The 229,391-nt window shown below is 49.5% G+C and carries 227 protein-coding genes, 5 tRNA genes and 11 pseudogenes (2 of these 243 only partly in view); 138 read left to right on the top strand and 105 right to left on the bottom strand.

Translation table 11 applies throughout. The annotated features are described in order from the left end of the window. The 9 genes from folC to hisP form a co-directional block, all read left to right on the top strand. Positions 1–635, top strand: the 3' portion of a protein-coding gene (gene folC / locus LCF41_RS14905; protein WP_225085271.1) for a bifunctional tetrahydrofolate synthase/dihydrofolate synthase. 634 nt of this gene lie to the left of the window's left edge; the window shows 635 of its 1,269 coding nt (coding positions 635–1,269); its start codon lies off the left edge, out of view; its stop codon occupies positions 633–635. Continuing rightward, positions 625–1,365 carry a cell division protein DedD gene (dedD, locus tag LCF41_RS14900; protein ID WP_225085270.1) on the top strand — a complete coding sequence of 247 codons (741 nt, stop codon included), beginning with the start codon at positions 625–627 and terminating at the stop codon, positions 1,363–1,365. Before folC ends, dedD begins: the two co-directional genes overlap by 11 nt. Positions 1,366–1,682: 317 nt before the next feature. Continuing rightward, complete coding sequence (gene cvpA / locus LCF41_RS14895) at positions 1,683–2,183, top strand: colicin V production protein (protein WP_015840986.1); 501 nt, start codon at positions 1,683–1,685, stop codon at positions 2,181–2,183. Positions 2,184–2,204: 21 nt separating this feature from the next. After that, the gene (purF, locus tag LCF41_RS14890; RefSeq protein WP_225085269.1) at positions 2,205–3,722 is read left to right on the top strand and encodes an amidophosphoribosyltransferase; all 1,518 of its coding nucleotides are present in this window, start codon (positions 2,205–2,207) and stop codon (positions 3,720–3,722) included. Positions 3,723–3,958: 236 nt separating this feature from the next. Then, entirely contained in the window at positions 3,959–4,531 is a 573-nt protein-coding gene (locus tag LCF41_RS14885; protein ID WP_225085268.1) for a UbiX family flavin prenyltransferase, read from the top strand. A 409-nt stretch (positions 4,532–4,940) separates the two neighbouring features. Then, on the top strand, positions 4,941–5,720 hold the full coding sequence (locus LCF41_RS14880) for a lysine/arginine/ornithine ABC transporter substrate-binding protein (RefSeq protein ID WP_225085267.1): 780 nt from the start codon (positions 4,941–4,943) through the stop codon (positions 5,718–5,720). A 183-nt stretch (positions 5,721–5,903) separates the two neighbouring features. Beyond that, a complete protein-coding gene (locus LCF41_RS14875) occupies positions 5,904–6,593 on the top strand; it encodes a histidine ABC transporter permease HisQ (protein ID WP_225085266.1) in 690 nt (229 codons plus the stop codon). Next, positions 6,586–7,302 carry an ABC transporter permease gene (locus LCF41_RS14870; protein ID WP_225085265.1) on the top strand — a complete coding sequence of 239 codons (717 nt, stop codon included), beginning with the start codon at positions 6,586–6,588 and terminating at the stop codon, positions 7,300–7,302. Before LCF41_RS14875 ends, LCF41_RS14870 begins: the two co-directional genes overlap by 8 nt. A 14-nt stretch (positions 7,303–7,316) precedes the next feature. After that, a complete protein-coding gene (hisP, locus tag LCF41_RS14865; RefSeq protein ID WP_225085264.1) occupies positions 7,317–8,090 on the top strand; it encodes a histidine ABC transporter ATP-binding protein HisP in 774 nt (257 codons plus the stop codon). Positions 8,091–8,503: 413 nt separating this feature from the next. On the opposite strand, the gene LCF41_RS14860 is transcribed toward hisP, so the two are convergent. From LCF41_RS14860 to yfcG, 3 genes are all read right to left on the bottom strand, one after another. Further along, the gene (locus LCF41_RS14860; protein ID WP_225085263.1) at positions 8,504–9,409 is read right to left on the bottom strand and encodes a TIGR01777 family oxidoreductase; all 906 of its coding nucleotides are present in this window, start codon (positions 9,407–9,409) and stop codon (positions 8,504–8,506) included. A 17-nt stretch (positions 9,410–9,426) separates the two neighbouring features. Beyond that, on the bottom strand, positions 9,427–9,798 hold the full coding sequence (folX, locus tag LCF41_RS14855; RefSeq protein ID WP_225085262.1) for a dihydroneopterin triphosphate 2'-epimerase: 372 nt from the start codon (positions 9,796–9,798) through the stop codon (positions 9,427–9,429). A 124-nt stretch (positions 9,799–9,922) separates the two neighbouring features. Continuing rightward, positions 9,923–10,549 carry a GSH-dependent disulfide bond oxidoreductase gene (gene yfcG / locus LCF41_RS14850; RefSeq protein WP_225085261.1) on the bottom strand — a complete coding sequence of 209 codons (627 nt, stop codon included), beginning with the start codon at positions 10,547–10,549 and terminating at the stop codon, positions 9,923–9,925. A 263-nt stretch (positions 10,550–10,812) separates the two neighbouring features. Between yfcG and yfcE the strand changes: the two genes are divergently transcribed. Together yfcE and yfcD are read left to right on the top strand one after the other, a co-directional pair. Further along, positions 10,813–11,364: a phosphodiesterase gene (gene yfcE / locus LCF41_RS14845; protein ID WP_225085260.1), complete on the top strand. Its 552-nt coding sequence runs from the start codon at positions 10,813–10,815 to the stop codon at positions 11,362–11,364. A 123-nt stretch (positions 11,365–11,487) separates the two neighbouring features. After that, positions 11,488–12,138, top strand: a complete 651-nt coding sequence (gene yfcD / locus LCF41_RS14840) for an NUDIX hydrolase YfcD (RefSeq protein WP_225085259.1) — start codon at positions 11,488–11,490, stop codon at positions 12,136–12,138. A 113-nt stretch (positions 12,139–12,251) separates the two neighbouring features. Here yfcD and pta read toward each other — a convergent pair whose 3' ends face one another. Together pta and ackA are read right to left on the bottom strand one after the other, a co-directional pair. After that, on the bottom strand, positions 12,252–14,390 hold the full coding sequence (pta, locus tag LCF41_RS14835; RefSeq protein ID WP_225085258.1) for a phosphate acetyltransferase: 2,139 nt from the start codon (positions 14,388–14,390) through the stop codon (positions 12,252–12,254). Positions 14,391–14,469: 79 nt separating this feature from the next. Next, entirely contained in the window at positions 14,470–15,672 is a 1,203-nt protein-coding gene (ackA, locus tag LCF41_RS14830; protein WP_225085257.1) for an acetate kinase, read from the bottom strand. Positions 15,673–16,159: 487 nt separating this feature from the next. Here ackA and yfbV point away from each other — a divergent pair, with 487 nt between their 5' ends. The 4 genes from yfbV to LCF41_RS14810 all read left to right on the top strand — a co-directional run bounded on the left by yfbV (position 16,160) and on the right by LCF41_RS14810 (position 19,962). After that, positions 16,160–16,615, top strand: a complete 456-nt coding sequence (gene yfbV / locus LCF41_RS14825) for a terminus macrodomain insulation protein YfbV (RefSeq protein WP_225085256.1) — start codon at positions 16,160–16,162, stop codon at positions 16,613–16,615. Between the two features lie 164 nt (positions 16,616–16,779). Further along, positions 16,780–17,274 carry a YfbU family protein gene (locus tag LCF41_RS14820; protein ID WP_225085255.1) on the top strand — a complete coding sequence of 165 codons (495 nt, stop codon included), beginning with the start codon at positions 16,780–16,782 and terminating at the stop codon, positions 17,272–17,274. A 21-nt stretch (positions 17,275–17,295) separates the two neighbouring features. Then, positions 17,296–17,952, top strand: coding sequence for a sugar phosphatase (locus tag LCF41_RS14815; protein ID WP_225085254.1), 657 nt, complete (start codon positions 17,296–17,298; stop codon positions 17,950–17,952). A gap of 177 nt (positions 17,953–18,129) precedes the next feature. After that, positions 18,130–19,962, top strand: a complete 1,833-nt coding sequence (locus LCF41_RS14810; protein WP_225085253.1) for an SLC13 family permease — start codon at positions 18,130–18,132, stop codon at positions 19,960–19,962. A 21-nt stretch (positions 19,963–19,983) separates the two neighbouring features. Here the strand turns inward: LCF41_RS14810 and yfbR are convergent, their stop codons facing one another. Beyond that, entirely contained in the window at positions 19,984–20,583 is a 600-nt protein-coding gene (gene yfbR / locus LCF41_RS14805) for a 5'-deoxynucleotidase (protein WP_225085252.1), read from the bottom strand. Positions 20,584–20,714: 131 nt separating this feature from the next. After that, entirely contained in the window at positions 20,715–21,929 is a 1,215-nt protein-coding gene (locus LCF41_RS14800; RefSeq protein ID WP_014916029.1) for a pyridoxal phosphate-dependent aminotransferase, read from the bottom strand. Positions 21,930–22,429: 500 nt separating this feature from the next. On the opposite strand from LCF41_RS14800, the gene lrhA reads away from it, so the two are divergent. From lrhA to LCF41_RS14685, 23 genes and pseudogenes are all read left to right on the top strand, one after another. Continuing rightward, positions 22,430–23,380 (top strand): transcriptional regulator LrhA, encoded by a 951-nt coding sequence (gene lrhA / locus LCF41_RS14795; RefSeq protein ID WP_225085251.1) that lies wholly within the window; start codon positions 22,430–22,432, stop codon positions 23,378–23,380. 676 nt (positions 23,381–24,056) lie between these two features. Continuing rightward, positions 24,057–24,497: an NADH-quinone oxidoreductase subunit A gene (locus LCF41_RS14790; protein ID WP_015840967.1), complete on the top strand. Its 441-nt coding sequence runs from the start codon at positions 24,057–24,059 to the stop codon at positions 24,495–24,497. Between the two features lie 17 nt (positions 24,498–24,514). Continuing rightward, entirely contained in the window at positions 24,515–25,189 is a 675-nt protein-coding gene (locus LCF41_RS14785; protein WP_005969846.1) for a NuoB/complex I 20 kDa subunit family protein, read from the top strand. A 98-nt stretch (positions 25,190–25,287) separates the two neighbouring features. Further along, positions 25,288–27,087, top strand: a complete 1,800-nt coding sequence (nuoC, locus tag LCF41_RS14780) for an NADH-quinone oxidoreductase subunit C/D (protein WP_225085250.1) — start codon at positions 25,288–25,290, stop codon at positions 27,085–27,087. A 2-nt stretch (positions 27,088–27,089) separates the two neighbouring features. Further along, the gene (nuoE, locus tag LCF41_RS14775) at positions 27,090–27,620 is read left to right on the top strand and encodes an NADH-quinone oxidoreductase subunit NuoE (RefSeq protein ID WP_225085249.1); all 531 of its coding nucleotides are present in this window, start codon (positions 27,090–27,092) and stop codon (positions 27,618–27,620) included. Beyond that, on the top strand, positions 27,617–28,966 hold the full coding sequence (nuoF, locus tag LCF41_RS14770) for an NADH-quinone oxidoreductase subunit NuoF (protein ID WP_225085248.1): 1,350 nt from the start codon (positions 27,617–27,619) through the stop codon (positions 28,964–28,966). Before nuoE ends, nuoF begins: the two co-directional genes overlap by 4 nt. 191 nt (positions 28,967–29,157) lie before the next feature. Then, on the top strand, positions 29,158–31,884 hold the full coding sequence (gene nuoG, locus LCF41_RS14765) for an NADH-quinone oxidoreductase subunit NuoG (protein WP_225085247.1): 2,727 nt from the start codon (positions 29,158–29,160) through the stop codon (positions 31,882–31,884). Continuing rightward, the gene (nuoH, locus tag LCF41_RS14760; protein WP_225085246.1) at positions 31,881–32,855 is read left to right on the top strand and encodes an NADH-quinone oxidoreductase subunit NuoH; all 975 of its coding nucleotides are present in this window, start codon (positions 31,881–31,883) and stop codon (positions 32,853–32,855) included. The genes nuoG and nuoH overlap by 4 nt, the downstream gene beginning before the upstream one ends. A 17-nt stretch (positions 32,856–32,872) precedes the next feature. Beyond that, positions 32,873–33,415 carry an NADH-quinone oxidoreductase subunit NuoI gene (gene nuoI, locus LCF41_RS14755; RefSeq protein ID WP_010278884.1) on the top strand — a complete coding sequence of 181 codons (543 nt, stop codon included), beginning with the start codon at positions 32,873–32,875 and terminating at the stop codon, positions 33,413–33,415. A gap of 9 nt (positions 33,416–33,424) precedes the next feature. Continuing rightward, entirely contained in the window at positions 33,425–33,985 is a 561-nt protein-coding gene (nuoJ, locus tag LCF41_RS14750; RefSeq protein WP_225085245.1) for an NADH-quinone oxidoreductase subunit J, read from the top strand. Further along, positions 33,982–34,284 carry an NADH-quinone oxidoreductase subunit NuoK gene (gene nuoK / locus LCF41_RS14745; RefSeq protein ID WP_005969835.1) on the top strand — a complete coding sequence of 101 codons (303 nt, stop codon included), beginning with the start codon at positions 33,982–33,984 and terminating at the stop codon, positions 34,282–34,284. The genes nuoJ and nuoK overlap by 4 nt, the downstream gene beginning before the upstream one ends. Continuing rightward, positions 34,281–36,128 (top strand): NADH-quinone oxidoreductase subunit L, encoded by a 1,848-nt coding sequence (gene nuoL / locus LCF41_RS14740; RefSeq protein WP_225085244.1) that lies wholly within the window; start codon positions 34,281–34,283, stop codon positions 36,126–36,128. Before nuoK ends, nuoL begins: the two co-directional genes overlap by 4 nt. 100 nt (positions 36,129–36,228) lie before the next feature. Further along, complete coding sequence (gene nuoM, locus LCF41_RS14735) at positions 36,229–37,764, top strand: NADH-quinone oxidoreductase subunit M (RefSeq protein ID WP_225085243.1); 1,536 nt, start codon at positions 36,229–36,231, stop codon at positions 37,762–37,764. A 6-nt stretch (positions 37,765–37,770) separates the two neighbouring features. Beyond that, positions 37,771–39,228 carry an NADH-quinone oxidoreductase subunit NuoN gene (gene nuoN, locus LCF41_RS14730; RefSeq protein ID WP_225085242.1) on the top strand — a complete coding sequence of 486 codons (1,458 nt, stop codon included), beginning with the start codon at positions 37,771–37,773 and terminating at the stop codon, positions 39,226–39,228. Between the two features lie 313 nt (positions 39,229–39,541). Continuing rightward, positions 39,542–39,853 carry a stress response protein ElaB gene (elaB, locus tag LCF41_RS14725; RefSeq protein ID WP_225085241.1) on the top strand — a complete coding sequence of 104 codons (312 nt, stop codon included), beginning with the start codon at positions 39,542–39,544 and terminating at the stop codon, positions 39,851–39,853. 827 nt (positions 39,854–40,680) lie between these two features. Then, a pseudogene (locus tag LCF41_RS14720) lies at positions 40,681–41,375 on the top strand (IS1 family transposase). 44 nt (positions 41,376–41,419) lie between these two features. Further along, the gene (locus tag LCF41_RS14715; protein WP_225085240.1) at positions 41,420–41,797 is read left to right on the top strand and encodes a dCTP deaminase; all 378 of its coding nucleotides are present in this window, start codon (positions 41,420–41,422) and stop codon (positions 41,795–41,797) included. 27 nt (positions 41,798–41,824) lie between these two features. Further along, positions 41,825–42,346 (top strand): dCTP deaminase, encoded by a 522-nt coding sequence (locus LCF41_RS14710; protein ID WP_225085239.1) that lies wholly within the window; start codon positions 41,825–41,827, stop codon positions 42,344–42,346. Further along, entirely contained in the window at positions 42,339–43,418 is a 1,080-nt protein-coding gene (locus tag LCF41_RS14705) for a hypothetical protein (protein ID WP_225085238.1), read from the top strand. The genes LCF41_RS14710 and LCF41_RS14705 overlap by 8 nt, the downstream gene beginning before the upstream one ends. Before the next feature lies 1 nt (position 43,419). Next, positions 43,420–44,199, top strand: a complete 780-nt coding sequence (locus LCF41_RS14700; protein ID WP_225085237.1) for a metallophosphoesterase family protein — start codon at positions 43,420–43,422, stop codon at positions 44,197–44,199. An 80-nt stretch (positions 44,200–44,279) separates the two neighbouring features. After that, positions 44,280–45,467, top strand: a complete 1,188-nt coding sequence (locus LCF41_RS14695; RefSeq protein WP_225085236.1) for an ATP-grasp domain-containing protein — start codon at positions 44,280–44,282, stop codon at positions 45,465–45,467. Further along, a complete protein-coding gene (locus LCF41_RS14690; RefSeq protein WP_225085235.1) occupies positions 45,464–46,678 on the top strand; it encodes an ATP-grasp domain-containing protein in 1,215 nt (404 codons plus the stop codon). The genes LCF41_RS14695 and LCF41_RS14690 overlap by 4 nt, the downstream gene beginning before the upstream one ends. Then, entirely contained in the window at positions 46,656–47,822 is a 1,167-nt protein-coding gene (locus LCF41_RS14685; RefSeq protein WP_225085234.1) for an MFS transporter, read from the top strand. Before LCF41_RS14690 ends, LCF41_RS14685 begins: the two co-directional genes overlap by 23 nt. A 69-nt stretch (positions 47,823–47,891) precedes the next feature. Here LCF41_RS14685 and treC read toward each other — a convergent pair whose 3' ends face one another. From treC to LCF41_RS14665, 4 genes are all read right to left on the bottom strand, one after another. Next, positions 47,892–49,577: an alpha,alpha-phosphotrehalase gene (treC, locus tag LCF41_RS14680; RefSeq protein ID WP_225085233.1), complete on the bottom strand. Its 1,686-nt coding sequence runs from the start codon at positions 49,575–49,577 to the stop codon at positions 47,892–47,894. Between the two features lie 29 nt (positions 49,578–49,606). Next, positions 49,607–51,025: a PTS trehalose transporter subunit IIBC gene (gene treB / locus LCF41_RS14675; protein WP_225085232.1), complete on the bottom strand. Its 1,419-nt coding sequence runs from the start codon at positions 51,023–51,025 to the stop codon at positions 49,607–49,609. A 577-nt stretch (positions 51,026–51,602) separates the two neighbouring features. Continuing rightward, positions 51,603–52,163: a GNAT family N-acetyltransferase gene (locus LCF41_RS14670; protein ID WP_225085231.1), complete on the bottom strand. Its 561-nt coding sequence runs from the start codon at positions 52,161–52,163 to the stop codon at positions 51,603–51,605. Between the two features lie 13 nt (positions 52,164–52,176). Beyond that, on the bottom strand, positions 52,177–53,073 hold the full coding sequence (locus LCF41_RS14665; protein ID WP_225085230.1) for a PhzF family phenazine biosynthesis protein: 897 nt from the start codon (positions 53,071–53,073) through the stop codon (positions 52,177–52,179). Positions 53,074–53,190: 117 nt separating this feature from the next. On the opposite strand from LCF41_RS14665, the gene LCF41_RS14660 reads away from it, so the two are divergent. From LCF41_RS14660 to fdhE, 10 genes are all read left to right on the top strand, one after another. After that, positions 53,191–54,783 carry an ABC-F family ATPase gene (locus tag LCF41_RS14660; protein ID WP_225085229.1) on the top strand — a complete coding sequence of 531 codons (1,593 nt, stop codon included), beginning with the start codon at positions 53,191–53,193 and terminating at the stop codon, positions 54,781–54,783. A gap of 404 nt (positions 54,784–55,187) precedes the next feature. Beyond that, positions 55,188–56,501, top strand: coding sequence for a heme anaerobic degradation radical SAM methyltransferase ChuW/HutW (gene hutW, locus LCF41_RS14655; RefSeq protein WP_225085228.1), 1,314 nt, complete (start codon positions 55,188–55,190; stop codon positions 56,499–56,501). A gap of 14 nt (positions 56,502–56,515) precedes the next feature. Beyond that, positions 56,516–57,016 carry a heme utilization cystosolic carrier protein HutX gene (gene hutX, locus LCF41_RS14650; RefSeq protein ID WP_225085227.1) on the top strand — a complete coding sequence of 167 codons (501 nt, stop codon included), beginning with the start codon at positions 56,516–56,518 and terminating at the stop codon, positions 57,014–57,016. Further along, positions 57,013–57,642, top strand: coding sequence for an NAD(P)H-binding protein (locus LCF41_RS14645; protein ID WP_225085226.1), 630 nt, complete (start codon positions 57,013–57,015; stop codon positions 57,640–57,642). The genes hutX and LCF41_RS14645 overlap by 4 nt, the downstream gene beginning before the upstream one ends. A 157-nt stretch (positions 57,643–57,799) precedes the next feature. Then, on the top strand, positions 57,800–58,276 hold the full coding sequence (locus LCF41_RS14640) for a YlaC family protein (RefSeq protein WP_225085225.1): 477 nt from the start codon (positions 57,800–57,802) through the stop codon (positions 58,274–58,276). Positions 58,277–58,431: 155 nt separating this feature from the next. Then, entirely contained in the window at positions 58,432–59,337 is a 906-nt protein-coding gene (locus LCF41_RS14635; RefSeq protein WP_225085224.1) for an endonuclease/exonuclease/phosphatase family protein, read from the top strand. Continuing rightward, positions 59,330–59,776 (top strand): hypothetical protein, encoded by a 447-nt coding sequence (locus tag LCF41_RS14630; RefSeq protein ID WP_225085223.1) that lies wholly within the window; start codon positions 59,330–59,332, stop codon positions 59,774–59,776. The genes LCF41_RS14635 and LCF41_RS14630 overlap by 8 nt, the downstream gene beginning before the upstream one ends. Positions 59,777–59,892: 116 nt before the next feature. Next, positions 59,893–60,615 carry a glutamine amidotransferase gene (locus tag LCF41_RS14625; protein ID WP_225085222.1) on the top strand — a complete coding sequence of 241 codons (723 nt, stop codon included), beginning with the start codon at positions 59,893–59,895 and terminating at the stop codon, positions 60,613–60,615. Positions 60,616–60,723: 108 nt separating this feature from the next. Further along, on the top strand, positions 60,724–62,175 hold the full coding sequence (locus LCF41_RS14620) for an aminotransferase-like domain-containing protein (protein ID WP_225085221.1): 1,452 nt from the start codon (positions 60,724–60,726) through the stop codon (positions 62,173–62,175). Between the two features lie 364 nt (positions 62,176–62,539). Continuing rightward, complete coding sequence (fdhE, locus tag LCF41_RS14615; RefSeq protein ID WP_225085220.1) at positions 62,540–63,469, top strand: formate dehydrogenase accessory protein FdhE; 930 nt, start codon at positions 62,540–62,542, stop codon at positions 63,467–63,469. 88 nt (positions 63,470–63,557) lie between these two features. On the opposite strand, the gene LCF41_RS14610 is transcribed toward fdhE, so the two are convergent. From LCF41_RS14610 to LCF41_RS22370, 7 genes are all read right to left on the bottom strand, one after another. Then, positions 63,558–63,878, bottom strand: a complete 321-nt coding sequence (locus LCF41_RS14610; protein WP_225085219.1) for a DUF202 domain-containing protein — start codon at positions 63,876–63,878, stop codon at positions 63,558–63,560. 3 nt (positions 63,879–63,881) lie between these two features. Beyond that, positions 63,882–64,247 carry a YidH family protein gene (locus tag LCF41_RS14605; RefSeq protein WP_225085218.1) on the bottom strand — a complete coding sequence of 122 codons (366 nt, stop codon included), beginning with the start codon at positions 64,245–64,247 and terminating at the stop codon, positions 63,882–63,884. A 211-nt stretch (positions 64,248–64,458) separates the two neighbouring features. Next, positions 64,459–64,563: a cytochrome bd-I oxidase subunit CydX gene (gene cydX / locus LCF41_RS14600; RefSeq protein ID WP_010278781.1), complete on the bottom strand. Its 105-nt coding sequence runs from the start codon at positions 64,561–64,563 to the stop codon at positions 64,459–64,461. 19 nt (positions 64,564–64,582) lie between these two features. Then, positions 64,583–65,722 carry a cytochrome d ubiquinol oxidase subunit II gene (cydB, locus tag LCF41_RS14595; RefSeq protein WP_225085217.1) on the bottom strand — a complete coding sequence of 380 codons (1,140 nt, stop codon included), beginning with the start codon at positions 65,720–65,722 and terminating at the stop codon, positions 64,583–64,585. A 14-nt stretch (positions 65,723–65,736) separates the two neighbouring features. After that, positions 65,737–67,314 carry a cytochrome ubiquinol oxidase subunit I gene (gene cydA, locus LCF41_RS14590; RefSeq protein WP_225085216.1) on the bottom strand — a complete coding sequence of 526 codons (1,578 nt, stop codon included), beginning with the start codon at positions 67,312–67,314 and terminating at the stop codon, positions 65,737–65,739. A gap of 537 nt (positions 67,315–67,851) precedes the next feature. Continuing rightward, complete coding sequence (locus LCF41_RS14585) at positions 67,852–68,469, bottom strand: tail fiber assembly protein (protein WP_225085215.1); 618 nt, start codon at positions 68,467–68,469, stop codon at positions 67,852–67,854. Continuing rightward, the gene (locus LCF41_RS22370; RefSeq protein ID WP_347880945.1) at positions 68,469–70,589 is read right to left on the bottom strand and encodes a tail fiber protein; all 2,121 of its coding nucleotides are present in this window, start codon (positions 70,587–70,589) and stop codon (positions 68,469–68,471) included. Before LCF41_RS22370 ends, LCF41_RS14585 begins: the two co-directional genes overlap by 1 nt. 300 nt (positions 70,590–70,889) lie before the next feature. Here LCF41_RS22370 and LCF41_RS14570 point away from each other — a divergent pair, with 300 nt between their 5' ends. From LCF41_RS14570 to LCF41_RS14535, 8 genes are all read left to right on the top strand, one after another. Beyond that, a complete protein-coding gene (locus LCF41_RS14570) occupies positions 70,890–72,179 on the top strand; it encodes a nitrate regulatory protein (protein ID WP_225085214.1) in 1,290 nt (429 codons plus the stop codon). 934 nt (positions 72,180–73,113) lie between these two features. Next, positions 73,114–74,373 carry a CmpA/NrtA family ABC transporter substrate-binding protein gene (locus tag LCF41_RS14565; RefSeq protein WP_225085213.1) on the top strand — a complete coding sequence of 420 codons (1,260 nt, stop codon included), beginning with the start codon at positions 73,114–73,116 and terminating at the stop codon, positions 74,371–74,373. A 12-nt stretch (positions 74,374–74,385) separates the two neighbouring features. Then, entirely contained in the window at positions 74,386–75,300 is a 915-nt protein-coding gene (ntrB, locus tag LCF41_RS14560; protein ID WP_225088189.1) for a nitrate ABC transporter permease, read from the top strand. Between the two features lie 10 nt (positions 75,301–75,310). Then, complete coding sequence (locus LCF41_RS14555; protein ID WP_225085212.1) at positions 75,311–76,105, top strand: ABC transporter ATP-binding protein; 795 nt, start codon at positions 75,311–75,313, stop codon at positions 76,103–76,105. 19 nt (positions 76,106–76,124) lie between these two features. Continuing rightward, positions 76,125–80,312, top strand: a complete 4,188-nt coding sequence (nirB, locus tag LCF41_RS14550) for a nitrite reductase large subunit NirB (protein WP_225088188.1) — start codon at positions 76,125–76,127, stop codon at positions 80,310–80,312. Next, positions 80,309–83,017: a nitrate reductase gene (locus LCF41_RS14545; RefSeq protein WP_225085211.1), complete on the top strand. Its 2,709-nt coding sequence runs from the start codon at positions 80,309–80,311 to the stop codon at positions 83,015–83,017. The genes nirB and LCF41_RS14545 overlap by 4 nt, the downstream gene beginning before the upstream one ends. Positions 83,018–83,042: 25 nt before the next feature. Further along, a complete protein-coding gene (gene cobA / locus LCF41_RS14540; RefSeq protein ID WP_225085210.1) occupies positions 83,043–83,876 on the top strand; it encodes a uroporphyrinogen-III C-methyltransferase in 834 nt (277 codons plus the stop codon). A gap of 155 nt (positions 83,877–84,031) precedes the next feature. Next, positions 84,032–84,988, top strand: coding sequence for an Rpn family recombination-promoting nuclease/putative transposase (locus LCF41_RS14535; protein WP_225085209.1), 957 nt, complete (start codon positions 84,032–84,034; stop codon positions 84,986–84,988). Between the two features lie 104 nt (positions 84,989–85,092). Here LCF41_RS14535 and LCF41_RS14530 read toward each other — a convergent pair whose 3' ends face one another. Continuing rightward, on the bottom strand, positions 85,093–85,557 hold the full coding sequence (locus LCF41_RS14530; protein ID WP_225085208.1) for a YehS family protein: 465 nt from the start codon (positions 85,555–85,557) through the stop codon (positions 85,093–85,095). An 84-nt stretch (positions 85,558–85,641) separates the two neighbouring features. Further along, a complete protein-coding gene (locus LCF41_RS14525) occupies positions 85,642–86,163 on the bottom strand; it encodes a 1,2-dihydroxy-3-keto-5-methylthiopentene dioxygenase (protein WP_225085207.1) in 522 nt (173 codons plus the stop codon). A gap of 239 nt (positions 86,164–86,402) precedes the next feature. On the opposite strand from LCF41_RS14525, the gene LCF41_RS14520 reads away from it, so the two are divergent. The 5 genes from LCF41_RS14520 to LCF41_RS14500 all read left to right on the top strand — a co-directional run bounded on the left by LCF41_RS14520 (position 86,403) and on the right by LCF41_RS14500 (position 91,922). Next, positions 86,403–87,383 (top strand): sugar ABC transporter substrate-binding protein, encoded by a 981-nt coding sequence (locus LCF41_RS14520; RefSeq protein ID WP_411561436.1) that lies wholly within the window; start codon positions 86,403–86,405, stop codon positions 87,381–87,383. A 3-nt stretch (positions 87,384–87,386) separates the two neighbouring features. Beyond that, positions 87,387–88,934: a sugar ABC transporter ATP-binding protein gene (locus LCF41_RS14515; protein ID WP_225085205.1), complete on the top strand. Its 1,548-nt coding sequence runs from the start codon at positions 87,387–87,389 to the stop codon at positions 88,932–88,934. Beyond that, on the top strand, positions 88,931–89,923 hold the full coding sequence (locus LCF41_RS14510; protein WP_225085204.1) for an ABC transporter permease: 993 nt from the start codon (positions 88,931–88,933) through the stop codon (positions 89,921–89,923). Before LCF41_RS14515 ends, LCF41_RS14510 begins: the two co-directional genes overlap by 4 nt. Further along, positions 89,920–90,918, top strand: a complete 999-nt coding sequence (locus tag LCF41_RS14505; RefSeq protein WP_225085203.1) for an ABC transporter permease — start codon at positions 89,920–89,922, stop codon at positions 90,916–90,918. Before LCF41_RS14510 ends, LCF41_RS14505 begins: the two co-directional genes overlap by 4 nt. A 62-nt stretch (positions 90,919–90,980) precedes the next feature. Then, a complete protein-coding gene (locus LCF41_RS14500; protein ID WP_225085202.1) occupies positions 90,981–91,922 on the top strand; it encodes a carbohydrate kinase family protein in 942 nt (313 codons plus the stop codon). A 52-nt stretch (positions 91,923–91,974) separates the two neighbouring features. Here LCF41_RS14500 and LCF41_RS14495 read toward each other — a convergent pair whose 3' ends face one another. The 3 genes from LCF41_RS14495 to LCF41_RS14485 all read right to left on the bottom strand — a co-directional run bounded on the left by LCF41_RS14495 (position 91,975) and on the right by LCF41_RS14485 (position 94,930). Beyond that, positions 91,975–93,003 (bottom strand): 2-hydroxyacid dehydrogenase, encoded by a 1,029-nt coding sequence (locus tag LCF41_RS14495; protein WP_225085201.1) that lies wholly within the window; start codon positions 93,001–93,003, stop codon positions 91,975–91,977. Beyond that, a complete protein-coding gene (locus tag LCF41_RS14490; protein ID WP_225085200.1) occupies positions 93,000–94,547 on the bottom strand; it encodes an FGGY-family carbohydrate kinase in 1,548 nt (515 codons plus the stop codon). The genes LCF41_RS14495 and LCF41_RS14490 overlap by 4 nt, the downstream gene beginning before the upstream one ends. Before the next feature lie 173 nt (positions 94,548–94,720). Continuing rightward, positions 94,721–94,930 carry an ArsR/SmtB family transcription factor gene (locus LCF41_RS14485; RefSeq protein ID WP_250160537.1) on the bottom strand — a complete coding sequence of 70 codons (210 nt, stop codon included), beginning with the start codon at positions 94,928–94,930 and terminating at the stop codon, positions 94,721–94,723. 183 nt (positions 94,931–95,113) lie between these two features. On the opposite strand from LCF41_RS14485, the gene LCF41_RS14480 reads away from it, so the two are divergent. Then, positions 95,114–96,202 (top strand): NADH:flavin oxidoreductase/NADH oxidase, encoded by a 1,089-nt coding sequence (locus LCF41_RS14480; protein WP_225085198.1) that lies wholly within the window; start codon positions 95,114–95,116, stop codon positions 96,200–96,202. A 447-nt stretch (positions 96,203–96,649) separates the two neighbouring features. On the opposite strand, the gene LCF41_RS14475 is transcribed toward LCF41_RS14480, so the two are convergent. Together LCF41_RS14475 and LCF41_RS14470 are read right to left on the bottom strand one after the other, a co-directional pair. Next, positions 96,650–97,810, bottom strand: a complete 1,161-nt coding sequence (locus tag LCF41_RS14475; protein WP_039360130.1) for a trans-sulfuration enzyme family protein — start codon at positions 97,808–97,810, stop codon at positions 96,650–96,652. A 45-nt stretch (positions 97,811–97,855) separates the two neighbouring features. Continuing rightward, positions 97,856–99,223 carry a pyridoxal-phosphate dependent enzyme gene (locus LCF41_RS14470; protein WP_225085197.1) on the bottom strand — a complete coding sequence of 456 codons (1,368 nt, stop codon included), beginning with the start codon at positions 99,221–99,223 and terminating at the stop codon, positions 97,856–97,858. Between the two features lie 254 nt (positions 99,224–99,477). Between LCF41_RS14470 and LCF41_RS14465 the strand changes: the two are divergent. Next, a pseudogene (locus tag LCF41_RS14465) lies at positions 99,478–100,667 on the top strand (IS3 family transposase); the annotation flags it as partial. A gap of 37 nt (positions 100,668–100,704) precedes the next feature. On the opposite strand, the gene LCF41_RS14460 reads toward LCF41_RS14465, so the two are convergent. Then, a protein-coding gene (locus tag LCF41_RS14460; RefSeq protein ID WP_225088082.1) for an IS3 family transposase occupies positions 100,705–101,912 on the bottom strand; the annotation gives its coding sequence in 2 pieces (ribosomal slippage) (positions 100,705–101,591 and positions 101,591–101,912; 1,209 coding nt in all). Positions 101,913–101,997: 85 nt separating this feature from the next. Here LCF41_RS14460 and LCF41_RS14455 point away from each other — a divergent pair. Next, positions 101,998–102,342: pseudogene (locus tag LCF41_RS14455) on the top strand (integrase core domain-containing protein); the annotation flags it as partial. A 34-nt stretch (positions 102,343–102,376) separates the two neighbouring features. Here LCF41_RS14455 and LCF41_RS14450 read toward each other — a convergent pair. The 9 genes and pseudogenes from LCF41_RS14450 to LCF41_RS14415 form a co-directional block, all read right to left on the bottom strand. Further along, positions 102,377–102,541 (bottom strand): annotated as a pseudogene (locus LCF41_RS14450) (RAQPRD family integrative conjugative element protein); the annotation flags it as partial. A 187-nt stretch (positions 102,542–102,728) separates the two neighbouring features. Beyond that, the gene (locus LCF41_RS14445) at positions 102,729–103,982 is read right to left on the bottom strand and encodes an ATP-grasp domain-containing protein (RefSeq protein ID WP_225085196.1); all 1,254 of its coding nucleotides are present in this window, start codon (positions 103,980–103,982) and stop codon (positions 102,729–102,731) included. Positions 103,983–104,009: 27 nt separating this feature from the next. Then, the gene (locus LCF41_RS14440) at positions 104,010–104,771 is read right to left on the bottom strand and encodes a flavin reductase family protein (protein ID WP_225085195.1); all 762 of its coding nucleotides are present in this window, start codon (positions 104,769–104,771) and stop codon (positions 104,010–104,012) included. 27 nt (positions 104,772–104,798) lie between these two features. Beyond that, positions 104,799–105,044, bottom strand: a pseudogene (locus LCF41_RS22450) (FAD-binding oxidoreductase); the annotation flags it as partial. 22 nt (positions 105,045–105,066) lie between these two features. After that, entirely contained in the window at positions 105,067–105,972 is a 906-nt protein-coding gene (locus LCF41_RS14435; RefSeq protein ID WP_225085194.1) for a diiron oxygenase, read from the bottom strand. A 26-nt stretch (positions 105,973–105,998) separates the two neighbouring features. Further along, a complete protein-coding gene (locus LCF41_RS14430; RefSeq protein WP_225085193.1) occupies positions 105,999–107,183 on the bottom strand; it encodes an MFS transporter in 1,185 nt (394 codons plus the stop codon). A gap of 2 nt (positions 107,184–107,185) precedes the next feature. Next, positions 107,186–107,749 (bottom strand): RBBP9/YdeN family alpha/beta hydrolase, encoded by a 564-nt coding sequence (locus tag LCF41_RS14425; RefSeq protein WP_225085192.1) that lies wholly within the window; start codon positions 107,747–107,749, stop codon positions 107,186–107,188. 7 nt (positions 107,750–107,756) lie between these two features. Next, positions 107,757–108,542: an arylamine N-acetyltransferase family protein gene (locus LCF41_RS14420; protein ID WP_225085191.1), complete on the bottom strand. Its 786-nt coding sequence runs from the start codon at positions 108,540–108,542 to the stop codon at positions 107,757–107,759. Positions 108,543–108,820: 278 nt separating this feature from the next. Beyond that, a pseudogene (locus LCF41_RS14415) lies at positions 108,821–109,162 on the bottom strand (TIGR03747 family integrating conjugative element membrane protein); the annotation flags it as partial. Positions 109,163–109,230: 68 nt separating this feature from the next. Here LCF41_RS14415 and LCF41_RS14410 point away from each other — a divergent pair. Beyond that, positions 109,231–110,382: pseudogene (locus LCF41_RS14410) on the top strand (IS3 family transposase). A gap of 496 nt (positions 110,383–110,878) precedes the next feature. Here LCF41_RS14410 and LCF41_RS14405 read toward each other — a convergent pair. From LCF41_RS14405 to LCF41_RS14390, 4 genes are read right to left on the bottom strand one after another with little or no spacing between them, the layout of a single operon-like run. Then, entirely contained in the window at positions 110,879–111,796 is a 918-nt protein-coding gene (locus LCF41_RS14405; protein ID WP_225085190.1) for an aminotransferase class IV, read from the bottom strand. Positions 111,797–111,824: 28 nt separating this feature from the next. Beyond that, positions 111,825–112,637 carry an amino acid ABC transporter ATP-binding protein gene (locus LCF41_RS14400; protein WP_225085189.1) on the bottom strand — a complete coding sequence of 271 codons (813 nt, stop codon included), beginning with the start codon at positions 112,635–112,637 and terminating at the stop codon, positions 111,825–111,827. Positions 112,638–112,660: 23 nt separating this feature from the next. Then, the gene (locus LCF41_RS14395) at positions 112,661–113,326 is read right to left on the bottom strand and encodes an amino acid ABC transporter permease (protein WP_225085188.1); all 666 of its coding nucleotides are present in this window, start codon (positions 113,324–113,326) and stop codon (positions 112,661–112,663) included. 8 nt (positions 113,327–113,334) lie between these two features. Continuing rightward, positions 113,335–114,012, bottom strand: a complete 678-nt coding sequence (locus LCF41_RS14390; RefSeq protein ID WP_225085187.1) for an amino acid ABC transporter permease — start codon at positions 114,010–114,012, stop codon at positions 113,335–113,337. Between the two features lie 289 nt (positions 114,013–114,301). Between LCF41_RS14390 and LCF41_RS14385 the strand changes: the two genes are divergently transcribed. Then, positions 114,302–115,711: an MmgE/PrpD family protein gene (locus tag LCF41_RS14385; protein WP_225085186.1), complete on the top strand. Its 1,410-nt coding sequence runs from the start codon at positions 114,302–114,304 to the stop codon at positions 115,709–115,711. Positions 115,712–115,738: 27 nt separating this feature from the next. On the opposite strand, the gene LCF41_RS14380 is transcribed toward LCF41_RS14385, so the two are convergent. From LCF41_RS14380 to LCF41_RS14370, 3 genes are all read right to left on the bottom strand, one after another. After that, positions 115,739–116,572: a transporter substrate-binding domain-containing protein gene (locus LCF41_RS14380; RefSeq protein WP_225085185.1), complete on the bottom strand. Its 834-nt coding sequence runs from the start codon at positions 116,570–116,572 to the stop codon at positions 115,739–115,741. 331 nt (positions 116,573–116,903) lie between these two features. Next, positions 116,904–118,103 (bottom strand): sensor histidine kinase, encoded by a 1,200-nt coding sequence (locus LCF41_RS14375; RefSeq protein WP_225085184.1) that lies wholly within the window; start codon positions 118,101–118,103, stop codon positions 116,904–116,906. Positions 118,104–118,108: 5 nt separating this feature from the next. Continuing rightward, positions 118,109–118,798 (bottom strand): response regulator transcription factor, encoded by a 690-nt coding sequence (locus tag LCF41_RS14370; RefSeq protein WP_225085183.1) that lies wholly within the window; start codon positions 118,796–118,798, stop codon positions 118,109–118,111. A gap of 152 nt (positions 118,799–118,950) precedes the next feature. On the opposite strand from LCF41_RS14370, the gene LCF41_RS14365 reads away from it, so the two are divergent. The 3 genes from LCF41_RS14365 to LCF41_RS14355 are packed head-to-tail and all read left to right on the top strand — an operon-like array spanning position 118,951 to position 123,958. After that, positions 118,951–119,766, top strand: a complete 816-nt coding sequence (locus LCF41_RS14365) for a MipA/OmpV family protein (RefSeq protein ID WP_225085182.1) — start codon at positions 118,951–118,953, stop codon at positions 119,764–119,766. A gap of 26 nt (positions 119,767–119,792) precedes the next feature. Further along, complete coding sequence (locus LCF41_RS14360; protein ID WP_225085181.1) at positions 119,793–120,875, top strand: efflux RND transporter periplasmic adaptor subunit; 1,083 nt, start codon at positions 119,793–119,795, stop codon at positions 120,873–120,875. Next, on the top strand, positions 120,875–123,958 hold the full coding sequence (locus tag LCF41_RS14355; RefSeq protein WP_225085180.1) for an efflux RND transporter permease subunit: 3,084 nt from the start codon (positions 120,875–120,877) through the stop codon (positions 123,956–123,958). Before LCF41_RS14360 ends, LCF41_RS14355 begins: the two co-directional genes overlap by 1 nt. 57 nt (positions 123,959–124,015) lie before the next feature. Here the strand turns inward: LCF41_RS14355 and LCF41_RS14350 are convergent, their stop codons facing one another. From LCF41_RS14350 to LCF41_RS14330, 5 genes are all read right to left on the bottom strand, one after another. Continuing rightward, positions 124,016–124,699, bottom strand: a complete 684-nt coding sequence (locus LCF41_RS14350; protein WP_225085179.1) for a mandelate racemase/muconate lactonizing enzyme family protein — start codon at positions 124,697–124,699, stop codon at positions 124,016–124,018. Continuing rightward, on the bottom strand, positions 124,621–124,788 hold the full coding sequence (locus tag LCF41_RS14345) for a hypothetical protein (RefSeq protein WP_250160557.1): 168 nt from the start codon (positions 124,786–124,788) through the stop codon (positions 124,621–124,623). The genes LCF41_RS14350 and LCF41_RS14345 overlap by 79 nt, the downstream gene beginning before the upstream one ends. A 282-nt stretch (positions 124,789–125,070) precedes the next feature. Continuing rightward, complete coding sequence (locus LCF41_RS14340; RefSeq protein WP_225085178.1) at positions 125,071–126,570, bottom strand: SulP family inorganic anion transporter; 1,500 nt, start codon at positions 126,568–126,570, stop codon at positions 125,071–125,073. A 172-nt stretch (positions 126,571–126,742) separates the two neighbouring features. After that, positions 126,743–127,225: a YjjA family protein gene (locus LCF41_RS14335; protein WP_225085177.1), complete on the bottom strand. Its 483-nt coding sequence runs from the start codon at positions 127,223–127,225 to the stop codon at positions 126,743–126,745. 328 nt (positions 127,226–127,553) lie between these two features. Continuing rightward, positions 127,554–128,390, bottom strand: a complete 837-nt coding sequence (locus LCF41_RS14330) for a MipA/OmpV family protein (protein WP_225085176.1) — start codon at positions 128,388–128,390, stop codon at positions 127,554–127,556. Positions 128,391–128,594: 204 nt separating this feature from the next. Between LCF41_RS14330 and LCF41_RS14325 the strand changes: the two genes are divergently transcribed. The 3 genes from LCF41_RS14325 to LCF41_RS22365 are packed head-to-tail and all read left to right on the top strand — an operon-like array spanning position 128,595 to position 131,148. Beyond that, positions 128,595–129,272 (top strand): response regulator, encoded by a 678-nt coding sequence (locus LCF41_RS14325; RefSeq protein ID WP_225085175.1) that lies wholly within the window; start codon positions 128,595–128,597, stop codon positions 129,270–129,272. After that, complete coding sequence (locus tag LCF41_RS14320) at positions 129,272–130,660, top strand: sensor histidine kinase (RefSeq protein WP_225085174.1); 1,389 nt, start codon at positions 129,272–129,274, stop codon at positions 130,658–130,660. Before LCF41_RS14325 ends, LCF41_RS14320 begins: the two co-directional genes overlap by 1 nt. Positions 130,661–130,710: 50 nt before the next feature. Then, on the top strand, positions 130,711–131,148 hold the full coding sequence (locus tag LCF41_RS22365) for a hypothetical protein (protein ID WP_317630288.1): 438 nt from the start codon (positions 130,711–130,713) through the stop codon (positions 131,146–131,148). 10 nt (positions 131,149–131,158) lie between these two features. Here LCF41_RS22365 and LCF41_RS14315 read toward each other — a convergent pair. The 3 genes from LCF41_RS14315 to LCF41_RS14305 all read right to left on the bottom strand — a co-directional run bounded on the left by LCF41_RS14315 (position 131,159) and on the right by LCF41_RS14305 (position 135,982). After that, positions 131,159–132,003, bottom strand: a protein-coding gene (locus tag LCF41_RS14315) for an IS5 family transposase (protein ID WP_225085161.1) whose coding sequence is annotated in 2 segments (ribosomal slippage) — positions 131,159–131,658 and positions 131,658–132,003 — 846 coding nt in all. Because the reading frame shifts where the segments join, the coding sequence is not laid out codon by codon here. Between the two features lie 1,040 nt (positions 132,004–133,043). Next, positions 133,044–135,701, bottom strand: coding sequence for an NACHT domain-containing protein (locus LCF41_RS14310; protein WP_225085173.1), 2,658 nt, complete (start codon positions 135,699–135,701; stop codon positions 133,044–133,046). 53 nt (positions 135,702–135,754) lie between these two features. Continuing rightward, positions 135,755–135,982, bottom strand: coding sequence for a hypothetical protein (locus LCF41_RS14305; protein WP_225085172.1), 228 nt, complete (start codon positions 135,980–135,982; stop codon positions 135,755–135,757). A 673-nt stretch (positions 135,983–136,655) separates the two neighbouring features. On the opposite strand from LCF41_RS14305, the gene LCF41_RS14300 reads away from it, so the two are divergent. The 10 genes from LCF41_RS14300 (at position 136,656) to LCF41_RS14255 (ending at position 142,139) form a co-directional block, all read left to right on the top strand. Continuing rightward, complete coding sequence (locus LCF41_RS14300) at positions 136,656–137,501, top strand: DUF6387 family protein (RefSeq protein ID WP_225085171.1); 846 nt, start codon at positions 136,656–136,658, stop codon at positions 137,499–137,501. Between the two features lie 159 nt (positions 137,502–137,660). Continuing rightward, the gene (locus tag LCF41_RS14295; protein ID WP_225085170.1) at positions 137,661–137,879 is read left to right on the top strand and encodes a helix-turn-helix transcriptional regulator; all 219 of its coding nucleotides are present in this window, start codon (positions 137,661–137,663) and stop codon (positions 137,877–137,879) included. Between the two features lie 32 nt (positions 137,880–137,911). Then, positions 137,912–138,226, top strand: coding sequence for a hypothetical protein (locus tag LCF41_RS14290; protein ID WP_225085169.1), 315 nt, complete (start codon positions 137,912–137,914; stop codon positions 138,224–138,226). Positions 138,227–138,303: 77 nt separating this feature from the next. Beyond that, on the top strand, positions 138,304–138,600 hold the full coding sequence (locus LCF41_RS14285; RefSeq protein WP_225085168.1) for a hypothetical protein: 297 nt from the start codon (positions 138,304–138,306) through the stop codon (positions 138,598–138,600). Positions 138,601–138,704: 104 nt separating this feature from the next. Beyond that, complete coding sequence (locus LCF41_RS14280; RefSeq protein ID WP_225085167.1) at positions 138,705–139,898, top strand: IS4 family transposase; 1,194 nt, start codon at positions 138,705–138,707, stop codon at positions 139,896–139,898. 90 nt (positions 139,899–139,988) lie between these two features. Next, positions 139,989–140,225: a hypothetical protein gene (locus LCF41_RS14275; protein WP_225088186.1), complete on the top strand. Its 237-nt coding sequence runs from the start codon at positions 139,989–139,991 to the stop codon at positions 140,223–140,225. Positions 140,226–140,251: 26 nt separating this feature from the next. After that, positions 140,252–140,602 carry a hypothetical protein gene (locus LCF41_RS14270; protein ID WP_225085166.1) on the top strand — a complete coding sequence of 117 codons (351 nt, stop codon included), beginning with the start codon at positions 140,252–140,254 and terminating at the stop codon, positions 140,600–140,602. A gap of 65 nt (positions 140,603–140,667) precedes the next feature. Further along, positions 140,668–140,910 carry an H-NS family histone-like protein gene (locus LCF41_RS14265; RefSeq protein WP_225088185.1) on the top strand — a complete coding sequence of 81 codons (243 nt, stop codon included), beginning with the start codon at positions 140,668–140,670 and terminating at the stop codon, positions 140,908–140,910. Positions 140,911–141,011: 101 nt separating this feature from the next. Then, positions 141,012–141,761 carry an EcsC family protein gene (locus LCF41_RS14260; protein WP_225085165.1) on the top strand — a complete coding sequence of 250 codons (750 nt, stop codon included), beginning with the start codon at positions 141,012–141,014 and terminating at the stop codon, positions 141,759–141,761. A 57-nt stretch (positions 141,762–141,818) separates the two neighbouring features. Next, on the top strand, positions 141,819–142,139 hold the full coding sequence (locus LCF41_RS14255) for a hypothetical protein (protein WP_225085164.1): 321 nt from the start codon (positions 141,819–141,821) through the stop codon (positions 142,137–142,139). A gap of 78 nt (positions 142,140–142,217) precedes the next feature. Here the strand turns inward: LCF41_RS14255 and LCF41_RS14250 are convergent, their stop codons facing one another. Both LCF41_RS14250 and LCF41_RS14245 read right to left on the bottom strand, forming a co-directional pair. Continuing rightward, entirely contained in the window at positions 142,218–142,700 is a 483-nt protein-coding gene (locus LCF41_RS14250; protein ID WP_225085163.1) for a DUF4756 family protein, read from the bottom strand. Between the two features lie 102 nt (positions 142,701–142,802). Next, positions 142,803–143,507, bottom strand: coding sequence for a replication protein (locus LCF41_RS14245; protein WP_225085162.1), 705 nt, complete (start codon positions 143,505–143,507; stop codon positions 142,803–142,805). Between the two features lie 187 nt (positions 143,508–143,694). On the opposite strand from LCF41_RS14245, the gene LCF41_RS14240 reads away from it, so the two are divergent. Next, positions 143,695–144,539, top strand: a protein-coding gene (locus LCF41_RS14240; RefSeq protein WP_225085161.1) for an IS5 family transposase whose coding sequence is annotated in 2 segments (ribosomal slippage) — positions 143,695–144,040 and positions 144,040–144,539 — 846 coding nt in all. Because the reading frame shifts where the segments join, the coding sequence is not laid out codon by codon here. 2 nt (positions 144,540–144,541) lie between these two features. Here the strand turns inward: LCF41_RS14240 and LCF41_RS22360 are convergent. Continuing rightward, positions 144,542–144,712, bottom strand: a pseudogene (locus LCF41_RS22360) (MobQ family relaxase); the annotation flags it as partial. Between the two features lie 979 nt (positions 144,713–145,691). Between LCF41_RS22360 and LCF41_RS14230 the strand changes: the two are divergent. Further along, positions 145,692–145,934 carry a hypothetical protein gene (locus LCF41_RS14230; protein WP_225085160.1) on the top strand — a complete coding sequence of 81 codons (243 nt, stop codon included), beginning with the start codon at positions 145,692–145,694 and terminating at the stop codon, positions 145,932–145,934. 11 nt (positions 145,935–145,945) lie between these two features. Beyond that, entirely contained in the window at positions 145,946–146,230 is a 285-nt protein-coding gene (locus LCF41_RS14225) for a conjugal transfer protein TraD (RefSeq protein ID WP_225085159.1), read from the top strand. An 88-nt stretch (positions 146,231–146,318) separates the two neighbouring features. On the opposite strand, the gene LCF41_RS14220 is transcribed toward LCF41_RS14225, so the two are convergent. Then, on the bottom strand, positions 146,319–146,759 hold the full coding sequence (locus LCF41_RS14220; protein ID WP_225085158.1) for an acetyltransferase: 441 nt from the start codon (positions 146,757–146,759) through the stop codon (positions 146,319–146,321). Positions 146,760–146,829: 70 nt separating this feature from the next. Then, the gene (locus LCF41_RS14215; protein WP_225085157.1) at positions 146,830–147,231 is read right to left on the bottom strand and encodes an H-NS family histone-like protein; all 402 of its coding nucleotides are present in this window, start codon (positions 147,229–147,231) and stop codon (positions 146,830–146,832) included. A gap of 255 nt (positions 147,232–147,486) precedes the next feature. Between LCF41_RS14215 and LCF41_RS14210 the strand changes: the two genes are divergently transcribed. From LCF41_RS14210 to LCF41_RS14185, 6 genes are all read left to right on the top strand, one after another. After that, positions 147,487–147,852, top strand: a complete 366-nt coding sequence (locus tag LCF41_RS14210; protein ID WP_225085156.1) for a hypothetical protein — start codon at positions 147,487–147,489, stop codon at positions 147,850–147,852. Positions 147,853–148,422: 570 nt separating this feature from the next. Then, positions 148,423–148,659, top strand: a complete 237-nt coding sequence (locus LCF41_RS14205; protein ID WP_225085155.1) for a hypothetical protein — start codon at positions 148,423–148,425, stop codon at positions 148,657–148,659. 81 nt (positions 148,660–148,740) lie between these two features. Continuing rightward, on the top strand, positions 148,741–149,295 hold the full coding sequence (locus LCF41_RS14200) for a type 4 pilus major pilin (protein ID WP_225085154.1): 555 nt from the start codon (positions 148,741–148,743) through the stop codon (positions 149,293–149,295). Between the two features lie 138 nt (positions 149,296–149,433). After that, the gene (locus LCF41_RS14195) at positions 149,434–150,858 is read left to right on the top strand and encodes a shufflon system plasmid conjugative transfer pilus tip adhesin PilV (protein WP_225085153.1); all 1,425 of its coding nucleotides are present in this window, start codon (positions 149,434–149,436) and stop codon (positions 150,856–150,858) included. Between the two features lie 240 nt (positions 150,859–151,098). After that, complete coding sequence (locus tag LCF41_RS14190) at positions 151,099–151,629, top strand: type 4 pilus major pilin (RefSeq protein ID WP_225085152.1); 531 nt, start codon at positions 151,099–151,101, stop codon at positions 151,627–151,629. Beyond that, positions 151,630–152,721 carry a hypothetical protein gene (locus LCF41_RS14185; protein ID WP_225085151.1) on the top strand — a complete coding sequence of 364 codons (1,092 nt, stop codon included), beginning with the start codon at positions 151,630–151,632 and terminating at the stop codon, positions 152,719–152,721. Between the two features lie 310 nt (positions 152,722–153,031). On the opposite strand, the gene LCF41_RS22280 is transcribed toward LCF41_RS14185, so the two are convergent. From LCF41_RS22280 to LCF41_RS14165, 5 genes are all read right to left on the bottom strand, one after another. After that, a complete protein-coding gene (locus tag LCF41_RS22280; protein WP_284144919.1) occupies positions 153,032–153,154 on the bottom strand; it encodes a hypothetical protein in 123 nt (40 codons plus the stop codon). Positions 153,155–153,500: 346 nt separating this feature from the next. After that, positions 153,501–154,535, bottom strand: coding sequence for a hypothetical protein (locus tag LCF41_RS14180; RefSeq protein WP_225085150.1), 1,035 nt, complete (start codon positions 154,533–154,535; stop codon positions 153,501–153,503). A 294-nt stretch (positions 154,536–154,829) separates the two neighbouring features. Continuing rightward, complete coding sequence (locus LCF41_RS14175; protein WP_225085149.1) at positions 154,830–155,555, bottom strand: pentapeptide repeat-containing protein; 726 nt, start codon at positions 155,553–155,555, stop codon at positions 154,830–154,832. Positions 155,556–155,601: 46 nt separating this feature from the next. Beyond that, entirely contained in the window at positions 155,602–156,879 is a 1,278-nt protein-coding gene (locus LCF41_RS14170; protein WP_225085148.1) for a tyrosine-type recombinase/integrase, read from the bottom strand. Positions 156,880–157,058: 179 nt separating this feature from the next. Next, positions 157,059–157,134: transfer RNA gene (locus LCF41_RS14165), tRNA-Asn, on the bottom strand. 379 nt (positions 157,135–157,513) lie between these two features. On the opposite strand from LCF41_RS14165, the pseudogene LCF41_RS14160 reads away from it, so the two are divergent. Together LCF41_RS14160 and iraP are read left to right on the top strand one after the other, a co-directional pair. Then, a pseudogene (locus LCF41_RS14160) lies at positions 157,514–157,783 on the top strand (LysR family transcriptional regulator); the annotation flags it as partial. Positions 157,784–158,175: 392 nt separating this feature from the next. Then, positions 158,176–158,442: an anti-adapter protein IraP gene (gene iraP, locus LCF41_RS14155; RefSeq protein WP_225085147.1), complete on the top strand. Its 267-nt coding sequence runs from the start codon at positions 158,176–158,178 to the stop codon at positions 158,440–158,442. A 170-nt stretch (positions 158,443–158,612) separates the two neighbouring features. Here the strand turns inward: iraP and cycA are convergent, their stop codons facing one another. Beyond that, positions 158,613–160,025, bottom strand: coding sequence for a D-serine/D-alanine/glycine transporter (gene cycA / locus LCF41_RS14150; protein ID WP_225085146.1), 1,413 nt, complete (start codon positions 160,023–160,025; stop codon positions 158,613–158,615). 335 nt (positions 160,026–160,360) lie between these two features. Between cycA and LCF41_RS14145 the strand changes: the two genes are divergently transcribed. Together LCF41_RS14145 and LCF41_RS14140 are read left to right on the top strand one after the other, a co-directional pair. Continuing rightward, a tRNA-Lys gene (locus tag LCF41_RS14145) sits at positions 160,361–160,436 on the top strand. 615 nt (positions 160,437–161,051) lie between these two features. Continuing rightward, positions 161,052–161,339, top strand: a complete 288-nt coding sequence (locus LCF41_RS14140; protein ID WP_225085145.1) for a hypothetical protein — start codon at positions 161,052–161,054, stop codon at positions 161,337–161,339. Between the two features lie 92 nt (positions 161,340–161,431). Here the strand turns inward: LCF41_RS14140 and LCF41_RS14135 are convergent, their stop codons facing one another. Next, a complete protein-coding gene (locus tag LCF41_RS14135) occupies positions 161,432–161,656 on the bottom strand; it encodes a DUF2594 family protein (RefSeq protein ID WP_225085144.1) in 225 nt (74 codons plus the stop codon). Positions 161,657–162,299: 643 nt separating this feature from the next. Here LCF41_RS14135 and uvrY point away from each other — a divergent pair. The 6 genes from uvrY to LCF41_RS14105 all read left to right on the top strand — a co-directional run bounded on the left by uvrY (position 162,300) and on the right by LCF41_RS14105 (position 165,823). Beyond that, positions 162,300–162,956 carry a UvrY/SirA/GacA family response regulator transcription factor gene (uvrY, locus tag LCF41_RS14130; protein ID WP_010279369.1) on the top strand — a complete coding sequence of 219 codons (657 nt, stop codon included), beginning with the start codon at positions 162,300–162,302 and terminating at the stop codon, positions 162,954–162,956. Then, positions 162,949–164,781 (top strand): excinuclease ABC subunit UvrC, encoded by a 1,833-nt coding sequence (gene uvrC / locus LCF41_RS14125; protein ID WP_225085143.1) that lies wholly within the window; start codon positions 162,949–162,951, stop codon positions 164,779–164,781. The genes uvrY and uvrC overlap by 8 nt, the downstream gene beginning before the upstream one ends. 58 nt (positions 164,782–164,839) lie before the next feature. Then, on the top strand, positions 164,840–165,388 hold the full coding sequence (gene pgsA, locus LCF41_RS14120; RefSeq protein WP_039533720.1) for a CDP-diacylglycerol--glycerol-3-phosphate 3-phosphatidyltransferase: 549 nt from the start codon (positions 164,840–164,842) through the stop codon (positions 165,386–165,388). Between the two features lie 139 nt (positions 165,389–165,527). After that, positions 165,528–165,603: transfer RNA gene (locus tag LCF41_RS14115), tRNA-Gly, on the top strand. 51 nt (positions 165,604–165,654) lie between these two features. Next, positions 165,655–165,728: transfer RNA gene (locus LCF41_RS14110), tRNA-Cys, on the top strand. Positions 165,729–165,736: 8 nt separating this feature from the next. Beyond that, positions 165,737–165,823 (top strand) — tRNA-Leu (locus tag LCF41_RS14105). A 181-nt stretch (positions 165,824–166,004) separates the two neighbouring features. On the opposite strand, the gene LCF41_RS14100 is transcribed toward LCF41_RS14105, so the two are convergent. Continuing rightward, positions 166,005–166,247, bottom strand: coding sequence for an Ogr/Delta-like zinc finger protein (locus tag LCF41_RS14100; protein ID WP_039490579.1), 243 nt, complete (start codon positions 166,245–166,247; stop codon positions 166,005–166,007). Between the two features lie 50 nt (positions 166,248–166,297). Then, on the bottom strand, positions 166,298–167,431 hold the full coding sequence (locus LCF41_RS14095) for a phage late control D family protein (RefSeq protein ID WP_225085142.1): 1,134 nt from the start codon (positions 167,429–167,431) through the stop codon (positions 166,298–166,300). Between the two features lie 155 nt (positions 167,432–167,586). Between LCF41_RS14095 and LCF41_RS14090 the strand changes: the two genes are divergently transcribed. The 6 genes from LCF41_RS14090 to LCF41_RS14065 are packed head-to-tail and all read left to right on the top strand — an operon-like array spanning position 167,587 to position 173,312. Next, on the top strand, positions 167,587–168,780 hold the full coding sequence (locus tag LCF41_RS14090; RefSeq protein WP_225085141.1) for a phage tail sheath protein: 1,194 nt from the start codon (positions 167,587–167,589) through the stop codon (positions 168,778–168,780). A 10-nt stretch (positions 168,781–168,790) separates the two neighbouring features. Continuing rightward, positions 168,791–169,306, top strand: a complete 516-nt coding sequence (locus tag LCF41_RS14085) for a phage major tail tube protein (RefSeq protein WP_015840864.1) — start codon at positions 168,791–168,793, stop codon at positions 169,304–169,306. Between the two features lie 14 nt (positions 169,307–169,320). Beyond that, positions 169,321–169,632, top strand: coding sequence for a phage tail assembly protein (locus tag LCF41_RS14080; protein ID WP_015840863.1), 312 nt, complete (start codon positions 169,321–169,323; stop codon positions 169,630–169,632). Positions 169,633–169,664: 32 nt separating this feature from the next. After that, positions 169,665–169,781, top strand: a complete 117-nt coding sequence (locus LCF41_RS14075; protein WP_015840862.1) for a GpE family phage tail protein — start codon at positions 169,665–169,667, stop codon at positions 169,779–169,781. Further along, positions 169,778–172,879: a phage tail tape measure protein gene (locus LCF41_RS14070; protein WP_225085140.1), complete on the top strand. Its 3,102-nt coding sequence runs from the start codon at positions 169,778–169,780 to the stop codon at positions 172,877–172,879. The genes LCF41_RS14075 and LCF41_RS14070 overlap by 4 nt, the downstream gene beginning before the upstream one ends. 10 nt (positions 172,880–172,889) lie before the next feature. Then, on the top strand, positions 172,890–173,312 hold the full coding sequence (locus LCF41_RS14065) for a phage tail protein (RefSeq protein WP_225085139.1): 423 nt from the start codon (positions 172,890–172,892) through the stop codon (positions 173,310–173,312). Between the two features lie 155 nt (positions 173,313–173,467). On the opposite strand, the gene LCF41_RS14060 is transcribed toward LCF41_RS14065, so the two are convergent. The 17 genes from LCF41_RS14060 to LCF41_RS13985 all read right to left on the bottom strand — a co-directional run bounded on the left by LCF41_RS14060 (position 173,468) and on the right by LCF41_RS13985 (position 185,106). After that, positions 173,468–174,109 (bottom strand): tail fiber assembly protein, encoded by a 642-nt coding sequence (locus LCF41_RS14060; protein ID WP_225085138.1) that lies wholly within the window; start codon positions 174,107–174,109, stop codon positions 173,468–173,470. After that, the gene (locus tag LCF41_RS14055; protein WP_225085137.1) at positions 174,109–176,550 is read right to left on the bottom strand and encodes a phage tail-collar fiber domain-containing protein; all 2,442 of its coding nucleotides are present in this window, start codon (positions 176,548–176,550) and stop codon (positions 174,109–174,111) included. Before LCF41_RS14055 ends, LCF41_RS14060 begins: the two co-directional genes overlap by 1 nt. Continuing rightward, the gene (locus tag LCF41_RS14050; RefSeq protein WP_225085136.1) at positions 176,547–177,155 is read right to left on the bottom strand and encodes a phage tail protein I; all 609 of its coding nucleotides are present in this window, start codon (positions 177,153–177,155) and stop codon (positions 176,547–176,549) included. Before LCF41_RS14050 ends, LCF41_RS14055 begins: the two co-directional genes overlap by 4 nt. After that, complete coding sequence (locus LCF41_RS14045) at positions 177,148–178,059, bottom strand: baseplate assembly protein (protein ID WP_225085135.1); 912 nt, start codon at positions 178,057–178,059, stop codon at positions 177,148–177,150. Before LCF41_RS14045 ends, LCF41_RS14050 begins: the two co-directional genes overlap by 8 nt. Further along, positions 178,056–178,415, bottom strand: coding sequence for a GPW/gp25 family protein (locus LCF41_RS14040; protein WP_225085134.1), 360 nt, complete (start codon positions 178,413–178,415; stop codon positions 178,056–178,058). Before LCF41_RS14040 ends, LCF41_RS14045 begins: the two co-directional genes overlap by 4 nt. Continuing rightward, positions 178,412–178,996: a phage baseplate assembly protein V gene (locus LCF41_RS14035; protein WP_225085133.1), complete on the bottom strand. Its 585-nt coding sequence runs from the start codon at positions 178,994–178,996 to the stop codon at positions 178,412–178,414. Before LCF41_RS14035 ends, LCF41_RS14040 begins: the two co-directional genes overlap by 4 nt. Before the next feature lie 98 nt (positions 178,997–179,094). After that, entirely contained in the window at positions 179,095–179,736 is a 642-nt protein-coding gene (locus LCF41_RS14030) for a phage virion morphogenesis family protein (protein ID WP_225085132.1), read from the bottom strand. A gap of 2 nt (positions 179,737–179,738) precedes the next feature. Next, positions 179,739–180,227, bottom strand: a complete 489-nt coding sequence (locus tag LCF41_RS14025) for a phage tail protein (RefSeq protein WP_225085131.1) — start codon at positions 180,225–180,227, stop codon at positions 179,739–179,741. After that, positions 180,193–180,426 (bottom strand): Rz1-like lysis system protein LysC, encoded by a 234-nt coding sequence (lysC, locus tag LCF41_RS22445; RefSeq protein WP_431191539.1) that lies wholly within the window; start codon positions 180,424–180,426, stop codon positions 180,193–180,195. Before lysC ends, LCF41_RS14025 begins: the two co-directional genes overlap by 35 nt. Further along, complete coding sequence (locus LCF41_RS14020; RefSeq protein ID WP_225085130.1) at positions 180,344–180,769, bottom strand: hypothetical protein; 426 nt, start codon at positions 180,767–180,769, stop codon at positions 180,344–180,346. The genes lysC and LCF41_RS14020 overlap by 83 nt, the downstream gene beginning before the upstream one ends. Beyond that, entirely contained in the window at positions 180,754–181,227 is a 474-nt protein-coding gene (locus LCF41_RS14015; protein WP_225088184.1) for a lysozyme, read from the bottom strand. The genes LCF41_RS14020 and LCF41_RS14015 overlap by 16 nt, the downstream gene beginning before the upstream one ends. Continuing rightward, a complete protein-coding gene (locus LCF41_RS14010) occupies positions 181,217–181,519 on the bottom strand; it encodes an HP1 family phage holin (RefSeq protein WP_039490566.1) in 303 nt (100 codons plus the stop codon). Before LCF41_RS14010 ends, LCF41_RS14015 begins: the two co-directional genes overlap by 11 nt. Next, positions 181,510–181,713, bottom strand: coding sequence for a tail protein X (locus LCF41_RS14005; RefSeq protein WP_015840847.1), 204 nt, complete (start codon positions 181,711–181,713; stop codon positions 181,510–181,512). Before LCF41_RS14005 ends, LCF41_RS14010 begins: the two co-directional genes overlap by 10 nt. Further along, on the bottom strand, positions 181,713–182,219 hold the full coding sequence (locus LCF41_RS14000; protein ID WP_225085129.1) for a head completion/stabilization protein: 507 nt from the start codon (positions 182,217–182,219) through the stop codon (positions 181,713–181,715). Before LCF41_RS14000 ends, LCF41_RS14005 begins: the two co-directional genes overlap by 1 nt. 96 nt (positions 182,220–182,315) lie before the next feature. Continuing rightward, positions 182,316–183,125 carry a phage terminase small subunit gene (gene gpM / locus LCF41_RS13995; protein WP_225085128.1) on the bottom strand — a complete coding sequence of 270 codons (810 nt, stop codon included), beginning with the start codon at positions 183,123–183,125 and terminating at the stop codon, positions 182,316–182,318. Positions 183,126–183,176: 51 nt separating this feature from the next. Next, complete coding sequence (locus tag LCF41_RS13990) at positions 183,177–184,226, bottom strand: phage major capsid protein, P2 family (RefSeq protein WP_225085127.1); 1,050 nt, start codon at positions 184,224–184,226, stop codon at positions 183,177–183,179. Between the two features lie 34 nt (positions 184,227–184,260). Continuing rightward, positions 184,261–185,106 carry a GPO family capsid scaffolding protein gene (locus tag LCF41_RS13985; RefSeq protein WP_225085126.1) on the bottom strand — a complete coding sequence of 282 codons (846 nt, stop codon included), beginning with the start codon at positions 185,104–185,106 and terminating at the stop codon, positions 184,261–184,263. 146 nt (positions 185,107–185,252) lie between these two features. Between LCF41_RS13985 and LCF41_RS13980 the strand changes: the two genes are divergently transcribed. Then, positions 185,253–186,965 (top strand): terminase large subunit domain-containing protein, encoded by a 1,713-nt coding sequence (locus LCF41_RS13980; protein WP_225085125.1) that lies wholly within the window; start codon positions 185,253–185,255, stop codon positions 186,963–186,965. A gap of 2 nt (positions 186,966–186,967) precedes the next feature. Further along, the gene (locus LCF41_RS13975) at positions 186,968–188,035 is read left to right on the top strand and encodes a phage portal protein (RefSeq protein WP_225085124.1); all 1,068 of its coding nucleotides are present in this window, start codon (positions 186,968–186,970) and stop codon (positions 188,033–188,035) included. Between the two features lie 418 nt (positions 188,036–188,453). Here the strand turns inward: LCF41_RS13975 and LCF41_RS13970 are convergent, their stop codons facing one another. The 15 genes and pseudogenes from LCF41_RS13970 to LCF41_RS13900 form a co-directional block, all read right to left on the bottom strand. Further along, a complete protein-coding gene (locus LCF41_RS13970) occupies positions 188,454–188,822 on the bottom strand; it encodes a helix-turn-helix domain-containing protein (protein ID WP_225085123.1) in 369 nt (122 codons plus the stop codon). 70 nt (positions 188,823–188,892) lie between these two features. Further along, positions 188,893–189,153 carry a type II toxin-antitoxin system RelE family toxin gene (locus tag LCF41_RS13965; RefSeq protein ID WP_103183602.1) on the bottom strand — a complete coding sequence of 87 codons (261 nt, stop codon included), beginning with the start codon at positions 189,151–189,153 and terminating at the stop codon, positions 188,893–188,895. A 93-nt stretch (positions 189,154–189,246) separates the two neighbouring features. Then, a complete protein-coding gene (locus LCF41_RS13960; protein WP_225085122.1) occupies positions 189,247–189,951 on the bottom strand; it encodes a DNA adenine methylase in 705 nt (234 codons plus the stop codon). Positions 189,952–190,049: 98 nt separating this feature from the next. Next, on the bottom strand, positions 190,050–192,554 hold the full coding sequence (locus LCF41_RS13955) for a replication endonuclease (RefSeq protein ID WP_225085121.1): 2,505 nt from the start codon (positions 192,552–192,554) through the stop codon (positions 190,050–190,052). Further along, the gene (locus LCF41_RS13950; RefSeq protein ID WP_225085120.1) at positions 192,554–193,570 is read right to left on the bottom strand and encodes a phosphoadenosine phosphosulfate reductase domain-containing protein; all 1,017 of its coding nucleotides are present in this window, start codon (positions 193,568–193,570) and stop codon (positions 192,554–192,556) included. The genes LCF41_RS13955 and LCF41_RS13950 overlap by 1 nt, the downstream gene beginning before the upstream one ends. Further along, positions 193,567–194,430 carry a DNA adenine methylase gene (locus LCF41_RS13945; protein WP_225085119.1) on the bottom strand — a complete coding sequence of 288 codons (864 nt, stop codon included), beginning with the start codon at positions 194,428–194,430 and terminating at the stop codon, positions 193,567–193,569. The genes LCF41_RS13950 and LCF41_RS13945 overlap by 4 nt, the downstream gene beginning before the upstream one ends. Further along, positions 194,427–195,011 (bottom strand): 3'-5' exonuclease, encoded by a 585-nt coding sequence (locus LCF41_RS13940; RefSeq protein ID WP_225085118.1) that lies wholly within the window; start codon positions 195,009–195,011, stop codon positions 194,427–194,429. The genes LCF41_RS13945 and LCF41_RS13940 overlap by 4 nt, the downstream gene beginning before the upstream one ends. Continuing rightward, a pseudogene (locus LCF41_RS13935) lies at positions 195,008–195,242 on the bottom strand (DUF2732 family protein). The gene LCF41_RS13940 and the pseudogene LCF41_RS13935 overlap by 4 nt, the downstream one beginning before the upstream one ends. Before the next feature lie 70 nt (positions 195,243–195,312). After that, entirely contained in the window at positions 195,313–195,648 is a 336-nt protein-coding gene (locus tag LCF41_RS13930) for a DUF5347 domain-containing protein (RefSeq protein ID WP_225085117.1), read from the bottom strand. A gap of 5 nt (positions 195,649–195,653) precedes the next feature. Further along, positions 195,654–195,926, bottom strand: coding sequence for a hypothetical protein (locus tag LCF41_RS13925; RefSeq protein ID WP_225085116.1), 273 nt, complete (start codon positions 195,924–195,926; stop codon positions 195,654–195,656). An 11-nt stretch (positions 195,927–195,937) separates the two neighbouring features. Next, on the bottom strand, positions 195,938–196,138 hold the full coding sequence (locus LCF41_RS13920; protein WP_225085115.1) for a phage filamentation protein Fil family protein: 201 nt from the start codon (positions 196,136–196,138) through the stop codon (positions 195,938–195,940). After that, the gene (locus LCF41_RS13915) at positions 196,135–196,344 is read right to left on the bottom strand and encodes a hypothetical protein (RefSeq protein WP_225085114.1); all 210 of its coding nucleotides are present in this window, start codon (positions 196,342–196,344) and stop codon (positions 196,135–196,137) included. Before LCF41_RS13915 ends, LCF41_RS13920 begins: the two co-directional genes overlap by 4 nt. Next, positions 196,337–196,573, bottom strand: a complete 237-nt coding sequence (locus tag LCF41_RS13910) for a hypothetical protein (RefSeq protein WP_225085113.1) — start codon at positions 196,571–196,573, stop codon at positions 196,337–196,339. Before LCF41_RS13910 ends, LCF41_RS13915 begins: the two co-directional genes overlap by 8 nt. Before the next feature lie 2 nt (positions 196,574–196,575). Further along, the gene (locus LCF41_RS13905) at positions 196,576–196,788 is read right to left on the bottom strand and encodes a hypothetical protein (protein ID WP_015840831.1); all 213 of its coding nucleotides are present in this window, start codon (positions 196,786–196,788) and stop codon (positions 196,576–196,578) included. An 11-nt stretch (positions 196,789–196,799) separates the two neighbouring features. Then, the gene (locus LCF41_RS13900) at positions 196,800–196,991 is read right to left on the bottom strand and encodes a hypothetical protein (protein ID WP_103183595.1); all 192 of its coding nucleotides are present in this window, start codon (positions 196,989–196,991) and stop codon (positions 196,800–196,802) included. A gap of 113 nt (positions 196,992–197,104) precedes the next feature. Between LCF41_RS13900 and LCF41_RS13895 the strand changes: the two genes are divergently transcribed. Beyond that, positions 197,105–197,572: an ECs1072 family phage-associated protein gene (locus LCF41_RS13895; protein ID WP_225085112.1), complete on the top strand. Its 468-nt coding sequence runs from the start codon at positions 197,105–197,107 to the stop codon at positions 197,570–197,572. Here LCF41_RS13895 and LCF41_RS13890 read toward each other — a convergent pair. Then, positions 197,541–197,816: a hypothetical protein gene (locus LCF41_RS13890; protein ID WP_225085111.1), complete on the bottom strand. Its 276-nt coding sequence runs from the start codon at positions 197,814–197,816 to the stop codon at positions 197,541–197,543. The two genes, LCF41_RS13895 and LCF41_RS13890, sit on opposite strands and share 32 nt — an antisense overlap. A gap of 94 nt (positions 197,817–197,910) precedes the next feature. Between LCF41_RS13890 and LCF41_RS13885 the strand changes: the two genes are divergently transcribed. Next, on the top strand, positions 197,911–198,117 hold the full coding sequence (locus LCF41_RS13885; RefSeq protein ID WP_225085110.1) for a hypothetical protein: 207 nt from the start codon (positions 197,911–197,913) through the stop codon (positions 198,115–198,117). Here the strand turns inward: LCF41_RS13885 and LCF41_RS13880 are convergent. Further along, positions 198,107–198,364, bottom strand: coding sequence for a hypothetical protein (locus LCF41_RS13880; protein ID WP_225085109.1), 258 nt, complete (start codon positions 198,362–198,364; stop codon positions 198,107–198,109). The genes LCF41_RS13885 and LCF41_RS13880 overlap by 11 nt on opposite strands. Before the next feature lie 76 nt (positions 198,365–198,440). On the opposite strand from LCF41_RS13880, the gene LCF41_RS13875 reads away from it, so the two are divergent. The 6 genes from LCF41_RS13875 to LCF41_RS13850 are packed head-to-tail and all read left to right on the top strand — an operon-like array spanning position 198,441 to position 201,962. Then, complete coding sequence (locus LCF41_RS13875; RefSeq protein ID WP_225085108.1) at positions 198,441–198,824, top strand: XRE family transcriptional regulator; 384 nt, start codon at positions 198,441–198,443, stop codon at positions 198,822–198,824. 22 nt (positions 198,825–198,846) lie between these two features. Beyond that, complete coding sequence (locus LCF41_RS13870) at positions 198,847–199,449, top strand: hypothetical protein (protein ID WP_225085107.1); 603 nt, start codon at positions 198,847–198,849, stop codon at positions 199,447–199,449. Between the two features lie 48 nt (positions 199,450–199,497). Continuing rightward, positions 199,498–200,145, top strand: a complete 648-nt coding sequence (locus LCF41_RS13865) for a type VI secretion system-associated protein TagO (protein WP_225085106.1) — start codon at positions 199,498–199,500, stop codon at positions 200,143–200,145. A gap of 28 nt (positions 200,146–200,173) precedes the next feature. Then, complete coding sequence (locus tag LCF41_RS13860; RefSeq protein ID WP_225085105.1) at positions 200,174–200,623, top strand: hypothetical protein; 450 nt, start codon at positions 200,174–200,176, stop codon at positions 200,621–200,623. Beyond that, positions 200,616–200,951, top strand: a complete 336-nt coding sequence (locus tag LCF41_RS13855; RefSeq protein WP_225085104.1) for a hemolysin XhlA — start codon at positions 200,616–200,618, stop codon at positions 200,949–200,951. The genes LCF41_RS13860 and LCF41_RS13855 overlap by 8 nt, the downstream gene beginning before the upstream one ends. 3 nt (positions 200,952–200,954) lie before the next feature. After that, positions 200,955–201,962: a phage integrase gene (locus tag LCF41_RS13850; RefSeq protein ID WP_225085103.1), complete on the top strand. Its 1,008-nt coding sequence runs from the start codon at positions 200,955–200,957 to the stop codon at positions 201,960–201,962. A gap of 486 nt (positions 201,963–202,448) precedes the next feature. On the opposite strand, the gene LCF41_RS13845 is transcribed toward LCF41_RS13850, so the two are convergent. The 3 genes from LCF41_RS13845 to LCF41_RS13835 all read right to left on the bottom strand — a co-directional run bounded on the left by LCF41_RS13845 (position 202,449) and on the right by LCF41_RS13835 (position 204,917). Beyond that, the gene (locus LCF41_RS13845) at positions 202,449–202,607 is read right to left on the bottom strand and encodes a hypothetical protein (protein ID WP_225085102.1); all 159 of its coding nucleotides are present in this window, start codon (positions 202,605–202,607) and stop codon (positions 202,449–202,451) included. Positions 202,608–203,005: 398 nt separating this feature from the next. Continuing rightward, a complete protein-coding gene (locus LCF41_RS13840) occupies positions 203,006–203,224 on the bottom strand; it encodes a KTSC domain-containing protein (protein ID WP_180742553.1) in 219 nt (72 codons plus the stop codon). Positions 203,225–203,501: 277 nt separating this feature from the next. Further along, complete coding sequence (locus tag LCF41_RS13835) at positions 203,502–204,917, bottom strand: diguanylate cyclase (RefSeq protein WP_225085101.1); 1,416 nt, start codon at positions 204,915–204,917, stop codon at positions 203,502–203,504. A 137-nt stretch (positions 204,918–205,054) separates the two neighbouring features. Between LCF41_RS13835 and LCF41_RS13830 the strand changes: the two are divergent. Both LCF41_RS13830 and dsrB read left to right on the top strand, forming a co-directional pair. Next, a pseudogene (locus LCF41_RS13830) lies at positions 205,055–206,095 on the top strand (IS630 family transposase). Positions 206,096–206,280: 185 nt separating this feature from the next. Beyond that, the gene (dsrB, locus tag LCF41_RS13825; protein WP_225085100.1) at positions 206,281–206,484 is read left to right on the top strand and encodes a protein DsrB; all 204 of its coding nucleotides are present in this window, start codon (positions 206,281–206,283) and stop codon (positions 206,482–206,484) included. 68 nt (positions 206,485–206,552) lie between these two features. On the opposite strand, the gene LCF41_RS13820 is transcribed toward dsrB, so the two are convergent. Further along, positions 206,553–208,274, bottom strand: a complete 1,722-nt coding sequence (locus LCF41_RS13820) for a methyl-accepting chemotaxis protein (protein WP_225085099.1) — start codon at positions 208,272–208,274, stop codon at positions 206,553–206,555. A 310-nt stretch (positions 208,275–208,584) separates the two neighbouring features. Between LCF41_RS13820 and LCF41_RS13815 the strand changes: the two genes are divergently transcribed. From LCF41_RS13815 to LCF41_RS13745, 15 genes are all read left to right on the top strand, one after another. Further along, a complete protein-coding gene (locus LCF41_RS13815) occupies positions 208,585–209,517 on the top strand; it encodes a DMT family transporter (RefSeq protein ID WP_225085098.1) in 933 nt (310 codons plus the stop codon). Positions 209,518–210,327: 810 nt separating this feature from the next. Next, positions 210,328–210,678, top strand: a complete 351-nt coding sequence (gene flhD, locus LCF41_RS13810) for a flagellar transcriptional regulator FlhD (RefSeq protein ID WP_015840816.1) — start codon at positions 210,328–210,330, stop codon at positions 210,676–210,678. A gap of 3 nt (positions 210,679–210,681) precedes the next feature. After that, a complete protein-coding gene (gene flhC, locus LCF41_RS13805; protein ID WP_015840815.1) occupies positions 210,682–211,260 on the top strand; it encodes a flagellar transcriptional regulator FlhC in 579 nt (192 codons plus the stop codon). Between the two features lie 134 nt (positions 211,261–211,394). After that, positions 211,395–212,282: a flagellar motor stator protein MotA gene (gene motA, locus LCF41_RS13800; RefSeq protein WP_225085097.1), complete on the top strand. Its 888-nt coding sequence runs from the start codon at positions 211,395–211,397 to the stop codon at positions 212,280–212,282. Next, positions 212,279–213,331 (top strand): flagellar motor protein MotB, encoded by a 1,053-nt coding sequence (motB, locus tag LCF41_RS13795; protein WP_225085096.1) that lies wholly within the window; start codon positions 212,279–212,281, stop codon positions 213,329–213,331. Before motA ends, motB begins: the two co-directional genes overlap by 4 nt. Before the next feature lie 39 nt (positions 213,332–213,370). Continuing rightward, on the top strand, positions 213,371–215,362 hold the full coding sequence (cheA, locus tag LCF41_RS13790) for a chemotaxis protein CheA (protein ID WP_225088183.1): 1,992 nt from the start codon (positions 213,371–213,373) through the stop codon (positions 215,360–215,362). Positions 215,363–215,393: 31 nt separating this feature from the next. Then, entirely contained in the window at positions 215,394–215,891 is a 498-nt protein-coding gene (gene cheW, locus LCF41_RS13785; RefSeq protein WP_005970723.1) for a chemotaxis protein CheW, read from the top strand. Positions 215,892–216,026: 135 nt separating this feature from the next. Then, positions 216,027–217,712: a methyl-accepting chemotaxis protein gene (locus tag LCF41_RS13780; RefSeq protein ID WP_225085095.1), complete on the top strand. Its 1,686-nt coding sequence runs from the start codon at positions 216,027–216,029 to the stop codon at positions 217,710–217,712. Between the two features lie 514 nt (positions 217,713–218,226). Then, positions 218,227–219,099, top strand: a complete 873-nt coding sequence (gene cheR / locus LCF41_RS13775; RefSeq protein WP_198998679.1) for a protein-glutamate O-methyltransferase CheR — start codon at positions 218,227–218,229, stop codon at positions 219,097–219,099. Further along, the gene (locus LCF41_RS13770; RefSeq protein ID WP_180742564.1) at positions 219,099–220,151 is read left to right on the top strand and encodes a protein-glutamate methylesterase/protein-glutamine glutaminase; all 1,053 of its coding nucleotides are present in this window, start codon (positions 219,099–219,101) and stop codon (positions 220,149–220,151) included. Before cheR ends, LCF41_RS13770 begins: the two co-directional genes overlap by 1 nt. 38 nt (positions 220,152–220,189) lie before the next feature. After that, positions 220,190–220,579: a chemotaxis response regulator CheY gene (gene cheY / locus LCF41_RS13765; protein ID WP_005970714.1), complete on the top strand. Its 390-nt coding sequence runs from the start codon at positions 220,190–220,192 to the stop codon at positions 220,577–220,579. Positions 220,580–220,588: 9 nt separating this feature from the next. After that, entirely contained in the window at positions 220,589–221,233 is a 645-nt protein-coding gene (gene cheZ, locus LCF41_RS13760) for a protein phosphatase CheZ (RefSeq protein ID WP_225085094.1), read from the top strand. 244 nt (positions 221,234–221,477) lie between these two features. Next, positions 221,478–222,629, top strand: a complete 1,152-nt coding sequence (gene flhB, locus LCF41_RS13755) for a flagellar biosynthesis protein FlhB (protein ID WP_225085093.1) — start codon at positions 221,478–221,480, stop codon at positions 222,627–222,629. After that, positions 222,622–224,706: a flagellar biosynthesis protein FlhA gene (gene flhA, locus LCF41_RS13750; RefSeq protein ID WP_225085092.1), complete on the top strand. Its 2,085-nt coding sequence runs from the start codon at positions 222,622–222,624 to the stop codon at positions 224,704–224,706. The genes flhB and flhA overlap by 8 nt, the downstream gene beginning before the upstream one ends. A 53-nt stretch (positions 224,707–224,759) precedes the next feature. Further along, complete coding sequence (locus tag LCF41_RS13745) at positions 224,760–225,122, top strand: flagellar protein FlhE (protein WP_225088182.1); 363 nt, start codon at positions 224,760–224,762, stop codon at positions 225,120–225,122. 60 nt (positions 225,123–225,182) lie between these two features. Here LCF41_RS13745 and LCF41_RS13740 read toward each other — a convergent pair whose 3' ends face one another. The 3 genes from LCF41_RS13740 to flgA form a co-directional block, all read right to left on the bottom strand. Next, the gene (locus LCF41_RS13740; protein WP_225085091.1) at positions 225,183–225,617 is read right to left on the bottom strand and encodes a flagella synthesis protein FlgN; all 435 of its coding nucleotides are present in this window, start codon (positions 225,615–225,617) and stop codon (positions 225,183–225,185) included. A gap of 5 nt (positions 225,618–225,622) precedes the next feature. Beyond that, positions 225,623–225,919 (bottom strand): flagellar biosynthesis anti-sigma factor FlgM, encoded by a 297-nt coding sequence (gene flgM, locus LCF41_RS13735; protein ID WP_225085090.1) that lies wholly within the window; start codon positions 225,917–225,919, stop codon positions 225,623–225,625. Between the two features lie 142 nt (positions 225,920–226,061). Then, a complete protein-coding gene (gene flgA, locus LCF41_RS13730; protein WP_225085089.1) occupies positions 226,062–226,730 on the bottom strand; it encodes a flagellar basal body P-ring formation chaperone FlgA in 669 nt (222 codons plus the stop codon). A gap of 165 nt (positions 226,731–226,895) precedes the next feature. On the opposite strand from flgA, the gene flgB reads away from it, so the two are divergent. The 4 genes from flgB to flgE all read left to right on the top strand — a co-directional run. Next, a complete protein-coding gene (gene flgB / locus LCF41_RS13725) occupies positions 226,896–227,312 on the top strand; it encodes a flagellar basal body rod protein FlgB (RefSeq protein ID WP_039298683.1) in 417 nt (138 codons plus the stop codon). Between the two features lie 28 nt (positions 227,313–227,340). Next, entirely contained in the window at positions 227,341–227,745 is a 405-nt protein-coding gene (gene flgC / locus LCF41_RS13720) for a flagellar basal body rod protein FlgC (RefSeq protein ID WP_039347429.1), read from the top strand. Positions 227,746–227,760: 15 nt separating this feature from the next. After that, positions 227,761–228,441: a flagellar hook assembly protein FlgD gene (gene flgD / locus LCF41_RS13715; protein ID WP_225085088.1), complete on the top strand. Its 681-nt coding sequence runs from the start codon at positions 227,761–227,763 to the stop codon at positions 228,439–228,441. A gap of 75 nt (positions 228,442–228,516) precedes the next feature. Continuing rightward, positions 228,517–229,391: the 5' portion of a flagellar hook protein FlgE gene (flgE, locus tag LCF41_RS13710; RefSeq protein ID WP_225085087.1), read on the top strand. 328 nt of this gene lie beyond the right edge of the window; only the first 875 of its 1,203 coding nucleotides appear in the window; it begins with the start codon at positions 228,517–228,519; its stop codon lies beyond the right edge, outside the window.

Here is a 229,391-nt window from a genome sequence, read left to right as displayed (position 1 = left end):
TTGCCGCGGAGAAAGGGGCACTGCTGCGCCATCGTGGTCGGGACTGGGACTATTCCGTTCAGCGTGAGACGTGGAGCTGGCAGGATAAGCAGCGTGAATTATCTCGTCTGCCATTACCCAATGTTCCATTGGCTAATGCTGCCACCGCGCTGGCCGCACTGCACTATTCGTCACTCAATGTGAGCGAAGACGCGATTCGACAGGGGGTGCAGAACGCGGCGTTACCGGGGCGTTTTCAGACGGTGCAGGCATCACCGCGAGTGATTCTTGATGTTGCACACAATCCCCATGCGGCGGCGTATCTGGCAAACCGTTTAGCCGCACTGCCGACAACCGGAAAAGTGCGGGCCGTCGTCGGCATGCTGTCGGATAAAGATATTGCTGGTACGCTGGCTCACTTAACGCCGTTGGTGGATGAGTGGTATTGCGCACCGCTGGAAGGGCCGCGTGGTGCCACCGCGCAGCAGATTGCTGAGCACCTGACGCGCAGCCAATCGTTCCCCGATGTCGTGACTGCCTGGCAGCAGGCGATGTCCGAGGCCGCAGAGCAGGATATCGTCATTGTTTGTGGATCTTTTCATACGGTAGCGCATGTGATGGAAGCGCTGGATGAGGAGAAGGCGAATGGCGAGTAAATTTCAGAATCGCCTGGTGGGGACGGTCATTCTGGTCGCGTTGGGCGTGATCGTCTTACCTGGCCTGCTGGACGGTAAGAAGAAGCACTACGAGGACGAGTTTGCGTCGATTCCGCTGATCCCTAAACCGGGTGACAGTAATGAGATGGAATCGCTGCCTGCGCTGAACCCGTCGTTGCCACCGGAAGGGGCGGAAGCGGCGATGCAGAACAGCGCGGAAGCCGAAGCGAGATCATCCACATCATCTACAACTACAGCACCTGAAACCACGACGCAGGCGCCGCCATCGTCCCATTCTGGCACGAATACGCCATCCATGACGGCACCGCCAGTGGTGGTTGAGCGTCCGCCGGTTCAGACCCCGGTGACGCCGAAGCCTCAGCCAAAACCTGAGGTGAAGCCAGAAGTGAAACCAAAGCCTGAGCCTAAACCGGAACCCAAGCCGGAAGTGAAGCCTGAAACCCAACCAGCGCAGCAAGCCCCTGTCGGACAGGCCTACATTGTGCAGCTTGGTGCACTGAAAAACGCGGATAAGGTGAATGAAATTGTCGCCAAATTGCGTCTTTCCGGCTATCGCGCGTATACCGTGCCGTCAACGCCGGTTTCAGGAGAAATCACCCGTATTTACGTGGGGCCGGATGCGTCTAAGCAGAAGCTGGAGTCCTCGCTGGGTGAGCTGAAACAACTCAGCGGGCTAAGCGGACAGGTGCGTGCGCATTCCGTTCGTTAACGGTCGTTGAGCGTGAGAATAACGGGGCAGAGTAGTCTGTCGTCTGCCACGTAAATAGATAGAAACAGGCCGCGGGGATGAGGCTCACATGCGTGATGCTTCACCCCGTACCTGTTTTAAGACGGTTGTTGTTGATTTTATTACGCCGACGGTTAATAGGCTCAGGCATGGTCTATTGCTGATTTTTTCGCCTGATTATCTATTGATGAAATCGGCGGAAATACGCTACGCAAACGTTTTCTTTTTCTGTTAGAATGCGCCGCGAACAGGATGACGTAGCGGCTTATCGGTAGCATCGTTCATTATTAGGATAGTTCATGGTTTGGGTTGATTACGTCATTATTGGCATCATCGGATTTTCGGCTTTGGTTAGCCTGATCCGGGGGTTTGTTCGTGAAGCGCTGTCGTTAGTGACCTGGGGATGTGCTTTTTTTGTCGCCAGCCATTACTACGCTTACCTCGCGGTCTACTTCACCCGTTTTGATGATGAGCTGGTGCGTAATGGTATTGCGATTGCCATTCTGTTTATTGCAACGTTGATTGTGGGGGCTATCGTCAACTATGCGATTAGTTCGCTGGTTGAACGTACCGGATTATCCGGCACCGATCGCGTTCTGGGCATCTGTTTTGGTGCGCTGCGCGGGGTGCTGATCGTTTCCGCACTGCTATTCTTTCTGGATACTTTCACCGGTTTTTCACAAAGTGATGACTGGAAGCAGTCCCAGTTAATCCCGCAGTTCAGTTATATTATCAGGTGGTTTTTTGACTATCTGCAAAGCACGTCAAGTTTCTTGCCGCAGCATTTACCGCTGCGGTAGCGCTGATGAGGAAAAGACACCATGTGCGGTATTGTCGGTATCGCCGGTTTTACACCGGTCAACCAGTCGATTTATGACGCGTTAACGGTGTTGCAACACCGTGGGCAGGATGCAGCGGGTATTGTAACCATCGATGCCTTTAATTGTTTTCGCCTGCGTAAGGCCAATGGCCTGGTGAAAGATGTGTTTGAAGCGCGGCACATGCAACGCTTACAGGGAAACATGGGGCTTGGTCACGTGCGTTATCCAACCGCGGGCAGTTCCAGCGCCTCGGAAGCACAGCCTTTCTATGTTAACTCTCCTTTCGGTATCACGTTGGCTCACAACGGTAACCTGACTAACGCCCACGAGCTGCGTAAAAAGCTGTTCGAGCAGGAGCGCCGTCACGTTAACACCACGTCTGATTCTGAAATTCTACTGAATATTTTTGCCAGAGAGTTGGACCGTTTCCAACATTACCCACTGGAAGCCGATAATATTTTTGCGGCCGTTGCCGCGACGCACCAGCAAATTCGCGGTGCCTATGCCTGTGTCGGCATGATTATCGGTCACGGTATGGTGGCTTTCCGCGATCCTAACGGGATTCGTCCGCTGGTGATTGGTAAGCGCGATCTGGAAGATGGCCGCAGCGAATATATGGTGGCGTCGGAAAGCGTCGCGCTGGATACGCTGGGCTTTGAATTTTTACGCGATGTGGCGCCGGGAGAAGCGATCTACATTACGGAAAAAGGGCAGCTGTTTACCCGCCAGTGTGCAGAAAATCCAAAGAGCAACCCGTGTCTGTTCGAATATGTTTACTTCGCTCGCCCGGACTCTTTCATCGATAAAATCTCGGTCTACAGCGCACGCGTTCGCATGGGCCAGAAACTGGGTGAAAAGATTGCACGTCAGTGGGAAGATCTCGATATTGATGTCGTGATCCCGATTCCTGAGACCTCTTGTGATATCGCGCTGGAAATCGCGCGTATTATCAACAAGCCGTACCGTCAGGGATTTGTGAAAAACCGCTACGTTGGCCGTACCTTTATCATGCCGGGGCAGCAGGCGCGTAAGAAATCAGTGCGCCGTAAACTGAACGCTAACCGTGCCGAATTCCGTGATAAAAACGTGCTGCTGGTGGATGATTCCATCGTGCGCGGTACCACGTCGGAGCAAATTGTGGAGATGGCGCGTGAAGCGGGAGCCAAACGTGTTTATCTGGCCTCGGCGGCACCGGAAATTCGCTTCCCTAACGTATATGGCATCGACATGCCGAGCGTGAATGAGCTGATTGCTCACGGTCGTGAAGTGGATGAAATCTGTAAGATTATTGGCGCTGATGCACTTATTTTCCAGGATCTCGACGATCTGATCGAGGCGGCGCGCGAAGATAACCCGGATATTGCTCAGTTTGAATGCTCGGTGTTCAACGGAATTTACGTGACGAAGGATGTCGATCAAGGCTATCTGGATTATCTGGAAGTCTTGCGCAACGACGACGCCAAAGCGTTACGTAGCCAGAATGAAGTCGAAGATCTGGAATTGCACAACGAAGGCTAACGGCTAACTGCACGTCAAGGCTTCATCAAAGGGGGAAGGCGCGAAAGTGTCTTCCCCTTTTTATTGTATATAGAAAAAACTGTTGCATAGAGAAAACCGTTGTCTGTAAAAAACAGCATTGTATATAAAAACATCGCTTCGGCGCTTCCCCTTGCTTATCGCCAGTCAATGCGGCAAAGTTTGCGCAGATGATTTTTCCGCGTTTTTGCTTACGCGGTCAGCCAGAGGCAGTACGAATGAAGCGACTCATTGTAGGGATTTCCGGCGCCAGCGGCGTTATTTACGGCGTCCGGTTGCTACAGGTTTTACAGACGCTGGAAGATATCGAAACACATTTGATCATGAGTCAGGCCGCCCGGCAAACGCTAGCGTTAGAAACCGATTTTAGCCTGCGTGATGTGCAGGCGCTGGCTGATGTGGTGCATGATACGCGTGATATCGCTGCTAGCGTCTCTTCGGGGTCGTTTAAAACGGCGGGAATGGTGATTTTGCCTTGTTCGATAAAAACCCTGTCCGGCATTGTGCACAGCTACAGCGATAACTTATTAACCCGTGCGGCCGACGTGGTGCTGAAGGAGCGTCGTCCTTTAGTGCTAGGGGTTCGTGAAACGCCGCTGCATTTAGGGCATTTAAGGCTGATGACGACGGCCGTTGAGCTGGGCGCGATAATCATGCCGCCTGTGCCTGCGTTCTATCATCGCCCAGAAAGTGTGCAGGACATTGTCGATCAGACGGTGAATCGTATTCTTGACCAGTTTGATATCGAACTGCCGAAAGATCTCTTTATCCGCTGGCAGGGGGCGTCGTAGCAGGGTAGACGCGGACATCTGATATTTTTTTCTCACCGGGCAGTAACACGTTACTGCCCTTTTTTCGTGCCTTTTTATCACATTGCACTAATTTTGCGCATGAAAGCACTTAAATGGTGCAATTGGGTTTTTGTATTCATGGCAATCTTATCTATTCTTATTATTGTGCACCAAAAGGTTGTGATGAAAATATTTAATAATCAATTGGTTATTCATTTTTTCTCGCATGTGTTTTCCACCGGACATTTACAATGTCCTTGCGTTCATTGTGGCATGAAAACTGCTACGAAAAAGGTAATAGTCGGCGTTAGAAAACAAATAGCCTTCATCTCGTTCATTTTTAAAGCAATAAATCGATATCTGTTCCGACATTGACGACACATTAATCACTCATGATAAGGGTAGCAATATGAAGAAACTGATCAAAGTTTTGCCGTTGGCGCTCATTCTGGCTGCGGGCAGCGCGATGGCGGAGATTCCTAAGAATATTAAAATTGGCACCGATCCGACCTATGCTCCCTTTGAATCCAAAAACGCCAGCGGCGAACTGGTTGGGTTTGATATCGATCTGGCGAAAGAGCTGTGCAAACGCATTCAGGCTAACTGTACGTTTGTGGAAAGTGACTTTGACGCATTAATTCCTTCTCTTAAAGCTAAAAAAATTGATGCCATCATCTCTTCCCTGTCCATCACTGAAAAACGCCAGCAGGAAATTGCTTTCACCGAGAAGCTGTATGCAGCTAACGCGCGTCTGATTGCGAAGAAGGGCGCGAGCATCGAGCCGACGCTGGCCTCTCTGGGCGGCAAGCGTGTTGGTGTGTTGCAGGCATCGACGCAGGAGGCATTTGCCAACGCAAACTGGCAGCCAAAAGGCGTTGACGTGGTAGCTTACCAAAACCAGGATCTGATTTACGCAGACCTGACCGCAGGCCGCATCGATGCTGCTTTTCAGGATGAAGTGGCGGGAAGCGAAGGTTTCCTGAAGCTCGATATGGGTAAAGACTACGCATTTGCTGGCCCGGCGGTAAAAGATGACAAATTCTTCGGTGTAGGGACGGGGATGGGCTTACGTAAAGCGGATACCGAGCTGAAAGCCGCGCTGGATAAGGCTTTTGAAGAGATGCGTAAAGACGGTACCTACGATACCTTCGCGAAAAAATACTTCGATTTTGACGTTTACGGCGGCTAATGTCGTCACAACGATGCATATCGTTATCACGGTACATATTTCTTTATCACAGTAGATTCTTTATTACAGTAGATAGTGTGTAGCGGGATCGCAGGGTAATACGGCACGGGATCGTTCCTCCCGTACCGTGTTCCTGATGATGACGCACCGTGCCATTAAACGCTATTTCAACGGATATCATTGATGCTCTATGGCTATTCCCAGCTAATTCTGGATGGCGCCATCATGACGCTGGAGCTGGCAGCCAGTTCGCTATTGTTGGCGCTGGTTATCGGCCTGATTGGCGCATCGGCGAAGCTGTCTTCCAACCGTTTGCTGGCGGGGTGTTTTTCCTGCTATACCACGCTGATTCGTGGCATTCCCGACCTGGTGCTGATGTTGCTGATTTTCTATGGCCTGCAAATCGTCTTAAACGGCATGACGGAGTCGATGGGGATGGCGCAGATTGACATCGATCCTTTGACCGCCGGGATTATTACGCTGGGCTTTATTTACGGCGCGTATTTCACTGAAACCTTTCGCGGTGCCTATCTTGCCGTGCCGCGTGGACAAATCGAAGCGGCGGTGGCGTTCGGTTTTTCTCCCATAAAGGTGTTTCGTCGCATTCTGTTTCCTTCCATGATGCGCTTCGCGCTACCGGGTATTGGCAATAACTGGCAGGTGATCCTGAAAGCAACGGCGCTGGTGTCACTGCTTGGCCTGAATGACGTGATTAAGGCGACGCAACTGGCGGGCAAGGGTGCACATGAACCGTTTTATTTTGCGCTGGTTGCCGGGGCGATGTACCTGATTTTTACCACCGTTTCTAACGGCGTGTTGTGGTGGCTGGAAAGGCACTATTCGCAGGGAGTCAAGAAAGTAAACTATGAGTGAGATCCTGCAACAATATTGGCAGCCGCTACTGTGGAGCGATGGTTACCGTCTGACCGGGCTGGCGATGACGCTCTGGCTGCTCATTTCTTCGGTGATCATCGGTGGGCTGATGGCGTTGCCGCTGGCGATCGCTCGTGTGTCACCGCGACGCCGGTTCAGCTTTCCGGTTTGGTTATTCACCTATGTGTTCCGCGGCACGCCGCTCTACGTGCAGCTTTTGGTGTTCTATTCCGGCGTGTATAGCCTGGAGATTGTGCGCGGTACTGACCTGCTGAATGCCTTTTTTCGCAGCGGGCTAAACTGTGCCATTTTGGCGCTGGCGCTGAATACCTGTGCGTACACGACAGAGATTTTTGCGGGCGCAATCCGCGCGGTGCCGCATGGGGAAATTGAAGCGGCCAGAGCATACGGCTTTTCCCGCTTTAAGCAATATCGCTGCATTATTTTGCCGGGGGCGCTACGTATCGCGCTGCCTGCATACAGCAACGAAGTGATTCTGATGCTGCATTCGACGGCGCTGGCCTTTACCGTGACCGTACCGGATATTCTGAAGATTGCCCGCGATATCAACGCCGCAACCTACCAGCCGTTTTATGCATTTGGTATTGCTGCGGTTATCTATCTGGCGATTTCATTTGTATTAATCGGGCTGTTCAGAAGGGCGGAACGGCGCTGGTTACGTCATCTTTATACCCGTTCATCTCATTAAACGCAGGGAAAAATATGTCGAATAACAAACTGATGGTGACGGAACTGCGTAAACGCTATGGCCAACATGAGGTGCTTAAAGGGATCTCATTACAGGCGAAAGCGGGTGACGTTATTTCAATTATTGGCTCATCCGGTTCAGGAAAAAGTACCTTACTGCGCTGCATTAATTTTCTGGAAAAACCCTGCGAAGGGGCGATTTACGTCAGCGATCAGGAAATTCGCATGGTGCGAGATACGGACGGGCAGCTGAAAGTGTTTGATAAAAAACAGCTTCAGATGCTGCGGACGCGTCTGACGATGGTGTTTCAGCACTTCAACCTGTGGAGCTTCATGACGGCGTTGGAGAATGTGATGGAGGCGCCGATTCAGGTATTAGGACTTAGCAAAGCGGAAGCGCGCGAGCGGGCGGTGTTCTATTTGAACAAAGTTGGGATCACCGATTCTGCCCAACAGAAATACCCGTCGGATCTCTCTGGTGGTCAGCAGCAGCGCGTGTCGATTGCGCGGGCGCTGGCGATGGAACCGGAGGTGTTATTATTTGATGAGCCGACATCGGCACTCGATCCCGAACTGGTCGGTGAGGTGTTGCGCATCATGCAGCAGCTCGCGGAGGAAGGGAAAACGATGGTCGTGGTGACGCATGAAATGGAGTTTGCCCGCCATGTTTCCAGCCACGTTATCTTCCTACATCAGGGCGTGATCGAAGAAGAAGGGTCACCGGATCAACTGTTTGGCAGCCCGAAAAGCGCGCGTTTGCAGCAGTTTTTGTCTGGTGCGTTGAAGTAGGTTTTGGGGCTGATGGTTATCAGCCTCTAGCCTTTTCACCATTCTATGTCGGATAGTGTAAAAGTTTCGTGCGTTTTAACCACCGAGCATTTTTATACTTTATCTACACGCCCGACAAGGAGCGCTCAGTTGCCGCTGCTCCTTGACCACTGGCTTTTGGGCGAGAATTGTGCCGCTGCGCGGTGCCTTCGGCGTTCCTGACCGCTATTCGGACCGCCAGTGACGCGTTTACTCGCCCCATTAACGGGGCTCGCCCTTCGGGCCAGCACAAGTGCTGTTCAAAAACGTCTCTGACGTTTTTGTCCGACGCGGCACTGCCTTTTGCCGCATCCATGCGGCTCCCCCGGCGGTCATGCCCACCTCTGCACAATTTTACGCCAGAAGTGCAGAATATTTGGGCATTTTATCAAACTTCAGCTCGGTTTCTTGATGACGTCCTGTAGGGCTTCTTCCAGCTCAAAGAAGCGGAAACCAAAGCCCGCAGCTTCTAGCCGCTGTGGAAGGGCTCGTTGTCCGCCCAGCACCAGCGTTGAGGCTTCTCCCATCAGTAATTTGATCGCAAAAGCGGGCGCTCGTAGAAAACCGGGGCGATCCAGGACGTGTGCCAGCGTGGCGGAAAATTGTTCATTATGAACCGGATAGGGTGCAACCATGTTGAAGGGGCCGCTCAATATCGGCTGATCCAGCAGATAAATAATACCGTTAATCATGTCATCAATATGAATCCACGGCATATATTGCTTGCCAGAACCCATCGGTCCGCCAAGCCCGAGACGAAAAAGCGGCAGCATTTTTGCCAGTGCACCGCCCTGTGCCGCAAGAACAATACCCGTACGCAGCAGGCAGACGCGGGTTTTATCGCTTTCGGCGGACTGCGCCAGCGCTTCCCAGCGGGCGCACAGGTGATGGGTGAATTCATCAACGGGAGATTCATTCTCCGTAACCAGCGCTTCCCCCTGATCGCCATAATACCCGACAGCAGAACCTGAGATAAAAACGGCTGGCGGCTCGCTGCTGGCTTTTATTAACGCAGCAAGCTGCTCGGTGATGTTCCAGCGACTCTTTGCCAACAGTTGTTTTTGCTGTGGCGTCCACCGTTTATCGGCGATAGGTTCGCCGGCCAGATTGATGACGCCATCAAAGTCATTCAGTGAAGTGATATTACTCAGCGTTGACCAGTATTCTACCTGATTACCGAGAATACCTCGGGCGCGCTCAGGATCGCGTGTCAGTACCGTAATGTGATGGGAAAGCAGCTGTAATCGTTGGATAAGATGGCGGCCAATAAGGCCGGTTCCGCCTGTTATGAGTAGTTGCATTGCGCGCTCCCATATATTTATGCCTTGTGATAACGCAGGGTCATAGAAACCGAATCGGCGTATCGCAAGGCAAACGGTTTATCGACTTCTACTTCAGCATAGGTTATCCATTCATGCTCGCTGGCGATGTTGAGCACATCCTGCGTTAATTTTTCCAGCAACGCGAAGCGGTTATCTTCGACGTGGCGGATAATGCTTTTGGTGATGGTGCGGTAGTTCAGCGCATCTGCGATATTCTCGCTGTTGCGCGCCTGCTCTGCTGGGTAGTGAATCACAACGTTGATGATCACATCCTGCTTATTCGTGATTTCTTCATCGTTGATGCCGATGAAGGTGCGCAGCCGCAGATTTTTTATACGAATAATGGCGTCAGAATAGTGATGTGGCATTGCTCGGCCCTCGGTTGCTTCTGTGACTGCGGCTAAACCGCAGCCTCAGGGGTATCGTTAACGACAATATGTTGATTACCATAGCAGAAGATACCTAAAGGCCGAACGAGATGATGCCAGAATTTTATTGCTCGGCGAGCTGATAGGCTCGCTGCGTTGCCGGGCGCTCGCTAATGCGTGTATACCACGCTTTTACCGCCGGATAATCATCAAGGTCGACGCGCTGGCGAGCATAAGAAACCACCCACGGGTAGGTCGCGATATCGGCGATGCTGTAATGTTCTCCCGCTAGCCAAGGGCTGTCTTGCAGATGTTTATCCAGCACGCGGTACAGGCGCAGCGTCTCCTGTTGATAGCGTTCAATGGCGTAAGGCACTGGTTGAGGCGCGTAGTGGTTAAAATGATGATTCTGCCCCAGCATCGGTCCGAAACCAGCAACCTGCCAGAACAGCCATTGCAGCGTGGCTGTACGCTCACGTAATGAGGTGTTCAGCAACACGCCGTGTTTTTCCGCCAGATACAGCAGGATAGCGCCTGACTCAAACAGGCTAATCGGCGTGCCACCTTCCGCGGGCTGTGTATCGACAATCGCGGGAATTTTGTTGTTAGGCGAGATAGCCAGAAACTCCGGTCTGAACTGTTCACCCTTACTGATATTTACGCGGTGGAGTTGGTAGGGGAGATTCGCTTCTTCCAGAAACAGGGTGATCTTGTGCCCATTAGGGGTTGGTGCGTAATACAGGTCAATCATGAATCACATCTCCGTTTTAATTCAGAAAAACATCATGGACTGTATGGCAGTTGATCGCTTCACAGTGCGATGCGCTGTCAGAATAGCGTATTGGGGAACGGGCTCTTACCCTACCACTTCTACGGGTGAAAAATAAGCGATGACGCACGTCGTTGAGCGATCTTTACCGGAAGCACCTGGTCAACTTTGGTAGACTATTTCCGATAAAGGATGGGGAGGTTGTGAATATAAACACAGCTGAGATAAACATTGTGGAGATAACGATGAAGTTGATGTTTGCGTCCGATATACACGGTTCTCTCAGCGCGACGGAACGTGTGCTGGAGATCTTTGAGCAGAGTCATGCCGACTGGCTTATTTTATTGGGCGATTTTCTCAATCATGGTCCGCGTAATCCGCTGCCGGAGACGTATCAACCCGCAGAGGTGGCAACGCGGCTTAACGCCTATGCGTCACGTATTATCGCCGTGCGCGGGAATTGCGACAGCGAGGTTGATCAGATGTTGTTGACCTTTCCGATCACGACACCGTGGCAACATGTGCTACTGCCTCAAAACCGCCTTTTCCTGACGCACGGCCATCTTTATCATCCAGATAATCTGCCGCCGTTACGCGCGGGGGATGTGCTGGTATATGGTCATACCCATATTCCGGTTGCTGAGCGACGCGGTGAATATTATTTTTTCAACCCCGGTTCAGTGAGCTTGCCGAAAGGGGGATACCCCGCGAGCTATGGCTTGCTTGAACAAGACGCGCTTCGGGTTCTGCCGTTACACGGCCGCGAGCCTATTGCACAGCTCTCAATTAGACACTAATTTAGCATATACCCTGCTTTTGACCTTGAATAACGGCAAGGTAGCAGGGAAGATTCGCAGCAAAGATCGATCATTTAAAACAGACGCGCGTAGCAACGTGCCAATACTAAAGGGTTTCAGAGGATGGCGGAACAAAGTCAGGCAGCAGGCACAGAGTGGGTTGATATCGTCAATGAAAACAACGAGGTAATTGCTCAGTCAAGTCGTCAGCAGATGCGTGCGCAGAGTCTTCGTCATCGTGCTACTTACATTGTTGTGCATGATGGAATGGGTAAAATTCTGGTGCAGCGCCGGACCAAGATCAAAGATTTCTATCCAGGCTGGCTGGACGCGACCGCAGGTGGTGTGGTGCAAAGCGGTGAGCAAATGCTGGAATCCGCACGTCGTGAAGCGGAAGAAGAACTTGGTATTGCTGGCGTGCCATTCGCAGAACACGGCTTGTTCTATTACGAAGGCGAGAATTGCCGGGTGTGGGGCGCCTTGTTTAGCTGCGTCACTCACGGGCCATTTGCGTTACAGGAAGAAGAAGTGGACGAAGTCAGTTGGCTGACGCCACAGGAGATTACTGCGCGCTGCGATGAATTTACGCCGGACTCGCTGAAAGCCCTGTCGCTGTGGCTGACGCGCTATAGCGATCGGGAATACGGTAAGCCTATTTCACGCAAGCTGAATGAGGCGGTTGAGGCTACAGAAGCATCTGTTGTGAATCATGACAATGTTGATGATGAGAATGACAGCAACGTTGCTCCATCGGAGACGGATTCACAGAAATAATCAGGACCCGCTTCGCCGCGGCTTTTTCTCCGCTGCGGCATCTCTCCTTGCTCTCCTTCCAAATAAAAATGCCAGCCCTAAGGCTGGCATCAATATCCACGCTCTCAAACAGATTAGAGCTGTGTAGCCTGAATGGCAGTCAGGGCGACGGTGTAAACAATGTCGTCTACCAGTGCGCCACGAGACAGGTCGTTAACTGGTTTACGCATGCCTTGCAGCATTGGCCCGATGGAGATCAGGTCGGCTGAACGCTGTACCGCTTTGTAGGTGGTGTTACCGGTGTTCAGGTCAGGGAAGATGAACACGGTCGCTTTACCCGCAACAGGTGAGTTCGGTGCTTTAGACTGTGCAACGTCTGCCATGATAGCGGCGTCGTACTGCAACGGACCATCGATGACCAGATCAGGACGTTTTTCCTGCGCCAGACGGGTTGCTTCACGCACTTTCTCAACATCGCTACCCGCACCGGAGTTACCGGTGGAGTAAGAGATCATCGCAACGCGTGGGTCGATGCCGAATGCCGTAGCGGAGTCCGCAGACTGGATAGCGATTTCAGCCAACTGCTCTGCGGTTGGATCTGGGTTGATGGCGCAGTCGCCGTAAACCAGAACCTGCTCAGGTAGCAGCATGAAGAAGACAGAAGATACCAGTGAGCTGCCCGGTGCCGTTTTGATCAGCTGCAACGGCGGACGGATGGTGTTAGCGGTGGTGTGAACGGCACCAGAAACCAGACCGTCAACTTCACCCTGTTCCAGCATCAGCGTACCCAGAACCACGTTGTCTTCGAGCTGTTCGCGTGCAACCACTTCGGTCATGCCCTTGCTCTTACGCAGTTCAACCAGACGCGCCACATAGCGCTCACGTACAACAATCGGATCGACGATTTCAATGCCTTTGCCCAGTTCTACACCCTGAGCAGATGCAACACGTTGAATCTCTTCTGGGTTACCGATCAGCACACAGTGAGCAATACCGCGTTCAGCACAGATAGCAGCGGCTTTAACCGTACGCGGCTCATCACCCTCTGGCAGCACGATGCGCTTGCCAGCTTTACGCGCCAGCTCAGTCAACTGATAGCGGAACGCTGGTGGAGACAGACGGCGTGAACGCTCAGACTCTGCGCTCAGGGAATCGATCCACTGGGTGTCGATATGGCGTGCAACGTATTCCTGTACTTTCTCAACGCGTTGACGGTCATCAGCCGGAACTTCAAGGTTGAAGCTTTGCAGGCTGAGTGAGGTCTGCCAGGTGTTGGTGTTAACCATAAATACAGGCAGGCCAGTCTGGAAGGCGCGCTCGCACAGCTTGGCAATGCTCGGATCCATTTCGTAGCCGCCGGTCAGCAGCAGGGCACCGATTTCCACGCCATTCATGGCAGCCAGACAGGCGGCAACCAGAACATCAGGACGATCGGCGGAGGTCACCAGCAGTGAACCCGGACGGAAGTGCTCCAGCATATGAGGAATGCTGCGTGCACAGAAGGTCACCGATTTAACACGACGTGTTTGAATATCACCTTCATTGACGATACGCGCATTCAGGTGCTTCGCCATATCGATGGCGCGCGTAGCGATCAGGTCAAAGCTCCATGGAATGCAACCCAGTACCGGCAGCGGGCTGTTAGCGAACAGCTGCTTCGGATCGACGTTGGCAACGCTGGCTTTCGTGGAGTCATCAAAGATTTCAGACAGGTCAGGACGAGTACGGCCCTGTTCGTCTACTGGCGCATTCAGTTTGTTGATGATCACGCCAGTGATGTTTTTGTTTTTGCTGCCGCCGAAGCTGGAACGCGCCAGTTCGATACGGTCTTTCAACTGTGCTGGGGAGTCGTTACCTAGCGCCAGTACGAAGACGATTTCTGCGTTCAGCGTTTTGGCGATTTCATAGTTCAATGCGTTAGCAAACTGGTGCTTACGGGTAGGAACCAGACCTTCAACCAGAACGACTTCGGCGTCTTTGGTATTTTCGTGATAGCGCGCGATGATTTCTTCCATCAGCACGTCTTGCTGGTTGGAGCTCAGCAGGGCTTCAACGCGGCTCATCGCCAGCGGCTCGGCGGCGTTGATGGCGGAATTCGCACGAATAATGGTTGTCGTTTGATCTGGCGTATTGTCGCCACTGCGCGGCTGGGCGATAGGTTTGAACACGCTCAGGCGAACGCCTTTCTGTTCCATGGAACGGATGACACCCAGGCTGACGCTTGTCAGACCGACGCTGGTGCCAGTTGGGATCAACATGATTATACGGGACACGGCTGAACCTCTTTACGGTTGCTCGTTAGTCAAAAACAACACCGTCAGCCTTGGCTGACGGTGTTGGGAGTTACGTGTTTTACGCAGTCAGACGGTAAGCGTCTTCAGCAATGACCAATTCTTCATTGGTCGGGATAACCAGCGCTGGACGGGTGCCATCTTTGGCGATGTTGCCACCTTTACCGAAGCGTGCAGCCAGGTTGCGTTCGTGATCGACGTCAAAGCCCAGCAGACCCAGTTTTTTCAGCGACATTTCACGAACCATTGCGGCATTTTCACCGATACCACCAGTGAAGATGACGGCATCCAGACGACCTTCCATCAGCGCGGCATAGGAGCCGATATACTTAGCCAGACGGTGGCAGTAAACGTCCATCGCACGTTTCGCGTCTGCTTTCGTTTCGTAGTTATCTTCAACGTAACGGCAGTCGCTTGTCACTTCAGTCAGACCTTGCAGGCCAGATTCTTTGGTCAGCAATGTATTTATGCTGGCTACGTCCATGCCCAGTGCGTCGTGCAGGTGGAAAATCACAGCCGGGTCGATATCGCCACAGCGCGTACCCATCACCAGACCTTCCAGCGGCGTCAGACCCATAGAGGTATCAACGCATTCGCCGTTGCGGATTGCCGTAACGGAACCACCGTTGCCCAGGTGACAAGTGATGACGTTCAGCTCTTCTACAGGTTTGTTCAGCACTTTAGCGGCTTCACGAGAAACAAAGTAGTGGCTGGTGCCGTGGAAACCGTAGCGACGGATGTGGTTTTCTTTATACAGTTTGTACGGCAGTGCATAAAGGTAAGACTCTTCCGGCATGGTCTGGTGGAACGCGGTGTCGAAGACAGCGACGTTTTTATCAGCCAGGTGAGGGAAGGATTTCAGTGCTTCATCGATACCGATCAAGTGCGCCGGGTTGTGCAGAGGTGCAAAAGGTACGGAATCTTTGATACCCTGAAGAACATCATCAGTAATGATCGCGGATTGGGTGAACTTCTCACCGCCGTGAACGATACGGTGACCGATAGCAACCAATTGAGCTGACAGCTCTGGTTTCTGAGACAGAATGGTGTTGACGATGAAGTTCAGCGCTTCGCTGTGAGCGGCACCGGCACCCAGTTCGGCGTCGTGTTTACCGCCGTCCATTTTCCATTTGATGCGGGCTTCAGGCAGGTTGAAACACTCGGCTAAACCAGACAGGTACTCTTCTCCGTTAATCGCATCGATGATGGCGAATTTCAGGGATGAACTACCGCAGTTAAGAACCAGTACTAACTTACTCGACATGGAAGTACCTACTTGTTATACATGGTTAAAAAAATTTCATACAGGGCATAGCGTATCGCATGCCGCCGCTGGCATTTATGATTAACATCATGCCTTGGTGCGATACACCAGACACGATGATGAAATAGGGTCGATACGATGACGTATGTTATATCGGGTAATCGTTACAACAGTTAACCGCTACAACGAATCTCTATAACTAATCTCTACAACAACGTGACGTCGACCTGATGTAAACCGCAGCTTTTAAAGCGATGGATAACCGCGTTATGGCCGTTGGCTGCGCTTATGTCGCGAAGGGAATTATACTCCTTGCGTGTAGTCATACTACTGTGTAGTCATACTACTTTAGGTATACAGCGGCCAAAAGGCCGGTCTAGGATACCGATAGCGTAAGGTAAACACAAAATATATTTTAACCTTATCAACTTGAGTTGTTGATTTGTGCAAAAGTTTTATTTTTTATCTGTAAAGTTGAGGTGTGGCTATGGCAACGAAACCAGACAGTAGAATCAGTTGGCTACAGCTACTCCAACGTGGGCAGCATTACATGAAAACGTGGCCGGCAGAAAAGCAGCTGGCGCCAGTCTTTCCTGAAAACCGCGTGGCGCGAGCGACGCGGTTCGGCATCCGCATCATGCCGCCGCTGGCGGTGTTTACCTTAACGTGGCAGATCGCGCTCGGCGGCCAGCTCGGCCCAGCCATCGCCACCGCACTGTTTGCCTGTAGCCTGCCGTTGCAAGGCCTTTGGTGGCTTGGCCGCCGTTCCGTTACGCCCTTACCGCCGACGCTGGCGCAGTGGTTTCACGAGATTCGCCATAAGCTATTGGAGTCAGGTCAGGCATTAGCGCCATTGGAAGAAGCGCCAACTTACCAAGCGTTGGCGGATGTGCTGAAGCGTGCGTTTAACCAGCTTGATAAAACCTTCCTGGATGATTTGTGATCGGCGTCAGGCTGTGTACGGGTTGATGGCTATTTTGTTCTTTCCCCTGTTTCAAATCAAAGAAGCGGTGGCTACCGCTACCGTGACACGATTCAGTATGCGATTCTGAGACCAATACCTATTTAGCGATATTGGCTTACACCAAAGAGGTTCAGGAGAGCAACATGGAAATGACAAATGCCCAGAGATTGATCCTTTCAAATCAATATAAAATGATGACGATGCTCGATCCCGACAATGCCGAGCGCTATCGCCGGTTACAAACGATTATCGAGCGTGGTTATGGTTTGCAGATGCGCGAACTGGACCGTGAGTTTGGCGAGCTGACCGAAGAGGTTTGCCGTACCATTATTAACATCATGGAAATGCATCATGCCTTGCAGGTGTCGTGGACCAATCTGAAAGATAAGCAGGATGTGGATGAGCGTCGCTTAACCTTCCTGGGCTTTGATGCCGCAACGGAAGCGCGCTACCTCGGTTTTGTACGCTTTATGGTACATGTCGAGGGGCGCTATCCCCATTTTGATGCGGGAACGCATGGGTTTAACGCGCAGACAAAAATGTGGGAAAAATACAACAGAATGCTGGCTGTTTGGCAATCCTGCCCGCGTCAGTATCACTTAAGTGCGGTGGAGATCGCGCAGATCATCAACGCCTGATTAATGAAAAAGGGGCTTTCTGTGGAGTGTAAAGGTTTTCTGTTCGACCTCGATGGTACGCTGGTCGATTCACTGCCAGCGGTAGAACGTGCGTGGATTAACTGGGCAAAAGATCACGGTATTGAACCACAGGAAGTGCTGGATTTTATTCATGGCAAGCAGGCCATCACATCCCTGCGCCACTTTCTTCAGGGGCAGAGCGAAGAAACGATTCAACAGGAGTTCGATGCGCTGGAGAAAACCGAAGCGTCTGATACGCAAGGTATTCTCGCCATGCCAGGCGCGAAAGCGCTGTTGGAGCGTTTGGATGTGCTGGATATTCCCTGGGCGATTGTGACGTCTGGCACGGTGCCGATTGCCAGCGCACGTCATCACCGTGGAGAGCTGCCTGCTCCTCGTGCCTTTATTACGGCGGAGCAGGTTGCCAAAGGTAAGCCTCATCCCGATGCCTATTTACTTGGTGCGCAGCAGTTAGGGTTGAAACCTGAAGAGTGTGTCGTCGTTGAGGATGCGCCAGCGGGTGTGCTATCGGGTCTGGCCGCGGGCTGCAAGGTCATTGCGGTGAAAGCGCCAGCGGACACGCCAAAGCTGGATCAGGTCGATCTGGTCCTGGATTCGCTGGAGCAGATAGAAATAGAGAAATTACCGAACGGCGCTAAGGTACTTCTGCGCCAGTAGGTCGTCTGTAACCTAATGACAAAACTGTGACTAAATATGATCAAACCTCGCATCCGCGAGGTTTTTTTATGGCAGACTATACCCGTTATACTTCAAGCTGCCTGTGCGTTGGCTCCCTTTTTCAGGGTATGCGAATCCACACCTCTCAACATGCATTTTTCCGTCAGGGGAACCGTTTTGAATAGCGAACTTCTCTGGGTTTTATCCCTGTTGCTGATCGCCATTGTGTTGTTTACCACCAATAAATTACGCATGGACGTCGTAGCGCTGTTGGTCATTATCGCGTTTGTACTGAGCGGCACGCTGACGCTATCTGAAGCGTTGGTCGGGTTCAGCGATCCGAATGTGATATTGATTGCAGCCCTGTTTGTGATTGGTGAGGGGGTGGTTCGTACCGGCGTCGCTTATCAGGTCGGTGATTGGCTGGTTCGCGTGGCGGGCAGCGGTGAGATGAAGATGCTGGTTTTACTGATGGTCACCGTTGCGCTGCTGGGGGCCTTCATGAGTTCCACTGGGGTTGTCGCGATTTTTATTCCTGTGGTGCTGAGTGTTTCCGCACGGATGAAGATTTCTCCTGGAAGGCTGATGATGCCGCTGAGTTTCGCCGGGTTGATTAGCGGCATGATGACGCTGGTAGCGACGCCGCCGAATATGGTGGTGAGCAGTGAATTGATGCGCGAAGGCGTGGCAGGTTTTGGGTTCTTTAGTGTGACGCCGATAGGGATAGTGGTATTGCTGCTGGGCGTGGCGTATATGATGGTGGCGCGTTACTGGCTTGGCGGCGCGGAGACAGCCACAGCAAAAGAGATGTGGAAGAGAAGAACGTTCCGCGATCTGATTCGTGATTACCGGCTGACGGGCAGGGCGCGCCGGCTGGCGATTCGTCCGGGTTCGCCTTTTATCGGCCACCGGCTGGATGATTTACGTCTGCGTCAGCGCTTTGGAGCGAACGTGGTGGGGATTGAACGCTGGCGTAAGTTTCGCCGCGTGATGATCAGCGTAGCGGGCAATACCGAACTTCGCCTGAACGATGTTCTGCTGATCGACATGTCAGCATCGGAAGTGGATTTACGTGAATTTTGTACCGCGCAGCGGCTTGAACCGATGGTGCTGCGCGGTGAATATTTTTCTGAGCAGGCACGTGATGTGGGGATGGCGGAGGTTTCGTTGATCCCTGATTCCGAGCTGTTGGGAAAAACGCTATACGATGTCGGCTTCCGAAGCCGCTATGGCCTGAGCGTCGTGGGGATCCGCCGGGCAGGTGAGGCGATGGAAGGTATCCTCGCCGATGAACCGCTCCAGCTTGGTGATATTCTGCTGGTGATGGGCGATTGGCGCATGATCCGGCAGCTGCACACGCAGAAAAACGACTTCCTGCTGCTTAATCTTCCTGCTGAAGTGGATGACGTCGCACCCGCGGTGAGCCAGGCTCCACATGCGTTGTTTTGTCTGGCGCTGATGGTGGCGATGATGCTGACGGATGAAATACCGAATGCGATTGCCGCGCTGATTGCCTGTTTGCTGATGGGTAAGTTCCGCTGTATTGACATGGAAAGCGCCTATCGGGCAATCCACTGGCCGAGTATTATCCTTATTGTTGGGATGATGCCGTTTGCGCTGGCATTGCAGCAAACCGGCGGTGTGACGCTGATCGTTAAAGGGTTGATGGATGTTGCCGGGGACGCCGGGCCACATGTGATGTTGGTGTGTTTGTTTGTACTGTGTGCTGTGATTGGTTTGTTCATTTCCAACACGGCGACAGCGGTGTTAATGGCACCTATTGCGATTGCTGCGGCGAAGCAGATGGGGGTGTCACCGTATCCGTTTGCGATGATCATTGCGATTGCGGCATCCGCCGCGTTTATGACGCCCGTCTCGTCACCGGTGAATACGCTGGTATTGGGGCCAGGCGGTTATAAATTCGGGGACTTTGTGCGCGTTGGCGTCCCCTTTACTGTTCTGGTGATGCTGGTCAGCGTGGTGATGGTACCGTGGCTGTATCCATTCTGACCCTGTGCTGACGGATGCGCGTTATAACGGAGAATCCTGGCTGATTTCGTCAAGTGACAGGCTAAAGCTGGGAACAAAAACTGTCATAAAATAGTCCATTTCCGGGCTGTGGCGCTGTTGCAAGGTTTTTTCCAGCCGCGCTTTGGCAAGCATGAATTCCGCGTTGCCCGCCGATAATTCTTCCAGACACTTCAGGTAGGCGCAGAGCGCGTCTGCCTGTTTAACGATGGCACGTTCCTCTTCGCTGGTGTAGTTGTCATCCAGCAGCATCCGATAATCCTGCTGTAGCTCCTCCGGTAACATCTCAACCAGTTTCTGCTGTGCAATCTTCTCTATTTTTTTGTACTCGTGCGCGATCTGCGCGTTGTAGTACTTGATGGGCGTCGGCATGTCGCCGGTCAGCACCTCGCTGGCATCATGATACATCGCCAGAAGTGCGATACGTTCTGCGTTCAGATTACCGTCGAACTTGCGGTTTTTGATGACTGCCAGCGCATGTGCGACAAAGGCGACCTGAAGGCTGTGCTCGGAGACGTTTTCCGTGCGCACATTGCGCATGAGCGGCCAACGACTGATGAGTTTTAGACGGGATAAATGGGCGAAAAAATGGCTCTGATTCATGGCGATCTCTCAGACAGCAGCACGGTGAAATAGCGATAGCGTGGGCGTCTATTGTGGTCACTTACTGGGGATTATGCAAACGAAGGTCGCGTTTTCGCCGGGCTATGGCCGCCCGGCGAAGAAGGGCTGGGCTATTGGTGATAGTGCCCGAGGAAACGGCCCAATTTGTGGATCGCCATGTCCAGTTCATCGATGCGAGGTAGCGTAACGATGCGGACATGATCCGGATAAGGCCAGTTAAATGCGGTTCCCTGAACCAGTAACACTTTTTCCTGTAACAGGAGATCCAGCACCAGTTTTTGGTCATCGTGGATGTTAAAGCGTTTGGCATCAATGCGGGGGAACATATACAGCGCACCGCGTGGCTTTACGCACGATACGCCGGGGATCTGATTGATCAGCTCCCAGGAGCGATTGCGTTGCTCGTACAAGCGTCCACCGGGCTGAATAAATTCGCTGATGCTCTGATAGCCGCCCAGAGCGGTCTGAATCGCATGCTGCATTGGCACGTTAGCGCACAAACGCATGGAAGCCAGCATTTCCAGCCCTTCAATATACCCTTTGGCGTGCTTTTTCGGGCCGTTCAGTACCATCCAGCCTTGACGGAAGCCCGCGACGCGATACGTCTTTGAAAGGCCGTTGAACGTGACCGTCAGCAGATCCGGCGCGAGTGCGGCAATAGAGTGGTGCTGCGCATCGTCATACAGAATTTTGTCGTAAATTTCGTCGGCGAAAATGATCAGGTTATGTTCGCGCGCAATCGCGACGATATCTAACAGCAGTTCTTTGCTGTAGACGGCCCCTGTTGGGTTGTTCGGGTTAATGATCACGATACCGCGAGTATTGGACGTGATCTTCTTGCGGATATCATCCAAATCGGGGAACCAATCGGAGGACTCATCGCAGAGGTAGTGAACGGCATTGCCGTTAGACAGGGATACGGCGGCGGTCCAGAGCGGGTAGTCCGGCGCAGGAACCAGCATTTCATCGCCTGGGTTAAGCAGCGCCTGCATGGATTGCACAATGAGTTCGGACACACCGTTGCCAATATAGACGTCTTCCACCGTGATATCGCGCATATCCCGCGCCTGATAGTGTTGAACGATGGCTTTGCGGGCAGAATAGAGGCCTTTGGAATCACAGTAGCCCTGTGCCGTGGGCAGGTTACGGATGACATCGACCAGAATTTCATCCGGTGCCTCGAAGCCGAAAGGGGCGGGGTTGCCAATATTCAGTTTAAGGACTTTATTACCTTCTTCTTCAAGCCGCTTGGCTTCCTTTAAGACTGGGCCACGGATGTCATAGCATACGTTCTCCAGTTTCTTGGATTTTTCAATCGGAGACATAAATAGTACGAACCTTCTGCAGAGAGCGCATATTCCCATACGGAATAGCATAACCTGCTTAATGTACTCCTCCTGTAGTACCTTTTGAAGAATGATTATCGCTTTTGCTGCAAATGGTTGCGCATCTGCACTATATGGTTGTGTACTCGTTGGATGGTGCGATATGGTAGGGGTGCGGACGACTATTCATACCGCACTTTTTAGCGCCAGAATAGGGTGACAGGGAAAGCTCGTTTATTTAAATGTGAAGCGTATTTATTTCGCAGAATGAAATAAAGAGAACGTGTCGTTGTTATTGAATGAAGGATTAAGGCTGGTGAGTCATTTAATTAGTGATGTCTTACCAATGGAAAGGCGATAGGGGTAACGAAATATAAGTATTTTTTTGCCCTTATCGTGCGTCTGCGATAGTGTCTTTAAATGTATCGGTCATTACCTGTACATGTAATAAAACACCAGGAATATTTTGTTAAAATTAAAATAGATAAGTGAAAAATCGTATGACCAGTGCAAATCGACCAGTACTTAATCTCGATCTTGATTTACTGAGGACGTTTGTTGCCGTTGCAGATTTAAATACATTTGCAGCGGCGGCGACCGCAGTCAATCGGACTCAATCGGCTGTCAGCCAGCAGATGCAGCGGCTGGAGCAACTCATCGGAAAGGAGCTTTTTGCCCGGCACGGGCGTAATAAATTACTGACCGAACACGGTATCCAGTTTCTGGGTTATGCCAGAAAAATATTACAATTCAATGATGAAGCCTGTATTTCATTAATGTACAGCGATATTCAGGGTACGCTGACCATTGGGGCGTCTGACGATACTGCAGACACCATCCTTCCTTATATTTTGCATCGTGTGACATCCGTATTTCCTAAACTCTCCGTCAATGTCAGCGTAAAACGCAGCGCTGAAATGATGGAAATGCTGAATCAGGGGAAAATAGATCTGGTTATTACCACAATGAACGGTGTGGTATTTCCTCACGTGTTATTACGTAGCTCCCCGACGCTATGGTATTGCGCGGCGGATTATCAGTTCCGATCGCAGGAACCTGTACCTCTGGTTGTTTTGGATGAACCCAGTCCTTTCCGTGCCTTGGCTACGCAGCAGCTGACGGCCGCAGGGATTCCCTGGAGAATCGCCTACGTGGCTTCAACGCTCTCTGCTGTGCGAGCTGCGGTGAAGGCCGGTATGGGCATCACCGTACGTTCGGTAGAAATGATGAGTCCGGAACTGCGGGTGCTGGGCGAAGAAGAAGGGTTGCCGAGATTGCCTGAAACGCGTTATTTCCTCTGCCAGAACCCTAACCAGGAGAATGAACTGGCGACGGCAATTTTCAATGTGATTGAATCAGGGAAGCCCTCTCACATTACGCCTGTCAGCATGTTAATAAATAGCACGGATGAAAAGTTGTCTTCCGATCCGTCGCTGAAGGACGCGATCTGATCGTAATGGGTAGTTAACCATCATTCGGGGAGGGTAGGGATGCACCCCGAATGATGATGATTTATGACTAAGGTGTTAAACCTGCGTTGGCAGCGTCTTATTACCCCGATTTCTTCACTCCGATCCCACGTTGCATTTTCCATTTCACATCAATAGGCTAGGCGTAGCGAGATTAACGCTCACTTGCTTTTTATGAAACGCTGGTTCTATTTTTTTAAAATTATGTTATGGAAAATGACATCCCTCCTGTCCTACATCGTCTTGATTTTTTTACTAACTAAATTGGTAAAAATGTGTGCTGGATCAAAAAATACCCCTAATAACCACATGGGAGAACAGGCATTTTCTGTGAAAATGGTATAGTGACGCAGCGAATTTGCTTCCTGTGTTGCTGCGTGTGGGTTAACCGATAAAAGGACTGACTCGATTTAGCTATGGATGAGAACACAAAATGTTAACAAAACAGCGTGCATGTAAAGTAATGTACTGTTATTTTTAGTAAGGTTGAAAAAAAGGTTACAAATTTAGGGGCTCAACCATACCAAGCAAGGCTTACCTGATACGTTTCCGTGCTTTTTTGTGGTTATTAATCCTTCCTTTTAATCGATGTGGCGCATTAACTGCCGATAATAGAGCAGAGATGTTACCCGCCACTTTTGATGAGTAAGCAAAGAGAATGTCAACAACTACTGAAATCCTCGCCCATCATTGGGCATTTGGGCTATTCCTTATCATTGCCGTAGGCCTTTGCGTCTTCATGCTGACCGGTGGATTCTTGCTGGGGGGGAGAGCCAGAGCCAGGGCCAAAAACGTACCTTATGAATCCGGGATCGACTCAGTGGGTTCAGCGCGGTTACGCCTGTCTGCTAAATTTTATCTTGTCGCTATGTTCTTCGTTATCTTCGACGTTGAAGCCCTCTATCTCTACGCTTGGGCGGTGTCTATCAAAGAAAGCGGCTGGATTGGCTTCATTGAAGCAACCATTTTCATTTTGGTGCTGTTGGCTGGTTTGATTTATCTGGTACGCGTTGGGGCACTTGACTGGACCCCGGTACGTTCCAAGAGACAAGTCGTTAAATCAGACATCATCAACACTACCAACACTCATCCGCAGTAACAGCGAGGCATTTTAAGATGGACTATACGCTCACCCGCATAGAGCCGGACGGTGAGAATGACCGTTATCCCCTGCAACGTCAGGAGATCGTTTCCGACCCTCTGGAGCAACATGTTCACCGTAGTGTCTACATGGGCAAACTGGAACATGCATTACACGATACGGTGAACTGGGGGCGTCAAAACTCCCTGTGGCCGTACAACTTCGGCCTTTCCTGTTGCTACGTAGAAATGGTGACGTCATTTACTGCCGTTCATGACGTAGCGCGTTTTGGCGCTGAGGTGCTGCGTGCGTCGCCACGTCAGGCCGATTTCATGGTCGTAGCGGGAACCTGTTTTACTAAAATGGCTCCCGTCATTCAGCGTCTGTACGAGCAAATGCTGGAGCCTAAATGGGTTATCTCCATGGGCGCATGTGCTAACTCCGGCGGCATGTACGACATCTATTCCGTGGTTCAGGGCGTAGATAAATTCCTGCCTGTTGATGTGTATATTCCGGGCTGCCCTCCGCGTCCTGAAGCCTACATGCAAGCGCTGTTGCTGCTGAAAGAATCCATCGGTAAAGAACGCCGCCCTCTGTCATGGGTGGTGGGTGAACAGGGCGTTTACCGTGCCAATATGCAATCTGAGCGTGAGCGCAAACGCGGCGAGCGAATCGCGGTGACTAACCTGCGTTCGCCTGATGAGATTTGACCTGTAGATGATAAATCCGGTGACCGTGTAATACCCCGATAATAGTGTGCGGTCATTATCAGATGCAGAAATAGCACATTTAATGTGGTGACATATTTATGACAGATTTAACGACACACGATCTCGCTCAGCCAGGCTGGCAAACCCGCGATCACCTTAACGATCCGGTCGTTGGCGAGCTGTGTAACCGTTTTGGACCAGATGCATTTACTGTACAAGCAACCCGCACAGGTATTCCCGTTGTGTGGGTCAAACGTGAGCAATTACTGGACGTTGTCGCATTCCTGAAAAAACAGCCGAAGCCTTATGTCATGCTGTTTGACCTACACGGTATGGATGAGCGTTTGCGTACTCACCGTGAAGGTTTACCTGCCGCCGACTACTCCGTTTTTTATCACATCATTTCCATCGAGCGTAACCGCGACATCATGCTGAAAGTCGCGTTGGCCGAGAGCGATCTGCACGTACCGACCGTAACCAAACTGTTCCCGAATGCCAACTGGTATGAGCGCGAAACATGGGAAATGTTTGGTATTACGTTCAACGGCCACCCACACCTGACGCGCATCATGATGCCGCAGACGTGGGAAGGGCACCCGTTGCGTAAAGATTATCCGGCGCGTGCGACCGAATTCGATCCTTTCGAGCTGACCAAGCAGAAAGAAGATCTGGAAATGGAATCGCTGACGTTCAAACCGGAAGAGTGGGGAATGAAGCGCGGCACTGAAAATGAGGACTTCATGTTCCTCAACCTCGGTCCAAACCACCCCTCTTCACACGGTGCTTTCCGTATTATCCTGCAATTGGATGGCGAAGAAATCATCGACTGCGTGCCTGACGTGGGTTACCACCATCGCGGCGCGGAGAAAATGGGCGAACGCCAGTCCTGGCACAGCTACATTCCTTATACCGACCGTATTGAATACCTTGGCGGCTGTGTTAACGAAATGCCGTATGTACTTGCCGTCGAAAAACTGGCGGGTATTGAGGTGCCGGATCGCGTGAAAACGATTCGCGTGATGCTGTCTGAGCTGTTCCGCATTAATAGCCACCTGCTGTATATCAGTACCTTTATTCAGGACGTTGGTGCGATGACACCGGTGTTCTTTGCGTTTACTGACCGCCAGAAAATTTACGATTTGGTTGAAGCGATTACCGGCTTCCGTATGCACCCGGCATGGTTCCGTATCGGCGGTGTGGCGCACGATCTGCCACGCGGCTGGGAGCGCCTGCTGCGTGAATTCCTCGACTGGATGCCTGCTCGTCTGGATACCTATGTTAAGGCTGCGCTGCAGAACACCATCCTGAAAGGCCGTACTCAGGGCGTTGCCGCCTACAATGCGAAAGAAGCGTTGGATTGGGGCGTAACGGGTGCGGGTCTGCGTGCTACAGGTATTGGTTTTGACGTGCGCAAATGGCGTCCGTATTCCGGTTATGAAAACTTCGACTTTGAAGTGCCTGTTGGCGATGGCATCAGTGATTGCTATAGCCGCGTGATGCTGAAGGTTGAAGAGCTGCGTCAGAGCCTGCGTATTCTGGATCAGTGCCTCAAGAACATGCCGGAAGGGCCGTTCAAAGCGGATCACCCGCTGACGACGCCGCCGCCAAAAGAGCGCACATTGCAGCATATCGATACGCTGATTAACCACTTCCTTCAGGTTTCCTGGGGACCGGTTATGCCTGCCAATGAATCATTCCAGATGGTTGAGGCGACGAAGGGCATTAACAGCTATTACCTGACCAGTGACGGCGGCACGATGAGCTACCGTACCCGTATTCGCACGCCGAGCTATGCGCATCTGCAACAGATTCCGTCTGTTATTCGCGGATGTCTGGTATCCGATCTGATCGTTTACCTCGGCAGTATTGATTTCGTTATGTCAGATGTGGACCGCTAATTATGCCTGATCACAACATACCTGATAACAATGTTTCTGAACGCAACATTTCTGATAACAACGTTTTTGTGCTGAGCGACGCTGAACGTGACGCCATTGAGCACGAAAAACATCACTATGAAGATGCGCGTGCCGCGTCAATTGAAGCACTGAAAATCGTGCAAAAAGAACGCGGCTGGGTGCCGGATGGCGCGATCAACGCGATTGCCGATGTGTTGGGCATCCCTGCCAGTGACGTGGAAGGCGTAGCGACGTTCTATAGCCAGATTTACCGCCAGCCGGTTGGGCGTCACATCATTCGCTATTGCGACAGCGTTGTGTGCCATATCAATGGCTATCAGGGCGTTCAGGCGGCGCTGGAGCGTAAGCTCAGCATCAAACCGGGGCAGACGACGTTCGATGGACGTTTCACTCTGTTGCCGACCTGCTGCCTGGGGAACTGTGACAAAGGGCCGTCAATGATGATTGATGACGATACCCACAGCCATGTGACGCCGGAAGGAATTGAATCGTTATTGGAGCAGTATCAATGAGTAAAAACATTGTTCTGACTGCTGAGCAGCATCCTCTGACCTGGCGTTTACGCGCAGACAAACAGCCGGTATGGCTGGATGAATATCGCAGCAAAAATGGCTATGTCGCTGCGCAAAAAGCGTTAACCGGTATGGCGCAGGATGACGTGGTCTCACTGGTTAAAGACGCTGGCCTGAAAGGGCGTGGCGGTGCGGGCTTTTCGACAGGCTTGAAGTGGAGCCTGATGCCGAAAGACGAAAGCATGAACATCCGCTACCTGCTGTGCAACGCGGATGAGATGGAGCCAGGGACGTATAAAGACCGTCTGCTGATGGAGCAAGAGCCCCATCTGCTGGTTGAAGGTATGCTGATTAGCGCCTTTGCGCTGAAAGCCTACCGCGGCTACATCTTCCTGCGCGGCGAATACATCGAAGCGGCTGTCCACCTGCGTCGTGCCATCGAAGAAGCGAAAGCGGCGGGTCTGCTGGGCAAAAATATTCTGGGCAGCGGGTTTGATTTCGAGCTGTTCGTGCATACGGGCGCCGGGCGTTACATCTGCGGTGAAGAAACTGCACTGATTAACTCGCTGGAAGGCCGTCGTGCCAACCCACGCTCCAAGCCGCCGTTCCCGGCGTCTGCGGGCGTGTGGGGTAAACCGACCTGCGTCAACAACGTGGAAACGCTGTGTAACGTACCGGCGATTATCGAACACGGTGCGGCGTGGTATCAGGGGCTGTCTGCGGGTAAAAGTAAAGATGCCGGCACGAAGCTGATGGGCTTCTCCGGTCGCGTCAACAATCCTGGCCTGTGGGAATTGCCATTCGGCACCACGGCGCGTGAGATTCTGGAAGACTACGCGGGCGGTATGCGCGATGGTCTGAAGCTGAAAGCCTGGCAGCCGGGTGGCGCAGGGACGGATTTCCTGACAGAAAGCCATCTCGATCTGCCAATGGATTTTGAGCACATTGCGAAAGCAGGTAGCCGTATGGGTACGGCGTTAGCGATGGCCGTCGATCACGAGATCAATATGGTCTCGCTGACGCGCAATCTGGAAGAGTTCTTCGCCCGTGAATCCTGCGGCTGGTGTACGCCGTGCCGTGATGGCCTGCCGTGGAGCGTGAAGATTCTGCGTGCGCTGGAGAAGGGCGAAGGTCAGCCCGGCGATATCGAAACGCTGGAGCAGCTTTGCCGCTTCCTTGGTCCGGGTAACACCTTCTGTGCGCATGCGCCGGGTGCGGTTGAGCCGCTGCAAAGTGCCATCAAATATTTCCGGGAAGAATTCGAAGCGGGTATCTCTAAACAGTATTTAGGCAACGTCAAAGCGATTGGCGGTATTCAGCCTAACCTGTTGAAAGAGCGCTGGTAAGCTATCGCTCAACACGTGCGAGATGCAGTGAGTGAATGTATCCGCAGGGTGGCGCAAATAAGCCACCCTCTATAAACCCAATAGATTTCAGGCGCAGGTAGCCAACGCATTTGCGATTTGAAAGATGAGGGTATACAGAATTTTTGATTAGCGCTCGTGGCAACACGGGCCATTATGGAAGCATGCTGACTATGGCTACTATTCATGTAGACGGCAAAGAGTATGAAGTAAACGGAGCAGACAACCTTCTGGAAGCTTGCCTGACTCTGGGACTTGATATTCCTTACTTTTGCTGGCACCCCGCGCTCGGGAGCGTCGGATCCTGCCGCCTCTGTGCGGTAAAACAGTATCAAAACGCGGAAGACACCCGCGGTCGTCTGGTGATGTCTTGTATGACACCAGCGGCACCGGGTACGTTCATCGCCATTGAAGATGAAGAAGCGAAACTATTCCGTAAGACGATAGTTGAGTTTCTGATGACCAACCACCCGCACGATTGCCCGGTGTGTGAGGAAGGCGGTAACTGTCATTTGCAGGATATGACAGTCATGACGGGGCAGAACTTCCGTCGCTATCGCTTTACCAAGCGTACCCACCGCAATCAGGATCTTGGCCCGTTCATTTCTCACGAAATGAACCGCTGTATCGCGTGCTATCGCTGCGTGCGTTACTACAAAGACTATGCGGATGGCAAAGATCTCGGCGTTTACGGCGCGCACGACAACGTCTACTTCGGTCGTCCGGAAGATGGCACGCTGGAAAGCGAATTCTCCGGTAACCTGGTTGAAGTGTGTCCTACCGGTGTATTCACTGATAAAACGCACTCTGAGCGCTATAACCGTAAATGGGATATGCAGTTTGCACCGAGCGTCTGCCAACAGTGCAGCATCGGCTGTAATACCAGCCCCGGTGAACGCTATGGCGAACTGCGTCGTATCGAAAACCGCTTTAACGGTAGCGTAAACCACTATTTCCTGTGTGACCGCGGCCGTTTTGGTTACGGCTATGTTAATCAGAAAGACCGTCCAAATCAGCCGCTGCAACGTCGCGGTGATGACTGGATCGCGCTGAATGCCGATCAGGCACTGCAAGGTGCGGCGGATGTGCTGCGTCAGGCGAAGAAAACGATCGGTATCGGTTCGCCGCGTGCCAGCATTGAAAGCAACTTCGCTTTGCGTGAGCTGGTAGGGGCAGAGAACTTCTACACCGGTATTGCGCAGGAAGAACAAAATCGTCTGCAACTGATCCTGAAAGTGCTGCGCGAAAGCGGGGTGAGAACGCCGGCGCTGCGTGAAATCGAAGGCTACGATGCCGTTCTGATTTTGGGTGAAGACTTGACGCAGACAGGGGCACGTATCGCACTGGCTGTTCGTCAGGCCGTTAAAGGCAAAGCACGTGAAATGGCGGCAGCACAGAAAGTGGCTGACTGGCAGATCGCGGCGATCATGAACATTGGCCAACACGCCAAACATCCATTGTTTGTCACCAACGTAGACAGCACTCGTCTGGACGACATCGCCGCATGGAACTACCGTGCGCCGGTTGCCGATCAGGCGCGCCTTGGCTTTGCGATTGCACACGGTCTGGATAGCAGTGCGCCGGCCGTTGCCGATCTGGCTGCGGGCCTTGACCAGAAAGTCGATATCATCGTACAGGCGCTGGCCGGTGCGAAAAAACCACTCATCATTTCCGGCACCAATTCAGGTAGTGAGGAAGTGATTTCTGCAGCGGCAAACGTTGCCAAAGCGCTGAAAAATCGCGGTTCTGACGTCGGAATTACCTTTGTTGCTCCTGCTGCTAACAGCATCGGGTTGTCAATCATGGGTGGTGGTTCGCTGGATGACGCGCTGGCGCAGTTGGAAAACGGTGACGCCGACAGCGTGGTCGTGCTGGAGAACGATCTCTACCGTCATGCCCCAATCGCTCGCGTTGATGCCGCTCTGGAAAAAGCGGAGAACCTGATTGTGGTCGACCACCAGCGTACTCGCATCATGGACAAAGCTAGCATGATTCTGTCCGCTGCCAGCTTTGCTGAAAGCGACGGTACGCTGATTAACCAGGAAGGCCGCGCGCAGCGTTTCTTCCAGGTTTATGACCCAACGTACTACAACGACAAAGTTGTGATGCTGGAAAGTTGGCGCTGGCTGCACTCGCTGTATATCACTTACAACAGCCGTCAGGTTGACTGGACGCAACTGGATAACGTGATTGATGCGTGTGCTGCGGCTCTGCCGCAGTTGGCTGCGATTAAAGATGCTGCACCGGACGCGTCGTTCCGTATTCGTGGTCAGAAACTATCGCGTTCACCGATTCGCTCCAGCGGACGTACTGCGATGCGCGCCAATATCAGCGTGCATGAACCACGTCAGCCGGTTGATAAAGACACCATGTTTGCCTTCTCAATGGAAGGGAACAACAGTCCGACAGCCAACCGCCAGCAGATTCCATTTGCCTGGGCACCAGGCTGGAACTCACCGCAAGCCTGGAACAAATTCCAGGACGAAGTGGGTGGACATTTGCGTCATGGCGATCCGGGTGTGCGTATGATCGAAGCCGGAGAAGGTTCGCTGGCGTATTTCGACAACATTCCTGCGGCTTTTGTCCCACAAGCGGGTCAATGGCGCGTTGCGCCGTATTATCACTTGTTCGGCAGCGATGAAATGTCACAGCGTTCTGACGTGATTCAGCAGCGTATGCCAGAGCCTTACGTGATGGTGAACCCAGCTGATGCGGCAACACTGGGTGTGAACGCTGGTGCGTTGCTGGAGTTGACCTGTGCAGGACAAACGCTACGTCTGCCACTGCGCTTAAGTGCGGAATTGGGTCAGGGACAGGTTGGTTTACCGCTGGGCTTGCCGGGTATTGCACCGGTGCTGGCGGGTGCAACCGTTGAAAATCTGCGGGAGGCCGCACAATGAGTTGGTTAACGCCGGAATTAACCGAAATTCTGATCTCCGTTGGAAAAGCGATCGTGATTCTGCTGGTTGTGGTGACCTGTGGCGCATTCATGAGTATGGGTGAACGTCGACTGCTTGGTCTCTTCCAGGGACGTTATGGACCGAACCGGGTAGGTTGGGGCGGTTCATTGCAGCTTGTCGCTGACATGATCAAAATGTTCTTCAAAGAAGACTGGGTGCCGAATTTCACCGATAAGGTGATCTTCACGCTGGCACCGATGATCGCGTTTACGTCAATGCTGATTGCCTTTGCGATTGTGCCGATTACGCCAACCTGGGGTGTCGCCGATCTGAACATCGGGATCCTTTTCTTCCTGATGATGGCGGGTTTGGCCGTTTACGCAGTGCTGTTTGCTGGTTGGGCGAGTAACAACAAATACTCGCTGCTGGGTGCGGTACGTGCTTCTGCTCAGACCGTAAGCTACGAAGTGTTCATCGGCCTGTCACTGATGGGTGTAGTCGCGCAAGCGGGCTCGTTCAACATGCGTGACATCGTCGATTCTCAGGAACACCTGTGGAACGTGATCCCGCAGTTCTTCGGCTTTATTACGTTTGCCATCGCAGGCGTGGCGGTGTGTCACCGTCACCCGTTTGACCAGCCTGAAGCTGAGCAGGAAATTGCCGATGGTTACCACATTGAATACTCCGGTATGAAATTCGGTCTGTTCTTTGTTGGGGAATATATCGGGATCGTGACGGTTTCCGCGCTGATGGTGACCTTATTCTTCGGTGGCTGGCATGGTCCAATCCTGCCTCCGTTTGTCTGGTTTGCGCTGAAAACTGGCTTTTTCATGATGATGTTCATCCTGATTCGTGCTTCGTTACCCCGTCCGCGTTATGACCAGGTGATGTCTTTCGGTTGGAAAGTCTGTCTGCCGATAACGCTTTTGAATCTGCTGGCGACAGCGGCCGTCATTTTGTACAACGCTTAAGAAGGGGTGAATAAACCATGACATTGAAAGAGTTAGTGGTTGGTTTCGGCACCCAGATACGCAGTATCTGTATGGTGGGATCGAATGCTTTTAAGAAGCGCGAAACCAGAATGTATCCCGAAGAACCTGTGAATCCACCGCCGCGCTACCGTGGTCGTATCGTGCTGACGCGCGATCCCGATGGCGAAGAGCGTTGCGTTGCCTGCAACCTGTGTGCTGTGGCCTGTCCGGTCGGCTGTATCTCATTGCAGAAAGCGGAAACCAAAGATGGTCGCTGGTATCCCGAGTTCTTCCGCGTCAACTTCTCGCGCTGCATTTTCTGTGGCTTCTGCGAAGAAGCGTGCCCGACAACCGCTATCCAGCTGACGCCGGATTTCGAGATGGGCGATTACAAACGTCAGGATCTGGTGTACGAGAAAGAAGATCTGCTGATATCGGGGCCGGGTAAATATCCGGAATACAATTTCTACCGGATGGCTGGTATGGCAATCGATGGGAAAGATAAAGGCGAAGCTGAAAACGAAGCCAAACCCATTGATGTCAAAGGCCTGTTGCCCTAAGGAGTTAGCATGGAATTCGCTTTTTATACCACAGGCTTGATTGCGATACTGGCGACATTGCGCGTCATTACGCATACCAATCCTGTGCATGCATTGTTGTATATGGTCACCTCGCTCATGGCGATTGCGGGCGTATTTTTCTCGCTGGGGGCTAATTTTGCCGGCGCGCTGAGCATCATCGTTTATGCGGGCGCCATCATGGTGCTGTTTGTGTTCGTGGTCATGATGCTCAACCTCGGTAATTCCGTAGAAGAACAAGAGCGGAATTGGCTGAAACCTAGCGCTTGGGTAGGGCCAGGTATTCTTTCTCTGGCGTTACTGGTGATTGTCGTCAACGCGATCCTCAGCCTGAAAGAGCAGGGAATCACGGGCACGCCTGTTGAGGCGAAAGCCGTAGGTATCAGCCTGTTTGGTCCTTATGTTCTGGCAGTTGAATTAGCGTCAATGCTGCTGCTGGCGGGATTAGTTGTCGCTTTCCACATTGGTCGTGAAGATAAACGCGGTGACGTTGTGAATAAAGAAAGCGCGAATCAGGACGCTGAGAAGAAAATAACGGGGGAACGCGCATGATTCCGTTACAACATGGATTGATTTTAGCGGCTATTCTGTTTGTTCTGGGTCTGACTGGTCTGCTGATTCGTCGTAACCTGCTGTTTATGTTGATTAGTCTCGAAATTATGATCAACGCTGCCGCGCTGGCATTTGTCGTCGCAGGCAGCTACTGGCAGCAGCCGGATGGTCAGGTGATGTACATTCTGGCGATTACGCTGGCAGCGGCTGAGGCCAGTATTGGTCTGGCACTGCTGTTGCAGATGTATCGTCGTCGTCAGACCCTGAATATTGATACAGTCAGTGAGATGCGCGGATGAACTTACTCTATTTAACAATACTCTTCCCGCTGCTCGGCTTTCTGTTGCTGGCATTTTCCCGCGGTCGCTGGTCGGAAAATACGTCCGCGACAGTCGGTGTTGGCTCGATTGGTCTGGCAGCATTGGTTACCGCTTGGGTTGTGGTCGATTTCATGGGCCAACAGCACGGTGGCGTCACCTTCTTTAATCAGCATTTGTGGACATGGATGGCCGTTGGCAATTTCGACATCAGCGTAACGCTGACGCTCGATGGCCTTGCGGTGACGATGCTGTCCGTTGTTACGGGTGTCGGCTTCTTTATTCACCTGTTTGCCTCCTGGTATATGCGTGGGGAAGAGGGATATTCCCGCTTCTTCGCCTACACCAACCTGTTTATCGCAAGTATGGTCGTTCTGGTACTGGCCGATAACCTGTTGCTGATGTATCTCGGTTGGGAAGGGGTAGGGCTGTGCAGTTACCTGCTGATCGGTTTCTACTACACCAATCCGAAAAACGGTGCGGCGGCAATGAAGGCTTTCATCGTTACCCGTGTGGGTGACGTCTTCCTGGCCTTTGCGCTGTTCATCCTTTACAAAGAGTTGGGTACGCTCAACTTCCGCGAGCTGATGGTATTAGCGCCGCAGAAACTGGCTGAAGGCTCACCGGAAATCACTTGGGCGACGCTGATGTTGCTGGGTGGTGCGGTCGGTAAATCTGCACAGTTGCCGCTGCAAACCTGGCTGGCGGATGCGATGGCGGGTCCAACACCAGTCTCTGCATTGATCCACGCCGCGACGATGGTTACCGCCGGTGTCTACCTGATTGCTCGTACCAATGGTCTGTTCCTGATGGCGCCGGATGTTCTGCATCTGGTGGGGATTGTGGGGGCGGTAACGCTGGTGCTGGCAGGTTTTGCCGCTCTGGTGCAAACCGACATCAAGCGCGTGCTGGCCTATTCCACCATGAGCCAGATTGGTTATATGTTCCTGGCGTTGGGTGTTCAGGCATGGGATGCCGCAATTTTCCACCTGATGACGCATGCGTTCTTTAAAGCGCTGCTGTTCCTCTCTTCTGGTTCGGTCATTTTGGCCTGCCACCATGAGCAGAACATCTTCAAGATGGGCGGCCTGCGTAAAACGATTCCGCTGGTTTATGTCTGCTTTCTGGTCGGGGGCGCGGCGCTGGCTGCACTGCCGCTGGTTACCGCAGGCTTCTTCAGTAAAGACGAGATTCTGGCTGGCGCATGGGCAAATGGTCACATCAATCTGATGGTGGCTGGATTGGCTGGTGCCTTCATGACCTCGCTGTATACGTTCCGTATGATTTTCATCGTGTTCCACGGTGAAGAGAAAACCAAAGCGCATGCAGGAAAAGGCATTTCTCACCACTTACCACTGGTTGTGCTGATGGTTCTGTCCACCTTTATTGGTGCGATGATTGTTCCGCCGTTGCACGGTGTGTTGCCAGCGACGACTGAGCTTGAACACGGCCAGTTGATGACGCTGGAAATTACCTCTGGTGTCGTGGCGATTGCCGGTATTCTGCTTGCTGCTGTGCTGTGGCTGGGTAAACGTCAGGCGGTGAGCAGCATCGCGAAGAGTGCGCCGGGTCGTTTCTTCTCGACCTGGTGGTTCCACGCGTGGGGCTTCGACTGGTTGTACGACCATGTCTTTGTTAAACCGTATCTGGCTATCGCGAAGCTGTTGCAGCGTGATCCGTTAAATGGGCTGATGACCATTCCGGCCACGATTACCCGTTGGGGTAACCGTGGGCTGGCGCTCAGTGCGAATGGTCAATTGCGCTGGTACGTTGCTTCTATGGGCTTTGGTGCCGTGCTGGTACTGGCCTTGTTGCTGCTGGTGTAAAGCAGTACCCGGTAACGTATGAAAGGTAGGGCATTCCGCAGACAGGGATGCCCGCCACGGCAAGTTTTCAGATTTCTTTAATTTAGGGACACAAAACGCCATGCTACTACCTTGGCTAATTCTTCTCCCCTTTATCGGCGGTCTGCTGTGCTGGCAGTTAGAGCGTTTTGGTACGAAAGTACCGCGCTGGATCGCGTTGATTGCAATGGGGCTGACACTCGTACTGTCTCTGCAACTGTGGTTGCAAGGCGGTTATTCGCTTACCGCGCCGACAGGCGTACCACAATGGCAATCCGAGTTTTATCTGCCGTGGATCCCGCGCTTCGGCATCGGCATCCATCTTGCGCTGGATGGCCTGTCGCTGCTGATGGTGGTACTGACGGGGTTGCTAGGCGTGCTGGCAATCCTCTGTTCCTGGAATGAAATTCAGCGTTATCAGGGCTTCTTCCATCTGAACCTGCTGTGGATTCTGGGCGGCGTTATCGGCGTGTTCCTTGCCATCGACATGTTCCTGTTCTTCTTCTTCTGGGAAATGATGTTGGTGCCGATGTACTTCCTGATTGCACTGTGGGGGCATAAAGGCTCTGACGGTAAAACCAGAATTACGGCGGCGACCAAGTTCTTCATTTATACCCAGGCAAGCGGCCTGATCATGTTGATTGCGATTCTGGCGCTGGTCTTTGTGCATCACAATGCCACCGGTGTCTGGACGTTCAACTATGAAGACCTGCTGAAAACGCCGATGTCGTATGGTGTTGAATATCTGCTGATGCTGGGCTTCTTCATCGCGTTTGCTGTAAAAATGCCTGTTGTGCCGTTGCACGGCTGGCTGCCGGATGCACACAGTCAGGCGCCAACGGCAGGTTCTGTTGACCTCGCGGGGATCTTGTTGAAAACGGCGGCCTATGGTCTGCTGCGTTTCAGCCTGCCGCTGTTCCCGAACGCCTCACATGCCTTTGCACCGATTGCCATGTGGCTGGGTGTGATTGGTATCTTCTACGGTGCCTGGCTGGCGTTTAAACAGACGGATATCAAACGCCTGATCGCTTACACCTCGGTGTCCCACATGGGCTTCGTGATGATTGCCATCTATTCCGGTAATCAACTGGCTTATCAGGGCGCGGTGATTCAGATGATTGCGCACGGCTTGTCTGCTGCCGGTCTGTTTATTCTGTGTGGTCAACTGTACGAACGTCTGCATACCCGTGACATGCGTGAAATGGGCGGCCTGTGGTCGCGTCTGAAGTTCCTGCCTGCGCTGTCTCTGTTCTTTGCCGTCGCGACATTGGGGATGCCGGGAACGGGTAACTTCGTTGGCGAATTCATGATTCTGTTCGGCAGCTATCAGGTTGTGCCGGTGATTACGGTGATCTCAACCTTCGGTCTGGTATTTGCGTCAGTCTACTCACTGATCATGATGCAGCGTGCTTACTACGGTGCGCCTAAATCTGATGAGCCATTGAAGAGTATGTCGATCCGCGAATTGTCTATCGTGATGCTGTTGGTGGTATTACTGGTGTTGTTAGGGGTGTACCCGCAACCGATTCTGGATACCTCCAGTGCCGCGATGTCAAATATCCAGCAGTGGTTTATGTCGTCTGCTCCAGATTCAATTATTTCAACAACAAGGCCGTAATTCGCCATGACAATAACTCTTCAACAACTAATTGCGCTATCGCCGCTGTTGATCGTCGGATTGACGGTAGTGGTTGTGATGCTGTGCATTGCGTGGCGACGCAACCATTTTGTCAACGCAACAATGACGGTTATCGGCCTGAATATTGCGTTGCTGTCACTGTACTTTGTCGGCCAGGTTGGTCCAACGGACGTGACGCCGCTACTGCGTGTTGATGGCTTCTCGATGTTCTATACCGCGCTGGTTCTGCTTGCCAGTCTGGCTACCAGTACGTTTGCTTATCCGTGGTTGCAAGGTTACCCAGACAACCGTGATGAGTTCTACCTGCTGGTTCTGATTGCTGCGCTGGGTGGAATCCTGCTGTCGAGCGCCAACCATCTGGCATCGTTGTTCATCGGGATTGAACTGCTTTCCCTTCCGCTGTTTGGTCTGGTGGGGTATGCCTTCCGTCAGAAGCGCTCGCTGGAAGCCAGTATTAAATACATGCTGCTGTCGGCGGCGGCATCTTCCTTCCTGCTGTTTGGCATGGCGCTGATTTATGCTGAATCAGGCGATATGAGCTTTGCCAGCCTCGGTAAGAGCCTGAGCGATCACCAAATCCATGAGCCGCTGCTGCTGGCTGGTCTGGGGATGATGATTGTCGGTCTGGGCTTCAAGCTGTCTCTGGTACCGTTCCAGCTGTGGACACCTGATGTGTATCAGGGGGCGCCTGCGCCTGTGTCTACGTTTCTGGCCACGGCGGGTAAGATTGCGGTTTTCGGTGCGGTAATGCGTTTGTTCCTGTACGCGCCGATGGCTGACAGTGAGTCCGTCAGAATCGTGCTGGGCATCATCGCGTTCGCGTCGATTCTGTTCGGTAACGTGATGGCGGTATCGCAAACCAACATCAAACGTCTGCTCGGTTACTCTTCCATCGCGCATCTGGGCTATTTACTGGTTGCCTTGATTGCGGTGCAGAGCCATCAACTGGCGCTGGAAACCGTCGGCGTTTATCTGGTGGGTTACCTGTTCAGCAGCCTGGGGGCGTTCGGCGTGGTTAGTCTGATGTCCAGCCCGTACCGTGGTCCGGATGCCGATTCACTGTTTTCTTACCGTGGCTTGTTCTGGCATAAACCGATCTTGTCTGCGGTAATGACGGTGATGATGCTGTCGCTGGCGGGTATCCCGATGACGCTGGGCTTCTTTGGTAAATTCTACGTGCTGGCTGTCGGTGTGAATGCGGAGCTGTGGTGGCTGACGGGTGCCGTTGTGCTGGGTAGCGCCATTGGTTTGTACTACTACCTGCGCGTGATGGTGAGCCTGTACCTGACGGCTCCTCAACAGCTACAGCGTGATACGCCAAATAACTGGGCCTTAACCGCAGGTGGTGTAGTTGTACTGATCTCCTCCATCGCAGTTCTGTTCTTCGGTTTGTATCCACAGCCGCTTATCTCTCTGGTGCAATTGGCGCAGCCAATGCTGTAACCATCGCCAAGAGTCGGGTTAAGTCATGAAACGCCGTTGATGAGAATCAACGGCGTTTTTTTATGGCGAGCTTCCTGCTCGCCACCCTTCGGGCCGTCACAAGCGACGTTGAAAAACGTTCCTTGCGTTTTTTATCAGCAAAATCACCACGTTCTTGAACGGGGGGTAAGAGCAAGCAAGATACGTTTTAGGAATGATCTGGTCTGCTGAAGCCGTAGAAGTCAGGAAAAATTGTCTATAGTTAAGAAGGCAACGATTTCTAACCCATGACTTTTCATAACCAATGATTTTTCATAACAGAAGGAAGCACTTTATGGCGACAACCAAAAAACAGCCTGAAGAAATTCGTGTCGATGATGATTTAAAACTTCTGTCTGAAACGCTGGATGAGGTACTGCGCTATACGGGCGATCAGGCCGATCAGGCCTACCTTGATTTGAAAAAAGGAGCAGAAAAAGCGCTGCTGGAAGTGAAAGCCCGCATTGGCGTAACAGACAGCTATTATGCGCGTGCAAAACAGGTGGCCGACAAAGCCGATGTGTATGTGCATGACAAACCCTGGCACGGTATCGGTATCGGTGCCACCGTCGGTCTGGTCGTGGGATTACTGTTGGCTAAGCGTTAATATTATATCGGCTATCTGTACCGCTATGACGATACAATCTGCATAGGATAGCTGTGTTTACCCCCATCATGAATACCTCTGACAAACGTTTTGTGAATAATTTTTTTCTACAAAACGTTTGTTTTTATTTGCCACGATGGTTGCTACCTGCCTTTACCTACCTCCCGCTATTTAGCTGAATTATCCCCTCTTGTGGTTTTCTGAAGCGAGAGGACTGTAACCGTCACGAGTCATGTCGATACTCAATTTTTGTGCGTATCTTCAATGAGCACGAGTATCTTGTTAATTATTAATTGATATTGTTTCTGGTTGTTTCAGTTTATGAAATAGAGCCTAACTTTACATTTTAATAATTAATCGTGTATATTATTAGTGTGTTTTATTTTTTAATTTACTCTCTTTTTGAGAGTTATCTTAATAAGTTAAATATCTCGTAAAGTAATCGATTTTCAAATTTAAATGTTATTTCATTGTATTTTCTCGCATCATTAATTTGTAATGAATACGTGTGGTATTTTAAAAAGATACCATTAAAATAAAGCCCTTGACATTTATAAATAGAACATGGTTCCATTCTTGTGGAGCATTTAATAAATGACGACTGATATTTATTTTTCAGGAAATCAGTACGGCTGATTATCAACAAGGAAAAGATAATGCCTATTACCAACCCAATTTGGACAGAGAAAGAACTCACTGGTCATATCGATTACAATCAAGACTTTCAAAGTATTATTGAGAAAAATGCGTGGCACGGATTATTCTCGTCTCAGGTGGTGCCTCTAATTAGTTGAATTGATATATAATGACTGCTTTGAGGTTTGCTCATGGCCAGCGTTAATGTTCATTGTCCTCGCTGTCAGTCTGTTCAAGTTTACCGTCATGGATAGAACCCTAAAGGTCGTGACCGGTTTCGCTGTCGTGACTGTCACCGCGTGTTTCTGCTCACCTATACCTATGAAGCGCGTAAGCCCGGTGTCAAAGAACAAATTACCGAAATGGCATTCAACGGCGCCGGCGTTCGTGATACAGCCAGAACACTGAAAATCGGTATTAACACCGTCATTCGCACGTTAAAAAACTCGCGCCGAAGCGAATAACTTCCTCTCCGGTCGCTCATGCCGATGTAGCACTTATCTGTGAGCTTGATGAGCAATGGAGCTTTGTCGGCAATAAAGCCCGGCAGCATTGGCTCTGGTATGCATACAACACCAAAACAGGTGGCGTTCTGGCTTACACGTTTGGACCGCGCACGGATAACACCTGCCGTGAACTTCTGGCTCTGCTGACGCCGTTTAACATCGGTATGATAACCAGCGATGACTGGGGCAGTTAGGCCAGAGAACTCCCGAAAGATAAGCATCTGACAGGAAAAATCTTCACTCAGCGTATTGAGCGTAACAACCTGACACTGAGGACACGTATTAAACGTCTGGCCCGTAAAACAATCTGCTTCTCGCGTTCGATAGAATTGCATGAAAAAGTCATCGGGGCATTCATTGAAAAACACATGTTCTACTAATTGGACGCATTACCGGGAAAACGTTCATTCGATATAAAGGTGACGTGATCGATCCAAAATTTGAGAACGAATACGATACCATTAATGCTGATGAAAATGGCATAATCATGAATAAGGGCGATTTTTTATTGGCCCATAGCCAAGAAAAAATAGGTAGCTCTAAATTTGTTCCTATTATTCATGCTAAATCGGGCATTGCCCGGCTAGGGTTATTCGTTCATGTTACAGCAGATCTGATTGATATAGGATCGTATGGTTGTATCACTTTCCAGCTATATAGTACGTTACCTATCCGCTTGTATCCTGGAATGAGAATAGGACAAGTTTCTTTCTGGAAGCCGATGGGCGAAGTGAATCTTTATCATGGTAAATATCAGGGGTCAGTAGGGCCAACCCCATCAAAGGTTTATCAAGATTTTTGAATCCAGCGTCATGAGAATCAGGAGGGAATGATGATACTCACGGGTAATGAGATTCATCGGCGTGTCAAATATGGAGAAATTACTATTTCTCCTTTTATCGAATCCCAATTAAATCCGAATAGTTATAATTATCGACTCGGCTCCCGACTGGGTATCCCCTATGTTAGTGGGGAAAGCGTGCAGTTTGATTTCATCACGCTTCCTCCCGAAGGCTATGTCATTGAAGCAAATACAACCTATCTGGGCCATACGCTTGAAACGTTAGGGAGCGACTTTTTTGCTATGTCATTGATTGGGCGGAGTTCACTGGGGCGCCTTGGTTTATGGCTTCAAGTGTCTGCAAATCTTGGACATACGGGATCGTGCCATCAATGGACTCTGGAGCTTGTGGCGGCGAAACCGTTCAGACTGTACCCCGGCATGCGTATTGGTCAGATATCTTTTTGGGCCAATGAGGGAGACGTTGGGCTTTATAAGGGAGGATACGCATCATTTAATGACCCGAAGACTTCCAGATTACGCCCCGAGTGGGAGGTTTGCCGTGGGTAATAAAATGGTTGATTCATGGTCGGTACTGTCCGATCGGCTTATTAAGGCGAAAGAAAATATTGCCGATGCATTTGTTCAATGTTTTGAAAAGCAATCGTTTGCTTTTCATGAGCCTGATAGTCTGTTGCCCACACGGGATCATTCCACGCTCTTTATCGGGTCAACCATCAGCACATTTAAATATTTACTGTCTGATCGGCACAAGACACGGAAACCTTTACGTTATTACACACGCCAAACGTGTCTCAGAACACAGAATAACAGGCGGTTTGGTACGGAATATCATCCCTGTTGGTCTTCTTTGTTCAGCAGCGTGGGGGCGCTAAGTGGGTGGGAGGATCGTGAGACAATCATCAGAGCGACAATGGATTTCGCCAAAGCGTTAGCCCGCATCGGGAATATTGATGTTCGTATCCATATATCGAGTACAGATATTGATTTGGTTACGCTTCTTCGCGGGTACGCTTCTCGTATCCCTCTGATCTTTGACAGCAAACCACTTCCCTATTATCGACATAAGTTTGGCATCGAAGGGGTTGGCGGGCGTAATTGTAACTTTGCGGTTAGCTTGGATGGTCAACACTACAGCGATATTGGCAATCTTATCGTGATTGAAGATCTCAACGTTCCCTTGGCCGTGGAGTCTGCGTTTGGTCTTGAAACCATCGCCTCGCGGATGTACGGTCTGGATAGTTCCGTGTATGCCCTCGATGCCGCCCGCGATATTGAGGAACTTTGTTCTGAATCGCTCCTTCTTGTTGATGCCCTCGTGGCATCTGTCGCCATTATCTCTGTCGGTATCCGTCCCATCGCTGATAACCGTGGTCGCGTATTGCGACGTTATTTGCAAGGGATAAGTCCATTGCGTAAAGAACTTGGTATGTCTATTGAGGATGTGGCTGCCATTGCTGGTCGCTTTGAAGCGAACTTTAATCACAGTAACCATATTCATACTTTTATTCAGCGCTATTTGTCGGCCTATGAAGACCTGCTGGAGCAGGGAAGAGCACCTGATGCAGTTAACGCTTCACTCAGCCGTCGTTTTGCCGATACCGCAAGTGAAAGGATATAAAATGAAGACTGGAATTATTTCGGACATTCATGAAGATGTTATCAGACTTGAGGCATCACTTCGGCTACTGGACGCCGCAGGTGTCGATGATGTCATCTGCCTTGGCGACATTGTTGGCTATTCCATTCCTTTTTACGGTTACCTCAAAACCAGAGATGCGAATCGGTGTGTGGATCTTGTCAGAGCCACATGCTCTGCGACGGTAATTGGAAACCACGATCTCTTTGCGGTACAGCGATTGCCCGTGAAGTCGGGGTCTTTCGTTTTTCCTGATGAATGGTACAGCTTGTCTTTTGCTGAGCGTCAGAAACGGGCGAAAGGCGATGTGTTCCTTTATGAAGACCACGAGCTTCCCTCTCTGCTTACTGAGGAGAATAAAGCGTGGCTGAGGGCGTTGCCGGAGACGGTGATAAAACATTATGGCACCCATAATGTGTTCATTTCTCATTATGCCAGTCCCGATTTGACGGGATGCTGCACCGCTGAGGTTAGCACCAGCAACGATCTCTCGGCGCATTTCGACGTACTTGAAATGAATCACTGTATCTATGGATTTTCAGGCAACGATCATATTCCCGGCATGAAAATTTTTGACACTGCGCAGGTAAGGCAATACGGTTTTGAAAAAATAGCACTAACAGAGAAAGCAGCGTGGATTACCGAGCCGACCATTTCGTTAGGAACGGTTCCGAATGGAGTCATGCTGTACGACAGTGATGAACGAACGATCTCAGTTCTCCCTCTTGAGGGGCGTTTACATACTCTCCCTTTGTCAATTTAATTCACAGTCTTTCTATGAGGCGCGATATGTCGAGAAAAACGATCCTGTATATTAATGGACGGCAGAATCCTCACGAACGTATGGCAGAAATGAAAGCGGCTCGACAGTCTGGTCTGGATATTGTGCTGCTTGGCAAGCAATTACCCGACTGGGCTATGGAACTGAGTGTGGAATCCGTCTTGCTGGACCTGAATGATGATGAGACGGTTAAAAGCCGCGTGATGGAGCTGGATAAGCGCTATGATTTTTGTGGCGTAGTCTGTTGGTCTGAAACGGATGTTCCGCTGCGAAGTGTATTGACTGAAGCATTAGGTTTACCCGGTATGGAACCTGATTTTGTCATAGGATGCCGAGACAAAATAGCGATGAAACGGAAACTTGATGCATGTCAGGATCTACTTCCGCAGTGGGATAAGATTGACTCGCTGGCTTCTGCCGTGGCGTCGGCGGCACGTATAGGGTATCCGGTTATTCTGAAGCCATCTTCGGGATCGGGTTCTAAAGGTATCTTCAAAATAGAGCATGAGGATGAGTTAGAAGCAGCGCTGGCGGCGCTAGCGCATATTGCGAATGCTGAGTTTGATGCGGTCTTCTCTCGTTTTGGAGGGGACATCCTGATGGAGGAGTATGTTGATGGCCCTGAATTTAGTGTGGATGGCTATGTACATGATCATACGATTACGTTTGTCGGTATTACGGATTATCAATCTGACCAACAGACGTTCGTTGAAAACAGACATATTTTCCCCTCAGCGCTGCCTGCAACGTATCAGCAGGTAATCCTGAAAAGTGCTGAGCGATTGATTACTGCGCTGAACATTAACGCAAGCATGTTTCATCTGGAAGGGAAGTATAGCCGTCATGGATTTCGTTTTATTGAGTGTGCTGCACGGCCTGCTGGGGGATATATATCGACGCATCTCCTTCAGTCTGCTTCGGGTGAAAAGCATCTGAGCAATTATTTTCGCGTCTGTCAGGGGCTTGCCCCCGAACCGCTTCCCGCGATCCACGATACTGTGGGTGTCCGCTATCTCTTTGCGGAAAAGGCAGGAAACTATAGTGGGTGTGAAAATTTGGATGAAATACTTCGCCATCCTGCTATTCAGCACGTCTATATGCATTTTCCTCCTGGCCACCACGTTGTATTACCTCCCGATGATTTTAACGCCTATCGTCTGGGTGTGGTGATTGCAAGCCACCCAGATAGTCAGCAACTGGCATCGATTCTTGAATGGGCGGCACAAACGATCAGGTTTAATATTGTATGAATAACACGATCATTCTTTTTGGTTGCGCATCTTTTCGTCAGGGTCCCAGAGCCATTGAGCAAGCTCGATCTATCGGGCTCTATCCCGTATTGGTTGATACGCGTGAAAATCTGGATAGGCTTAACAGCAAACTTAGACTTGATATTGAACAGTATGCGATCCCGGATAAAACTTACGGCGCGAGTTTGCCCATCATTGAGCAGCTTTCTGCTTTACACACTCTTATTGGGATCTATACGTTTGAAGAATATTCGGTGCAGACCTGTTCCTTGCTATGTGAACGATTCCGTTTGCCCACAAGCCCGTCTGATGCCATTGCGACGATAAGAAACAAATACCAGTGTCGGCGTCGTCTTCAGGAGGCGGGGTTGCCACAGCCTGCTGCTGGTGTGTTTGCGTCTATTGAAGAGGCACATGATTTCATCATGCGCTCAGAAGGGGATAGCTGGATAGTCAAACCACTCGACGCCGCAGGAAGTTTGGGGGTGCGCCGAATTGAACGGCATAACTTTCATCAGTTAGAGCAGGCGTTCGCTTCCCTTACTCCCGATCAACAGACGTGCTTTATTGTGGAACAGTTCATCACGGGAAAAGAGTACAGCATTGAAGGCTATTTCTGCGGTGGAGCGCCTTGCTATCTTGGCGTGACGGAAAAGCATCTTCGTGCCGGGGAATACTTTGTGGAAGATATGCATGTCTTTCCTGCCCCCATAACAGATGTACAGCGAGCGGCTATTCTGCATCATGCCAGTCAAGCATTAAAAGCCACGGGATTAACCTTTGGTCATTTTCATATCGAGTGCTGGCTTATCAATGGCGCAGACGTAATGATGGGGGAGATTCATAATCGTCCTGGTGGGGACTATATTCATCTGCTGACGGAGTTGTGCACTGGTGTTGAGACATATCGCGTTGTATTCGAACAATATGTACATTCGGCTGTTAAGCCTTTGACGGCACAATACCATCGTGCCGCCGTTGTGAAGTATTTTGATGCGTCGCCGGGCATTCTTAGGGAGATAGTCGGCCTTGATGATGTGGCGGCCAATCTCTATTTGACAGAAGTCTCTGTGAGTTGTGGCGATCGGATTGTGCCTTGTCATGAATCATCGCACCGGATCGGATGTGTGGTGGCAACGGGGGCAGATACACAGGAAGCCCTGTCAACGGTAAAGGAGAACATGGCGCATGTTGTCTTTAACATGGTATAGAGAACGCGTATCAAGCTATTCGCTGAATGCTTTCCTGTTTTCGTACAGTTGGTTTGCGATTCTTGCCATCTTGGCTCTCTACTTGAGTAATACTCTGGCGTTGTCATCTACGCTTACCGCACTCCTTATCATGACGGCTTCTGTTGGCGCGAAGGTGACGCGGCTTATTATCTCCCCTTTTATTGATGTGTTGCCGCCGCAGAAATCTGCCGCATTGGCGGCGGCAGTGATGGGAACCAGTTGCTTACTGCTGGCAGTGACCCACCAGGTTCCTCTGCTTTTTGTCGCAGTATTGGGCTATGGCGTTTCTTATGGGTCAAATAGTTTGTTATTACGCGCTATGGCGGGTGCAACGGAGGATGAGAGAAAACGTGCCACTTTATTCGTTCAGCTTTCAATCATTGCCAATTTGGCGTCGATGCTTGCGCCTCTTGTCTCCATCACGTTGTTCAGTAAATTGTCTCCAGTGTTGCCGTTTTACTGTACGAGTATGGTGATGTATGCGTTGAGCCTGTGGATTTATTTCAAGGATGAACTGCCGCCTTTACCGGTGCAGAACGCATGGTTAACGTCGCTGAAATACCAGATTGCAAATAAAGCCTTACAGCAATTCTTTTTTTTAACGCTGCTGTGCTGGATGATCTACTCTCAGCTTTTTTCTGCATTGCCACTGTATGCCCAGCAGTTATTAAATCGTACGGAAGACATTGGTTTTTTGCTAAGTTTTAATGCGATTTTGTCAGTGTTTTTGGCACCTAAACTGCAAAAAATATTTATGCGGAATCACATTTCTAATCGGCAGATTATTTTTTTTTCGCTACTCATGCATGCCATCGGTTCTCTGGGGCTGCATTTTTCACAAACGTTAGTACATCTATATTTCTCACTGACGCTATGGACGTTAGGTGAATTGCTATTAATTCCGACGCTACAGACCTTATTGTCTGGCATGACAGAAAAAGGCATGTTGGTGAGCGTGATGGCAGTCAATTCGATTGCGATGGGGCTTGGTGAAGGGATTGGCGGGTTTCTCGGTGTGTGGCTGACGCGCAATACGTCGTGGGGGTTCGTTTTTTTCTCCGCGTTGAGTCTTTTTACCGCGTTGTATTTTATGACGAATAAATATTTCGTCCGCTTATCTTGAGTGACGATCGTTAACTTCATGGTAAGCACCGAATCGGGCACCCTATGCGCTCGATTCGGGCTATCATAGCTAAACCTTTCCTTCTTTCTCCCGCATGCCTTGCACCCAATATATGGCTTCAAACGGACGCAGCGCCAGTATGGCGGGCTGGGGTTGTGTGTCAGAATAATTGCTGAACAACAGTCGCCAGCGGCGCTCATGGGCGTCCGTTGGTGGTTCCCAACGTAGGGGCTGTTTGCTGAGATTTGCCAGAACCAGAAGCCGTTGGCCTTCCCAGGTACGCTGATAGCACCAGATATGGGGATGATCTGGCAGCAAATCCTGATACTCTCCATACGTCAGTAGCGGTAGCGCTTTACGCATGGCGATAAGCTGCTGATAGGTATAAAAAATAGAGTCTTTATCCGCCAATGCCTGACTCGCGTTGACGTGGGTAAAGTTTTGACACGGTGCTATCCACGGCGTGCCAGTCGTAAATCCAGCATGGCTGCTGGCATCCCATTGCATCGGTGTACGGCCGTTATCGCGTGATTTGCTGGCGAGGATCGCTAAGATTTGTGCATCTGGCTGACCCCGATCGCGCTGTTCAGCAAATTGATTCAGGCTTTCAATATCCCGGTATTGTTCAATCTGCGTATAGCCGGGATTGGTCATACCCAGTTCTTCGCCCTGATAGATATAGGGGGTGCCCTGCATGCCGTGAAGCACCATCGCCAGCATCTTGGCGGATTGCACGCGGAATTCGCCGTCATCCCCGAAACGCGACACGATGCGCGGCTGATCGTGATTACACCAGAACAGCGCATTCCAGGCGTGGTTGTGCATCCCCTGCTGCCAGTGAGTAAAAATCTGCTTGAGCTGGATGAAGTCAGGCTCCGCCAGCGTCCATTTTTCGCCATTCGGATAATCGACTTTCAGATGGTGAAAATTGAACGTCATAGAGAGCTCGCTACCGTCCAATGCGGCGTAGCGGCGGCAGTGCTCCAACGAGGTTGATGACATTTCGCCGACGGTCATCAAGCCACGGGGCTGAAAAACATCTTGGCTGAATTCCTGCAAGTAATCATGAATCAGCGGTCCATCGGTGTAGAAACGGCGTCCATCGCCCTGAGCATCGGACGGAAAATCCTGCTGTTTGGAGACCAAATTGATCACATCCAGACGCAACCCGTCCACGCCTTTATCCGCCCAAAATTCACAGACCTGTTTTAATTCATCCCGTACGCGCGGGTGCTCCCAATTCAGATCGGCCTGTTCAGTGGCGAAAAGGTGCAGATAATACTGTTTGCTTTCTTCGTGCCACTGCCAGGCGGGGCCGCCAAATTTTGAACGCCAGTTATTGGGTAATGCGCCGTCATTGCCATCACGCCAGATATAAAAATGTCGATAGGGACTGCGGCGATCCTGTGCATTCAGGAACCAGTGGTGTTGCGTAGAGGTGTGGTTGAACACCATATCCATGACGATACGAATGCGGCGTCGGTGCGCTTCTGCGATCAACGTTTCCATATCAGCCATGGTGCCGTAGGTCGGGTCGATGGCGCAGTAGTCGGCGACGTCATAGCCGTTATCAACCTGAGGGGAAAGATAAACCGGCGTCAGCCAGATCGCATCAACGCCCAACTGTTGCAGATAATCGAGTCGGGCGGTAATGCCAGCGATGTCGCCAATGCCATTTCCGGTACTGTCCTGAAAGCTCTTCGGGTAGATCTGATAAATTACGCCGTTTTGCCACCAGGGAAGCGAGGTAGTCATGAACAATCCTCCTAATCTATGCGTGGCCGTTATGCAGGATCCAGCGTGCCATTGCGGCTCTTGCGTTTATAGACCAGCGACGTCAATACGATTGGAATGACGGCGGCAACCAGCATGGCGAGCGCGAAAATTCCCCAAAATTGTGGCTTGATGGAGAGAATACCCGGCAATCCACCAACACCGATGCCATTTGCCGTCACACCGTACAGGCCGCAAATGAGCGCAGCGGCGGCGGAACCAATCATGGCGCACAGCATCGGAAAGCGGTATTTCAGGTTGATACCGTACATGGCCGGCTCGGTCACGCCTAGAAAGGCGGAAATGGCGGCGGGAACAGAAATTTCACGTTCGTTGGCTTTCCGGCTGACGAGAATCACCCCAACGACTGCGGCCGCCTGGGCAATGTTGGACAGCGCGATGAGTGGCCAAACCGGCGTACCGCCCATACTCTGAATCATCTGCATATCAATCGCTAACGTTGTTTGGTGCACGCCGGTGATGACCAGCGGTGCATACAGAAACCCAAACAGCGCAGCACCAATGGGGGCAAAACTTCCCGTCATTACTGCCTTAACGGTCCAGGCGACACCATCGCCAATCATTCGGCCAAACGGACCAATCAAGGTATGTGCCAGGAAAACAGCCAGAATGAGTGAGGTCACTGGCACGACCACCAGATAGAGGTAATCCGGCACGATTTTTTTCAGCCGTATTTCGATCAGCGCCAGCGCCATCCCAGCTAAGACGGAAGGGATAACCTGTGCCTGATAACCTATTTTCTCAATCGTGAACCAGCCAAAATTCCAGACCTCGGGCGTTTGCTGCCCGATGAGGTAGGCGTTCATTAGCTGCGGCGATACCAGCGTGATACCGAGTACGATGCCGAGTATCGGTGTGCCGCCCATTTTGCGCACGGTTGACCAGCAGACCGCGACGGGGAGATAGAAGAAGATGGCTTCGCCCAGCAGCCAAAGGAAATCGTAGACGGTTTTCCAGGTCGGATAGAGCTGTACCAGCGTTTGCCCGTCGCGCATCGGGATATCGCCGATAACGTTACGTGCGCCGAGGATCAAGCCTCCGCTGATAAGCGCAGGAAGCAGTGGAAAAAAGATTTCGGCAAAATGTGAAATGCTGCGCTCGAACCAGCTCATATTTTGACGAGCGGCGACTTTAGCCTCTTCTTTATTGATTTCGCCTTTTCCCGTTGTGGCGAGCAGTGCTTTGTAATACTCATCCACGTCGGTGCCGATCACAACCTGAAACTGCCCGGCATTCGTGAAGCACCCTTTGACAATCCGCAGCTCTTCAATGTTTTTGGGATGGGCTTTGGACGCATCGTGTAAAACGAAGCGGAGGCGAGTGATGCAGTGCGTGACAGCCGCGATATTCTCACGTCCGCCAACCAGTTCGATCAGGCGGTCAATATCCTGTTGTTTCACTTTACTCATAGTCATGTCCTTTTTATCTTTTAGCGCAGACGTCAGGGACGCGAAGCAAGTACAGCTAGAGAAAAGCATAGTCTGTTAACGATGATTTTGCCGCGAAAGGAAAACGCATTGGGCTGTTTTTAAAAGAGAATGTTTAGGCATGCGGTGTGCCGCACAAATCTGAGAGATGCAGCTAGACAAAAAAGGAAGGAGGAGGCGTGGCGCGGTGCAAGGGAGAGAAAAACAAAAGCCGCCTATAAAAGAGGCGGCTTTAGAGATTGTTTATATCACAATCAGAACGGGCTGATGATTGACCCAATACGTTCGCAGTAACTGACATAAACATCTCCCATTCTTTTAAAGAATTTGCTGATTTTACGAAACATTTTCATTATCAGGCTCCTCTAACGGGTTAGTTAAGTGTGATGTTAATCACGTTTTTAATGGTAGCGGAGCTGAAATCAGATTTCAACATTTTTGTGATATCAGTCACAAAAATATAACGAGTTGGCACATGCGGTACGTTGTGGAGTGAAAGAACCTGATGCGCGACCGGCTAGCCAGCGAATCAGGTGATGGCATGTCATGGGACGTGATATCAGGCGGGATAGCGATAAATATTGTGATCGAACCACTGTTCACCAATCCGCTCGGCATCTTTCTCGATGTGATGAAAGTGGAAACCAAGCCGTTGCGCGACAGCGTTACTGCGCGTGTTGGCGGTTGAGGCTTTGATGATGCTACGTTCGACGAGGTGTGCAGCGGTATAGGCGGCTATCAATGTGCTGACGGCCTGAGAAACGATGCCTTTCCCTTCAAAGGCTTCGGCGATCCAGTAGCCGATGACGCCTTCTTTATCCTGAATCGTATTGAAGGAGACGATGCCAGCCAGCGCATTGTCCCAGCGGATGACATACACGGCGGACGTTTTGTCGAAGAACGCCTTTCTGTTGCCGCGAATCGTTTCACGCGTGTCATCGACGCGCTTGACGGAATCCGGCCAGGGTAACGTCCGCCGCAGACGGGCTTTTTCCTGCTGGATCAAGGCGAAGAGCGCATCGGCATCGCGCTCTTCCTGTATCGTCAGACGCAAGTGTGGTGGATGCCGTAGTTCATACAGATCATCGATCACGGACATATCAGCAAATGGTTTTTCCATAAAATCCCTCCCGTTACCCCTGCAAGGTACCGTCAACGATCGTGACGCTGTGTCCGCCGACCCAGGGTTCATCGTTCAGGTAAGTGACGGTAATGCGGCCATCGCAGTTCAGCATCGTGCCCTGTCGTGCCAGGTAGCTGAGTGGCGCGGTGACGTTATTGGTGGAGTGCTGTTGGCGAAGCAGCGCAGCCAGACAGGCGTTAGCACTGCCAGTCACCGGATCTTCTTTGAGATGACCACGCTCAATATAGAATGCGCGAACTTCATAATCGGCTGGCGTCGCGTTATCGTGCGGGCCGTAGATGGCAATGCCGTCAGTCTGGCTGAGGGTTTGCGCGGCTGAGAGCGCGTCTGCATCAGGTGTGATGTTCAGGCAGGTGTCGGCGCTGTCGACACGAATCACCAGCCAGCGAATACCCATGTGTACTGCGGTGGGTGGGTAGCGGTTATCGATAGCAGCATTATCAGAACCCGTAATGCCAAGCGTTTTTTCCAGCAGTGGCATGTGCTCGTCACCGAACGGAACCATAGTGGCCTGCGGTGCGTGAAAAGCCAGGCTTCCATCATCATGGATATTAATCGGGACTAAGCCAACGCCGCACTGCTGCACCAACTGGCCTGGGGATTTCGGGCGCAAGCCTTCTTCCAGCAGGGCATGTGCAGTGCCTAGCGTAGGGTGTCCGGCAAAGGGCATTTCCGACTCTGGCGTAAAAATGCGTACGTGGTAATCCGCCAGAGGGTCGGTGGCGGGCAGGACAAACGTGGTTTCTGATAGGTTTGTCCAACGCGCGATATCCTGCATTTGCGCATCGGTTAGCCCATTGGCTTCCAGAATGACGGCAAGCGGATTGCCCTTGAAAGGCTGTTGGGTAAAAACGTCGACCTGTTTGAAACGACGTACTATAGGCATCGCATTTCTCTCCTGTATGCGCTATCGCTTAAATATCACTCAAAACTAACCGCGATCCTATCGCGCGCTTGTGGCATAATGCGCGCCAAATCACATTCCGACTCGAGTATAAGTGCTGTGTTAAGTACCAACAATATCACCATGCAGTTCGGCAGCAAGCCGTTGTTTGAAAACATTTCCGTTAAATTTGGCGGCGGTAACCGTTACGGTTTGATTGGCGCAAATGGCTGCGGTAAATCCACATTCATGAAGATTCTCGGTGGCGACCTGGTGCCGAGCGCTGGTAACGTCTTCCTCGATCCTAATGAGCGTCTGGGTAAATTGCGTCAGGATCAGTTCGCTTTTGAAAAATACAGCGTGCTGGATACCGTCATCATGGGCCACGGGGAGCTGTGGGCGGTAAAAGAAGAGCGCGACCGTATCTACGCATTGGCTGAAATGAGCGAAGAGGACGGTTATAAAGTTGCCGATCTGGAAGTGCAATACGGTGAGATGGATGGTTACAGCGCAGAATCTCGTGCCGGCGAACTGTTACTGGGCGTAGGGATTCCGGTTGAGCAGCACTATGGTTTGATGAGTGAGATTGCGCCGGGCTGGAAACTGCGTGTCCTGTTGGCGCAGGCGCTGTTTGCCGATCCAGATATCCTGTTGCTCGACGAACCCACCAACAACCTGGATATCGATACTATCCGCTGGCTGGAGCAGGTGCTGAACGAGCGTAACAGCACCATGATCATCATTTCGCATGACCGTCACTTCCTGAATATGGTGTGTACGCACATGGCGGATCTGGACTACGGCGAACTGCGTATTTATCCCGGTAACTACGATGAATACATGACGGCCGCGACGCAGGCTCGTGAGCGTCTACTGGCCGATAACGCCAAGAAGAAAGCGCAAATTTCCGAACTGCAATCGTTCGTTAGCCGTTTTAGCGCCAACGCCTCTAAATCCAAACAGGCGACATCACGCGCACGCCAGATCGATAAAATCCAGTTGGATGAAGTAAAAGCGTCCAGCCGTCAAAACCCGTTTATCCGTTTCGATCAGGATAAGAAACTGTTCCGTAATGCGCTGGAAGTGGAAGCGTTGAGCAAAGGTTTTGACAATGGTCCGCTCTTCAACAAGCTGAACCTGATGGTCGAAGTTGGTGAGAAAGTCGCTATTCTGGGTACCAACGGTATCGGTAAAACGACGCTGTTAAAAACGCTGGTCGGCGATCTTCAGCCAGACAGCGGTACGGTGAAGTGGTCTGAAAATGCAAAAATCGGCTACTACGCGCAGGATCACGAATACGAGTTCGACGAGACGCTGACCGTTTTTGACTGGATGAGCCAGTGGAAACAGGAAAAAGACGACGAACAAGCCGTACGTAGCGTGCTGGGTCGTTTGCTGTTCAGTCAGGATGACATTAAGAAGAAAGTGAAGGTGTTATCCGGTGGTGAAAAAGGCCGCATGCTGTTCGGTAAACTGATGATGCAGCGTCCTAACATTCTGGTCATGGATGAACCGACTAACCACTTGGATATGGAATCTATTGAATCGCTGAACATGGCGCTGGATATGTATGAAGGGACGCTGCTGTTCGTTTCTCATGATCGTGAGTTCGTTAGCTCGCTGGCGACCCGTGTTCTGGAAATTACGCCGAATAAAGTGATCGATTTCACCGGTAACTATGAAGATTACCTGCGCAGCCAGGGTATTCAGTAAGTCCTATACCGACCTTCAGGCCTAAATCATGGCCTGAAGGTCGGCTATTTTCCTTTCTTTCGTTCTCTCTGTGCGCGGTTTATTTCTTTTCGCTGATGCTATCGGACGGAAACATTCCCCGATCCTGCCTGTATTTATTACTCAAATTAACGAACTTTAATAAACGCTGTTTTTTTTTCGTACTTGTTAAAAAAACAAAGAGGGATAGACCGTAATCCTATGAAATAAAATAGCGATACGGTTTTTCGGCATGATTTTCAGTTTGCACAAAAGAAAACAGTTTGTTAATCCCTGTCGTTATTTTGCTGTATTCAAATTCAGCCCCTTCGTTTACGTGTTCTCCTCGTTGCCAAATAAAAATAATTATCATTTAATTTATTTTATTGAATATTTGGGGGCCGTTAATGAACATCGATTTGACGCCGTATTATGCCGAGTCCGGTGAGCAGCCTTTTAGCGCCCGACGTATGGCCATGCCTTGGCGCAACCATGTGCCGCTTTCACCAGAACAGATTCCGGCCGGTTGGCAGACGCTGAAGCAGCAGATCGTGCCTGCGCGTAAGCGTCTGCTCTACCTGCACATTCCTTTCTGTGCCACGCACTGCACGTTCTGCGGTTTTTATCAAAACAAGCTGCGTGATGACAGCACGGCGACCTATACCCGCTATTTGTTGCAGGAACTGGCGATGGAAGCGGACAGCCCGCTGCATCAGTCTGCGCCGATTCATGCGGTGTACTTTGGCGGTGGTACTCCAACGGCGCTGGCGGCCGATGAACTGTCACAAATTATTCGTGCGATCCGCACCTCTCTGCCGTTAGCCCCAGACTGTGAAATCACGGTGGAAGGGCGGGCGATGGATTTTGACGATGAGCGAATCGATGCCTGTCTGGATGCGGGTGCGAACCGCTTCTCCATTGGGATTCAGACGTTCGATACCCGCATTCGTCAGCGTATGGCGCGTACGTCGGATAAGCAGCAGTCAATTCGCTTCCTTGAGCGCCTGTGCGAGCGAGACAGGGCTGCCGTAGTGTGCGATCTGATGTTCGGCCTGCCGGAACAAACGCCGGAAATCTGGCGCGAAGATCTGGCGATCGTCAGTGATTTACCGCTAGACGGCGTCGATCTGTATGCGCTGAACCTGTTACCGACCACGCCGCTGGCGAAAGCGGCCGAAAACCAGCGCGTCGCGCTGCCTGATGTGGTGGCCCGTCGTGATTTTTACCGGACTGGCGCGGCATTTCTGGCCGATGCTGGTTGGCACCAGCTTAGCAACAGCCATTGGGCGCGCACCACGCGTGAACGCAACTTGTACAACCTGCTGATTAAACAGGGCGCGGACTGTCTGGCAATGGGAAGCGGTGCGGGCGGCAATATAAATGGGCAAGCCTACATGATGGAACGCAGCCTGGAGCGCTACTACCAGCAGATCGATCAGGGGCAAAAACCGATCATGATGATGACGCCAGCTAGTCCTACCGGGCCGTGGCAGCATCAGCTTCAGGCGGGTATTGAGGTTGGTCGTATCAAGCTGCCCCAACTGACTCGACATGCCCGTGAACTTCAGCCGTTACTCAGCCAGTGGCACCAGGCCGGGTTGACCTGTGACGATTCCACCTGCCTGCGCCTGACCAACGACGGCCGCTTCTGGGCGAACAACCTGATGCAGGCATTACAACAAATTATCCCTCAGCTTAATGCCGAAGAGCATACGCACTAGCCGGAGACGCAACGATGACCATGACACTGCATGAATTACTGGCAACCAACCCCGATGGCACACTGGAAGAGATCGCCGGAAAGTACAATACCTCGCTGTTTGCCGTGGTTGAGGCTTTGCCTGCAACACAGCGTACAGTAGCGGTGGGCGATCGCTTCGATCAGGTGTGGGACACGATGGCGACCTGGGGGGAAGTGACGCTCATTAGCCACACGGCGGACGCGATTCTGGAATTCAAGAGCGAGCTGCCAACCGGTACACATCGCCACGGTTACTTTAATTTGCGCGGCAAAAATGGCCTGAGCGGGCATATTCGTGCGACGAGCTGTCAGCATATTGCGTTTATCGAGCGTAAGTTCATGGGGATGGACACGGCGTCCGTGGTGTTCTTTAATGCCAGCGGAGCAGCGATGTTTAAAATTTTCCTTGGACGAGACAGCCACCGCCAGCTGTTGAGCGCTCAGGTTGAGGCGTTCCGCGCGTTGGCGAGTGAATTACAACTGGAGCAGGTATGACGTGGTTACTTTTCGGCGCGGGCAATGGGGTTGGCGCCTGCTTATTACAGCGGGCTATTGAGTGCGAACAGGCGGTCGTACTCGTCCTGCGTAATCCTGAGCAGGCTAAACACTGGCGTGAGCAGGGAATGAGAGTGGTGGAAGGCGATGCCTGCGATCCGGAAACGGTAGCGGAAGCCTGTCGTGTGGCGGGCCCCGCGGCCATTGTGGTATCGACGATGGGCGGTGGCTCGGTAAATTATCAGGGTCACCGAACGGTGATCGATGGCGCCGAGCAGGCGGGTATCAAGCGTATGCTGCTGGTGACGTCACTGGGCTGCGGTGATAGCTGGCCGCTGTTGTCGCCCCGCGCTAGAGCCGCGTTTGGTTTTGCAGTACGTGAGAAGTCGCTGGCGGAAAGCTGGTTGCAGAGCAGCTCGTTGGATCACTGTATTGTGCGTCCCGGCGGCCTGCTGGATGTGGTCGCGACGCACAATGCGAAGCTGACGCAAGGCACTGCGACGCTGGGGCTGGTGTCACGCTGGGATGTGGCGCTGGCGGTTGATCAATTGCTGCAACAGCCCGTGTTTGGCAATCAGATCTATAATCTGATCGATCCCGATCTCACCCTGCCTGCCATTCCGTAATTGCCATCTTGTCATTAAGGTTGCCGGGATAATCTCTCCCGGCATCAGGCAAACTGTTATAGTCAATCTGTAGAAAACTGTATCTGTTATCTCTTATGTGGCTATGTTCTAATCGATACCAGCAGTGTTGTATTCCTTAAGCATGATGGTGACGACGATGGACGAAGTAAAACGCCTTCTGACCGAAGAGATCGAACGTATCAATCGGGAAGAAAAACGCGACAATAAAATACGTTTTAGTCGCAAATTCATGCAGTCTCACCCCTATCTGTTTGCCGCGATGCTGGTGAGCTACGTGCCGGTCGCGATCATCCTTTTTTATGCCTCTTATTTTGGCTTACCGTATCTGATCGGTTTTACCGTCTTTCTGCTGGTGATGACACTGGCACTGTCGATGGACATTAACCCGACCTATCGTTTTGAAGACATCGATACGCTGGATTTACGCGTGTGCTATAACGGCGAGTGGTTTACGATCCGCCACGTATCGCAGGACACGCTGGATCAGTTGCTACGCAATGAGCAAGTGCCGCCCGCGGTGAAAGCAGGGATAGAAAAAATTCAGCGTACGAAAGGCGATGTAGATTTCTATGACGTTTTCTCGCTAGCCTACCGCAAGCAACCTTCTGCCTAATCTTTTCTGTTTTTGATTGCACTCTCTGCGTTTTTTTGTTGGATGATGTTTTGAATCTGCGAAGCAGTGCGAAATTTCACCCAACGTATTACTCTGGAAGAACGATTTGTGATTAAATTCAATGCATAGGATTCCCTCTTTCAAGGCTGATTACATTGAGTTTTCGTTTTGCTTTTTGGAACTGTGCGATATCGCCTCCTGGTGTAAAAGATTGGCAAAATCGGGGTAATGTCGCCGATGCTATTGGGATCATCAGACATCTTTTTATTCATGAACACATTGATCTATTAGCGGTGTGTGAAGTGAATCAAACCTCTTTCCAATTACTTGTTGAAGGGCTTCTGGACATCGATATTGCATCCGAATTTATGGATGACACTACGCCAACTGGAGGCCAATTTGATATCGGCTATTTTTATCGTTCAACTCGCATAGCGGTCACCCAAGGGAAGACGCATACCGGCCGAATTGGCAGCTCGTCACTAAAAATTGCACAGCAATTAAAAATAGCGTTTAAAACGGAAACGCCCAACGAAATAAACATGCTGGTTTCACACTGGCCGAGTCAGTTACGAACCATTGCCGAAGATTTTAGAAATAAATGCTCTATCGGGTTAAGAGGGTTTGTTGAGTCCCTTCTTGCGGATAAAAAGCAGGTGATTTTAATGGGCGATTACAACGCTGAACCCTATGCTCCAAGCCTGTTTAAAAACCTGTCGGCCACCAACGATCGTGCACTGGTACTCTCTCAGCCTGATTATTGGCTCTATAACCCCTACTGGAAAACGCTCTCAGCCCGAGTGCCATTCTCAATTGAAGAACAGCAACATGATTTTGGAACCTGTTATAGTAAAGCGGGGAATCGTAATGGCTGGTCAGCTTTCGATCAGATCATCTTCTCGGGTGATTTCCTTAGTTCGGGGCCGTGGTATCTGGATGAGGCGGCGACAGGTGTCGTACTAACGGATGTATTGCGTGCTGCTATTCTGGATAGTCAGCATTATTTCGATCATATGCCTGTTATCGGTTGTGTCAGAAAAAAAGGGGCAGCGAATGTTTGAATTTAAAGAGTTTATTAAGGCAGGGCGTGAATCTGCCTCTGTCGTCGAGAAAAATCATAAGGATATTGGAGATGTCTTCCGTTCATTAAATAAAGCGTTAGCAAGTGAAGTTGATGGACATTTAGCAATAAGTCGAATATCCCGAGAGGATATATTTGATGAATGGGAACTAATAAAAGAATATGACGGCAGCCGTGAGTTAAACCTTCCCCCAAAGGGAAGGTTAGGTATCATCTACGACGGTGCTATTTCAGATATTGCGACGTGGGCACAACATACCGATGGTTACCCTTTTACAATTGAATACCAGGGAGAAAGGGTCGATTGTTGGGATCAGGAGTCATTAGCTAATGCGTTGGGGAAGATCGTCTCTTCTGCGCAGTTCTGGCTGAAGGTCAAAGAGTTGTCCTCCCGCGTTCAGACAGATCCACCTTTTTGACAAATTGTAGCTCCTCAAGTGCGTTCATAAGAAGCTGTGCGTGCCGCATTCTTGTGGTTTTTCAGACCGATGGTTTTTCAGGCTGATAGTTTTTCAAATACGGGCAGAACAGGACGATGAGCGAAAAGGTATTGCTGGTGATTCAGTTGGGCCAACCGCCGGAAGGCATTGCATCTCAGGTTGGGCAACAAGGGAAGTGGTTTGCTGATGCGGTGCAGGGTAACACGCAGCCGGTGCAGGTAGTTCGTCCCGATCTTGGGGAACGGTTGCCGCCGTTTGATACGCTGGCGGCGGTGGTGATCTCCGGCTCGTGGTCAATGGTCACAGATCGACTGGACTGGAGTGAATATACCGCTGGCTGGCTGCGTGAAGCGTATTACGCGGATATCCCGCTGCTGGGCGTGTGCTATGGGCACCAACTGCTTGCCGATGCGCTGGGCGGCAAAGTGGGGGATAACCCGAACGGCAAGGAAGTTGGCGTTCAGATTGTGACAACGAATGAAGCCGCAGCGCAAGACCCATTACTGCGTGATTATCCGCCGCAGTTTGGCGCTTATCTGACTCATCAGCAGTCCGTGCTGGAACCGCCCGAAGGTGCACAGGTGCTGGCGAGGTCAGAGATGGATGGCTGCCAGATTATCCGCTACAGCGATAAAGCGTTGACCGTACAATTCCACCCGGAATTCAGCGCGGATATCATGCTGACGTGCCTGCGGCATAATGAAGCGGCGCTGCGACAGGACGGCAGGGATGTCGAGCGGATGATGGACATCCCGCAAGAACCCGTCTGGGCGCGCAAGATCCTGCTGGATTTTGTACAACGCTATGCGGCGAAGTAGCCCTCGAACAACGCGTTATGCGCGATAAAATGTCCTTCTCGGTCGTCACTCATTGGTGCCGATCGAGCCAAGAATCATGACCGCTTCATCCACCGAAACCGTAGCGCTATGGCAAAGTTTGAACAGCTCGCTCACCAGATCCGTGAGCAGCTTCAGGAAGGGATTTGGCAGCCGGGCGACAAACTGCCCTCGCTGCGGGAGAAATCACTGCATTCGGGTATGAGCCTGATGACTGTGCTGCATGCATACCAACTGCTGGAAAGTCAGGGGTTGATTGTGTCGCGTCCACAGTCGGGCTATTACGCGGCACCACAGCTGTCCGCACTACCCGCAGACAGCCTGCATTCGCCCGTGGGGCAGGAGCGCGTGCAGCTTACCGAGGACGTGGACGTCAACGCGTTCATTTTTGATGTGCTTCAGGCCAGCAAAGATCCGGCGGTGATGCCATTCGGATCGGCGTTTCCCGATCCGCAGCTCTTTCCACAGCGCCAGTTAACGCGCTCGCTGGCCTCGGTAGCGCGTCATATGCAGCCACACAGCGCGCTGGATAATTTACCGCCGGGTAATGAGAGCTTAAGGAAGAATATTGCCCAGCGCTATGCGTTGCAGGGGATTGCTGTCTCGCCCGACGAGATTGTGATTACGGCGGGGGCGATGGAGTCCCTTAATCTCAGTCTTCAGGTGCTGACGGAGCCGGGCGATTATGTGGTGATCGAATCTCCGGCATTTTATGGCGCGCTACAGGCGATTGAACGCCTTAAGCTCAAGGCGATTGCGATTGCGACCGATCCGCAGCAGGGCATCGATCTTGAGGCATTGCAGCAGGCGCTGAACGACTATCCGATCAAAGCCTGCTGGCTGATGACCAATTTCCATAACCCGCTTGGTTGCACGTTGTCCTGGGAGAAGAAGCAGCGGCTGGTGGCGATGCTGGAAACACACGGTGTCGGGCTGGTAGAAGATGATGTCTACAGCGAGCTTTACACGGGCCTGCAACGTCCGCTGCCCGCGAAGGCGCTGGATAAAAAAGGCACGGTCTTACACTGCTCCTCGTTTTCTAAAAATCTGGTGGCAGGGTTCCGCATCGGCTGGGTGGCGGCAGGGAGCTATGCGGGAAATATTCAGCGTTTACAGCTGATGAGCACACTATCAACCAGTGCGCCTATGCAACTGGCGATTGCGGATTATCTAGCGACCAGCAGTTATGACAGCCATCTGCGCCGCTTGCGACGGGCGCTGGAGCAGCGCAAACACGCGGCGTTACAGTCACTACGTCGGCATTTTCCGGGTGACGTCCGTATTAATCATTCCCAGGGCGGCTATTTTCTCTGGCTGGAACTGCCTGAAGGTGTCAGCAGCACGGCGCTATACCGTCGTGCGCTGGAGCAGGGCGTCAGCATTGCGCCGGGGAAAATGTTCACGACCGGCGACAAATACGATCGCTATTTCCGCTTTAACGCGTCCTACGAATGGGATGATCGCTGTGAACAAAGCGTGATTGTCTTAGCATCGCTGATTCGGGGGCAGATAGGCGAGCGTCTGGCGCAATCACCCCTTTAGAGGTGTGGAGATGTGTGCCGCTTTTCTGTTACTGTGCCGTCATAGCGGAAGGTGGCGGCATCGATGGTGGAAAACAGCCATAACCTTGCCGGAAATCAGGAAGTCATCAGGCACGATGCGTATAATCTCGACTAAAGCTGAGCGATACCCGAATGCTGATCATTGAAGCCCGTTTTTAGGGGAAACGCAGGGGACGGTTCCCGCAGGGAGGCCTCACCCCTGTGGTCGCACCGTGTATCTCGATCTTGAAGCGATTGGCGTTAGCTATTATACCCGGACCGCGCTGGCGGCTTTCCTGCACCCCGAAATCTATCGGATAGACAACGTAAACAAGACAACGTAAACAACAGGAAAAACCACCCTGATGAGTATTCGCATTGTTCCTCAGGAACAGCTAGAACAGAATGAGAAATCGACGCCGGAAGGGAATATTCCTCCGCTGCTGTTTGCCAATCTAAAAAGCTTGTACAGCAGCCGTGCAGAGCGTCTGCGTCAACTCGCTGAAGATCACCCGCTGGGGGATTACCTCACCTTCGCCGCGGGCGTGGTGGAAGCCCAGCAGAAGGTGTTGCACGATCATCCGTTGCGGCTTGACCTGAGTGATGTGCTGCAACAGTCTGGCGAACGTCCGCCGCTCGATATCGCGGTGTTCCCGCGTGATGCACACTGGCACACGCTGCTGCGCGCGCTGATTGAAGAATTGAAACCGGATGCTAGCGGACAGGTATTATCCACGCTGGAAAATCTGGAAAAAGCCTCAGAGCAGGAACTGGAAGAGCAGGCTACTGCGCTGCTGCAACACGAATTTCGCGCCGAGAACAATGATAAAGCTCCGTTCATCTGGGCGGCGCTGTCGCTGTTCTGGGCACAGATGGCAAGCCTGCTGCCCGGTAAAGCGCGCGCGGTGCCCGGCGAACATCGCCAGTTCTGCCCTGTGTGTGGCAGTATTCCGGTATCCGGCGTGGTGCAGTTAGGCACCTCCAGCGGGCTGCGTTATCTGCACTGTAATCTGTGCGAGAGTGAATGGCACATGGTGCGGGTGAAATGCAGCAACTGTGAAGAGTCTAGCGATCTCAATTACTGGTCGCTGGATAGTGAAAACTCCGCCATCAAAGCGGAAAGCTGCGGCCACTGCGGCACGTATCTGAAATTGCTATATCAGGAAAAAGATCACCGCGTAGAAGCCGTTGCCGACGATCTGGCTTCGCTGGTGCTGGATGTGAAAATGGAGGAAGAAGGCTTTTCTCGCAGCAGCATCAACCCCTTCCTGTTTCCGGAAAGCTCGATCGAATAGCCAGCCTAATCGGTGAAGCGCGTTTGGGCTTCACCATCTTTCTTTCAAAAAACCTTTCTTTTCATAAAAGAGTCAAGAAAATCGGCGCTTACCATACGCCGCTGAAATGCAGCAGCAAGACCAGTGCGGTGAGCACAATGGACGACGACGTGAGCACGATCAGTCCTTGGCTGGCGAGTGACAGTACCGATTGGCAACGGGCGTTAAAGCGATAACGTAGTATCGCCAGCACCGACATCAGCGCGGCAACGCACAAGAGCAGAATGGCGCAGGCGAACACCACACGGCTGTCGTCCACCATGCTCAGACGAAAACACAACAGGCTGTTGATCAGCATCACAAACAGCGTGCGTGACCAGGCCATGCCGGTTCGCTGCGGTTGTAATCCCGGATCGCGTGTGGTTTCCATGCGCTACCCGAGCAGAATCATAGCGGCAAGCGCAATGGCAATGAGGGTGATAAACAGCGTCACGATCAGCAGCATCGGCGTATACGGCATATCGCTTTCCTGACGCATGGCTTTCTCATTGCTGACCCAGCGACGATAGGCCAGAGCGCCGAGCAGCGCGGCGCAGACGACCAGAAGTAGAGCCAGCCCCTGACGTATCAGCGGGTCGATATGGACGGTGAATTGATCGATACCCACAGCACCAGCAAGAAACGCCAGCGCGGTACGGATCCACGCCAGAAAGGTGCGCTCATTCGCTAATGAAAAACGGTAGTCCGGGGTTGTCCCCTCACGCCACCACGGGGTCTTGTTCTGTCTGGGTGTGGTCATATCGTCGTCTGATTTCAGGTTAAAAGAGGGCATCCGATTGGGCACCGCGTCTGCATTCTAGTACCCCCGGCGGATTTCGTCTGCCCGATTGTATCAGTGACTCGTGTATCTGCGGCTATTGTATCTATGGCTATTGTATCGGCGACGAGTGTATCGGCAATCATGGTCTCAACTGAGAATGATGAAGCGCCCGATGCGGCGCTTCGTTTTATCAGGAAGCGTCTTTGCCTGCTTCATGGTTCTCCACCGCTAATGCGGTGACCAGTGCGAACGCGCAGGCCAGTAGCGTGCCGAGTATCCAGGCGAAATACCACATTCTCTTTCTCCTCAAGTTGTTAGTAAACGGAATGCTTATTGGCTTCGATGTAGCGGGCATCAATGCGGCCAAACATTTTGTAATAACACCAACTGGTATAAAGCAGGATGGTGGGAACAAAAATACAGGCCAGAATGGTCATCACCTGAAGCGTAAGCTGGCTGGAGGTGGCATCCCAGATAGTCAGGCTGACGTTAGGCGCGAAGCTGGAAGGCATAATGAACGGGAACAGCGTAATCCCTGCCGTCAGAATCACGCAGACAATCGTTAATGACGAGGTTAGAAAACCCCAGCCGCAGCGGTTCAGGCGTGAGAAGAGCACGGTGAACCACGGTAAAATCACGCCCAGTGCGGGGATCGCCCACAGCGTGGGATGCGCCGTAAAGTTGGCTAACCAGGCGCCAGCTTGCTGCACCACTTCTTTATGCAGCGGATTAGACGGTGCGGCTTTATCCATAGTAGAGGTAATCATGTAGCCGTCGATGCCCGTCTGTACCCAGAAGCCTGCCAGTAAGAAGGTGAGGCTCATCAGCACGCTGGCGATCAGGACCGTTTTTTGCGCGCGGCGCTGAAGGACGTCTGTGGTGCGCATTTGCAGGTAAATGGCGCCGTGTGCGACGATCATGGCGATACTCACAACGCCCGCCAGCAGCCCGAACGGGTTTAACAGGCCAAACAATCCACCGTGGTAGGTGAGACGCAAATACATATCGACGCTCAGCGGCACGCCCTGCAACAGGTTCCCGAAGGCGACGCCGAACACCAGCGTGGGGACGATGCTACCGATGAAAATGCCCCAGTCCCACATATTGCGCCAGCGGTGGTTTTCCAGTTTGGAACGGTAATCAAAGCCCACTGGGCGGAAAAACAGGGCAGCCAGCACCAGAATCATCGCGAAATAGAAACCGGAAAAGGCGGCGGCATAGACCATTGGCCAGGCGGCGAACAGCGCGCCCGCGCCGGTGATGAGCCAGACCTGATTGCCGTCCCAGTGCGGGGCAATGACGTTAATCATCACCCGCCGCTCGGTATCGTTTTTGCCCAGCAGACGCAGCAGAATGCCTACGCCCATGTCAAAGCCGTCGGTGATGGCGAAGCCAATGAACAACAGGCCAATCAATCCCCACCAAATCAGGCGTAGTGTTTCATAATCCAGCATTATTAAGGCTCCCGTTACGGTTTTGCAGGTGTGGTGAGTGAGGGGGTCGCTGGTTGCTCAAAGTGGTAACGACCTGTTTTCAGGCTGCTTGGCCCCAGTCGGGCAAATTTGAACATCAGATACATTTCCGCAATAAGAAACAGCGTATACAGCCCGCAAATCAGCCCCATCGACAGCAGGATGTCATGTGCCTCCAGAGACGAATTGGCAATGGCGGTAGGCAGAACCTCGCCAACTGCCCACGGCTGGCGGCCGTACTCGGCGACGAACCAGCCGGACTCAATCGCGATCCAGGGCAAGGGAATCCCGTACAGCGCGGCGCGGTGCAGCCATTTACGCTGTCGCATGCGGCCGCGTATGACGCTCCAGAACGACAGCGCAAAAATGCCGAGCATCAGCACGCCGCAGCCCACCATCAAACGGAAAGCGACATACAGCGGTGCGACGCGAGGGATTGAGTCTTTGGTTGCCTGCTGAATCTGGTTTTCGCTGGCATTGGCGACATCATCGGTATAGCGCTTAAGCAGCAGACCGTAGCCAAGATCGTGTTTGGCGGCTTCAAAGCGTGTGCGAACGGCCGGATCGGTGTTACCCGAACGCAGTTCCTCCAGCAGACCATACGCCGTCATGCCGTTACGAATGCGAAGTTCATGTTGTGCCATCAGGTCTTTAATGCCGACGACGGGTTTGTCGAGTGAACGTGTGGCGATAAGCCCCAGCAGGTAAGGGACGTTGATGGCGTAGTCATTCTGCATCGTTTCCTGATTGGGGAGGGCGAACAGGGTGAAAGACGCCGGAGCGGGCTGTGTTTCCCATTCGGCTTCAATCGCGGCCAGCTTGGTTTTCTGCACATCGCCCATCACATAGCCGGATTCATCACCCAGCACGATGACGGACAACACCGAAGCCAGACCGAAACTCGCTGCAATGGCGAACGATCGCTTGGCAAAGGCGATATCGCGGCCTCTCAGCAGATAGTAAGAGCTGATCCCGAGGACGAACATGGCGCCTGAGGTATAGCCTGCTGCCACGGTGTGCACGAATTTCACCTGTGCCACCGGGTTCAGCACCAGTTCGGCGAAGCTCAGCATTTCCATGCGCATGGTTTCATAATTGAATTCAGCGGCAATCGGGTTTTGCATCCAGCCATTGGCGACCAGAATCCACAGCGCGGAGAAATTGGAACCCAGCGCGACGAACCAGGTCACCAGCATATGCTGGACTTTGGTCAGACGATCCCAGCCGAAAAAGAACAGGCCGATGAGCGTGGATTCGAGGAAGAACGCCATCAACCCTTCCATCGCCAGCGGTGCGCCAAAAATATCGCCCACGTAGTGAGAATAGTAAGACCAGTTGGTGCCGAACTGGAATTCCAGCGTCAGGCCAGTTGCTACGCCCAGCGCAAAGTTGATGGCGAACAGCTTGCCCCAGAATTTGGTCATATCCTTGTAGATTGGCTTGCCAGTCAACACATACGTGGTGTTCATAATGGCCAGCAGGAAAGATAACCCCAGCGTCAGCGGGACGAAAAGAAAGTGATACATGGCGGTCAGGGCAAATTGCAGCCGCGACAGCTCGACGACATCAAACATGTTAGGCTCCTAGCGTCAGGCAGGAAAATGCTGTTATTCCGATACGTGTCGGAATAAATAGTGATGAACAAATGCGAATACATTACCGTCGACGATATTTACATGCGTCGAAAATTAACTTCATTGAGTGAAGTGAGATAAGAATAAATCGTGAGTGAAACGTGCAGGGATTATAACGTGAAAAAACTAAAGGATAAATAGTACAGTTTGTTGGTTTTGTTTTTTATCTTTAATGTTGTGATTTTGTTTTTATATTTCAAGTTTAACTTATTTTTTTTGGTTGATAATGCCATTTAAATTAAATAATTGATATTTTGTTCTTAATTTATTTCGTTATTAAAAATTGAATTTAATTAAAATAGAACAGGTTGGAGATGCATAAATATAACAGTTTTATTTTGTCTTTAATTTTATATTTGGCGGCAAGAATAATAAGGAATGATCAAGGCTTCCCGCTCAAAGAAACGGAGATGACGCGCGAGTGCCGTACGTTAAAATACGGCACACCTTATTTATATGGTTGACTGAGGCTATCGACTACGCGGAAGGCGCTTCTGGCCACACCACCGATGCGGCGGTGAGATCAAGGCGGTTCAATGCAACCAGATACCTTTTCCATTGCGTTAGCCGTTCTTGTTCTTCATCCGTGGCAATAGTTAAGTCCACGGCGTAGCTCAGTTCGGTAATGTGGGTTGTTGCCGTTGCACGCCGTGCCGCCAGTTCCTGCTGTAGGCTTTTGGTTGCGGCAAGCTGCTGCGCCTCCAGGTTTGTCATCCAGGCCGTTCCATCCCACTGATCGAACTCGGTGGCTGGAGGTAGAGCGGTCATATTTTCTGGTAGTTCGCCCAATTGCATCACCGTCTGCGCCTGACGGGTTTCCGTGCTGTAGACTGTCTGGCCGCGATAGTCCGGCACCTGCTCCCATACCTTACCGTCTGCACGACGACGCAAGGCTCGGCCAGCAGGCGGTAATTCCGGCTCATCGGCGTAGCTGTTGGCAGGCAAGCCGACGCCCTGCATCACATATTCATAGCTGGCGCTCAGGTATTCCCGCGTTGCCGGGTTAACGTGATAAACCGTAATCCAGCCTGCGTTGATTGCCAGACCGCGTTCGTTTAGTTCTGCGTTTTTGATTTGTGTTGAATAGTTGCTCATTATGCGGCTCTCACGATGTAGTTAAAGGCGATATTGCGTGGACGGGTTTCGCTTCCACCGAATGAATGCAGTGGATTACCTGCCCCATTTGTATCTGATACTGAGCCATCCGGATTTGCCTCACTGTGAACAATAAACGGTGCGCTCCCATCAGTGGCAGGGAAACCTGAAGCGTCTTTCGTCCCACCTGGCTCATGTGACATGGTGATTGAGTGTTTATGGCTGCGTATAGCGTCATTCTGAGATGAGATGAGCGCACGCCCAGCATCAACCCCGCGCCCGTCATCCCAACCGCGCACAAATTCGCCACGCAAATCGGGCAGAACACCAGACGGGTAACGCGAGGCTAAAACCGGATACAGAGTTTTATCAAATGACTGGCCGTTGCATTTCAGCCAACCAGCGGGCGCGACCGCGCCGGGGAATGGCAGCGGGATGCCTGCCAGCTCAGACGCCTGCATAGCGCCGATTGCTTGCGGGGTTAGGTTTCCTGAATGATAAAGGTGAACGGGCGGTAACCACCCCGTGGAATGGCGTTTACGTAGCGTGAAATAGTTATAGTCCTGTGATGTCATGTTCTCATCTGCGAGAACCCATCCCCACTCAGTGCCGTCGGCGTCCCCAGCCCGATGGCGTGCGGACAAAAAGCATGCCCATCCGTTATTTTCAAACTCAACAGAGCCGATTAGATTGTTTCTTGAGCGGTCACAGACATACAGCCAATCAGCAATAGTGGCGAATTTTGTCGTTATTGCATTTCCGACCGCCCCCGTTGTCATACCGCTGCCGCCGTGCTCTTTCCGCAGTGGGAATGTCAGATTTTTGTCATGCCATAGCCGGTATACTGATGCGATTGAACCCGCCGTATTTCCCGCAGTCACAATCACTCCGCCATATTCATCATTTTCGCTATCAATTCCCGCCGATATTAGTGACCATGTGTCACCCGCACGCATCATCATTCCCGCAGAGTAGCGAGGCATGTAAGGAGTTAACTGCTGGTTGCGTATGATTTGTGAGGGAGTGGATGAATTTTTTAACCAGTTGAACAGCGCCCCGGCATCATAATCCAGCACTGTCCCTGCGCCGCCAAACCCATACTGTCCCAGTTGCATGACAGGGATACCATTATGCAGCAACTCATTTGAAAGTATCCGTAGTGATGCCCCGCCGTTAATGCCGCTGCCACCATCTGCGATGATTCTGGCGTCAAAATCTACGCCGTTACCGCTCGAGTTAAAATCAACGAACGGCGTGTTTTTTTCCGATTTTGCGCCTATTTCGATTCCTGCATTTTTCGTATCAACAGTTACTGCTCCGGCAAACACGGGGTTGTTGAGTAAACCGATGTTTTGCCTAAATTGCGTTTTGTCTGGAATATCCGCGCCGTTCTGGTCTTTTGCCAGCTTCCCTGCCAGAGCATTTAACACCGTTGTACTGAAGTTAGGGTCATTACCTAGCGCGTTCGCCAGCTCTTGCAGCGTATCCAATGCGGCAGGGGAACCGTTAACCAATGCAGCGATAGCCGCTTTCACAAAGGCCGTGGTCGCTATCTGTGTATCGTTCGCCGCCGCTCCGGCAGTCGGTGCCGTCGGCGTTCCCGTGAATGTCGGGCTCGCTTTCTGCGCGTATTGGGGATGTGCATCAAGCGTTGATGCATGAGCATTCAGCTTAGTGGTCACCTCAGTTTTCACTTCTGCAATCGCATTCAAGATGGTTGTGCTGAAGTGTGGATCGTTACCCAACGCATTTGCCAACTCTTGCAGCGTATCCAGTGCTGCCGGAGAACCGTTGATCAGTGCGGCAATGGCCGTTTTCACAAATGCAGTGGTGGCAATTTGCGTGTTGTTTGCCGTCTGTGCTGTTGTTGGCGCGGTGGGCGTTCCAGTGAAAGCAGGGCTCGCTTTCGGGGCATACTGGGAATGCGGGTCGCTGGCCGCGAGATGTACCTGCAAACTCTCGCCAGTGGTTTCCTGCATTTTTTTCAGGTACGCCGTACGGCTGGCTAACTGCTCAGCCTGACGGTTGGAGATGCCTCCAGGGCCTGCGACAACGGGATCCGATGTCTCAAGCTGATAAATGCCATCAATCCAGCTTTCTTGTTCAGATAAATTCGCCATTTTCATGCGTTCCTATGAGTGATGATAGTGCCACGATGCGACATCGCCGTATTTCTGTCTGTTTCTACGCCGATGTCAGCATTGTGCCGATGGCTATAAAACAGTTTTAGTGACGAGGAAGAGCGTACCTTTTCCGGTGGTGTGGGTTTAGTAACGGAGTTTAAAAATGGAAATGAAAAGTGCACGAAAGCCGTAGCAACCGAGCAGACACTCTGTCCTTGCTTCCCAATCAATATGAGCCGAGATTGCTGGCGCGCTAATTGCATATTTCCGAGCAGGTTTTTTTCAGGAGAGAGTGCGATGGTGGCGGAGCCTTCAACGACAATTCGATTTTTACTTGCCTCGCGCCAGTGTGAGCTGAACAGCCTGCGCTACCTGCTGCAAAGTGGTGAACTGGTGGGGAAAATCAGCCAGCTCGTGCATCTACTGCAGCGCGAAAGGGGAACGGCCAACCTGTTTCTGTGCTCCGACGGCCGCTTTTTTGCCGACGAACTGGCGCTACGTGAAAAAGATGTACAGGCGGCGCAGGCGCACTTGATGACGCATCTGGCCGGGTTGGAAAAAACGACGGCAGAATTGCCGCAGGCGAGCCGTCTCTTCAGCCGTGTCGCCAGCGTGGTCTATGCGCTGAGCCTGCTGCCGGCGCTGCGCCAGCAGATCCGCCAGCGTTTGCTGCCCCAGCCGCAGGCGATGACATTTTTCAACGACATTGTCCGTAACCTGCTGGCGTTGGTTTTTGAGGTGTCGGATACGGCAGCCGATCCGGGTATTTCCCGCGCGTTGATTGCCATGTTCAGCTTTATGCAGGGGAAAGAACTGGCGGGGCAGGAGCGTGCGGTTGGCGCGGCGGCCTATGGTGCGGGCAGCGTAGATGAGGAAACTCGGCAAAAGCTGCTGGATTTGATTGAACGACAGGAGCGCTGTTTCGATACCTTTCTCAGTTTTAGCGATGAAGAAAACCAGCAGCGCTGGAATGCTATCGCGATAGACAGTGAATTTGAGCGCCTGCGCCGCATTGTGTGCACCCGTAGCCCGATAGAAAAGCTGTCGGAAGCTGACAGCCTGCACTGGTTTTCGATTGCCACGCGGCGCATCGATGAAATGAAACAGATGGAAGATGAGCTGGAGCAAACGCTGATGCAGCGCTGCCGTACTCGTATTGCGGCAGCGGAGAAGGCATGTAGCGATCAACGGGCGGATCTCGAAGAACTGATGGCGCAGCAGGAGAAGGACGATCCTGGCTATTCAATATTTATCGCCGGTCATGATGTGGAAGGGCAGAACGTCTCTCCCGGCTGGCTTAATAGCGATGGCGTCAGCCCACAGTTGGGACGATCGCTGTTGTCGCTGGTGCAGCAACAGTCGCGACGCTTACAGGCGCAGGATCATGAATTAGCCGCGCTGCGAGCGACCTTAAATGAAAGAAAACAGATCGACCGAGCGAAGGGATTGCTGATGCAGCACCGCGGATTAAGCGAAGAAGAGGCCTACAAAACCCTGCGCCGCATGGCGATGAGCCAGAATAAAAAGCTGATCGACATCGCCACCGCGATGCTCGCGGTAGCTGACGTATTCGGGGATACCCCTTAAGAGGTATATGCACATGAACTGTGCGTGTTCTGCCAGTTGGCGGTGCAAGGAGTGCCCTCGTGGGAGGTAAAATAACGGAATACCAACAGTATGAGGTGGTTTCGTGCGTAAAAATATCGTCATTCCTATGCTATGCCATAGCACACGCACGACACGGGGCGCTCAGTCGCCGCCGCCCCGTGACCCGAGGCTTTTTCGCGGGAAATTACGCCGCTGCGCGGTTCCTTCGGAAAATCAGTCACCTGACGGACCGTGGCTGACGCGTTCCCGACGCGGCAGCCACTTTCGCAGCGTCCCTGCTGCTCATCCTGGAGACTGATTTGTCCTCAGCGCAATTTACGCGGAAGAAAAGACAAACCACGCTGAATAGCACCTTATCCTGAGCCCTCCTGCTTTAAAATTTTTTATATTTATTAATCGGTTACTTTCACTTGACGTGAAAATTATGCATCGGTGGGGATGGCCGCCGAGTGAGCGGCATGGATGCCGCGAAAGTCAGTGCCGCGTCGGGAACGCGTCACTGGCGGCTCGACTAGCGGTCATAAACACCGATGGCACCGCGTAGCGGCATAATTTAGCCGGAAAGCCAGGGTTCGCAGGGCTGCGGCGCTTGAGCGCCCTGCGTCGGGCGCGTGTACGGTATTGCATATAATGGTGGCGGTATGGCGCACGAAACTGTCTCTGAGTCTGTATAGAAATGTGACTAAGAGACGGCTCCTGCGAAGTGGAACGCTCAAAACTGTGATAACTGGCACAAACCTTGCTTTAACTCATTAGCAACAACCAAACATTCATAATGCGTTTCGGGCCAATGGCGGTGCGGAAGGTGTTAATCGGACAACGGCGTCCATAAGCGTGCAGATTCTGCATGGGCTTGTGGACGCCGTTTTTGTTTTTACCGCCTGAAAAGGTGTTTTGCGCAAGGGTGCCGTTGATGAGTGATTCCAAAACCAAAAGCATGTCTGTCTCTCGCCGCCAGTTTCTGTTGGGGAGTGCTGCATTGGGAGGCAGCCTGATGCTGCCAGGGTTGATGAATAGCGCCTGGGCCGCAGGTTCCGACGCGCCGGAGAAAAAGGAAATCCGGGTCGGGTTTATCCCGTTGACGGACTGTGCCTCCGTGGTGATGGCGGCAGTGAAAGGTTTCGATAAGAAATACGGCATCACGATTGTTCCCAGCAAAGAAGCCAGCTGGGCGGCGGTACGCGACAAACTGGTGTCGGGTGAACTGGATGCCGCCCACATTCTGTACGGGCAGCTGTACGGTCTGCAAATGGGGCTGTCCGGGGCGCAGAGCAATATGGCGGCACTGATGACGCTCAACCAGAACGGACAAGGCATCACGCTGGCAAACCAGCTGCGTGCAGCCAACGTCACGGATCTCGCCGCGCTGCAAAAGTATGTTGCCGCTAGTCCTGCGGGCACTTACACCTTCGCGCAAACCTTCCCAACTGGCACGCACGCCATGTGGCTCTATTACTGGCTGGCCTCCGCCGGCATTCATCCGCTGAACGACGTGCGCACCGTGGTGGTGCCGCCACCGCAGATGGTGATGAACATGAAGATTGGCAACATGGTTGGCTATTGCGTCGGCGAGCCATGGAATCAGCGTGCCATCAGCGAAAACATCGGCTTTACCGCCGCCACCTCGCAAGACATTTGGCCGGATCATCCTGAAAAAGTGCTGGGTACCCGCGCCGACTGGGCGAACGCCAACCCGCATAGCGCCCGCGCGCTGACCGCCGCGATTCTCGATGCCTCGCGCTGGATTGACGCCTCGGACGACAACCGCCGTGAGACGGCAGGCGTCGTTGCCGGACGCGCGTACATCAATGCCAAAGAAGACACTATCGTCGGACGCATGCTGGGCCAGTACGAAAACGGACTGGGGAAAAGCTGGAAAGACGAACACGCGATGCGTTTCCACCACGACGGTTCCGTGAACTACCCGTACCTGTCCGACGGCATGTGGTTCCTCACCCAGCACAAACGTTGGGGCTTGCTCACCGAAGAGCCGGACTATCTGGCTGTCGCGAAGCAGGTTAACCGCATTGATATCTACAAGCAGGCGGCCGAGGCCGTGGGGAATGTGCCGTTGCCCGGTAGCGACATGCGCAGCAGCGTGCTTATCGACGGCCGCCGCTGGGATGGTAGCGATCCGGCGGGGTATGCCAACAGTTTCAGCGTGAAGAAATAAGTGAGGTTGATGATGAAAAACCAGGCTCGAGTCATTCCGATTACTGCGGATAACGCCCCGGAAACGGTGCACAGCGCTGAAGTTATGCCGCTGCCAACCAAACCGGTGACACCTGAAAAAGCACCAGCAGCACCGGCTTTCACCTACCGACCGCTGCTGCGTAAGTTGTTTCAGCAGCTTTTCCCTGCGGTACTGGGGTTGGGTCTGCTGGTTGCGGTCTGGCAGATTGCCGCGCTCAACAGCGAAAATTTCCCGACGCCGTGGACGACCTGGCTTGCGGCGCTCAGCCTCTTCGCCGATCCGTTTTACATCGCCGGGCCGAACGATCAAGGGATTGGCTGGAACGTTCTGGCCTCGCTGCAACGTGTCGGCATCGGTTTTGGGCTGGCGGCGCTGGTCGGCATTCCCACCGGTTTCCTGATTGGCCGTTTTACCTTTCTGGCTAGCATGCTTAACCCGATTATCTCGCTGCTGCGTCCGGTCAGTCCGCTGGCGTGGTTGCCTATCGGTCTGCTGCTGTTCCAGCGCGCGGAACCAGCATCCAGTTGGACCATTTTCATCTGTTCCATCTGGCCAATGATCCTCAACACCGCCGAAGGCGTACGCCGCATCCCGCAGGATTACCTGAACGTGGCGCGTGTACTGAAACTGTCCGAATTCACCATTATGCGCAAAATCCTGCTGCCTGCGGTGCTGCCTAACGTATTGACCGGTGTGCGCCTGTCGATTGGCGTCGCCTGGCTGGTGATTGTCGCCGCAGAGATGTTGACAGGCGGCGTCGGTATCGGCTTCTGGATTTGGAATGAGTGGAACAACCTGAATGTGGAAAACATCATCATCGCCATCGTGGTGATTGGCGTTATCGGTCTGCTGCTGGAGCAGGGACTGGTGTGGATTGCTAACCGTTTCAGCTATGACAACCGCTAAGGAGCCGACCATGCGTACAACACCCATTATTCAAGTGCAGCAGGTGAGCCAGCGTTTCAATACCGCCAGCGGTGAGTTTCTGGCGCTGGATCAGGTGAGTTTCGACATTCATACCGGTGAGACGATCAGCCTGATCGGCCATTCCGGCTGCGGCAAATCCACACTATTGAATCTGATCGCCGGTCTGACGCTGCCGAGCAGTGGTGGCCTGCTGTGTGACAACCGTGAAATCGACGGCCCTGGGCCGGATCGCGGCGTGGTTTTTCAGAACCACTCGCTGCTGCCGTGGCTGACCACCTACGAAAACGTCGCGCTGGCGGTACGCCAGGTATTTCGTGGGCAGATGAACAAGAACGAGATGCACGAATGGATTACCCACAATCTGGAACTGGTGCACATGGGGCATGCGCTGAACAAGCGGCCTAATGAGATCTCCGGCGGGATGAAGCAGCGTGTGGGGATTGCTCGTGCGCTGGCCATGAAGCCGAAAGTGCTACTGATGGATGAACCGTTCGGCGCGTTGGATGCGCTGACGCGTGCGCACCTTCAGGATGCGGTGATGGAAATTCAGCAGCGTCTGCAAACCACGATTGTGCTGATTACTCACGACGTAGACGAGGCGGTACTGCTGTCGGATCGCGTGCTGATGATGACGAATGGCCCGGCGGCGACGGTCGGCGAAATCATGACGGTCGAGTTGGAACGCCCGCGCTCACGTGTCGCCCTGGCTGACGATCCGCGTTACCACCACTATCGTCAGCAGGTGCTGCATTTCTTATATGAAAAGCAGCCAAAAGCAGCCTGACAGCGAGGCCGAAACGATGATGAAACCGCATCTGATTGTGATTGGTAACGGGATGGCGAGTGCGCGATTTGTCGATACGTTGCGGCAACTGGCTGCGACGCGCTACCGCATCACTGTGATTGGTGATGAACCGCGTGCCAGCTACAACCGCATCCTGCTGTCGCCGGTATTGGGCGGCGAAAAAGCGTTTACGGATACGCTGCTGATGCCTGCGGCTATCGATGATGATGCGGCGCTGCCAGTGAGTTATCTGTTGGGTGAGCGGGTAACCCATATCGATCGCCAGCAGCGTGAGGTGACAACGACGCAACGGCAGCTGCATTACGATCATGTGGTGCTGGCGACCGGATCTACGCCATTTATGCCACCGATGCCCGGTATCGATCTGCCGGGCGTATGCGGCTTCCGCACGCTGGATGATGTCCAATTGATGCTGACGACGATTCGCCAGTCTGTGCCTGCGGTGGTGATTGGCGGGGGCTTGCTTGGGATTGAAGCGGCAGCGGCGCTGAAACTGCGCGGTGCCGACGTCACGCTGCTACATCGCGTCCCGATTCTGATGGAGCGTCAGTTGGACGCGACGGCGAGCGACCTGCTGTGCGGCAGCCTGCGCGCACGCGGCATTGTCTGTGAAACAGATGTGCAGGTTGTGGCGCTACACGGTGATAAACGCGGGGTGACGGCGGTCGCGCTGGCAGATGGCCGTACGATCCCCGCCGGACTGGTGGTGGTGACGGCAGGCGTGATTCCCGCCAGCCAACTGGCTCGCGAGTGTGGCTTGCCTTGTAATCGTGGCGTGCTGGTGGATGGACAACTGCAAACCGCCGATCCGTATATCAGCGCGATTGGCGAATGTTGCGAACTCAATGGCGAAACCTTTGGGCTGGTTGCCCCGTGTTTCGCCCATGCCACGCTGGTGGCACAGCGCCTTGCTGGACATGCGCCGAAAGACTATCAGCCTGAACAGGCGGCGACGCGGCTGAAAGTCACGGGCATTGGCGTGGTTAGCGGCGGCGATATTAACGTGGCACCGGATGATGAGGTGTACACCCTTTTTGATCCGCAGACGCAGTACTACCGCCGTCTGCTACTGCGCGACGGTCGGCTGAGCGGTGTCCTGCTGTATGGCGACACTGACGACAGCCAGCGTTTGCTGGCCGCGATGGATAGCGCGACAGAAGGCGAGATGATTTCGCCTGCCTCGCTGCTTTTCGGCTTTTCTTCCCCTGATTCTGACTCACAGCCTGAAGCTGTAAGGATTCCTGTCATGAGCAAACCTATTTTAGTGGTCGTCGGCCACGGTATGGTCGGCCACTATTTTCTCGAACAACTGGTTGAGCGTGACCTGCATCAGCATTATCACATTGTCGTATTCGGCGAAGAACGCCATGAAGCCTATGACCGTGTTCACCTCTCCGAGTATTTTTCCGGCCGCAGTGCCGCCTCGCTGTCGCTGGTAAAAGACGGTTTTTTTGCCGAGAACGGCATTGAGCTACGCAGTGCCAAAGAGATCGTGGCTATCGATCGTGAACGTCAGTGCGTGTGTGATGCGCAGGGCAGAGAAACCGCCTACGACAAACTGGTGCTGGCAACGGGGTCTTATGCCTTTGTTCCGCCCATTCCTGGCAACACGCGCCCCGGCTGTCTGGTGTATCGCACGTTGGACGATCTGGATGCGATTGCGGCACAGGCGAAAAAGGCTAAATCCGGTGTGGTGATTGGTGGCGGCTTGCTGGGGCTGGAGGCCGCAAACGCTTTGCGTCAACTGGGGCTGGATACGCATGTGGTGGAATTTGCTCCACGTCTGATGGCGGTACAGTTGGATGACGGCGGTGCCAGCATGCTGCGCCGCAAGATTGAAGCGCTGGGCGTACAGATTCATCTCAGCAAAGAAACGCGTGAAATCACCGACGGCGAGCAGGCGCTACATCGTCTCTGCTTTGCCGACGGCAGCGTATTGGAAACCGATCTGGTGCTGTTTTCCGCCGGAATTCGCCCACGCGACAAACTGGCGGATAGCTGCGATTTAGAGAAAGGGCCACGCGGCGGCATTGTGATTGATGACCGCTGTCAGACCTCCGATGACGCGATTTTCGCCATCGGCGAGTGTGCGCTGTGGAAAGGGCAAATTTTCGGGCTGGTGGCGCCGGGCTACCAGATGGCACGCAGCGTGGCGGATACACTTGCGCAGCGCGATACACCATTTACCGGCGCGGACATGAGCACCAAGCTGAAGCTGCTGGGCGTGGAAGTGGCCTCGATTGGCGATGCGCACGGGCGCACGGCGGGCAGCCAAAGCTACCAGTGGACGGACGGCCCGAATGAGGTTTACAAGAAAATTGTCGTCTCTGCTGACGGCAAGCGTTTACTGGGGGCGGTACTGATTGGCGACAGCAGCGATTACAGCACGCTGCTGCAAATGATGCTCAACGATATGCCGCTGCCTGCACAACCGGAAGGATTGATTTTGCCAGCACGCTCTGGCGATGCACCGAAAGGACTGGGCGTGGCGGCGTTACCCGCCAGTGCACAAATCTGTTCCTGCCATAACGTCAGCAAAAGTGATATCTCGGCGGCGGTGGCGGGCGGCTGCGGTGAACTGGGCGCGTTGAAAACCTGTACCAAAGCGGGGACGGGCTGCGGCGGTTGTGTACCGCTGCTTAAACAGGTGATGGAGTATGAATTGACGCAGTTGGGCGTTGAAGTGAAAAAGGATATCTGTGAGCACTTTGCCTATTCGCGTCAGGAGCTGTATCACCTGATCCGCGTGCATGAAATCCGCTCGTTCGACAGCCTCCTTGCGCGTTACGGCCACGGTTTAGGCTGTGAAGTGTGTAAGCCGCTGGTGGGGTCGATGCTGGCGTCCTGCTGGAATGACTATCTGCTGCAACCGCAACATCTGCCGTTGCAGGATACCAACGATCGTTTCTTCGCCAACATCCAAAAAGATGGCACGTATTCTGTCGTGCCGCGCGTTCCGGCGGGAGAAATTACGCCGGAAGGTCTGATTGCCATCGGTCAGGTGGCACAGCGCTATAACCTGTACACCAAAATCACTGGCGGCCAGCGGGTGGATTTATTCGGTGCTCGCTTAGAGCAGCTTCCGGCGATCTGGCGTGAGCTGATTGATGCCGGATTTGAAACTGGCCATGCCTACGGCAAATCGCTGCGTACCGTGAAATCCTGCGTGGGATCGACCTGGTGTCGCTACGGCGTGCAGGATTCCACTGGGCTGGCGATTCAATTGGAGCACCGTTACAAGGGGCTGCGTTCACCACATAAGATCAAAATGGCGGTATCGGGCTGTACCCGCGAATGTGCGGAGGCGCAGAGCAAGGACATCGGCGTGATTGCCACCGATAAAGGCTGGAATCTTTACGTGTGCGGAAACGGTGGCATGAAACCGCGCCATGCGGATCTCTTTGCCAGCGATCTGGATACCGAAACCCTGCTGCGCACCATCGATCGGGTCTTGATGTTCTATATCCGCACCGGCGATCGTCTCCAGCGTACCAGCACCTGGATGGATAATCTGGAAGGCGGTATCGACTATCTGCGTCAGGTGATTCTCGAAGATAGCCTGAATATTGGCGAAGAGTTAGATAAAGAGATGCAGCGCGTGGTGGAGGCCTACCAGTGCGAATGGCAAACCACGCTGGAAAGCCCGGAACGTCTGGCGTTGTTCCGCGGTTTCCTGAACAGCGATAGCCCGGATGAAGCGGTGGTGATGGTGCCGGAGCGTGGACAAATTCGTCCGGCGCAGGATCATGAGAAAGCAGCATCGCCAGAACCGGTTGTCCTGAAACCCGCTGCGCATGAAGCGGAGTGGGTACAGGTGGCGACGTTGGGCGATATTCCGCGTCATGCTGGCATGGCGGCGCGCCTCGGGCAGCAGCAGATCGCGCTGTTCCACCTGCCGGGGAGCGAGCAGCAGGTGTACGCGCTGGAAAACCATGAACCGGGCAGCGGGGCGAATGTACTGTCGCGTGGGCTGATCGGCGACGTGGCGGGCGAACCGGTGGTGATTTCTCCGTTGTACAAAAAGCGCTTCAAGCTGCGGGATGGTGTCAGCCCGGATGACAGTACGCTATACGTGCGCGCCTGGCCAGTACGTGTGGAAGACGACGAGATTTGGGTATGCCGTCAACCGCTGGCCGTACCTGAAAGCGTCGGTCTGGCAGACGCTGCCATGGCGAAAGCATCATGACCGCGCGTGTCTGTCGGACGACCTGCCCGTATTGTGGCGTCGGCTGTGGCGTGCTGGCAGAACGCGACGAGCAAGGCGCAATAACGATCAGCGGCGATCCGGTGCATCCGGCGAATTTGGGGCGGCTGTGCGTCAAAGGCTCCGCGCTGGGGGAAACGCTGGATTTGAAAGGCCGCCTGCTGTGGCCGCTGGTGGAAGGGCGCCGCGTTAGCTGGGAGCAGGCGCTGGATACGGTGGCCGAACGGCTGCTGGCAACCATGCAGCAATACGGCCCGCAGTCGGTGGCGTTTTATGGCTCAGGTCAGCTGTTGACGGAGGATTACTACGTTGCCAACAAGCTGATGAAGGGCTTTATTGGCGTCGCCAATATGGATACCAATTCGCGGCTGTGTATGGCGTCTGCGGTGATCGGCTACAAACGCGGGTTGGGCGCGGATGCCGTTCCCTGTAGTTATGAAGATATCGAACAGGCAGATGTGGTGGTGCTTGTCGGTTCTAATACTGCCTGGGCGCATCCGGTGGTGTATCAGCGGCTGGTGCAGGCGAAACAGCAGCGACCGCAGATGCAGGTGGTGGTGGTCGATCCTCGACGTACCGCCACCTGCGATATCGCCGATCTGCATTTACCGTTGCAGCCCGGCAGCGATGCGGGATTGTTTAACGGCCTGCTGCATTGGCTTGCGCAGGATTCACATATTGATATTGCCAGCGTGACCGAGCGTTTTTCCGGTGTGGAAGCGGCATTACAGTCAGCAGAGGCATGGTCGGTGGCGCAGGTAGCCGATTTCTGTCAGTTGGATGAAGCGGAGATCGCACATTTTTATCACCTGTTTAGCATGAGCGACAAGGTGGTCACGCTCTACTCACAGGGCGTTAATCAGTCGTCATCGGGCAGCGATAAGTGCAACGCGATCGTTAATGCTCATCTGCTGAGCGGAAAAATCGGCGTATCGGGATCCGGTCCGTTTTCGATAACCGGGCAGCCAAATGCGATGGGCGGGCGGGAAGTCGGCGGGCTAGCCAATCAGCTTGCCAGCCACATGGGGTTTACACCGCAGGATATCGAGCGCGTGGGGCGCTTCTGGCAGAGCGATAATGTGGCGACACAGCCCGGTCTGAATGCGGTGGATCTGTTTCGCGCCGTTGAACGTGGCGATATTAAAGCCGTGTGGGTGATGGGTACCAATCCGGTGGTGTCGATGCCGGACGCTGACCGAGTGAAACAGGCGCTGGAACGCTGCCCGCTGGTGATCGTCTCTGAGGTGATGCGTCATACCGATACCGCAGAAACCGCTGATATCTTACTCCCCGCGCTGGGGTGGGGGGAAAAAGACGGCACGGTAACCAATTCCGAACGCCGGTTGTCTCGTCAGCGTGCCTTTCTGTCTGCGCCGGGGGAAGCCAAAGCCGATTGGTGGATCCTGAGTCAGGTGGCGCAGCGTATGGGATTTGCCGAAGCATTTGCCTATCAGCATCCCGCAGAGATCTTTCGTGAACATGCGGCGCTGTCCGGGTTTGAGAATGACGGCAGCCGTGCGTTTGATATCAGCGGACTGGCGACGCTCAGTAATCAGCAGTGGCAGCAGTTGGAACCGATACAGTGGCCAGTGAATGCGGCATTTCCACTCGGGCGTGCCCGGCTGGGTGACGATGACCGATTCTGGCATGCCGATGGTAAAGCGCATCTGGTGGCGGTAACCCCGTCGCTGCCACAAAGCCTGTGGAACGAGTCATATCCATTAGTGTTGAACACCGGGCGTATTCGCGATCAGTGGCACACCATGACGCGCACCGGTAAAGCTGCCCGGCTGATGCGCCATATCAGTGAACCTTACTGTGAGCTGCACCCGCAGGATGCGCAGACGCATGATATTCAGGCGGGCGATCTGGTACGCCTGTCGTCGGTGCATGGCTGGATGCTGGCGCGGGCGCGGATTGACGCCGGACAGGCACGCGGCAGCGTGTTTGTGCCGATGCACTGGAATCAGCAGTTCAGCGCCCAGGCGCGGGTCGACAGTTTAGTTGCGCCGATTACCGATCCCCATTCCGGCCAGCCGGAAAGCAAGCACAGCCGGGTACGTATCCAACCCTGGCATACCGCCTGGCAGGCGACGCTATTTTTTGCCGATGAATCGGCTTCAGCGCCATTAACATTACCCACAGAGCATGACGTTCTGCCGCCGCCTGCACCCTATTGGAGCAAGATTCCGCATGAGGGCGTGACGCAGTATCTGTTTGCCGACCGCCTGCCAGTAGACAACTGGCAGGCATGGCTGACTGAGCATTATTGCCTGGAGAACATGCAGTGTCAGATCGCACAGGGCAACGGCATCTTTCACCTGATTGGCTGGCGTGATGGCCGTGTCGTGCTTGCCTGCTATGTCAGCGCACAGGTGCTGCGCATCGACAGCGATGCGGTGTGTCAGGCGTTTATCCATCCGCCTCAGCTACCGCACGAGCGGCATGCGCTGTTGGCGGGTCAGGCACCACAGGGGCAGGTGCAGCAAGGTGCAACGATTTGCAGCTGCTATAGCGTGGGTGAAGCGATCATTGTTGGCGCGATTCGCCAAGGGTGCCACAGCGTGGTGGCGTTAGGCGGAGCGCTGAAATGTGGCACTAACTGCGGTTCCTGTATCCCCGAACTGAAGGCGTTATTGAGTCAGCATGTACCGATAACGATCAATGAACTGAAGAAAGCAGGTTGAGCGCCACGGCGTAATGAGGTGTGACATGATGACAACACAATCGATATTGGCACAAGGTCAGCGGCGTCAGCCCGTACTCGGCGGTGAAATCTGGCTGGTGGGCGCAGGGCCGGGCGATGTGGAACTGCTGACGCTGAAGGCGCTGCGGGCAATCCAGCAGGCGGATGTGGTGGTTTATGATCGGCTGGTGTCGGCGGAGATTATGGATCTGGTGTCGGAGCAGGCGCTGTGCATCGACGTGGGGAAAACGCGCGGCTGCCATCGTTTGTCACAGGAAAAAATCAATCAGCTGTTGGTCGAGCTGGCGCAGGCTGGGCAGCGGGTGATCCGTCTGAAAGGTGGCGATCCGTTTATTTTTGGTCGTGGTGGTGAAGAGATGGACTATGCCCAGCAGGCCGGAATTGTCTGCCATGTGGTACCGGGTATTACGGCTGCGACCGGCTGTGCGGCGGCCGTGGGATTACCGCTGACCCACCGCGCCTGTGCGCAGTCGGTGCGCTTCGTGACTGGCCATTCGCGCGATGGCGAACCGCAACTGGACTGGCCGACGCTGGCGGACAACCAGCAAACGCTGGTGTTCTATATGGGGCTGAGCCACAGCAGTCGACTGTGCCAGCGCCTGATCGAACATGGGCTCTCAGCCCAGACACCTGTCGCGATTATCGAACGTGGTACGCAGCCGGATCAGCGGTTATTGACGGCAACGCTGGCGACCTTACCGGCACTGCTGGCACGTTATCAGCCACAGTCGCCCAGTCTGTTGGTGGTCGGTGACGTCGTCCGCTTCTGCCGTCATCCGGCGTTGCATGTCGACGCAGCACCTGCGCGGTTGGCGATGGAAAAACATCAAGCCGCCTGACCGCACCGGCTCTCTGCCTACAGCCAGCGCCTCGAAATAAACCGATTTTTCTTCGAGGCGCTTTCCACTTTCTACGCGCTTTTCTGCTTTCTTACCGTGTTCCCGTTACTCTCCCCACTGAATTTTAGCCAGCGTCTGACAGGGAAGGGGACGAGATGCCATCGCATGATGCGATCTTCAAACAGTTTCTGAGCGACATCGCTGTCGCACGGGATTTTCTGACTATTTATTTGCCGAGTGAAATCCGTGACCGCTGTGATTTCAGCACGCTGCAACTGGAGTCGGCGTCGTTTATTGATGAAAAGCTGCGCGCGCGGATATCGGACGTACTGTACTCGCTGCGCACCACTGCAGGTAAAGGGTATATTTACTGCGTGATTGAACACCAAAGCCGCCCGGAAAAGCAGATGGCTTTCCGGCTGCTGCGCTATTGTCTGGCTGCCATGCAGCAGCATCTGGATCAGGGGCACGATCGCTTACCGTTAGTGGTGCCGCTGCTGTTTTATCATGGCAGAGCGCGTCCTTATCCCTATAGTCTGCGCTGGCTGGACAGCTTTGCCGATCCTGTATTGGCACAAACGCTATATGAACAGCCTTTCCCATTAGTGGATTTAACCGTCATGCCGGACGATGAGATTCGCACGCACCGACGCATGGCGTTACTGGAACTGGTACAGAAGCATATTCGTACCCGTGATATGCTGGAGCTGGCGCGTGAGATTGGGTTACTATTTGAACACTGGTCGGTGCCGCTGACCCAGCGTCGGGCGCTGTTATTTTATATTGCACAAGCGGGAAACACATCCAAGCCCGCAGACTTCATTGACGCACTGGCTGCACCGCTATCAACCGGTCAGGAGGACATTATGACGATTGCAGAACAACTGAAAAAAATGGGATTCGAAGAAGGGATCCAACACGGTATTCAGCAAGGATTGGCACAAGGCCTGGAGCAGGGCATTGAACAAGGGATGAAAAATAGCGCCAGACAAATTGCCCGAGAATTGTTGTTAACGGGTATGGATAAAGAAAAAGTGCGGCAAATTACCCGGCTTGAAAACGAAGAGCTGGAGCTGCTGGTCACGGCTATCCTGCATGACACACAGCACTAATGGCGTATTAAACGATACCGTACGAAAAACTGAGCGTTGCTGATGCCTGTTACAGAAAAAGATCAGCCGGGCAACGCTCACGTCCTTTCGCTAGCGCATTGCTTTTAGCCTTTACGGACTCGCGCCGTTAGCCCTTTCAGAAAGTAGCGAATGACCTGATCGCCGCAGGTGCGATAGTTTTTGTGGTCAGGGGCGCGCATCATCGCGGTCACTTCCGGCACTGAAATGCGGAAATTTTGCTCCAGCAGGATCGCCTGAATATCATCCGTTTTTAGCGAAAATGCGACACGCAGTTTTTTCAGAATAATATTGTTGGTCATCTTGCGCTCAAACTGCGGCGCAGGCTGGTTTTCATCTTTGCCGCGTTTTTGCAGAATCAGTCCATTCAGGAAATAACTCATCACGATGTCCGGGCAAGGTTGATAGCCTTCCTCACCCTCTTTTTTGACGTAGCTCGCCAACTGCTGGGGAGGGACGGTCATCTCCACCAGCTCCAGGATCTTCAGCAGGTGGTCATTGTTCAAATTCAGCATATAGCGCACGCTGCGCAGGACATCGTTATTCATCATTACGGAAGGGGTCTCGCCGTTCATCTTGGTACAAAACGCACAGTATAAAGGGAACGGCGGAGAAATGCAGAAACGATCGTGGAATTAGTGAAACGTCTCCCGTCCGGTAAAGTGCCCGACCCAGCCTTCTGGGTTGGTAAAAATACGAATCGCGACAAAATCAGGAAATTCGCCGCAATCAAACCAGTGTGGCGTGTTGGCGGGAACGCGTAAGAGGTCGCCGGCCTCGCAGGTAAGCTGGAAAACCTGTTCGCCCATTGGTACAAAGAAGGTGCCGCTACCGCGCACAAAAAAACGCACTTCATCTTCGCTATGGGTATGTTCCTGAAGAAATTTTTCCCGCAGTGCCTGTCTCTCCGCGTGATCTGGCGTCAGGCTGATTACATCGGCAGAGGTGTAGCCCTCCTGCTGTTTGAGACGCTCAATATCGGCATGATACTGCGTCAAAATGGTTTCGCTGCTGGCATCAGGCGGTGGTGCGTCGGTCTGCCAGTGTTCCAACTGGATTCCGGCGCTGGCGAGTAGAGCCGCGATGTCAGTAAACGCAGTGAGTTGCTGGACGGGCTGTGTGATGTGCGGGCGGTGATAAATCGAGAGCGTTGTCATGGCCGTTTTTCTCATCAGGGTTGAAGAACCTTAACCATTTACTTTATAGGGATAAAAAACAAGATGCTTTTTTTATAACTTATTCCTTCTAATTCAATGATTAACAATCATTACATCTGCTGAACAACGCTATTTCCATTTAATTACTAGCCATTATCATTTTTGTTATTTCGATTTAACTTTTCCCGTTGCTAATCTCTTTCACTGCTAATAATTTTATAAAAATCGGGATAAATATGATGAAGACTCGCTTTTCTCGTCTCGCGGCATATGTGCTGGCGACAGGGGTATTGACCTCGGTTCAGGCGGCGGATGAGACACTGTCATTGAAGGGAAAAACCATTGGCGTTGCCGTGGTGGGAACACAGCATTTTTGGGATCGTGAGGCTTACAAAGGGGCGACCGAGGAAATCGAGAAACTCGGTGGGCAGGTCGTGGGCGTGGATGGCGGACGTGATAATCAGGTTCATGCCAATAACCACGATATTCTGCTGGCGCGCAAGGTCGATGCCGTTATCAGTATTCTCGGCGACAGCGCGGTAGAGCCGAAGTTTAAAGCGCTGCGTGAGGCAAAGATTCCGGTTTTTACCGTCGATCATGTTTCGTCTTACTCCATCAATAACACGACGTCGGATAATTATGCGATCGGTTCGACGATCGGGCGCTATACGGCGGATGCGCTGGGTGGAAAAGGGAATATCGCGGTTTTCAACGCGTTCTCCAACGCGCTGCGCATCTGTGGTATTCGCTATGACTTGTGGAAATACGTTCTACAAGATTACCCAGGGATCAAAATCATTCAGCCTGAACTGGCTGAACAATATTCCAACTCGCCGGAAGACGCGCGCAAGAAAACCCTTGAACTGCTGAGCCAGCATCCGAAAGGCACGCTGGATGCCATTCACGTTGCTTGCTGGGATCAGCCCGCCATCGGTGTGGTGCAGGCATTGGAAGAAACCGGACGTGACAAGGACGTGAAGGTCACGGCGATTGATGCCGGACCAGAAACGCTGGAAATTATGGCGGAAAAAGGCAGCCCATTTGTTGCCAACGTCGCGCAGCAGCCGCGTCTGATTGGCACTACATCGGCGAAAAACGTCGCCCGTTATTTCGCGGGTGCCACGTTGCTGCCGCAGACGTTTGTGCCGGTCTTGCCCGTCAAAGGGGAGGCAGAAGCCAAGGCAGTCTATAAACAGCTTGGCTATGGCGACCTGAAATAATCTATGGCGGGATATGATTTAGCCTCGTCGTCATCCGGCGGCGGTCTGGCAATGGCACACATCAGTAAGCAGTTTGCGGGGATTTCCGCGCTGGACAATGTCTCGCTAACGGTTCGGCCGGGAGAAATTCTCGGTCTGATCGGGGAGAACGGTGCGGGGAAATCGACCTTAATCAAGGTACTGGCTGGTGTTTATGCCGCGGATGGCGGTGAGATCGCTATCGATGGGCAGCGGTTGACCGCTGTGACGCCTGCGGTTATCCACGCGCACGGCGTGCGTTTTATCCATCAGGAACTGCATCTGATTCCCCATTTTACCGTGGCGGAATCGGTGTTTCTGGGGCAGGAGCCTGTGAAGTGCTGGCGAGGTGTCGATCGTCGGGCGATGCGGCGTGAAACGGAGCAGTTTTTTCAGCACACCTTTACTTTATCGATAGACGCTAACCGGCTGATTCGCGAGCTAAGTCTGGCGGAACGCAAACTGGTACAGATTGCGCGAGCGCTGATTGATGGCAAGGCGCGGCTGGTGGTGTTTGATGAACCGACCGCGCCACTCGAAGCACGCGAAGCCGCACAGCTATTGGATACGCTCCAGACGCTGAAACGGCGTGGTATCGCCATTATCTATGTCTCTCATTATCTTAATGAAATTGCGAATATCTGCGATCGCGTCACCGTATTACGTAATGGTAAGGGCGTGGCGATGCTGGACGATCCTGAAACGAAGGATATCGATGGAATGATTCGCCTGATGGTAGGGCGAGAGATTGCCAGTCTGTTTGACGGGAAACGGAAGGCAGGGAAAAGCGAAACTCCGCTGCTACAGGTTGAACAGCTTACCGATCGGCAGCATTTCCAACCGATCCGTTTTCAGGTCGCGGCGGGAGAAATTGTTGGTATCGCGGGGCTGTTAGGTTCGGGGCGTGAGGCGCTGATTGATGCGCTCTATGGTATTACGCCTGCCCGTGAGGGACATATCGCGATCGAGGGGCAGACGCTGCGACCGCGTTCTCCGGTACAGGCAATTGCACGGCGTATGGCGCTGGTGCCGCGCGATCGTCGTCACGATGGGCTGATTTTACCGCTATCCGTGGCGGACAATATCAATTTGGCTTCCTTGCCTGCTGTCGCCTGGCGCGGATGGCTACGGCGTAAAAAAGCCGCTGCGCAGGCGAATCATCTGGCGCAGACGCTGGATATTCGGCCGGGTGATGTCAGTATCCCCGTACGTAATTTAAGCGGCGGTAACCAGCAGAAGGTAATATTGGCGCGTTGGCTAAAGACCGACACCCGCCTGTTTATCCTTGATGAACCGACGCTGGGTGTCGATATTGGCGCGAAGGCAGAAATTTATCAGTTGACCCGACAGCTCGCCGCCGAGGGGCGGGCGGTTATCGTCTCTTCCAGCGACGATGGTGAACTACTGGGGCTGTGCGATCGTATACTGGTGATGTGGCGTGGCGAACTTATCGCCGATGTGCCGACGGAGCATCTCTCGTTGGACAGCCTGCTGGCGTTGACCAGCAGTGGCCGAACACAGGAGGCGGTATGACTCACGCTCTACAGCCCATCCGTCCGACATCGCGTTTAGTCTGGCTTACCAATCATATTCCCTTGCTGCTGTTTGCAGCGCTATTGCTGTTTCTCTGCCTGAGCGCACCTTATTTTCTCAGTTGGCAGAATATCACCATTATTTTGCGCCAAAGCGCGCCGCTGGCGATCCTGTGTTTCGGGCTGGTTTGTGTGATTACCGGCGGCGGCGACGATGTGGTTTCCGGCGGTATCGATCTCTCGCTGCCCGCGATTGCGGTACTTGCCGTCGCGATCGTCAGCGACGGTTTGACGAACGCAGGTATCAGCTATCCGTGGCTGATTGCGCTAGTGGCGGGGGCCGCGTTATTGGCGGGGTCGGTGAATGCCGCACTGGTGGTGGCGATTCGGCTACCGCCGCTCTTGGCGACATTAGCCTGCTCCGTGGCAGTTATCGGGCTCACCAATTTGCTCACCCAGCAGCGGCGTATCAGCGTGAGCGACCCGGTGATTGTGGCATTTCGTGATAGCAGCCTGCTCGGGCTGCCGCTGGCAGTCTGGTTCATGCTGCTGGTTTTTCTCTTGTTTCAGTTTTTTGTTCACCATAGCCGCTGGGGCCAGCATTTGCAGGCCGTGGGGGGAAACCGCGAAGCGGCGCAGCTGTCGGGGATTGCCCACACGCCGCTGGTTATCGGTTCGTATCTGTTAGGCGCATTGGCGGCGGCGTTGGCCTCGCTGACGCTGGTGGCGCAAGGATCGGGCAGCTCGCCCGGTACGGCAGAACCGTTGCTGCTGGAGATGGTATTGGCGACGTTCCTGGGGGCGGCGTTCTCGCGTCGTCGGGTGGTCACTATCTGGGGAGCATTGCTGGGCACGCTGCTGGTTAATGCCTTGTCGAACGGTCTGGCGCTGCTGCGCGTCGATATTTTTTGGGTCGGTGCGATTAAGGGCGCACTGATTCTGGTGGTGCTCACCGCCGCCTCGCTGCGCAGGCAAAGGAGCCGCATGTGAAAAGTTCTTCTTTGGCGGCGCAGCCTGCGCTGTCGGGCAGCAGGCTCGGGTTGTCGTTTTTTATCCGCTATGGCTTTCTGGTCATTCTGCTGGCCTTTCTGGTGTTTTTCTCACTGCAAAACCCGATATTTTTAACGTTAGGCAACTGGGGGAATCTGTTGCAGGGCAGTGCGGTACTGCTGATTGTGGCGCTGGCCATGACGCTGGTGGTGACGGCGGGCGGGATCGATCTGTCCGTGGGGGTTGCGCTGGATTTTGGCGCGGCCTTCGCGCTGGTGGCGCTCAAAGTCTATGGTCTGCCGTGGCAGGCTGCGGTATTGGCCGCGTTGGCGGGGGGCGCACTGGTGGGGCTGGTGAATGCAGTGCTGATTATCCATTGCCGAATTAAGCCGTTTTTGGCAACGCTGGGGACATGGTTTATCGGTAGCAGCATCGAACGTATCTACACCGAAGGTGGCGGGCCGATCGCTTACCGCCGGATGGCATCGCAGTATCACGAACTGGCTGTGGGCGATCTGTGGGGCATTCCGGTGCCGATTCTGATTGTTGCGGTACTGTGGCTTGCCTATTACCTGTTTTTTGAACGGACGATTGCCGGTAAACGTATTCATGCAATGGGCTTGAATGCGCCCGCGGCGCTGATTGCCGGGGTTAACGTGCGGCGCACGATGTTCTGGCTGTTGATTGTCACGTCAGTGACGTGCGCTATCGGTGGCGTGGTGTTATCTGCCAATCTGCGGCAGTTTACGCCGCTGGCCGGACAGGCGTACCTGATGGACGCCATTGCCGCTGTTTTCATCGGCACTGCGTTCCACGCACAGGGGCGACCTAACGTGGCGGGGACGCTAATCGGCGTGCTGTTTCTCGGCATGATCGCCAACGGTTTGAACTTGATGGGGCTGAATTTCATCGTAAAAGATACGCTGAGCGGCGTGATTTTAGTGCTGGCGTTGGCGCTCTCTTTCCTGCAAGGGCGGCTGCGCCAGCGGCAATAAATGAATCGAACACAAATAAAAAAGCATAACGTGAAGAAGCTGAATATGAAGAAGGAGCGAGCGTGAATCAGTTTGATGCGGTTTTTGTCGGATTAACTATTCTGGATGTCGCCGGTCGGCCAGTGACTGGGTTGCCCGAAGGCGGTGGCGTTCATTTTATCGATGAAATTCGCCTTAATCCTGCCGGAACGGCCAGCGGCGCGGCGATGAACGCAGCCAAACTCGGTATCCGCACGGCGACGGCCGCCTGTCTCGGTGAGGATGAAAAAGCCGATTTTATTCTGGCGACCTATCGCAAGCTGGGCATCGACTGTTCTCTAATACAGCGAACGGCGGCAGCGTCGACATCGGCGACGATTTTGACCATTCGACCGGACGGCGAGCGTCCGGCGCTGCACTATCGCGGCGCATCAGATCACCTGTTCATTGATGAGCAGGACTTTGATGCCGTGTGTAATGCGCGTTTCCTACACCACGGCGGCACGGGGCTGCTGGCGAAAATGGATCAGGGTCAGAGCGCGCGTCTGCTCCGTCACGCCAAAGCGAAGGGGCTAACGACCAGTTTCGATCTTATCGCACCCAATGCCGAGACGCTGGGGTTACTGACGCCGTTGCTGCCGGACGTCGACTACTTTATGCCATCGCTGGACGAGGCCGCGTTTATCTCCGGCCTGACTAAGCCAGCAGAGATTGCGGCTTTCTTTCTCGATCGCGGCGTCGGCACCTGCATTTTCAAAGCGGGGGTGGCCGGGTCTTACGCGTTCGGTCAAGGGGTTGCGCTGCGTATTCCTGCCTACCGTGTGGCGGTCTCGGATACTACCGGCTGCGGCGATAGCTACTGCGGCGGTTTTATTGCTGGTCTGGCGAAAGGCTGGGATCTGGAACAGGCCTGCCAGCTTGGTTCAGCCGTTTCAGGGCTGGTTGCTACTGGTCTGGGGTCTGATGCGGGCGTGATCGACTGGGAACACACGCTGCAATTTATGGCAGAAATGCCTACCTATTAGTAGGCGTTGCTGACCTATTAAGCGACGCTGACCGACCAGAGCGGTGCGGCGTCTATTTCCATTCGTAAAGCAGCGGTTCACCGTGAATGAACCGCTGTAGGTCGGCGGCAATCATCGCGGTGTGCTTCACCAGCGTCTCCCGCGTCGCGCCGGCAATGTGCGGTGTGAGTACCACGTTATCAAATTCGGTAATGAACGGGTGATGACGCCAGAGCGGTTCGCTGTCGTAAACGTCAAGTGCGGCACCTGCCAGCCACTTCTCGCGTAGCGCTGCGATCAGGTCGGCTTCGACAATCACCGCTGCACGCGAGGTGTTGATCAGATAGGCGGTAGGGCGCATTCTCCTGAGTCTGTCGAGGTTGACCAGCCCTTTGGTCTGCGGTGTGCTGTTCAGATGCAGGCTGACGAAATCGGATTGTGAAAACAGCTCATCAAGCGTGGCTTTTCGAATGCCTGGTTCATCAATCTCTTCGGCGGCGATATACGGATCGGCAATCAATAGTTGCATACCGAAGGCGCGTGCCAGTTTCCCGACACGGCGACCGATACTGCCATAGCCGATGAGGCCGAGCGTCTTGTTACGCAGCTCGCCGCCTTTGAAAACTTCATACGGGCTGTGCTTGTCTACGTCCCATACGACATCTTGCCGCAACCCCGTCTGTGTTTGTAAGGCGGTGTCGGTTTCGCGCGTGAACTCCCCGCGTTTCAGGGCGCTATGGGCCTGAGGGATGTGGCGTGCGGCATTCAGCATTAGCGCCAGCGTCAATTCTGCGGCAGCATCGGCATTGCGTCCGGGCGTGTAAAGCACCGGAATGCCTCGGCGGCGGGCGGCCTCGATATCGATATTTACCGGGTTGGCGCGAGTACAGGCAATGAGCCGCAGGTGAGGGCAAGCCTCAATGACGCGAGCGGTAATATCGTCATAGCTGGTGACGATGACGTCGGCGTTCTCCGCCAGTCGAATCAGTGCCGCTTCGCTCAGTTTGGGCTGACCGATGGCCCAGCCGTCCACAATCAGTTCCCCCAACGCCCGAAAGGCATCAAGGTTGCCGCCATATTCGGCGGTAAAGACGATTTTCATGAGGCAAGACTTTCCTGTGAGGTGGGCGTCGTGTACGAATGCATTGCGCTGTGGTTCTCTAGTGCATTAAGTGCCTGAGCCCGCGCCTGCCAGAGCGGCTGTAGCTGGTCGCGCAGTTGGCGAAAAACCGGAAACAGTGTCTGATACTGCCGATGGGCGTCGGTATCGGGGAAAAACGTTGATGCCTGTGCATTGACGGTGGGAACGATGTTGGCATTTTCTCCGATGGATAAGGCGGCGAGGCGCGCAGCGCCGCATGCACTCAGCTCTTTGACCGAACTGGCGATGACCCGGCGTCCGGTGCAGTCCGCAATAATTTGCAGCCAAATCGCTGAGGCGGCACCGCCACCGGCGATGTAGAGATCGCCGTGGGTAGGGTAACCGCTGAGCGAATCGGTTATTGCATAGGCGAGTCCTTCAAATACCGCGCGCAGTAAATGGGCGTTGGTTGTGGATTGCTCGATGCCAAAGAATCCTGCTCGTGCTGAGGTACTGTAAAACGGTGCCCGCTCGCCATTAAGGTAAGGCTGATAGAACACGCCGCCGCTACCAGGAGGAATGCGGGCAATACGTGCGTTGATGGTATGAAAGTCGGCATCGTCAGCCAGCGCGTTCAGCGCCCAGTCGATATTTGGCGTGCCGGACTGCATCGCGAATAGGTTGAGATAGTGGCCCGGCCAGGCGTGCGCGACAAAACGGGTTTGCAAACTCACCTGCGTTAAACCACGGCACACAATGCCGGTGCAACAGGTGGTGCCAAGAATGGTGAAAATGTCGCCGTCGTGAATGGCGCCGATGCCCAGCGCGGCGGCAGAGACATCCAGTGCGCCAGCACAGACGGGAATTCCCGTAGGCAGGCCTGTCTGTGCGGCGACGGCGTCGCTGAGGGTGCCGGCGATGTCATCGGGATAAAGCAAGGGTGGAAAAAGCGCGCTGATGGCGTGTAAGTCCAGTTTATCCAGCACGGTTTTTGACAGCGTTTCGCTATGCAGATCCAGCAGCGACGTCCCCGTATCCGTCAGTTCCAGATTCGCCTGTCCGGTTAGTCGAAAGCGAACCCAGTCTTTGGCGAAAAAGAAGTAATCGGCGTTACTTAGCGCATCTGGCTGGTGCTGTACCAGCCAGCGTAATTGCTGCGCGCTGTTGCACGGGAGCAGGGGAGAACCGGTTTCGGGAAAGAGCGTCGCTTCCAGATTCGGGCGCTGTTTAAGCTGATGAACCTGTTCCGCCGTCCGGGTATCGCTCCAGAGGATGGCTTGCCGAATGGGGTGGCCGTGGCGATCGCTCAGCCAGACACCCTCTCCTTGACCGGTCAGCCCGATGGCCCGCACGCGGCCGTGGCGTAATGGTGGCGAAACGGCCAGTGTTTTCAGGGTAGAAAGTACGCTGTCCCATACATGGTGCATATTTTGTTCAGCATAGCCAGGCTGCGGAGAATCGGTAACGGTGTTGGCCGACGCAATCTGAAGCTCGTTGAAATCGGCATCGAATAACACCGATTTGACCTTTGAGGTCCCGATATCAATGCCAATGTAGTAATCCATCCACGCTGCCTCATAAAACCTGTATCAGCATCAGAGTAATGGAAAAATGACGGCGGCTATATTCATAGAAGTGCAAAGCAAAGCATCAATGCTGGAATGGCGGAGCATGTGGAAGCGAGGGGAATGTGCTGCGAATATGCAATGGCGGAGAGGCCGCCATTGATGCGATAACGTTACTTGACGGGTTGAGACAGAATGGCGTCAAGCAGGCCAGGGAAGCGCTGTTGCATTTCGCTCCGGCGTAGTCGGTTGATGTGCGTGGTACCGCTGTTCGTGGTATGCAGCAGGCCAGAATCGCGCAACACGCGAAAATGGTGCGATACGCTGGATTTCGGGCGGCCGCCGTCAAGTTCGCTGCATGTTGCTTCTTCTTGTATGGACAAACAACGCACAATGGATAAGCGTAACGGATCGCTTAAGGCGTACAGGACGCGCTCAAGAGTAAATTCTTCAGGGGATGGGTGCTTAAAAGGTCTCATAGATGAATTATAGCGATAGGGTTGTCTAAAATCTATTGTTCGATTAATATCGAATTATCGAAGTAACCAGACAAGGTAGGAAATATTATGTCCGCACTGTTTCAACCCTTCAAACTGAAAGACATCACGTTACGCAACCGCATTGCTGTTCCACCGATGTGTACCTATTCCGCGAATGATGGCCTGATCAACGACTGGCATCAGGTGCATTATGCCTCACTGGCGCGCGGTGGTGCTGGGCTGGTTATCGTGGAAGCGACGGCGGTCGCCCCTGAAGGCCGCATCACGCCGCATTGTGCAGGCATCTGGAACGATGAGCAGGCGCAGGCGTTTGCCAAGGTTGCCAAATCCATTAAGGATGCAGGCGCCGTGCCGGGAATTCAGATTGCACATGCCGGACGCAAAGCCAGCGCCAACATTCCCTGGGAAGGCGACGACCATATCCCCGCTGGCGACTCACGCGGCTGGCAGACCATTTCCCCTTCCGCAGAAGCTTTCGGCGCGGATCTGTCCAAACAGCCGCAGGAAATGACGCTGGAAGATATCGCCCGCGTTCGTGATGACTTTGTTGCCGCGGCGCGCCGCGCGCTGGATGCCGGGTTTGAATGGCTGGAACTGCACTTTGCTCACGGCTATCTGGCACAGAGTTTCTTCTCCGTTCATTCCAACAAGCGTAACGATCAGTACGGCGGCAGTTTTGACAACCGCAGCCGTTTTCTGCTGGAAACGCTGGCTGCCGTTCGCGACGTGTGGCCACAACACCTGCCGCTGACCGCCCGTTTCGGCGTGATTGAATTTGACGGTCGTGATGAAGAAACCTTGCAGGAATCCATTGAGCTGACGCGTCGCTTTAAAGCCGCAGGGCTGGATATGCTCAGCGTGAGCATCGGCTTCTCTACGCCGGAAGCGAATGTGCCGTGGGCACCCGCTTTTATGGGGCCGATTGCTAAACAGGTACGCGAGCAGGCCGATCTGCCTGTCTCTTCCGCTTGGGGTTTCGGCACGCCGGAACTGGCTGAGCAGGCGGTGGCATCAGGTCAGTTGGATCTGGTGATGGTCGGCAAAGCGCATTTGGCGAATCCGCACTGGAGCTATCAAGCCGCCCGCGAACTGGGCATCGAACGCGCTTCATGGACGCTGCCAACGCCTTACGCTCACTGGCTGGAGCGTTATTAATCCCTGATAGCTATCTTTGTGAAAGTTAGATGCATTCCAACACAAGGAACAGTAGGTTTCGTGCGTGATAAGCCGCGGAGTTTCTCTGTGGCATTGATGCCACGCCCGACTTAGGGCGCCCAATCGCCGGCGCCCTAAGAACCCAGGCTTTTTGGCGGGAATTATGCCGCTAACGCGGTTCCTTCGGTGCCCATGCCCGCCTTTCGAGCCGTCAGTGACGCGTTTACTCGCCCCATAAATGGGTCTCGCCCTTCGGACCAGCACAAGTGCTGTTCAAAAACGTCTCGACGTTTTTGTCCTACGCGGCACTGACTTTCGCGACGTCCTGTCGCTCACTCGGCGTTCATGTCCACCTCAGCATAATTTTTACGCCGTGAAGATCGGTGCCATAAACGACACGCGTTGGTTGACGTTTCCTAATGCTATGAGTGGCAGATGCCGCCTGTTTCATTCACTTATATTGCTCGCATTCAGTGCCTGATACAGGTCGTCGATTAAGTCCTGCACATTTTCAATCCCCACGGATAAACGCAGCAGCTGTGGCGTGATCCCTTTTTGTCGTCTTTTTTCCAACGGCACGGAAGCGTGGGTCATGGAGTAGGGCTGGCTAATCAGGCTTTCCACGCCGCCCAGACTCTCTGCCAGCGTAAATAATCGCGTGCGCTTAATAACCTCACGCGCATAGTCCTCATCGCCCTTCAACCTCACAGAGATCATGCCGCCAAAGCCGCGCATCTGCTGCTGTGCCAACCCGTGCTGCGGGTGGCTCGGTAGCCCCGGATAGTAAACCTGCTCCACCTGCGGCTGGAGTTCCAGCCAGTGTGCAAGTTGAAGGGCGCTCTGATTGTGGCGTTCAATTCGCAGTGCCAGCGTGCGGATGCCGCGCAGCGTCAGGAAGCTGCTGAAGGGGTCGAGTACGCCGCCAATCGCATTTTGCAGATAGGCCAACTGTGACGCCAGTTCACTGTTCTTGCCGACGACTGCCAGCCCGGCAATCACGTCTGAATGACCGTTGAGGTATTTGGTTGCGGAGTGCACCACGATATCAAACCCCACATCCAGCGGACGCTGAATAGCTGGTGAAGCAAAGGTGTTATCCGCCACGCTGATGAGCCGATGTTTTTTGGCTAACGTAGCGATGGCCGCCAAATCGGCCAGTTTCAGTAGTGGATTGGTTGGCGTTTCAACCCAGATCATTTTTGTCTGCGGCGTAATGGCGTGTTCGAGCGCGGTGAGATCGGCGGGGTCAACGTAGGTCACCTGCAATCCGGCGGTGCGTTTGCGGACATTTTCTAACAGACGCCAGGTGCCGCCGTAGAGATCGTCCACAGCCACAATATGGCTACCCTGATCGAGCAGTTCTAGCAACGTGGAACTGGCGGCCAGACCAGAGGCAAAAGCGAAGCCTCGCGTCCCACCTTCCAGTTCGGCAATCGCCGCCTCCAGCACCGCACGCGTCGGGTTGCCGCTGCGTGAATATTCGTAGCCGGTATGCTCACCGGGTGCGGGTTGGGCAAACGTGGAGGTTGCATAAATCGCGGGCATGACTGCGCCAGTGCTGTCCGGGGTATAGCCCGCATGAACGGTTTGGGTATCGAATTGAGGCATGGTTCACATCCTAAGTGATAAGAAAAGAGAAGCGTGAGCAACGTATCAGCGAAGCGTCTGCCGCCATTGGTTCAGGACATCTGTACGCGTAATCAAACCGAGAAAACGATCGCCGTCGAGAATCACAGCGACAAACCCCCTGTCAAAAATTGCCAGTAGATCGTCAGGCGACGCCTCTTTTGGCAGCGTCTTGACCTGATCGGACATCGCCTCACGCGCCGTCAGTGAAAAATGCTGGGTATCGTTTTTGAGACTGTTTAGCAGATCCCATTCATCAATCACGCCGACTACGCGGTCGTTGTCTAATACGGGAAGTTGGGAGATGTCGTACAGTCGCATACGGGTATGTACCACGCTGAGCGTGTCGTCAGGTGACACCGAAACCGTGGCACCTTCATCGTGGCGATAGGTGATGAGATCGCGCAGGTCGCCGTGTGACGGACGCGTGATAAGTCCTTTCTCAATCATCCAGTAATCGTTAAACATCTTGGACAGGTATTTGTTGCCGCTGTCGCAAACGAAGGTGACGACCCGCTTAGGCTCGGTTTGTGCCCGACAGTAGCGCAGGGCGGCTGCCAGTAGCGTGCCGCTGGAGGAGCCAGCCAAAACGCCTTCTTTGCGTAGCAGTTCCCGTGCGGTGTGGAAAGACTCGGCGTCATCAATCGCGTAAGCGTGGGTAACCTGAGTGAAATCGGCCAGATCCGGCACAAAATCTTCGCCAATCCCCTCCACCAGCCAGCTTCCTGCCTCACCATATTCACCGCGCTGTATATAGTCCGTCAGAATCGAACCGGCGGGGTCGGCAAGGACAAAGGCAGTCTGCGGCGACACCTCGGCGAAGTAGCGGGTTAACCCGCCTAGCGTGCCACCGGAACCCACGCCGACGGCGACAGCGTCAATCTGTTCTTCCATCTGCTGCCACAGTTCGGGGCCCGTCGTGCGGTAGTGCGCCTCCAGATTGGCTGGATTATTAAACTGATCGATGTAGTACGCATCGGGCGTTTCCTCTGCCAGACGACGGGCATAATCCTGATAGTAATCAGGATGGCCTTTGGCGACATCAGAGCGCGTAAGCCGCACTTCTGCACCGAGTGCCCGTAGATGAAAGATTTTCTCGCGGCTCATTTTGTCCGGCACCACCAGAATCAGGTGATACCCTTTCAGTGCGGCGACCAGTGCTAGGCCGAGTCCGGTATTGCCAGCGGTGGCTTCAACGATGGTGCCACCCGGTTTCAGCCAGCCCTGACGCTCTGCGTTTTCAATCATAGACAGCGCCACACGATCCTTAATCGAGCCGCCGGGGTTCTGGTTTTCCAGTTTGACGAACAGTCGGCAGGGGCCGGTATCAAACTGGGTGAGCTCCAGCAACGGCGTATGACCGATCAGGTCGAGAACGGCGTCGGCACTTTTCATAGCATTTCACTCTGTCGAAAATGGTGGATGCCACATAGTAGATCTGCTGCAAATCGAAAATGAACGAAGTAAATCACCAAAGAATATGCATTTAAGTAATATAATATTCTGATTGGCCGTAAGGATGTGCAGAGGCGTAGCGGTGCGGGCGTATAGACTGCCAGCGAAAGGATTAATAGATCGCGTTGTGACCCCCTCTGTCAGGATAGTTGTCACCCCCATCGAAAATACTAATGACAAGATGGGAACAGAGCGTGAAACGAATTTCACCAGAACGTAAATCAGCCGCACTGGCTAAATTGCTACCGCCCTACAACATGACCGTCACCGCAGTTGCACAGATGGAAGGGATATCGGAAGCTGCTCTCTATTACTGGCGTAACAAGGCGAAAGCAGAGGGAATACCGGTGCCGGGTGCAGACAGAACTACAGACCAATGGTCAGCCGAAGCCCGGCTGGCTGTGATTATCGAAACAGCTACACTCAGCGAAACAGAACTCGCGCAATACTGCCGTAAAAAAGGGCTTTACCCGGAACAGATTAGTCAGTGGAAACAAGGCTTTTTGCAGGTGTCTTCGCCCAATGACAAAGCGGCGCTCAAACAAAGCCAGAAAGAAGTTAAACAACTAAAACGCGAACTGGTTCGTAAGGAAAAGGCGCTGGCGGAGGCGGCAGCGATACTGGTGCTGCGAAAGCAGTTGCGGGATTTTTACGGGGAAACCGACGAGGACGACTGACGCCCGGAACAGAGCGGCAGGCACTTATCGGTTATGTGCGGGAAGCGATGGCGTCAGGAGCCCGGCTGTCAATAGCGCTGACGGAAGCGGGATTAAGTGAACGGACGTGGCGACGCTGGCAAACGTCGAGGGAGGACAGGCGCGTCAGCGCGGTCAGACCCTCCCCGGTGAACCAGTTAAGTGAGCAGGAAGAGCAACAGATACTGGCAGTGTGCCATCAGCCAGACTACGCCAGCCTTCCCCCGTCACAAATCGTACCGGCGTTGGCGGATAAGGGGATTTATCTGGCAAGCGAGTCAACCTTTTACCGGGTACTGCGTCGTCATGGAGAGGTGCATCGCCGGGGACGACAACGGGCGGCTCAGAAGGTCACCCCGGCTACGAGTTGGCAGGCCAGCGGGCCGAATGAGGTGTGGACATGGGACATTACATGGGTTCCGTCAACCGTAAAGGAGCGCTGGTTTTACCTGTATCTGGTGGAAGACCTCTACAGCCGAAAAATCGTGGGATATGAAGTGCATGAAACTGAAAGTGGTGAGCAGGCGGCAGCCCTGATACAACGCACGGTCCTCCGGGAAGGATGCTGGCAATCCCCGCCGGTACTGCATGCGGACAATGGTGCGGCGATGAAGTCACAGACGTTGCAAATGAAGCTACATGAGCTGGCAATAAGGCCATCTCACAGCCGCCCAGGAGTCAGTAACGACTGATCTTGACCCGCCATCTCCGGACAGCTTTTGTATCTTAAGTTAACGATGCCCGCTGCCGCCGGTATTCCCTCGGAGAGTGATATCCCAGCGCACTGTGCGGGTGGTTCTCATTGTAATGCGTGAACGCTGCTGCAAGGTTTTTCAGTGCTGTTCTCACATCCGGTTTTGGCATAAACGCGATATAATCTTCCTTCATCGTTTTCACGAACCGCTCGGCCATGCCATTGCTCTGCGGGCTGCTCACCGCTGTTGTGCAGGGCTCCAGATTTAGTTCTCTCGCGAACCTGCGCGTTTCATGCGCGGTATACGCTGAACCGTTATCCGTCAGCCACTGCACCGGGATGTCCGGCAACCTGTCGCCGAAGCGCTTTTCCACTGACCTCAGCATCACATCCTGCACGGTCGAACTATCGTAGCCTCCCGTGCTCGCCGCCCAGTCTATGGCCTCCCGGTCACAGCAGTCCAGAGCGAACGTAACCCGTAGTTTTTCACCGTTGTCGCATCCGAACTCGAAGCCATCTGAGCACCAGCGCATATCGCTTTCTGCCACCGCGATTTTACCCTTATGCTCGCGCTGCGGCCGCTCTGGTTTGTCATGCAGTAACAACAGCTTATGTTTGCGCATTATCCTGTAAAGCCGTTTGGCATTTACCGGCGGCTGCCCCTCTGCACGACGTTGCTTACGCAGGATACCCCACACACGTCGATAGCCGTAGCTGGGCATATCGCTGATGATACCGAGGATGGCCGACAGTATTTCAGCGTCAGCTTCGTCATTACGCCGGTTACAGCGACTGTCCTGCCAGTCGGCAGAACGCTTAATCCGCAGTGACAACTGCGCACGCGACACGCCCATGGTACGGCTGACCTGAGCTATTCTCCGTCCTTTGGCAACAAGGGCGCGTGCGCTATCCATTTTCGCGACTGACCGTACTCCACAGCTTCTTTCAGGATCTCAACTTCCATCGTCTTCTTGCCCAGAAGGCGCTGAAGCTCCCGGACCTGCTTCAGAGCAGCGGTAAGCTCGGAAGCAGGAACGACTTCCTCTCCGGCCGCAACGGCGGTGAGGCTGCCTTCTTGATATTGCTTCTTCCACTTAAACAGCAGGCTGGGCTGGATACCATGCAGACGGGCGACATGGGAGACATTCATGCCCGGCTGCATCGTCTGCTGGATAATGGCGATCTTCTCCTGTGGAGTTTTACGTTTACGGACTTCTTGCCCTAACAGGATCCCGGTCATCTCAAAATTGGCGTTAGTATTAGACATATATTCAAGCCTATCTCTTATCTGGAGATACAGCTACTGTCTGGTGTTTCAGGGGGCTAGATCAGGAGTCAGTAACGACAACGCGTATGTGGAGTCGCTGTTCAGGACACTGAAATATATCCCGCAGTGGCCGTCATCGGGGTTCGATACATTGGATGAGGCACGTGAATGGGTAGAAGATTTTACGCAGTGGTATAACGAAACGCACAGACATAGCGGCATCAGGTATGTGACGCCGGGTCAGCGACATCGTGGAGAAGACGGTGTGTTGCTGAAAAATCGGGATGAGGTGTACAAAAAGGCAAAATCGCAACGGCCTGAACGCTGGTCTGGCAGAACACAGAACTGGCATCAGGTAGGGAAGGTAATGCTGAATCCAGAACGGGAAAAACAGGCAGCCTAAATCAACCGGGGGTGCCAACTATCTTGACACTTACCGCATCCTGACCATTCTGATTGGCAACCACCCGGGCACGATCTAATCCAGCCTGAACCTGGTCAAGCTGACGCATAACCAGTGCAAGTTCATCTTTTTCGGAAGCATGGGCCTGAACTACGCAAACCGAAGCCAGCAGTACACTCAGCCCAATAAATCGGCACATCTCTCTTCTCCTGTAGCGCATAACGGCGAGGAGAAAGACTGACGTAACAGGGGGATAAGCACAGCAGGAAACTGTTTATGGGATGGTGAAAATTTAGTGTGCGACTACACCATTTGTTAGAATAAGGAGGAATATTTCCTCCTTATTCACTTGAGATATGGCGATAAAATAGCCAGATAACCGATGTTTAGCTTTCGAGTATGATTAATCTACTATTTCTCTCCATTTCAACTATAGCCGCTGCGTCTCGTTCAAGAATTGCCAAATCCGTACTGAACAGCACAACACGGCCATACGATGTGACAAGATCGGTAGTTTTCTCTATATGATCGCCAGACTTAACTTTACATACTGTAAATCCGTAGCTTGATAATGGTGAACACATATCCTCTATGCACACATCTTTTACCATTCCTGAAGAGGGCGAACTGAGAAAATATTCAACGGCATATTTCTTCAATGTCGGAGCATTCATGGTTTGCCTTCTAAAATCTGAAGAAGAAATGCGAGCCATCAAACCAAGGTCAACAAGGGAATGTGAATTACATTCATTCACGAGACGGGGCCCAAGCCCACCATGCATTCTTGCTCCTGACTCAACCAATACGGGGCCATCTGAGGACATTATGACTTCATTGTGGGAGCTGCCGTTAACGATCCCGAGTGAGGTCAGGACCTGTTTGACATAGTTAACGAGAGCCGAATGTTCAGTTACAGATTCAGTAATCATCTGTCGGTAAATAGGCACTCCATCTACCTGTTCTTTTATATATCTGAATATATTTACGATGAAATGCTTACCCTCATTGCTTACTGCGTCAACAACATACTCGATCCCTTCGATTTTCTGTTCTATGAGCAGTTCACTATTGCGGTTACCGGAGTAGTCTAAAGTACCGATTAAGCTATCATAAGCCTTTTTTATTTCATCAACGCTTTTACAAAAGAAAACACCTTCTGTTCCGAATGAGCGAATAGGTTTAACCACATACTCAGTGAAAGGATTATCACTGCACCACTGTAATATGCAGTTAAAATCCCCCGATTTAAAATGCGGAATATATCTGATACCTTCCAATTTGAGCTGTTTCTGCATCAGATATTTATCGCGGCGCGCTGCCGAAAGTGACAATATATTAGGCATACGATCCCATTTATCACACAGTAAATCAAATACAGAGACTCCGGGTTCAGAACCACAGATGATAAAGTCAGGCGCTTGTGTTAAATAACTCTCGATTTCAGCCACAGTGACATTCAGTGATTTATAATAAAAAACCTGTGCATAGTCTTCCTTCTTGAAGGTTGCCATAACAGCTTCGGGAAGATGACTATTTGTTATCAGAGCAATAGTCTCATATCCATAGAGTGCTTTAATTCTATTCGCGAACACTGCGCCACTTGAAAAAGGGTCAACTACCAGAACATATTTACTCTTCACTGATACATCCTTATTTAAAAATATTTTTCAAATGATTTCTATACTAGCGATATCGCTCGATGGATAAGAACAGCATGCAAGACGAATACCGTTATCTCGTTCTGTTACGGAAAGACAAAAATCAGGTTCGCTTTTAACCTCTCCACTATTCAGCCGGAATTTACAACTTCCACATATCCCCGATCGACACATACTTCTAATAGGAACCTGATGTAAAATCAGGTTCTCCAGTACAGTCTTTTTTCTGTTTACGCTCACCTGTCGGAACAGATCTCTACCGGATATAACCATATATGATTGTTCTTCCGTTTTTTCCTCTCCTAATTCTAAGGCCGTTGAGGAAGTAAATGATTCTGTTTCGACCTTTGCCATAGGAAAAATCAACCGTACTGATTCTCCTATGGCAGCAGCAAATTGAATACTCCCGCAAATAACAACTTTATCGGGTTCATAGGAAAAATTAATTTTCCGTAGATCTATTCTTCCATAACGAATGATTTCATCAACTCTGTATAACGGACTGCGTGTGACATGAATATGCAAGTTGAACCAACTACAACGCCTGTATAGATCAATAAGCTCATTTAAGTACGGAATAGCGACTAGTTCGTTAAAACTCAATACGAGTGTTACCGTATGTCCAGTGTTTTCCTCTCCATAATATCTATAATATTCTCTAATCAGTGATAGTGGAAGTGTGATGCCTATCCCCCCCGCAATCATTAGCAGGTGATTACTATTTTTAATGGTATCAAAAGTGATGTTCCCACCAACACCGACAACTTCCATTTCCTTTCCAATCAAACAGAGTTCCGTTATCCTAGATGAAACACTGGCAGTCCCTTTATTCTCGACTATAATATCGTAGCATTGTTCATCACTAACTGAGACTAGTGTATAGCATCGATATTGGGATGAATTATCTACATCCGAAAATTTGAAAACTAAATATTTACCAGGACTTAGATCAGCATCAATTACGGAAGTGTTCTCGACAAGGTTAAGACGAAACAGTCTAGTATTAGTTGTAAGTAAATAGGATTCGGAACAAATAAGCTTCATCAGAGATTGTCCATAAATAATATTACAAGCCAATTCTAGATATGACGGTTTCTGCCGAGTCAAGATAGATTTTTATCTCATTGCAACTGTCTTTTTCAGCAATAATTTCTCTGGCATACGGGAATTCAACCATATTGAACACATTCTCCCATGCACCAAGTTCGTTATCTGCAAATAAGTCAGCAGTCTTCAACATGGTCTCCCGCAGATATTTCCTTTCACTACGGCTGAGGTCTCTCACAATATCATAAGCAACATAGCTAAATACGCTAGCATGACTCCATTCATCTTCTGCATGAATTCTCGTTACTTCGTGACAGATCTTTTGAATACTGGCATCTTCCGCCATGACTTTAAGATAGTCAGTTATCAACGTTTCACTTGCACAAGCAATGGCAAATCGGCTAAGCCGCCTCTGCCACTCAGCACTACAACCCGCCAAGAGTTGCTGACGCCAGCTAATCAGATTGAAACTTGTGTGGTTTAATGGAGCAATACGTCTCCTATCATAGATATAGTTGCAGGCCATAATTGACATACGTGTGTGAAGCGCTTCATCCAAAAGGGCTTCACACATAACATCTTGTAACTCTGCCCGGTTAGGAGCGTTCACAGGGGGTGACTTGATTATATCCTCACATGCTGGCGTTACGATGTCGCATTCAATGTATATTGTCTTCAGGTTATAGATACCCCATGCATACGAGAGGCATCTATTTTTTAGCTCATCAGGTGCCTCCTTCCATGCATCATGCAAACGAAATGGTAGAAGTGACTCACTAAAGTCTTTTTTTAATACATCAAACTCAAGGTCTGAATATTCTGAATGTTTGTTATTGACCGCTGCCCTATTTCTCCATAATAAGGAAAGTTTTTTCAACATTATCGCAACGTTCTCACTATCAGGGATCACTACATTAGTATTCATAAATTATGCCTCAGTTCATGTAACTATTAATTGCTATTTTTAACTCGAATCATGGTCATAAAAATGGAACCAGTGAGTGCAAGCACAGCTGAAATTACAAGGGCATTTTCCCAATGACCACTATCAAGAAATTTTCCATAAATGATGGCAGATAAAGCACTCCCGAGATAGAAAGAAAGTTGGCGTATACTTGTCGATAATAGTGTTCTCTCTTTCGCGAACCCCGTAATAGCAAGCGTATCAAGAAGTGGCATCAGACAATAATTAAGTAAAAGTCTGATGAAATACAGAGCGATAAAAATCGCAACTGACACATGGAGAGACTGAGCATAGATGCATATGAATGTTAGCACTCCAGAGATAATGACAGTCGGTTTAAGGGAAAACCGTTTAACCAACAAAGGCGCAAAAATTGCCCCAACAACACTAATGATTTTGTCCCCCCCCATTATAAGAGAGATTTCACTGACATTCATTGAATACGCAAGATTGAATACAATATTAATGAATCGAAATATCAAGGTAATAGAACCACCAAGAAAGGAAGATGCAACAAAAAGCACAAAAAAATTGAACCATTCTGTTTCCCGTCCCCCTGAAATTTTTACTCCCTCTTTGTCTGGCTCAACAATTCCATCTAAAGATCTCAAACGGAAATAAATCATCAATATGGCAGAAAAAAAAGATGCCAATAGAATAAATTGATAGTTTACTAGGTTATCCACACGAGAATAATAAGTTATTAGGCTAACTATAACCGATCCTACCATGGCCGCTCCCAGATAAGAAATGAAGAAGCAGCTAAATAGCGCAGTACGGCTACTAGATTCAACATTTGATCCTACCAATGAGTTTCCGAGCGATAGCAACGCAATCATGCCAGATAAGATCACTCCCAACGCCAATGCACTCGCAGTTATTGTTGTCAAGAAAGGGAGTAAAATGAAAGGAAATGCATAAATGAAAGAAGAGTAGATAAGAAGTGTTTTCTGAGAAACTTTCTTACTCAGATAAATCAAAGGCACTACTGCTGCGGCCATCATTATCATTGCAATGGCGTAAATATGTCCTGTATCTGATTTATCAATCCCACGAATTTCCAGATAGAAATTATAAACAGCATCGAACATGCCATTACTCAACCCCATTAAAAAAGTCGCAATCAGGAAATTCCTAACCGCAGGACTAAATTTCTCTATTTCTTTTAACATTTTTATTCTTTTTCTCCCTTGCTGATTAATTTCCTACCTGTAAATTCCTCAATTAGTTTTTCCCCAGTCAACCATTCGCCGTATCCTGCGGCTGTATGAATATGTCCAGCACCAGGAATTACTTTTATTTCACTTCCCCATGCGGAGGCCAACTCATGGGCTCGTTGCAATGAAAGATGCTCATCGTTATCGCTACAAATCAAAAGAGAAGTTATAGAAAGATTCTTGGTAGGTAACGGCCTTTGCTGACGAATATCCTCCAGAGCATCCTGAGCGTCAACGTCAGCAAGCGCAACCATAATTGCATACACGACCTTCTCACTATCGTAAGATTCCACCCATTGGGCTACACTAACAGCGCCGCAACTATGCCCGATTAGCACGATGTCACCTGTAGTATTCTTTATGGTCTGATCCAGACGCTCGACCCATGTTTGGCGACAAGGATTATTCCAATCATCCTGTATGACACGGATAACATTCGTATACTTCCTTTCCATGTAAGACTGCCAATGCTCAGGACCAGAGTTAGTGTAGCCAGGGACAACCAGATAAGTAGTTTCCATTCATTCCTCACATATGGGGTAATTTTTCGGATTCGATATTGATCCCAAATCGAGATGAAAGAAGTAATGATAGTTCTTCTCGGTTTGCTATTTCTTTTGAAGAAGAAGACAACCCGTCGACCTCAGTGAAAATGTTGTTACGTATACTTATCCGCCCATTTTTCGTTGGCATACTTGCCACATTATTCGTGTTGAGGAGACTTTTTGATGAATACAGAGTATAGAAATACGCCATCTCGACATCTTCAATAGTTGTTTCAATATCATGAAAAGCATAAATAGCTTCCCACGATGCATCCGGTTTACTATTTTCTTTCACTGAAACGGTCCATCCATGCTTGCGGCATTTACTTACGCGGGAAGAAAGGAAAGAGTGTTGGTGCTCATATCCATCAACTAAAAGTAAAGGCGCGCGTGGGCCTTTAGCCCCATAACCAACGTCAAATATCCAATCCTTCTCCTCTATTGAAATAATGAATATCTGGTGGGTTGCAGGGGTCAACATCGGTGTTAACAATCTAGCCAATCGGTATCTATATATAAATCCAACATGTTCTAGAAAAGGTCTAAGTAAAACAGAAAATTCGAAACAAATCCCTCCTCTCCTATTCCCTAAGATGGCTTCGGATATAGTTAAATAGCTGTTTCCCTTTGATGCATTTTCTTTCATACTCATATTTTCAAATGGAATTGAACATATATGAGCATAATGTAATTTGAAAAGGTAACTTATATCTGAAATAGGGGGAGAAGAAATATTTATACGAGAAGTGAAACGTAGTAAATCGTTCATGAAACTCTCCATGTATTTCCTACAATCGCCAGATAACTGCAACCATAGATTCCATTAAAATGGATGAATTGAAAACGTGATAATACGGATTAATTTTCAGCATGCAATGTTAAAAAGCATAACTTATTTTGTAAAAAAACATTACTTAGCTTATGAAAAGTAAAAAACACAAATATCTCATTGATTCCATATCATATAGTTACAAGTTATATAGTTATCACTATATAAACTTCCGTTTAAATAAAATAATTAAAATAAAAATAATTACCACATGTTATTTATAGATACTTCTTAAATGCTCCGGTGACTACAGATAGTATTACGCCCAACAACACCGCAGCGGGTAAGAGCAACAGATTCGGCCACACGGCAGTTGGCCAGGACAAATACAGCATGCAGGGGCCATACATAGCAGGCTTCACAAACCGCTTCGCATGATGATAGATAAAACTGGATTCGTAGCCAGCACCGTAGCGCCGTAAATCCCGACGAACCAAACCATCAACGATCCCTGTCACAGCAACCATGATAAAAAGCGGTATCGATAGCACCAAAATGCCAACCCGTATCGCAAAAATGACCGTGACATAAACCGTCGCCTGTAAGTATTCCCACAACGCAAGTGATCTTACCCGCCAATAGTGGACACGCGACTAAGTGAGTAAACTCTCTACCAGAGGTAGCTCACATGACAAAAGCCGTATCAACCAGTAAAAAACCACGTAAGCAACATACGCCTGAATTTCGCAACGAAGCCCTGAAGCTTGCAGAGCGTATCGGTGTGGCTGCCGCTGCTCGTGAACTCAGTCTGTACGAATCCCAGCTTTATAACTGGCGTAGCAAGCAGCAGAGCCAGACAACGTCCTCTGAGCGAGAAAGTGCACAGGCAGCAGAGATTGCCCGCCTCAAGCGCCAACTGGCGGAGCGGGACGAGGAGCTGGCCATTCTCCAAAAGGCCGCGACATACTTCGCGAAGCGCCTGAAATGAAGTATGTCTTTATAGAAAAGCATCGGGCTGAGTTTAGCGTCAAAGCCATGTGTCGGGTGCTCAGAGTCGCGCGCAGCGGTTGGTATGTCTGGCGGTCTCGCCGTCATCAGGTCAACTCGCGTCAGCGGTTCCGACTTGTCTGCGATGCTGCCGCGTCAGCAAGGCATTCAATCATGCCAGACAGTGGTACGGAGCCCCACGACTGGCTGATGAGCTACCGGACTATAACGTGAAAACGATTGCTGCCAGTCTGCGCCGTCAGGGGCTGCGGGCAAAAGCCGCGCGAAAGTTCAGTCCGGTCAGCTACCGGGAGCACGGCCTGCCCGTGTCTGAAAATCTGCTGAAGCAAGACTTTATCGCCAGCGGCCCGAATCAAAAATGGGCAGGCGATATCACGTACTTACGTACGGATGAAGGCTGGCTGTATCTGGCGGTGGTCATTGACCTGTGGTCGCGTGCCGTTGTCGGCTGGTCGATGTCATCGAGAATGACGGCGGAGTTGGCCTGTAATGCCCTGCACATGGCACTGTGGCGACGAAAACGGCCTCAGAACGTGATTGTTCACACAGACCGTGGCAGTCAGTATTGTTCAGCAGATTATCAGGCCATGCTGAAAAGCCATAATCTGCGAGGCAGCATGAGCGCAAAGGGATGTTGTTACGATAATGCCTGTGCTGAAAGTTTTTCCACTCACTGAAAGTGGAATGTATCCACGGTGAGTGCTTTGCCAGCCGGGAAATAATGCGAATGGCGGTGTTTAATTATATCGAGTGCGATTACAATCGCTGGCGTCGCCACAGTGCCTGTGGCGGTCTCAGCCCGGAACAGTTTGAAAACCAGAACCTCGCTTAGGGCTGTGTCCACATTACGTGGGTAGGATCAGGCCGAATGAGGTGTGGACATGGGACATTACATGGGTTCCGTCAACCATAAAGGGGCGCTGGTTTTACCTGTATCTGGTGGAAGAGGGGGGGCCAACTATCTTGACACTTACCGACTGCCGCAAACAAGTTTAGCCAAATCAGTTAGATTGCTCATATGAGCCTCTCAAGTCCATTCCATCAAACCCAATATCAAATCAGAAAATGCTAAGGTATGGTACACGGTTGGTCAATTCTAAAAATAACTTCCTAGAAAATTTTATCGAGTTACCATTTTTGGTCAAAACACTTCCAAACCATACCTTTACAAATTTGATGTCCGCTCTTCGCTCATTACCGACTATCCAATAATCGTGTTCTAACACAAAACACAGCCAGTGCAAGTCTGAGCTAATGCATTCCCGACGCAGCACAGACTTTCAGGATATCTCTTGCATCGTCGTCGTTATCTCGACGATGCATCTTTATTAGCGCGCATGTAAGTACGCCTCATACCAGCGGCTGAGCTGTTCGGTAACCGGACGGTGTTCGGCGTTAAATGGGCGGCCATCCAGCGCTTTTACCGGGGTGATGCCTGCCAGCGTGCCGGTGACAAAGGCTTCATCGGCGGTGAGGGCTTCTGCCAGCGTAAAATCCTGAGTCCTGACCTTAAGTCCATTAGCCTGCGCGAGGTTGATAAGGGTCTGGCGAGTAATCCCGTTGAAGCAATAACGGCCCGACGACGTCCACAGTTCACCGCGGCGGACGATAAAAAAATTGGTGGAGTTACAGCTGGCGACAAAACCGTTCGGGTCCAGCATCAGCGCTTCGTCAGCACCGGCCTGTAAGGCCTGTAACAGCGCCTGAATAAGATTAAGCCGGCTGTGTGAATTCAGCCGCAGATCGAAGACGTCTGGTGTGCTGGTGCGATAGGTGGAGGTAAACAGCGTCAGCCCGCGCTTTTTGGCTGCCGTATCAACGACCTTATACTCCGCCACGCACACGATAGTCGCGCCGCCGATAATAAAGCGGGGATCCTGATTCGGGGTATGTTTTTTCCCACGGGTAATCATCAGGCGAATATGTGCGCCATCGGTCATGCCGTTGACGGCGAGCGTTTTGTAGAGAATATCGATCAGCGCCTCCCGACTGTGGCAGATATCCAGTTGGATTGCGGCGGCACCGTCGAACAGGCGATCCAGATGGGCATCCAGCGCGATCAGGCGGCCGTTAACCAGACGTAATCCTTCCCATACGCCGTCGCCGCATACATAGCCGGAATCAAAGATCGACACCACCGCGTTATCGCGATGAACAAATTCCCCATTCACATACACCTGTACGTCGTTATTACGCGGATCCTGCAAGTAGGCCTGACTGCTTTGGCTGGATAACGTGGGTTGCATTTTGCTGTTCCTGAATGTGAATGATGAATTAAAAGGCTCGCTCGGCAAACCGGGCAAGAAAAGCCTGGGTTCGCGGTTGCTGTGGGTTTTTCAGCACCTGTTCGGCGCTGCCCATTTCATGGATCACGCCATTCTCGATAAAGATGACGCGGTCGGCGAAGTGGTAGGCGAATCCCAGTTCATGAGTGACCAGCAGCAATGTGCGTCCTTCGTCCGCTAAGTCGCGGATGGTGTGCAGCACTTCCCCCACCAGTTCCGGGTCCAGTGATGAGGTCGGCTCATCAAACAGCATGATTTCCGGCGACATGGCCAGCGCACGGGCAATTGCCACGCGCTGCTGCTGGCCGCCAGACAGGTTGGCGGGGCGTGCGTCTTGCTTGTTGCTCAATCCAACCTTTTCCAACTGGGCTTTGGCGATGGCATTCGCATCATGGCGCGGCATTTTTTTCACCGACACCAGCGCTTCACGCACATTCTCCAGCACGGTCAGATGGGGAAACAGGTTGAATTGCTGAAACACCATGCCGACGCGTTCACGCACGGCGCACAGCTGCTTTTCCGGGTAGTCGCGCTGGCCTTGCGCGTTGGTTTTTCCCAACACGACGCCATCCAGTTCGATGGTGCCCGCGCTGGGAATCTCCATGAAATTCAGACAGCGCAGCAGGGTGCTTTTTCCCGACCCGCTGCCGCCGATGATGGCAATTTTTTCGCCGCGTCGTACATCCAGATCGATACCTTTCAATACCTCAACGGCACCGAAGCGCTTCTGGAGGCCGCGAATGCTCAGGACGACATCCTCATTCAGGTCTATATCTTCACGCAGAACGTTATCTTCACTCATAGCAATCCTGTGGTGCTGTCAGACTAGGGGGTGGAACGGAAACGACGCTCAAGCCGTGCGGCGAGGTAACTCCCCGGCCAGATCAAAACGAAATACAGCAGCGCCACCACGGTCAGAATTTCTAGCGGACGATAATAGGTGCTGCTCAGCAGTCGTCCTTGGTACATCAGTTCGTTGACGGCCAGTATGGAGGCCAGTGAGGTGACCTTAGCCAGCTCGATCATTCGGTTGGTGAGGGCGGGCAGCATGTTGCGTAACACTTGCGGCAGCACCACGCGCCGCAGGATCACCGCCTGCCGCATGCCCAGCGCTTTCGCCCCTTCCCACTGCCCGTGGTCGATGGATTGCAGCCCCGCGCGGAAAATCTCCGTACAGTAGGCGGCGCTATAGAGCGTCAGAGCCAGTGCGGCGGCGGCAAAAGTGCTGAACTGCACACCGACCAAAACCGGGAAGGCGTAATAAAACCAGATCAACTGAATCAGCACCGGCGTGTTGCGAAAGATTTCGACAAAGAGCCTGGCAGGGAGCGACAGCCAGCGTTTGCCAAATACGCGAAACAGACCGAGAACCAGCCCCAGTACGGTGCCCAGTACCCCCGCGAGCAGCCAGAGTTCGAGCGTGACGCCAAGGCCTGTTAGCAACACGGGAAGGTTTTGCCAGACCAGCGAGAAATCCCATTGATAGTGCATGATGTTCCTTACGTGAGCCGACGGTCTGCCAGCGACAGCCGTTTCTCAATATGTTGACTCAACAGACTAATCAGCAGCAGCAGGGTGAAATACATCACCGCCACCAGACTGTAGACTTCCAATGGTCGGTAGGTTTGGCTGTTGATCTGCATGGCCTGATAAAGCAGCTCGCTGTAGGCCAGAGATGACGCCAGCGACGTGGATTTGATGAGTTCAAACGAGCGCTCAATAAAGGGCGGGATCATCCGGCGTAATGCCTGCGGAAGAATAACCCGACGTAGCGCCGTTGATTTCGGCATGCCCAGCGCTTTAGCCCCTTCCCATTGTCCCGTGTGAATAGAGGAGATCGCGCCACGGTAAACTTCGGCATAGAAGGCACCGGACTGTGCGGACAACGCGATCACGGCGGCGGTAAAAGGCGAAAAGGTTAACGGCGTAATGACGGGCAGGGCATAGTAAATCCAGAAAAAATGCACCAGCGCGGGTGTATTACGGTAAAAGCCAATCAATATCCCAGCAGGTAGACGCAACAGTCGTCGCGGTGACATTTTCATCGCGGCGAGCACCATGCCTGCCACCATTCCGATCAGGATGCTGGTGGCACCGATCTTTATCGTTCCCCACAGTCCTTCCAGCAGTAGCTGATGGTAAGGCCAGATGGCGGAAAAATCCCACTGATAAGACATAGATATAGCGCCCCTGAAAAGTGCGTATACCCGTCATACTTCAAGTTGCATGTGCGTTGGCTACGTTCAAATACTCGGCCCGTCGTGGGCCTCGCCCTGTGGGCCAACGCCTTGCGTTGTTCAAAACGCTAACGTTTTGTCCTGAAACTCGAATTATTTAGGGTGAATTAGGAAATACGTTTCTTATTTTGTTAGAACCTATGCATCTTAGCAGGTCGAAAAAATGATAAATAAATAATAAAACGTGGTGCTAATATTCCTTTTATGTATAAACAATGATGATTTTTCGATGACTCACTCTGCCGTATTACCGCTGACGCTGCGTCTGGCGACCTTTGCGCATCGGTTGACGATTCAGGACATTCCCGCCGCATTAAGACGAAAAATTGTGCTGCATTTTATCGACAGCCTGGGCTGCGGCATTGCAGGCGCAAACAGTCAGGTGGTACGGGATTGTGCACGCGTCACCCGCCTGCACTATGCGGCGGGTAACAGCCCAATAGTGGATGGCGGAGCGCCGCTAGCCGCCATCGGCGCGGCATTTTTGAATGCGGCTGCGATCAATGCGCTGGATTACGATGATGGTTATGAGGTTGCCGGGCGCGGCATGGGGCACCCCGGTGCCACACTGGTTGCCGCCGCGCTAGCGGCAGGAGGAACGCGTCCGATCGACGGCGAAACGCTGATTTGTGCGCTGGCTGCGGCGTATGAAATTAATGGCCGGATCATTCAGTCTCAGCAGCCGAGTCCGGCGCGTTTTCAGCAGGTTTACGGCGTGTGCCAGCATGAATCCATTGGAGCGGCAGTGGCCTACGGATTACTGACGGGGTGTGATGCGGAAGGACTAGAGAACGCCATCGGTCTGGCGGCGTCGCTGACGCCGTTGCCCAGCCTGCACAAATACAACTGGCAGCAGCGGCCGCTGGTGTCTTTCAAGGATTACAATGCCCCGGCGGCAGAATCGGGCGTGCGTGGGGTAGAACTCCATCGCGGCGGGATTATCGGGCCAAGAGATGTGCTGTCCGGCGAGCAGGGATTTTGGCGCATGATGGGGTCTGATCGCTTTGATGAAACGGCATTGTTGGCTGGACTAGGAGAGGAGTGGGCCATCCAGCACGCCAGCTTCAAAGCGTATCCGGCCTGTCGCTGGATACATACCGCACTGGAATCCTTCGAGCGCGTACAGCATGATCTGGCGCTATCACCGCAGGACATTGACCTGATTCGCGTCAAGGGAAGCCAGCGGCTGGCCGCGGACTTTATGGATACGCGACCGCAAAATGCGACGGACGCGCAGTTTAGCCTGCCGTTTGCGCTGGCGTGTCTGGCTTATCGTATTCCGCGCCATCGCTGGAGTGCGGACGACGCCTTAACCAACCCAGAACTTCTGGCGCTGGCCGATAAGGTTCAGGTTGAGGTTTCTCCTGAACTTGACCAGCTTATGGCGCAGGCACGTCGGCCAGTGTTGCAGGTTGATGTTGTCACGCGAGGAAAGGTAGTGAGCGGTGAACGCATCGCGTTTCCGCTGGGCTGCGCCGAAAACCCGCTAGCGGAAAGCCGCATTATGGCGAAATTTGCGGAGAATCTCTCGTCCCGATTTGCCCCAGCAAAGGTTGCGGAGGCAACGGCGGCGTTATCCGAACTTGAGCAATGTCAGGATGTCGCCGCGCTGCTGACCCCGCTAATGCAGATGTCTTGAATCCGTTCAGGACGGTAGCGGCTTAGCTTATTTCCAATCTTCTTTAATGACCGATGGCACTTTGCTGACGTCCACGCCGCGCAATTTGAGCGCCTGCTCATAGTAGTGCTGCGTCTTGCCGGATTGATACAGCTTGGCAAACTCGTCATTCAGGAAGTTATGGAAAGTTTGATCAGCTTCTTTACGGATTGCTCCGCTGGTGCTGACTTCGATAATCGGCTTCGGCAGAATCAAATTGCCTTTGCCGACTTTAGCCTGTTGCAGCGCCAGCGCAGGGTGGAAATAGGACAGCGCATCGACCCGACCCGCGTAGAATGCCGCCACGCCTTCATCCATATTCGGGAAACGCACCAACTGCGCTTTTGGCAGACGTTTGGTCAGAATCAGATCCGGGCTGGAACCCAGCGTGACGCCGATTTTAACATCTTCCCGATTGAGGTCGTCCCAGTTGGTCACCGTAATGCCATCGCGAATCAACACGCCTTGTGCATACCAAAAGAAAGGTTGTTCAGGAAAATCGACCGCTTTTTTCCGCTCTTCCGTTGGGTCGAGCACCAGCATGGTATCGATCTGACCGGTTTGTAAGGCGGCGATGGCGTTGCCCCATGTGGTTTCCACCGTCACCAATTTTACCCCAAGGTCTTTTGCCAGTTCTTTGCCGATGTTATAGCCAATGCCGTCCCATTCTCCGGTTGACGGGTTTTTAAAATACCACGGCTCACCCTGTGCCACGCCGATGCGTAACTCACCGGTCTGTTTGATGTGCTGCCAGGTTGAGGTTTGCGTTTCCGCAGCCTGACTAAAGAAGGCGGCGCTAATCAGCGTTAACGCCATGACTACCTGGTGAAGTGAACGTTTCATTATAGTTACCTTGATGATTGAGTTTTAATCGAGGCGATATATTTCGCTCATGCAGAGTAGCGAAATACTTATAGCGAAATTAGTTCTTTTCGTCTTATCTCATTCCAGATAAATATAACGATTCATTGAGATAAAAATCACTCTGGCGCATAGTCTTCCTTGCGGTAAGGCGCGTCATCTGGGGTTGCTCCATTTCTTTTGCCACGGAGCTGGTGAACGTTGCCGCTATTTTCGGTGTTTTCCCCTGCGGCAGGGCATAGCAATAATTTCGCTATGCTTTTTAATTATGAGCAATTACGCATAATCCCCCGTTCTGTCAGGCACTGTTCTTTCAGGTACGACGAGGCAGCGTCATTATGATGATAAGTCCGCCGTTTTTGCCGCGTTCTGCATAAATAGTGCCACCATGTGCGGTGATAATGGCGGAGGCGATGGATAGCCCCAGCCCGCTGCCGCCGGAGTGCCGTCCGCGCGAATGTTCGGCACGCCAGAAGCGGTCAAAAAGCAGGGGCAGCGATTCAGGCTCAATCCCCGGCCCGCGATCGGAAACGGTAATCTGCCAGCACGGCGCGTTTTCACGCAGCGTTGTTTCACGTACCTCAATCGCCAGATAGCGGCCATCGCTGGCATAGCTTAATGCGTTCTCGATCAAAATCGAGAACACCTGTCCTAACCGTTCGCGGTCGGCAAGGCAAAAGTCGTGTTGTTCAATATGCGTCTGCGTTTGAAATCCGGCCTGCTCTAGCTGAGGTCGATACCAAGTCAGTCGCTCGGTAATGAGTTCGTCGAAGTAGAAAGGGGTCTGAACCAGTTGCAACTGCCCGGCTCTGGCGAGCGACAGGAAGTGCAGATCCTGAATCACATGATTGAGCTGTTCAAGCTGTTTGATGACCATTGTCAGTTGGGTTTTATCACGCGGGAAAACGTCATCGAGCATGCCTTGAACGCGGCCCATCGCCGCATTTAACGGCGTACGCAGTTCGTGGGCCAGCGCCGCGCTGGATTCGCGCAGTTCCCGTTCGTAGCGCTCCAACTGCGCGGTCATGTTATTAAAATCGTCTGCCAGCGTGACTAGCTCCATCGGCGCCTGTTCGACAAGCTGCGTGCGAGTATCAAATTTTCCCTGAGCGACGTCACGTGCGGCGCTGGCTATATTGGAAAATTGCTGTGACAGCGGCCGCGCCCGCCACAGAAGCACGACGACGACGGTAGGTAAGGCGATCAGAATCATGATCGCGAGCACCAGCCAGTCGGTGTTGGCAATGTTAGGCACGAAGAAATCCGGGCCATAATACTGATTGATAATCTGCTGGTAGCGAAGATTACCGTAATCTTCCTGTTTACTTAACTGTTGAAACTCCGTCCGTACCTCGTCCGGCATTTGCTGTTCGATGTAGACATTGTTGATGGCGAAGCGCAGCCACATGAGGGCCGCAATAATCAGTATGGTGGCGAGCAGCAGTGAAATAATACGGAAACACAGCCAGCGCCACAGCGACATGTTTTCTGACAGAAAGATCGATTTTTTCATCAGGTTCACCGGAATCGATAGCCGACGGAGCGGACGGTAACGAGCACATTGATGATGTTGTGCTGGTTGAGCTTTTTCCTGAGATTGTGGACGTGCGTGTCCACCACTCGTTCCAGCGCGTCGCTTTCCGGCAGGCTGGCTTCCAGTAATTCGTTCCGCGTAAAGGCGCGGTTTGGCGCTTTGAGCAACGTCACCAGAATATTAAATTCAGTGGGAGTCAGATCGAGAACCACAGATTCGGATGGCGATAGCGCGATGCTTGCCGTCACGGAGGTGGGATCAACCGAGAGATTTTCGAATGTCAGGATCGCCTCTTCGCGGACCGCATAGCCCGTTCGTCGCAGTACGGCCTGCACCCGTGCTACCACCTCCTGTGGGTTATAAGGTTTGACGACATAATCATCCGCACCGTAGCGCAGTGCGCCAATCCTTTCCGGCTCGTCGCCGATAGCCGTGACCATAATCACCGGAATATTACTGCGCTGACGCAGGGCGGATAGCACCTCTGAACCATTCATCTTCGGTAGCATTACGTCCAGCAAAATCAAATCGGGTTTACTGGTCAGCGCCATGTGCAGACCTTTTTGTCCATCAGGCGCGATAGCAACCTGATAGCCATCGCGCCGCAGATAAGCCTCGAGCACGCTAGCGGCATCCATGTCGTCTTCAATAATTAACACCCGTTTTTCTGCCATCGCACCCTCTTGATGAAATCTTAAAAAACCACAAAACGTTTCTTGACTAAGCATCAGCATAATCCGCCACGGTGCATAAAAGCTAACACCAATTAGCTTGCACCCACCAGGGAACACCATGGTAAAAGATTATCGCGTCAAAGAGGGGATGTATGAACATAACAAGAATGATTTTATCTACTAGCCTGCCCGCTATCGTGCTATCTGGCACCGCATTGGCTGCGGAATTGGAAACATCATCGCCCTCGATTTTCGGCGACCACACGGATGTGACCGTGGGCGCTGCCGCTCAAAATGCGCCGCGTTACCGAGGGAGTAAAGATCGTCAGACTACGGCCCTGCCTGTGCTGACCATTCAGCGCGGCGCGCTTTATTTCGATTCTACGCATGGTATTGGCTGGCAATACCAGTCGCCTTCCGGTTTTTATCTCGATCACGCCATCGGTTACGACATGGGAAGGGATGATAAAAACAGCCAGTGGCGTGCAGGCTCAAACCGACTGAAAGGAATGGGCAAGGTTAAAGGATCGGTAACCACCACCGTAACGGCGGGGTATCAGTTTGCGCCGTGGCTAGCGCTGGAAGCGAGCGGCGAGTTTGCGCTGAGTGAGACAAAAAGGGGAAATCACTACCGCGTCGGGGCAAAGAGCACGGTATGGCAGTCCGCGGCACAAGACGATGTGCTGGCATTGTCGGCGGACGTGTTGATGGGGGATGCTCGCTTTAACCAAACCTACTATGGCGTGACGCAGCAGCAGAGTATCCGCTCCGGGTTGGCAGTTTATCATGCTGGTAAAGGCGTTTACGGCTATGCGCTGGGGGCAAACTGGACGCATCAATTTAGCCCTGTGTGGTCAACTAACGTGGCGGTGACCTCAACCTGGCTTACTGACAAGGTTGCGGATAGTCAAGTTGTTGAACGGCGTAATGATACCGGCGCCACGCTGGCCGTTCTGTATTCGTTCTGATGTTATCTGGTAAGTGAGAGGATGTAATGATGGTCAGCCGTTTTGCTTTCTGTCTGCTGTCGGCCGTGTTACTTAGCGGCTGTGACAGCGCTGATGATGTGCCTGTGTCACCGTCCGTCAGGCCGGTAAAAACGTTGGTGGTCATGCCGGCGATGAGTCGGGAACCGGTGACGTTGACAGGGGAAGTTCGTCCTTATGAAGAAACGGCGTTAGGTTTTCGACTGGATGGTCGCATCCTTAATCGTCTGGTGGATGTGGGCGCGTCGGTAAAGCGTGGCGATGTTATTGCGACGCTTGATGCACGCGACAGTGAAAACCAGTTGCGTAGTGCACAGGCGGATTTAGCCAGCGCAATTTCGGCGGAACGGCTGGCGAAAAGCAATTTTTCCCGCATGAAGGCACTGGCTCCGGGCGGAGCGATTGCACGCGTGCAGCTTGATGAAGCGCAGGCAAATTGGGACGCGGCGGTTTCCCGCCGTGAAAGTGCGCAGGCAACGGTGAAAGGCGCGCAGGAACGCTTCGGCTATACGCAACTCACGGCCACACAGGACGGCGTCATCACTACTGTCAGCGCGAACCCCGGCCAGGTGGTGAGTGCCGGACAAGAGGTGGTGAAACTGGCCTCCCTCGACGGGCGCGATGCGGTGTTTGATGTACCGGAACGGCTGGTTAATCAGTCACTTTCCTCGCGCGTTATTCGTGTTTCATTGCTGTCGGATCCGAGCGTTCAGGCTGAAGGGCGAGTGCGGGATATCAGCCCACAGGCCGATCCCGTTACGCGTACTTTCAGAGTGAGAGTCACGTTAACTTCGCCACCCGCTGCGATGGTACTGGGAGCAAGTGTGAAGGGTGCAATACAGCAGTCTGACACGGCCGTCATTGAACTGCCTGCCTCTGCCCTTACGCGACAGAGGGAGCAGCCTGCGGTCTATGTCGTAGACACGGCAACGCAGACGGTTCGTTTGCGGCCGGTTACCGTGGCGCGCTATAGCGACACGACGATTTTCATCTCCGAGGGGCTGAAACAAGGCGATCGCGTGGTGACCGCTGGCGTCAGTAAATTACGGCCAGATGAGAAAATTCGGCTGGATGAGGAGGAGCGTCGCTGATGTCACAGGAACAACAACCCACTCGCGCCCGCTTTAACCTGTCCGCCTGGGCACTGGCGCATCAGCAACTGGTCGCGTTTATGATGCTGGTGATTATGGCGGCAGGCGTGATGAGCTACCAACGTTTGCCTCGCAACGAAGATCCGGCATTTACCATTAAGTCCGCAGTGGTGTCTGCCGCCTGGCCGGGCGCCACGGTGAATGATACGGTCAATTTCGTTACTGATAAGCTGGAGAAAAAATTACAGGAAACGCCGTATCTCGATTATGTCGAGAGCTACACCCGAGCTGGGGAATCGGTGGTTTTCGTTAACCTGCGTGATGACACGCCGCCATCTGCCGTACCGAATATCTGGTATACGGTGCGTAAGAAAATGACGGACATCGCCAGTTCGCTCCCTGATGGCGTCAGCCCGCCGTCTGTTAATGACGAATTTGATGATACGTTTGGTACGATTTATGGCTTTACCGCCGAAGGGTTTTCGCCGCGAGAGCTGCGCGATCGTGTCGAGGATATTCGCGCTGCGTTATTGAGCGTGCCGGATGTTGGCAAGGTCGACATGCTGGGCGTGGAAGAAGAACAGATCGTGGTGACGTTTTCTCCCCGACGTCTTGCCGGATTAGGGATTGATGCGCAGCAGGTTATTGATTCACTGAAAGCGCAGAATGCGGTCACGCCTGCCGGTATTATTCGCACTGAAGATGAGAAGATTGCCGTGCGCGTTAGCGGGGCGTTCACCTCCGAGCAAAGCTTGCGCCAGATTACATTGCGCATCGGCGGGAAATTTGTCCCGCTGGTTGATATCGCTACGATTCACCGTGAAACGGCAGAACCACCGTCGCCAACGTTTCGGGTGAATGGTGAGAAAGCGATTGGGCTGGCAATCTCCATGGCTCCGACTGGCAACATGCTCAATTTCGGTCAGGCCATTCGCGATAAAATGAACGTGATTGCAACGCAGCTTCCGCATGGGATTGAAATGACGCGCGTGGCCGATCAATCGGAAGTGGTGAAAGGGGCAGTCGGCGGATTCATCAAAGTGCTGCTGGAAGCTGTTGCGATTGTACTGGCGGTATCGTTCGTCTCTCTTGGCAGCCGTGCCGGATTGGTCGTTGCTGCATCCATCCCGATTGTGCTTGCGATGACCTTTATTGGTATGGAGATAACCGGTATTGGCTTACAGCGTATCTCGCTCGGGGCGTTGATTATTTCGCTGGGGTTGTTGGTTGATGACGCCATGATTACCGTGGAGGCGATGGTGTCGCGACTGGAAGAGGGCTGGGATCGCAAGCGGGCGGCGGCCTGGGCCTATGAAAGCACGGCCTTCCCCATGCTGACGGGGACGCTGGTGATGATTGCCGGGTTTATCCCGGTGGGGTTTGCCTCATCAAGCGCGGGCGAATACTGCTTTTCACTTTTTGTCGTCGTGCTTATCTCCTTGCTGAGTTCCTGGATCGTGGCCATTCTCTTTTCGCCCTTGCTCGGCGTCTGGTTGTTGCCAAAAACGTTTCGTCACCAGCATAACGAACCGGGGCGGGTTGGTCGTCTTTATCGCCAGTGGCTGCAACAAGCGCTGGCAAACCGGGGAATGACGTTACTCATCGCAGTGCTGTTGCTGGTGGTCGCCTTGTTTGGCGCTACCCGGCTGCAAGGCGAATTTTTTCCCGCTTCGGACAGACCGGAACTGCTGGTCAGTCTGACGCTGCCGGCGAACGCTTCACAGGCCGCGACGGAAACGCAGGCGAAACGGCTGGAAGCCATGCTGAAAGACGATCCCGATGTTGACCACTTTTCCACCTATGTTGGGTCGGGCGCGGTACGTTTTTATCTCCCGATGGATGTGCTGTTGAGCCACGAAAATATTGCGCAACTAGTGGTGGTGGCAAAAAGTCTGGAGGCGAGGGACGCATTGGCCGCACGGTTGAATCAGGTGCTTGAGCGCGATTTTAGCAATATTGTGGCACGTGTGTCCGCACTGGAGCTGGGGCCGCCAGTGGGCTGGCCACTTAAATATCGAGTCGCCGGGCCGGATATTCACCGCGTCCGTGATATTGCGCAAGGTCTGGCTAGCTTGGTGGGGAATCAGGCTGATGTTCGTGAGGTGAATCTGACCTCGGGCCAACCGGAGCGCACGGTGAACGTGGTGCTCAATCAGACGGAAGCCCGCGCCGTTGGCATCAGTTCGCAGGATGTATCCAGCATGTTGGCGGCGATATTTTCCGGTTCTACGCTGACGTCGGTGCGCGATGGTAATCGGCTGGTGGATGTGGTCGTGCGCGGCACGCCGCAGGAACGCAGAGACGTCGCGACGATCGCTAATCTGCAAATACCGGTCGCGGATGGGCGCTCCGTCCCGCTGGAGCAAATCGCTACCGTGGCGTATGGTGTCGACGATCCGATTATCTGGCGGCGTCAGCGCGAGCCGTTCATTACGGTACAAATGGATGTGGCATCGGGCGTGCGGGCTCCTGCGCTATCTGAAAAACTGGCGCCTGAGATTGAACGCTATCGTACCACGTTACCCGAGGGGTACCACATCACAGAAGGTGGCGTGGCGGCCGAGTCTGATAAAGGCAATAGTTCCGTATATGCGGTGTTGCCAGTGACGCTGTTGGTCATGCTGGTGCTATTGATGATTCAGTTACAGCGCATTTCTCGCATGGTATTGGCATTTCTGACCGCGCCGTTTGGCCTGATCGGTATTGTTGCCGCCATGTTGCCGACCGGCACACCGATGGGGTTTGTGGCGCTGCTGGGGGCGATTGCGTTGGCGGGCATGATTATTCGTAATGCGGTTATTCTGATTGGCGAAGTCGATCTGAACGTGAAAAACGGGCAGCCCGCGACAGAGGCGATTGTGAATGCCGCCCAGCATCGTTCACGGCCGATAGTCTTGACCGCGCTGGCGGCAATTCTTGGCATGATCCCGATTGCACATCAGGTGTTTTGGGGGCCGATGGCGTACGCGATTATCGGCGGGTTGATGGTGGCGACGCTGCTGACACTGCTTGCGCTGCCTGCGGCGCTGAGTTTGCTCATGCAGTGGGAAGGGCGGAAAGCGGCAAATTCTACGTCGTCTTAAGAAAAACGCGGCAGGTTGTGGCGCGAGGCGTGATAGCCACAACCTGCCGAATTGTCGTTATTGATCGACGACGGAACCGTCGACGTGCAGCCGGGTTTTCAGGCCGCGACGGCGGTAAGGGAAGCGGTTCTCCAGATCGTCCGCCAGCTCGATACCGATACCGGATTGCGTCGGTATTTCCATAAACCCGTCCACGCATTTGAAGGTGTTCTTCACCACGTCTTTTTTCCGTACGCCGTTTTCGACGCCTGTTGCGCCAAATTTTTCCGACAACGCCGGCTGGTCATCCCCTGGATACTCCAGCAGGGCAAAATTCGGAATGCTGACGGCGATCTGCAAACAGGCGGCGGTAGACACCGGGCTGAGCGGGTTGTGTGGTACGACCATCAAATCGTTGGCTTCTGCCAGCGCCGCCACTTTTTTCGCACCGGTAATGCCCCCGCACATGCAGACATCAGGGCGCACATAGGCGACCGCGTTGCGGCGAATCAACATCGCAAATTCCTGCGGATTATTCAGGCGTTCGCCAGTGGCAATAGGAATATTGATTTTGTCGGCCACCTCCGCCATGGAGTCGAAGTTATCTGCGGCGATAGGGTCTTCAATAAAATAGGGATAAAACGGCTCAATACCGCGAGCGAACACCACGGCATCGGCGGTTTTCAGACGGCGGTGAACTTCGATACACAGGTCGACATCGTTACCGACCGCTTCCCGATATATTTGCCCGCGATATCCCACAGGGCGATATCGATGGCGCTGATCGCCCCCATGATGGCGGCGCCGCGGAAATGCCAGCAGCGGTACATATACTGCCAGTGGTGTTCAATACGCAGCGGATCTTGCCCAATCAGATACGTGCGCAGTGCCTCAACCGCACCTTTGGAGGCATCGAGAAAGCCTCAGGCACCGGATTCGCCAATGCCCGTTAGCCCTTCGTCAGTGGTGACCTCAACAAACATATATCGATTCGCGAGGATCACGCGCACGTCGGTAATTTTCATCAACTCTTTCCTTAAGTTAGCCTGCTTAGCATTGAGTCTAATCACACAGGCGGGCGGGTTGTCAACGCTGGCGTCCGCGACGGTAGCCGTCTTCGAACGCCGGGTGACTTAGAGGTGCCCAGACAGACGCTGGTGGATTTTGGTGCTATGGGTATCCAGCCCGACGATCGTGACCTTCGCATCGTAGCGATGATAGCGGGTTTCGATCGCGTCGAGCGCCGCCACGCTGGAGGCATCCCAGATTTGGGCGTGCGTCAGATCGATGGTGACGTTCTGCGGATCCTGTGCATAGAGAAAATGCTCAAAGAGGTCGTTGCTGCTGCCGAAGAAGAGCGGCCCGCGCACCATGTAGTGTACCGACTGTCCGTCTTCACTCACCTGACGCTCCGCGTGAATGACGTGCGCCACGCGACGAGCAAACAGCAGGATGGCAAAGATTACACCGCCCGCTACGCCGATAGCGAGATTCCCCGTCGAGACGGTGGCGATAACCGTCACGATGACCACCAGCGTTTCCGACAGCGGCATACGTTTCAGCGTCGTAGGATGCAGGCTATGCCAGTTCATCGTCTTGACCGCGACGATCATCATAATGCCGGCCAGCACCACCATGGGAATCTTCGCCATGATTTCGCTCAGTCCGGTCACTAACAGCAGCAGCACCAGCGCGGCGGCGAGGGTAGAAAGGCGCGTGCGCGCTTTACCTAACTCCACGTTGACCACGGTTTGCCCGATCATTGCACACCCGGCAATGCCGCCGTAGAAGCCGGCGAAGATATTGGAAACGCCCAGTCCCCAGCATTCGCGGCGCTTGCTGGACGGCGTATCCGTGATGTCGTCGACCAGTTTGGCCGTTAACAGCGACTCCATCAGTCCGACAAAGGCAATACTCAGCGCGGTCGGCCAGATGATGTGTAGCGTTTCAAGATTGAGCGGCACCAGCCACTGAGTGAAACCCGGTAATCCGGGCTGCATAGGGCCAGCATCGCCGACATTAGGCACCGTGATGCCGGTAAAAATAGCGATTGCGGTTACCGTCACAATCGCGACCAGCGGTGCGGGAATGCTTTTCACCACATAAGGCAACAGCAGAACAATCGCGAGCGTCAGCGCAAACAGCAGCCAGACAAGCGAGGATTGCCCGTAAATATGCGGGACCTGCGCTGCAAAAATTAGGATGCCCAGCGCATTAACGAAACCGATCATCACCGAGCGCGGGATGTAGCGCATCATTCTCGCCAATCCGGCCAGGCCAAACAGAATCTGGATGATCCCTGCCATGATCACGGCAGGCAGGATATAAGCTACGCCGTGTGCGTGTACCATCGGTCCGATAACCAGCGCTACGGCTCCCGCCGCCGCCGTCACCATTGCTGGCCTACCGCCGAGGAAGGACATGGTGAAGCACAACACAATGGAGGCTATCAGGCTAACTTTCGGATCGACGCCTGCGATGATAGAAAACGAAATCACTTCTGGGATAAGTGCCAGCGCGGTGATGGTGCCAGCCAAAATCTCGCGCATCAGCAGCGAAGGAGAGCGTAATACAGCAAGCGTTGACGGCGCAGAAGGCGATGGTACCGGCGTGGCGTCGGGTGATGAAATCATATATGCAGGCTTAATTTTTATGTCATGACAAAATGCGGGAGAGGATAAATTATCGGCAGGATAAAAGATACTGTCCTTCATCGGCGGGTAGGGAAAACTCCGCGATGAAGGAAGGGGGCATTGGCGCGATATCTGCTCAATAAAACCGTTGGCAAGAGCCAATGAATCAATATCAGGAAAGGAATTTCACACCTTGCTTCAAGACAATATCGCACGCCTTGGTCTTCACCTTTTCCGCCAAAGGCGTATTTCCTATATTATTCAGATTCAGCTGTTTGCCATCGCGGGTATTCAAGAGACCTGCCAGCCCTTGTGTATAATCAGTCTGTTGCTGTTTTTCTTGCTGAGAAGTCAGACCAAGTTTATCCAACAATTGGTTTTTGATGTTTTCTGTATTGGTTGCAGAAACCAACTTCTGTTTCACGCAGTATTGCAGGATCCCTGCCGCGTTGTTCATGCTGCTGGCACTTAACGCCTGATTGCCACCATTGAGCAGCCCTGCTAATCCACTCAATCCGCCGGATGAAGCACTATTCTGACCGAGTTGGCTAACCGCGCTGGAAAGTGAATCCTGCAAACCTGCTGCCTGGGCGTAGCCTGTAAGCATAAAAGTCGCTAAACCAACGGCACCGACTACGTTTCTGATTGATTTCATGACACCCTTACTCTCTGTTTAACGTCCACGTTGTAGAAAATACCGTGAAATATCGTACTTAAAAAGCGGAAATCTCTGCATCGTTTCTCTTCTTTTATTTGAATTTTTTACGGTTTCTACCACGTTTTTTCTGACTCCTGTCTCTATCTATCCGTTCTCCCGTGGAATTCAAGAATACGATTGCTCGGACAGTCCATTAATGGGGGCAAAGGTGTGATCTCTTCCTTTTGTTCAGTACCGCCCCATCATCTGAACTAGGGCGGTTCGAATTTGTATTTATTGATAGTGCATAGCCACACGCTTCCGAGAAACACATATCGAACAACGATCAGAAGCTATATGTCACCTTCAGGCTTCCCGTGGGCGATGTTTTTCGTTGAACAATTGAACTATTGCGTGCATCACCAGCCAACTGCGTAAAACCTGCTGCGGCATCTATGCTCCAGTCTTGGGTGAGCTTGTGCGTCCAGCCCATATTCAGTGAATAGGCGTAAATTCCAGACTTGGCATCATATCGCGTAAACCCCGATGCCGCCGACTGTGATGCACTTACCCCGTAGTAAGTCTGCATGTACTTGCTGGTTCCCCAACTGCTGGTCAGCGCCAGTGTCACGTCATCTTTCGATGACGAATAGAGCGGGCTGACAATGCTGAAATGCAGGGCCTCGCCATTGTTTCGCTGAGAAATCGGCACCTCAGCCTGCAATTGCAAATTAAGCCAGTCGGTGACCTCGTATCCCAGGCCAAGCAGACTGATAGCCGAGCCTTTGACGTCACCCATACCTCGCAAGTCGTCGCTACCGTAGCTGAGCGAGTCGCTGTCCACGTCACGATCCTTTCGGCCTGCGCGATAACTCAGCGCAGCGCTGTAATCAAATTTGCCGATGCTGTTACCGTAACCGATACCACGCGTGGTACTGACGAAGAAACCATTTACCATAGAGTAATCAATTACCAGGGCAGTCGTGACGCGGCTTTCATCCGAACCAGAATAACGTGGTGCAACATCCGCGCCTCCCCCGAGAGTCAACTGGTTACCCTGTTGTTGTCCTGCTGCCAGTATTGGGGTGGACAGTAACGCCAGGATAAATCCCGACAACGATTTTTTCAGGGTACGCCCCGAGAGTGAATGGAGGAACTTATGGCTCAGTTCGATGTTTCTCATTAAGGAAGTCCTTGTGGATTCAACTGACTACAATACAAGCGGTTTTAAACGCCGGAACGCTCAGTTTGAATGCTGACTCTGAAGTTCTCATGAGCCCAAAATGAAGAAATACTGAAGTAAGTGCCCGTTCTGCAAACCTGATAGATTCCCTGATATCGTTTTTTCTTCAGACGTTCTTCATTCACTGTTGATAAAGTGGCTATTGTGAAAATTCTCCTAATTGAAGACGACATCGATCTTGGCAATGGCGTGCGTATTGCCCTGACAGACCAAGGGTTAGATGTCATATGGGTTCGCCGTAAAGTGGATGCTCTGCATCAACTCGATGTATGCGTGCCAGAACTGGTATTGCTCGACCTCGGCCTGCCCGACGGTGATGGCATGAGCCTGCTGACGCGTCTGCGTCAGCAGTTCAAGGGAATCCCTGTCATCATCCTGACGGCTCGAGGCACTCTGCAAGATCGTTTGACTGGGCTGGATGCTGGTGCAGACGACTATCTCGTCAAACCTTTTGTTCTCGCCGAGTTATTGGCCAGGGTGAGAGCACTTGTGCGGCGCAGTTACGGTTTTCAGAATGAGGTGATAGAAATTCGAGGGCTATCTCTCCATGCGCCGACTCGTCGCGTGACAGTGAGTGAGAGTCATGTTGATTTGACGGCAAGCGAATACGCGCTGCTTGAAACATTAATGTTGCGCGCTGACCGTGTTCTGACACGTCGTTTTTTGGAAGAAAGGATCTTCGGTGCAAAAGAAAATATGAGCAATGCGCTCGATGTACATATGGGAAATTTGCGGCGCAAAATCGGTGACGGCTATGTGCGAACGGTGAGAGGTGTGGGGTTTGTCATTGACACCGTACCCATTCAGAAGGGGGCAGGTTGATGCGTAATTTTTGGCGCAATCTGAGAATCCCAACGCTCGTACGGCGAATTATGATCGCCCAGATGCTATTACTCACGCTGCTTTGGTGTATTTTTCTGACCTACATTTTATGGGATAACTTACGTAGCCCTCCAATGCTATCAGGCAGCAAAACCTATGAAACTATTCTGACATTGGTGGATCGTATGGGGGATCGCCCGCACGATCTAACCGATGTGCTGGAAACGTTCAGCAAGGCGTTGCGAGAAGGTTATGGCGGAGGTGAAGACCCAAAAATGTCAATCAGCCTAATCGTTCGGAAGAATAAAGCGATCATTTATTCATCTGATGGCGCTCCAGTAGGCGTGACAAACACCGATTATGGGATGATTCAGAAGATTCAGAGTAACGGCCGAACCTGGACTAGCCGTACTTTGAAGTCTGGTCATTCCGACACAGAGGTGACACTGGTCACGCCTGCCGGAGGTTGGAACTTCTTCATATACCTGAACTCGCGCGGATATTACATATTACCGCTGCTGGTATGCATTCCTTTTCTTTTGTTTCCTGCGTGGCTGTCAATCCGCATTGCAATGCGCCCCTGGAACAAGGTGGTAAATGAGGTTTCCTTACGAACACCAGAAGATCTTTCTCCCTTAAAAGCAGTTCCCAAGCACATGGAACTTCGCCAAATGGTGGACGCGATTAATATATTCCTTGCCAGGGTACGAGAAAGCACTGAAAGGGAGCGGACTTTCATTGCCGATGCCGCACATGAGTTGCGTACTCCGCTGGCGGCAATGCGAGTCAATGTTGAGGCTTTACAGTCCGATGTAAGCAACGTTAGTCAACAGGAATTACTTGCAGGGATTATTCGCAGCAATAGCCGTGCGGCTCGTCTCGTCAATCAGTTGCTGTTGCTGATGCACAGTGAAGCGCGCATTGACACGGTTATGGAGCCTGTGCCGCTGACGACGCTCATTCAAGAGCGAATGGCTGAGTTGGCACCGCTAGCTGCGAAGAGCAGAATTGAGCTGGAGCTATATGCTCAAGATGACGTCTGGGTTACAGGTGTCAGGGAACGCTTAATGTCACTGATCGACAACTTGATTGAAAATGCCGTGAAGTACAGTCCTGAGGGCGGGCGGGTTGAGGTAGAGGTACGATCGTTAGATACATCCACTCAGCTGCGTATCTCAGACGCAGGGCCAGGCATCAAGGTTGAATTAAGGGAGCGGGTGTTCGACAGATTCTTTCGTGATCCCAATCAGATACAAAGTGGGAGCGGGTTGGGGCTTGCAATAGTCAAAGCGGTTGCGCAGCAACACAACAGTCGTGTTTTCCTGAGCACGTCAGCAGAAGGTGGACTCATGGTTATTGTTGACTTCCCAAATCACCATTCCGTCTGAAAGAAAGCACCGTTTTAGTCCCAACTCGGAGTAGGACACTTACCAGAATAATGGAGCATAAATTGAAATATTTGCCCCTGGTTACAATAGTATTTTCTATATCACTCAGCGGATGTGCCATAACCGTAAGCGATTTAAAGAATAGCGAATCGTCTTTAGACGGCAGTTTCATTAGCAAGACGGGAGCGTCCGATACTTATCGAACGCTAAGGTACATGGCAAGGCAGTGTCTGGAGTATCAGTCATATTCAGGAAATCCGGTCATCGTATTTAGTGAGTTTGACGGCGAGCGGCAAGAAGGCGAGATCAATCAAAAGTTTCTTTCAGAAGGACTGCTGATTAACAACACACTAATTGAGATAGAAAACCATGGTGGTGATAAAGCTAAGATCAATCTATACACCACGAAGAATATCTTGAGTACAGGCATCAGGTCGCCAAATATAAGTGATATCAAGCGGTGGGCTGACGGCGATAGAACCTGCTAGGCTGTGTCCCTTAATTGCATAACTTCTTGTAAAAGAGTCGGATGCAGCCCAGTTTCACCATCGACAGATAATTTCTCGCCGTTTTGTCGTAGCGTGTGGCGATACGCCGGTACTCTTTTAACCGACCAAAACATCTCTCCACTACGTTGCGGCGGCGGTAAACGTCACTGGCGAACCGTGAGCGTCCGTCAGAAGCCATTTTTTCATTAGATTTTCGCGGGATAACTACTTTTATCCCTTTTCGTTTCAGTTCGTTACGAAGCGCATGCCCTGAATAAGCTTTGTCAGCCAAAACCGCATAACCACGGCGCTTCATGCTGCCGTTCTGACGCTGAACACCAATACCATCCAGCAGGCGTAATGCGAACTGGCTCTCGTGAGCCTGTCCGGGACTCAGCACAATGTTTAGCGGGAGACCGCCTGCATCTGTCGCCAGATGGATTTTGGTGCCAAAACCACCGCGAGAGCGACCCAGCCCATTATCTCCGGTGATATCGGGATGTTTTTTTGAGCACCGGCAGCACATTTCAGCGCACGGATATTACTGCCATCCAGCGCAGTAGCAGACCAATCAACAAGGCCATGTGCATCAAGCAATGAAAGTAACCTGTTGAAAATAATGTTAATGACACCAGATTTAGACCACCGATTAAAGCGATTATAAACCGTTTTCCAGGAGCCATATCGCTCAGGTAAATCGCGCCATGGCGCACCAGAACACAACACCCAGAACATACCGTTGATGACTTTACGATGCTCAGCCCATGGGCGTCCGGCTCGTGGGGATGTAGGTTCAGCAGGCAGTAGGGGCTGGATGATGCTCCATGCTTCATCGGGAAGATCGTATCGGGCCATATCTCAAAGTGTTGTGGAAATAAGTAGTTACTATAGCTCAGATTATTAAGGGACACAGCCTAGCATGACACTAAGCTATACAGCGAAACATCCCGCCCCAAAATTAGCCACTCCCTGAAATTGAATATTATCCACGCGTAACTTGCTTCTTTGTAAGTTTACAGCCGTGTTGAAAGGGTTATTCCGTCGATAGCTTTACTCGCCGTAGCAACGGTTCGTTGGCACGGCTAACCAGCCGCAGAGCATTTCCCGTGATGTAGTGATCCACTTTCTACGGATACCGTTACGTTGCGGATATTTGAGTCATTAAGCGCCATTTGGGGGGCACTCCGGCATCGAACCAACTTGACCACCAATCTGACCACCACATTCTCACGATGCAGAAGGAAAACGTGGGCATCAGGAATGTTTTGCACGTGAATTTGTTGGATAAGATGTTGAAAAGCAAAAATCCCGCTTAAATTTCTTTAGGCGGTATTTTCTAAATTTGGCTCCTCTGACTGGACTCGAACTTCATCTGTGACTCCTGTTGTTACTGACTTTCTTATAAAGGTATATTTTTTTACCATCATATTTACCAGTATTTTTAACGCTGTATCGTGAAAATGTCAATTTATATCAATTTGTTATGTTGCTATTAATCTTGGTGTTAAATTCAAGTACTATTCTGTAAGTCTGTTTTGTTAATTCTTGACTGTGCGCATAAATCTCAGAATTTATTGTCATTTTTTTGCGATGCTATTATCCGAAAGATGCATGGATATATAACAAACCCTATTTTCATTAGACGATAAAATAATAATTACTACATTCATGAAGTTCGATCATTACAATTTTTATTGTCCTTTATAAGTAATAAAAAATGAAAGGTAATGAGTCGTTATGTCTAAGTTTTATAGTCTGGAATTAAGTTTATACAAGCTATAATTAATAATTATTATTTCAGTTTTTTTTGTTAAATAACTATCTCTAAGTTGTAATTTTCAAATCCATATTATAATAACCCGAGTGTTTTTATCACTCGGATTTTGAGGATGTTTTTAATTGCAAGCTTGTATATTTTCTACAAGAGTATTTAACTCTTCTGATGGTATCCCTTGCTCTATAAAGTCTATAACTGTTTTATATTTTTTTGATATGTTATATTGTTGCATTGTCGGTTTTTGGGGATCTTTAAATTTTATAATTACTTGATTATCAATCATGTAAGAGAAAATAGAGATCGTTGCCAATTTTTTTCTAACTTCTTCTTGTTTGCGTGGATAAAAATTACCTCTTTTATAAAAAATCTTAAATGCTTTCAAAACATCAGAGCGTATTGATTCTAAAGAGTTTTCATTTTCTTGTTTTTTTTCATTGATAAGATGTTTTATATGGCTGAGATCGCAATCATTTGAAAACATATTATCATGAATTATGTATTTTATACCATCTCTGGGGTCAATATCTTTAAAAAAAGATTTTTCAAATCTGGTATTTGAATTCATCAAACACTCCCAGAAATATTGATAGTTGTTGAAAGTGCAGTTAATGAGTTTTTTGTTTCTAAAATCAAATATAATCTTAGAGGTGGCATTCCCAAAAACATCGACAAGACATAACCCATCAATTGTATTTTTTGTATGAGAAAACAACTTTTCAATTATCGAGGTTCTTGTCTCTGTATCAAATTTATAAGACTGATCGAGATTTACTACATCTAGCGATAATATAACTAAAGATGAAATAAAAAGATCGCAGTTAGTAGGTGAAATACTTTTTATTTTTTCTATGTTTTCTAACATGAAAAATAATAATTCATCTGAGAATGTAAATTTCTCAGAAACAGAACGAGTAAAGCTACTATCATATTTTATATATCCAGAAATAATGTCTATCATTTTTTCATCAAGAGAGTCAACATTAAGTTTTTTAAAATAATTAACAATCAACAATGATTTGAAATATGTGTCAAAAACGTCATATCTAAATATAAACTTATTATCTGTAAACTCTATTAGCGGATGCCCTTTAAAATTCTCTATTATTAGTTCATCATTATTAACATTGATATCGGATAAGACATTTTTTACATCATACACGGAAATCCCATTGGCTTTTTCAGATGCCATTTTCATAAAAAATAGTATCTGCTTATCAACAGAAAAAGTACCGAGTTTGACAATCTCTCGCTCACATATTAGAGAAATTAAAATATCTACATTATGAGTATTAGAAAGATACTCACTTTTTTGTTCAACTTGATTCAGCTCAGTAAAAGTAGGCGATTTAACGATACGAGCAATTATATCGACTAAAAAAGGAATGTAATTCTTTTCACTATCTTTGTATTCGATGGCAAAATCATTTGCAATATCTAAAGCTTTGATTATTTTTTTCTGATCGTTATTAAATTTTTTAGCATAGAAATCTAATGCCAGTTTTTCATCAAATGGGCTGATTTTTATTTCAGGAATAACTAAGCTACGCCTTACGCCATTCCAAAAGTGATCTCGACACGTTATTAATATTTTTGTATTGTTAAGTTCAGAGGAATATTCATCAAAAATAGAAGTTATAAATTTTTCAACATCAAACTTGTCACCAAGTTTAGCTATAACTTCGTCAATACCATCTAAGGCTATTATTAAACTGCCATTATCAATAGACAATTTAAGTAACTCTCTATTAAATCTTGATGACTCATCGTCATCTGAGTCCATTAGCGCGTTATAAAAATCATAGACATCACAGATTTTATTTTTTGAGCTAAATTTACGTGATAATTCATTTATTATTTCTTTTGAATCAATAAATAAAACTCCATTTTTATGCGTCTCATAAACGTAATCAAGGAACTGTTTTGCAATGGTAGTTTTACCTATTCCTCCGTGACCACTAATAACAAAAAGTGGCTCATTCTCAGATGAAAACCATAATTTTAATCTTTCTAATGCTGATATATTTTCTTTCTCATCGTTTTCATAAAAGCTATCAACAAAAACAGACTGATCAAATTTTTCATATGGAAGAATACAATCTTTATATAAAAATTCATAACCGAATTCATCAATGAAATAGACATGTTTAGTTTTAAATAAACGTTTTATGTTATCTTTTCTTTTATCGATATCTTTGATTTTTGGTCGTTCAGTCAAGACTATAGCTAATTCTGGATATTTCAGATAATGATTCGTAGTTATATCCCCAAAAGTTTTTCCTTGATTTGCTTTTTCATGTATATAAATAAACTCCTTTACACTGGAGAACTCATCTACAAGTCTATATATTTCATAAATGATATATTCTTTCCATGACTTTTTCTTGATAGGAAAGCCCTCAGATAATGAATAACTTGTATTTTTATCCATATAAGACTGAATCGTTTTTTCAATAGTTCTATCTCTATGTGACTCTACATCGTTCTCATTCGTGAAGTTAGCATATTCAGAACTAGACCTAAATTTATGTAATTCATCTTTCAGATTATCTAACTCTGAAGGTGATGCTGCTCTTACTTCATCTGTATTCTGCCCTTTTCGTACAAGGACTACCCCTGAATCTAGCGTTTTTGTCTTAGTTTGTAACTCTCTTTTTAACTCAACTAAGTAGCCGGGGGGCATAATTTCAAATACAAGTAAATTATTCCCATTATGGTCAATATATTCCATTGAAAAATTAAAATGATTTGGAGTGACTAGAGTTTCTAAACGACGCAAGATATCTTTTTTAAAGTCAATTAAGTTTGCTAATTGCTTTATTTCTTGATTGTTTATATTATATGTTTTTTTTCTGATTCAGAATAACCAAAGATAAGGTATCGATTTTTACCTACATATCCTAAATATCCATTAAATAGAGAAATCAGGTCTTTTAAAAATTCCCCCCACTTAGTTGCCATTTCTTCTTTTGGTGTAAGTATATTCCAGTACCATTCTTTTTTAAACTCAATAATAGGGGACTCATCTTGAGTTAGTAAATACGAAATATCTGCTTTCATGACAATCCTTAGGTATTTTGTTAATTAGATCTATATGCCGTTATGGGTAGTGTCTAAATAGCTGTTCCCCTACACCCTACACAAGCCTTGTGGGCAAGGGATGGTCAGATTCCCGCCTCGGAATCCATTTATATCAAGGATCAGGAGCGGTAGTAATGAGTAGCAAAATAATCACCGATGGTTACCATTTAATCCTACTATTCGGAACAGCTATTCAGTTACTAGCTGCTGGTTGTTTAGATGCATCTCTAACGTCTGGAACTTATTTATAAGGCCCTCACGCGGTAAGAATTATCTTTAACTTGATTACTGACAGCTCAGTAGCTCAACAAAAAATTTTGTAAGTGTAAGTTTTGGCTCTATGACCGTGATCTACAGTCTTCTATGAAGAATTTTTAACAAATAACTTTATGATATTTTTAATAAAATTGTGCAATTATTGCAAGTTAATTTTTCAATGACACATTGATTGCTGTGATTTTGAGCACATCGGTACATATATGTGGCTTGTTTTTGAACAACGTCAAGACTAGTTGCTTTCAAGGGCTACCCGAGTAACTTATTCTAAGGTTAACAGCAGGGCTTCTTATCCTGTTCAATAAGTTAGCATCATAATGCATGATGTCATACCCATGTGGATCAATTTCTGTTCAGGATTAGCAGGAAGGTAGAGATGAAAAGAGCCGAAATCGCAGATGAATTGGATGAGTGGTTTGATGTAAGCCGCTACGATGCGCTTAACGAATTGACGCTAGAACAGATTTATGTTGAGTTGGAAAGGCGAATGATTGCCTATAAAGCACTGCAACAGTGGGCAACGCTGGATGAGAAGCACCGCATGTTGGCAGTTTACCACGAAGCCATGATCAAAACCGGGAAAGTGTTGCATGAAGGGCGTTGGTTGTCAGATCGGATTCTGGCCTCAAGCTATGCGGTAAAACCACTGAAAAGGGATTCGCTGTTTTCTTATGCCCGTGCAACGCTGCATCTCGAAGACTCAACACCTAAAGACGAAATTTCAGTCAACTCGGAATATGTCTCTGAATACTTGCAGCAGGGAAAGCTGAACCCTTCTGGTAAGATGCTTATTGAAATTGATCTATCGGAAGCGAGTAGTGATGACATCGTTGAGCATCTAAAAACGCTTGTTCCTCAGTGGAAGAAGCAAATGAACGCATCTGAACCTCCCGAAAAAGATTATCGCTTTGGTCATAAAACCTTCAGGAAAATTCTTGACTACAAGATTATCCCCTTGATGGACCTTATTTACTGGGAAGAAGTGAATGATGTCAAGATCCCGTATTCTCTGCTTGCACCTGCGTTGCATCCTGACAAGCGTTACGCAAGAGGCAGCGAGCAAATCAAAGCGACTGACTATCCATTAGCTGCGAACTTTCTGAATGACGACAGTTACTTCAAGTCGTTGAATGATTTTTTCATAAAAAACAGTCATGTGAAGAATTCAAAGATCAGTGATGTCATCAAAATGAATGACAAACCGGAACCAAAAAAAGGGTAAATTCGCTGCCAGTCAACGTACCCTATACTCACCTTAGATGAATTTCCCCTACATTCACCAGCCTTAAACGACATTCATGTTTGGGGATGGTGAACCAATCTAGTTTCTCATAGGCAATCTTCCTACAATTATCTCCATCGAACAACACAGGAGATAAATATGGTTCAAATCGTAGCAAACAAAAAACACCGCCTTATTCGTTTACCAGAAGTAAAAAGAAGAACAGGTTTTGGGAAGACGTGGATTTATACGCTTATTAAAGCTGGTCGCTTTCCATCACAGGTTAAAACAGGATTAAGGTCTATTGCCTTTATTGAAAGTGAGATTGATGCATGGATTGAGAAAATCATTTCTGATTCACGTCCTGTATCTGAATAACAAATATTTTAATAACAACAAGAGGAAATAAAATGAATAATCAAGAAATGAAAAGTATCAAAGAGTCATCTACCAATATTTTTACTGCAATGGCGAAAAATCTTTATATCACAGGAATACGTATATATAAAGAACAAGAAGAACTTGAGGTGTTAGCAGCCATTATGTTGGATAGCGAGAGAACGGAATCATATCTTTTGCATGTTAAAGAATATCTGGCAAAACGCTTTGATGAGCATATGGAAGAAGTGGGTAAAAGAGAAAGACTGATTTATGTTGATATGGATAAGGTTATGCATGAAATGAGATATGTTCATACCCAAGCATTACTTTTTAGCATGAGCTAACAACAGCGTATTCGGCCCCGTAAGGGACTAATAAAAAACAATAAATAAAATAAGCATTTAACTATGAGGGTATAAATATGTCTAAAGGAAAAATAAGTATTAATAAATCAACCGAACTGTTCTATGACCTTGCATGTAGATCATTTGCCGCAAGCTGGAATATGTTCATGGAAGTTAATGGCGATGGTGACGCCAATGAATATTTGGATGACCCGGATTTTATGAGTCCATTTATTATCCATGTGATAGACCATATTCAGAACAACTTTGAAAGATTCACTACCCAAGAGGGAAATCATGGTGATATTGAACATGTTAACTATGAACGGGTTGCGGCCATGTTAGTCGAGTATTCAGAAAACTTTAGAAAGTAAGAACTAATCTTGCCCCGCAAGGCTGACGAATCCCCAGAAAACAAGACAGGCATAGAGTTTTATGATCTACTGATTTTCGCCAAAAAATTCAATGAGATCACCCTATGCCTGTCCGTAAAGTATGCCAGACTTTTTTCCATAACGCTTTAGCTTCAACGCATCAATACCGACAAAACGCGCTCATTGACTCAACCACTGCGTTGATAAACGGTGCGACGCTTTCGCTCACCAGTATCGGGCGCCATTTGCCCGGTGCGGCTCGTGTGAAAGATAAAATAAAACGGGTTGACCGCCTTTTGGGAAATTCTGCGCTTTATAACGATATTCCGAAAATATTTAATCAGATTACGTCCATGATGACCAAAAACATGCCGTGGTGTGCTATTGCCGTTGACTGGAGTGGCTATCCCTCTCAGGAATTTCATGTCCTGCGTGCCAGCCTTGTCTGTGATGGTCGTGCTATCCCCTTGATAAGCCAGATTGTTCCGTCGAAAAAGCAAAACAATGTTCTGATACAGAATGCCTTTCTTGACGCGCTTGCCAGTGCCATCGCTCCGCAAACGAAAGTCATCATCATCACCGACGCGGGCTTCCAGAGTGAATGGTTTCGGCGTATCAAATCACTGGGGTGGGACTTTATTGGCCGCATCCGGGGAAACGTAAAATTTTGCCTTCATCATGACAAAGAAAACTGGCTGAGCGTGAAAGACTGCAAGGAAACGGCATCTGCGGAATATCTGGGAATAGGTACGCTGGCGCGTTCAAAAAAAGCGCAATGCAACGGATATTTTTATCTTTATAAAAAAACGCCGAAAGGCCGAAAAAGCCAACGTCGCAAAGGGAAACCGAGCCATCCCACAACAGAAAAAGAGCAACGAGCCTCAGCCAAAGAGCCGTGGCTGATATTTACCAGCACAGAGGAATTTAAGCCCCGTGAAATCATGAAGCTCTACAGCAGACGCATGCAGATTGAACAAAACTTTCGGGATGAAAAGAGTGAGAGATTTGGCTTTGGCTTACGCGCCTGTGGAAGCAAAACAGGTGAGCGGCTTTGGGTGCTGAGTCTGCTGGCGACACTGGCATCCATTGTACTCTGGTTATTAGGATATCATTTTGAAAATAAAGGACTTCATCTTCATTATCAAGCGAACAGCCTTAAAAGTCGAAGAGTGATATCGTTTTTGACACTGGCGGAAAATGTACTGCGGCATTCACCGCGAATAATCGGGCGGGTGAAACTGGAGAGTATTTTAGCCCAACTCACCAGCACCTACCGAAGCATGGTGCTGGTTTATTAGCGATGATTTTGTGGGGATCCCTCAGCCCGCAAGGGGCTAACCAAAATATAAGAGGAAATATAAATGGTAAACAACAACGAACAAAGTTCTATGACAAATAAAATATCTGTAGTAGTAAGTATGCTGTGCGAAGGAACTCCTAAAGTAATGAATACTATTCAAGAAAGCCTAGATGTGTTTCTTGCTCTGAGCGGGTATTCAGTAGAAGAAATGATAGGAGATAAAAACTTAGTAGATGCATTAAATCGACATATCAATAACGATTTAGCCGATGAGTTAGGTCTAGAATACGGTTCTGTCATCATCAATGTCGTTTATAACAACTAACCATTAACATAATAAAAGGATTAAAGATGAAAGAGATTATATTAAATAAAACTGAAAAAGAAAAAAACGAACTTATTGCCAATATCTTGCAAGGATACTGTGATGAAATATATACCATTTATGAAAAACATCCTGAAACAGCAATCGATATTTTGAAGGATGGCTTCATGTCAAGCGTCATATATGATGTTTTGATAACTCGTGAGATGAAGAGATGCTCTATCAAAAATGATGTATCTGATATCAATAGAAGAGATTTAAAAGCCACAATATTGTATTGGCACCAAGAACACATTATTGAACTTGTTTCGAAAAATATAAATCAGGATGGAAATCAAGATCCTGTTTATTGGAAGCTGAAAATAACAGTTGTTTGATGATAAGCATTATTATTCCCTCGAAAGAGGGAAATAACATGAGTGATAAAAATAAGGAGTATAATATGATTGAAGAATTCCACGTTATGTTTATGTATAGGAAAATCCAAGCTGAAGCGGCTACTACTGACTTAAAGATATTGAATCAACTGTTGAAGAAGTTCCGCAAGGTAGTAGCGGAGCGGCGTGAGGAATATTATCAGGAGATTGGTGAGAAAAAGGCCTGTAAGCTGAGGATGAAAAGACTACAAAAGTTGCTTGAGAAAATGGAATGTGAACGGATATCACCGGAGAAACTCATAGGTTGATAATAATTAATAGGATTGGCATTTTTTTATTTATTAATACTAAAGTTTTGGCTTAGATTGCCGATAAAAGCTCGGGAGATTATATCTCTTCTGAGGTCATTATGGATTCTGACGATAATAAATCAAATAAATTTTCAGGTGCAACGGCAGCTTTTGGTGCATTAGGCAACTTTGGTAAAAAAATTCTTTCTAAAAAGGATTCGGTCCAAGGTGAGGGGAGCGAAATCACTGAATCGAAAGTTATGCAGGTCCTCGACTGGGCTTATGATAAAGCTTGTAATGGAGTTGTCGGCTTGGATTCTGCACAAGAACTTGCTGAACCATATTTGAATGGTGAGGGAGAGCTTGTTGATAAGGTTAATGCGCTAATACGGTGGCAAAATACAAAAGCGGGAACATCTGGGTTTATAACTGGCCTTGGTGGAATAATAACTCTTCCAGTTGCTATCCCAGCTAACATATCCAGTGTCATATTTATACAAGTTCGCATGATCGCAGCGATTGCTCATATGGGAGGATACGATTTAAAAGATGACCGCGTCAAAACACTTGTATATACCTGTTTAACAGGAAATGCTGCAAAAGATATAGTCAAAAATATAGGTATTACAATTAGTACAAAAATGACTAATACCTTAATAAAAAATATTTCTGGTGAAACAATAAAAGCTATAAATAAAGCGGTAGGGTTTAGACTTATAACTAAATTTGGACAAAAAGGTGCTATTAACCTCGGTAATGCAATACCACTAGTTGGTGGTGTTGTTGGCGCTACATTTGATAGCGTGTCAACAAATACTATTGGGAACATATCTCGTAATATCTTCATTGAAGAAAAAATCCCTGAGTGATTTTTTAGATAATAATCCATAATTCTAATTTTTTACAATTTACAAACAGGTCGTAAAATGAAACCTTTAGACCGCGATTTAGCAAAGAAATTAATAAGAGCTGTTGGGGAGGAATATGAATATCAGGTGTCTGGTAATCCTCAAGATGCATTTTTTGATGTTTACTTTGCAAGAGAAAAACATGGCATCGCTTTTCAAGTCAGACATTCAACGCATCCATCAGCACAAGACGGAGGATGGCTGCAGGTCCATCACTATGAAGGTGAACCTGCTGATTGGGGGCCTGCCCTACACTCACTCAGAACAATTGGTGATGTTGTCGCATTTTGTCAAACGTTGATAACGTTCTCTCAAATTAAATCCAAAAGACAAGCCTAAATAAATTACTTCGATCTTTATCTGGCATATATTGAGTTAATACTTGGTAAGTGCCAGATTAATCCTGAACTAATGCATTTAAACAGCCATTTTCCTACGTTTTGTATTCGATGCTCCAAAATCTGATGAAATACTGGAAAGCTGTTCAAGACTCTGCTCAACAGAACGCTGAAACTCAAGTGCTGCTTCTGTACGCTGTTTTATAATTAGGGATACGATTTCTTCATCACTTTTTTCTACAATCGCTTTTCCATAAAGCCTACGTTCATAAAACTTATCAAGATTCCCTGATGATTTTGCAGATGTGTTGGCTGCTGAAAAACTTATAGGATTAAGTTCTTCAATAAAAGAATCCATAAGAGACTTTCTCTTTCTATCCAACCTACGTAGTTCCGTATGGGCTGAGTAATATTCTTTTAGTTTATATTGTGGCACAGAGTCATCTTCACGCAGTCTGAAATACTCTTCTCGATATTCGTCCATTGATGGTTGTTGTTTAAGTTTTTCAATAGTATAAAAATATGCTAATAAATCGCTGTTGTCTAATTTTACATTTCTCATAAATACCTCGTTAATAATGATTGTTATATTTATATGTTAAGGGATATAGAGAAGGTGTCAAATTTAGAGAGGTGAAAATAATACAGTGCACGGATGAATAGATTATATATTTTCATCTTCATTGATGTATTCATGATAATCATCAAATATATTATCTCCTGAAACTGAGTCCCAATCTATATCATCATCAGGTGCAGAAAGTAATGGTGTTTCATCTCCCTTTGTTGTTTCTTCTTTATCCTTATTATTTACAAATATGGACTCTTTATATACGGTAGAAAAAACGTTCTCTACGCCTTCACTGGTAGTTCTGAGCGATTTTTTTACATATTCCTTGCGTGTTCCATTAAGCGTCCGGTATTGGCCTTTCAGAAAGAGATTTGCATTTATTAATGTATGTTTACCATCTAGGATAAGGATGCCTTTATTGATAAGTTTTTTCCAGCATTTGCATACATTTGATTTACTCATGTTCAGTTCTTCAGCGAGGGCTGATTGAGATATACTGGCTATAAGATTTCCATGCTGCATGAGCTTACATAATCGGATCATTATTGTGTATTCTGCTCCAGACATATTCTTTCCGAGCTTTTCCAGATTATCTAAAAAAGCGTGAGCATAGGCTATTCCCGGTTGTATATCAGAACTATGCTCTTTCCTTACATTAACAGTTATTTTGTCTTTTTTATTTCTGTTATAAAAACTGTAAATCTCTAGCTTTTGTTTATCTGTGAAGTGATTTCTGTTGATATAGTTTTCTACTTCTTCACTGCTTGAGTTCATTATTTTGTTGTAATCAATGCTCATAATCATTCCTTTTATTATTATAATGTTTTTATATACAATGCAGAATGTAATCTTGTCAAAAATAAATGTGAAAAAAGGAAAAATAATACACTTTTGCGAAATTGCGTTCACTTTTCTGAATATGCTAGGCTGTGTCCCTTAATAATCTGAGCTATAGTAACTACTTATTTCCACAACACTTTGAGATATGGCCCGATACGATCTTCCCGATGAAGCATGGAGCATCATCCAGCCCCTACTGCCTGCTGAACCTACATCCCCACGAGCCGGACGCCCATGGGCTGAGCATCGTAAAGTCATCAACGGTATGTTCTGGGTGTTGTGTTCTGGTGCGCCATGGCGCGATTTACCTGAGCGATATGGCTCCTGGAAAACGGTTTATAATCGCTTTAATCGGTGGTCTAAATCTGGTGTCATTAACATTATTTTCAACAGGTTACTTTCATTGCTTGATGCACATGGCCTTGTTGATTGGTCTGCTACTGCGCTGGATGGCAGTAATATCCGTGCGCTGAAATGTGCTGCCGGTGCTCAAAAAAACATCCCGATATCACCGGAGATAATGGGCTGGGTCGCTCTCGCGGTGGTTTTGGCACCAAAATCCATCTGGCGACAGATGCAGGCGGTCTCCCGCTAAACATTGTGCTGAGTCCCGGACAGGCTCACGAGAGCCAGTTCGCATTACGCCTGCTGGATGGTATTGGTGTTCAGCGTCAGAACGGCAGCATGAAGCGCCGTGGTTATGCGGTTTTGGCTGACAAAGCTTATTCAGGGCATGCGCTTCGTAACGAACTGAAACGAAAAGGGATAAAAGTAGTTATCCCGCGAAAATCTAATGAAAAAATGGCTTCTGACGGACGCTCACGGTTCGCCAGTGACGTTTACCGCCGCCGCAACGTAGTGGAGAGATGTTTTGGTCGGTTAAAAGAGTACCGGCGTATCGCCACACGCTACGACAAAACGGCGAGAAATTATCTGTCGATGGTGAAACTGGGCTGCATCCGACTCTTTTACAAGAAGTTATGCAATTAAGGGACACAGCCTAATATCTGATGATGGAATAAATCTGTTCTATGGCTGAAATCGTAGGTATTGCCAGTGCGATCATCTGTTATTCTGCATCGCGTATGGTAGGCAGCCTTCCTACAGGAAGACATACCCTCCGAGCGCTTCACAATTTTAAACTCCAGATGAAATATCGCCATATAATAAAAGACCTCAATATAAAATAAAACCAAAATATGAAACGCAACGATAACTATGCTGCCGTTAGTTTTTCGCAAGAAAAACTTCGGGGTTGACGTTGACTTTGTTTCCGAAGGAAACGGTGTTAGCCTGCGGCAGGCAACCGTCGGTAGACCCCACACACTGCGTAGCAGTGTATAAGTGGGCATTGTTTTTTCTAACAATGTAAAAACCGCTTACTTAATTAATACGAAATATATTAACGACTGTAAAACCAGAACCAAACAAAACGCCAAATTAAGCGGCGCAATCTAGATAAAAGGACGAAGTATTCCGCGATATTACCCCGATGGGTTTTAGATGGTGTCCGAAGGACAATGGTAGTGTTAATTTATCCCGCCGTAAGGCGGGAAAGCACTAAAACAAGAAAATAGTAACTTTTATATGTGGTTTTCCCTGTTACACAATTCACAGGTTAGTCATAAAATCAGAATAAAATTTTAACAGGTAAAATGAAAAACACTAATCTATAAAATTAAGTAACGTGGTGAGTATTAGACAAAACAGTTAGTGATTACTATCGCATAGTGTTGCCTAATTTAATTATTTATCATGATTTTTACCATTCACTTGAACTGGTCAGACCGCCACGCCTTTATGGTGTGAATATTATGGAACAGTTAACCGCGCATATGTAAGCGTTTAACCTACTTAATCGCTCATATATAATCGGTTAAGTTAATTATATAGTGGCTAATACTTAAAATTGCCAACATAGGGGATATCAGTTAAATAAAGTGAAACGTGAAAAGGGAGAATAACATGAAACTTAGTGAGTTGGATGAAACAGCATTGGTTTTAATTGGCATTAATGCTGTGATATGGGCTATCAATATCAGTCTTATGGGTTTGTATTTTATTAAATAAATATATATTTCAGTATTGATAATTATTCAAAATATGGTAAAGGAGAATGTATAACAAATACAAGGAGGTTTAATGTATAAAAACAACGATGAAGCCATTGATTGGGAAGCCAAGCGACTTTTAGATGATGGGATCTATACCGATACAGAACAAGCCTATTTAGAAGCAGAAAAGATAGTAATCAATATTAGGGAACAAGCAAAACAGCGCCAGATAAAGCAACAATTTAAATTGAAGATTAAGTCAATCAAGAAACAAATTGGTAATGGTTATGATTATGCAGATGTCCCTTATGCAAACAAGAAAAAATATTAGGGGGAATATAAATGACCAGAAAAGATATCAAACAACAAATTGCTTCAGCACAGGAACGTTTATACTTCTTGGAAGCCAAAAAGAAACAGCAAACGAAAAAAGAAAACACCCGCCAGAAAATTATTTTCGGTGCAGAGGTTGCCAAAGTCTTAGGATGTGATATTGGTTATGTAGATAAAGAATTAGTCTTTGGTATTCTGCTTAACATATCTAATCTATCTGAGCGTGATATTGAAAGGTATAGAGCACAAGGTCAAGTCTATATCGAAAATGTTATAAATAAATCCAAATGTTAATTATGTTTTTCACGTCCGAACGGTGAACCGGCCTAAAACTTGCTTTTAGGTCGGTGAGCTGTTGAGCAAGCCCTAGAGGGCGCGGTAGTTAATTTTGTCGAAATCGAAGATGGATTAACGGGTAAGGGCGTCCCTGACTGTCAGTTTTAGAAAGTCCAACTCGTTCAAAACCAATGCGTTCATAGAATCCCACGGCCTGTGTATTCTGCTCGTTTACATCAGTAGTTAACTGAGAGTATTGTGAGAGCGCTGTCTCAACCAACGCTTTTCCTATACCTTGCCCGTGATAATCTGGATCTATAAAAAGCGCTTCCATATGTCCGTCATGTAAATACATGAACCCAACGGGTTGTCCTGTTGATTCACATGCAAGAGTAAGTTCGATTGTAGGAAGGAATAAAGCAAGTTCTTTTTCTATCGATAAACGATCTTTTATCGTTAAAAAATGATGTGTCGCATCAACAGCTTTACACCATATTTCCATAATACGCTGAGTATCTTGCTTTGTAGATGAACGAATTGTAAGCATGCATAACCTTGATTTATTACACGACCGTTAGCGATGAGTTATGCCAACGGTTTTAGTAAATATAAATGTATCAGATCTCAAAATCTTCCAAGCTCTTACCGTTATCAAGTGCTTCCTTGATAGCTTTAGGAGTACGCCCCTGACCTGTCCACGTCTGTTCGTTGCCGTTTTCATCGGTATATTTGTACTTGGCGGGACGGGGAGCGCGTTTAGCTTTTGCTGATTTGGTTGCGGAAACAGAGCCAAGTAGTTCAGTCGGATCGATACCATCTTCTAACAGTTTGGCGCGTAAAGCTTCGATTTTTGCCAGACGTTCAGCCTGCTCTTGTTGAACTTTGGTTTCTTCTTCGCGGCGCTCTTCAACAATAACGGTGAGCTTTTCCAGCATTTCTTCCAGTGTTGCCAGATCGGTTTCACGCGCCTGAGCACGCAGGGTACGAATGTTGTTTAATACTTTGAGAGCTTCACTCATTGTTTTTCCCCGATAGATTGATTTAAGTGATGTGTCAAAATTTGACAACAGACAGTGATGATCATATATCAGTATTATCAATGAGTAAATAATAAAATATTATCAATGTAATGGTAGTGGATATCAGGCCTGTTTTAAATTGGATATTCCTTCGTTGGGAATTATATAATAAGTTTGGTTTAACAGGTGTTGTGTTTCTATAGCAGTAATGGCCTAAGTATCATTTGTCAGGTAATTTATGAAAAAGGAGTGGCAATGTATTATTCAATAAGAAAAAATCGCTCCAACAATCTGAGCATTATTTCGTTTAAAAAGTCATTTTTTAAACTCATAGAAAATGAAGATGGTTGGGTTATCAGAGTTTTTATTTATATCTTATTGCATAAAATAAAATTATTTAAACCTAATGCTGTTTTTGATTTGGATTCTGAAGATAAGATCAACGATATCATAAAGAAAAATGGCGAATATCATTTTAATGATTCGGTTTGTCATCTTATCAGTGAAGCTTTTATTGATGGGTTAAAACATTCAACAGTAAAAGATTGTGATGTTATTTTCACTGCTGTCAGAGTGTTTTTCACAAACAACGCAACTATATTACAGCAGGAAATATCATGAGTAATAAAAGAAGGTTAAAGAAAAACCCACTTGAGGATACGGCAGTGTTAAGTGCAGTTATAATTAACCATTTGAATGATTAATTAAATTTGAAAGTAATAATAAATTAATTGTATTATAAATATAAGTCCGAAACAGGCAGCATCACAGACCTCGTATTATTTTTTATTTGACTTACGATGCTATAGTTATAAATAAAATATTCGTAATACTGGCGGGGTGGACAAGTTTCGACCACCATGCTCTCCGAAAAGAGCACCATATTATTGATGGGTTAAAACATTCAACGGTAAAAGATAGTGATATGATTTTTAGTGCTATCAGATTGTTTTTTATAAAAATTCAGTGTGAGTGATATTTTAAAATATAAGTTATTAGCTTATTGATTTTTATTTAAATAAGAATGCTAATAGTACGTTAGGTGATTGATATGCAATACTAAAAGCGGAGGAGTTATATGTATTATGGTACAGATGTATATTACCAATGTTTTACTGAGGTTAGAGATGGGAAAAAGATTTTTGTAATATGGAAACGATATCGAGAAAAACCAAAACTTAGAAGAAAATAATGAAAAAGAAGAAATCAAAGAAAAATCAACTTGAGGATACAGCAGTGTTAAGTCGAATTGCTCAGACAGCATCACAGAAAGCGATTAAAGAAACGTTCGCCGCAGGAATGGCTATCCACTATATTTCAGACGGAAAACTGATAAAAGCATATCCTGATGGAACAAAAGAGTGTGTCAACGATTTGAATAGGGAATCTATTTCTCTCGCATCAGCCGTTCGTCAGTTAACCCGCTAATTAAATACCGTTATCCATTGTTTTATCTTATGCAATTGTTTATCTGTTTTTCATCGTTCGGATGAAAAGGAGTTAAACAAGGTGTTAGTGAAAAAAAGAAAATATAGAAAAGGGTTCTCTCTGTTGGAGTTGCTTTTAGTGCTTGGTATTATTGCCGCCTTAATTGTTTCCGCATTTATTATTTATCCAAAGATTCAGGCTGCACAACGTGTAGAGGCTGAAGTGAAAAATATTGCAGCAATACAAGCTGGCGTCCAATCAGTATATGCGTCAACGACTTCTTATTCTGGATTATTTAATGCCCCTATGATTAGAGCTAATATATTTCCAGATAACATGATAAAACGCTCTGGATTCACATCGCGTATTGTAAATTCGTGGGGAGGGTATGTTGACTTATCATCTGCCGACACGGGACCATCAGGCACACCCGGAAGTGTATTTACTATAATTTATCAAGGCGTTCCTTCTGCTGAATGCTCTAGATTGATTTCTGCTACAGCGGCAAGTTTTTATATTATACAGGTTGGTTCAGTGACGGTTAAAAACATTGATGGTGCCATTAGTACAGGTAATGTGTCTTCTGCTTGCAGTGCGGGTGAAAATAGCAATACGTTAATATTTACATCGTTATAGATACGGGTTGCTTTGCAAAAAATTATTAATGACAAAATAAGCTATTGGGTTTTATTTTATCAATCCTTTATAAGTATCTTGACCACTTTTTTATTTTTGCTAATTAAAATATATGTAAATAAAAAAGGACGGTGAGAAATGAAAATAACAAATAAAAAAGGGTTTTCCCTATTGGAAGTCACATTGGTGTTAGGTATCGGCACAGCAATGGCTTTCATGAAGTTTCAGGACATGAAAAGCGATCAAGAGAAAATAGTGGCGAATACCATTGGTGCTCAAATGAAACAGATGGGAGAGGCGGTTAACCGTTATATCAGCATTCGCTATGACAAGCTTTCAACATTAACTTCAAGCAGCAGCCAGAGCAGCGATCCGGGACCAAGAACCTGTTCTGCTAATGGTTGTGAAATCACTTATCAAACATTAGTGAATGAAGGGCTGTTGCCTGTTAGCTATACCGGAATCAATGCGCAGAAATCTTCCTATAAGATCTTATTAAAACGTGCAGGAACCACACCTAACTACGTTATCAATGGACTGGTTATAACAACGTTACCGTGGTCAGAAGGGAACCGTGTTCGCTATGACTTATTAGGCCGTGCTATGCAGGCCGCTGGCATTGATAGTGGTATGACGCAATCTGCTACGGTGGCATCGGGAACTGCTGGTCAATGGACTGAAAACCAAAATAACTATAGTGGGATTAATGCGGCTGGATTGCTGGCCTACCGAGTAGGATACGATTCCTCCATGTATTCGGTTTATCTGCGTCGTGATGGAACATTACCTATGACAGGAGATCTAAATATGGGAGGAAAGAATATCGCTAATGCCAACGAGGTGTATGCACAGAAAGTGAGTTCTACCGATCTCTATGTCAAAAACAGCGCTGTTTTTGATGGCGTCATCAATTCCCTTAACGTAATTAACAGCAACACCATCAGATCAAAAGAGTTTGTAGCAAACACCAACAACACCCGAATGACCATTGGCGGCGGTAGTTCTTCAACTGACGCTAACGCGCTGTCAGTCAGGTTAGAGGGGGGAAATGCTGACGGGTATATGCTTTTGATGGATGTTAACCCTTTTATCAATGATTCCGTAAAGCTGGATGTTGTAGGCAGCCAAAAAATCCGTGGAGACCTAAAAATTACGGCTTCAGGTAATGGCAAAGCGTTAGGGGGTATCTCCGCGTCAGGAAACATTAACTCATCAGGGATTGTTTCGGGGCAATACTTACAGCCAGCTTCAACTGTTTTGGTTGGGGGAACTTGTTCGTCAAACGGCTTGATGAGTAAAAACAGTGAGGGTTTAATTTTATCCTGCCAGAATGGAATATGGAAAAATGCATTTAACATGACAGAAGTTTATTACTCTCCTGATTGGGGTAATACAGCGTGGTTAGATAAAAATCTTGGTCAGCATAACTTTTGTGCGTTAAGATCAATAAGTGTTAAAAGTGGTGGAACACAATGTTCATTGAGTCAGGATGTTAGTGGAAACTGGTTATTAAAGCAAACTTCTGGGTATAGCATTGAGGTATGCAGGGCTGTTTGCTTTTAATAAAACTAATGAGAGTATTCGGCGCTAGTGTGATATTATTTCAACCGGTAGACACTATGGCGGGTAGTGATTACTCATTTTCTGTCGGTGCTTCGAGTGATTATCTTGTTAAGATCATTTATTCTTGTGTTGGGGTATAATTAAAAACTGTTCACAATAAAATCCTTTTCTTAACCACTTGCCAGAAATGAATAAATTGATTATCTCCTGAGTATACATTAACAAATTTCAGGAGATATTATGTCATTCAACAAAACAAAAGTATCATGCCTATTAGTAGCCAGTGGTTTTACATCACAGGCATTATCAGCCGATAGTATTTTCAAAGCGCCAATTGGCAGTGTGTATTCATTGGAATATAACTCAACATACATCGGTGCTAACGTCCTAAAGCTGACGCTAAGCAACGTATCTGATAAGTCATGTGCGACATTAGCAACACAATTAGCGGGGCAATATTTTGAAGTATTAATTAATAGTCAATATGTTCCTTTAACTCCGCCTGCATCTGACTCCACATGGAACAGAAATACTGTCGTGACGGATAAAACAGCCTCATTATGTCAATCTGGAAAAGATAATACAATTGTAGTTAATCATTTTGTCTATCCCAAAACCTACGCGCTTTATCAATCTGATGGAGATATCGTTCATTCCTCTGGTGGTTCTGCTGAAAAAGAAAACATCGTTAATGTCAGTTATGAGATTTATCGAAAAACCATGCAAACCAGAGAAAACCATCAGTTATCGATAAAACAAGGAGGTGTATAAATGAAAAGTAAAAAAGGATATTCAATATTAGAAATTGTTTTAGTGCTTGGGGTTGCTTCTGGCATTGCCTATACCGCATTTAGTTTTTATCGCAATGAAAAACACGATGCCGCAGTCAGGGAAACGGTTCAACAGGTTCGTACCATATTCAACACGTCAGATGCTTATCTAATGAGCGCTAAGCCAGATGGAAGTGTTCAGGAAATCTATCCTATCTCTATGCAGATCTTAAAAAACACGTTGGCCTTTCCGTTGAACCTTGGGGAACTGCGCGATGGTTCAGAGGCAGAAGTAGCGGCAAGCACGGCAATATCGACCTCTGCATCCAAATCAGCCAGTACGTCAGCATCACTTTCTACCAGTAAATCGGCATCAACATCGGCATCAATGAGCGCAAGTAAGTCGGTATCTTCGTCTGTATCCAATTCGGTATCAGCATCACAATCTGCGTCAACCAGTGCATCATTATCGGCTTCAGCATCAGTTGCACAAAGCGTGAACCAGTCAATTAGTGCTTCAACGAGTAGTAGCATCAGTGCCAGTCAATCAGCATCGACCTCTGCGTCTAAATCTGCCTCAACATCGGCAAGTTTGAGTGCTTCGACCAGCGCCAGTATATCGGCGTCAAAATCAGCAAGCACCAGTGCCAGTCTTAGCGCTTCACAATCAGCTTCGTTATCTGCCAGTAAATCGGCGTCTGTTTCAGCGTCAACAAGTGCCAGTGTTTCATCGAGTATCAGTGCATCAATATCAGCGTCTGCTGCTGTTATAACGCCACCGGATGGATACTACACATTAGACCAATTGACCATTTACGTAGCAATGATCGGTGGGGGAAGGGCAATGTCTTATGTCGAATTCCCAAATGGTGATTTTCTTGAGTTACATATTCCTTACTCTTCACCAAGTCAGGTTAATAACCTTATTCTGGATTTTAGTAATAGAGATAATATTGAAAAATACGGAGTATTAAAACCTGTGGTAACCTATATATCAGCGTTGAAATATATTTCTCATAGCCAACTGAAAAACTGGGCTATAGGTCAGTATGGGCTTAGTTGGGTTTTTGATCAAAGTGATGCGATTTGGTAATATGGGTGTCAATGAAAATAAATATAATTTTTTATTTTTAACAATCAAAATTACTATATTTCTCCATATGTTTATTTCGAAGTATTAACTTTGCCAAAATATCTGATTTTCCTGTATGTAGGAGTATGTTTCTAGTTCTGTGAACTGATTTTTTGCCCCATACATGGAAATATGTTCTATACAATAGGTAGTGCCTCATTGAAGCAGAGGAAAGGGCTTAATAGCCCTTTTGTCGTTTCTGAATATTACTGACCTAATAGTATGAGGCTGCTTCTTCTTTCTGGTGGGCCAGATGTAATGTGTTGAGTCTTTACCACAAAATAAAAGCCAAAATCTCTTTTGCTTTGGACTCATCCAGTTCAACAACCGCGTAAATTAATGCCCGACACTGATCGATGATTTGTTCCAGTTCCAACGGTATGTTATCGAACATGATAAGCCTCCGCTACCGGATGTTGGAATGTGGAAAAAAAAGCAGTAGCCAGATGCAGATTTTCAACAAGGGAATAGGTAAACTGACAAAAAGCCATAGCGTTAGCTCTATAACGGTGTGGTTAGCCTCTGTTTGCTATTGCAAGTACCTTTCAGGAGCGAAACGGGTATTCAGATGGTACGAACCTGATTGGCTGAAATTTAAGGCTAGGATTGATATTAGTCAATTACTAAACGCGATATGAAAATTCTACGGAGGGTAAGTCTAAAATTCTTCAAAGCCGAAATGCCCCAGAACTTTGTGAACAGTTGGATGAAGTGTTGGCAAAAGGGTTTAATTGCCTTTTTTATTTACTATGCGGAATATGAATTGTCCTTGAATGTAAACAGTCATTATAATTCTCGAAAATCAAAGAAAATGATTCTTCACCGGGATAAATTTGGACTACTCTATTAGCTCTAAATATCTTGGGGTCAAGCGGCCTCTTGGCGTAAGGGTTATGAAATATCATTAATCCATCAAAGATGGTTTCATCATATTCAGATGTTTTACATATTACTTTTTTGGAGATGCCTTCAGGCGGTTTTGCCCAAGTAGAGTATATTTCCCCGAGTGGATTATTTTTATTAGATAATGCCAATACTTTTCCCCAAGTAGCATTGCAGCTAAATATTATAGCGCTGATATCTTCATATTGTTCATCGCAGAAAAAACCCAACGGAATTTCGGTTCCATTATCTTTTTTAACATAGTCAAGTTGTTGATTTGGTGGCCCCTCAGGGTATAGTTCAGGATTATCTAAACACACGTCCTCATTCACATAATCATTGTATAATACTGCTCTTACTGCTCTGTCGTATTGTAAATTAAAATAAGGTTGTTCGAAGGGGGCTACTGCGATAACAAATGGTTTTCCTCTGACATGATCTAACTTAGAATAAATCTTATTATATTTTTTTTCTTTCTCTTTTATTGAATTGCATAGTCTTATCATCGCTTCTCTATTTAGTTCGTTGAATCTATTTAACTTCACTAACTCATCAGGGGAGTATTTCTTCTCCCATTCTGGTGTTTTATTTTTTGCAGCATTCGCTGTTGTGGCTTCAATAATAATGTTTGGATTGATGATACAGAAGTCGGGTGAGGAGTAATTGAAGTTAACGTTTAATCCATATTCTTTAAGTACAGCGAAAAGATAAACCTCCCAAAAGGTTGAGTTAAATGTTGTTTGAAATTCTTTGATTATTTTTTTGTCTCGATCAACAAAACCACTAGCCCATTCATTGAATAATTCTTGTGCTGGTTTATTGTTTTTTATCAATACTCTTTTGAAATTTTCGTGAAAATCTAATTTTTCAACTACTGGTAGGAAAAAATTCATTATTCTCCCTTTTACTAAGTATTTTAAAGCTGAGTATCGGTCAAGAATATTCTAATCATGATCTACTAATAACCCCAAACAATCGAGAGGCTGGATCAGTTACTTTACTCAATATATAAGACAGCACCAAAGCTAAAAATCCTATAACAGTCGCATAGTTTCCAATCATAGTCAGCACTCCCAGAATGTCAGTTATTAGATCTTGCCAACTTAATGGTAGTCCCCTTTCTAACCTTAACTATCCAACCTCTCGATTGGATGGGGCAGGACTCAGTTAACCTAGCAAAAAGAATATTAACTGTCAATTTTTTTTAGATTTTCGATGAGGCTTCCTACTGTATAAGGTGTCTTTTTTCCCTGCTTCTCGAATATTTTCTCTAACGATAATACTACTGTTTCTTCTTTATTGTTAAATAAAGTGGTAATAGCATAAAATGTTGCATGGTTAATTTTACCTCCCTTTATGTGTATCAATCTACTTTTAGTCAGATGTTCTATTTTTTTAAATTTATTCAATTTTTCTATAAAACCAGTAGATAATGTGACATATGGATGTCTTTTTAAGACTATATTTGTCTTATTTAATTCTGGTAATGCCTCTGTCTTTACATTTATAAAAATGCATTCTTTGAACTGACAATTATCAAAAGTGCTTCTTTTGAAAACTGTGCCATAGAATAGACATTTTTTAAACTCTGTGTTTTTAAATTTAATACAGTTAAAGTGAACGCCATTGAAATCAGAACATATGAATTTACTACCATTAAATTTTGTTTGTTTGAAGATGGAACCTCTTAAGTTGGTATTTATAAAGGTGATATTAGAAAAATCAATTTTAGAGCATATGGATTTTGAATAAATGCCAATAATATATTTTTGTGCTATCGTTTTTTTTCGTGATGCATATCGTGGCAATAATTTCAGCTTTGGCTTATCACTTGGCCTTCCGATTATACGATTTTTCCTTAGTTGAATTTTTCTTTTTCTTAATTTTCGTTTTAATGATTTTTTTATACGCATCACTACACCTAATTGAACAACATCCCATCCTTGGGATTATACCGTCCTACATTTTAGAGGCAAACTCAAACGGCCTAACCATCCCGTTGCTGTTAGCATCCAGAAAATCAGCCCACCACTGCAGCATGAGGCGACGTTGCTCAAGGTGTTTGGCCTTATGGGTGTAGGCGGCGCGAACATTGTTCTTTTCCATGTGGCTCATTTGAAGTTCTACCACATCTTCAGGCCAGATACCTGATTCAATCAACGCACTACACGCCAGCGTTCGGAAACCATGACCACACAGATCGGTTTTGGTGTCATAGCCCATTTTGCGCAGTGCCTTGTTGATGGTGTTTTCACTCATCGGCTTCATCGCATCATAACAGCCAGTCAGGATAAAACCGTCATCACCATTCACGTCATAGGTGAGGTCTTTTAGTTCTTCTAAAATTGCCAGTGCCTGATTACACAGAGGAACATAATGCTTCCTGCGCATTTTGGCACCACGGCCCGAATGTTTGATCCCTTCAATGGCTTCACGCTGTTCAGGGATAACCCACAAGGCGCTTTTGAAATCGATCTCTGACCAACGGGCAAAGCGGAGTTCACTGGAACGAATGAATATCAGCAGATTGAGTTTGATCGCAAGTTGCGTCAATCTGCTACGGCCTTTATAGGTTTCAATACGCTCCAGCAGAGTAGGTATCTCTTCCAGTTCGATAGCGGGGCGGTGTTCCGTCTGAGGCTTCTGAACCGCGCCTTCTAAATCATAGGCAGGATTGAAACGGATCATCTTTTGCTGGACGGCATAGCGCATGATGGCTGTGGCGTACTGTTTCACCCGCATAGCGATTTCCAGATAACCCAGCTTCTCTATCTTTTTGATGGGAACCAGTAGGTCGCCTGTATCCAGTTCAGCAATATCTTTGTTGCCAATATCAGGGAACAGGTAGGTTTCCAGTCGTGTCCATACAGAACGCTGATAATCTTCCGACCATGTGGTTTTGGTGGCAAACCAGCTTTTGGCAACGGTTTTGAAAGCGCGGGTATTGTTACGCTTCTCTTGAATGTTTTTGTTGTCAGCCTGCTTTTTAGCGCTGGGGTCGATTCCCGCTGCTAACAGCTTTTTCGCTTCATCCCGGCGTTGTCTTGCATCAGCCAGTGAAACAGCAGGGTAGACACCGATGGAAAACACCTTCTGTTTTCCTTCAAAGCGATAGCCTAACTGCCAGTATTTGGAACCGTTGGGATGTATCAGCAGGTAGAGGCCAAACCCGTCAGTCAGCTTCACCGCCTTTTCTGACGGCTTGGCATTTTTTACTTTAGTATCAGTAAGTGACATGACGATTCCCTCCGATTGCTGGTAAAAACGAAATCGAACCAGCTTTACCAGTATTTTTACCAGCAAAAGGGTATGGCTTCGAGTGTTTTTTGGTGAACGAGGGCGAACCTGAAGAAGGGGGTAACCAATTGATAAAAAGCAAAAAAGCAGACGTCAGTGAACGTCTGCTTTCTTTAATTTGGCTCCTCTGACTGGACTCGAACCAGTGACATACGGATTAACAGTCCGCCGTTCTACCGACTGAACTACAGAGGAATCGGTTAAGTGCGATGGATAATAGCGGGAGCGTTTCGGGTTGTCAAAGGCTGTTATCACTCGAGGTGTTTGATTGACGAACTAATAACCAACATATTGAAATTATTGCCCAAGTTGAGCACAGGAAAGTCGTGATACGCATCGATGAGCGGGCAAGCGTGCACTCTAAAATAGCAGGGTTTGCTTTAGGATGGTGCAGACGGGTATTCGCCCGGTGGTTGATTCTTCAGGCAAAAGCAGGGAGGTTGATTAGCAGAATCATTGCTTTTCCTTATTTTACCTGTGGCTTATCAATGAGGTATCACTTTTTCTTAGGCATAGAAACATAATATGGCGCGCTTTTTGCTACCTCTTTAGAGTAACTACTCAGGAGGCAGACATGAATCTTAGACGGCTCAAATATTTTGTGAAAATCGTTGATATCGGTAGCCTGACGCAGGCTGCTGAGTTGTTGCATATTGCACAACCGGCGCTGAGCCAGCAGGTCGCGACGCTGGAGAGTGAACTCGAAAAACAACTGCTGGTGCGGAGTCGACGCGGTGTGACGCCTACCGAGGCGGGGAAAATTCTTTATTCTCACGCACAGACGATATTGTCACAGTGTGAACAGGCAAAGGATGCGGTGAGTGGCGCACGACAATCAATGAGTGCGTAAGCGTTAACGTTTAAAGCCAGCCGTTCCCCGATGGCTGGCTATTCAATCTGACTTTCTTTTCTGACGTTCTGTCAGAAATCGATGTGTTTTTATTTTTTCGTGAACTTCATCACAATTTTCGCGTTGTCGGTCTTCTTCAAAACAGGGAGGTCATTCTTAAAAATAAAATGGCTTTTTAGTTTTTTTATTTATTTGGTTTATTTATCTGCAACTTCATTTTATTGCCGCAATGTGAATATGATTTCCTTAAAATGGTAATAGACACTAGCGATCAGGCCATTCACAGTGTTACATTAATCTTCGTTATGTTTTCTCTAATCCTGTTCGTCAAGACAGGTGTTACCTTATGGGTGTATGACGGTTATTTTTTTGATTAAGGAGTTCAAATGAATAATATCCTCTCTCATCTTTTAATAAAGCTGGCAGAAAAAGAAGTTGGAGAAAAAGCGCTTAACGCGAAGATTGAATCGTTAGAGATGCTGATTTCTGCTATTGTTTCAACATTTGATGACAGCAAAATCAATGAGTTAAATAGAAAAATAGAAGGTGTGGTTGCTGATGCTTCTCAGCGGAAGGATGACCATAATTCATTAGCTTTCGAACTATTGGCAAAAAATATCAATCGAATCACAACCGTTTCATTACGGGAATAACTTTCTTATATATCAATGGTAACGACATTAATTGATCGCGTATTAATCTTCGTATATCCAATTGAGAATTATTTATATTCAATAATAGAGAATACTTCTGCTATGGGTGATTTTGCTGAAAAAACTTGAAGGCGCCGACGTTGTCCGCGCCTTTCTTGCATTTATACGCTTTACTTCACGTCAACAGCCTGCTTTTTTCGTCGAATAAACTGATAAGCAATAGCCAGAACAATAAACCACAGCGGCGTAACAATGAGCGCCTGCCGTGTATCTGGCTGTAACGTTAACAGTACAATAACAAAAGCGAAAAAGGCCAAACATACCCAGCACATAACAATACCCAATGGCATTTTATAGGATGATTCGGCATGTAGCTGCGGGCGCTTTTTACGATAGGTCAGATAAGAGCACAGGATGATGCTCCAGATGAACATGAATAAGATTGCGGAAACCGTGGTTACCAGCGTAAAGACGGTCATCACGTTCGGAATCAGATAGATCAACACGACGCCAGACAGTAAACAGATACAGGAAAACATCAGTCCAGCCGAAGGGACAGCACGTTTAGAGAGCGTGCCGAAGCTTTTCGGTGCATCGCCTTGTTTAGCCAGACCAAAGAGCATGCGGCTGGTGGAGAAAACGCCGCTATTCGCTGAAGATGCCGCAGACGTCAGGACGACGAAGTTGATCATACTGGCAGCCGCAGGTAAGCCGACAAGTACGAACATTTCTACGAAAGGACTACGATCTGCCGTAATCGCGCTCCAAGGCGTGACGGACATAATCATGATGAGCGCAAAAACATAGAACATGATGATACGAATCGGGATGGCGTTAATCGCCCGAGGCAATACGACCTTCGGGTTTTTCGTTTCAGCAGCCGTCGTGCCAACCAGTTCGATGCCGACAAAGGCAAATACGGCTATCTGAAATCCAGCGAAGAAACCACTTATTCCTTTGGGGAACATGCCACCATCATTCCAGAGGTTGGTAAAAGAGGCGACGTTGCCCGATGGCGAAGAGAATTGCATCATGACCAGTACAGCGCCAACGGCGATTAGCGCAACAATGGCGACAATTTTTATCATGGCGAACCAGAATTCCATCTCACCAAACAGTTTCACGGTTGCCAGATTAAGCGTAAGTAAGAGCAGAACGCAAAGCAGGGAGGAGACCCACTGTGATAAATCGGGGAACCAGAACTGAGAGTAGGCGCTAATCGCGACGACATCGGCGATCCCGGTTACGACCCAGCAGAACCAGTAAGTCCAGCCAGTGAAGAAACCTGCCCACGGACCAAGCAGATCGGCTGCGAAGTCACTGAATGATTTATAGTTGAGGTTGGAGAGTAATAGCTCCCCCATTGCGCGCATGACGAAAAATAGCATAAAGCCAATGATCATATAAACGAAGATGATCGACGGGCCTGCCATGCTGATTGTCTTACCTGAGCCCATGAATAGCCCAGTACCGATCGCTCCGCCGATGGCGATGAGCTGAATATGACGATTAGTCAGATTCCGTTGCAGTCCCTCTCCCTGTTCAGGAGCAAGGCCTGCGGCTTCTTTTGATTGTTCGACCATTTAAGTACACGTTCCTGTTTCTGTCTGTGATGTTTTTTGAGCTCTTTGGCGGCTCTCGTTTGCGAAAATCGAAACAAAGAAGATAGCGCAACCGCGGTACTTATTACAGCGGATGTCTGAGATAGCCAGGCATAAAGAGGGCAGATAATGATGTAAAGTGATGCTGTATATTTTTCGCCCTAAAATGAAGAGGATATCAAACGATGATAGGCATAGATAAATAGGTTGAGCAGGTTAACAAATTTACCAATCGCTAACAATGCTATTAACGCGTATAAAAAATTAATATGAAGTGTTTGACAGATGAATCAGGGAGGAGAATAATCCTCCCCGTTGGGTCGTTAGCTCAGTTGGTAGAGCAGTTGACTCTTAATCAATTGGTCGCAGGTTCAAACCCTGCACGACCCACCAAAAATTTCAATGAGTTATGTTTATTTTCTTTGTTTTTTATTATTGCTTTTCTTTTTGGTTAATTTTTCTCTAATTATATCATTTCTTAAATTTATCCGTATTTCTGCGTTATTTTATCACTCTCCGGGTTTTTATTTTATCTCATTTTTTTCACAATCTTATTACTTAATAGATCGGCTTTTCTATGGCGTTTTTTATTCATAGGCACGTTAATGTTGGTGAGGATATAACGCGGCTGATGATGTTGCTGAAAGTCATCGTTCTGCGTGATGGGCATGTGTCGTACGGGCTCTGAAGAGTCACGAGAAAGTGCTATGCTTAACAGACGGAATAGTCGACAGAGCGTAATAATGATATTGCGGGTTGAACTGCTCTACATCATTCGAGTTGCAGGCAAAACGTTCACATTTTGGACAGCGCAAGGCGTTTGCCCTTTTAGGGCGACGTGCGCAGAAGTACACATCAGTGTGCTGAGTCGTGTAGCCAGCGCGTATGTAGCTTGAATATGACGAGTTTGCACAGGGCTGTGTTCACATCCACTGGGGCGGCGTTTAGAAGTAGCTGGAGTTTCCTGGTTAGCCATAAGCAAGTTTCTGCTTGATTTCGGAGGGTCATATGGGATTCGAAAAATTACTGGCTGTCATAGAAAAAAGTCACCAGGATCCAAAATCGGTTATCTCGTTGTCTGAACTGAGTCAGGCAATCCATGAAATAATTTGTACTGAAAGTTCTAAAGAGTACAAAATCAATGAATGCTTCACCGAGCTGAGAGAACTGGTTGATGAAAGAAAATCACTCTCGAGGAAACAGCTTCTGGATAAAGCGTTGGTGACAGAATTATCGCAATATAAAAAGAAAGAAGAGGCGCTACTTTTGAAACTCATCAGTATTGGAAATAAATAGACGAGAGTCTCTATTTTCTAATCAGTATAGCAACACTAAATATCACTACACCGCCAGAGCAAATTATTAACATGGCGGTGTAGCAAATAGTGCTATTTACGGTAGCTGGTTTTGATCTGTTTAATCGTGTTATCAAAAACAGCGGCTTGCTCGGCATCTTCCAATTGAGCAATATATCTTTCCATATTGATGATAACTTTACCGGCATCTGCCTGGCCGATTGATTTTAATAACAGCGTAACCATCGCCTTCAGGCAGGTAACCTCGTGGGCCAGTGTTTCAGCGGATGCGGCAGTAGAAAAATCTGCGTTGCTCATGTTTTCTCCTCAACAAGAAAAAGATGTTTTTCTTCGCCTGCTGCGGGCGTTACCGCTGGTATGGCAGGCAGAACCAGATGAACGGGAGTATACCATAAAGCATATTGTGGATTGATATTATTCGTGGATAACGCCATTTTAGTGACTGTTTTTTATGCATTTAACTTATTAAAAGAGCGTCTATATTCTTGGTTTTTTTTCGTGGTAAAGGCTATAGATGTGTTTCGTTTAATACATATGATGTTCACTATGGACGTGCTTCACTGAATATATTATTTGTATAATAAAGTGATAGGCGATGATAAAATTCCCAATGATATTCCGATTACAATAGTGACTTTTTATTGACATTTAAGATGTAAAGCCAATTGCAGGCCATTTGATTTGCATTGTTTTTTATACATTTTGTGCCGCCGGACTGTTTATACTGCGTGGCGTATTTGAAATGTTAAGAATGTGATCGACATACACCATCAGCTTGACGATATATTGTTATGATCGGGAACGCGCTTTATTCTTTCTCGGCATATTTTAAAATACATATTCATATAAATCAGTGTTCATTATTTTTTGAAACCAACGTAGTATCACCTGCAAGCAACTTTTTATGTAAGTGTTACTCCCTTTTTTGGAGAATTATTCTTTGATTAGCGTTTTTCTTGTTGATGACCATGAACTGGTGCGGGCAGGGATACGACGCATTCTTGACGATATCAAAGGTCTGAAAGTGGTTGGTGAGGCATGCTGTGGTGAAGATGCCGTTAAATGGTGCCGAAGCAATGATGTGGATGTTGTCCTGATGGACATGAGCATGCCGGGGATCGGTGGGCTTGAAGCAACGCGTAAGATCCTGCGTTTTACTCCAGATATAAAAGTCATCATGCTCACTATTTATACGGAGAATCCACTACCCGCAAAAGTAATGCAGGCCGGAGCTGCGGGATATGTGAGCAAAGCTGCTGCCCCTCAGGAAGTCATCTCCGCCATTCGAGCAGTACACGCAGGTAAACGGTATATTGCTTCTGATATCGCCCAACAGATGGCATTAAGCCAGCTGGAACCGCAAACGGACGCACCGCTGGAGTGTTTGTCTGAACGCGAATTACAGATTATGCTAATGATAACGAAGGGGCAGAAAGTGACTGAAATCTCAGATCAACTTAATCTTAGCCCTAAAACTGTCAACAGCTATCGTTACCGTATGTTTAGCAAGCTGAATATTAACGGCGATGTAGAGTTGACTCATCTGGCTATCAAGCATGGGCTTTTTACCGCGGAGACATTGTTAAGTAGTGAGTGAGAGTTTCGATGCTTCGGCATTTTTAAAAACGGTAACGAGCCAGCCTGGTGTCTACCGTATGTATGACGCGGGCGATACGGTCATCTATGTCGGTAAGGCAAAAGACTTAAAAAAACGGCTTGCCAGCTATTTCCGCAGTCATGTCGCCAGCCGTAAAACCGAGGCATTGGTCAAAAGCATCAAGCATATTGATGTCACGATCACGCACACAGAAACTGAAGCCTTACTGCTGGAACACAATTACATTAAGCTTTATCAGCCGCGCTATAACGTCTTGCTGCGCGACGATAAATCCTACCCCATGATTTTTCTGAGCGGTGATACTCATCCACGTCTGGCTGTTCATCGTGGTGCCAAGCATGCGAAGGGCGAGTATTTCGGCCCATTCCCCAACGGCAATGCCGTGCGTGAAACGCTGATATTGCTGCAAAAACTGTTTCCTGTGCGCCAGTGTGAGAATAGCGTTTATCGCAACCGCTCTCGTCCTTGCCTGCAATATCAAATCGGCCGCTGTCTTGGGCCTTGCGTTAGCGGTTTGGTAAGCGATGAGGATTATCAGCAGCAGGTTGACTATGTCCGCCTGTTTTTGTCTGGCAAAGATCAACAAGTACTGAATCAACTCATTTCTCGAATGGAAGCCGCCAGTCGCGACCTGAATTTTGAAGAGGCGGCCCGGATACGCGATCAGATTCAGGCGGTCCGACGGGTGACGGAAAAACAATTTGTTTCCGGCGACGGTGAAGATCTGGATGTGATCAGTGTGGCTTTTGATGCTGGCATGGCTTGCGTCTATGTCCTGTTTATCCGGCAGGGAAAAGTGCTTGGCAGCCGGAGCTATTTCCCCAAAGTGCCTGGTGGTACGGAATTAGGGGAAGTGGTGCAAACGTTTGTTGGGCAGTTCTATTTACAAGGAAGCTTAGGCCGAACGCTTCCTGCAGAAATTCTGCTTGATTTTACTTTGCCCGATAAAGACGTATTAACGGAGTCCCTGACGGCGGTTGCGGGGCGAAAAGTGCAGATTCAGACGAAGCCCCGCGGTGATCGCGCTCGCTATTTAAAACTGGCGCGGACGAATGCTGCCACTTCATTAGTCACAAAACTGTCTCAACAATCCACAATTCATCAGCGTCTGGCTGCATTAGCAAGCGTCTTGCAACTGCCGGAAATTCATCGCATGGAGTGTTTTGATATCAGTCATACGATGGGTGAACAGACTGTGGCATCCTGCGTGGTATTTGATGCGAATGGTCCGTTACGTTCCGAATATCGCCGCTATAATATCAGTGGTATTACGCCCGGTGATGATTATGCTGCCATGGCTCAAGTCCTCCGACGTCGTTACGGTAAAGCGCTGGATGAGAGTAAAATACCTGATGTCATTGTGATTGATGGTGGGAAGGGGCAACTCGGTCAGGCTCAAGCCGTATTCGACTCGTTACAAGTATCATGGGATAAAAATAAGCCTCTGCTGCTTGGGGTTGCAAAGGGCAGCGATCGTAAAGCTGGATTGGAAACCCTGTTTTTTGAGGCAACAGGCGAGGGCGTGGCACTGCCACCTGATTCTCCTGCGTTGCACGTTATTCAGCATATTCGCGATGATTCACATGATCATGCGATTGGCGGACATCGTAAAAAGAGAGCAAAAGTCAAGAGTACCAGTACGCTGGAGCTTATCGAAGGTGTCGGCCCTAAACGTCGTCAAACCCTGCTGAAATACATGGGGGGGCTACAACCGTTGATGAATGCCAGTATTGAGGAGATTGCAAATGTTCCAGGAATTTCGCATGCATTGGCAGAAAAGATCTTCCATGCATTGAAACACTAGGGACAATGTAGCAACATACTCCTAGTATCCACTCCAGCCAGATAGTTACCTAAGCGCTATGCAATTTAATATACCGACGTTGCTTACCCTGTTTCGTGTTGCTCTTATTCCGTTTTTTGTGCTGGCGTTTTATCTTCCGTTCGTCTGGGCACCACTGCTTTGTGCGCTGATTTTCGTATTTGCTGCCGTGACGGATTGGTTTGATGGTTTCCTTGCCCGCCGCTGGAAACAGACCACGCGTTTTGGCGCCTTCCTTGATCCCGTTGCGGATAAAGTGATGGTGGCTGTCGCGTTGGTGCTGGTTGCGGAATACTATCATTCCTGGTGGATTACGCTGCCAGCAGCAACGATGATCGCGCGGGAAATCATTATTTCCGCCTTGCGCGAATGGATGGCTGAAATTGGCAAAAGAAGTAGCGTCGCCGTGTCGTGGGTAGGAAAGGTGAAAACTACGGCTCAGATGATGGCGCTTTTTGCTTTGCTATGGCGGCCGGAACGCATTGTTGAAGGTGTTGGTGTTGTGGCGTTGTACATCGCGGCGGTGCTCACTTTCTGGTCCATGTTCCAATATTTAAACGCGGCGCGTCACGATTTGCTTGAACCTTGATCGAAGCGCCGTAAAAATCAGCAAACGAACGTGGTTGCTTGATAATTCTGTTGACTCATCGTGTCAGGTCAGTAGAATGCACCGCATCAACAGCAACGCTGGTTTGTAAGAAGTTAAAAAAATCAGTAAGTTCTGTGTTGCGGGAATAGCTCAGTTGGTAGAGCACGACCTTGCCAAGGTCGGGGTCGCGAGTTCGAGTCTCGTTTCCCGCTCCAATTTAAAGCATCGGCAATAGCGGATGTTGGTCATTGAGACCTGAATATTTTGGCGCGTTAACAAAGCGGTTATGTAGCGGATTGCAAATCCGTCTAGTCCGGTTCGACTCCGGAACGCGCCTCCAATATTTATGCCCGGGTGGTGAAATCGGTAGACACAAGGGATTTAAAATCCCTCGGCGTTCGCGCTGTGCGGGTTCAAGTCCCGCTCCGGGCACCATTGATTTAACTTCAATAAAAACAAGAAGTTATAAAATAAAATTCAACCGCCGAAAGGCGGTTTTTTTGTGCCTGAAAAAGGGCGAGTGGCAGCAAAATGGCAGCAGAGTGGCAGCACTGATTTTAGGCATGAAAAAAGCGGCCAAGAATTTAGCCGCTTTTGTTAAGCCGGATTAAACAATCTACAACGCTAAATCCAACTGATTTTCCCCTTTGTGGCTACGGGGAAAGATATTGGTGGGGACACATGCACCAGGCGCGGGTTTCGTTTCGTTCAGTGATTCATCAATGTGCGTCATACTGGTAAAGCAGTAGCCGCACATCATGTTTTGGCACTGGTGATAGCTACGTCGAACTAATGGGCTGAGTTCTACGCTGGTACGTGTTTTTGCAGTTGCGCGGCACTTTGGACATTTGATCGCCATGACAACCCCTCAAACGGTTGGTGTTACTGTCATTATACACAGGCGCTGCATTAATCATCATTATCGTCTGCTGCCCAATCCGTTATTTTCACTTCAAATTCCAGCGATGTAGTAAATCCTGATTGGCTAATTTCATGTACGCAGCGTGTAATTATCCAATCGGCATTATCGATAACCGTTTTAAATCCAGACATACGGGCGTGTAATTCGGGATATAGATCGGCACGGCCTCGCGCTAACGTCATACTGAATTCTGCGGCACCGCGCTGTAACGTCGACCATTTCGCTGCGGCTGCACGTTTTGCCGCTTGCTCGGTTTTAAACGTAGAACGCATGACATAAACATTACCTTCCGTTCCCTTCAGATAATTCCCCTCTTTACTGCTGGATGCGGGTTCTTTCTTTTTAGCTGGCGTACTGGTTTTACGTTTATTTTTTACCTTTGTCGTTTTGGTCTTGCCAAAATTCAGATCCAGCCAGTACGCCGTAACGCCGGTGTACGCGTCGCGGTCAGCAACGCGGAAGCTGTGACTGTCTCCGCTACTGCGTGTAATGGTGATGGCCGGTAGTGGCTTGCCACTTTGTGAAACCGCCTGCCCCGGGACAATGAACAGCAACATGCCGTTTTTTATGGTTGCGATTGCCCCAACCATTTCCGCCATGCGAGTAAGAAAACTGATATCTGATTCATTCGTCTGGTCAGCATGGTCAAGTTCCAGCTTCGCCAGCCGTTCTGTCACACCTGCTTTCAGCCCGTAGCGGCTGGCGATGGCAGATACCACAAACCCGACGGTCACATTGTGCCAACTGTATTCACGCTTAACGTTAAATGTATCTCTAAAATCCGCGCTACGGGCGCTGATAGTCAACTGATCCGGCGGGCCACGATGGGCAATTTCATCAACCGTGAATGTCCCCTTGCTGATTAGCGGTTCATTCGCCCAGCCCAGTGCCACGGTGACTTTTGCGCCGCGCTCCGGCAGGGCTAATTTTCCGTCTGCATCATCCAGCACCAATTCCAGCGAATCAGCCTCAAAGCCTCGGTTATCTGTCAGCGATAAAGATATCAGCCGATCATTCAGCTCTGTAACCTGCTTATCGCCAACCCTCACCATAAACGCCGGACGGGGTGAGTATTCGTCCAGCCGCCCAGAAATAGCCCCTAACGTGTCCATTATTGACATTGTTACCCCCTGATCTCTGCCTGAATACTCGCGTTACGCGCGCGTAGGGACAATCAGCCTCGGTTGTCACGCTCCTAAGACACAGCAAACGCCGTGCGCAGGCAGCGAAATCCCGCAATCATGAAGCCGGACATTTGACCCATTGAGGCAACAGCATGGCGACTAATTATCATCACGGTGTGACCGTCCGAGAAACCACGGATCTCAGCACCATCATTAACGATATCGACTCGGCAGTGATCGGCGTGGTGTGCACCGCCGATGATGCCGACGCTGATACGTTCCCGTTAAACGAACCGGTATTGTTAACCCGCGTTGCCAGCGTGTTAGGTAAGGCGGGCAAAACAGGCACGTTACACACGACTCTGAAATGCATTTCCGACCAGGCCAGCCCTCAGACGGTGGTGATCCGCGTGGCAGATGCGGCGAATGCGCAGGCAGAAGGCAATGAACCTAAACCGACGCAGGATCAGTTAGTGATCGGCGGTTCCGATGCCAGCGGGCGCTATACGGGGCTGTATGCGCTGCTGTCGGCAGAGGCGCGAATTGGTGTTCGCCCACGCGTACTGGCCGTGCCGGAACTGGATACCCAAGCCGTTGCCGCACAGTTGTCCGTGATTGCTGAAAAGCTAAACGCGTTCGCCTATGTCAGTGCGCATGACTGTGCAACCATCGCGGCGGCGAAAACGTACCGTGAAAATTTCTCCCAGCGTGAACTGATGGTTATCTGGCCTGACTTTATCGCCTACGACACCGTCAAAGGGGAAAACGTGACCGTACCCGCGCCAGCGTTTGCAGTTGGCCTGCGTGCCAAAATTGATGCGGAGACGGGCTGGCACAAAGTGTTATCTAACGTTGCCGTAAACGGTGTGTTGGGACTGAGCAAGGATGTGTATTTCACGCTACAGGGTACCGATACCGATGCGGACGAGCTGAACAGCAACGGCATCACTACGCTGATTAAGCAGAACGGCTTTCGCTTTTGGGGATCACGCACCTGTGACCGTGAAACCTATCTGTTTGAAAGCTACACCCGTACCGCGCAAATCCTCGCAGACACCATCGCAGAAGCGCATTTCTTCTACATTGATAAGCCGCTTACGCCATCACTGGCAAAAGATATTGTGGACGGCATCAACCGCAAGTTAACGGCGTTGGTCACCGCTGGCCGTCTGCTGGGTGCGAATTGTTGGTATGACAAAGAAACCAACACCGGCGAAACGCTGCGCACGGGAAAACTAACCATCAAGTACAACTACACACCCGTTCCGCCATTGGAGCATTTGGATCTGGTGCAGGAGTTTACTGACGAATACTTCGCGACGTTCGCCAATACGTTCAGCGGGTAAGGGGTAAATCATGTCTCTGCCAAAGAAACTTAAATACTTCAATCTGTTTATCGACGGTGACAACTATTTCGGTCAAGTACCGGAAGTGACACCGCCCAAACTCACGCGCAAGACGGAAGACTATCAGGCGGGTGGTATGCCTGGCTTTGTCGCGATTGACTTCGGTTTTGATGCGGGTGCACTGGATATGGAAATCACCCTCGGCGGGCTGGATGCTGGCTTGTTGAAAAAGTGGGGCGTTTCCACGGCGGACGGTATGCAAACGCGCTTTGCGGGTTCGTATCAGGATGAAGCCACAGGTGAAGCGGTGCCGTGTGAAATCCAGACGCGTGGCCGGTTTACCGAGCTTGACCCAGGCTCTGCCAAAGTGGGTGAAGATACGGCACATAAATACACGCTGAAAAATACCTACTTCAAGCTGACGATCAGCGGTGAAGAGGTCATGGAAGTGGATGTGCTGAACATGATTTATAAAGTGGCCGGTGTCGATATGCTGGAAAAACACCGCGCTAACGTTGGGCTATAAAGGAAATGTCTACCATGACTGAGAAACAAAATAACGTCGTCATTCTGCAAAACCCAATTACGCGTAAAGGCGGTGACGTGAAAGAAGTTACGATCACTGGCGCACTAAAGCAGGCCGGATCGCTGCGTGGGCTGAAAGTCTACGATGTGATGACGTCCGATGTTGATAGTTTGCTGACGTTGCTCCCGCGCGTTACCAGTCCGGCGCTGACGAAAGAAGAACTCACCACGATGGATACCTGGGATTTTTGCCAGCTCTCCAATGCGGTGGCGACTTTTTTGCAACCCTCTTCCCCAGCGAACGAGACGGGCGCGGTAACGGCGTAATTCACTGCCCGTTTAACAGTGTTGAAGAGGCGATGGCCGACATCGCAGCAATTTTCCATTGGTTGCCGTCGGCGATGGACGCCATGCCTGTAGATGAATTGCTGGCATGGCGCAGCCGAGCGGCCGTTAGAAGCGGAAACTCGGAATGACAGATCGCAATCTCAATATTCGCGTGGCGTTCAGCGCGATCAATAATATGGCTCGGCCCGTCAGTGCTGCACGCAGCGGCACGGCGGCGCTGGCTGACCAAATCAGAGCAACACAAAACACCCTCAACGGATTAGGACGGCAGGCCAGCAGTTTTGACCGCCTGAGTGCCGCATCAGCAAAAACAACCCGCGAACTGGAACAGGCTAAAGCCAAAGCAGCGGCGATGCGTGCCGAATTTGGTGCCGCCAGTGCGCGAACGGACGAACAAAACGCGGCACTGAAACGGCAGCGTGAGCTGATCAGACAATTATCAACGGCTCAGACCAACGAAACCGAACAGTTAACACAGCTACGGGCAGAGCTGGCGCGGCACGGCGTGATACTCGATCGCAGCCGCAGGGCAACAGACCAGATTAGCGACCAAACCGCACGCTATAACCGCCAGTTAGCGGAACAGCAACGGCGGTTGGCGGCCGTGACGCAGGCACGCACACGCTACGATAGGATGCAGCAGACAGCGAGTAATCTGCGTAGCACAGGGGCAATGGCAATCGGCGCCAGTGTTGCCGGTGCGTATGTCGGTGCCAGAATGATGGCCCCTAATCTGCAATCAGACAAAAGCGGCGCCGTGATTGCCGCGCAAAATGCCGAAGCCCCTGCAATGGGTTCGCAGTATTCGAAAATCATTAAAGGGATCAATAGCGCCGGCGTGAGCAATGACCTCGCTCAGATCGCCAACACCGTATCGGCGGTGCGTAGCTCACTGGGCGCATTGGGGGAGGTCGGTGAAGCGGAATTAGACCGGATCTCGCGCAAAGCGTTAGATATGCAATCCGTGCTGGGCGGCGATACGGCGGAGCACATCCAGATCGCAGCCATTATGATGAAAAATGGCTTGGCTCGCAGCAGCGATGACGCATTCGATTTGATGGCAGCAGGAATGCAACGCGTGTCTACCCAAATGCGCGGCGAGTTACCTGAGATATTGCATGAGTATTCAACGCATTTCAGGAACATGGGCTACAGCGGTTCTGAAGCTATGACGCTATTGGTCAATATGGCGCAGCAAGGGAAATTCGCGCTGGATAAGACTGGCGATGCCGTCAAGGAATTTTCAATCCGTGGCTCTGATATGTCCAAGACCAGCATCGCGGCGTATGACGCCATCGGCTTGAATGCGAAGCGCGTGTCATCAGCCATCGCCAGCGGTGGCGCACAAGCACGTAACGCGATGCAGCAAACCGCAAAGGGGTTATTGAAGATTAAAGACCCAGCCGAACGGGCCAATGCAGCAATTGCATTATTTGGCACACCGATAGAAGACCTGTCTATCGATCAGATCCCTAATTTCCTGTCAGCGCTTGCCAATACAAAAGACCAGTTCAGCGATGTCAGCGGAACGGCCGAACGTATGGGCAGCACGTTACGCGATAACCTGTCGGGGGATATCGATAAGCTGGGTGGCGCACTGAGTGGGTTACGCTTTGCCATCTTTGAAAATGACTCCGGCTTTTTGCGCTCGCTAGCCCAGGGGGCGACGGCGTTAGTGAATAGCGTCCGTGAATGGGTGACGGCTAACCCTGAATTGGCTCAAACACTGCTCGTGGTTGTTGGCGGCGCATTGGCGCTCACCGCCGCCATCGGCACCGTCTCCCTCGCGACTGGCATATTGATGGGGCCATTTTCCAAACTGCAACTTGGCCTATCCCTGTTAAGCGGCGGTAAGGGTATTGGCACCGTTACAAGTATGTTCAGCAAGCTTAGCGGCGTTATGACGGGTAGCCTGTCCAGCACTCGCGCGTGGGGGGGCATCCTTACCAGTATACGCAGTGGCATCGGTGGGATCGGCGGTATTGCCCAGGGCGCTGGCCGTTCCTTGTTGATGGTATTCACTCAGCCAGGCGCAGCACTATCGGCGCTGGGTAATGGCGTGCGGATGCTGGCGACATCTGGATTTTCTGCACTGAGTGGTTCAGGTATGGCGGTATTTAACATCCTGCGTACGGGCTTCATGTTGTTGCTCAGCCCAATCGGCATTATCGGTGCGGCAATCGTTGCGGCCGGTGTATTGATTTACAAATACTGGGAACCGATTAGCGCGTTCTTCAGTGGTTTTTTCAGTGGCCTGACGGCTGGCCTTGAACCGGTTAAACAATCTTTTTCGGCGTTATCGCCTATTTTCGATGGGATCGGACAGGCCATTAGTGGCGTATGGGATTGGTTCACCAAATTGTTTGAACCGGTCAACGCCTCATCTGAATCGCTGAAACAATGCACGGAAGCGGGGAAAGTATTTGGTGAAGTGGTTGGCATGGCGATTAGTGGCGTAGTGACGGTTATTTTGAAAGTTGCCGAAGGGATTGGCTGGATACTGGAAAAATTAGGGGTTATCCCTGAAGCCGCAAATGCCGCCGTTTCTGCATCAAATGCCATGAACGGCGCAATGCCGGAAAAAGGCTACGAGCCTAAAAAACCGGTGATGTACGTGTGGGATGAGAAACAAAAGAAAATGGTGGCGCAGGAATGGAAACCACAGCCCCCCAAAGAAACCGATGCGGTGATTAAAACCGGTGAGGCAGCAAAACCACCGGCAGGCGAAGGCAACAAGCCTAAACAAACTGGCCCGTTGCAGGACCTGACGGGGAGCAATCCCAAAACAGCAAAAACAGGCAGCACAGCAAAGACAGAAGAGAAGAAAGACCCGAACAAGCTGGGCGATATCGTTTTTAAAAACGTGCCGCCGGCCGTCATGCTGGCGAACGGCTACCGTGAATCACAGGTTATGCCTGCACAGCCCAAAATTCCCTTACTCGAACGTGTGAAGCAAACCGCCGGTGTGCTGGCCGCGTCTGTCCTGCCGTTTACTGTGCAACCTGCTGCGGCGGACGTTCCGGCCATCAATTCACCTGCAGCACAGATGAAAACGGCGATGTCTGCCGGTATGTCCAGCACAGACAAATATGAAATCAATATCACGATTCAGGATGCACGCAGCCTGGATGAAGACAAACTCGTCGCCAGACTGCGGCGGGAAATAGACGATATTGAACGCCGTAAGCAGCATCGCCAGCGCTCACAACTGACCGATCACGTATAGGATTTTTATCATGATGATGATTTTGGGTATGTTCGTCTTTATGCGGCAGACTACGCCGTACCAATCCCTGAGCCATGACAGCAGCTGGCGACACGTTAAAAATGACCGAGTAGGCAAATCCCCGCGCTATCAGTATATCGGCGCAGGGGAAGATAAAATCACGCTGGCTGGTGAACTGTACCCAGAAATAACCGGCGGTGACGTGTCATTAAACGTGCTGGAAACGATGGCCTACACAGGAAAAGCCTGGCCGCTGATCGAAGGGACGGGCAACATCTACGGTATGTACGTGATTACCAACATCAACAAAACCCGTTCCGAGTTTTTTAATGACGGTAAGGCGCGACATATCTCATTTACGCTGAATCTGGAACGGGTTAGCGAGGATTTGCGGGAAATGCTGGGTGATATGGATATCGGCTTACCTTGGTAACACAGATGCTTTTAACTGTGCTCGATGAAAAAAGCCCACTGTTTCGCTAACAGTGGGCTTCGCTTTCCCCGATGTATCATTATTATTTTAAAACCAACAACATAATGACATTTTGGGTGATTGTTTTATAAACGTTTATACAGATCGATTAAGCGCTATTGATCGGTTGTAGCGATCAATTCAGCATCTGGCGCTGTCGGCCAATCGATATCAGTAGCGCTCACATCAACACGGCTCAGTAGCACTGCATATTTTTGCCACGCTGTAAGCGAGGCTTTCTCTTCATCGGTCGCAATATCGAGGTTAACGGCATAAGTCAGTTCGTTGATACGCGCCGTCGCCGCAGCCTTGCGGGATGCTAACTCGCTTTGCGCTGCTTTTACTGCCGCTGCTACTTGCGCGTCTTTGTCGAGCACCCATTTTTTCCCGTTCCAGACATCAAACTCTGTCGCGGGCTTCAGCAACGTGACGTTATCCGGCAGTTCGCCGAATTTGCTAACAGTCTGCGCCTGCCGTGTTTCCGTGCTGTAGACGGTCTGGCCGCGATAATCCGGTACAACTTCCCACGCTTTACCGTCAGCGCTGCGGCGCAAAGCTTTGCCGACAGGCGGCAATTCGGGTTCGTCTGCGTAGCTGTCAGCAGGCAAACCAACACCTTGCATAACATACTCATAGCTGGCGCTCAGGTATTCCCGCGTTGCCGGGTTAACGTGATAAACCGTAACCCAGCCTGCGTTGATTGCCAGACCGCGTTCGTTTAGTTCTGCGTTTTTGATTTGTGTTGAATAGTTGCTCATTATGCTGCTCTCACGATGTAGTTAAATGCGATATTGCGGGGGCGGTTTTCGTTAGCTGTCGGAACGACTTTTGACGCGTCAAAATCAATAAATGTGTGATTTTGACCGACATATTGGCCGGATATGTTTGCGCCATCTCGGCGCGTAGTTGAGAACACGCCAGTCGGTGAATACGTAGAATGATCCAGAGTTTCAAATTGCCCAGTGATATTACGAATCGCATCGCCCTGCGCTGACAGCAGCGCACGCCCAGCATCAACCCCGCGCCCATCATCCCAGCCACGCACGAGCTCGCCCCGCAAATCGGGCAGGACACCAGATGGATAGCGTGACGCTAAAACCGGATACAGGGCTTTATCGAACGACTGGCCGTTGCATTTCAGCCAGCCAGCGGGCGCAACAGCGCCGGGGAATGGCAGCGGGATGCCTGCCAGCTCAGACGCCTGCATAGCGCCGATTGCTTGCGGCGTTAGGTTTCCTGAATGATAAAGGTGAACGGGCGGTAACCACCCCGTGGAATGGCGTTTACGTAGCGTGAAATAGTTATAGTCCTGTGAGGTCATGTCCTCATCTGCGAGAATCCAACCCCATTCTGTGCCATCTCCTTCCCCCGCTCTATGACGTACTGACAAAAACGATGCCCAGCCGTTATTTTCAAATTCAACAGAACCACATAGATTATTGTTTGAACGGTCGCAAACATAGAGCCAGTCAGCAATAGTTGCGAATTTTGATGTTATCGCGTTTCCGACAGCCCCCGTTTCCATTCCGCTGCCGCCGTGCTCTTTCCGCAGTGGGAATGTCAGATTTTTGTCATGCCACAGGCGATAGACTGAACTGATTGTGCCTGAGTCATTTCCAGCACTGACAATTACCCCACCAAACTCGGCGCTGTTACTGTCAATACCCGCTGAAATTAGCGACCACGTGTCACCTGCGCGCATCATCATTCCCGCAGAGTAGCGAGGCATATATGGAGTTAACTGCTGGTTGCGTATGATTTGTGAGGGAGTGGATGAATTTTTTAACCAGTTGAACAGCGCCCCGGCATCATAATCCAGCACTGTCCCTGCGCCGCCAAACCCATACTGTCCCAGTTGCATGACAGGGATACCATTATGCAGCAACTCATTTGAAAGTATCCGTAGTGATGCCCCGCCGTTAATGCCGCTGCCACCATCTGCGATGATTCTGGCGTCAAAATCTACGCCGTTACCGCTCGAGTTAAAATCAACGAACGGCGTGTTTTTTTCCGATTTTGCGCCTATTTCGATTCCTGCATTTTTCGTATCAACAGTTACTGCTCCGGCAAACACGGGGTTGTTGAGTAAACCGATGTTTTGCCTAAATTGCGTTTTGTCTGGAATATCCGCGCCGTTCTGATCTTTTGCCAGCTTCCCGGCCAGTGCATTCAGTACGGTTGTACTGAAATTTGGATCATTGCCCAACGCATTAGCCAGCTCTTGCAGCGTATCCAATGCGGCAGGGGAACCGTTAACCAATGCAGCGATAGCCGCTTTCACAAAGGCCGTGGTCGCTATCTGTGTATCGTTCGCCGCCGCTCCGGCAGTCGGTGCCGTCGGCGTTCCGGTCAGTACGGGACTGAGTTTTGGCGCATATTGGGTGTGCGGATCAGCCGCTGCCGTATGAGCATTGAGCTTATTCGCCGCGTCAGCTTTCGCATCAGCAATGGCATTCAGTACCGTTGAGGAAAAACTCGGATCGTTACCCAGTGCGTTAGCCAGCTCTTGCAATGTATCCAACGCAGCAGGAGAACCATTAACTAATGCTGCGAGTGCGGCTTTCACAAATGCTGTGGTTGCCAGCTGCGTGTCATTCGATGCCTGTCCTGCCGTGGGCGCAGTAGGTTTTCCCGTCAGTGTCGGGCTGGCCTTTGGCGCATACTGCGGGTGCGGATCAGCAGCGGCGAGGTGTAGCCGCATCAGATTATCTGCATAGGCTTTCACTTCGATCACTGCGTTATCCACATACCCCCGCGTTGCAAGCACGACAGCAGGGTCGATTTTCAGCGTGACCGCATCGGTACTGCTGACAATCAGGATCATGCGCACGGTTTGAATCCGTCCGCTACCTTCTTGCAGTAACGGCTTGTACGTTTCGGCGCAGTTCCCTATTGCAATCAGCTCGCCTTCAGCGTCGAAGAGGCCGATTTCACGTATCCAGAATCCCCCTTCATTTTCTGGAATAACCTGTTCCGCAATAATTTGATTGGCGTTCACTGGGTCGATACTCAGTGTGTTGATGCCTGCCCGCCGTTTTTCATTTATCAGTGCGGTTTGCGCTGGGTTCGGTGTGGGCAGCGTGCCGCCGCCATCACCGACAGCCATATGTGTGATATCAAGATGCGAACCTAGCACGGTGGCGTTTGCCAGCTTGGCGGCACCAATATTCGTTAGTAAGACAAAGTATTTTGTACTCATTGGGTTACTCTCATCGTATCAATCAGGTGAACGCCTGCGCCGACGACATCTAATCCGCTAGCGGTAATGGTTTCAGGAAAGTAGGGGTAAACAGTAAGCGTATCGCCGCTGTAGCTAGTGGCAGCAACATAGGCCACTCCCTGTGTGTCGAGGTTGATATTCAGCCCCAGCAGGTGACGTGACGCGGGTTTGGCGTCGGCAATCAGGCGTTCCAGCTCGTAAAAGGTTTCTTCGGTGATGCCGCTATCCTGCACGCCAATATCCAGCCGGAACGTGCCAGGCTCTCCGCCGTTCTGAAACCATTCGATGATACGGATCAGATAACCGAACGGCTCGACTACGCGACGCAGTGCACCGATGGTGCCTTTGTGGCGATGTATGAAATAGGCATCTTTTATCGCCTGACGCTTGATAACTTCCGGCCATTTTTCATCCCAGCGATCAACAGAGAATGCCCATGCCAGATAGGGCAGCAGGTTTGACGGGCAACTTTCTGGATCACATAACTGACGTAACGGGATCGGCGTGCGGGATAATTCCGCGCAGGCTTTGGCTGCGGCAATTTCCAACTCAGATGAACCGACGGGTAACAGGCTGTTATTCATCTGATCCCCCGATATTCAGCACCCAGTTAGCGCAGTAAGACGCCTGGCTTTTATCAAGCACGATATCTGCGGCTGGGCTTTCCAAATCAACGCGCTGTACACCCTCAACATGGAGTGCCGCGAAGATTGCAGATCGGCGAATATCACGGCCTAACCTATGCTGTGCGGTGATGTACGTCTGCAAGCGTGCTTCTGCTGCGATGCGAATAGGCTCGGCTTCCGGCCCCGGATAGAAATACAGCGTCGCGTTAATGCCATAGGGGATGATGACCGCTGATTGCACCGTCACACGGTCTGCAACGGGGCGCACGTTTTCGGCATTCAACGCGGTATCAACTGCCTGCAATACTTCGTTGCTGGCACTTCCATCGCCTTCACGCGACAGCACGGTCACCGTAACGGCGGCAGGGCTGGGGCTAACCGCGCTGGCGTCAGCGACTCGCCCATCGGCACTACGTGCGTGAAACTCATAGGCTGCGGTTGGCCCCGCAACACTCAACCCCTCAAATGCCTGTTGCGTACGGGTACGCAGATCGGCATCAGACTCCATGACTGCTTCAATGGGGGGGATCGCCGTTGTATCTTCTGCTGTGATAACCAAACGTTGCACATTGACGTTAGCCGCTAGCTGATCCAGATCGCTTCCGGCGGCGTAAGCCAGCATGTTAGCGCTGGCCGCTTCGTTAACTCGCTGACGCAATAACAGTTCATGATAGACAGACAGTTGCAGCAGCTTGGTTAGCGGCTCAGATTCCAGCGCCAGCGTGCGTGTGATGGCATCACGTTGCTCGACTGGAAACAGAGCGATAAACATCGCCTTGCGTTCCGCATACAACGTTTCGTAGTCCAGTGTTTCAACGACATCAGGGGCAGGCAGCAAGGATAAATCAATCAATCCGCTCATCGTGCCCCCTGTAGTGAAATCGTGGCGCTAAATGCCGCCAGATTATCTGTGCGCTGCGCCTGAAGCGTCACGGCAACGAGTCCGGCACCACGGGTTTCCAGCGTAATTTTTGTTGGGGTAATACGCGGCTCCCAACGCATTAATGCGCTGTAGATGGCTGACGTTATCTTTAGCTTTATTGCTGGCTCGTGAGGTTCGTCAATCAGCGAAAAAAGCTGTGAACCGTAACTGCGCCGCATCAGGCGGCTACCAACAGGGGTGAGTAAAATATCGCGCACTGACTGGCTGATATGCTCATCATCAGTAATTGCACGTCCGTTACTGGCATTCATGCCGATGTATTTTTCATTGCTCATTGCGGGCCATCCGTTTGGCTGCCGCCGCGCTGTACGCCGCCGTGAGTGTGACTGTCTACGACCACGCCATTTGATGACATTTTGCCGCCGGTGTGGGTGATATCACCCCGCATCGTGCCGCCTTTTTCTACGCTGAGCGTTTGAGTGCTGAGATGCTGAGTGCAAATCACTTTCGGGGTGTCCAGCGTGATAGATTCAGCCGCTTCAACGATCACCTTTTTGACGCCTTTAACGGTCATCGTTGAGGTGTTGGCATCATACGTTTCGCTGGCGCCATCGGGATAAACGGTGGTGTGTACCTTTGGGGTGTTGCTGGGCGCACCGTGCTGACTGGAATACAGGCTTAACACGATCACAGCCGTTGCCAGATCGCCGCCTGGTGCTGCGATAAGAACCTGTTCGCCCACTGACAGCGGCCACCACGATGTAGCATCACCTGCGCGCGCTACGCCCCAGCGTATCCAGTCCGTGGTATTCCCGCCGGTTTCCACACGTGCCAAATGGCGGGTGTGATCGACATCGACAACCGTACCGATACGGATCAGGTTATGCAGCAGGCGGTCAAACTCATTGGAGGTCATGGCTGGCGCTCGATAATCAATTCATAGCGCCAGTTTCAGGTGTCGCGCGCGGGCGCACAACGGAAGGGGATTGTAGGGAGGCGGAGACAATATAAACGTTATTTTCTCAATTCATCCATTAAATCGTGATAAACGAGGTTCAGTAATTTCACTTTCTCTGATGGTGACACCCCCAGTAGTTCACGTTGAGGGTAGCGTACTTTTGTTAATGCGCTCACTGTACCCATCAAACCATATTGATGTTGGCGAGCGATATCAGCAGCTTTCCCTTTAAATTCTACAACTGCCGCATTTGGATAGGCTTTTGCATATAAAAATTGTGCGGTGCGCAATTTGCGAAACATGGGGTAATCTCGCTTCACCGTCTGTCTTTTTTCACTTCGATTAATTTCTAAATAACGTTCTATATCATCACGATTAAATGAACGAACCGCACCTTTATCCACATCAAAGCCAGTAATCATTCGACCTGATGACGTTTTCGATGAACGCCAATTACTGAGGGTACGCGCTTCGCCATTCCATAAGAAACGGATGCCCAATTGAGTGCGTCTTAGCTTTTTTTTACGAGGCGCATATGAAGACCCATCCACGTTTTTTTGCTGACGAATTCGCTTTTGCTGATCGAGACGAATAGCCATCCCTAACTTACGTGCTAGTTTTTTTCTGTAGCTTGGCTTCGTTGTCCCTATTAGGGATTGCAACTCTTTTTCAAGCTCAATGAATAGGTTTTCACTCATCACTAACCTGCCGTAGCATCATGAATAACTGTGTTGGCCATATCGTCTTTTACCAGTAATCCCCATGCATCCTGTCCTTCCATCGGATCAGGAGGTGGGTCAGCGCGATGACGAACGTTGATTTCGCCAGCGTCATTGCGGGTGACGACCACCGCCTCATCAGCCTGGATACGGATCAATAAATCGGCCGTACTATTACTCAGCAAATCCGCTTCAAACGTAATACCTGTTTTACGCCGTTCTGGGTTGAGTAATAAATCAGGCTGATAGATTCGCGCCCACATCAGCACTGGCACCATTAGCGTATCGATAGAATGCGGATAGTCCATTGCCAGCACTTCCAGCGTGTAACGGTATTCAAATGACGCGGAACGTGCACCGGTACTGATTGCATTCCCTTTTTGTACATAGACGACCAGTTGGTCGGGGTTTTCCCGCAACCACGGCACCTGTTCGCTAATGGTTTTTCTCAGCAGTTCTGCTTTTAGCATGTTGTAGCTCTCTCTGTTGTTCAGCCTGGCGAATTAATGCCTTGTCTTTGTTTGCACTCTCCAGCGCAGCCAGCAGCAGGCTATTCCAGTTAACAGACTGGCCGTAGGTCAGACGGTTATTGACTATCGCGCCCTGTGGCAGCGGTATTACCGTCGGTGCGGTTAGGTTCGCCGGCAGGGGGACGCAGGCTATCGGCACGTAGACGGTTCGCGTAGTCGAGCAACGGCACAGCAGCGCCATCAGGCACAAACTCATCAGCACAGACTTGACCAGCCAGTGCCTGATTAATGGTCTGGCTACGTGTATCGGCATCTTGTTGTATCTGGCGTTTACCATGTTCAGCCTCGCGTGACAGCGTGTTAAATATCTGGAAGGTACGTTGCTGATTGTTGATAACGCGCTCGGCGCTGTCCCGTTCTGCGATTAACGTTGTGATTTCACCCGAAAGCCGCTGTGATTTTTGTCGGTAGTGTTCAGCCAGTACGATAGCAGCGAGAAACAACAGCGCGGCGGCTAATGTCGCTATCACTTTTCCAGACATAGCACTCTCTCGGCCTCGCGGCGGTTGGTTAACCCCTGCCAGACCTGACCAGCGGCTTTATTCCAGCGGCGTAATTCGTTACATGCGCCAGTGAGATCGCCACGGTTCAGTTTTTTAAGCAGGGTCGAGCGCTCAAATGCACCCGTCCCGACGTTGTAGATGAAACTTGCCAGTGCAGCGCGCTGTAACTCACTGAGTGGAACCGTAACTAACCGATCGATGGCATGAAAAGCAGGCTTTAAATCCTGCTGTAACAATGCGTCGCACTCAGCATCTGTTTTGTAGTCACCGGCCTTTACATCACCGGTATGTCCGTAGCAAATCGTCCAGACTCCCGCGATATCACGGTAAGCGGTGTTCTCTTTGCCCTCAAAAAAGCCAACAAAGACGGTAGCTATCGCCAATGCGCATGCGGTAACGACGGGAATGATTCGCTGTTTTAGTGCTTCAGGTAACATCACGGCCTCTGCGTCCTGTTTCCTGCCCGTTCATTACGCGCAAGGCGTCCAACGTTTCTGGCAGGTTTTCATGATCAACTTTCCTGACCAGCTCTCGCATTAAATCTGTGCGCTGTGCCTGGTCACGCTCTATGTTCTTTTTGTGGTTACGGTTCACCCAAAACGTGAGCAACCCGATAGCAATCCCTATTAGTGTTGCCCAGTCGCTCAGCGTCATTCGTCCTGCGGTAGCGATCAGCGTGGCAAGCAGATAGGTGATTGCCGATGCCACGCGATCTGTCGTCAGTCCCATAGCTGTATGATTTCCTGTTGTGTTGCTGCGGTGACGTCTGGCAGCGTGACCAGCAGGCCTGCGGGTAACAATGGCCCACGTTCGCACAAGCCCGGATTGGCCGCGTAAACCCCTTCGGTTACGCCGTCTGTTCTGCCGTAATAGCGCCAGCACAGCAGATCAACGGTGTCATTTTGCTGTGCACGAACTTCCATCAGACCAACTCAGCCAGGCCGCGATTAACACCGAGGATGTCGCGGATAGCCCAGCGGCCGTCGCGCCACAGCGTGTCAATCTGTGAACTCAACGCCTCTGCGTGCTTTTCCCCTTCGCGTGTGGTGTCGATATCGCGGTAACCCTCAATCAACAGCGCTTTGGTGATGGAATACACCGCACGGCGATAGCGCCAGACCAAAACGGACTCGCCATTGATCTGGTCGATTTCGTCAGCGCCATTGGGTTTAACCTCTGACAGAACGGCAAGCCCACGTTGCTCTTGGCTGTTCCGCCAGTCGGCCAACTGGCCGTTAACATGTGCGACTGCTTCGATGGCCTTATCCATCAGGCGATCCGTTGTCACCTGACCATCAAGACGCATCGCACGACGCAGGGCAGACAGGACAATCACCGGCCAAAATGCATGGCTCTTCACCTTCGCATCACCATCGTTGATGGTTTCCTGCGTGGCTGGCCTTACCGGCTCTGTGGCAATCAGGCTCATGGCATTACCTCAAAAGACAGGCGGTGGACGACGCAACACGACACAATAAATTGCACGTATTACGCCGTGCCGCCTGGTGCGCGGGGGCACGTTTGGTTACGACGCGCTTTTTTTGGCGCGTGGTGTCGTAGTTCGTGATGCTTTCGCCGCCGTCGATTTACGCGGCGCTCTCGTTGCTTTGGCTGCGGGTTTGTCGGCTGGCTTATCCGCAGGCGGTGGCGCATCAGTGTTTTCTTCCTCTGGCTCAGTTGCTTTCTTGAGCGCCCGCCCCAGTAGCTCGATGTCGCGTTTAACCCCGATGCCATCAAACAGCGTGACAGCGCGTTGCAACCAGTCGCGCGCGGCGCTCAGCTCGTTGGTATCCAAACGCAGGGTGTAGCCCAGCGTCTTGTAAAGTTTGGCGCGCACCTGATCAGGCATGTCTTCGCTAGCGGTAAGCCGTTCCAATTGCAACAGCAGGTCAGCAGCCAGAGGCGCAACGCTAACATCGGCTTTAAACGCTGCCAGTGCGGGATCGCAAATCTCATCAACCAGCGCAGTGGCAACCGTGCGGGTGTACTGGTCGGGCATTGGCAGGCGATGGCGCAGGACATAATCAGCAATACGCAGCGCATCACCCACCAATCCAGCATCAATCGACCAGATCATGATTGTGGTCAGCACTTCATCAGCGTGGCCGCTATCTGCCGTCAATACGCCATTAACCCAGCCCTGATAGTCGGGCAGCAGTTCGCGCTTCAGTTCGGCTTTTGTCGTGGCAGATTGCACCTGGCTTAAACGGGATTTATCCATCCTCAGTCGATGCAATTGCTGTTCGTAGGCGGTGCGCTCAACGTCACCGCCGTTTGATTTGCCATGGCGCTGAGCCATGACAGTTTGAAAATGTCGCTGCGCAGGAGTCAGCATGATGCCCCCTTGGTGCAGGCTGCGTGTTATCCGGCCTGCTTGCCGTTGAAATTAGCCTTGCGCCGGTGCTGCCGCAGCAAACGTAATGCCTTCAATCAGGCATCCGGTGCCATAGTCTTCAATGACATAGGCGTCATTGGATGACTCGTAGGTCGCCACACGGTTAAACTCCATTTCATCCCGCACGGCGCGGCGCTGCTTGCCGTCTTGGAAGTAGATTGACAGGTTACTGAATGGGGTAATGAACATGGTGCCATCAGGGAAGAACGGCGCAATAAAGGTCGGTAGGTTACCGATAGCTTTACGCGATACCAGCAGTTGGCCGGCCAGCGCTTCCGAATTCGGATTGGTCGTATTGATGGCGTTAATCAGCGGGTATTCTTTGCTGACCATGATCTGATGACCACAGATGACCACTAAATCTTGTGATGACTTAAACCACTCATCCAACAGTGAATTGGTGGCGTCATAGACCACGGCGTCAAGGTTGCCGTAATCGCCTTTCGCGATGACTTTGTTTTCATCATCACGGCTGGTGACGGTGATGTTTTTCATCACGCGTTGTGATGCATGGAGGCGATATTTTTCCAGCCAGCCGATATTCACATCCTGCAACAGCGGGTTGTTTGCCAGATCGGATTTAGACGCACGCGACGTACCGTTAAAACCAATCATGATACGGTCGAGCGCTTTACGCCTGATGATCTGATTGCTAATGCGCTGTTGGAAGTCGGGGAATTTAGCCCACACATCCAACTGTGGATAGCTGATAAAGGTATCCGTATTGGTTTGTTCGCAGCGGTATTTATCATCATCCAGCGCGTGAACCGATTTCGGTTCACGACGTTCCGTACTTGATGTGCTGGAACTGGAAACCGGACCACTGATACCGAGCCCCAGCTTTTGGCCTTCCTGTTCAGATACGCCAGTGATATTGATTTTTTGCAGCAATTCACTGGATTGTTGGATTTTATCTTCCAGCTTCTGTTGTACGGACGGTGCAACGCTGAATTGTGTCGTGACATGCGCTGGCTGGATGCCGTTTAACTCAGCCTGCCGAGCAATATAAGCGTCAAACAGAACGCGTGTTTCATTTTGCATGTTAGGTTCCTGCGATGTTCGGTTTAAAGGGTGATTAGCAGTCAGCTAACACGATATTGGATTGCTGGTTGCCGCCGGAAGCAGGGGGGCGCTGGCTAAAGTTGCCATCCTGTCTGGCAAGCTGTTCTTTCAGCTCGGTTAATGACTTATTCAGCGCTTCCACGTTGCCTTTCAGCTCGGTGTTTTGCGCTTGTAACGCGCTGAAGGTTTCGGTTTTATCCAGCAGTTCACGTTGGCTTTTGGCGATCAGCTCAACCGCCTGTTTCAGCTCGCCGTTTTCTTTACTGAATCGTTGCTGACTGCCGGTTAGCAATTCGGTGATGCGGGAAAAGAAGTTTTTGCCCGCTTCGCCAGTGGGTGCCTCTTCTTCAAATTCCAGCGTGATGGGGGTATCAGCGGCCGTGAAGAAACATTCAGGGCTGGTTTTTCGCCCGTCTAACGGGCCTTTTCCGCCACACTTGGCGTTAAACTCCAGAATGCCGACGCCCAGACTGGCGGGATCGTCTGTCATTCCCAGCCCCATCAAATAGGCTTCACCGGTGTCAGCAAAAGAAGGGTGAATTTCAACGCTGGGGTAAATCTTCTGGCGTTTTTTGTTCAATGCCACCATGTCATCAGTGGCATCAATCTTGATTTGTAGCGCCAACTTGCCTTTAAGCGGCCCGTCCTGAATCTCAAATTCGCTCACTTCTTCCACGTCGCCATAGGCTCGAAAATCGCTGGTTGGTGAGTAACCGCGAATGTGTTCAAGGTTCACGCGAGCACCGCGAACCTGTTTGTTGAAGTTTTTCGCCATCTGCGAAATGTGCGCACGTTCAAGGGTGCGGCCGTCGCAGGTAGCGCCCTCAACAGCGGCCAGAAACGGTTTTGAAATCGGCATGGTAATGCTCCGGTGATAACAGGGTGTCTGTCTGATACCCCTATCATCGCCACGCTTTACCGCAGGCGCTATCGGTGCCGATTGTGGCGGAACTACGACAACGTGAGCCGATATTTTGCCGCGCGCGGGCGCGATAGCCTGTATGCATGAATCTACTTCCCGATATTCGCACAGAAGCCAAAAGCCTTTACTGGCAGGCCTATAGCATCCCTCAAATCGCTCAACGGCTGGGGGTGAGCAACAACACGCTCTATTCGTGGCGACGGCGCGATAAGTGGGATGACAGCACGCCAATCCAGCGCGCGCAGGAGCGCACAGAAGTCCGCTATTTACGGCTGATAGAGAAAGACGACCTCACGCCGCATGACTTTAAAACCATCGACCTGTTAGGGCGTCAGATGGCACGTTTTTCACGCGATGAAAGAAAGGATCAGGAAAAGGAGACGCGGAAGAAAGCGCCGAAGAACCATTTTACGGACGAACAGATCGCAGAGTTGCGCGCCCTGGTACTGGAATCACTCTACGAGCATCAAAAACGCTGGTACAAAAAGCGCAAGCAGCGTAATCGCGCGATACTGAAAAGCCGCCAGATTGGCGCAAGCTGGTATTTTGCGCGTGAAGCGCTGCTGGATGCACTGGAAACCGGCACGAACCAAATATTTCTTTCAGCCAGTCGGGCGCAGGCTTACCAGTTCAAGCGGTTTATTCAACTGCTGGCGTCCAGCATTGGCGTAGAACTGAAAGGCGGTGACGCGATTGTGCTGTCGAACGGCGCAACGCTGTACTTCCTCGGTACGTCAGCGGCAACCGCACAGAGCTACACCGGCAATCTGTACTTTGATGAATTCTTTTGGGTTAGCAACTTTCTTAACCTGCGTAAAGTCGCGGCGGGGATGGCGACGCAAAAAGGGTTGCGCCGCACGTATTTTTCTACGCCATCCAGTGAAGAACATGAAGCTTACACGTTCTGGACAGGGGATTTCTTTAACAAAAGCCGCCCTAAAGCGGAACGGGTAGAAATCGACGTCACCCACAAGGTTCTAAAGAAAGGGCTGTTGTGCGGTGACAATATCTGGCGGCAGATCGTCACCATTCATGACACGTTAGAGCAAGGTTTTGACCTGGTTGATCTGGATGAAATTAAGTCTGAAAACAGCCCTGACGATTTTGAAAACCTCTATGCGTGCCATTTTGTCAGCGTCGGTGAGCGAGCATTTGACTATACCGCGCTGATTAACTGCGGTGTTGATGGTTACAACGATAACGTATGGCCGGACTGGCGCCCCTACACGCAGCGGCCGTTAGGCAACCGCCCCGTATGGATAGGCTACGATCCGAGCGGCGACAGCGGCACAGGTGACAGTGCAGGCCTTTCCATCGTGTCCCCGCCCGCCGTTCCTGGCGGCAAGTTCCGCGTGATCGAGGTACGACAGTTACGCGGGATGACCTTCGAAAAACAGGCTGAGGTCATCAAAGAACTGACCCACCAATACAACGTGCAGTTTATCGGCATTGATAGCACCGGCAACGGCAACGCCGTGCATCAGCTTGTCGTTAAGTTTTTCCCCGCCGCCGTGAAATATCAATACTCGCCCAGCGTGAAACGTGAACTGGTACTGAAAGCCCAAATGCTGATCCGCGCGGGGCGGTTTGAGTATGACGCGGGGATGATGGAGCTGGCCCGTTCCTTTATGACGGTACGGAAATTTGTGACGCAGGGCGGCATGACGTCGTATGCATCAGACAGAACAAAAGGCAGCAGCCACGGTGACATTGCCTGGGCAACCATGCACGCGTTACACAATGAACCAATCGGCAGCGAGTCGGGCGGTAATGATGGATTTATTCAGGAGTTCTAACCATGTCACGTAAGAAACAGCACTCGCGTACGGCCAATCTACGCGCTCCAGCCGCACAGGCAACCGTAACAGGGGAATTGATCCAACAGCCGATTGAGTCACTACAGTCTTTCTCGTTTGGCGACGCACAACCCATCATGGACAGACGCGACCTGTTGGACTGCATGGAGTGCGCCAGAAATGGCCGTTGGTATGAGCCACCGATCAGCACCTACGGTCTGGCACGAATGTTTGACGTTGCCGTGCATCATCAGTCACCGATACTGTTCAAACGCAATGTCATTATGTCCTGCTACGAGCCGCACCCGCTGTTATCACGGCAGGATGCCAGCGCCTTTGTACTTGACTGGCTGGTATTCGGTAACGCCTATCTGGAACTGAGAAAGAACCGTTTCGGCCAACCGCTGAAGCTAAAGCATACCCATGCCAAGTACACCCGACGCGGTGAGAATCTGGATCAATACTGGTTTGTGACGTACTACGCCAACGATCACGAATTCGAGCCAGGCAGCGTGTTCCACGTCAAAAGCCCCAGCATTCACCAAGAAATCTACGGCACACCTGAATATATGGCGGTGATCCAATCAGCGATGCTGAACGGTGAAGCCACGTTGTTCCGGCGTAATTACTACATCAACGGGAGCCATGCGGGGGTGATCGTCTACCTCACCGACCCCATCACCAACAATGCTGACGTCGAGCAATTGAAGAAGTCGCTGAAAGATGCGCGTGGCAATGGGGCATTTAAGAACCTGTTTGTTTACGCGGCAGGCGGGAAGAAAGACGGCCTGCAAATCCTGCCATTTAGCCAGATAGCGGCCAAAGATGAGTTTACCGGCATCAAAGATGCAACCCGTGACGACATGTTAGCCGCGCACCGTGTACCGCCCAACTTAATGGGGATTATGCCGAACAATGCAGGGGGATTTGGTGACGTGGAGAAAGCCGCGAAGGTGTTCGCCATCAACGAACTCATGCCGATAATGGAAAGCCTGAAAGAGCTTAACGACTGGCTGGGGATCGAGGTACTTCGGTTCAAGCCTTATGCCCTGGCCGAAGGTGCAATGTAACCGCGAAAGTCATTCAAAACCATTCACCTAGCTACCAAACACAAGACCGGACAGCCGCAAGGTTGCTCGGTTTTTTTACGCCTGCGTAAAAGCGCCTGAATGCCATTCTGAGCACTGCAACAGCCGAATGATGCCGCGTTGACCGATACCGAAACGGCGCAATAGCGACGCGATGAGGATGCAGTAGCATATGAACCAGCATACCCTCTTATCCCCCTCAGCGCGCGAGGGTTCCCCCGCCACGCCCGCACATGAAAATAGCGCGTTTTTATGCAGTTGTGCAGTAGGGACAAACCCGCGCCAGATCTGGCGCGGGAAGTGGGAAGTAGCATCAAAAAAATTGTGCATTGGTGTGCGGGATTTTGCAGTGATTTTTAGACAAACGAAAACCCGCCGGAGCGGGTTAGTCGCAATATAATCAAAGCGTCATTTGTTCAGGGCGGCAGTGATAAAGTTCAGCCAGTTTTTCGCGGGTCTTTTTCTGTGGTCGGGAATCTTTTGCTTCCCATTGTGAAACCGCTGATTGTGTCGTACCCAGCTTTTCCGCCACATCATATTGTGATAACCCGCGATGGATGCGCCAGGCTGCAAGCAGGCTGACATCATCACGGAACATGATTTCTACAACATCATTGGGCACGGTTTCGTCATCGTGTTCGTCAGCAATATAGGGAATGTCTTCATAGCCCGCATCGCTATCAGACATCAGTTTTTCATATTCAGTAATCGGCAACACCACAAACTGAGGCTTACCGTTCACATCATTGATAAATTGTAGTTTTGACATAATTTCATCCGGGTGTCAGTGAGTCGCGGTGTATGTCATAAGGAAACTGGCGGGTTACCCCGCCTGATAATTAGTAAGTTGTTGATGTTCTGCGTTTGACCGCCTGAACTTCACAGACAACTGGCTCACCTTTGATGATTTCGAAAATTACCCTGTAGTCTCCAACCCGTAGCCTGAATTTACCCGCTTCACCCTTCAACGAAGTAATGTCCAGTTTGACGGCGGGGAAGTTCTTCAGTTCGGCAACTTTCTCACTTATGGTGTCCTGATATCTTCGGTCTATCGTTGAACGTTGTTTCAACGCTTTCCTTGTCCAGATTACCTTTACCATCAGCTTCCTCGGTTTTTTAAAGAGCATATCCGCTTGGGATGAGATAATGATAAGATATTTATCTAATTATGGCAATAATACCTAATCTTAAATCTAATTATTTTGCCTTCTTCCATCAACTTCACATAACGCAGCCATCACCGCCAGCCGTTCCGCTGGCGTCATCGCCTGATACTTAGCCGCCCATCTTTCCGCTTTTCTCTTGATGCGCTGCCGATCGATATAGTCTTTACCAGCAAACGCCGCACTATATGCCGCACCTTCTGGGAAATTCATCCATAGCTTTTCCGTCCTGACACCACCACGCGTCATTACCTGAAACTCGATAGCGCGCCAGTCGTGCAATAACTCGTCGTAAAGCGACGACGGATAGCCGGAAATCATCACGTAATACGGGCATTGCCGCAGAATAGCGATCAACTCACGATGATCATCAACCGTGTATTCATGCCGATAACGTGCGTTGCCGGTTCTGGTTTCTGGCAAATACGGCGGGTCTGCGTAAATCAGCGTGCGACCCATTGCCTCAAGGTCGTGACTTTGCAGAAAATCAACAGCATCCTCATTGATAATCCGTAGCTGAGTATCTAGCGTGTCTACAAACTCAGGATTAAACTGACAAAACTCTTCAACTGTGATCGGGTCAATATCAACACCAACATTCAGCCGCGCGGGCGGCTTATTCAGCATAACGGCACCACCACCCAGATGAGTTTCAACGTAAACATCATGCGGTGGCATGTTGGCGATTATTTTCTGATACGCGCCTGACGCGGCCTTGCTTCCCAGATATCCCATTATTTCCCCCTTTGGTACCGCATAGCTATTTTCATCTATGCTGCAGCCGCGTCATTTCTGACTGTGATCGATGTTCTGGCCAGCACAGCCGGTAATGACTATGAAACGTCACGTAATACTGAAATTCGGTGTAGCAGCGCCGCTGCTCTATCCTGATATTCCGCGTCTTTTTGCTTACTCGTCGGCGTTCGATACAGACAACCGTCAGCGCTAGCAACGTAGGCATAGCCCGCGATTGTGATCGCATTACCCGTTTCCAGCCGCCGTACCTCACCGGCGCTGATATCCCAGCCAAGCGAACGGGCGAAATCGGCAACGCTTGCGCGCCAGTCGTCCGACCGGTTACTAACAGTCTGTTTTTCAGTCGATTCATGGAGCTGAGTTGTGGACGAGTGTTCGCTATGTCGCCGATCCGGCGGCTGTGATCGAAGCCGATTGAGCAAACCCCGCCGTTCCGCGTCGGTCATGTGCTCAAAGTCGATGTTTTCTGGTTCTGACGTACTGCCAATCTCTCTATCGGCGGGTTCGGAAATGCTTACTTTTTCGTCGCCCGTAGAGTTATTGACAGAACTCCAAGCGTCGCCGGTGGGCGACGTAACAGCCAAACCACGCCCAGCGCTATCATTATCGCCTGCGTCTGCTGCCTGTTTTTTGCGGATTTTCCACTTAACGAGACGGGTGCAGATGCGCGATAGCTCGCCCAAGCGGGGAGAAAAAACACCAAAGATTTTTTCCGGTGTTTCGCCGTAATCGTTTTGCTCGTCAGCTTCCTCATACGCAATGCGCACGGTGTAAAGCTCACGCGGGATCAGCACGCCGCCTTGTTTCTCAATGTAAGTAGCGAAGCAGCCTGCATCGGCTGAGGCCAGCACGGCATCCATTGCCGGATCGCCAAGCTGTGCGGCACCGCGCTTGAATGTTCCAGCTTCTTTCTGCACTGCGGTAAGTTGATTTGCCAGCTTGCGCAGTTCGCGCCAGACAGTGACCGGCGGCAGGCCGAACGGCTGAAACTGCCGGATGTTATGTTGAGACGCCCAGGCCATCGCAAACTTTGCGGTTTCGCGTAGAGGCTTTCCGGTTTCACCGTCCAGCTCGCCATCCAGCGCGTAGCCATCAATGTTTTTACTGATATATTTCGCCACATAGGCAGTGGCGCTACCTTTCTTGGGATCGAGGCGCTTCGCTTTAAAGCGTGCGCTGGTATTGCGCCCAAGTTCAGCGCGGTCTACAGCGATGAAGTATTCACGCAGAATTTCAGTGATTTCTTTCCGGTCTTCTGGCGGCATGAATAGCAATACGTGCCAGTGCGGCGTAGCATCGTGGTGAGGTTCTGCGACGCGAAAGCCATACGGGCGCAGGCCGCGTCGGTTCAGTTTCGACATGGCTTTAGCCCACGTCTTACATAAATAGCGCTGCCCCTGACGAGGGGACGACGTATCCCATTTGGGATTTTGATGACCGTTCTGAATGGTGGCGTGATAGCGTGACGGGCAGGTGATAGTAAGAAAAACACCCTCATCGCTGCGTGATATGGCAACCATTTCAACACCCGCCATGCGCGTCATCAGTTCGTGACGGCGAATAACCGGATTGCTGACGCTGGCGTACACTATGTTTTCCAGCGACGCGACGTTACCGTCTTCATCAACCAGTTCATGCGCCTTAAAGAATTCGCGGTTTTTACGGCGCTGCTCCTGCCATTGGTTCAACGCATCAATGCTGACGTAAGGCATACGCTTTTTGTGGATCACGCCTATGGCGCGGAATTGATTTTCTCGCCACTCGCAACGCAAGCGCCAGAGCTTACGCCCCCACCAATCAGCATTAGTGATACGCAGAATGGCGGAATAGATGCGGTTTCGTGACTCGTTATCGCCGATGATCACGCCCCAACACGGCGGTGTTACTCGTAGCGCCAGCATTTCACGCCCCAGATGCCAGAAAAGCGCCTGGATCTCGTCATTGGTCATAGCGGCGGGCAAGGTGTTGCCGCATTCGGTTTCAAACATTTCCGCGATGCTGGCTGCGATAGCGTGACCAGCGTTAATCGCCTCATGTTTCGTAAACTCGGCCAAATGCTGCCATCGGGCGCGGTAGTAGCTTGCAAGCTCTGACGTAAAACCATCACGCACACCTTGCTTGGCGCGCACAGCATCAAGACGCAGCAGGGCTTTTTTCACGGTTCCCATAAAAAAAGCGCTGACGTGTCGCGGCTCGCGGTTGGCGCGTAGCCATTCTATTTTTTTCCTGTAGGTATCACGGATAAAAAACGGCTGTTCCAGCAGGCACCCCTCAACACCTTCCGGTGTTTCCATCCAGTTCTGCAATGCCGCTTGATGCTCGTCCCTCTCAGCCTCAGCGAACTGGCGGCGCATCGTCAGTAACGTTGCATTAGGCTCGAAATAGTCCAGCCGCGCGACGGCCTGATCGAAATCAAGATCGGAGAAAGCGGTGCGCGATACCAGCCGTTTAAGATGATTGTCTACGGCTGGATGCGGCTTAGTGGCATTTGCGGTAGAAGAGGGAAAAGAGTCAGCGATCCCCTGATACGCGGAGATCGCTGGGCGTGGCGCATTCCACGGATAGGCCCACTGTTCGGACATTACTCACAAACCCCAGCGTAAACGCTGTTGCAAACCATCGGATCGACGGCTTCGCCCAATAAATCGAACTGTTGTCCCCCCCTGGTTGTTAACGCCCAGTCTTTGTACGTGTGGATGCCGTGAGACTCGACGCTAATACACTCAATGCGGCGCTCTGATTTTTTTGGGTCGTTTGTTGATGGGAAAAATATTGAGTTTTGACGGCGAGAACATGCCGCAACAAGGCGTTCCCAGCGGGCTACTCGCTCAACTTCTTCAGGCCAGCGACGGAAGATTTCCGCAAGCTCTGACTTTCTGGCGTGGATACACGGCATACATCCCACGCGACTACACCCTTGCTCATAAAGGGGGTTTGGCTTGATACCGTGCCGCTTTGCCAATGCAAAGACATCGGCATGTTTCCAGTTAAGAATGGGGCGATAGATGCTTAGGCGTGGCCCCAAATCAAAACCGGATTCCCATTCTGAAAGAAGCGCACGCGGCGCGGATTCTTCGGCGCGAACACCTTGCCAAGAGACAACATCAAACCCCGCATCAGTGATCGGCTCAACAACCTGTAACCGGATAGGTTCGTGTTTTAGTTCTGTTGAGCAAAAGCGCCGTTTCGTTGATGGGAATCGGCCCTTCCACATACACAGATCAAGAAATGGGATGCCAGTTGGATGCAGGGTATCTAACGCAGTAGCGATAATGTTTGCGGCCTGCTCATCAGTAAAACCACATTCTGAAACAAGCGTAATCGGCCATTTTTCGGCAATGAATTTTCTTTTACCTGCAATTTGCCGAGAAAAATCAGCATAGACGCGCCTGATTTTCCCCAGCTTAGATTCCAGATAATCCAGATACTCCATCGTCTGAGGGTGTTCGTGTCCGGTATCAGCAAAAGCGGGAATATGGATAACGCCGTGCTCTATGGCCAACAGCCAATCAGCGAGACTATCTTTGCCCCCTGAAACGGAAACAACGTTGATTGTGTTGAATCCCAAGCAATGTGGATTGATAGCAAAAGGGATCATTTACTCACCCCTATATCCAGCACACCAATCAGTTCTCTGGCCTTTTTACGTGACGCGCTATCAGCGCCTAGCGAACGATTTACGCCGATCTCATGAAACTGATAATTCTGGTAAATCTCGCGTGTGGCTGGCGTATCACTATTTGAAATAACTACTGCTGCGTCAGTTTCGTAACGAACGTGTCGTAGGTACTTAGCCAATTGGATGTGATGCTCGCGAGTAAATGCGGAATGATAGTATTGCGTGAAGTTGGCCGTATCACTGGCGGGCAGATACGGCGGATCACAATAGATAACGCTGCTCTCGCTTATCGATTTTGATGTTAGGGTTTCGCAGAAATCCGCCACGACAAAAAGAGCTTTCGTGTCATTGGCTTTTTCCGCAAACTGTTTTATTTCGACAAACGGTAAGTATTGAGTTTTATATTTCCCGTGGGGAATATTGAACTCACCGTTTTTGTTATATCGGCACATGCCGTTATAACCGTGTCGATTCAAATAAAGGAAACGGGCCGCTTGGAGCAATTTGAACGAGCTAGAGTCAGATAAACGAGTGGCGTTTCTGTTTGCCCAGTTAAATAATTCACGAATTTCTAGATAGGCTTGTTTTGAGTTTCCATTTTTAAACATAAGCAGGGCAGCATCCAAAAAATCGTCTGTCTGATTTTTTGCAACTGAATACATGTTAATTAAGTCGGCATTGATATCAGCTAATACATAATGGCGATATTCAGTATTCAGGAATACTGACGCGCCGCCAACGAACGGCTCTATCAGGCAATCTCCTTTTGGCAGAAGCGGGAGCAAATCAGGCAATACGCGGGATTTCCCGCCTGGCCATTTGAGGAACGGGCGGATCATAATTCACCGCCGCCATTCTGAACTAACCGAGACATAACAGCAGAAACCAACGCGGCCTGGCTGATCGCATCATCCAGCGCGTTATGTTTAACACCGATGGTTTTTGCCGTACCGAGTCTAAGAATGCGCCCTATACCCATAATGGCGACCCCGACTTCTTTCATCGTTCTGACGTCACGTTCATTCCGGTAATTCCACGGAATATCCGTATCAGTACGCTCAAACGCAGACTTCAGGGTAGCGCAATCAAAAGATGGGCTATTTGCCCATACCTTTAACGTTTTCAGGCTTTCAGCGTTATCTGTCAGCCAATCACTCAGCTCGCTGACGGCTCCCAAAATCGGGGTTGCATCATCACGAATCAATTCGGCGCGAGCCTCTGAGGACTGACGTAGCCACCATTTGATAGTGCCGCCGTCCGGCACCGCGCCATTGAGCATGTCGTTTTCAAAATCGACGCGGCAATAGAACTGCTCGCCCAGCTCACCCGTTTTGGGATTGAAGAACACGGCACCAATGGAGGCAATTGGCGCGTTAGGGTTCGTCCCCATTGTTTCAATATCAATCATGACGTGGTTCATACGATGATCTCCTGTGATGAATGCTCAAACCGTTCTGCCTCTTTGCGCAGCAGTTCGATAACCTCTGCGGCGGAATACTCTTTTTTTTTGCGCATGGATAGACAGCGCGGCCAGACGCAAGGAAAACCCTAAATGCTGGTCTTTTCTTTCTTCCTGGCGTGCCTTGTTCAGCAACTCAACAAGCGCGTTATCACTCGCCACTTGCATTTGTTTAACTTCTGCATTTCTCATCGTGATTTCCTTTTTTCAGGTAATAGAAAGCCCGGCGGGTTTACGCCTTTAAAAACAGGATTTATTACGGTTAAAGAATTAAATGTTTGGGGAATAAACTCACAACTGCTTTAAGTTTATTCATCGCTTTAATCAGCTTTGCTTTTTCTTCAGTTGTCAGTTCATTAAATTTCAGGTTATGCCGTTCCTTATCAATATTTGCTAATTCAAATATCGCTGATAACACGCGCATATTTTGATGATAATCTTCATCTATTCTGTCCCGCATATCGTCGATAAAGCGGCACATGTCTTTTTCACTGTTTGTGTTGAAGTGTTTCCCTCTCAGCATTGCGATGTGATTAAGCCCGTCAGTTCTGTCCGCGATACTCAGCGGAACGGCGCGGGCGGCTTCGGTATTAGCCATGACGGTTAACCCTGCTTCGCCCAATTGGTTGCAAAATTTGGTGCCTGCGTCATTCCATCGTGAAACCACTGATTGGTATGGCTCTTGATAAATTGATACAGAGGGTGATTGAGGTAATAAACCGCATCAGCCAATGATTCCAGCGACGACAAAACGCTGATACAGTTGTAACCGTTATCGTTACCGTTCTCGCGCACATCAGCAGACTGAGATAAAAAGCCCTCCGCTGCATCATCTGCGGCCTGTAGCCATATTTTGGGGTTATGATTTATTCCCATTATCATCACCATTACGCCAATGTATTAATCAAACGAGTAAACCAGCGACGCTTTTTAGGCGCTGGCATATAGGGCTTTTGGCTCCACGGCGCAAAATAAGCCTGCGCGGGGGTTGGCTGGAAACGCTGGCCGTTTGGTAATTCCAGCCAGCCTTTATTTTCCTGCTGCGGTGATGGTGATTTTTCCTTTAATAAACGCGCTGAGCTAATCATATTACCGCCTCTAAAATTTTCTTGGTTAAGTGAAAAATAAAAAGCGCAGATACTGCAACTACAGCTACTTTTAAAAAAACAATATATGTGTTTATTAAATCTCTGTGGAAAGGTAGTTCTTTATCTCTCCATCGTTTAGTCACAACCACACCTAGGAATAAACAAACAATGATTTCTGAAAGAATGAATATTAGATTGTCACGCATGAATACAACCTCTCATTTCGTGCAGTCCATTAATATAAGAAGTTGCTTGCCCTAATGCGTCAAATAACCCGAATGATTGATCGCCTTGATTCACTCGATAACGCGTTATCGGGTTAGTTGCTGTTCTGGGGCAGCGAATAATAGAAAATCCGCGATAAACGCTGGTATGTTCGCTGACTTTAATTAATGCATGATCGATACCTAAAAATACCAGCCGATTTTTTTCCATGATTAAATTTCGCTATTGGTTATCGCATCACGAAGCATGGCGATTAAATTAACTTCGACTTTCTCCATTCGCGCTTTTTTGGGACGAATGATAATCCTTCCGTCAGAAACCATTCCTTCGCAGGTACGCAATGGAATACCCGTCATTTCTGAATATGTTTTCAATGAAACATATGGAGTAGGGACGGTGATATTAATGTTTAATGCCTTAGCCATTTCACCACCTGCTATCCTTGTGCGTTAAAAGATTCCAGTCCCCGCAGAAACACCAGACGGGCCATGCTTGAAAGCGAGCGACTTTCTTGTGCTGCCAATGCCGCTAACTTGTCGCGCTCATCGTCCGATAAGCGCATTGGGGTAGGGTTTTTGGACGCGATACCACGCGGTAAACGCGATCTCTGTTCACTAATAGCTGCCATTGTTACTTCTCCCACTATTAAGGTTTATATGCCGGAATGTTTAGCCACGTCCGGCGCGTGGTTTTGTGGTAGGCTTCAAGTGCTACCAATCAACCAACCACAAAGGGAAATTTATGGAGCTCAATCTAACTTCCTGTCTTCACGCTTATAACCGTACTTCTGCTAATATCGCCAGTGCTTTAAAAATTAATAATCCAGACAATACAAGGATTGCTCCGTTTATAACTAATCGCACTCTAATCATTTTTAAGCTTGAGCTTATTCTTTTTAATCACCGTGAAGAATTCGATAAGGAACGTAAAATTCTTTCTGGTGTAAATGCACTCACTCATTATTTGTTTTACAAAAAAAACGTATCCATTTCAGATGCGAGAAATATTAGATTGAATGATGCAATAATTATTTTATGTGATGAAATTAACCGCTATGTAATTCCAAATGATGTAATTAAATTCATCATCGAACATGGTGATAACTACAGCTCAGCCGATGAAGATATATCTCAACTCACTGAAAAGCATTCTTCTTACATACCAGAAGAGTGGAATGCTAATTTTGCTGATGAACTACTCCGGAAATAATTTTTTCGAGTTCAGCTAATCTTTTTTCTGACTCATCAGCATTAGCCCGCAGCCTTTCAGGTTTTCCTCGGAGAGAACTGCGGGTATAGATCACATCAGCAGTTTCGCGCAGGAATTCAATCAACTCATCATCGTTCAACCCAGCGCTGAAGATTTTAGGGCGTTTTTGAGCCTCTACCTCTGCACCTACAGCACGTTCCCCGGTGTTGGACTGTGCGCTCAGATCATGATTTTCTTGTGTCATATATTTCTCCATTTTTAAGTATGTGCCGGAGTTTTTAGCCACGTCCGGCGCGTGGTATCCTCACTGCTCTCACACAAAGTAAGGATGTTATGAAATGACAAACAAAGAACTACAAATAAAAGAAACTGGTGAAGTGATAAAAGCTGCATTAAATAATGGTTCTCTACAGCAATTATCTCAGTTAGTTGCAAATCAGCTTCCGGCTAGAAGTGATGGTTCACCCCACACATACAACTCAATTACCTTCGAAGAGTTGTACGCAACCGTATTCAATGCAGTAGGCAAAGCTATCAAGTCTTAACCGCTGATCCAGATAGCACATTGCAAGACTCTGTTTCTGCTGCCAGTGCTAGTGTCAGAATAATTTTTATATCTCGGCTGAAGACCTTTTTTCCAAGCTCTTCAGCCTTTTTATTAATACTTTCCGTAAGGCTGGCTGCGATACTCAGTCGCTCATTATTTTCCAATACCCCCAAGTTCTTCTCTGCACCTACAGCACGATCCCTGGTGTTGGACTGTGCGCTCAGATCATGATTTTCTTGTGTCATAATGGTATGTTGTGATCCACTGTTAGCCTGTTGAATGCATTTTGGTATTCATTTGAATACAAGTCAAGGAAAAATTATGCGTTTGGATATCGGCGAGCGTCTTCGAGAAGAAAGAGAGCGTCTCAGCCTTAGTCAATTGGCTCTTGGTGAAATTGGTGGAGTAAAGAAATTAGCCCAACTCAAGTACGAGAAAGGCGAAAGATCGCCAGATGCTGATTATCTCAATGGAATAGCTAAGATTGGCGTTGATATTCAATATGTTGTTTTAGGTAAACGTTCGGCTGAAGTTCTTAGTGATGATGAACAAGAATTAGTTGGGCATTACCGGAAAGCGCCCATAGCAGTGAAAGCCGCTGCTTTAGCTGCATTGACGGCGGGGAGTTCTGCAACAGCATCGATAAACGTAACGGGTAGCGGCCAGCGCGTAGCGGGCAGGGACTATCACGAAGGCAAGAAGTAGCGAAGCATCAAGGATGTAATGGATGACCGTAGAGGCTCAAGGGGATAATAATCGGGTCGCAGGACGTGATTATTACGAAAAAAATATCAATATTGCCGCACCAGAAGCTAAAGAAGATTTGCGCCCGTTGGTTAGTGCACAGCGTTCCCAATTAAACCAGTTGGTGAAAGATATTGCGGAAGCAGGGCGTGAAGAGGCTCGTTTTGTTTGGCGTCGCTTACATGCTGAACTCGGTGTGAATGGCATTGAAGAAATCACCATCAGCCAGTATTCCACGGCGCTCAGTTTCCTGAATGCGTTACATGATCGTAGTCGGGAAAAAGATGCTAATAAAAAATTAGTGTCCCAATTATTAAGAAGCACACAGCAGAACGGATTACGTGAACAGCTTACGCGATTCTGTCACATCAATTTTGGTACAAGCCGGTTAATTGATTTAACTCGCCCCCAGCTTCAGCAAGCAATGGGGTGGTTGGATGAACGGCAGGGCGGAACTAAATCCAACGCATCACCCCCAAAAGTGCAGGCGTGGCAAGATGCGGTAAATACCTTAAAAGCAGAACCTCGGATTTTTGGCGCAGTGCTTGCGGCGGGGATCGTGCTGGGGATGCTTTTGGCGCATTGATACATAGAAATTATTTCTTATTTTATTTTTAATCAAATGGAGTCTTTGATGAATAAAAAATACCTTTTAACAGCAATGTCATTTTTATTATGTAGTGGTTCTTTTGCAGCAGAACTAAACCTCAGTAATGATGAAATATTAGCCTGTAAATCAATTGGTGATAGCAAACAGCGATTAGCCTGTTTCGATAAAGTAGATAAAAAAGCTGAGGCACCTGTCAGCCAGAAAAATGACGCAAATGATGATAGTAACCCTACTGGCGATGTTGGGAAGTGGGTTATTAATAAAGAGCAGTCACCTCTGGACGATTCATGGAATGTTTATGTGTATCAAAATGCTGAAGAACCTATCAGAGGCCAGTTTGGTCAGCCAGTAATGCCAACATTATTTCTAACCTGCAAGGAAGGAAAGACTAATCTTTTCCTGAACTGGGATTCTTATCTTGGCTTAGATGAAACTTATATGACACATCGTGTAGATTCTCAGAAACCGGTTAAAAAGACATGGAATATTTCAACGGATAATAAAGCCGTTTTTTATACTGGAAAAACTATTTCATTCATTCAAGAGCTTATGAAAAGTAAGTCTCTATACACAACCATAGTGCCATATAGTGAGAGTCCTGTTTCCGCTCGTTTTGATTTGACTGGGTTGTCAGAAGCAATTAAGCCTCTGCGTGGTGCATGTAAGTGGTGATTATTTTAAATCCCGAAGAGCAATATATATGACAGATAATAATAGATCCCCCCTAGAGTTAGATGAGATTTTTGCAACTCAAACTCTCAAGAGAGAGCGAGCAGAAGAAAAATTAAAAGAACGATTAATGAAAGTTACGCCCAAGTTGTTTGCAGAGTTCCTCTCTGCAAAGGGCGCTGCACAACACTGTTTGTCATGCGGTTCTCCAGCATTATCTGTTCCTGAAAGTGGATCGCTTGGTTCTGTCGATTTACCAGAAAATGCAAGTGAGCTATCACCAGAAGAGCTAGTAAAATCCATAAATTCTCTGGTGACGCGTTATGTTACCTATCGATATGTTGATCCAACTGCCTACCCCAGACCATCCAACTGCGAATACCGAGTTTCTTGCATAAATTGTGGTCACGTAAGTTTTTACCGAGTTTATCCGGTTCTGAAATGGATCGAAAATAGTGATAATGAGGCTGATTATGAATAAGGATAATAATAACAAGGTTATACAGCTTCATGATGCACCGTTACCTTTTGCTGATAGAATGAAAGAAAGTGATAATGGCGGTAGTGGAGGTGATGGTATGGACGAGTTACTGAAACGAGTAGCTAAAGCGGAAGACAGCATTGCTCAGATAAAAGTTGATCTAGCTAAGCTATCAGTACGCTCGGAAGAGTTTGCAACCAAAAGCGATCTACAGAAAGAAATGTCGTCTATCCATAAAGAAATTTCTGCACAAACAAAATGGATTGCCGCGACTATCATTGGCACAGCAGGTATAGCTTTAGCTGTGGCGCGTTTTTTGTTCGTCTAGAATATGGCTGTAAGCAAACTTCCATCTGGCAAATGGCTTTGTCAGTGCTTCCCATATGGTCGTGATGGTAAACGCATCCGCAAACAGTTTGCCACTCGCGGCGAGGCGCTTTCTTATGAGCGCCGCCTTATGGCCGATAAAAAAGGCATCGATACCACAACCAGTAATATCACTCTGAAAGATTTGGTTCAGCGCTGGTATGACATGCACGGCAAAACGCTGTCATCCGGTGATTCCCGCTACACGAAATTACTCGCCATTTGTGAACGTCTAGACGATCCGTTTGCTATCGACGTTGATAAAAATATGTTTGCTGTGTACCGCGAACGACGCCTTAAAGGTGAGTGGAATCCAAAGGGTAAAGCCGTTCTGAAAGAAGCGACGGTCAACCGTGAATATTCTTACCTGCGTGCAGTCTTCTCCGAACTGAAAAGGATGGGGGAGTGGGATAAAGAAAATCCACTGGATGGCATACGCCAATTCAAAGAGGGCGATCAGGAACTGGCATTTCTCTATCCGGACGAAATAAAGCGCCTGCTGGCTGCGTGTGATGAATCAGACAATAAGGATTTGGGTATTATCGTTCGCTTGTGCCTGGCTACCGGAGCACGGTGGAGTGAAGCACAGGATTTAAAGCAATCTCAAATCCTGCCAAACCGTGTCACGTTCACCAAAACGAAAGGCAACAAGAACAGAACGGTGCCAATTTCTGAGAAGATGCGCAGCTTGCTGCCTAAAAAACGTGGGGCGCTTTTCACCCCAGCTTATGAGTCTTTCAAGTACGCCATTAAACGGGCTGGCATTGAATTACCGAGCGGGCAGCTTACCCACGTTTTACGCCACTCATTCGCATCACATTTCATGATGAACGGCGGGAATATTCTGGTACTGCAACAGATTTTAGGCCACAGCACTATCACCATGACAATGCGTTATGCCCACTTTGCTCCTGATCATCTGGATGCGGCTGTTACCCTAAATCCATTCGATTCATTAGAAATAGATAAGTAATCATATCGCTGCCATTGTCAAATTTGATGGCAGCAAAAACGAGCGTAGCGCAATATTCCGTACAATTCCGTAATTGCAAGTCTTTGATATAATTTAACCTATTGTTTTATTTAATGTGGTGTAACTTTTTAAAATCCCTCGGCGTTCGCGCTGTGCGGGTTCAAGTCCCGCCCCGGCACCATTGATTTAACTTCAATAAAAACAAGAAGTTATAAAATAAAATTCAACCGCCGAAAGGCGGTTTTTTTGTGCCTGAAAAATAGCGAGTGGTAGCGAAGAGCCGGCACTAGAGAAGTGGATGTCATGGGCAACTTTGCAAGCGAATGACAGCATGATGCTTCCGTACACCATACCTCTGGGAAGCATCGTGCGCTGGCCTGCTTTTACGACGGGCGTATTGGTGTTCTGGTTCGCATTTTGGCGAGCGATAAGGTTAATGACGCTAAGGTTGCCGCCGTATCTCTGTAACCGGCGTGTTCATTGTACTTACGCGAGTTGTTGGCCTTGTTCCAGCATTTCTTTTATACACTCTTGTACTTTTAGATCTAACGCCATGCGTTCTTCTACCGGCATTGCCTCATATTGCTCCTTGGATATTCCCATGGATGCAAGTACGGAGAAGAATAATCTTTCTTCATGAGACATGGAGACCCAGTCCATAAATTCCTGTGCTGCTTTCGAACGCAGGGGCTCAATTTTAGCGCTGGGCTCGTGTCGGAGAGCTGTCCGCTATCCTTCGCCTTCTCAAGTGCCATTTTGAAAGTATCTTCATCTGGTGTAATAGTGTGCTTACTGGACTGAGCAAATACAAGATTAGCCCCCTGAATATCCGATGCGATCATATGAACTCTCCTTAGTTAGACAGGATAGATACTCACACAGTCTGAAGGGATGTTATCGGTAAGATACCGTCTGGATATAGGTTTAATTCACATGATGAGTTGTGGGGCAGAAAGACGGTTGAGAAAGTTGGGGCAAGCTGGTGGGCTTTACGTCGTCGTTAAGAAACGACGACAAATATCGACGCGATGATGGCTAAATTTTTATCTGATTTTTCGGCATAAAAATTTATCTTTTATCACGCCATCAAAGAAACGGCCTTTAGAGACGACAGCGTCAGAAATAAATTTTTTATAGATAGATTCAGGTACGCCAACATATTGATAGATCTCTTTATTATGAAATTCTATCTCAAGGTTATGCGTCTTTGGATCGTACCCAATGGAATAAATTCGTGACGATGAAACCTGCTGTCGCTGCAATGCTCGTTCCTCCCCTGCGTAAATAAGATCAAACTATCAAAGATTCACTGCATGATGCATTGTCGACGATCATGCTTATTTATTGAATATGTATCAAATTTCTGGCGGATTGGTTAGTAAAATCGGTGGTTTATCGTTTTTATGCTGTGAATTTGTTCAATGAATGGAAGAATCTAACTGCTTGCTTAGCGAGGGGATACAAACCTGCGATGATGAATAGCTGACTATTCTTTTTCGCTTGTGGCCAGAAGCGCAGGCTTGCAGCAAGGTAAAATAGTTATTCTTCCGGGGCGTATTCGATCCGGTTTCTTCCATTGGCTTTTGCCTGATAGAGCGCATCGTCTGCTGCTTTTATCAGACATTCATAATCTGGATGGCCGCTATACACGGCGATACCTGCGCTTATGGTTATTGTAACGCTTTCACCGCTTTGGAGATAAATCGGGTGATCCTGAATTTTCTTTCTCAATCGATCAATGATGGTGTGGGCGGCAACTTTGGGTGTTTCAATAAGCACGATCATGAATTCTTCCCCGCCGTAACGGAAAACATAGTCGCTGTTCCTCATGCTTTCATAAAGCACTTCTGCAATCCTTTTCAGGATGTTATCACCAGCTGCATGGCCATAAGTGTCATTGACGGTTTTAAAGTGGTCAATATCAATCATGGCAATGCTGAGCGGGGCATTTGAGTGCATGGCCAGCGATATTTCATGCCGAAGAATGGTTGGCAGGAAGCGACGGTTTAGCAGAAGGGTCAACGTATCCTTACCGCTTTCCAACTTTTGGACTTCGTCAAATAGCGATCTCAGCAGCATATTTATTTTATAAATTTTGCTTCTGACAGCTTTAAGTAGCGGGGCGTAATCCTGCTGCGTCAGTAGTGCGGTAGTGCTATAGCTGTGAATATACTCATCCGTTTCCGTCATGATTGAGGCGATAGTACGTATCCCCTGAATGTTACTGAAACTGGATTTCCCCTTATGGTTAAACCACAGCCCAAACTCTGAATCACTCAGGTCTTGGATGCTGTAAAGCGGTGTACCTGTCGCGACGCTGAAAATAAAAGCATTTTCCCAGTTTAGTAGCGATGCATTCTGACGCTCTCTCTCCATACTGGCGTTTTCCAGAATAGAAAATAGCCGATAGGATTCTTCATTTTTGGCGGCGAGATCGTGCGATTGTGAATAGGTTTTACTCATGATCTCTAGGGCGATATCCATAGAGATAGAGGCAAAACGCATGGCATCAAAACATAGCGCTTTATCCTCTGCAACCAGCCCGATCTCTTCATAAAGGTGCCATTTTAGGCGCCGAGCGCCGCGCTCGACCAGATCGACGGGAATACCAATGCGTGCATGAATCTGGCCAATTTTCTTTTGATGATTAATCAGGTCAGCCAGATGTTTCCCGGTATTCGTTAGAATATCTGCTATCCACTGGCTCATCGAGCCATGGAGACGATCGTGGACTTGCTGGCTGGAAAGAAAAAGGGAGGCCTCCTGATCTTTGAGCATGTAAGAGTAGAACTCGTCAGCAAAGTCGGACGCCTTCTGATCGGAGAGGATTCGCAGTAGATTAAAAGATTTCTGTGAGGTTGTGGCTATCAATTGCATCCATTCTGATGTTATGACTTGATTGTAGTCCAACTCACCGTTATCTCTCTGTTCATTAACGTTCAATAGTTCGTTCAACTTTTAATCTCTTTTGCGAATATGTCGGATGTACTAAATAACTTTGCCAAATAGTAGATCACTTGAAGGGAACTCAGTCCGAGTTATGCGATCTGATCAATCGCCAAATCAAAACAAATCACCAACCGGACTGAGCGATGCCGATCATAGCAGCAATCCCTGATGAAGAACGACGACTAATGCGTAAAGAAGCCCAACAGACACATGATAAAAATTACTCCAGACGACTCATCGCCATACTGATGCTGCATCGGGGAATGACTGTCACCGACGTTGCCAGACTGCTTTGTGCGGCCCGCTCATCGGTTGGAAGATGGATAAATTGGTTTACTTTACATGGTGTTGAAGGTCTAAAGAGCCTCAAAGCCGGACGAGCACCGCGCTGGCCAGTCGCTGATATCCTGCATATGCTACCGCTTCTTATTAAACGCTCTCCTCAGGATTTTGGCTGGCTGCGCTCCCGCTGGAGTACCGAGCTGTTGGCACTTATCATTAACCGGCTTTTTAACGTGACGCTTCATCCTTCCACGTTACATCGCTATCTGAGACGAGCGGGTATTGTCTGGCGCAGAGCCGCGCCAACACTGAAAATCAAAGATCCAGATTATGAGGAAAAACGATTCGTCATCGAACAGGCGGTCTCTCGGAAACAAACGGAGCATCCCGTGTTTTATCAGGATGAAGTAGATATCGACCTGAACCCGAAAATCGGCGCGGACTGGATGCTCAAAGGGCAACAGAAACGTATTACTACGCCGGGACAGAACCAAAAGTATTATCTGGCAGGGGCACTGCATTCGGATACGGGACGAGTCCATTAAGTTGGCGGCAGTAAAAAGTGTTCTGATTTATTTATCAAGCTGTTAGAGACATTACGGCGGACATATCGGCGAGCGAAAACCATTACGCTGGTCGTTGATAATTACATCATTCATAAAAGCCACAAGGTGAAAAAGTGGCTGGAAAAAAATACGAAGTTCCGGTTGTTGTTCCTGCCCACGTATTCGCCGTGGCTAAATCCAATCGAGTTGCTGTGGTTGTCGTTACACGAAACGATAACGCGTAACCATCAGTGCCGGTATATGTGGCAGTTACTGGAACAGGTAAAATTATTTATGAATGCCGCTTCACCGTTCCCCGGCAATCAGCATGGTCTGGCTAAAGTGGAGCGGTATTAGGCGAAGTCATTTAGGATAGAAACGATCAATTTTTTGCCTGAATAATCGATATTTAATGACAGAGAGGGTCAATATGGCGTTGTTAAAAACAAATAAAATTAATCATTTCATACAGGTACTATTACTACCGTAGTTGCAAATGATAATGCTGTTTTTTGATGTTAGAAGCTATTTTGAGATAATTTATGAAAGTTAATGATCTGGTTACAGTTAAAACCGATGGGAAAACGCGCCGGGAAGGGACGATTCTGGCTGTGGAAACGTTCCAAGAAGGGATAATGTACTTAGTTGCATTAAAAGATTACCCAGCCGGTATTTGGTTTTTCAATGAGGCTGACAGTAAAGATGGTACGTTTGTTGAGCCAAAAACGTTGCCGCAAAAAGAGTAATGGGAAGATGTCGATGACGAGCATTGTCCGTGTATGAACAATGCTCGTAGTGGATTGGCTATCCAGTATTAGAACGTTTCCCAGTTACCGTTTTCTGTATTGGTTTTACGGGGGAGGGCAAGTGAGGAGCGATCCTTCGCGGCCAGAGCGTTCGGCTGGGCAGGGGTTGAAGGTGCACTTGATAAATGTCCAGATAGCTTAAATGTTGCAACTGCGCGGGTCAGCAGGGCAGCTTGCTCTTCCAGCGATGCGGCTGCTGCACTGGCTTCCTGAACAAGTGCAGCATTCTGCTGTGTTACGCTATCCATTTCAGATATTGCCTGGCCGACTTGAGTGATTCCCCGGCTTTGTTCGTCAGACGCAGAGGCAATCTCACCCATGATGTCAGTGACGTTAGTAACGGCATCGACGATCTCTTTCATGGTTTGACCTGCGTTATCAACCAGAACAGAGCCACTATTGACCAGATTGACGGATTCGGAAATCAGCGTTTCTATCTCTTTTGCGGCTTGTGCACTACGCTGGGCAAGACTACGAACCTCGCTGGCGACGACGGCAAAACCACGTCCCTGTTCTCCCGCTCTGGCCGCTTCAACCGCCGCATTTAGCGCAAGGATATTCGTCTGGAATGCAATGCTGTTAATAACATTGGTAATTTCAGAGATTTTCTTTGAACTACCCGAAATACTGTTCATCGTGTTGACGACATTTGCAACGATCTCGCCACCCTGTTTAGCTTTTCCAGAAGCATTCGCCGCGAGCTGGCTTGCGTGATGCGCGTTTTCTGAGTTTTGCTTCACAGTTGCAGTCAATTGCTCCATGCTTGCGGCAGTCTGTTCAAGCGCTGCGGCTTGCTGTTCGGTTCGCGAGGAAAGGTCTGTATTACCGGATGAAATCTCCGTCGAACCTTGATAAATAGAATCTGCACTTTCTCGGACTGTAGTGACGGTTGTGACCAGAGAAGACTGCATTTGCTGAACGTTGCTGGCTAGCGTACCGATCTCATTACTGCCATAACGCTCTGACATTTGAGTCAAATCGCCTTGTGCAATTCGCTGAATTCGCGTCACCAACTGATTCATTGGTTTGATGAGAATACTTCTGAGAAGTAAGAACGTCAGAAGCGTTAAAACCGTTGCCAGAGTAAAGCTGCCCCCCATCAATGAATACCCGAGTAGCGCGTTTTTACGCGCAGTTTCGTTTAATTCTTTCGCTCTTTGCGTACGGTAAGCGACAGCTTCTAACAAATATTTGTTATAGGCCAAATCCAAAACACGGGTTTCTTCAGATTCGAGAGTGATAACCTCTTCAAACAACCCCTGTTTTGCCGCAGTAAGCATTAACATCAGACCTTGATTGACATAAGCATCATAGGATTTGCGCAGATCGCCGTCCAACGCCATATCTTGCGGTGTTTTAACCGGGCGCTCTTCATAGACCATAAATGCTTTTTTTGACTGTTCCAGCCGCTGTTCAGCTTGCTTCAGGTTGTCATTGAAGACCTGAGAATCACCAATACGCGCAGCTGCAGCAGCCTGGATTAGCAACAGACGTGCGGTACGAAGATGGTTGGAACTGTTTGAGATCCCCATTCGGGTATCAATTTCTTGTGTAACGTCGTCTAATGATTGATTGCTGCTTTGTAGAAAATAGCTGGATGTGCCAATAGATGCTGCAAATAACAGCATGATTCCACCCAGAATAATGACGAATAAGGGAACTAGCCGTAAATTGCTCAGCATGCCAGCCTCGGCGTGCTGCTCAGACCTTGAAGTTATTTTCATATCCATTCACTCATTCTCAGGAGTTTATGATTTACCATGCCACTAGTGGTGGCATTGGCGTTTAGGTTTTAGTGTCTACATTAATGACAATCCATTAGCTAAACAACCAATGTAAAAGGTAATCGGCATATATTGAGAAACCTTAATCAAATTCGGTGCGATCCCGATCACGTTTTTAACTCTTTAAAAAGAAAAGAGAAATACGTGATGCGAAATCATACAGAATGATAATAAAAAATAAAGAGTCTGGTTTCCTAACTTTATTTGTCTGGGGTTCAACGCTATTATGTCGAATCTATCTTCGGAGGAATTTTTCTTGGAAAAGCGTCCGCATTTTTTCTCTGATAAAAAAGTTGTTTTTTTTATCGCCACATTATGCTGTTTGCTCTGGGGAAGTGCTTATCCGGCAATTAAAAATGGTTATGAACTGTTTCACATTGCAGATAATGATATTCCTGGAAAACTTGTTTTTGCAGGCTACCGATTCGCGTTTGCCGGGCTGTTGCTGCTAGTGCTTGCCGTGCTAAGTGGGCGATCTATCGGGCGCTTCCAGCGCGGGCAGTTAGTCCAGCTAAGCATCCTGGGAATATTCCAGACATCACTGCAGTACGTTTTCTTCTATATCGGTCTGGCTTATACCACGGGTGTTAAAGGTTCGATCATGAATGCAACCAGTACTTTTTTTAGCGTGCTGCTTGCTCATTATTTATACCAGAATGATAAATTAAATATCAACAAGCTAACTGGCTGTATATTAGGCTTTGTCGGTGTGATGGTCGTTAATATCAACAGTAACGGAATGAGCACCGGTTTTACGCTGTTGGGTGATGGGTTCGTTGTTATTGCAGCATTTATTTTGTCAGCATCTACTATATATGGTAAGCGAATATCGCAAACGATGGACCCAACGGTGATGACCGGTTATCAACTGGCTATTGGCGGGATCATTTTAACGATATCGGGATACTGTACAGGTGGGACACTCATCATGCCGGATTGGAAAGCGGTACTGATGCTGGGCTATCTTATTTTGCTCTCGTCAGTCGCTTTTTCATTATGGAGCCAACTGCTGAAATACAATCGAGTCGGTATGGTTGCGCCATTTAATTTCCTTATCCCGGTATCTGGCACGTTGCTGTCAGCACTGTTCCTGAATGAAAGCATCCTGGAGTGGAAATATTTCTTTGCACTCGTCCTGGTGTGTTCAGGCATTTGGCTGGTCAATCGGGTTGTGAAAAGCGATCGGTAAATGTTTCAGTCATCCAACCCACATAGCGCCCTGAAGACAAGGCCTGTAGCGTGAAATTTGAGAGCAGAACGATTTCATGCTACAGCCCCCGCAATCAGTCTCAGTCGCTCACCAATTTCTTTAATATCAATGCAGTATCTTCTTCCTTACATTTTCCTGTCATATCTATATGTTCTGTTGTCGTTACAGCAGTGCTCTGGCAGAAGAGAGACAAATTTTGCTTCAGAACATGCAGCTAAGAGTTTTTTGGGTAAAAAGTGTAAGTTTTTCGTGAAAGGTATAAACTTACATAACGGTGTGCGTTTTAGATGCAAGGGATTTTTTGTATATCTATCACTTACATAGCAAGCAAATCGTTTCTTTTTTATTATTTTCAAGGATCTTTTTTGTAACGTTTCGTGCGCGTTTTTGGCGTAAAAATAGGCGCAAAAGTGATCTGACCAGACACGGTTTGGCTCATAATGCTTTCATTTGTGTGATCTGTATCACATAATGACCAAAATCCTTATTCAGTCGCGTTGTATGTGCTATGGATTAGGCGGTACAGTTGCGCTGTTTTAGGATTAATCCTATGCTTTGATTGGAGTGGGTCTCCTGGATGGAACTAAAAAGCAACGGATGAACGGATTCGCAGCGTGATGCGTAAAGTTGGCAAGTAACGATTGCCCGAATAAGAAATGATAAAGTAGTAACTCGCAGTATCTGGCACCGATAGTTTTTTATGCCATCAATGGAGAGTGATTTTCGAACTGGGCGATATGGTCTATCACCTAACTTATGTTTTAAACATAGCCTGTCGGGATGGGAAATATGGGTACCTCTGAATTACTCAAACACATTTATGACATTAATCTGTCTTATTTGTTACTGGCGCAACGCTTAATTAATGATGAAAAAGCTTCTGCTATGTTCCGTCTTGGAATCAATGACGAGATGGCAGATACCTTGATGCAACTGACTTTACCGCAGATGGTGAAATTGGCAGAAACTAACCAGTTGATATGCCATTTCCGTTTTAACGATCACAATACAATCAAAGTGTTGACTCAGGAATCGCGCGTGGATGATTTACAGCAAATTCATACCGGGATTCTGTTGTCGAGCCACTTATTACAACAGTTAACTTCGAAAGAAGAAAACCTGCCTAAGAAAAGGGCATAAGTAATGGCGGAGAAAAGTATTGTTCAGGAAGCGAAAGATATCCAATTAGCAATGGAACTCATTTCGCTTGGCGCTCGTTTACAGATGTTAGAAAGTGAAACTCAGCTAAGTCGCGGACGTTTGATTAAACTGTATAAAGAACTGAGAGGAAGTCCGCCGCCCAAGGGAATGCTACCTTTTTCAACGGATTGGTTTATGACCTGGGAACAGAATATTCATTCATCAATGTTCTACAACGCATACAGCTTTTTAATCAAGAATGGACAGTGCAGTGGTGTTGAGGCGGTTATTAAATCTTACCGGCTTTATCTCGAACAGTGTGCGCCGCAGAGCGATTCTCCACTGTTGGCATTGACGCGAGCCTGGACATTAGTCCGGTTTGTTGACAGCGGTATGCTGCAACTGTCGTCATGCAATTGCTGCAAAGGGATGTTCATTACTCATGCTCATCAACCTAAAAACAGTTTTGTTTGTAGTTTGTGCCAACCCCCTTCCAGAGCGGTAAAAAAGCGTAAACTTTCGCAAAATCTTGCCGATATAATACCTCAACTGCTGGATGAACAGGTAAAACACGCAGTCTGAGCCTGTAGCGATTTGTGAATCTATCACTGTTGGTTGTGCAGGCAGTGATAGATTTCTCCTTTAAGAACATCCCGGCTACGGCTCCGCAGTTTTATCTCACTTTCCGCCCACCTTTTTTATTATAAGGATTCCTTGTGCTGGTTATATTGGGTTATATCGTAATTGTGGCCTCGATACTCGGCGGTTATCTCATGGTCGGTGGGGCCTTGGGGGCGCTTTATCAACCTTCGGAGCTGCTGATTATCGGTGGTGCTGCGGTAGGTGCTTTCATCGTGGGTAACAATGGAAAGGCGATAAAAGCAACACTACGTGCGTTACCGCTTTTGGTCAAAAGTTCCAAGTATAATAAAGCATTATATATGGATCTCATGTCCTTACTCTTTCGTGTGATGGCCAAATCCCGCCAGCAAGGCATGCTTTCCCTGGAGTTTGATATTGATAACCCTCGTGAGAGTGAAATTTTCTCTAGCTATCCGAACATCCTTGCTGATAACACCATCGTTGAATTTATTACCGATTATTTGCGTTTGATGGTCAGCGGCAACATGAATGCGTTTGAGATTGAAACGCTCATGGATGAAGAAATCGAAACGATTGAACATGAAAGTGAAGTGCCGGCTTCCAGTTTGACGATGATGGGGGATGGTCTTCCTGCATTTGGTATCGTCGCTGCCGTTATGGGCGTGGTTCACTCGCTGGCCTATGTTGACCGACCTGCTGCTGAGCTGGGGATGATGATCGCTCACGCCATGGTGGGTACTTTCCTAGGGATTTTACTTGCTTACGGCTTTGTCTCTCCATTGGCCGCATTGCTGCGTCAAAAAAACGCAGAAAAAATCAAAGTATTACAGTGTATTAAGGTCACTTTACTGTCTAGCCTTAATGGCTATGCTCCGCAAATTGCCGTTGAATTTGGTCGTAAAACGCTGTACTCAACGGAGCGTCCTTCCTTTACCGAATTGGAAGAACACATTCGTCGTGTGAAATCGCCGACTCAGCAAGCGTCGGACAGTAACGCATGAAACATCAACATCCCATTATTCGCAAAAAGCGTAAGTCTGGACATGGGGGCCACCATGGTGGCTCCTGGAAGATTGCCTACGCTGACTTTATGACAGCAATGATGGCATTGTTTCTTGTAATGTGGCTTATCGCAATTTCTACACCAATGCAGTTGGCCCAAATTGCAGAGTATTTCCGTACCCCATTAAAGGTTGCGTTAACTTCAGGTTCTAAATCAAGCGACAGTTCCAGCCCGATTCCGGGTGGAGGAAACGATCCAACCCAGCAAGACGGTGAAGTCAAAAAAGCCATCAAAACAGACAACGTGGAAAAAAAGCTGGATGAAGTTCGGCTTAATCGATTGCGTGAACGTCTGGATCAGTTAATTGAGGCCGATCCGCGGCTACGCGCACTGCGTCCACATCTGCTAATTGAAATGATCGATGAAGGGTTACGCATCCAAATCATCGACAGTCAAAACCGCCCAATGTTTAAAACCGGGAGCGCGCAGGTTGAGCCTTATATGCGAGATATCCTGCGTGCGATAGCGCCTATCCTGAATGACTTTCCAAACAAGCTGAGCATCTCAGGCCATACCGATGATGTTCAGTATACGACAGGGGAACGTGGGTATAGTAACTGGGAATTGTCTGCAGATCGTGCCAACGCATCACGTCGAGAGCTTATTTTTGGTGGTTTGTCTGAAGGAAAAGTTTTGCGCGTGGTGGGTATGGCTGCGACAATGAACCTTAAACAGGCGACAAGTGGAAATGATGCGATTAACCGACGCATCAGTTTGCTGGTATTGAGCAGACAAGCTCAAAAGGATATTGAAGAAGAAAATGCAGAAAGCTCTGCTGTAAATATAGACAAGGCGGAAAATTTACAAAATATGGAGTTGGATAAGCCTAAACCTACCACTCCGGCTGCCGAAAATAGTGATAATAATACGAGTGGAAGTGGTGGTGTATCGCCACAACCAACTAATGGAGTTCCTGCTCCAGAGCGTCAACAGCCAACCACTGCGTTGCCTGCTGCGCCCGATAGTCAGGCGACGCCTTCTCAATAAGCCGCGATTCACAGCAGAGGTGACCACGTGAGCATGGACATGAGTGCTTTCTATCAAACGTTCTTTGATGAAGCAGATGAATTACTGGCAGATATGGAACAACATTTATTATTGTTGGATCCGTCAGAGCCTGATACCGAGCAATTGAATGCGATTTTCCGAGCAGCTCACTCCATCAAAGGGGGGGCAGGCACGTTCGGTTTTAAAGTATTGCAGGAAACTACACACATTTTAGAAAATTTACTCGATGGGGCAAGACGCGGAGAAATGCGTCTTAGCACTGATATCATCAACCTGTTTCTGGAAACAAAAGACATTATGCAGGATCAGTTGGACGCTTATAAAACCGCGCAGGAACCCAATGCTGAAAGCTTTGAGTATATCTGTCAGGCCCTGCGCCAGCTTGCTCTGGAGTCTAAAGCTGATGGTGACGTTGCCCAGGCAGAGGCACCTGCTGCACAGCATACCGCCAGCCCAGCCTCTAGCGCTGCAGGTAAAGGTGAGATGCGTATTGCATTAACTGGCCTGAAATCTCAGGAAATACCTCAGATGCTGGAAGAGCTTGGTAATCTGGGAACCGTTAAAGATCCTCACCAGACTGACACCAGCGTAGAAGTGACATTGGTCACGTCTGAAAGCGAAGACGATATTAGTGCTGTACTGTGTTTTGTTCTTGAACCTGAGCAAATCAGCTTCAAATCTGCCGTAGCCAGCCAACCTGTCGTCGCTGAAGTTGTGGAGATACCCGCTGTTGTTGAAGCTCCGACACCCGTAGCTCCGTCTGCGCCAGCGGCTGCAAAACCGCAAGCTGTACCGGAAAATGGAAAAAATAAAGCAAAAACCGGTGATACCAGTATTCGTGTAGCGGTTGAGAAAGTTGACCAGCTTATCAACCTCGTTGGTGAGTTAGTCATTACGCAATCTATGCTGGCACAGCGCTCAAGCGAACTCGACCCTGTGGCGCATGGCGACCTGCTCAACAGTATGGGGCAGTTGGAACGTAACGCTCGCGATCTGCAAGAATCGGTCATGTCTATCCGTATGATGCCGATGGAATATGTATTTAGCCGTTTCCCTCGTTTGGTCCGTGACCTGGCTGCCAAATTGGATAAGCAGGTCGAGTTAACGCTGATGGGAAGTTCGACTGAATTGGATAAGAGTTTGATCGAACGTATTATCGATCCTCTGACACACCTGGTACGTAACAGTCTTGATCACGGTATCGAATCTCCAGATAAACGCGTTGCTGCAGGTAAATCTGCGGTGGGTAACTTGACGCTTTCTGCGGAACACCAGGGCGGTAACATCTGTATTGAAGTTATTGATGATGGCGCAGGTCTTAACCGCGAAAGAATTCTGGCTAAAGCCCTGTCTCAAGGGTTAGCCGTGAGCGACACGATGTCTGATGAAGAAGTGGGCATGTTGATTTTTGCCCCTGGCTTCTCCACTGCAGAGAAGGTTACAGACGTTTCTGGTCGCGGTGTCGGCATGGATGTGGTTAAGCGGAATATCCAGGAAATGGGTGGGCATGTCGAAATCCATTTCCAGGCTGGAAAAGGTACGACTATCAGAATCTTGTTACCATTAACGTTAGCCATCCTCGATGGTATGTCCGTTAAAGTTAACAATGAAGTCTTTATTCTCCCGCTTAATGCTGTCATGGAATCCCTGCAGCCGCAGTCGGAAGACCTGTACCCATTAGCCGGTGGCGAGCGCGTACTGCAAGTTCGTGGTGAATATTTACCTCTCGTTGAGCTATTCCATATTTTTGATGTGGATGGGGCTAAAACGGATGCTACTCAGGGTATAGTCGTGATCCTGCAGAGTGCAGGCCGGCGTTATGCCTTGTTGGTTGATCAGTTGATCGGTCAACATCAGGTCGTCGTTAAAAACCTGGAAAGTAATTATCGCAAGGTACCAGGCGTTTCAGCCGCTACCATTCTTGGTGATGGCAGTGTTGCGCTGATTGTGGATGTTTCAGCGTTACAAGCGCTTAATCGTGAAAAGCGTGTGGTTGAAACTGCTGCTTAATAAAACAGATCGTTAATAAAGGGTGGAAAACATGACTGGACTTGCAAGCGTCACGAAATTAACTGGCGAAACAGTAGGACAGGAATTCCTGATTTTTACGCTGGGTGACGAAGAGTACGGCGTTGATATTTTAAAAGTACAAGAAATTCGCGGTTATGACCAGGTAACGCGCATTGCCAACACACCTTCCTTCATCAAAGGTGTTACCAATCTGCGCGGCGTTATTGTACCGATCGTTGACTTGCGTATTAAATTCGCCAAGCAGGACGTTGAATATGATGACAACACGGTTGTTATCGTTCTGAATCTTGGTCAGCGTGTTGTGGGTATTGTCGTTGATGGCGTGTCGGATGTGTTGTCATTGACCGCAGATCAAATTCGCCCTGCACCAGAGTTTGCAGTAACCCTATCAACAGAGTACCTGACTGGTTTGGGTTCTCTGGGCGAGAGAATGTTGATTTTGGTTGATATCGAAAAACTGTTGAGCAGCGAAGAAATGGCGCTGGTTGATAGCGTATTGAAAGCCTAATCCATCGGCCTTCAGGGGCTACGAAAGTGGCCCCGAAAACCTTCCTTAGCCGTATCCTTGTCTGTTCAGAAATTCGTAAAGATATCCAAAATAATGCCGATATCATCGGTGGTTGGTCTACTCAAAAGGCGTTATATGTTTAACCGTATAAAAGTTGTCACAGGTTTGATGCTTGTACTGGTGTTGTTTGGAGCTCTGCAACTTATTTCTGGTGGTTTATTCTTCAGTGCATTAAAAAATGATAAGGATATCTTCAGCTCAACGCAGGTGATTAACCAGAAGCGTTCAGAGCTAGATTCTGCATGGTCATATTTATTACAGACCCGCAATACACTTAACCGCGCGGGTACGCGTTTTGCGCTCGATGCAAGCGGTACGGGAGCCGGTGTGGGCGGGAAAGAGCTTTTGGCTTCGGCCCAAAAGCAACTGTCCGTCGCTAACGATTTTTTCTCCCGCTATGAAAACGTGCCACAAGACGCTCGTCAGAATGAAAGTATCGCTCGGGAAGTAAAAGAGAATTATGTGGCTCTTAATGGGGCGTTAACCGAATTAATTCAGTTTTTGAATGCAGGGGAATTTAAAAAATTTATTGAGCAACCAACACAGCGTTTTCAGGATAATTTTGAAAAAGCGTATTATGCCTATAAAGCTGAAAGCGATAAGCTTTATCAGGCTGGCATAGCGAAAAACGATGAAGCTTACGACTCTGCGCTCTGGATCCTTGGTTTCATTATCGTGCTGGTTTTTGCGTTAGCTCTGATTTCCTGGATTGGTATTCAACAACTATTAATCAGGCCGCTAAATAATATTGTTGAACACATTCGTCACATTGCGAAAGGTGATTTGACAAAAACAACTCACTTTCACAGCAGCAATGAAATGGGGATTCTGGCTGACAGTATTCGCCATATGCAAAGTGAGTTTGTTGCAACGGTTAGCGCGGTTCGGCAGGGGGCCGATGCGATTTATACCGGCGCAACAGAAATTAGCGCTGGAAATAACGATCTTTCTTCGCGTACAGAGCAGCAGGCAGCCTCGCTGGAAGAAACCGCAGCCAGTATGGAACAGTTGACCGCAACCGTTAAACAGAATGCGGAAAATGCTCGTCAGGCCAGTCAGTTGGCGCTGAGTGCATCAGAAACGGCGCAGAAGGGCGGCAAGGTCGTCGATAATGTTGTCAAAACTATGCACAATATCGCTGGAAGTTCGCAAAAAATTGCCGATATTACTAGTGTGATTGATGGTATTGCTTTCCAAACCAACATTCTTGCACTGAACGCGGCAGTTGAGGCGGCCAGAGCAGGGGAACAAGGCCGTGGGTTTGCGGTTGTTGCGGGCGAAGTGCGTAGTTTGGCACAGCGTAGTGCTCAGGCTGCGAAAGAAATTAAAAGTCTGATTGAAGATTCTGTCAGCCGAGTCGATGAAGGTTCTGTACTGGTTGAGAGTGCCGGCGAGACGATGGGAGAAATCGTCAGTGCGGTCACTCGTGTAACAGATATCATGGGCGAAATTGCCTCAGCTTCAGATGAGCAAAGTAAAGGTATCGATCAGGTTGGTCAGGCTGTGACTGAAATGGATCGCGTAACGCAACAAAACGCCTCCTTGGTTGAAGAGTCTGCGGCCGCAGCGGTTGCTTTGGAAGAACAGGTTAAAGTGCTGAATCAGGCTGTTGCTGTATTCCGTCTGTCTGAAGAGGCGGGGTCTTTTAGAAGAACGACACCAGTAACGACGGGCCAAAAGCCTGTATTACTGGCGCCATCAGCAAATGGCGGTAAGAAAGCGAAAGAAGGTTCATCCAATGATAATTGGGAAACATTCTGATAAAAACCGTCGTATAGGCTATAAATAACCAAGCTGTAGGCGTGTTACTGAGCCCATCCCCAGCCACTTATGTATTAAGGTGGCTGGGTGATTGTTTACTCTGCATAATTTGAAAAACGAATATGCGAGTAATTTATCGCTGCGTGTCTGGGTTTGTAAGCGATATCGCTCATGGTAATTTGACGCAGGATAATTCATGGTATTGTTCAATCTGTAACTTATGTTATGGATATGATGGGGTGAGGCTGGCTTTGGTATTAAAGCCAAAGAATAAAGCAGGTAGCACAGCTGTGATGAGAGGGAAATGCCACCCGACAGCATGTGGCTTTGGTAGAACGAACACGCTAACCGGCTCTGCTTGCAGAACGTGTAGAGCGTATTACCAATACAGTGTCAGTTTTAATCGCCATGCGATGAGCAATTGACGAATGACAATAAAAAACCTGCGTTAGCTGTAAAGGAAAGTTCAGATTGAAAAAAACCATAGCAAAAAACACTATTCGAGCGGTTTGATATGAAAAGTACACCATCGCAAAATCGCCCTGAATCTGCCTCTATTCTGACGCAGATGGTTGATCGCTTGCCGTTGTCGGACACGCATTTCCGGCGAATCAGCCAATTAATATATCAGCGTGCCGGTATTGTCCTGGCCGATCACAAACGCGAAATGGTTTATAACCGTTTAGTTAGACGCCTCCGTTTGCTTGGAATCAATGATTTCGGTCAGTATTTAGCCCTATTGGAGTCAGATCCTAACAGTGCAGAATGGCAGGCTTTTGTTAATGCCTTAACCACTAACCTAACGGCGTTTTTCCGTGAAGCGCATCATTTTCCTATCTTGGCGGAGCATGCCAGAAAACGTCCAAATGGTTACACTATCTGGAGTACGGCGGCTTCAACAGGGGAAGAGCCTTATTCGCTGGCGATGACGCTTGCAGAAGTCTTAGGTAATAAAGCGAGTGGATGCCAGGTATGGGCCAGTGATATTGATACCCAGGTATTAGAAAAAGCAACGACTGGCATCTATCGTCAGGAAGAGTTGCGCTCTCTTTCTCCACAGCAGCTACAGCGATTCTTTTTACGCGGTACTGGGCCACATAGTGGTTTGGTGCGCGTTCGTCCTGAGCTTGCGTCAATGGTACATTTCCAACAACTAAATCTGCTCGCGCCTGATTGGTCTGTTCCCGCGCCATTCGATGCTATTTTTTGTCGTAATGTAATGATTTATTTCGATAAAGAAACTCAGGAGCGTATTCTCCGTCGATTCGTCCCGATGCTTAAACCGGGGGGATTGTTATTTGCCGGGCATTCAGAGAATTTCAGCCAGATCAGTCGCGAATTCTATTTGCGTGGGCAAACTGTATACGGGCTGGCTAAGGAAAGATAATGAGCAAGATAAGAGTATTATGCGTTGATGATTCTGCCCTCATGCGTCAGATCATGACTGAAATAATTAATAGCCATTCCGATATGGAAGTTGTCGCGACTGCGCCAGATCCATTAGTTGCTCGTGATTTGATTAAAAAATTCAACCCTCAGGTGTTAACGCTGGATGTTGAAATGCCACGTATGGATGGGTTGGATTTTCTTGAGAAGCTTATGCGTTTGCGCCCGATGCCGGTTGTCATGGTGTCGTCCCTGACGGGAAAAGGGTCGGAAATTACGTTGCGCGCTTTGGAGCTTGGTGCGATTGATTTTGTCACCAAACCTCAGTTAGGCATTCGTGAGGGGATGCTGGCGTATAGCGAGCTGATTGCGGAAAAAATTCGCATGGCAGCGAAGGCGCGTTTGCCGCAGCGTAGTACCGCAGCAGAGCCAACAAAAATTATTCAGCATATGCCGCTACTCAGTAGTGAGAAATTGATCGCGATTGGCGCATCAACGGGGGGAACGGAAGCGATACGGCATGTATTACAGCCTCTGCCGCCGACAAGCCCTGCATTACTTATTACACAGCATATGCCGCCAGGCTTTACGAAGTCTTTCGCTGAGCGGCTGAATAAGCTGTGTCAGATTACGGTGAAAGAAGCAGAAGACGGGGAACGTGTTCTTCCTGGTCATGCCTACATTGCGCCGGGGGCTCGCCATCTTGAACTGGCGCGTAGCGGAGCAAACTATCAGGTACGTTTAAATGATGGACCTCCCGTTAATCGGCATCGTCCATCAGTCGATGTGTTATTCCGTTCGGTTGCACAATACGCCGGGCGAAATGCCGTAGGGGTAATCCTTACTGGAATGGGCAATGATGGGGCGGCCGGCATGTTGGAACTCCATCAGGCTGGTGCTTATACTCTGGCCCAAAATGAAGCAAGTTGTGTGGTTTTCGGGATGCCACGTGAAGCGATTGCTATGGGTGGCGTTGATGAAGTGGTGGATTTGCACCAGGTGAGCCAGCGCATGTTGGCACAAATCTCTGCCGGACAGGCATTACGTATATAAGCAGCTCTCGGTGAGCAATAAATATTTTAGGAGTAGGTATGGCCGATAAAGAACTCAGATTTCTGGTAGTGGATGATTTTTCGACGATGCGCCGAATTGTCCGTAACCTGCTGAAGGAACTGGGCTTTAATAACGTAGAAGAGGCAGAAGATGGTGCTGATGCGCTAAACAAGCTTCGCGCTAGTGCTTTTGATTTCGTCATTTCTGACTGGAATATGCCCAACATGGATGGACTGGAGCTGCTCCAGACTATTCGTGCTGACGGTGCACTTTCCAGCCTTCCCGTGCTGATGGTAACGGCGGAAGCGAAGAAAGAGAACATTATCGCTGCAGCACAAGCGGGTGCTAGCGGCTATGTAGTTAAACCATTTACTGCAGCTACCCTTGAAGAAAAACTGAATAAGATTTTCGAAAAATTGGGTATGTAAGGGGATCTTATGACGCCACATATGCCGTCCGTGAACGATACTGCTTCAGCAACCGAGATCATTTCGCGTATTGGCCAATTGACTCGTATGCTGCGCGACAGCTTGAAAGAGCTGGGGCTGGATAATGCGATAGCAGAAGCAGCAGAAGCTATTCCTGATGCCCGTGATCGTCTTGACTATGTTGTCCAGATGACTGCGCAAGCGGCAGAGCGTGCGCTGAGCTGCGTAGAGGCTGCACAGCCACGTCAAAACCAACTAGAAGCTGATGCTAAGTCTCTGAAAGTTCGTTGGGATGAATGGTTTGAGAATCCAATCGAGCTGGCTGATGCGCGTGAATTAGTGACGGATACGCGTAGCTATCTTGAAGATGTACCACAGCATACCTCATTTACCAACGCTCAACTGTTGGAAATTATGATGGCGCAGGATTTCCAGGACCTTACCGGTCAGGTCATCAAGCGTATGATGGATGTTGTCCAGGAGATTGAAAAACAACTGCTGATGGTGTTGCTGGAAAATATCCCAGAAAAACCAGATGCACCTAAGCGTGCAAATGATGGCCTGTTGAATGGGCCACAGTTGGATAAAGGTGCAGCAGGTATTGTTGCCAATCAGGATCAGGTTGATGACCTTCTGGATAGCCTTGGGTTCTAATGCATCCTGCTTCATGAAAGGGAGTGATTCCCTTTCATGAAAAAAGGATGAACATCGTCGCCCAGTTATTTATGGCCAGTATCTATGGCCATAAATAGCTAAATCCGTTTTTTCCCGCCTTGTTATCCGTACTATTCGTTAAAGAAGCGTTGGTTTTTCTCGTTGTTCCAGCCATAAAACTTTTCCATATTTGTCATGCTAGGCAGCAAATTCCTATCCTGAAAGTCGTAACAGGAACGCCATAGTGGCAGATGATAGCGATCTAGAAAAAACAGAAGCCCCCACTCCCCAAAAGGAGGAAAAGGCGCGTGAAGAAGGCCAGATCCCACGATCTCGAGAGCTGACTTCTGTTCTGATGATGGTCGCGGGCTTGGCTATTTTATGGATAGGTGGTGATGCGATGGCTGGTCGGTTGGCCAGAATTGTCTCACAGTCGTTAAATTTTGATTACGCAACGATTGGCGATGATACCCAAATGCTACGGCATGTTGGTTCATTATTACGTCAGGCAGTATCGGCGTTAATGCCTATTATGCTTGGGGCTGTGTTGGTTGCACTCTCTGCGCCTTTGCTGCTCGGTGGGGTGCTATTTAGTACCAAATCATTAAAAGTTGACTTCAAAAAATTAGATCCTATTTCTGGGCTGAAGCGATTGTTTTCTGCTCAATCACTGGCTGAGCTCTTTAAAGCAATATTAAAATCAGTCATGGTTGGGGTCATTAGTACTTTGTTCTTGATTCATAACTGGCCAAAAATATTGCATTTAATATCCGAATCGCCGATTGCGGCGTTAGGTGATGCCTTAGAGTTGGCAGTAATGTGTGGCTTTCTCATCATCATGGGTCTGATTCCCATGGTCGCTTTTGATGTGTTTTGGCAGGTTTGGAGCCACATCAAAAAGTTACGGATGAGCAAGCAGGAAATTCGTGATGAACACAAGCAGAGTGAAGGCGATCCTCATGTTAAAGGTCGTATTCGTCAGCAACAGAGGGCGATAGCCCAACGCAGAATGATGGCTGATGTTCCTAAGGCTGATGTGATAGTCACTAACCCGACACATTATGCGGTAGCATTACGTTATGATGAGAAAAAAATGAATGCACCGAAAGTATTGGCTAAAGGTGCAGGTGAGATCGCATTGCGTATTCGTGAGTTGGGGGCCGAGCATCGTGTCCCTATTTTAGAAGCGCCACCGTTGGCGCGTGCGCTATTTCGTCATTCAGAGGTCGGGCAGCACATTCCGGCTGCGTTATATGCTGCTGTCGCAGAAGTCTTAGCTTGGGTTTATCAACTGAAACGCTGGAAGCGGGAAGGTGGATTAATTCCTAGAAAACCGAAACATTTACCAGTGCCTGATGCGCTGGATTTTGCTAAAGAGAATACTACTGATGGCTAATTTGGCCTCTTTGCTTCGTTTACCGAGTAATATGAAAGGTACCCAATGGCAAATATTAGCCGGACCTATACTGATCCTGCTGATACTTTCCATGATGGTATTGCCGCTGCCGCCATTTATCTTGGATCTGCTTTTTACCTTTAACATCGCACTATCCATCATGGTATTGCTGGTTGCGATGTTCACGCAGCGGACGCTGGAATTTGCTGCATTCCCTACTATCCTGCTGTTTTCTACATTGCTGCGTTTGTCACTCAACGTTGCATCTACCCGTATTATTTTACTGGAAGGCCATACAGGCACCGCTGCTGCTGGTAAGGTAGTTGAAGCATTTGGCCACTTTCTGGTTGGTGGGAATTTCGCCATCGGTATTGTGGTCTTTATCATTCTTGTCTTAATCAACTTCATGGTTATCACCAAAGGTGCCGGGCGTATTGCTGAAGTAGGCGCTCGTTTTGTGCTGGACGGTATGCCAGGTAAACAGATGGCGATCGATGCCGATCTTAATGCTGGGATCATTGGTGAAGAAGAGGCGAAAAAACGCCGTGCTGAGGTGACTCAGGAATCAGATTTTTACGGTTCAATGGATGGTGCCAGTAAGTTCGTGCGCGGCGATGCTGTCGCTGGACTGATTATCATGGTCATCAATATTGTGGGTGGGTTGATCGTCGGTGTTGTACAGCACAACATGCCAGTAGGTCAGGCAGCGGAAAGCTATACGTTGCTTACCATCGGTGACGGCCTGGTTGCCCAGATTCCTGCTCTGATTATTTCTACCGCTGCGGGTGTTATTGTAACTCGTGTGAGTACCGATCAGGATGTTGGCGAGCAGATGGTCACTCAGTTGTTCAACAACCCGCGAGTTATGGTGTTGAGTGCGGCTGTGATCGGGCTTATTGGGCTGGTTCCCGGAATGCCTAATTTTGTCTTTCTATTATTCACGGCATCTTTGTTAGGGCTTGCCTGGTGGATGCGTGGTGAACAACAAAAAGAACCTGTGATACAGCCGATGCCAGCAGCGATGGAAAAACATCAGGTCATTGAAGCCAGTTGGTCTGACGTACAGCTTGAAGACCCGCTGGGCATGGAAGTGGGTTATCGTTTGATTCCAATGGTTGACGCACAACAAGATGGCGAGCTACTGGGTAGGATTCGTAGTATCAGGAAGAAATTTGCTCAGGAGATGGGGTATTTACCGCCAGTGGTCCATATCCGGGATAATTTAGAGCTTCAGCCTGCCAGCTATCGCATATTGATGAAAGGGGTTGAGGTTGGAAGCGGTGAGGCACATCCTGGACGTTGGATGGCAATCAATCCGGGTAACGCGGTTGGTTCGTTATCTGGAGACATCACGCAGGATCCTGCGTTTGGGCTGCCAGCAGTCTGGATTGATAATGCCCTGAAAGAACAAGCTCAAGCACAAGGCTTCACGGTCGTAGAGGCAAGCACGGTGGTGGCAACACACCTGAACCATTTAATTGCATTACATGCCAGTGAGCTGTTTGGCAGACAAGAAGCTCAGCAGTTAATGGAACGTGTTGCGCAAGAAATGCCAAAATTGACCGAAGATTTTATTCCTGGCGTGGTGACGCTAACAACGTTGCACAAAGTCTTGCAAAATCTGCTCAGTGAGAGAGTTTCTATCAGGGATATGCGCACTATCATGGAGACATTGGCTGAACATGCGCCAGTGCAGCCAGATCCTTATGAACTCACTACGGTAGTCAGGGTTGCTCTGGGACGTGCTATCACTCAGCAGTGGTTCCCGGGAGACAGCGAACTTCAGGTTATCGGCCTAGAAGGATCGCTGGAACGTCTTCTGTTGCAGGCGCTGCAGGGAGGCGGTGGTCTCGAGCCTGGGCTTGCCGATCGCCTGCTGGAACAGGCAAAACAAGCGCTACAGCGGCAGGAAATGCTTGGGGCTCCACCAGTTCTGCTGGTGAACCATGCTTTGCGTGCTTTGCTTGCCCGCTTCCTGCATCGTAGCCTGCCAAACATGGCCGTGCTTTCTAATCTGGAAATCAGCGATCATCGTCAGATCCGTATGACATCGATTATAGGGGAAGCTCAGAAGTGAGGACGGTGATACGCTTTCTGTCTGTAACTGTGTTGGCACTTCCGCTCTGTGCTATGGCGACGCCGGGTAGCTGGAACGGAAGTATGGCCGGAATAAAACTGGATTACCGTGGTGAAATGGTGACGACGTCGGCTTTTTCTCCGAACATCGCCCTTAAGCCAGAAGAAACCATTACGACAATATATTGGCGGCATCTTATTGATTCAGAGATACCGACAGGGCTTGTGGTTAAGCTTTGTTCACAAACGCCGCAGCGCTGTGTTGATTTAGGCGGAAGTGGTGACGGACAGACTCAGGCATTTGAGGGCCTGGCGGCTAACAATGAGTTTCGTTTTGTCTACTATATTGCAGGGAATGGACGTATTAACCGTACGTTCAGCGTCCGTAAGATAGATATTGCGGTAAACTACAAGTAGCTATTTTTAAATGAATTTCTGTTTTAGTAATGAAAAGTCTCCGCTGAAATGCAGAGACTTTTAGAACGTGATTTTTCTACCGCCTACTGTTACGCCTTTCGACTGGCCATCAGGACCATATAGTCCCTGATGACGGGGCTTCAGTATATTTATCGCTTCATTGGTATAGGCAATATGCCGATTCAGCAGGAGCCCGTTGTGCTTATTCTGATCGTTCAGACGTCTGGTTAACTCTTGTATCTGCTGCCAGTAAGCAGACAGCTTTTCAATGCCATCATAAGGTGCTTGCAGTTTAAGTGTTGATTCAGTTTGATGACGTCGTGTTTCCAGATGCTGCATAGTAGCCAGCAAGGAGGTTTTATTCTCTGTCACTTGTTGCAGAGCGATACTATTAATATGCCCCGCGCAAAGCAATGTTTGCTCGTCAGACATGACTGCATCAAGCTCACGCAGGTTGTGCAGCAGTTGCTCCAGAATCGATTGCAGATTTTCCATAAGTGTTAATTACCAGCTAAAAAATCCTGCGTTTCTTTTAACAATGCATCCGCGATTTTTCCGGCATCGATTTTAAGTGAACCATCACGAATGGCTTGCTTCAGCGTTTCAACACGGTTCATGTCGATATCCTGCGTACCTGGCTGCATTAATTTTGCCTGCGCATCACTCAATTTTACCTGTGTGGCGCTGACTTCAGACTGTGCTTCAGCCTGTTTAAGTTTAGTTTTAGCGATATCGCCAGATTCGCGTTGTTGCACTTGACTGACCGGCTTCAGTGACTGGGTGCGTTCAATACTCATAATACATCCCTCTGATTTGAGGATAAATAGTTAATCATCAATGTTTTGAAGGATTTTTCATCACATTGGTGTTCAATTTTAAAACGTCGTCAGTAATGACTCTGTAACTATCATCGGCAAACGTGAGCAAATCTTTAATTAATTACTGTGAGATCAGAATAATCCCATCGTCGTTCGCAATTCCGCTGATTATTTGTCCATTTGCCGTTCTGACTCTGACTGCCTGCCCAGTTGCCGCGTTGTTCATGGCTTTTCCTTCGCCATTAATCGTGAAACCTTCTCCCTGAGCGATAATCTGCACTGACTGACCTGCTTTAACGACCCAGGCGCGTCTGATCATAGAAGCTGTAATAACCTGACCCGGAGTGAGATCGCGTAGAAGGACTGCACCCTGTGCGCCCTGTAACGTCAGTATAGGGCGCAACGGTAATAAATCGAGTCTGCCTTTTGTCAAACGAATGTCTTTTTCCGTCAGTGTTGTCCCGCGGTTTATCGGCCGGGAACTGGTGACATAACTCCCCGTGACCTGCACTTCGGTTTGAATGAAGCGGCGTTGTTGCCCACAACGTACGGACAGGCTCACATTACCCCACATTTTCGTATTCCCGGGTAACGTAATTTGGGGCGCTTCGCACTGTGGCCACTGTGACTCTGGCGATTTTATCACAACGTTAACGGTGTTTGGGCTTCCCTGAAAGCGTGAGGCAAAGAATTGGTTAATTTGTGCCGGAAGGTCGTTTGCATTGACAGGAGCACACAGGGTGAAAAAACAGGACGCCGCCAGACAGAGAGAATAATATATTGTTTTCATTCCAGTTCAGCGCTCCTGATTCCGATTATGTCGGGCAATAAGTGTAACGATGTCAGCGCAAGGTTAAGGCAATAAATAGCGCTGCATTTGGTGTCTATTCGTCCGATGGCATAGCCATAATGAGAATTATCCTACCCACTCCAAATTCTAACTTGCGGAGGGAGCATGCTTGATAAATTAGACGCCTCGTTGCGGTTCCAGCAGGAAGCGTTGAACTTGCGTGCCCAGCGGCAGGAAATTCTGGCCGCGAATATTGCTAATGCGGATACACCAGGCTATCAAGCCAGGGATATCGATTTTGCCAGCCAGCTCAGTAAAACGATGGAGCAAGGGCGGGTGAACGGCACAGGTATCGCGCTGAAAACCACATCTGTACGGCATATACCGGCACAGAATTTTCAGCCGCCGGAACTTGATTTGCTCTATCGTGTGCCCGATCAGCCTGCATTGGATGGTAATACGGTCGATATGGACCGGGAACGTACTAATTTTGCCGATAATAGCCTGAAATATCAAACCAACCTGACCGTTCTGGGTGGGCAGATTAAAGGTATGATGTCGGTCTTGCAATCAGGTTCATGATCGTAGCGCGATGAGAAGGTAAAGATTCATGTCGTTATTAAATATATTCGAAATTTCAGGCTCAGCGCTTTCTGCGCAATCTCAGCGTCTGAATGTGAGCGCCAGCAACCTGGCTAACGCAGACAGCGTCACGGGTCCTGATGGCGAACCTTATCGCGCCAAGCAGGTTGTATTCGAAGTGAATGCGGCCCCAGGCCAGTCAACTGGCGGTGTGCGCGTTGCTAATGTTATTGAAGACCCATCACCTGCACGTCTGGTTTACGAACCAGGCAACCCGCTTGCTGATGGACAGGGATACGTTCGCATGCCGAATGTTAACCCAGTGGCTGAGATGGTAAATACCATTTCTGCATCACGCAGCTATCAGGCAAACGTCGAAGTCTTGAATACGACAAAATCGATGATGCTGAAGACGTTAACGATCGGGCAATAATCGGGAGACGAAATAATGTCTGTAACCATTAATGATACTTCCTCGGCAACAAAAACACAGAGTACATCGAGTACTACCTCATCTGTTGGCACTACTAGCAGCGCTGCCGACCTACAGAATCAGTTTCTGACCCTCCTGGTGGCACAGTTGAAAAATCAGGACCCGACGAACCCAATGAGCAACGATCAGCTTGTCAGCCAGCTTGCCCAGCTCAATACGGTGAGTGGTATTGAAAAATTGAATACCACCCTAGGTTCTATTTCTGGTCAAATCAATAACAACCAATCCATGCAGGCGACAACGCTGATTGGCCACAGTGTCATGATCCCAGGAAAAGACATTCTCGTGGGTAAAGAAACCAGCACACCGTTTGGCGTGGAACTGGAGAAAGCTGCAGAAGTGGTTACCGTCACTATTAATGATGCGACAGGTAAAGCCGTTCGTACAATCGAGCTGGGGACGCTTTCGGCTGGCGTTCACTCATTTAACTGGGATAGTAAACTTTCTGATGGCACGGTTGCGCCTGATGGGGCCTATACCTTCACTGTCGCTGCTAGCACGGGCGGCGCACAGCAAGTTGTTCAGCCATTGAGCTATGCGGTGGTAAATAGTGTCGTTCGCGGCGAGAGTGGTGCATTGCTGGATTTAGGACTACGTGGCAGGGCCACCATGGACGATGTCAGGCAGATTCTGTAACGCTATAAATTTCACAGTATTCCGGTGAAACGCATTACCGAGAATATGACTTAATCAATTCATCTGGAGAACGACATGGGTTTTTCTCAGGCGGTCAGTGGCTTAAACGCGGCATCTAATAACCTGGATGTTATCGGTAATAACATCGCTAACTCAGCAACAGTGGGTTTTAAATCCGGTACTGTCACATTTGCCGATATGTTTGCAGGTTCTAAAGTGGGTATGGGTGTTAAGGTTGCATCGGTATTGCAAGATTTCGGCAATGGTACCGTAACTTCCTCTTCACGAGATCTGGATATCGCGATCAGCGGCGGCGGTTTTTACCGTCTGCAAGATACTAATGGTTCCATCTATTACAGCCGTAATGGTCAGTTTATGCTGAACGGTCGTAATATCGTTAACGCTCAGGGGATGCAATTAACTGGGTATCCGACTGCGGGAACGCCGCCAGTTGTTCAAACGGGTGCCGACCCAGTACCGTTGACTGTTCCCGATGGTGACATGCTGGCGAGCCAAACAACAACGGCGTCAATTGTTGCTAACCTGAAATCTTCAGATTCGGTTCCAACGAGCGCCTGGGCCACAACGCCTGGTGCGGAAGGTACGTATAATAGTAAAACGGCGCTGACAACCTATGACAGTCAGGGTAACGTGCACAACTTTACCCTGTACTTTGTCAAAACGGCGGATAATACCTGGCAAACCTATGCCAAGGATGACTCTGTTAGTCCTGCTAATTATCAAAACGCAGGAACGTTGAACTTTGCTTCTAATGGGGCGTTAACAGGGCATACGCCTTTCAACATCACCCTCACAGGGACCAATGGTGCGGCGAATGGGCAGTTTACGCTTAATTTGACTGGCAGCGTGCAGCAAAATACCGAATATAGCTATAAGAGCCCAACCCAGAACGGTTACGCCCCAGGATCGCTGACTGGTTTTGCTATCAA

It is taken from the genome of Pectobacterium colocasium, from assembly GCF_020181655.1.
GTDB lineage: Bacteria > Pseudomonadota > Gammaproteobacteria > Enterobacterales > Enterobacteriaceae > Pectobacterium > Pectobacterium colocasium.
The sequence above is the reverse complement of the archived record's forward strand: the minus strand, read 5'-3'. Positions and strand labels throughout refer to the sequence as shown.

What these genes read in the sequence shown, in the direction of transcription:
- dedD (WP_225085270.1), top strand. Translation starts at nt 625, where the DNA reads ATGGCGAGTAAATTTCAGAATCGCCTGGTGGGGACGGTCATTCTGGTC.
- cvpA (WP_015840986.1), top strand. Translation starts at nt 1,683, where the DNA reads ATGGTTTGGGTTGATTACGTCATTATTGGCATCATCGGATTTTCGGCT.
- purF (WP_225085269.1), top strand. Translation starts at nt 2,205, where the DNA reads ATGTGCGGTATTGTCGGTATCGCCGGTTTTACACCGGTCAACCAGTCG.
- LCF41_RS14885 (WP_225085268.1), top strand. Translation starts at nt 3,959, where the DNA reads ATGAAGCGACTCATTGTAGGGATTTCCGGCGCCAGCGGCGTTATTTAC.
- LCF41_RS14880 (WP_225085267.1), top strand. Translation starts at nt 4,941, where the DNA reads ATGAAGAAACTGATCAAAGTTTTGCCGTTGGCGCTCATTCTGGCTGCG.
- LCF41_RS14875 (WP_225085266.1), top strand. Translation starts at nt 5,904, where the DNA reads ATGCTCTATGGCTATTCCCAGCTAATTCTGGATGGCGCCATCATGACG.
- LCF41_RS14870 (WP_225085265.1), top strand. Translation starts at nt 6,586, where the DNA reads ATGAGTGAGATCCTGCAACAATATTGGCAGCCGCTACTGTGGAGCGAT.
- hisP (WP_225085264.1), top strand. Translation starts at nt 7,317, where the DNA reads ATGTCGAATAACAAACTGATGGTGACGGAACTGCGTAAACGCTATGGC.
- LCF41_RS14860 (WP_225085263.1), bottom strand. Translation starts at nt 9,409, where the DNA reads ATGCAACTACTCATAACAGGCGGAACCGGCCTTATTGGCCGCCATCTT.
- folX (WP_225085262.1), bottom strand. Translation starts at nt 9,798, where the DNA reads ATGCCACATCACTATTCTGACGCCATTATTCGTATAAAAAATCTGCGG.
- yfcG (WP_225085261.1), bottom strand. Translation starts at nt 10,549, where the DNA reads ATGATTGACCTGTATTACGCACCAACCCCTAATGGGCACAAGATCACC.
- yfcE (WP_225085260.1), top strand. Translation starts at nt 10,813, where the DNA reads ATGAAGTTGATGTTTGCGTCCGATATACACGGTTCTCTCAGCGCGACG.
- yfcD (WP_225085259.1), top strand. Translation starts at nt 11,488, where the DNA reads ATGGCGGAACAAAGTCAGGCAGCAGGCACAGAGTGGGTTGATATCGTC.
- ackA (WP_225085257.1), bottom strand. Translation starts at nt 15,672, where the DNA reads ATGTCGAGTAAGTTAGTACTGGTTCTTAACTGCGGTAGTTCATCCCTG.
- yfbV (WP_225085256.1), top strand. Translation starts at nt 16,160, where the DNA reads ATGGCAACGAAACCAGACAGTAGAATCAGTTGGCTACAGCTACTCCAA.
- LCF41_RS14820 (WP_225085255.1), top strand. Translation starts at nt 16,780, where the DNA reads ATGGAAATGACAAATGCCCAGAGATTGATCCTTTCAAATCAATATAAA.
- yfbR (WP_225085252.1), bottom strand. Translation starts at nt 20,583, where the DNA reads ATGAATCAGAGCCATTTTTTCGCCCATTTATCCCGTCTAAAACTCATC.
- LCF41_RS14800 (WP_014916029.1), bottom strand. Translation starts at nt 21,929, where the DNA reads ATGTCTCCGATTGAAAAATCCAAGAAACTGGAGAACGTATGCTATGAC.
- lrhA (WP_225085251.1), top strand. Translation starts at nt 22,430, where the DNA reads ATGACCAGTGCAAATCGACCAGTACTTAATCTCGATCTTGATTTACTG.
- LCF41_RS14790 (WP_015840967.1), top strand. Translation starts at nt 24,057, where the DNA reads ATGTCAACAACTACTGAAATCCTCGCCCATCATTGGGCATTTGGGCTA.
- LCF41_RS14785 (WP_005969846.1), top strand. Translation starts at nt 24,515, where the DNA reads ATGGACTATACGCTCACCCGCATAGAGCCGGACGGTGAGAATGACCGT.
- nuoC (WP_225085250.1), top strand. Translation starts at nt 25,288, where the DNA reads ATGACAGATTTAACGACACACGATCTCGCTCAGCCAGGCTGGCAAACC.
- nuoE (WP_225085249.1), top strand. Translation starts at nt 27,090, where the DNA reads ATGCCTGATCACAACATACCTGATAACAATGTTTCTGAACGCAACATT.
- nuoF (WP_225085248.1), top strand. Translation starts at nt 27,617, where the DNA reads ATGAGTAAAAACATTGTTCTGACTGCTGAGCAGCATCCTCTGACCTGG.
- nuoG (WP_225085247.1), top strand. Translation starts at nt 29,158, where the DNA reads ATGGCTACTATTCATGTAGACGGCAAAGAGTATGAAGTAAACGGAGCA.
- nuoH (WP_225085246.1), top strand. Translation starts at nt 31,881, where the DNA reads ATGAGTTGGTTAACGCCGGAATTAACCGAAATTCTGATCTCCGTTGGA.
- nuoI (WP_010278884.1), top strand. Translation starts at nt 32,873, where the DNA reads ATGACATTGAAAGAGTTAGTGGTTGGTTTCGGCACCCAGATACGCAGT.
- nuoJ (WP_225085245.1), top strand. Translation starts at nt 33,425, where the DNA reads ATGGAATTCGCTTTTTATACCACAGGCTTGATTGCGATACTGGCGACA.
- nuoK (WP_005969835.1), top strand. Translation starts at nt 33,982, where the DNA reads ATGATTCCGTTACAACATGGATTGATTTTAGCGGCTATTCTGTTTGTT.
- nuoL (WP_225085244.1), top strand. Translation starts at nt 34,281, where the DNA reads ATGAACTTACTCTATTTAACAATACTCTTCCCGCTGCTCGGCTTTCTG.
- nuoM (WP_225085243.1), top strand. Translation starts at nt 36,229, where the DNA reads ATGCTACTACCTTGGCTAATTCTTCTCCCCTTTATCGGCGGTCTGCTG.
- nuoN (WP_225085242.1), top strand. Translation starts at nt 37,771, where the DNA reads ATGACAATAACTCTTCAACAACTAATTGCGCTATCGCCGCTGTTGATC.
- elaB (WP_225085241.1), top strand. Translation starts at nt 39,542, where the DNA reads ATGGCGACAACCAAAAAACAGCCTGAAGAAATTCGTGTCGATGATGAT.
- LCF41_RS14710 (WP_225085239.1), top strand. Translation starts at nt 41,825, where the DNA reads ATGATGATACTCACGGGTAATGAGATTCATCGGCGTGTCAAATATGGA.
- LCF41_RS14700 (WP_225085237.1), top strand. Translation starts at nt 43,420, where the DNA reads ATGAAGACTGGAATTATTTCGGACATTCATGAAGATGTTATCAGACTT.
- LCF41_RS14695 (WP_225085236.1), top strand. Translation starts at nt 44,280, where the DNA reads ATGGCAGAAATGAAAGCGGCTCGACAGTCTGGTCTGGATATTGTGCTG.
- LCF41_RS14690 (WP_225085235.1), top strand. Translation starts at nt 45,464, where the DNA reads ATGAATAACACGATCATTCTTTTTGGTTGCGCATCTTTTCGTCAGGGT.
- LCF41_RS14685 (WP_225085234.1), top strand. Translation starts at nt 46,656, where the DNA reads ATGTTGTCTTTAACATGGTATAGAGAACGCGTATCAAGCTATTCGCTG.
- treC (WP_225085233.1), bottom strand. Translation starts at nt 49,577, where the DNA reads ATGACTACCTCGCTTCCCTGGTGGCAAAACGGCGTAATTTATCAGATC.
- treB (WP_225085232.1), bottom strand. Translation starts at nt 51,025, where the DNA reads ATGAGTAAAGTGAAACAACAGGATATTGACCGCCTGATCGAACTGGTT.
- LCF41_RS14670 (WP_225085231.1), bottom strand. Translation starts at nt 52,163, where the DNA reads ATGGAAAAACCATTTGCTGATATGTCCGTGATCGATGATCTGTATGAA.
- LCF41_RS14665 (WP_225085230.1), bottom strand. Translation starts at nt 53,073, where the DNA reads ATGCCTATAGTACGTCGTTTCAAACAGGTCGACGTTTTTACCCAACAG.
- hutW (WP_225085228.1), top strand. Translation starts at nt 55,188, where the DNA reads ATGAACATCGATTTGACGCCGTATTATGCCGAGTCCGGTGAGCAGCCT.
- hutX (WP_225085227.1), top strand. Translation starts at nt 56,516, where the DNA reads ATGACCATGACACTGCATGAATTACTGGCAACCAACCCCGATGGCACA.
- LCF41_RS14645 (WP_225085226.1), top strand. Translation starts at nt 57,013, where the DNA reads ATGACGTGGTTACTTTTCGGCGCGGGCAATGGGGTTGGCGCCTGCTTA.
- LCF41_RS14640 (WP_225085225.1), top strand. Translation starts at nt 57,800, where the DNA reads ATGGACGAAGTAAAACGCCTTCTGACCGAAGAGATCGAACGTATCAAT.
- LCF41_RS14630 (WP_225085223.1), top strand. Translation starts at nt 59,330, where the DNA reads ATGTTTGAATTTAAAGAGTTTATTAAGGCAGGGCGTGAATCTGCCTCT.
- LCF41_RS14625 (WP_225085222.1), top strand. Translation starts at nt 59,893, where the DNA reads ATGAGCGAAAAGGTATTGCTGGTGATTCAGTTGGGCCAACCGCCGGAA.
- LCF41_RS14620 (WP_225085221.1), top strand. Translation starts at nt 60,724, where the DNA reads ATGGCAAAGTTTGAACAGCTCGCTCACCAGATCCGTGAGCAGCTTCAG.
- fdhE (WP_225085220.1), top strand. Translation starts at nt 62,540, where the DNA reads ATGAGTATTCGCATTGTTCCTCAGGAACAGCTAGAACAGAATGAGAAA.
- LCF41_RS14610 (WP_225085219.1), bottom strand. Translation starts at nt 63,878, where the DNA reads ATGGAAACCACACGCGATCCGGGATTACAACCGCAGCGAACCGGCATG.
- LCF41_RS14605 (WP_225085218.1), bottom strand. Translation starts at nt 64,247, where the DNA reads ATGACCACACCCAGACAGAACAAGACCCCGTGGTGGCGTGAGGGGACA.
- cydX (WP_010278781.1), bottom strand. Translation starts at nt 64,563, where the DNA reads ATGTGGTATTTCGCCTGGATACTCGGCACGCTACTGGCCTGCGCGTTC.
- cydB (WP_225085217.1), bottom strand. Translation starts at nt 65,722, where the DNA reads ATGCTGGATTATGAAACACTACGCCTGATTTGGTGGGGATTGATTGGC.
- cydA (WP_225085216.1), bottom strand. Translation starts at nt 67,314, where the DNA reads ATGTTTGATGTCGTCGAGCTGTCGCGGCTGCAATTTGCCCTGACCGCC.
- LCF41_RS14585 (WP_225085215.1), bottom strand. Translation starts at nt 68,469, where the DNA reads ATGAGCAACTATTCAACACAAATCAAAAACGCAGAACTAAACGAACGC.
- LCF41_RS22370 (WP_347880945.1), bottom strand. Translation starts at nt 70,589, where the DNA reads ATGGCGAATTTATCTGAACAAGAAAGCTGGATTGATGGCATTTATCAG.
- LCF41_RS14570 (WP_225085214.1), top strand. Translation starts at nt 70,890, where the DNA reads ATGGTGGCGGAGCCTTCAACGACAATTCGATTTTTACTTGCCTCGCGC.
- LCF41_RS14565 (WP_225085213.1), top strand. Translation starts at nt 73,114, where the DNA reads ATGAGTGATTCCAAAACCAAAAGCATGTCTGTCTCTCGCCGCCAGTTT.
- ntrB (WP_225088189.1), top strand. Translation starts at nt 74,386, where the DNA reads ATGAAAAACCAGGCTCGAGTCATTCCGATTACTGCGGATAACGCCCCG.
- LCF41_RS14555 (WP_225085212.1), top strand. Translation starts at nt 75,311, where the DNA reads ATGCGTACAACACCCATTATTCAAGTGCAGCAGGTGAGCCAGCGTTTC.
- nirB (WP_225088188.1), top strand. Translation starts at nt 76,125, where the DNA reads ATGAAACCGCATCTGATTGTGATTGGTAACGGGATGGCGAGTGCGCGA.
- LCF41_RS14545 (WP_225085211.1), top strand. Translation starts at nt 80,309, where the DNA reads ATGACCGCGCGTGTCTGTCGGACGACCTGCCCGTATTGTGGCGTCGGC.
- cobA (WP_225085210.1), top strand. Translation starts at nt 83,043, where the DNA reads ATGATGACAACACAATCGATATTGGCACAAGGTCAGCGGCGTCAGCCC.
- LCF41_RS14535 (WP_225085209.1), top strand. Translation starts at nt 84,032, where the DNA reads ATGCCATCGCATGATGCGATCTTCAAACAGTTTCTGAGCGACATCGCT.
- LCF41_RS14530 (WP_225085208.1), bottom strand. Translation starts at nt 85,557, where the DNA reads ATGATGAATAACGATGTCCTGCGCAGCGTGCGCTATATGCTGAATTTG.
- LCF41_RS14525 (WP_225085207.1), bottom strand. Translation starts at nt 86,163, where the DNA reads ATGACAACGCTCTCGATTTATCACCGCCCGCACATCACACAGCCCGTC.
- LCF41_RS14520 (WP_411561436.1), top strand. Translation starts at nt 86,403, where the DNA reads ATGAAGACTCGCTTTTCTCGTCTCGCGGCATATGTGCTGGCGACAGGG.
- LCF41_RS14515 (WP_225085205.1), top strand. Translation starts at nt 87,387, where the DNA reads ATGGCGGGATATGATTTAGCCTCGTCGTCATCCGGCGGCGGTCTGGCA.
- LCF41_RS14510 (WP_225085204.1), top strand. Translation starts at nt 88,931, where the DNA reads ATGACTCACGCTCTACAGCCCATCCGTCCGACATCGCGTTTAGTCTGG.
- LCF41_RS14495 (WP_225085201.1), bottom strand. Translation starts at nt 93,003, where the DNA reads ATGAAAATCGTCTTTACCGCCGAATATGGCGGCAACCTTGATGCCTTT.
- LCF41_RS14490 (WP_225085200.1), bottom strand. Translation starts at nt 94,547, where the DNA reads ATGGATTACTACATTGGCATTGATATCGGGACCTCAAAGGTCAAATCG.
- LCF41_RS14480 (WP_225085198.1), top strand. Translation starts at nt 95,114, where the DNA reads ATGTCCGCACTGTTTCAACCCTTCAAACTGAAAGACATCACGTTACGC.
- LCF41_RS14475 (WP_039360130.1), bottom strand. Translation starts at nt 97,810, where the DNA reads ATGCCTCAATTCGATACCCAAACCGTTCATGCGGGCTATACCCCGGAC.
- LCF41_RS14470 (WP_225085197.1), bottom strand. Translation starts at nt 99,223, where the DNA reads ATGAAAAGTGCCGACGCCGTTCTCGACCTGATCGGTCATACGCCGTTG.
- LCF41_RS14440 (WP_225085195.1), bottom strand. Translation starts at nt 104,771, where the DNA reads ATGGAAGTTGTCGGTGTTGGTGGGAACATCACTTTTGATACCATTAAA.
- LCF41_RS14435 (WP_225085194.1), bottom strand. Translation starts at nt 105,972, where the DNA reads ATGAATACTAATGTAGTGATCCCTGATAGTGAGAACGTTGCGATAATG.
- LCF41_RS14430 (WP_225085193.1), bottom strand. Translation starts at nt 107,183, where the DNA reads ATGTTAAAAGAAATAGAGAAATTTAGTCCTGCGGTTAGGAATTTCCTG.
- LCF41_RS14425 (WP_225085192.1), bottom strand. Translation starts at nt 107,749, where the DNA reads ATGGAAACTACTTATCTGGTTGTCCCTGGCTACACTAACTCTGGTCCT.
- LCF41_RS14420 (WP_225085191.1), bottom strand. Translation starts at nt 108,542, where the DNA reads ATGAACGATTTACTACGTTTCACTTCTCGTATAAATATTTCTTCTCCC.
- LCF41_RS14405 (WP_225085190.1), bottom strand. Translation starts at nt 111,796, where the DNA reads ATGCAACCCACGTTATCCAGCCAAAGCAGTCAGGCCTACTTGCAGGAT.
- LCF41_RS14400 (WP_225085189.1), bottom strand. Translation starts at nt 112,637, where the DNA reads ATGAGTGAAGATAACGTTCTGCGTGAAGATATAGACCTGAATGAGGAT.
- LCF41_RS14395 (WP_225085188.1), bottom strand. Translation starts at nt 113,326, where the DNA reads ATGCACTATCAATGGGATTTCTCGCTGGTCTGGCAAAACCTTCCCGTG.
- LCF41_RS14390 (WP_225085187.1), bottom strand. Translation starts at nt 114,012, where the DNA reads ATGTCTTATCAGTGGGATTTTTCCGCCATCTGGCCTTACCATCAGCTA.
- LCF41_RS14385 (WP_225085186.1), top strand. Translation starts at nt 114,302, where the DNA reads ATGACTCACTCTGCCGTATTACCGCTGACGCTGCGTCTGGCGACCTTT.
- LCF41_RS14380 (WP_225085185.1), bottom strand. Translation starts at nt 116,572, where the DNA reads ATGAAACGTTCACTTCACCAGGTAGTCATGGCGTTAACGCTGATTAGC.
- LCF41_RS14375 (WP_225085184.1), bottom strand. Translation starts at nt 118,103, where the DNA reads ATGAAAAAATCGATCTTTCTGTCAGAAAACATGTCGCTGTGGCGCTGG.
- LCF41_RS14370 (WP_225085183.1), bottom strand. Translation starts at nt 118,798, where the DNA reads ATGGCAGAAAAACGGGTGTTAATTATTGAAGACGACATGGATGCCGCT.
- LCF41_RS14365 (WP_225085182.1), top strand. Translation starts at nt 118,951, where the DNA reads ATGAACATAACAAGAATGATTTTATCTACTAGCCTGCCCGCTATCGTG.
- LCF41_RS14360 (WP_225085181.1), top strand. Translation starts at nt 119,793, where the DNA reads ATGATGGTCAGCCGTTTTGCTTTCTGTCTGCTGTCGGCCGTGTTACTT.
- LCF41_RS14355 (WP_225085180.1), top strand. Translation starts at nt 120,875, where the DNA reads ATGTCACAGGAACAACAACCCACTCGCGCCCGCTTTAACCTGTCCGCC.
- LCF41_RS14340 (WP_225085178.1), bottom strand. Translation starts at nt 126,570, where the DNA reads ATGATTTCATCACCCGACGCCACGCCGGTACCATCGCCTTCTGCGCCG.
- LCF41_RS14335 (WP_225085177.1), bottom strand. Translation starts at nt 127,225, where the DNA reads ATGAAATCAATCAGAAACGTAGTCGGTGCCGTTGGTTTAGCGACTTTT.
- LCF41_RS14330 (WP_225085176.1), bottom strand. Translation starts at nt 128,390, where the DNA reads ATGAGAAACATCGAACTGAGCCATAAGTTCCTCCATTCACTCTCGGGG.
- LCF41_RS14320 (WP_225085174.1), top strand. Translation starts at nt 129,272, where the DNA reads ATGCGTAATTTTTGGCGCAATCTGAGAATCCCAACGCTCGTACGGCGA.
- LCF41_RS22365 (WP_317630288.1), top strand. Translation starts at nt 130,711, where the DNA reads ATGGAGCATAAATTGAAATATTTGCCCCTGGTTACAATAGTATTTTCT.
- LCF41_RS14305 (WP_225085172.1), bottom strand. Translation starts at nt 135,982, where the DNA reads ATGAAAGCAGATATTTCGTATTTACTAACTCAAGATGAGTCCCCTATT.
- LCF41_RS14300 (WP_225085171.1), top strand. Translation starts at nt 136,656, where the DNA reads ATGAAAAGAGCCGAAATCGCAGATGAATTGGATGAGTGGTTTGATGTA.
- LCF41_RS14295 (WP_225085170.1), top strand. Translation starts at nt 137,661, where the DNA reads ATGGTTCAAATCGTAGCAAACAAAAAACACCGCCTTATTCGTTTACCA.
- LCF41_RS14290 (WP_225085169.1), top strand. Translation starts at nt 137,912, where the DNA reads ATGAATAATCAAGAAATGAAAAGTATCAAAGAGTCATCTACCAATATT.
- LCF41_RS14285 (WP_225085168.1), top strand. Translation starts at nt 138,304, where the DNA reads ATGTCTAAAGGAAAAATAAGTATTAATAAATCAACCGAACTGTTCTAT.
- LCF41_RS14280 (WP_225085167.1), top strand. Translation starts at nt 138,705, where the DNA reads ATGCCTGTCCGTAAAGTATGCCAGACTTTTTTCCATAACGCTTTAGCT.
- LCF41_RS14275 (WP_225088186.1), top strand. Translation starts at nt 139,989, where the DNA reads ATGACAAATAAAATATCTGTAGTAGTAAGTATGCTGTGCGAAGGAACT.
- LCF41_RS14270 (WP_225085166.1), top strand. Translation starts at nt 140,252, where the DNA reads ATGAAAGAGATTATATTAAATAAAACTGAAAAAGAAAAAAACGAACTT.
- LCF41_RS14265 (WP_225088185.1), top strand. Translation starts at nt 140,668, where the DNA reads ATGATTGAAGAATTCCACGTTATGTTTATGTATAGGAAAATCCAAGCT.
- LCF41_RS14260 (WP_225085165.1), top strand. Translation starts at nt 141,012, where the DNA reads ATGGATTCTGACGATAATAAATCAAATAAATTTTCAGGTGCAACGGCA.
- LCF41_RS14255 (WP_225085164.1), top strand. Translation starts at nt 141,819, where the DNA reads ATGAAACCTTTAGACCGCGATTTAGCAAAGAAATTAATAAGAGCTGTT.
- LCF41_RS14250 (WP_225085163.1), bottom strand. Translation starts at nt 142,700, where the DNA reads ATGAGAAATGTAAAATTAGACAACAGCGATTTATTAGCATATTTTTAT.
- LCF41_RS14245 (WP_225085162.1), bottom strand. Translation starts at nt 143,507, where the DNA reads ATGAGCATTGATTACAACAAAATAATGAACTCAAGCAGTGAAGAAGTA.
- LCF41_RS14230 (WP_225085160.1), top strand. Translation starts at nt 145,692, where the DNA reads ATGTATAAAAACAACGATGAAGCCATTGATTGGGAAGCCAAGCGACTT.
- LCF41_RS14225 (WP_225085159.1), top strand. Translation starts at nt 145,946, where the DNA reads ATGACCAGAAAAGATATCAAACAACAAATTGCTTCAGCACAGGAACGT.
- LCF41_RS14220 (WP_225085158.1), bottom strand. Translation starts at nt 146,759, where the DNA reads ATGCTTACAATTCGTTCATCTACAAAGCAAGATACTCAGCGTATTATG.
- LCF41_RS14215 (WP_225085157.1), bottom strand. Translation starts at nt 147,231, where the DNA reads ATGAGTGAAGCTCTCAAAGTATTAAACAACATTCGTACCCTGCGTGCT.
- LCF41_RS14210 (WP_225085156.1), top strand. Translation starts at nt 147,487, where the DNA reads ATGTATTATTCAATAAGAAAAAATCGCTCCAACAATCTGAGCATTATT.
- LCF41_RS14205 (WP_225085155.1), top strand. Translation starts at nt 148,423, where the DNA reads ATGAAAAAGAAGAAATCAAAGAAAAATCAACTTGAGGATACAGCAGTG.
- LCF41_RS14195 (WP_225085153.1), top strand. Translation starts at nt 149,434, where the DNA reads ATGAAAATAACAAATAAAAAAGGGTTTTCCCTATTGGAAGTCACATTG.
- LCF41_RS14190 (WP_225085152.1), top strand. Translation starts at nt 151,099, where the DNA reads ATGTCATTCAACAAAACAAAAGTATCATGCCTATTAGTAGCCAGTGGT.
- LCF41_RS14185 (WP_225085151.1), top strand. Translation starts at nt 151,630, where the DNA reads ATGAAAAGTAAAAAAGGATATTCAATATTAGAAATTGTTTTAGTGCTT.
- LCF41_RS22280 (WP_284144919.1), bottom strand. Translation starts at nt 153,154, where the DNA reads ATGTTCGATAACATACCGTTGGAACTGGAACAAATCATCGATCAGTGT.
- LCF41_RS14180 (WP_225085150.1), bottom strand. Translation starts at nt 154,535, where the DNA reads ATGAATTTTTTCCTACCAGTAGTTGAAAAATTAGATTTTCACGAAAAT.
- LCF41_RS14175 (WP_225085149.1), bottom strand. Translation starts at nt 155,555, where the DNA reads ATGCGTATAAAAAAATCATTAAAACGAAAATTAAGAAAAAGAAAAATT.
- LCF41_RS14170 (WP_225085148.1), bottom strand. Translation starts at nt 156,879, where the DNA reads ATGTCACTTACTGATACTAAAGTAAAAAATGCCAAGCCGTCAGAAAAG.
- iraP (WP_225085147.1), top strand. Translation starts at nt 158,176, where the DNA reads ATGAATAATATCCTCTCTCATCTTTTAATAAAGCTGGCAGAAAAAGAA.
- cycA (WP_225085146.1), bottom strand. Translation starts at nt 160,025, where the DNA reads ATGGTCGAACAATCAAAAGAAGCCGCAGGCCTTGCTCCTGAACAGGGA.
- LCF41_RS14140 (WP_225085145.1), top strand. Translation starts at nt 161,052, where the DNA reads ATGGGATTCGAAAAATTACTGGCTGTCATAGAAAAAAGTCACCAGGAT.
- LCF41_RS14135 (WP_225085144.1), bottom strand. Translation starts at nt 161,656, where the DNA reads ATGAGCAACGCAGATTTTTCTACTGCCGCATCCGCTGAAACACTGGCC.
- pgsA (WP_039533720.1), top strand. Translation starts at nt 164,840, where the DNA reads ATGCAATTTAATATACCGACGTTGCTTACCCTGTTTCGTGTTGCTCTT.
- LCF41_RS14100 (WP_039490579.1), bottom strand. Translation starts at nt 166,247, where the DNA reads ATGGCGATCAAATGTCCAAAGTGCCGCGCAACTGCAAAAACACGTACC.
- LCF41_RS14095 (WP_225085142.1), bottom strand. Translation starts at nt 167,431, where the DNA reads ATGTCAATAATGGACACGTTAGGGGCTATTTCTGGGCGGCTGGACGAA.
- LCF41_RS14090 (WP_225085141.1), top strand. Translation starts at nt 167,587, where the DNA reads ATGGCGACTAATTATCATCACGGTGTGACCGTCCGAGAAACCACGGAT.
- LCF41_RS14085 (WP_015840864.1), top strand. Translation starts at nt 168,791, where the DNA reads ATGTCTCTGCCAAAGAAACTTAAATACTTCAATCTGTTTATCGACGGT.
- LCF41_RS14080 (WP_015840863.1), top strand. Translation starts at nt 169,321, where the DNA reads ATGACTGAGAAACAAAATAACGTCGTCATTCTGCAAAACCCAATTACG.
- LCF41_RS14075 (WP_015840862.1), top strand. Translation starts at nt 169,665, where the DNA reads ATGGCCGACATCGCAGCAATTTTCCATTGGTTGCCGTCGGCGATGGAC.
- LCF41_RS14070 (WP_225085140.1), top strand. Translation starts at nt 169,778, where the DNA reads ATGACAGATCGCAATCTCAATATTCGCGTGGCGTTCAGCGCGATCAAT.
- LCF41_RS14065 (WP_225085139.1), top strand. Translation starts at nt 172,890, where the DNA reads ATGATGATGATTTTGGGTATGTTCGTCTTTATGCGGCAGACTACGCCG.
- LCF41_RS14060 (WP_225085138.1), bottom strand. Translation starts at nt 174,109, where the DNA reads ATGAGCAACTATTCAACACAAATCAAAAACGCAGAACTAAACGAACGC.
- LCF41_RS14055 (WP_225085137.1), bottom strand. Translation starts at nt 176,550, where the DNA reads ATGAGTACAAAATACTTTGTCTTACTAACGAATATTGGTGCCGCCAAG.
- LCF41_RS14050 (WP_225085136.1), bottom strand. Translation starts at nt 177,155, where the DNA reads ATGAATAACAGCCTGTTACCCGTCGGTTCATCTGAGTTGGAAATTGCC.
- LCF41_RS14045 (WP_225085135.1), bottom strand. Translation starts at nt 178,059, where the DNA reads ATGAGCGGATTGATTGATTTATCCTTGCTGCCTGCCCCTGATGTCGTT.
- LCF41_RS14040 (WP_225085134.1), bottom strand. Translation starts at nt 178,415, where the DNA reads ATGAGCAATGAAAAATACATCGGCATGAATGCCAGTAACGGACGTGCA.
- LCF41_RS14035 (WP_225085133.1), bottom strand. Translation starts at nt 178,996, where the DNA reads ATGACCTCCAATGAGTTTGACCGCCTGCTGCATAACCTGATCCGTATC.
- LCF41_RS14030 (WP_225085132.1), bottom strand. Translation starts at nt 179,736, where the DNA reads ATGAGTGAAAACCTATTCATTGAGCTTGAAAAAGAGTTGCAATCCCTA.
- LCF41_RS14025 (WP_225085131.1), bottom strand. Translation starts at nt 180,227, where the DNA reads ATGCTAAAAGCAGAACTGCTGAGAAAAACCATTAGCGAACAGGTGCCG.
- LCF41_RS14020 (WP_225085130.1), bottom strand. Translation starts at nt 180,769, where the DNA reads ATGTCTGGAAAAGTGATAGCGACATTAGCCGCCGCGCTGTTGTTTCTC.
- LCF41_RS14015 (WP_225088184.1), bottom strand. Translation starts at nt 181,227, where the DNA reads ATGTTACCTGAAGCACTAAAACAGCGAATCATTCCCGTCGTTACCGCA.
- LCF41_RS14010 (WP_039490566.1), bottom strand. Translation starts at nt 181,519, where the DNA reads ATGGGACTGACGACAGATCGCGTGGCATCGGCAATCACCTATCTGCTT.
- LCF41_RS14005 (WP_015840847.1), bottom strand. Translation starts at nt 181,713, where the DNA reads ATGGAAGTTCGTGCACAGCAAAATGACACCGTTGATCTGCTGTGCTGG.
- LCF41_RS14000 (WP_225085129.1), bottom strand. Translation starts at nt 182,219, where the DNA reads ATGAGCCTGATTGCCACAGAGCCGGTAAGGCCAGCCACGCAGGAAACC.
- gpM (WP_225085128.1), bottom strand. Translation starts at nt 183,125, where the DNA reads ATGCTGACTCCTGCGCAGCGACATTTTCAAACTGTCATGGCTCAGCGC.
- LCF41_RS13990 (WP_225085127.1), bottom strand. Translation starts at nt 184,226, where the DNA reads ATGCAAAATGAAACACGCGTTCTGTTTGACGCTTATATTGCTCGGCAG.
- LCF41_RS13985 (WP_225085126.1), bottom strand. Translation starts at nt 185,106, where the DNA reads ATGCCGATTTCAAAACCGTTTCTGGCCGCTGTTGAGGGCGCTACCTGC.
- LCF41_RS13980 (WP_225085125.1), top strand. Translation starts at nt 185,253, where the DNA reads ATGAATCTACTTCCCGATATTCGCACAGAAGCCAAAAGCCTTTACTGG.
- LCF41_RS13975 (WP_225085124.1), top strand. Translation starts at nt 186,968, where the DNA reads ATGTCACGTAAGAAACAGCACTCGCGTACGGCCAATCTACGCGCTCCA.
- LCF41_RS13970 (WP_225085123.1), bottom strand. Translation starts at nt 188,822, where the DNA reads ATGTCAAAACTACAATTTATCAATGATGTGAACGGTAAGCCTCAGTTT.
- LCF41_RS13965 (WP_103183602.1), bottom strand. Translation starts at nt 189,153, where the DNA reads ATGGTAAAGGTAATCTGGACAAGGAAAGCGTTGAAACAACGTTCAACG.
- LCF41_RS13960 (WP_225085122.1), bottom strand. Translation starts at nt 189,951, where the DNA reads ATGGGATATCTGGGAAGCAAGGCCGCGTCAGGCGCGTATCAGAAAATA.
- LCF41_RS13955 (WP_225085121.1), bottom strand. Translation starts at nt 192,554, where the DNA reads ATGTCCGAACAGTGGGCCTATCCGTGGAATGCGCCACGCCCAGCGATC.
- LCF41_RS13950 (WP_225085120.1), bottom strand. Translation starts at nt 193,570, where the DNA reads ATGATCCCTTTTGCTATCAATCCACATTGCTTGGGATTCAACACAATC.
- LCF41_RS13945 (WP_225085119.1), bottom strand. Translation starts at nt 194,430, where the DNA reads ATGATCCGCCCGTTCCTCAAATGGCCAGGCGGGAAATCCCGCGTATTG.
- LCF41_RS13940 (WP_225085118.1), bottom strand. Translation starts at nt 195,011, where the DNA reads ATGAACCACGTCATGATTGATATTGAAACAATGGGGACGAACCCTAAC.
- LCF41_RS13930 (WP_225085117.1), bottom strand. Translation starts at nt 195,648, where the DNA reads ATGGCTAATACCGAAGCCGCCCGCGCCGTTCCGCTGAGTATCGCGGAC.
- LCF41_RS13925 (WP_225085116.1), bottom strand. Translation starts at nt 195,926, where the DNA reads ATGGGAATAAATCATAACCCCAAAATATGGCTACAGGCCGCAGATGAT.
- LCF41_RS13920 (WP_225085115.1), bottom strand. Translation starts at nt 196,138, where the DNA reads ATGATTAGCTCAGCGCGTTTATTAAAGGAAAAATCACCATCACCGCAG.
- LCF41_RS13915 (WP_225085114.1), bottom strand. Translation starts at nt 196,344, where the DNA reads ATGCGTGACAATCTAATATTCATTCTTTCAGAAATCATTGTTTGTTTA.
- LCF41_RS13910 (WP_225085113.1), bottom strand. Translation starts at nt 196,573, where the DNA reads ATGGAAAAAAATCGGCTGGTATTTTTAGGTATCGATCATGCATTAATT.
- LCF41_RS13905 (WP_015840831.1), bottom strand. Translation starts at nt 196,788, where the DNA reads ATGGCTAAGGCATTAAACATTAATATCACCGTCCCTACTCCATATGTT.
- LCF41_RS13900 (WP_103183595.1), bottom strand. Translation starts at nt 196,991, where the DNA reads ATGGCAGCTATTAGTGAACAGAGATCGCGTTTACCGCGTGGTATCGCG.
- LCF41_RS13895 (WP_225085112.1), top strand. Translation starts at nt 197,105, where the DNA reads ATGGAGCTCAATCTAACTTCCTGTCTTCACGCTTATAACCGTACTTCT.
- LCF41_RS13890 (WP_225085111.1), bottom strand. Translation starts at nt 197,816, where the DNA reads ATGACACAAGAAAATCATGATCTGAGCGCACAGTCCAACACCGGGGAA.
- LCF41_RS13885 (WP_225085110.1), top strand. Translation starts at nt 197,911, where the DNA reads ATGACAAACAAAGAACTACAAATAAAAGAAACTGGTGAAGTGATAAAA.
- LCF41_RS13880 (WP_225085109.1), bottom strand. Translation starts at nt 198,364, where the DNA reads ATGACACAAGAAAATCATGATCTGAGCGCACAGTCCAACACCAGGGAT.
- LCF41_RS13875 (WP_225085108.1), top strand. Translation starts at nt 198,441, where the DNA reads ATGCGTTTGGATATCGGCGAGCGTCTTCGAGAAGAAAGAGAGCGTCTC.
- LCF41_RS13870 (WP_225085107.1), top strand. Translation starts at nt 198,847, where the DNA reads ATGACCGTAGAGGCTCAAGGGGATAATAATCGGGTCGCAGGACGTGAT.
- LCF41_RS13865 (WP_225085106.1), top strand. Translation starts at nt 199,498, where the DNA reads ATGAATAAAAAATACCTTTTAACAGCAATGTCATTTTTATTATGTAGT.
- LCF41_RS13860 (WP_225085105.1), top strand. Translation starts at nt 200,174, where the DNA reads ATGACAGATAATAATAGATCCCCCCTAGAGTTAGATGAGATTTTTGCA.
- LCF41_RS13855 (WP_225085104.1), top strand. Translation starts at nt 200,616, where the DNA reads ATGAATAAGGATAATAATAACAAGGTTATACAGCTTCATGATGCACCG.
- LCF41_RS13850 (WP_225085103.1), top strand. Translation starts at nt 200,955, where the DNA reads ATGGCTGTAAGCAAACTTCCATCTGGCAAATGGCTTTGTCAGTGCTTC.
- LCF41_RS13845 (WP_225085102.1), bottom strand. Translation starts at nt 202,607, where the DNA reads ATGTCTCATGAAGAAAGATTATTCTTCTCCGTACTTGCATCCATGGGA.
- dsrB (WP_225085100.1), top strand. Translation starts at nt 206,281, where the DNA reads ATGAAAGTTAATGATCTGGTTACAGTTAAAACCGATGGGAAAACGCGC.
- LCF41_RS13820 (WP_225085099.1), bottom strand. Translation starts at nt 208,274, where the DNA reads ATGGATATGAAAATAACTTCAAGGTCTGAGCAGCACGCCGAGGCTGGC.
- flhD (WP_015840816.1), top strand. Translation starts at nt 210,328, where the DNA reads ATGGGTACCTCTGAATTACTCAAACACATTTATGACATTAATCTGTCT.
- flhC (WP_015840815.1), top strand. Translation starts at nt 210,682, where the DNA reads ATGGCGGAGAAAAGTATTGTTCAGGAAGCGAAAGATATCCAATTAGCA.
- motB (WP_225085096.1), top strand. Translation starts at nt 212,279, where the DNA reads ATGAAACATCAACATCCCATTATTCGCAAAAAGCGTAAGTCTGGACAT.
- cheA (WP_225088183.1), top strand. Translation starts at nt 213,371, where the DNA reads ATGAGTGCTTTCTATCAAACGTTCTTTGATGAAGCAGATGAATTACTG.
- cheW (WP_005970723.1), top strand. Translation starts at nt 215,394, where the DNA reads ATGACTGGACTTGCAAGCGTCACGAAATTAACTGGCGAAACAGTAGGA.
- LCF41_RS13780 (WP_225085095.1), top strand. Translation starts at nt 216,027, where the DNA reads ATGTTTAACCGTATAAAAGTTGTCACAGGTTTGATGCTTGTACTGGTG.
- cheR (WP_198998679.1), top strand. Translation starts at nt 218,227, where the DNA reads ATGAAAAGTACACCATCGCAAAATCGCCCTGAATCTGCCTCTATTCTG.
- LCF41_RS13770 (WP_180742564.1), top strand. Translation starts at nt 219,099, where the DNA reads ATGAGCAAGATAAGAGTATTATGCGTTGATGATTCTGCCCTCATGCGT.
- cheY (WP_005970714.1), top strand. Translation starts at nt 220,190, where the DNA reads ATGGCCGATAAAGAACTCAGATTTCTGGTAGTGGATGATTTTTCGACG.
- cheZ (WP_225085094.1), top strand. Translation starts at nt 220,589, where the DNA reads ATGACGCCACATATGCCGTCCGTGAACGATACTGCTTCAGCAACCGAG.
- flhA (WP_225085092.1), top strand. Translation starts at nt 222,622, where the DNA reads ATGGCTAATTTGGCCTCTTTGCTTCGTTTACCGAGTAATATGAAAGGT.
- LCF41_RS13745 (WP_225088182.1), top strand. Translation starts at nt 224,760, where the DNA reads ATGGCGACGCCGGGTAGCTGGAACGGAAGTATGGCCGGAATAAAACTG.
- LCF41_RS13740 (WP_225085091.1), bottom strand. Translation starts at nt 225,617, where the DNA reads ATGGAAAATCTGCAATCGATTCTGGAGCAACTGCTGCACAACCTGCGT.
- flgM (WP_225085090.1), bottom strand. Translation starts at nt 225,919, where the DNA reads ATGAGTATTGAACGCACCCAGTCACTGAAGCCGGTCAGTCAAGTGCAA.
- flgA (WP_225085089.1), bottom strand. Translation starts at nt 226,730, where the DNA reads ATGAAAACAATATATTATTCTCTCTGTCTGGCGGCGTCCTGTTTTTTC.
- flgB (WP_039298683.1), top strand. Translation starts at nt 226,896, where the DNA reads ATGCTTGATAAATTAGACGCCTCGTTGCGGTTCCAGCAGGAAGCGTTG.
- flgC (WP_039347429.1), top strand. Translation starts at nt 227,341, where the DNA reads ATGTCGTTATTAAATATATTCGAAATTTCAGGCTCAGCGCTTTCTGCG.
- flgD (WP_225085088.1), top strand. Translation starts at nt 227,761, where the DNA reads ATGTCTGTAACCATTAATGATACTTCCTCGGCAACAAAAACACAGAGT.